Genomic DNA, 226,760 nt, shown 5'->3' on the forward strand with positions numbered 1-226,760 from the left:
GCCGCCGAAGAACCGGTTTTGCCAGCGCACGGCCCGCGCGTTGCGGAACAGGCCCTGCATGCGCGACGCCAGCAGCGCGTAGCCGTGCATGACGATCAGGTCCACGAAGCACATCGTGGCGGCCAGGATGGCCAGTTGCACGCCCAGCGGATGGCCCGGGTCGATGAACTGCGGCAGCACCGCCACCATGAAGATGATGCCCTTGGGGTTGGTGACATTGGTGAGCAGGCCCGTGGCAAAGCGCCGGCGCGGGCTCATCACAGCCACGCGCACCGCCCCGGCATCGGCCTGTTCCTGGGGGCCGCTGTCCACCTTGGCGCGCCATTGCTGGATGCCCAGGTAGATCAGGTACATGGCGCCGATGGTCTTGACCACCAGGAACGCTTCCTCGGACGCCAGCAGCAGCGCGCCCAGGCCGCCACCGGCCACCAGCAGGATGATGACCAGGCCGGTCTGCAGCCCGAGAATCGTCGTCGACGTCCTTTTCAGGCCATACGACAGGCCGTGGCTCATCGACAGCACCGCGCCCGAACCCGGCGACACGGCGATCACCCAGCACGCGGCGAAATAGGCCAACCACACTTCCCAACGCATCACTGCACTCCTTGATGAAAAATCGAACTCAAAACGGGTGGAAACCGGTCAGGAACTGCTCGACCTGCTCGGCCTGCCGCGAATCGCGCGCGGCGTCGCCGGCTTCCAGCACCACGGCCTGGTAGACCCGCGCACCCGAAGCCACCAGCCGAGCGGTCAGCCGGCGCGGCGCCTTGTCCTGCGGCGACACGCCCGTCACCGACACCTCCACGGCGTCGAGCGACACGGGTGGCTGGGCGGCGGACGTCACCGTGATCTGGCGAGCCTGCGGCGGTGCCTCGGGGTGGGCGCCCAGATTGGCCGTCAGCCCGGCCTGCATCGCGGCCAGCGCCTCGCGCCGCAGCGCGGCATCGTCGCTGGGCAGTGTGACCACGCCAACCGCGAACAGGGTGCCGTCGATGTTGGCGGCCTCCATGGTCATGGGCAGCTTGCGTCCCGCAATCGACACATCGCGCGCGGCGGAGGTCGGCTTGGCGGGATAGAGCGCGGCGTACTTGCCGTCGCTGGAGACAATGGTGCGCCAGTCGTAGCGCGGCGAGCAGCCCGCCAGCGCGAGCCAGAGCAAGGCCAGGAGCGGCAGCAGCAGCGACGGGAGACGGCGGGGGCGGGCGGTGGTCGGGGGCATCGGAACAGTCGGCGCAATCGTGCGCGAGCCGGTATTATCCGGGAAGCCGCCCGCCCGCGCATCTTGCTCGTGGTGCTTCGCGCCGGCCCGTATTCCCCGTGAGGTCCCCCATGGCTGTCCGCCCCCTGCCCGCCTTCGTCCGATCCGCCAGATCTGCCCGCCTGGCAATGTCCGCCTGCGCCCTGCTGGCCGGGCTCGCCAGCACCGGCGCCATGGCGGCTCCCGCCACCCCGGCGCACCTGCAGCCGGTGACCGACTTCGGCGCGCAATCGGCGGCGGCGGCCAGCAAGGGCGAACCGCTGGTGGTGCTGGTCAGCCTGCCCGACTGCACCTACTGCGAGGCCGTGCGCCGCAATTACCTGGGGCCGCAGGTGGCGGCCGGGGAAATCGCCGCACGCGAAATCGACATGACGGCCGATACGCCGGTCCGTGACGTGGACGGCACGATGACCACCGCCAAGCGCTGGGCTCAGGCCCACAATATTTCCGTGGCGCCGACCGTGCTGTTCCTGGACCGGCATGGCCGCAACCTGGCCAAGCCGCTGCGCGGCATGCAGCCCGATTTCTACGGCGCCTACCTGGAACAGGCCATCGACGAGGCCCGCGCCAAGGTTGCCGCGCGCACCGGCACGCCGCAGTAACCCCGCAGTAACCAGTTACGTGGCTTTGCGGCGAATTGCCGCAGGTCAGGGGCCGTCGGCGGGCAGCGCCGCAGGCCCGGCCGCGCGGCAGTAGAATAGCCGCTGTCCGAAACGCTGCCTCGGTACCGTTACCCCACATGTCAAACACTGCCATCCCCACCACCTCCCCGCGCAAGCGCTGGCCCCTCGCCGTTGCGGTCGTGATCGTCGCGCTGCTCGGATTCTTCGGCTACCGCGCGCTGACGCCGGGCAACAGCGTCCCCGACGCCACGTTCACGCTGCTGTCGGGCCAGAAGGTCAGCACGGCCGATCTCAAGGGCAAGGTGTACCTGGTCAATTTCTGGGCAACGAGCTGCGTCACCTGCGTCAAGGAAATGCCGCAGATGATCGACACCTACAAGCAGTTCAAGGACAAGGGGCTCGATTTCGTGGCCGTGGCCATGAACTACGACCCGCCGATGTACGTGGCCAACTACGCCAAGACGCGCGAACTGCCGTTCAAGGTGGCCATGGACTCGGACGGCACGGCGGCCAAGGCGTTTGGTGACGTGCAGCTCACCCCCACCACGTTCGTCGTCGACAAGAACGGCAAGATCCTCAAGCGCTATGTCGGCGAACCCGAGTGGGATGCGCTGCACAAGCTGCTGGACGGTGCGCTGGCCAGCGCGGCCTGAGCGTTCCCCGATCCCCACGAAAAGGTGCCCTTGCGGCACCTTTTTTGTTGTCCGGGCGCCAACGCGGCTCGTCCGGCTTGCCAGCCCAAGCTGTATGGATATACAGTGGTCGCCAGATTTTTCTCATTCCTGCCCATACCCCACTGTGTCACCGGATCTCGCCCCCGACGCCGAACTGCTGCCCGCCGCCGCCCTTCCGGCTGAACCCGACGCGGACCCCGCCTACCTGTCGAAGCTGAATCCGGAGCAACGCGCCGCCGTGGAATACGCGGGCGAGGCGCCGCTGCTGATCATCGCCGGGGCGGGCTCGGGCAAGACCAATACGCTGGCGCACCGGGTGGCTCACCTTGTTGTGGGTGGCGCCGATCCGCGCCGCATCCTGCTGCTGACGTTCTCGCGCCGCGCCGCCGCCGAGATGGGCCGCCGCGTGGAGCGCATTGTCGACCAGGCGCTGGGAATCCAGTTCGGCGCCGGGCGGGCGGCGCTGCAGTGGTCGGGCACCTTCCACGCCATCGGCGCGCGGCTGCTACGCGAATACGCAGAGACGCTGGGGCTGGCGCCGAGCTTCACGATCAGCGACCGTGGCGACGCCGCCGACCTGATGCACGTGGTGCGCCACGACCTGGGTCTTTCCGAGCAGACGTCACGCTTTCCGCGCAAGGAAACCTGCCTGGCTATCTATTCGCGCGTGGTCAACACGCAGTTGCCGGTCGAGGTGGTACTCAAGACCCAGTTCCCGCGCTACGCGATGTGGGCCGACGCGCTCAAGACGCTGTTCGCCGCCTACGTGGAAGCCAAGCAGAAGCAGCAGGTGCTGGACTATGACGACCTGCTGCTCTACTGGGCGCAGGCCATGACCGAGCCCGCGCTGGCGCAGGACATGGGCGCACGGTTCGACCACGTGCTGGTGGACGAATACCAGGACACCAACGCGCTGCAGGCGTCGATCCTGCTGGCGCTCAAGCCGCAGGGACGCGGCCTGACCGCGGTGGGCGACGACGCCCAGTCGATCTACGCGTTCCGTGGCGCCACGGTGCGCAACATCCTCGACTTCCCCACGCAGTTCGCGCCGTCCGCGCAGCAGGTCACGCTGTCGCAGAACTACCGCTCCACGCAGCCGATCCTGCACGCCGCCAACGCGGTGATCGGCCTGGCGGCCGAGCGCTTTACCAAGGACCTCTGGTCGCTGCGCGAGTCGGCCGAGAAGCCGGGCGTGGTGGTGGTCAACGATGAAGCCGACCAGGCGCGATTCGTGGTGGAGCAGGTGCTGGCGCGCCGCGAGGCGGGCCTGGCGCTGATGCAGCAGGCCGTGCTGTTCCGCGCCGCCGACCACAGCGCGCAGGTGGAAATCGAGCTGGCCCGGCGCAACATCCCGTTCGTGAAGTTCGGCGGGCTGAAATTTCTGGAATCGACGCATGTGAAGGATGTGATGGCCGTGGTGCGCTGGCTCGAAAACCCGCGCGACCGCATGGCCGGTTTCCGTACGCTGCAGATGCTGCCTGGCGTGGGGCCCAAGACCGCCGCGCGCGTGCTGGAAGGGCTGGAAGCAGCCAGGGAGCCGCTGCTGGCTCTGGAAGCCTTCGAGGCGCCGCCCGCCGCCGCGCCCGCCTGGGACGACCTGCTGGCACTGGCGCGCGCACTGATGGCGCCCACGTCGCCGTGGCCATCGGAATTCGAACAGGTGGTGGCCTGGTACCTGCCGCACCTGGAACGCATGCACGACGATGCCGCCGCGCGCCAGGCGGACCTGCAGCAGATCGAGCGCATCGCCGCCACCTATGCCTCGCGCGAGCGTTTCCTCACCGAACTGACGCTCGATCCGCCCAGCGCGTCGAGCGATGAATCCGGCGTGCCGTCGCGCGACGAGGACTACCTGATCCTGTCGACGATCCATTCGGCCAAGGGCCAGGAATGGAAGGCCGTCTACGTGCTCAACGCCGTGGACGGCTGCATGCCGTCGGACCTGGCCACCGGCACCACCGAGGAAATCGAGGAAGAACGCCGGCTGCTCTACGTGGCAATGACCCGCGCGCGCGACCACCTGGACGTGATCGTGCCGCAGCGCTTCTACGTGCATAACCAGGTGGGCTTCGGCGACCGCCACGTCTACGCGTCACGCACGCGCTTCCTGCCCAACCGCGTAATGCCGAATTTCTACAGCCGGTCGTGGCCGCCCGCGCCAATGCCGGGCGAAGGCCAGGCCAAGCCCGCGCTGCCACAGGTGGACCTGGCCGCGCGCATGCGCAATATGTGGAAGTAAATGATGTGGATGTGAGTCAGCCCAGCTCCACCCCAGCCTGGCGCACCACGTCCACCAGCGCCCCGTCGCGCAGCAGCGCCGCCACACATTCGATTTCGTCGGTCATGTAGCGATCCATGTCCAGGAACGGCACGTGTTCGCGCACGAACGCGAACACGGCGCGCCCGGCGGGCGAGAGGTTCTCCACGGCGCCTGCCAGTTCGGCGGCCTGGCATGCCGCCAGCAGTTCCAGCGCCAGGATGTACTGGTTGTTGTCGATGATGCGGCGCGCGTTGCGGGCCGAGATCAGTCCCATGCTGACCACGTCCTGGTTGTCTCCATTCGACGGTACGCTCTGGATGCTGGCCGGGCTGCAAATGGTACGGTTCTCGGCCACCAGCGCCGTGGCCGGATACTGCGCGCCGGCAAACCCGCACGACAGCCCTTCGTTGGCGGCCGCCAGGAACGCCGGCAGCCGGTTGTTCAGGTGCGGACTCAGCAGCCGGTTCAGTCGGCGCTCGGCCATCACGCCAAGTTGCGTGGCGGCGATGGCCAGGAAGTCCATCGCAAACGCCACCTGCTGGCCGTGGAAATTGCCGCCGTGGAACAGCGCTCCGTCATCAAAGAACAGCGGGTTGTCGTTCGATGAATTGAGTTCGCGCGCCACCACGGTAGCGCAGTGGTCCAGCGTGTCGCGCACGGCGCCCAGCACCTGCGGGATGCACCGCAGCGTGTACGCCTTCTGGATGAACACGCCGGTGCCGGTGTTTTTCTCGTCGCCGGCGCGTTGCTTCATCTCGGCGGACAGTGCGTCGTGCCCGGCCATCCGCGTCGACCCCGCCAGCAGCGCGCGCAGGTTGGCGGCGGACTGGACCTGGCCCGGGTGCGGCTTGGCGATGTCGTGGCCATGCGCCATGAACGCATCGGCCGATGCCGACAGCCCTTCGAGCGCCAGCGCCGCAATCGCCTCGGCCTGCTGCACCTGCGCGCGCATCGCGTCGAGCAGCAGGCACGACACGCCGGTCATGGCCGATGTGCCGTTGATCAGCGCGAGCCCTTCCTTGTATGCCAGCGCAATTGGGGCGATGCCGTGCGCGCGCAGCACATCGGCCGTGGGCGCCGTGCCGCCATCGGCGGTCAGCACCTTGCCTTCGCCAATCAGGGTGATGGCCACGTGTGACAGCGGCGCCAGATCGCCACTGGCGCCAAGCGACCCGATCTGCGGCACGGCCGGCGTGATGCCTGCCGCCAGGTAGGCCAGCAGTTGCTCGATTACCACCGGACGCACCGCCGAATAGCCGCGCGACAGCGCATTGGCACGCGCCACCATCATCGCGCGCACGTCGTCGCGCGGGAACAGCGGCCCCACGCCGGCACAGTGGCTGCGCAGCAGGTTTTCCTGAAGCGCGCGGCCGTGTTCGATATCGACCCAGTTATGGACGAGTTCGCCGAAGCCCGTGGAAACGCCGTAGATCGGCACGTTGGCGGCGGCCACCTGTTCGAAGCGGGCGCGCGCGTCGCGCACCTTGTCGAGGACGGCAGCAGGGACTTGTGCGTGGTGTTGGCCGCGTGCGATGGCGGCGACGGCGGCGGGGGTCAGGTGGTGGCCGTCGATGTTGGCGGTAGTGGACATTGCGTAGGGCGTGGGCGTTGGATGCGCTGCCCTCTCCCCCGGCCCCTCTCCCGGAGGGAGTGGGGCCGGGGGGTGAGAGAGGGTGCGCTGTTCGGTTCGCCGAGTGTATCGGCCGCCCTGCCCTGCGGATACGGCCGTTACAGTCCGTAGCGTTTGATCTTGTCGTAGAGCGTGGCCTTGCCCACTTGCAGCAGGTCGGCAGTCTGGCTGACGGCGCCGCCGGTGCGAGCCAGCGCATCGGCAATCACGGCGCGCTCGTAGCGCTCCATCCGTTCGCGCAGCGGGGTTGTCTCGTCGCCACCTTCGGGACGGCCGGGCTGCCCGCCCTCGGGCACGCCCAGCACCAGCCGGTCCGCCGCGTTGCGCAGTTCGCGCACATTGCCGGGCCACGGGCGCTGCATCAGTTGCTGGCGCTGCACTTCGGCCAGGATCGGCGCGGGACGCTGGTAGCGCACGGCGGCCACCAGCATGAAGTGCTCGAACAGCGGCACGATGTCTTCGCGGCGCTCGCGCAGCGGCGGCAGCGGAATCGTCACCACGTTGAGCCGGTACAACAGGTCTTGCCGGAATGCGCCCTGCGCCACCAGGCCCTCCATATCGCCCTTGGCGGCGGCCACGATGCGCACGTCGATCGGCACCGACGCATTCGACCCCAGCCGCTCCAGCGTGCCTTCCTGCAGCACGCGCAGCAACTTGACCTGCAGTGCCAGCGGCATGCTTTCGATTTCGTCGAGGAACAGCGTGCCGCCGGAGGCGTGCTCCAGCTTGCCCACGCGCCGCTTTCCGGCACCGGTGAACGCGCCGGCTTCGTGGCCGAACATTTCGGATTCGAAGATTGCCTCGGGCACCGCGCCGCAGTTCAGCGCGATAAACGGCGCATCGCGCCGCGTGGACAGCGCGTGCAGGCTGCGCGCCACCAGTTCCTTGCCCGTGCCGGTCTCGCCGTTGATCATCACGGGCACATCGGTGGCGGCCACGTTGGCGATCAGGTCGCGCACGCGCGCGATGGCTGGCGACCTGCCGATGATGCGCGTGCCGGCGGCGGGGCCGGCCAGTTCGCGGCGCAGCGCCACGTTTTCCAGTTCCAGCGCGCGCCGCTCCAGCGCCCGGCGCACGGTATCGGTCAGCCGGTCGGCACCGAACGGCTTCTCGATGAAATCGTAGGCGCCTTCGCGCATCGCCTGCACGGCCATCGTGATATCGCCATGGCCGGTGACCAGGATCACGGGCACGCCCGGTGCCACGTTGCGGCAGTGATGCAGCAGGTCCAGCCCCGACGCACCGCCCAGCCGCACGTCGGTCACCAGCACGCCCGGAAATTCGGCGATCAGGTGCGGCATGGCGGCCTCGGCCGACGGCAGCGCCAGCACGGCAAAGCCGGCCAGCTCCAGGCTCTGCGCCGTGGCCTGGCGCACCAGCGGTTCGTCCTCGACAAACAGTACGCGCAGCCCGTCTTGCATCGCAATCATTTCCCTATCCTTTTCACGTCGCCACGGGCTGCCGCGCCCGCCGCAGCGTCACCACGAATTCCGCGCCGCCGCCGTCGGCATTGCCCGCCACCAGTTGGCCGCCGAATTCGCGCACGATCGACGTCGAGATGGCCAGCCCCAAACCCAGGCCCTGGCCGATTTCCTTGGTCGTATAGAACGGCTCGAACAGGCGCGGCAGCGCATCGGCGGCAATGCCGGTGCCATTGTCGCGCACGGCGATGCGCACCTGGTCGGCGGTGGCGCTGACACCAACCTCCACCCGGCCATCGGCCTTGCCCTCGGCCGCGATGGCGTCCAGCGCATTGCCCACCAGGTTCAGCAGCACCTGCTCCAGCTTCAGTTCGTCGGCCCACACGGACAGGTCGCCATCCTCTGCATCGAGCCCGCGCACGCGCAGCATCACGGTGCCCAGGCGCGGCGCGATCAGTTGCAGCACGTGGTCCAGCGCGGCGCGCACGCGTACGGCGTTGCGGCGCTGGCGCGCCTTGCCGGCAAACAGCTTTAGTTGCCCCGTGATCTTGCCCATGCGTTCGGTCAGATCGGCGATGGCTGACAGGTTGCCGGTGGCCGCATCGAGCTGTCCACGCTCCAGCAGCACGCGCGTATTGTCGGAGAACGTGCGTAGCGCGGCCAGCGGCTGGTTCAGTTCGTGCGTGATGCCCGCCGCCATCTGGCCCAGCGCCGCCAGCTTGCTGGCCTGTACCAGTTCGTCCTGCGTCGCGCGCAGCTCGCTCTCGGCGCGCGTGCGCTCGACGACCTCCGCTTCGAGTTGCTCGTTGATGGCCATCAGGTCGGCCGTGCGCGCTTCCACGCGGCGCTCCAGTTCGTCGTAGGCGGCTTCCAGCAGGCGGCGGCTGTACACCATGTCGCGCGCACGCTGCCGGCGCTGGCGCAGGTTCACCAGCAGCAGGCAGATGCACGCATAGGCCAGCGCCGCGCCAATGGTGGCGCTGCGCGCGTTGGCCAGCACCGGATCGAGCGGCGCCATGACCTGCATGTTCCAGCCGGCGGGGCCCACGGCGCGGCTGATCTCCAGGTAGCGGTCGCCGCTGGCGTCGGCCATGGCGAAACGCAGTCCGGACCCATCCACACCATCAGGCGCGCCGTCCGGTTCGCGACGATCGGTGCGCCCCACGCGCACCAGCCGCTGGTTGTCGGCCAAGGTGTTGCGGGCCAGCCAGCGCATGACCGGCGATGTCAGCGCATGCATCGGCAACGGGGTGACGTCGACGTCGTGGTACTGGCGCGTGCGATGCATCTCAGCCTGCAGTTCGGGCGGCAGCGGCCGCAGCGTGCGGTACTGCCAGCCCGGCACCGACGACAGGAAGATCACGCCGTGGTCGTCAGACACCATCAGCGGCTCGGCCTGCCCCGACCCGGCGCGCTGGAACCATTCCAGGTTCAGCTTCACCACGGTCACGCCAATGACCTTGTGGTCGGCCACGATCGGCTGGGCGATGTAGTAGCCCGGCTCGTCGCTGGTGACGCCAATGGCATAGAAGCGCCCCACCTCGCCGCGCGAGGCGGTCTGGAAATACGGGCGGAAGCGGTAGTCGGTGCCGACGAAGCTGCCGGGCTCGCCGTGGTTGCTGGCGGCCAGCGCCAGGCCGTTGGCGGCGATCACGTAGGTGGCCGAGGCCCGCGCGCGGCGGTTGACCTCCACCAGGTAGTCGTTCACGGCGGCAATGCGCGCCGGGTCTTGCGGCGACGCCAGCAGTGCGCGCACCGACGGATGCAGCGACACCAGCGCGGGCAGGAATTCGTAGCGGTCGAGCGTGGATTCGAGCGTGGAACCGTAGCGGTCTGCCCGCATGGCCGTGGACTGCTGCAACGCAACGATGCCGCGCTGCACCGACAGCAGCCAGGTCAGCGCGCACAGCGCCAGCAGGCCGGCCAGCAGTGCGATGGCAAAGCCCCACCAGCGCGAGCTGTTCTCCGGCGCATGCACGGCGCCAGGCGCTGCGGGGTCATGCACGGCAAGGAAGTCGTCGGAATGGGGCATCGGCGCGCGGGGGAGGTCTCGCGCCGATGATACCCGCTGACTGTCCTGGCCTGCAGCAATGCCAGCGGGTGTATCGGATGCGGTGCCCGCGACGCCTTCTTCCGGGTCGCCGGACACCTTGCCGGTCATGTCAGCTGACGCTGGCGTCGGCGAGTTCGACGTCGTCATTGCCGCCACGCAGCACGCGGTTCAGGCGGGCGCGGTCAAGCTCGCGCTCCCAGGCCGATACCACCACGGTGGCCACGCCGTTGCCGATGATGTTGGTCAGCGCGCGGCATTCGCTCATGAAGCGGTCGATACCGAGGATCAGCACCATGCCAGCCACCGGAATGGTCGGCACCACGGCTAGCGTGGCGGCAAGCGTGATGAAGCCCGATCCGGTCACGCCGCTGGCGCCCTTGGACGTCACCATGGCCACGGCCAGGATGGTCAGCTGCTGCAGCAGCGTCAGTTCGATGCCGGTGGCCTGTGCGATGAATATCACGGCCATCGTCATGTAGATGTTGGTACCGTCCAGGTTGAACGAGTAACCGGTAGGCACCACCAGGCCCACCACCGACTTCGAGCAGCCCAGCTTTTCCATCTTCTCCATCAGGTGCGGCAGCGCGGCTTCCGACGAACTGGTGCCCAGCACGATCAGCAGTTCTTCCTTGATGTACGCCACGAAGCGGATGATCGAGAAGCCGGTGAAGCGGGCCACGGTACCCAGCACCACCAGCACGAACACGATGGCGGTGAAGTAGAACGTGCCGATCAGCTTCAGCAGCGGAATCAGCGAGCCCAGGCCGTACTTGCCGATGGTGAACGCCATGGCGCCGAACGCGCCGATCGGGGCCACCTTGGTGATCACGTGCACGATGTGGAAGAACACCTTTGACACCTGGTCCACCATCTCGTGGATGATGCGCGCGCGATCACCCACGATAGCCAGTGCCGAACCGAAGAACAGCGACACCAGCAGGATCTGCAGGATGTCGCCATTGGCGAACGCGCTGAAGATCGTGTCCGGGATGATGTGCATGAAGAACTCGACCGTGCTCTGGCCGTGCGCCTTCGACACGTATTGCGAGATCGACTTGGTGTCCAGCGTGGCCGGGTCGATGTTGAAGCCCACACCCGGTTTCAGCACGTGCGACGCGATCAGGCCGATCAGCAGCGCGAACGTCGACACGATCTCGAAGTACAGCAGTGCCTTGCCGCCCACGCGGCCCACCTTCTTCATGTCGCGCATGCCGGCGATGCCGGACACCACGGTACAGAAGATGATCGGGCCGATGATCATCTTGATCAGCTTGATGAACGCATCGCCCAACGGCTTCATTTCCACGCCGGCGGCCGGCGCGAAATGGCCCAGCAGGATGCCGACGGCAATCGCGAACAGGACCTGCACGTACAGGATCTTGTAGAAGGGTTTCCTCATGATGTCTTCCTCGGTGTTTTGTGACCGGTGCCGGGCGCTCGGAGGGCGCCCACGTTGCACGCCTGGCCCAAGGCAATGGCGGCGCGTCTGGACGTAACTAATTGCAACGGCCGTGCCACCTGCGTCGGCGGCGCCAAGTCATTGATTTGCAAGGAAAGGGAGATGCGCGGGCCGCCAGGAAGCTCCGGGTTTCCGGAAATCCGGAATGCGCGACTCCGGGAACCCGGACGCTTGCCACGCGGAATGGCACCCAAAAAGTGTCGCCAACGCCATCCAGAGGGGTCTTGGTGCCCCCGGACAGCCCGGTCCGGCGCGGCCATACGTAGCCGTTTCCGGATTTCCGGGCAGCGCCGCCACGCGGAATGGCGTGCGTGACCACGTATAATTGCGACCTTCCTCGATACCAGCCGCGCCCGGTATCCGCTTGGGCGGACCCACCGGTGCCGTGCAGTCCGCACCGCCGCCATGAGCAGCTACTACAAACACCACGTCTTCTTCTGCCTGAACGAGCGCGACGACGGCAAAGCCTGCTGTGCCGACCACAATGCCAAGGGCATGCAGGAATACGCCAAGAAGCGCTGCAAGGAACTGGGCATCGCCGGCGCCGAAGGCCGCGTGCGCATCAACAAGGCCGGCTGCCTGAACCGGTGTGAACTCGGACCGGTGCTGGTGGTCTACCCCGAGGCCGTCTGGTACACATTCGTCGACCAGCAGGACATCGACGAGATCATCGACAGCCATCTGGTGCACGGCAAGCCCGTCGAGCGCCTGATGGTGGACCGCTGATAGCAGTACCCGCCGGGCCGCGCCGGGTCGATGCCCGGTTTTTTGTTGTGCCGCTTCTACCGCCGTCTTTTCCTGCTTCCTCGCCATGAACGCGCATACCCAGGTCACCACCATCGCCGGCCCCGTCGGCGCCATCGACATCTCGATCGATCTGCCGCAGAACGAACCCGTGCGCGGCCTGGCGCTGGTGGCGCACCCGCACCCGCTGTTCGCCGGCACCAAGGACAACAAGGTGGCCCAGACGCTGGCGCGCACGTTCGTCGCCCTGGGCTATGCCACGGTGCGGCCGAACTTCCGCGGCGTGGGCGGTACGGCCGGCGAGCACGACAAGGGCATCGGCGAGCAGGACGACCTGCTGGCCGTGGTCAGCTGGATGCGCACGCAGACCACCTGGTCGCCCGAGGCAGCCACGCTGCCGCTGGCGCTGGGCGGCTTCTCGTTCGGCAGCTTCGTGCAGACGCACGTGGCGCGGCGCCTGGCCGAAGCGGGCACGCCCGCGCAGCGTCTGGTGCTGGTGGGCACGGCCGCAAGCCGCTGGGAGGTAGCCACCGTGCCGGCCGACACCATCGTGATCCATGGCGAGCAGGACGACACCGTACCGCTGACCAGCGTGCTGGACTGGGCCCGCCCGCAGGAACTGCCGGTCATCGTCATTCCTGGCGCCGACCATTTTTTTCACCGCAAGCTGCACCTGATCAAGCAGCTTGTCGTCAACGCGTGGGACCGGTGAACCGTCCCGCCCGCGCCATCCCTTCACCGTTGGAAAACTACTCATGCTGAACAGAGCCACGCCGTATTTCGCATCCGCCATTGCTCCCGTCGTCATCGCCGCGACGCTTGCCGCCGCCCCTGCCGCCGTCCTGGCGCAGGGCGTGCCGATGCCGCAGGTGGCCGCCAAGTCCTGGATGCTGTACGACGTGACCAGCGGCCAAGCCCTGGCGTCGCAGAACGCCGACATGCGCATCGAGCCGGCGTCGCTGACCAAGCTGATGACCGCCTACCTGGCGTTCGAGGCGCTCAAGGAAAAGCGCCTGACGCTGGACCAGACCATCACGCCGACCGAGATCGTGCGCAAGGTCAAAAGCGATGAGTCGCGCATGTTCATCGAGGCCGGCAAGCCGGTCACCGTCAACGACCTGCTGCTGGGCCTGATCGTGCAGTCGGGCAACGACGCCGCGCTGGCGCTGGCCGAGGCCGTGGGCGGTTCGGAAGACGGTTTCGTGGCGATGATGAACCGCGAAGCGCAGCGCATGAACATGAAGGGCACGCACTTCACGAACACCGACGGTGTGCCCGATCCGAACCACTACACCACGGCGGTGGACCTGGCCACGCTGACCACGCGCCTAATCAAGGACTTCCCCGAGTACTACGCGATGTACTCGCAGAAGGAGTTCACCTATAACAAAATCAGGCAGCCCAACCGCAACCGCCTGCTGTACATCGACCCGACCGTGGACGGCGTGAAGACCGGCCACACCAAGTCGGCCGGCTACTGCCTGATCTCGTCGGCCCAGCGTCCGCTGGCCAACGTGCCGAACGGGTCGCGCCGCCTGGTGTCGATCGTGATCGGCACGGCCACCGAGCAGATCCGCACGCAGGAAAGCCTGAAGATCCTGAACTACGGCTTCCAGTTCTTCGACACGCTGCGCCTGTATGACAAGGGCCAAGTCCTGGCCACGCCCGACATCTACAAGGGCCGCGCCAGCACGATCAAGATCGGCGTGGCCAACGAGACGTTCGTGACGGTGCCCAAGGGCACGGGCGGCCGCCTGAAGCCGGTGCTAGAGCGCCAGGAACTGCTGATCGCCCCGATCGCGGCAGGCCAGCAGGTGGGCACGGTCAAGCTGATGGACGGCACCAACAAGGTGGGCGAATTCCCGGTGGTGGCGCTGGAGGAAGTGCCCGAGGCCGGTTTCTTCGGCCGCCTGTGGGATACGATCCGCCTCTGGTTCAAGCGCAAGTAAAGCGCCAAGTAAAAGCGAAGGTTTGCAATGACGACAGATTCCAGCAATGGTCCGCTGATCCCGGGCGATATCCCGCCCGAGCAATCGCTGATCGAATACCCGAGCGATTTCCCGATCAAGGTCATGGGCGCGATGCAGGACGGCTTTGCCGAAGCCATCGTGACGCTGATCCAGGAATTCGACCCGAACTTCCATGCCGGCAAGATGGAGATGCGTCCGTCGCGCAACGGCAACTACCTCGGCCTGACCGTGACCGTGTGGGTCACCAGCCGCGAGCACCTGGACAGTGTGTACCGGGCGCTGACGTCGCACCCGATGGTCAAGGTGGTGCTGTAACCACATGAACGTCATCACCCTGAAGCCCGGCAAGGAAAAGTCCCTGCTGCGGCGCCATCCGTGGGTCTACGCCACGGGCATCGCCTCCACCGAAGGCCGCCTCGAAGCCGGCTCGACCGTGGTCATCCGCGCCGCCGACGGCCGCTTCCTGGCACGCGGCGCGTACAGCCCCGAGTCGCAGATCCGTGCGCGCGTCTGGACGTTCGACGAGAACGAACCGGTCGACCACGCCATGTTCAAGCGCCGCGTGAGCGCCGCCCTGGCGCATCGCAAGCGCTGGGTGAGCGACACCAGCGCCGTGCGCCTGATCTTTGGCGAGGCGGATCGCCTGCCCGGCCTGGTCGTGGATTACTACGGCCAGGGCGAGACCGGCCAGCTCGTCTGCCAGTTCAACGCCGCGGGCGTGGAGCAATGGAAGGACGCGCTGGTGCAGGCGCTGATCAAGGAAACGGGCTGCCCGAACGTGTACGAGCGCTCCGACGCGGCCGTACGCCAGCGCGAGGGCCTGGAGCTGGTAACCGGCGTGCTGGCCGGGGCCGAACCCGATCCGGAGCTGTCGGTGACCGAGCACGGCGTGCGCTACCACGTGGACGTGCGCAACGGCCACAAGACCGGCTTCTACGTCGACCAGCGCGACAACCGCAAGCTCGTGGGCGATCTGGCTGACGGGCGCGAGGTGCTGAACTGCTTCTGCTACACGGGCGGCTTCTCGCTGGCTGCGCTGCGCGGCGGCGCCAAGTCGGTGACGTCGATCGATTCGTCGGGCGACGCACTCAAGATCGCGGCCGCCAATGTCACGCTGAATGGCTTCGACCCCGAGCGCGCCACGTGGCTCGATGCGGACGTGTTCAAGATGCTGCGCGAATTCCGCGCCGAAGGCCGCCAGTTCGACCTGATCGTGCTGGACCCGCCCAAGTTCGCACCGTCGGCCCAGCATATCGACCGCGCCGCGCGCGCCTACAAGGAAATCAACCTCGTGGGCATGCAGCTGCTGCGTCCGGGCGGCCTGCTGTTCACGTACTCGTGCTCGGGTGCCATCAGCATGGAGCTGTTCCACAAGATCGTGGCCGGCGCCGTCACCGACGCCCGCGCCGACGCACGGATCCTGCGCCGCCTGTCGGCAGGCACCGACCATCCGATGTCGGCGGCCTTCCCGGAAGGCGAATACCTGAAGGGCCTGCTGCTGGAAAAGGTCTGACCGAACGCAGACAGGTCGGCACTCCGGGTATTCCGGAATTGCCTTGGGACTGTCTTCTGGTGGTCATATTCACCACCTAAGATTCGTCTCACGGTAAGGCATTGGCAGGTGCCGGACCGTCTCTTCTTATCAGTCTTCGTGGTAATCACCCCGCTCTTGCAGCGGGGTTTTTTTTTGGGGTTTTGCTGCTGTCTTGCAGCTTTGCTCCCCCTGCTGTTTTTGCTCCCCTCTCCCACAACGTGGGAGAGGGGAGCAAAACATCGGGGACAAGACGTCCTCGTAGACACCCCCCTCTACCATCGTCCATATCCAGCGAAACTCCCTATAATCGAACGACCGTTCATTTAGAAGGATTAGAGGAGACGCCATGCCTGCCGCCAAACATATCCCACCAGCCCTGCAGAACCTGGCCTTGCCTGTCATCGCGTCGCCGATGTTCATCGTCAGCTATCCGGAACTGGTGCTGGCGCAGTGCAAGGCCGGCATCGTCGGATCATTCCCGGCGCTCAATGCGCGTCCGGCCGAGGTGCTGGACGAATGGCTGTCGAAGATCGAGGAAGAACTGGCGGCATTCACGGCAGCCAATCCGGGCAAGCCCGTGGGGCCCGTGGCCGTGAACCAGATCGTGCACGCGTCGAATGCGCGCCTGGAGCACGACGTGAAGGTCTGCGTGGAACACAAGGTGCCCATCTTCATCACGTCGCTGCGCGCGCCGGTCAAGGAAATGATCGACGCCGTGCACAGCTACGGCGGCATCGTGCTGCACGATGTCATCAGCATCCGCCACGCCGAGAAGGCGATCGAGGCCGGTGTCGACGGCCTGATCCTGGTGGCGGCCGGCGCTGGCGGCCACGCCGGCATGCTGTCGCCGTTCGCGCTGGTTGGTGAAGTGCGCAAGATCTTCGACGGCCCGATCGCGCTGTCGGGGTCGATCGCCACCGGCGACGCGGTACTAGCCGCACAGGCCATGGGCGCCGACTTCGCCTACGTGGGCACGCGCTTCATCGCGTCGCAGGAAGGCCATGCCAGCGAGGAGTACAAGCAGTCGATCACGGGATCGGCGGCGTCCGACATCATCTACACGAACCTGTTCACGGGCGTGCACGGCAACTACATCCGCGAGAGCATCGTGAATTCGGGTCTGGACCCCGAGAACCTGCCCGTGGCCGACAAGAGCAAGATGGATTTCTCGAGCGGCGCTTCCAAGGCCAAGGCATGGAAGGACATCTGGGGCGCAGGCCAGGGCGTGGGCCAGATCCACGACATTCCCACCGCCGGCGAGATCGTGGCGCGCATGAAGGCCGAGTACGACGCGGCGCGTGCCCGGCTGGGGCTGGTAGCATAAGGGCGTTTTCTCGCCCCTTGCCCTGAACCGTTGTTACCGACCGATCCCGAAACGCCCGTTGACCCAGCCGACCTGCCGCGCACGCTCTCGCATCGCGAGCGCGTGATCCGCGCATTTTGGGTCACGCTTGGCGTCATCAGCCTGGTGCTGGGCTTTATCGGCATCTTCCTGCCGCTGCTGCCGACCACGCCGTTCGTGCTGCTGGCGGCAGCCTGCTTTGCACGCGGGTCCGAGAAATTCCACCACTGGCTGATCACGCACGAGCGCTTCGGGCCGCTCGTGCGCGACTGGCAGGCTCACCGCAGCATTCCGTTCCGCGCGAAGTGCCTGGCGCTGTCGATGATGTGGACGTCGATGAGCATCACGGCCTGGCTGCTGCGCGCGCGGCCCGTGTCGTCGCTGACGCTGATCGGCATCGGCATTGCCGTCACCGTGTGGATGGTGCGGCTGCCGACGCGGCCGCCCGGCGGCTATCCTGAAGCCACCGACCAGTCCTCGTCGTAATTCAGAGCCTGATTCAGTCGTAGCTGCGCGCGTCCTCGATCGACTTGCCGTCCTGCGGCAGCGATCCGGTGGCAACGAAACGCACTTCCCCGCGCAGCCGCAACACCTCACGCATCGACTCCGCTACCGCACGCGCCAGCCCTTCGTCGTCGCGCGTGGCATCGCAATGGAGTGTCATCACATCGGCGCCTACCGTGCCGGTCACCACCAGCCGCGCCGCGCGGATTTCGGGATGGCGCCGCAGCACGTCGGCCACCTGCCCCGGATGCACGAACATGCCCTTGACCTTGGTGGTCTGGTCGGCGCGTCCCAGCCAGCCCTTGAGCCGGATATTGGTACGCCCGCACGGGCTGGCCCGCCGCGACGACTCGGCCACGATGGCCGACAGGTCGCCCGTTCCGAAGCGGATCAGCGGATAGTCGCCGTTGCCCAGCACGGTGATCACCACCTCGCCAACCTCGCCTTCCGGCATTGGCCGGGAGCCGCCCGGTTCGACGATCTCGACCAGCACGCCTTCATCGACCACCCAGCCGTCGCCGCCTTCGGTCTCGTAGGCGATCAGCCCGACATCGGCCGTGCCATACATCTGGCGTGCCGTAACGCCGTGGTCTTTGAGCCAGCCACGCAAGGTCGGCGGGCAGGCTTCGCCCGACACCAGCGCCTTGGACAGGCTCTGGCATGGCAGCCCCATCTCACCGCCCTTCTCGATCAGCAGCTTCAGGAACGATGGCGTGCCCGCGTAGGCCGACGGCTGCAGGCTGGCCAGCGCCTGGACCTGCGATTCGGTCTGGCCCACACCGGCCGGGAACACACAGCAGCCCAGCCGATGCGCGCCCGATTCCATCATCATGCCGGCCGGCGTGAAGTGATACGAGAACGTGTTGTAGACCAATTCGCCGGCACGGAACCCGGCGGCAAACATCGCGCGTGCCGTGCGCCACCAGTCCGGCCCGAACCCGTCCGGTTCATGGATTGGCCCCGGTGACTGGAACACATGACGCAGGCCGCCGATGGCCGTGGCATTGAGCCCGCCCAGCGGCGGCGCCAGACGCTGGCGCGCGGTCAGTTCGGACTTGCGCGTCACGGGCAAGAGCGCCAGCGCGTCGCGCGAGGTGATCTCCCGTGCGTCGAAGTCGCACAGGATTTCTGCGAAATACGGTGCATGCGCCTGGGCGTGCGCCACTTGGCGTGCCACGGCGGCAATCAGCGCGGCCTCGCGTTCGGCGGGCGCGCGCGTCTCCAGCGAATCGAAATACTCAGCCATAGCGGTGTCCGGGGGATTCAGGCCAGCCAGCGTTTGCGGCGGCGATAGCTCTTCACGTCGCGGAACGACTTGCGCGCGCCGCCTTGCGCATCGTTGGCGGCCACGCCCAGGTAAAACTCCTTGACGTCCTCGTTGGTGCGCAGCGATTCGGCCTCGCCATCCATGACCACGCGGCCGTTTTCCAGGATGTAGCCATAGTCGGCATAGCGCAGCGCCACCATGGTGTTCTGCTCGGCCAGCAGAAAACTCACACGCTCGCGCGTGTTCAGGTCGCGCACGATCTCGAAGATCTCTTCCACGATCTGCGGCGCCAGGCCCATCGACGGCTCGTCGAGCAGGATCATCGACGGCTTGGCCATCATGGCCCGGCCAATCGCGCACATCTGCTGCTCGCCGCCCGACGTGTAGCCGGCCTGCGACTTGCGGCGCGTCTTCAGGCGCGGAAAGTAGTCGTAGATCTTCTCCAGCGCGTCACGCGTCTCGCCGCGCGACAGGCCGCGCGTGTAGGCGCCGGTCAGCAGGTTTTCCTCGATGGTCAGGTGGGCAAAGCAGTGGCGGCCTTCCATCACCTGGATCACGCCGCGCTTGACCAGGTCATTGGGCGTGAGCTGGTCCACGCGCTGCTCGCGGTATTCGATCGACCCCTTGGTGACATCGCCACGCTCGGCGTGCAGCAGGTTCGAGATCGCCTTGAGCGTGGTGGTCTTGCCCGCGCCGTTGGCGCCCAGCAGCGCCACGATGCGGCCCTCAGGCACATCGAGCGACACCCCCTTGAGCACCAGGATCACGTGGTCGTAGATGACTTCGATGTTGTTGACGGAGAGAAGGGTCATGTCCGTGTTCCCTGTGTGTTTCGCTCCCCTCTCCCGGAGGGAGAGGGGCGACAACAATCGCGAAGCGTTCCTCAACCTTGCGACTTCATGCAGCCCGGCGTGATGCCCTTTTCCTTCGCGTACTGCGCGGCGGTGGCCTTGAACAGCGGGTGGATCAGGTTCTTGTTGCCTTCGATCCAGTCCGACACCGTGACCCACTTGCTGCCATCCCACTGCTGGATTTTCACCTTGCCCGATCCCTCGTGGTTCTCGCAGCTCGTCTTGATCTCGGGCAGCAGGCCGGTGGCGCCAAGCTGCTGCAGGCGTGCGCTGGTCAGGTTCAGGTTCTCGAACGCCCAGCGCATTTCTTCGCCGGTCATCACCTTGCCCTTGCCGAACTTGGCCTGCGCCACGCGGATCGCTTCCACCGTCACCACGGCCGCCGACACGCCCCGGTTGTAGAGCACCGAACCCACCTTGTTGCGGTCCTGCATGTTGCCCTTGTTGGCGCCATAGACCACCTTCTCGATGTCGGCGATCAGCGGCACGCCCTTGCCGGCCACGTTCCACGTCGCGCTCATGTAGCCCTTGGCGGCGTCGCCGGCCGGCACGGTGTCTTCCTCGGACCCGGCCCACCAGGACCCGATCATCTTGTCGCGCGAGAAGCCCACCTTCTGCGCCGCCTTCAGCGCGGTCTGGTTCATCACGCCCCAGCCCCAGAAGATCACGTAGTCCGGATTCTCCTGGCGGATCTTCAGCCACTGCGCGCCCTGCTCGTTACCCGGATGCGCCACCGGAATTTCCACCAGGTTGAACTTGCCCAGCTTGGCTTCGGCCTGCAGCGCGACGATCGGCTCCTTGCCATAGGCCGAGTCGTGATACAGGTAGACGATCTTCTTGCCCGCCAGCGATCCGCCGTTCTTCGAGGCCAGGTACTTGACGATGGCCGACACCTGCATCTGGTACGTGGTGACCAGCGGGAACGCGTACGGGAACACCGAACCGTCCACGGCGTCGGTGCGGCCGTAGCCCATCATCACCAGCGGCACCTTGTCGGCGGCGGTCTTGTCGACCAGCGCGTACGAGATGCCGGTGGACATCGTGTGGTACGCCGTGCCCTTGCTCTGCGCGTTCTTGGCCTTCAGCCGCTCGTAGCACTCCACGCCCTTGGCGTTGTTGTACTCGGTCTCGCATTCTTCCCACGACAGCTTCACGCCGTTGATGCCGCCGTCCTTCAGGTTGACGTAGTTCAGGTAGTCGACAAAGCCGCCATAGAACGATTGCCCGTTGGCGCCATACGGGCCGACGCGATAGCTCGGCAGCGCGACGAACTGTTCATTGGCCTGCGCCAGTGCCGGCAAGGCCGGCGCCAGCAGGGCAGCCGCGACGCTGACCACCAGGGCGGCGCGCTGCACGTTGCGAAACATCGTTGTCATCACAGTCTCCTTCACCTCGAACGGGCGTTGTTATGGAACGACTCAAGAAAGCTAGTGCGGGAATGGCCAGAGGCGCAGCTTTTCCTTGGCGATCTGCCACAGCCGGGCCAGGCCATGCGGCTCGACGATCAGGAAGAAAATGATCAGCCCACCAAACACCATGAGCTGGATGTGCGACACGGTGGCGTTGGTGAACGGCAGGTGCAGCAGTCCGGCCAGGCCGGGCAGCACGTTGTCCAGGAAGATCGGCAGCAGCAGGATGAACGCCGCGCCCAGGAACGAACCCAGGATGCTGCCCACGCCGCCGATGATGATCATGAACAGGATGCGGAACGACAGGTCCAGCGAGAAGCCGTCGGGCTCCACCGATCCCAGGTAGCAGAACGCATACAGCGCGCCAGCCACGCCGCAATAGAACGAGCTCACCGCGAACGCCAGCAGCTTGGTGCGCATCAGCGGAATGCCGATGACCTCGGCGGCCACGTCCATGTCGCGCACGGCCATCCATGCGCGCCCCGTGGCCGACCGCACCAGGTTCTTGGCCAGCAGCGCCAGCACCGTGACGATGCCCAGCACGAACAGGTACTTCTTGACCGGCGAGTCGATCGCCACGCCGAACAGGTCAAGCCGCTGCGCCGTGATCACGCCCGACGAGCTGTTGTTCGACAGCCAGGGAAACTTGGTCAGCGCCCACACCACGAAGAACTGCGCGGCCAGCGTGGCCACGGCCAGGTAGAACCCCTTGATGCGCAGTGACGGCAACCCGAACGCCACGCCCACCAGCGCTGCCGACAGGCCGGCCAGGATGAACGTCAGCAGTACCGGGATACCTTCGATGCGTAGCTGGAAGTTGTAGGCGGCATAAGCGCCCACCGCCATGAACGCGGCGGTTCCCAGCGAGAGCTGCCCGGCGTAGCCCGTCAGGATGTTCAGCCCCAGCGCGGCCAGCGAAAGGATCAGGAACGGCGTGAGGATGGCGTTGAGCCAGTATTCGCTACCGGCGAACGGAATCACCACGAACGCCACCGCCATCAGCAACGCAAAGAAGATGCGGTCCTGGCGGATCGGAAAGATCTGGCTGTCGGCGACGTAACTGGTCTTGAACTGGCCCGATTCACGATAGAGCATGGCGAGCCTCCGTCAAACGCGGTCGATATGTTTCTCGCCAAACAGGCCTTCCGGTCTGACGAGCAGGAACAGCAGTGCAAACACGTACGGGAACCAGCCTTCGATGCCGCCGAAGTTGCCGCCGAACATCGACTGGAACACCGGCGGAATGTAGATCTCGGCCAGCTTCTCCGACGCGCCGATGATCAGCCCGCCGACGATGGCACCTGGCACCGACGTGAAGCCACCCAGGATCAGCACCGGCAGCGCCTTGAGCGCGGTCAGCGTCAGCGCGAACTGCACGCCATTGCGCGACCCCCACAGCATGCCCGCCACCAGCGCCACAAAACCCGCCACGCCCCAGACGATGGCCCAGATGTTTTGCAGCGGAATGCCCAGCGACAGCGCCGCCTGGTGATCGTCGGCCACCGCGCGCAATGCACGGCCCACCTTCGTGTACTGGAAGAACAGCGCCAGCACCGCCACCAGCACGGCGGCAATCAGCGCGGCCGCCAGGTCGAACTTCGACACGACGATATCGAACCTGGTCAGGATCGATTCGATCGGCTCGTCGACGATGCCCAGCTGGATCGGCCGCACTTCGTTACCGAACAGCAGTGGCCCCAGCCCCTCCAGGAAGAACGACAGCCCGATGGTGGCCATGAACAGCGTGATCGGCGGCTGGTTCACGAGCTTGCGCAGCACAAAGCGCTCGGTGCTCATGCCGACGATGATCATGACGATGAACGCGCCGATCACGGCGGCCCACATCGGCAACCCCTTGTCCATCAGCCCCACCACGGCCAGCGCGGCAAAGTAGACCATCGCGCCCTGCGCGAAGTTGAACACGCCGGACGCCTTGTAGATCAGCACGAAGCCCAGCGCCACCAGCGAATACATCAGGCCCGAGAGCAGCCCGCCGATCAGGATTTCGAAGAAGAACGTCATCGTTGCCCGCCTTTCAGTGCGAGGTGCCCAGATAGGCCTTGATCACGTCGGGATTCGACTTGACCTCTTCCGGCGTGCCGTCGCCGATCTTCTTGCCGTAGTCCAGCACCACCACGCGGTCGGAGATATCCATCACCACGCCCATGTCGTGTTCGATCAGCACGATGGTCGTGCCGAACTGTTGGTTGACGTCCAGAATGAAGCGGCACATGTCCTGCTTTTCCTCGACGTTCATACCGGCCATCGGCTCGTCCAGCAGCAGCATCGACGGCTCTGCCGCCAGCGCACGCGCCAGCTCCACGCGCTTCTGCAGGCCGTACGGCAGGCGTCCCACCGGCGTCTTGCGGATGGCCTGGATCTCCAGGAAGTCGATCACTTCCTCGACCTTGCGGCGATGGCGCATTTCCTCGGCGCGTGCCGGGCCCCACCACAGCGCATGCGCGAACACGCCGGTGCGGAACTGCGTGTTGCGGCCCGTCATGATGTTGTCGAGCACGGTCATGCCCTTGAACAGCGCGATGTTCTGGAACGTGCGCGCAATGCCCTGCCGCGCGGCGGCGGTGGGATGCATCTGCCGGCGCTCTTGGCCACGGAAAATGATGCGGCCCTGCTGCGGGTGGTACACGCCGTTGATCACGTTCAGCATCGAACTTTTTCCCGCGCCGTTCGGGCCGATGATGGCGCGGATCTCGTGCTCGCAGACATCGAACGAGATATCGGTCAGCGCCTTCACGCCGCCGAACGCCAGCGAGATGTTCTGGAGATCGAGGATCACGTCGCCACGAACGCCGGTACGTGCCGTGGACTCCGGCCGATGCGCATCGCCGGTGCGCGGGCCGTCGCCATGCGTGGTGTCCGCATGGCCCGGCGCGATGGTGCCCGGTGACGCGATCGTGCCCGTGGCGTCAACGCGTGCAATGCCGCCCTGCCAGGCTGTCTGGGTTGCCGTCATGCTGCCTCCGTATCTCACGCCGCCTGCGCCGCGCCCGCGGGCGGAAAGCGCTTGACGTCCACCAGCTTCAGCGTGGCCGACACACTGCCCTCCCGGCCATCCTCGAACTTCACGCGTGTATCGATGAACTGCTCAGCGCGGCCTGCGTAGAGCGCGTCCACCAGCACCGCGTACTTCTCGGCGATGAACCCGCGCCGCACCTTGCGGGTGCGCGTCAGTTCGTCGTCGTCGGGGTCCAACTCCTTGTGCAGGATCAGGAAGCGCGCCACCTGCGAACCGGCCAGCATTGCGTCGGCGGCCAGGTCGGCGTTCACCTGCTCCACGCATTCTGCGATCATCGTGATCACGTCGGGCTGGCCCGCCAGGTCGACATAGCCGGCGTATGGCAGGTGCCGGCGCTCGGCCCAGTTGCCCACCGCGTCGAAGTCGATGTTGATGAAAGCGCAGACGCTATCGCGGTCTGTGCCGAACGCCACCGCTTCCTTGATATACGGGAAGAACTTGAGCTTGTTCTCGATGTACTTGGGCGCGAACATCGACCCATCGGCCAGCTTGCCCACATCCTTGGCGCGGTCGATGATCTTCAGGTGTCCGTCGGCATCGATCACGCCGGCGTCGCCGGTCATGAAGTAGCCCTCGTCGTTGATCGCCTCACGCGTGGCGTCGTCACGCTTGTAGTACGCCTTGAGCAACCCCACGCCACGTACCAGCACCTCGCCGTTGTCGGCGATACGGATTTCCATGCCAGGCGCGGCCGGTCCCACGGAGTCGAACTTGACCTGGCCGTCGGGCTGCAGGCAAACGTAGGCGCAGGTTTCGGTCTGGCCGTAGAACTGCTTGAGGTTGATGCCGATCGAGCGATAGAAGCGGAACAGGTCCGGGCCAATCGCCTCACCGGCCGTGTAGCCCACGCGGATGCGGCTCATGCCGAGCACGTTGCGCAGCGGACCATAGATCAGCAATTCGCCGATGCGGTAGCGCAGGCGGTCCAGCGCAGCCACGGGCCGGCGGTCCAGGATGTCGGCGCCGCAGCGGCGCGCCACGTTCATCGCCCAGTGGAACATCTTGCGCTTGAGCCACCCCGCGTCTTCCATGCGGATCATGACTTGCGTAAGAAGCCCTTCGTAGATACGCGGTGGAGCAAAGTAGTACGTCGGGCCGATCTCGCGCAGGTCCGTCATCACGGTTTCGCGCGACTCCGGGCAATTGACCGTGAAGCCGGCCACCATCGCCTGGGCATACGAGAACAGGTTGTCGCCCACCCACGCCATCGGCAGATAGGACAGCACGTCATCGTCCGGACCCAGGCCGTCGAACCGGCAACCGTTGGTGGCCGCGCCAATCAGGCCCGCGTGCGCATGGCACACGCCCTTCGGCTTGCCCGTGGTGCCCGACGTATAGAGGATGATCGCAGTGTCGTCGGGCTTGCCAGCTTCCACCTGTGCATCGAAGAAGCCGGGGTTGGCCTTGTCGAACTCGCGGCCGATTTCCTGCACGCGTTCGTACGACAGCAACGACGGATGATCGTAGTCGCGCAGCCCGCGCGGGTCTTCATATATTACGTGGCGCACGGCGCGACCGCGCGTGGCGAGCTGCGACTCCACTTCAAGCAGCTTGTCCACCTGCTCCTGATCCTCGACGATCGCGAACTCGATCTCGGCGTCGTCAAGTACATAGACCATCTCGTTGGCGATGGCGTCCTGGTAGAGCGGCACGGGCACGCCGCCCAGCGCCTGCGCGGCGGTCATGGCCCAGTACAGGCGCGGACGGTTGTCACCCACCACGGCCAGGTTCATGCCACGGCGATAGCCCAGCGCGGCCAGGCCGCATGCCAGCGCGCGCACTTCGCTGGCCGCCTTCGACCAGCTATAGGTCTGCCAGATACCGAGATCCTTCTCGCGATAGGCCGGATGGTCGGGCCGCTGCGTGGCGTGTGCCAGCAGCCATCGCGGGAAGGTCGTTGCCGACGATTCCTGCATCGCTGTCTCCTGTCCCCCTGCGGATGGCGTAGGGGCCATGCCGGGTATCAAGCTGCCAGACCGGTCGCTATACTGGGCGCTTTATCGCAGGCGGCGCTTGTGCCGCACCGCATCACGCCCGCCTTGCCTTGCTGGATGAGGATTTGCTGGCAGGGGCGGTTCCGGGTGATCGTAAGATAGCCGATGCCATTCCGCCGGGTTGTCACGCCGGCGACAATTCCGGGTTAATCCCTACGGGAGCGCGATGCCTACCGCTGACATATACTCGTTCATCGACGGCTGCGCCTGGGCCGCCGGCCTGAGCCCCGAGCAGCGCGACCGCGTCAAACGCGTGGTGTCGGTGCGCGAGTACGCACAAGGCGACTACGTCTGTCACAAAGGTGAAATGGCCGAGCACTGGCTGGGCGTGGTGGAAGGCATCGTCAAGATCACCACCGTGTCGCCATCGGGCAAGTCCGTCACCTTCACCGGCGTGCCAGAGGGCGGCTGGTTTGGCGAAGGCGCCGTGCTCAAGCAGGAAATCCGCAAGTACGACGTAATGGCGCTGCGCGGCTCGCGCATCGCCTTCGTGCCACGCGAAACTTTTCAGTGGTTGCTGGATACCAGCCTGCCGTTCACCCGCTTCCTGCTGATGCAGTTCAACGAACGGCTCGGCCAGTTCATCGCCGCGGTGGAATACGAACGCCTGCTCGACATCGATTCGCGCGTGGCCCGCGCGGTGTCGTCACTGTTCAACGAACACTTGTATCCCAGCATTGGGTCGACGCTGGAGATCTCGCAGGAAGAGATCGGGTTGCTGGCGGGTATTTCGCGGCAGCGTGCCAACCAGGCGCTCAAGGTGCTGGAACAGCAGGGGCTGGTACGCGTGGATTACGGCGTGATCGACGTGCTCGATCTGGAGGGGTTGAGGCAGTACGGGGAGTGAGCGACTGATGCATCGTCCTGGCTCCCCTCTCCCGCACGGCGGGAGAGGGGTTGGGGGTGAGGGCATGCAGCTCTGCTTGCCGACAAGTCGCAGTTTGAAACGCTGCGCCCTCACCCCCGGCCCCTCTCCCGCACGCGGGAGAGGGGCGCAAACCATTGGTCGAGGGAAAGCCAGCCAGCCTTCGACGCACCCTCGACACCAAACTTACTTCGAATACACGTACACCCCACGGCCCGTCTTGCGGCCCAGGTAGCCTGCGGCCACCATCTCGCGCATCAGCATGGCCGGGCGGTACTTCGGATCGGCGAACTCGGTGTACAGCACTTCCATCACGGCCAGCATCGTGTCCAGGCCGATCATGTCCGCCAGCGCCAGCGGGCCGATCGGGTGGTTGCAGCCGAGCTTCATGCCTTCGTCGATTTCCTCCGGCGATGCCAGACCTTCGCCGAGCACGCAGAACGCCTCGTTGATCATCGGGCAGAGGATGCGGTTGACCACAAAGCCCGGGCTGTTCTTGACCGTGATCGGGTACTTGCCCAGTTGCTTGGCCAGCGCTTCCACATCGGCGTGGGCCGCGTCGCTGGTCTGCAGGCCGCGGATCAGTTCCACCAGCGCCATCATCGGCACTGGGTTGAAGAAGTGCATGCCGATGAAGCGGTCGGCGCGCGACGTCACGGCGGCCAGCTTCGTGATCGAGATCGACGAGGTGTTCGACGCGATGATCACGTCCGGGCCGACGATGCCATCGATCTGCTTCAGGATCTTCACCTTGAGATCGTAGTTCTCGGTGGCGGCCTCGATGACGATGTCGGTGCGCTTGAGATCTTCATATGACGTGCTGCCGTGGATGCGCGACAGCGCGGTGGCCTTGTCGGCCTCGGTGGCCTTTTCCTTCTTGATCAGGCGGTCCATGCTGCCGGCTACCGTGGCGATGCCCTTCTGCACCGCCGCGTCGCTGATGTCCACCATCACCACGTCCAGGCCTGCCACCGCGCATGCCTGCGCAATGCCGTTGCCCATCGTGCCGGCACCCACGATGCCCACTGTCTTGATTGCCATGTCTCGCTTCCTTGTGTTGTCAGAAATTCGGTTGATGCCGTGGGCTCAGCCCTGCAGCTTGGCCAGTGCCGCCGCCACGCGCTCGGCGTGGGTCTTCAGCACTTCCATGTCCTGCTGCTGGCGGGCGTGGCCGCGCAGCGACTGGTCGGTGTAGCGCGGCACGATGTGGAAATGCACGTGGGGCACGGTCTGGCCGGCCGCTGCGCCATTGAACTGGCTGATCACGATGCCGTCGGGCTGGAATGCCTCACGCACTCCGCGCGCCACGATCTGCGTGGCGCGGATCGCGGCGGCAGCGCCCTGCTCGGACAGCCCGAACAGATCTACCGCAGCTTCCTTGGGCACCACCAGTGCGTGGCCGTCGGACTGCGGCATGATGTCCATGAACGCGATGGCGTGGGCGTCCTCGTAGATCTTGAAGCACGGGAGCTCGCCGCGCAGGATGCGGGCAAAGATGTTGTTGCTGTCGTACTCGGCTTGCATGACTGTCTCGGGAAAAATCGGCCTGACGGCGACGGAGCAAAGAGTGTAGCCCCAGTGCTCCGTGCCGTGAACCAACCCACCCATCAAACCCGAGGCTTTTTCACATGTTGCGACGGTACTGCCCGCCTACCTCGAACAGCGCATGCGTGATCTGCCCCAGCGAGCACACGCGCACCGCGTCCATCAGCACCGCGAACACATTGCCGTTGTCGATCACCGCCTGCCGCAGCCGCTCCAGCATCGCCTGCGCGTGCGCCTGGTGGCTGCCCTGGAATTCCGCCAGGCGGGTCAGCTGGCTCTGCTTCTCGTCCTCGCTCGAACGCGCCAGTTCCAGCGTTTGTGGCGTCGGGTCGCCATTCGGATTGCGGAACGTGTTCACGCCGATGATCGGCAGCGTGCCATCGTGCTTGAGCTGCTCGTAGTGCAGCGACTCCTCCTGGATCTTGCCGCGCTGGTAGCCCGTTTCCATCGCGCCCAGCACGCCGCCGCGCTCGGCGATGCGCTCGAACTCCTGCAGCACGGCCTCTTCCACGAGGTCGGTCAATTCCTCGGTCAGGAAGCTGCCCTGGTTCGGGTTTTCGCACTTGGCCACGCCCCACTCGCGATTGATGATCAGCTGGATCGCCAGCGCGCGGCGCACCGATTCGGCCGTCGGCGTAGTGATGGCCTCGTCATAGGCGTTGGTGTGCAGCGAGTTGCAGTTGTCGTAGATGGCGATCAGCGCCTGCAGCGTGGTACGTATATCGTTGAAGTCAATTTCCTGCGCATGCAGTGACCGGCCCGACGTCTGGATGTGGTACTTGAGTTTCTGGCTGCGCTCATTGGCGCCGTACTTGTCGCGCATCGTCACGGCCCAGATGCGGCGCGCCACGCGGCCCAGCACGCTGTACTCGGGGTCCATGCCGTTCGAGAAGAAGAACGACAGGTTCGGCGCGAAGTCGTCGATGTGCATGCCGCGCGCCAGGTAGGCTTCGACATACGTGAAGCCGTTGGCCAGCGTGAACGCCAGTTGCGAGATCGGATTCGCGCCGGCCTCGGCGATGTGGTAACCCGAGATCGACACCGAGTAGAAGTTGCGCACCTGGTGGTACACAAAGTACTCCTGGATATCGCCCATCACCTTCAGCGAAAACTCGGTGCTGAAGATGCACGTGTTCTGGCCCTGGTCCTCCTTGAGGATATCGGCCTGCACCGTGCCGCGCACGTTCTGCAGCACCCAGGCGCGAATCTTGGCTTCCTCGTCGGCGGTGGGCTCGCGCTGGTTGTCGGCGCGGAAGCGGTCCAGGTTCTGGTCGATGGCCGTGTTCATGAACATGGCCAGGATGGTCGGCGCGGGGCCGTTGATCGTCATCGACACCGACGTGGCGGGGCTGGTCAGGTCAAAGCCGTCGTAGAGCACCTTCATGTCGTCGAGCGTGGCGATCGACACGCCCGAGTTACCCACCTTGCCGTAGATGTCGGGACGCTCGTGCGGGTCTTCGCCATAGAGCGTGACCGAGTCGAACGCGGTGGACAGGCGCTTGGCGTCCATGCCCTCGGACACGAGCTTGAAGCGGCGATTGGTGCGGAAGGCATCGCCCTCGCCCGCGAACATGCGCGTGGGGTCTTCGCCCTCGCGCTTGAACGCGAACACGCCAGCCGTGTACGGAAAGCTGCCCGGCACGTTCTCGCGCATCAGCCATTTCAGGATCTCGCCTTCGTCCTCGAAGCGCGGCAGCACCACCTTGCGCACCTTGGTGCCCGAGAGCGTGGTGGTGATCAGGCCGGTGCGGATTTCCTTGTCGCGGATCTTCACCACGTACTCGTCGCCGCCATACGCGGCCTGCATCTGCGGCCACATCGCCAGGAGCTTGCGTTCCACGCTGCCCAGCGATGCGTCGCGCTCCGTGGCCAGTGCCTCCAGCGACTGGGTATCGGCGGCTGCGTTCGCCGACTGCAGCATGGCACCTGCCGCACGCAGTTGCTGGCGCTCGCGCGCGGCGCGGCTCTGGGCGGCAACACGGCGGTGATAGGCGCGTACGGTGTCGGCCAGTTCGGCCAGATAGCGGTTGCGCGCCGGCGGCACGATCACGTTCTGGCCCGTGGAGATCCGTCCCGCGAACTTGGGCAGCACCCCGGGCTGGAACGACATGCCGCGCGCGGTCAGCGCTTCGACCAGGCCCTGGTAGAGCATGGTCACGCCATCGTCATTGAAGCGCGACGCCTGCGTGCCATAGACCGGCATCTCTTCGGGCTTGCCGTGCCATTGCTCGCGGTTGCGCTGCACCTGCTTGGCCACATCGCGCCATGCGTCCTGCGCGCCCTTGCGGTCGAACTTGTTGATGGCGACGAAATCGGCAAAGTCGAGCATGTCGATCTTCTCGAGCTGGCTCGCGGCGCCAAACTCGGGCGTCATCACGTACAGCGACAGATCCACATGCGGCACGATGGCCGCGTCGCCCTGCCCGATGCCCGACGTCTCCACGATCACCAGATCGAACGCCGCCGCCTTGCAGGCGGCAATCACATCCGGCAATGCTTGCGAGATTTCCGAGCCGGCATCGCGCGTGGCCAGCGATCGCATGAAGATGTTCGGATGGTTGATCGCGTTCATGCGGATGCGGTCGCCCAGCAGCGCGCCGCCCGACTTGCGGCGCGACGGATCGATCGAGATCACGGCAATCGACAGCCCGTCCTGCTGGTCCAGCCGCAAGCGGCGGATCAGTTCGTCGGTCAGCGACGACTTGCCGGCGCCACCGGTGCCGGTGATGCCGAGTACCGGCGTGGTCGCTGCGCGTGCCTTGTCATGCAGCGCCTCGACCAGAGCCGGCGCGGCGCTGCCGCTTTCCAGCGCGGTGATCAGTTGCGACAGCGCGCGGCGGTTGCCGCCCGCCACGGCGTCGAGCGTGGACGGCGCGTAGCGCGTGAGGTCGATATCGCAACGCTGCACCATGTCGGCGATCATGCCGGCCAGGCCCATGCGCTGGCCGTCCTCGGGGCTGTAGATGCGTGCCACGCCATAGGCCTGCAGTTCGCGGATTTCGTCGGCCACGATCACGCCGCCGCCGCCGCCGAACACCTGGATGTGCTCGCCGCCGTGCTCGCGCAGCAGGTCGATCATGTACTTGAAGTATTCGACGTGGCCGCCCTGGTAGCTGGAGATGGCAATGCCCTGGACGTCTTCCTGCAGCGCGGCGGTCACCACCTCGTGGACCGACCGGTTGTGGCCCAGATGGATCACCTCGCAGCCGTGCGATTGCAGGATGCGCCGCATGATGTTGATCGACGCGTCATGGCCGTCGAACAGCGACGCGGCGGTGACAAAGCGCACCTTGTTGGCGGGCCCCTGGCCCTGCGTCGCCTGGCGGCGGGCGGCCGCCGTCCTGCTCACATCCGAAAGATCAGTCATTGTCTCCACCGCTCTGTTATGTGGCTGGCTGCCCATGTGGCTGGCTGGTGGGCCGACGGTTCTGACGACCGTACTCACAGGGGCCGGACGATTATATGACGTTTACGTTAACGTAAGTCCAGGGACGCGGGTAAGCACCGATCGTCTCTGGCGGCATCGTCTCACAGCGGCGGGAGATGAAGAAGGGCCCGGAAACCGACCCCCAGGCCGCGGGAGGTCGGCTGGGGGTGAAACGGCGGTTCCGGATCCCAGGAGAAGTGTTCGATAAGGCGGATCAGGCGTGGATGCGCGGGCAATCGCCGAATGCGTCGGTCTTGCGGGCGTCCCAGCGCCGCTTGAGCTGGCGGGCGACGAATACCGCGCGGCGCAGCGTCCACGCCGCCGGCGTCTCGGTCAGCAGGAAGCGCGCGGTGCCGGATTCGGCCGACAGCCAGACGCGCTCGCCTTCGGTCAGCGCGTGGGTGTCGCCGGCGCCCAGCCAGATGTCGCGATGATGGCCTTCCACGGTCAGCCACAGGCTGCCTTCCAGCGCGGTCACGGTCTGCCCGTGCCGGGCACGCCAGCTCACGGGCTGGCCAGGTTCGTCGAGTTCGAAAGTTCTGAGTTCACGCATGGGTGTCTCCTTGCCCGGCGCAGCCGCTTCGGATCATCGGATCGGGGCGGGAAAAGCGGAAAAAGGGGGCGCTGCGCCACGCTTCCATTATTCATGGCGCGAACTACAATCCCATGCACAGTTCCGAACAGTTTTCGTTGAACTGTTCAGTAGTTTTGACTGACAGTTGCCGCCCCCGTCACCCATGAAACTCCTGCTCGACCCCTCCACCGGCGTGCCGCTGACCGAACAGATCGTGCTCGGCGTGAAGACCTGGATCACGTCCCGCGAAGCCACGCCCGGTGCCCGCCTGCCGTCGATCCGGGCCCTGGCCGCCGAGCACCATATCAGCCGCTTCCCGGTGATCGAGGCGTACGACCGCCTGGTATCGCAGGGCCTGGTCGATTCACGGCAGGGGTCGGGGTTCTATGTCGCGGAGAGCGCGCTCACCGGGCGTCGTGGCCGGGGATGGTCAGACCCGAGCCTGGCCGAAGACCTGTCGCTGCATATCATCGACCAGTTCCACCATCCAAGCGGCACACTGAAGCTGGCCGGCGGCTTCGTGCCCGAGGAATGGCGCGACGTGGAAGGGCTGACACAGGCCATCCGCCATATCACGCGGCACGACATCGACAGCGTGATCCACTACGCCACGCCGCTGGGGCATCCGGCGCTGCGCAAGCACGTGCTGACGCGCGTGCGGCAGGTTGGCATCGAGGCGGAACTGTCGCAGGTGCTGATCACATCGGGCGCCAGCCAGGCGCTGGACCTGGTCGTGCGCCATCTGCTGAAGCCGGGCGACACGGTCTTTGTCGAGGACCCCGGCTACTACAACCTGTTCGGCCTGCTGCGCATGCATGGCGTGCAATTGGTTGGCGTGCCCCACACGCCGAATGGCCCCGACCCCGAGGCCTGCGAGCGGCTGCTGCGCGATCACAAGCCCAAGCTGTTCTTCACCAACAGCGTGCTGCAGAACCCCACCGGGTCCACGCTGGCGCCGCCCGTGGCGTTCCGCCTGCTCGAACTGGCGCGGCGCCACAACTTCCGCTTTGTCGAAGACGACATCTTCTCGGACTTCCAGCTCAATTTCACCGACCGCCTGGCCACGCTGGACCAGCTGGAGCACGTGATCTACATCGGCGGATTCTCGAAGACCGTGTCGGCGGCACTGCGTGTGGGCTACATCGTCGCCGACAAGTTGCTGATCAAGGACCTGATCGATGTGAAGGTGCTGACCAGCGTGGCGGGCTCACACTTTGCCGAGGCCGTGACGGCAACGATGCTGGAGCGCGGCGGCTATCGCAAATATGTGGAACGGCTGCGCGTGCGCACGCGCGAGGTGACGGCCGATGCCGTGAAGATTCTTGGCCAGTACGGCTGGGAAACGTTCTGCGAGCCGGCCGGCGGCAACTTCCTGTGGGCCCGGGCGCCCGGCATTGAAGACTCCCGCGAACTGGTGACGATGGCGGAAGCCCATGGCATCTCGCTGGCGCCGGGACACTTCTTCCGCCCCGGTGGCGAAACTTCGGCGTGGGTGCGCATCAATTCCGCCTACGCGGGCGAAGCGCGCTCCCGCGCGTTCTTCGATCAGGCGGGCAGTCGCTGATCAGCCCTGTGCGTCGCCGCCGTGGTTGTGCAGCACGGCGTTGCGGCGCGAGTATGCGAAGTAAATCACCAGGCCCAGCGCCAGCCAGCACAGGAAGGCGATCCACGTCAGTGCCTGCAGATGGGCCATCAGGAACAGGCAGAACGCCACGGCCAGCAGCGGCACCACCGGCACGCCCGGGCAGCGGAACGTGCGGTGCAGGTTTGGCTGGGTTCGGCGCAGCACCAGGATGGCAATCGAGATCAGCGTGAATGCCGACAGCGTGCCGATATTGATCAGTTCGGCCAGCACGTTCAGCGGCACGAAGCCCGCGATGGTCCCGAACACGATGCCAACCACCCACGTGGCCGTGAACGGCGTGGCATGCACCGGGTGCACGGCCGAGAGCGCCTCGGGCAGCAGCCCGTCGCGCGACATCGCAAAGATGATGCGCGTCTGGCCGTACGTCATCACCAGGATCACGGTGGTCATGCCCAGGATGGCGCCGAGATCGACAAACCCGGCCACCCAGTTCTGCCCCGCGTACTGCAGCGCCAGCGATACCGGATGATCGACGCCTTCGAACTTCGGGAACGGCACGATGCCGGTCATGATGGCCGCCACGGCCATGTACAGGATGGTGCAGACCATCAGTGACCCGATGATGCCGATCGGCAGGTCGCGGCCCGGGTTGCGCACTTCCTCGGCGGCCGACGTCACCGCGTCGAAGCCGATGAAGGCAAAGAACACCAGCGCCGCCGCGTTGAAGATGCCCGTGAAGCCGAACGGCGCGAAAGGCTGCCAGTTGGCCGGCTGCACATGCCACACGCCCACCACGATGAACAGCAGCACCACGCTGATCTTGATGGCCACCATGACGTTGTTGAGCCGCGCCGATTCCCGCACGCCGTAAGACACCACCCAGGTAATCGCCAGCATGATCAGCACCGCCGGCAGGTTGACGAACGTCTCGACGCCCGGCACGGAGCCCGGCGCCGCCGTGATGGCGGCCGGCAGATGCACGCCGAAGCCGGCGATCAATGACTGGAAATATCCCGACCATCCCACCGACACCGCCGAAGTGGCCAGGCCATATTCGAGCAGCAGGTCCCACCCGATCATCCACGCGACGATCTCGCCAAGCGTGGCATAGCTGTAGGTGTAGATGGAGCCGGAAACAGGAATCGCCGACGCAAACTCTGCGTAGCACAACGCTGCAAAACCACATGCCATCGCGGCAATGGCAAACGATACGGTCAGCGCCGGCCCGGCAGTCAGTGCGCCCGTGCCGGTCAGCACGAAAATGCCCGTGCCGATGATGGCACCAATCCCCATCAGCACCAGATCCACGGCCCCCAGCACCTTGCGCAATCCATCATGCTCGCTGACGTTGAGCATGGACTCGATGTTCTTGGTGCGAAAAAGACTCATGGGGCGGCTCCGGTCATTGCACGGGTGCATTGACTATAGGTACAGGCCGCCCCGGCGCAAAGGTTGTCATGGCGCCGCGCGAGGCGGCGCCATCTGACGCTTTAGGCTGGACGCTTGCAGTCCAGCACGGCGGTGCCGCACTGCGCCCCGCTTGCGGCATTCAGCTTCCACGGCACGACCACGATGTGGTTGTCGTTGCTGCCGGCACCCAGGCTGATGCTGTATTCCAGGTCGCGAGGCGTCGTGTTGATCAGGCCGACGTATTTGGTGGCCTCAACGCTGATGGCAAAATCCGTTTCGATCTTCATCGGCGTCTCGTTGCCGTTGGCCTGCTTGAGCTTCAGGTCCGTGCTGACGGCAACGACGCCGTTGGTGATCGTCATCGTCGCGGTACCGGTCAGGGTCTCGCCGCTGCCGGTTGCAATGCGCGGCGACGTCAGATGCGGCGTGCACTTGAGCGTGCCGTCCGAGGCCGCGGCCTGCGGCCGGTTGTAGACCACATAGGCCAGCCCATTCGGGGCCGTCACCTCGATGCCGGTGGTGTCGTTGACGATCTTGCCGGCCCAGCTTCCCATAGCAAATGCGGCGTTACCCGACTTGGCGCCAACCCGCGCGGCATCGGTCGTCCGATACGCGCCGAGCGTGAGATAGGCACCGTCCGCTTCCTGCTTTGCGCTATCGAGTTTGCCCTGCAGCGTGCCGAGGCCCATCGACGCATACCGCGCATCGGTACCGGGTACGAACTGCGCATCCACCTTGCCGGCGACGATCGAGGCCGGCGGGGTCGTGCCGCTCGTGCCGCTCGTGCCGCTCGTGCCGCCTGTGGTCGTGCCGCCCGATGCGCCGCCGCCACCTTTGTCATCGTCGCCACCGCCGCAGGCTGCCAGCGCGAACGCGCACATGGCCACGGCGCGCATGCGCAGCAGCTTTGCTTGATCCATCTTCATCCGATTGTTCCCAAAGCAACGCCCCTTGCGTGCCGTGCGACGGCCCTGATGTGTCCGAGGGACCTGCGATTACGGCCATCGCCACGCAAACGGGAAATGAGATCCCCTTGCCGGCACGGTCTGGGCCGTGACGGGTCGCGCAAGCGTATAGATGGCAGTGCCTTGCGGAATTGAGACGAATCAACCGGCGTTTGGATGTCGCAAACTGGTACAAGCGCAACAATTCCGCACCAGTGTCAGACGAAAAAAAGCGCCCCTTTCGGAGCGCTTTCAAGACGACGATGCCGTCTGACATACAGCCATCGGGCATCAGGGAATCAAGGCTTCAGCAGACCGCAAATTACTTCGCCACCGGCATCGTGAATTCCGCGCCCTTGGCGATGCTGTCGGGCCAGCGTTGCATCACGCTCTTGTAGCGCGTGTAGAAGCGCACGCCTTCTTCACCGTAGGCGTGGTGATCGCCGAACAGCGAGCGCTTCCAGCCGCCGAACGAATGCCAGGCCATCGGCACCGGAATCGGCACGTTGATGCCGACCATGCCCACCTGGATCTGGCGAGCGAACGCGCGGGCGATGCCGCCGTCGCTGGTGTAGCACGACACACCGTTGCCAAATTCGTGGCGATTGATCAGGTCGACAGCCTCTGCAAAGTCATGCACGCGCACCACCGACAGCACCGGGCCGAAGATCTCTTCCTTGTAGATCGTCATGTCCGGCTTGACATTGTCGAACAGCGTGCCGCCGACGAAGAAACCGTTCTCGTGTCCGTCCACCTTGTGGCCTCGGCCATCGGTCACCAGCTTCGCGCCCTCGGCCACGCCCTTGGCGATATAGCCTTCCACCTTGGCCTTGTGCGCGGCGGTCACCAGCGGGCCCATTTCGGCGTCGCCTTCCATGCCGTTGCGGATCTTGAGCGTCGCGGCGCGTTCGGCCAGGCGCGGCACCAGCTTGTCGGCCACGTCGCCCACCGCCACCGCCACCGAGATCGCCATGCAGCGTTCGCCGGCCGAGCCGTAGGCAGCGCCCACCAGTGCGTCCACGGCCTGGTCGAGGTCGGCATCGGGCATCACCACGAGGTGGTTCTTGGCACCGCCCAGCGCCTGCACGCGCTTGCCGTGCTTCGTGCCTTCCGTGTAGATGTATTCGGCGATCGGCGTGGAGCCGACGAACGACAGCGCCTGCACGTCCGGATGCGCCAGCAGCGCATCCACGGCCACCTTGTCGCCCTGCACCACGTTGAACACGCCATCGGGCAGGCCGGCCTGCTTGAGCAGGTCGGCGATCAGCAGACTTGGCGACGGATCGCGCTCCGACGGCTTGAGCACGAACGTGTTGCCGCAGGCCAGCGCCACCGGGAACATCCACATCGGCACCATTACCGGGAAGTTGAACGGCGTGATGCCGGCCACCACGCCCAGCGGCTGGCGCAGGTTCCAGTTGTCGATGCCGCCGCCGATGTTGTCGGTGAAGTCGGTCTTGAGCAGGTTAGGAATGCCGCAGGCAAACTCCACCACCTCGATACCGCGCGTGACTTCGCCCTTGGCATCGGAAAACACCTTGCCGTGTTCACGCGTGATCAGCGCGGCCAGGTCGTCGTGGTGACGGTCCAGCAGTTCCTTGAACTTGAACAGGATGCGCGCGCGGCGCAGCGGCGGCATTTCCGCCCAGGCGGGCCACGCGGCCTTGGCGGCGGCCACCGCGGCCGCCACGTCGTCGGTGGTACCCATGGCCACACGGGCGGCAACTTCGCCCGTGGCCGGGTTGAACACATCGGCAAAGCGGTCGGTGCCCGCGCGCTGCATTGTGCCGCCGATGTAGTGATGGATTTCGGCGATCTGCCGGTTTTCTGCGATGTTCACTGCGGTCTTCCTCTATGTCTCAGGGCAGGTCTTAGTTCACGGCCTGCAGGGCCTGCTTCACGGTATCGAACAACTGGTCGATCTCGGCCTCGGAAATGATCAGTGGCGGCGAGAACGCCAGGATATCGCCGGTGTAGCGCACCAGCACGCCCAGCTCCAGGCATTTCAGGAACGCTTCGTAGGCACGCGCGCCCGGTGCGCCCGGCCGCGATTCCAGTTCCACGCCCGCCACCATGCCGAGGTTGCGGATGTCCTTCACATACGGCGCGCTACGCAGCCCGTGCACGGCGGCCTCGAACTTCGGCGACATCTCGGCGGCGCGCTCGAACAGCTTGTCGCGCTTGTACAGGTCGAGCGTGGCGATACACGCCGCCATCGCCAGCGGATGGCCCGAGTACGTATAGCCGTGCGGCAGTTCGATACCGCCCTGCGGCGCGGCGTTGATCACCGCGTCGTGCACCTCGCGGCGCACCGCCACGGCACCCATCGGCACGGCGGCGTTGTTGATGGCCTTGGCCATCGTGATCAGGTCCGGCGTGACTTTCAGGCGCTCGGCGGCCGTGGCGGCGCCGAGGCGGCCAAAGGCGGTGATCACTTCATCGAAAATCAGCAGGATGCCGTGCTTGCTGGTGATCTCGCGCAGCTTTTCCAGATAGCCCACCGGCGGGATCAGCACGCCGGCGGAGCCAGCCATCGGCTCGACGATCACGGCGGCGATATTCGAGGCATCGTGCAGCGCCACCAGCCGTTCCAGGTCGTCGGCCAGATGGGCGCCCCATTGCGGCTGCCCTTTCGAGAACGCGGCCTCGGCGATGTTCAGCGTGGCCGGCAGGTGGTCGGTGCCCGGCATCACGTTGGCCGACCACATCTTGCGGTTCGGCCCGATGCCGCCCACGCCCAGCCCGCCAAAGCCCACGCCGTGGTAGCCGCGCTCGCGGCCGATGATGCGGGTGCGCTGGCCCTCGCCGCGCGCCCGATGGTAGGCCAGCGCGATCTTGAGTGCCGTGTCCACCGACTCCGAGCCCGAATTCGTGAAAAAGATGCGGTCCAGCCCCTTCGGCATCAGCGCGGCCACCTTGGTGGCGGCTTCGAATTCCAGCGGGTGGCCCATCTGGAACGGCGGCGCATAGTCCAGCGTGGCGGCCTGCTGCGCAATCGCGTCGACGATCTCGCGGCGCGAGTGGCCGGCGGCCACGCACCACAGGCCGGCGCAGCCGTCCAGGATCTTGCGGCCGTCGTGGGTCGTGTAGTGCATGCCACTGGCCGATGCCAGCAGGCGCGGAGCGGCCTTGTACTGGCGATTGGCGGTGAAGGGCATCCACAGGGCTTCGAGGTCGGGAATCACGGTCTTGGCGGCGTCCATACGTTCTCCTGGTGGCGAAAAGCGGCGCGCGATGTGCGGTCTGGCACGGCTGCGCCCAGCCGTGCCAGACGGATTCCGGCAACTCTACCGGCGGGGTCGAGCGTAAAGAATATACGGTCCCGAGATCGGTGCCTTACCGTACAGTTTAGTCACTGGCAACCGTGCAGGTCGGAGTCATTACCAGAAGCGTGGCCAGGCGCCAAGCCCCCGTCCACGCTGCGGTGCATCAATCCGACTGCCCGGGCGCCAAGCCAGTACACTGTACAGGTCTCGTATCTGGCATCCTGCTTCATGCTGAACCTGAACCTCGTCCGCAGCCGCCGTGGCGGAGAAACCCTGACCGAGCAGATCGTGGCCGGTATCGCCACGCTGGTGGACCAGCGCGCCCTGCGCGCGGGCGCCCTGCTGCCGTCGGTGCGCCGCTTTGCGCAGCAGCACGACGTCAGCACGTTTACCGTCGCCGAGGCGTATGGACGGCTCACCGCGCTGGGCTACCTGATGGCGCGGCCCGGATCGGGTTACACCGTGGCCCACCGGCACACGCCCGCCGGCCAGGCGCGCGCGTCGCAATGGGAGGCGCCCGTCCTCAACGCCGCATGGCTGCTTTCCGATGTCTTTGCCGATCACTCGGTGCCGATCAAGGCCGGCGCCGGCTGGCTGCCCGGTGACTGGCTCAACGAAGAAGGGCTGCACCAGGCCATGCGCAGCGCGGCGCGCGTTCCGGCCGCACAGGTATCGGGCTATGGCCATCCCTTTGGATTCGGCGCGCTACGCGAACACATCGCCGCGCACCTGAGCCAGTACGGCATGCCCGTGCAGGCGCAGCAGGTGGTGCTGACGCAGGGTGCCACGCAGGCGCTGGACCTGGTGGTGCGCACGCTGCTGCGTCCTGGCGACACGGTGCTGGTGGAATCGCCGTGCTACTGCAACCTGCTGCAGATCCTGCGCCTGGCGGGGCTGCGCGCCATTGGCGTACCCCGCACGGAAGCGGGCCTGGACACCGACGCGCTGGAGGATGCCATTCGCCAGCACGCGCCGCGCGCGCTGTTCGTCAACACCGTGCTGCAGAACCCCACCGGCGCCAGCCTGACCAGCATGAACGCATTCCGGGTGCTGCAGTTGGCCGAACAGCACCGGATGCTCGTGGTGGAGGACGATATCTACCGCGAACTCGCGCCGGCCGGATCGCCGATGCTGGCGGCCATGGACGGCCTGTCGCAGGTGGTCTACGTGAACGGCTTCTCGAAGACGATCACGCCGTCGCTGCGCGTGGGCTACCTTGCCGCCAGCCCGGACCTGGCCAAGGCGTTCGCGCAGACCAAGATGGCGGTGGGGCTGACGTCGTCAGAAGTCACGGAGCGGCTTGTGTACTCGGTGCTGACCAGCGGGCACTACGGGCGGCACGTGGCCGGGTTGGCCGAACGTCTACGCGCGCAGCAGGATCGCGTGGCGGAAAAGATGGAAGCCCATGGGCTGGAGATCATGCTGCGCCCGGAAGGCGGCATGTTTGCCTGGGCGCGGCTGGCGAAGGATGGCGGCGACGCGCCGCTGACTGGCAATCAACTGGCCACGCTGGCGCTGGAGCATGGCATCTGGCTGGCGCCGGGGTCGTATTTCGAACCCGACGAAACCGATTCGCCATGGATCCGCTTCAACGTGGCCACCGGCGACGCGCCCCAGTTGTGGGCGTTCTTCGACGCCGTGCGCAGCGGCCGGGCCCGAAGCGCCCGCGCCGCCTGATGCCCGCTTAGAAGCGATAGCGTACGTAGCCGGTGTAGAAGTTGCTGCCCGGGTTCGGTTCCTTGATGCCGGCATTGGAGATGTGCTGGAACCGGAAGCCCACTTCGGTGTTGGCGTTCTTGCCGAAGCCCACGCCCACGCCGAGCATGTCCGAGAACTGGAACGCGCTGCCCATGCGGTGCTGGTCGGACGTGCCGGCGTGGGACAGCACGCGCAGCCCCACGGAAGCCTCGGCGAACGGCACGAAATAGCCGCCGCGCTTTTCCACGCGCAGGATCGGCGAGATGCCGAATTCGAACAGGTTCTGCTGGTTGGTGCCGCCACGGGCATCCCAGCCCGCCACGTTGAATTCTGCCTGCAGGCGGAACAGCCAGCCTTGCGGATTGCCGAACTGGATCGGCGTGTTGAAGTTCACGCCAACTTCGTACTTGTTCACGTCGTGGCTGGTATCGCGGCCATAGGCCACGTGCACGGCCGGATGGCTCCAGCCCACCAACTCTTCGGCACTGGCGGCCGAACTGGCGCCGGCCACCAGCGCGGCGGCAGCAAGGGTACGCACGACAAACAGGGTTCGGGAGGACTTGGCGAGGTGCATGCGGCTTTCTTGTTGTTGTGTCTTCATGAAAGAAGGCATCGGGAGATGGCTCGGCAACTAGACGGCGATCGACTGCCGGCCCGCCGAAGCACCTTCGCGCTACGGACAGGTCAGGCCCAGAGCCGCTCCACGACCCAGCCCGTGGCAACACAGATCCCGAGCCAGATAGCGAGGCAGCTTGCAATAAATCGGTACGTCATTGTGGAAATTAACTACGGAGGGGGATTTCTGATGGAATTTTTGCGTCGCATTATACATACATTCATGGATGAATGTAATCGAACGTGACGGACTGGCGCCTTTGGCGGCAATCTCATTTATCAGAATTCCTCCAGATGGCGATGATGCCAGCACACGGACAACCCTGCAGACAGAGGGTTAAACGGACGCTTCAAAGAAACTGAAGACGCCGGGGCGGGAGATGTGATGCGTGCCGGCCGGGCCGGAGGCGCCCCGCCAGGCACACCGGCGCCAAGGCACCGGATGCGTACGCCGCCACGGTACGGTGCCGGCGGCAGAATTTACTGCTGGATCAGATACTTGGCGCCTCAGCCGCGCAGGAACGGCAGCACCACTTCCAGCAACTGCTCGGGAATTTCCTCGGCGATGTAGTGGCCGCTGGGCAGCGCGTGGCCATTTACGCGGCGCGCAACCTTACGCCATTCCTCCAGCGGCTGGAAACACTTTCCGACCACACCGTTGGCTCCCCACAACGCCAGCATCTCGCATTCGACCATCCGGCCGGCCTCGATATCGGCCCGATCGTGGTCGAGGTCGATGCCCGCGCTGGCGCGGTAGTCCTCGCACAACCCGTGCGCGGCGCCGGGCAGCTTGAGGCAGCGCAGGTACTCGGCCAGCGCCTCGTCCGTGAACGGCGACAGCCCGGCGCTGCGGCTGCCCATGGTCTGCCGCAGGTAAAGCTCCGGATCGGCCTCGATCAGCGTTTCGGGGAACGGCGCCGGACGGATCAGGAAGAACCAGTGGTAGTAGGCACGCGCAAACGCTTCGTTGGTCTGGGCGTACATGGCCAGCGTGGGCGCGATATCCAGCGTGACCAGCTTTTCCACGGCTTGCGGGTGATCCAGGGTCAGCCGGTGCGCCACGCGCCCGCCACGGTCGTGCGCCAGCACGCGAAACCGCTCGAAGCCGAGCTGGCGCATGACGGCCATCTGGTCTGCCGCCATGACCCGCTTGCTGTAGTTGGCGTGGTCCGGCAGGCCGGCGGGCTTGCCGCTGTCGCCGTAGCCGCGCAGGTCGGTGGCCACCACCGTGAAGTGGCGCGCCAGCTCGCCGGCCACCTTGTGCCAGATCACGTGCGTTTGCGGATGGCCGTGCAAGAGCAGCAGCGGCGGTCCGTCTCCGCCCACCACGGCGTGGATCGGTACGCCGTCATGATCGATACGGTGCGTCTTGAAACCTTCGAACATCGTTGTCTCCTTAACCTGCCAGCCGTGCCATGGTAGTCGCGGCCACGTCGCGCAGCCAGGGGTTGGCCGCATGATGGCGGCCGGCGAATGCCGCGATGGCGTCGGCGTGGGTCAGCGACATGCCGATGATGTCCAGGCCGCGCCGGAACATGTCCAGGTGCCGCGCAGACATCGAGAACGGCGCGCTGAAGCTGCCGGCGGCGACCGTCATGGTGTCGAGGTCGATCCGGATCGACGCCGGCGCCACGGGGTCGCTGACCGCGCGCATCAGCACATCCACGTCGGCCTGCGGCAGCATCGCCAGCAGCAGGCGGTTGTTCATCGCGTTCGAATAAAAGATCTCGCCAAAGCTGGGCGCGATGACCGCGCGGATGCCGTATTGCTGCAGACCCCACACCGCGTGTTCACGGCTGGACCCGCAGCCGAAGTTCGGCCCGGCCACCAGCACCCGGGTATCGCGCCACGCGGGCTGGTTCAGCACGAAATCGGTCCGCACCGCGCCGTGTTCGTCGAACCGCATGTCATAGAGCAGGCCCCGGTCCAGCCCGGCCTTGTCGATGCCGCGCAGAAACTGCTTGGGCATGATCTGGTCGGTGTCGAGGTTGGGCAGAGGCAGCGGCGCACCGACGCCTTCGATCAAGGTGAATTCGGACATGTCGGTCTCCGGTCAGCGGGATTGGCCAAGCTGGCGCACATCGGTGATGCAGCCCGTGATGGCTGCGGCGGCGGCCATGGCCGGGCTCATCAGGTGCGTGCGGCCCGCGCGGCCCTGGCGGCCTTCGAAATTGCGGTTGGTTGTGGACGCGCAGCGCTCGCCGGGCTCCAGCACGTCGTCGTTCATCGCCAGGCACATCGAGCAGCCGGGCTTGCGCCATTCGAATCCGGCTTCCAGCAACAGCGCGGCGATGCCCTCGGCCTCGGCCTGTTCGCGCACCGCTCCCGAGCCCGGCACCACCATGGCCCGCACGCCGTCGGCCACCTTGTGCCCGCGCACCACGTCGGCCACGGCGCGCAGGTCCTCGATCCGGCCGTTGGTACACGATCCGATGAACACGCGTTGGACCGGCAGCCCCTGCAGGCGGCTGCCCGGCGCCAGGCCGATGTAGTCGAGCGCGCGCTCGGCGGAAGCGCGGGTGATGGCATCGGCCGCATCCAGGGGGTTCGGCACGGCGGCGCTGACCGGGATCGCCTGGTCGGGGCTGGTGCCCCAGGTAACGTAGGGCTCGACCGCCGAGGCGTCGAAGTCCAGTTCGGCATCGAAAGCCGCGTCGGCGTCGGACACCAGTTGCGCCCAGGCGGCCCGCGCGCGGGTTGCCATCGCCGCATCGATATCGGCCGCGCGTTCGAGCACATAGTCCACCGACGTGGCATCGGGCGCGATCAGCGCGCCGCGTGCCCCGGCCTCGACGGTCATGTTGCACAGGGTCATGCGCGCTTCCATCGACAGTGCGCGGATGGCGCTGCCCGTGAACTCCACCACGTACCCGCGCGCGCCCTGGGCGCTGATGCGCGAGATGATGTGCAGGATCAGATCCTTCGACGTGGTGCCCGACGGCAGCACGCCATCCACGCGAATGCGCATGTCCCGCGCCAGCCGGTAGACCAGCGTCTGCGTAGCCAGCACGTGCTCCACCTCGGACGTACCGATGCCAAACCCCAGCGCGCCGAATGCGCCGTAGGTGGTCGTGTGGCTATCGCCGCACAGGACAACCATGCCGGGCCGGATCATGCCGTGCTCGGGGGTAATCACGTGCTCGATGCCCTGCAGCGGGTCGTTGGTATCGAACAGCGGAATGCCGTGGATGTCGCAATTGCGCTTCAGGTTGCGGGCCTGCAGCGCGGACGCCGGGTCCTGGATCACGCGCGGCGATTCGGCATGGGTGGGAATGATGTGGTCCACCACCGCAAGTTGCTGCCCCGGCGTGGGCACCTTGCGCCCGTGCTCGGCCAGCCCGGCAAAGGCCTGCGGGCTGGTGTACTCGTTCATGATGTGCAGATCGGCATAGAGCAGCACGTTGTCCGCATCGAGCGTGACCACGGTGTGCGACTCCACGAGCTTGCGGTACAGCGTGCGTCCGGCCATGTTGCTGCCTGTGGGGGTGTTGGAATGAAGGCAGTCTAATCGCGGAATCCATGGCTATAATTTCGCGAATTGCATTTCATTCGTGCCAGCGATTCATGAATAGCTGGAACCCGCTTTTGGCACGATCCCCACCATGGACGCCTTCTCCGATCTCGCCTTCTTCATCCTGCTGATCAAGCGCGGTAGCCTGGCCGGCGCCGCGCAACAGCTTGGCCTGACGCCATCGGCGGCCAGCAAGCGGCTGGCCGCGCTAGAAGCCCGTCTGGGCGTGCGTCTGCTGAATCGCACCACGCGGCGGCTCTCCGTCACGCCCGAAGGCGAGGCCTATCTGGCGCAGGGCGGACGCATCCTGGCCGAACTGGAGGAACTGGAACAGGGACTGGGCGGCAGCCGCGTGGCGCCGCGCGGGCTGCTGCGCGTCAATGCGACGCTCGGATTCGGGCGCCGCCACATCGCCCCGGCCGTGGGCGACTTCCTGCAGGCGTATCCCGATGTGGAAGTCCAATTGCAACTGACCGACCGCGCACTGAACCTGGCCGAGGAAGGGTTCGACATCGGCATTCTGGTAGGCGACCTGCCCGATGCGCGGCTCAACGCGCGCAAACTCGCGCCGAACAGCCGGCTGCTGTGCGCGGCACCGGGCTACCTGGCGCGCCATGGCGAACCGGCATCGCCGCGCGCATTGCAACAGCATCGATGCATTGTGATCCGCGAAAGCGAAACCGCCTATGGCACGTGGCATCTGAATGCGGCCGGGCGGCAGGAAACCGTCAAGGTGCGCGGCACCGCCGCCACCAACGATGGCGAGGTGGCCGTCAACTGGGCCTTGCAGGGCCACGGCATCGTGCTGCGGTCAGAGTGGGAAGTGGCGCCGCTGCTGCGGTCGGGCAGGCTCCGGCAGGTGCTGCCCGAATGGTCGGCCCCACCGGCGGACATCTATGCCGTCTATCTGTCGCGCGACAAGCTCTCGGCACGGGTTCGCGCATTCGTCGACTTCATGGCCGAACGGTTCGGCAGCTACGACACCTCGGCCGACTATCACGGCTGGTAGTTCAACTCTGGCAAGTTGATGCCAGGCAGCAACCGCCCTGATCGTGTCAGGGTCGTCCGACGTCCGATAGTTCGCGGCTGCTACCCTTGAGCCTGCCTTCTTCCTCGTCATACGGATATCCCCCATGCACACGCAAAACTTTTCCGCGTGGACCCATTCCCACGTCTTCGACACCGGCAATCAGGCGGCCGAACGCGGCACGCGCCTGGTGATGTGGATCACGCTCGCGATGATGGCCATCGAAATCGCGGCCGGGCTGGGCTTCAACTCCATGGCACTGCTGGCCGACGGCTGGCACATGAGTTCGCACGCGGTGGCCATCGGCCTGTCGGCGGCTGCCTATGCCGCTGCCCGGCGCCTGGCGCACGATGCGCGCTTCACGTTCGGCACCTGGAAGATCGAGGTGCTGGCCGCGTTTGCCAGCTCGGTGTTCCTGCTGGGCGTGGCGGCGCTGATGATATTTGGTTCAGTGGAACGCCTGCTGAGCCCGGCCCCGATCCACTATCAGGAAGCGATGGCCGTGACCGCCGTCGGCCTGCTGGTCAACCTGGGCTGCGCGCTGATCCTGGGCGGTGCGCATCATCATCATGACCATGATCACGGGCACCACCATGGCCATGACCACCACCATCACCACCACGACATCAACCTGCGCGCGGCCTACATCCACGTGATTGCCGACGCGGCCACGTCGGTGCTGGCCATCGTGGCGCTGGCCGGTGGCTGGTGGCTGGGCTGGAACTGGCTGGACCCGGTCATGGGACTGGTTGGCGCCGTGCTGGTGGGGCGCTGGGCCATCGGGCTGATGCGCCAGAGCGGCACAGTGCTGCTGGACCGGGAAATGGATCACCCCGTGGTGGACGAGGTGCGCGAGGTGCTGGACGAATTCGCGCACGGCGACAGCCACACCCGCATTGCCGACCTGCATGTCTGGCGCGTGGGCCGCGAGCAGTTTGCCTGCATCGCCAGCCTGGTCACGCACGACCCCACCCTGACGCCGCAACGCGTGCGGCAGGCCCTATCGGTGCATGAGGAACTGGTGCATGTGAGCGTGGAGATCAACCAGTGCGACGATGGCCCGGCGCACTCCCGGGCCACGCATCGCCGCTAGGTTGCAAACCCGGTGCCGCTCAGGGCACCAGCAGGATGGCGCCGGTGGTCTCGCGGCGCTCCGCCGCCTCGTGGGCGTGCGCCACATCGGCCAGCGGGAACCGGGCGCCGATGTCGACCTTCACGTGACCGGCGGCGATGGCGTCGAACAGGTCTTTGGCATTGGCACGGAAGCGCGCAGCGTCCGCGTTATGCGGGAACACCGAGGGCCGGGTCAGGAACAGGCAGCCCTTTTTGTTGAGCAGTTCCGGCTCGATGGCCGGCGCCGGCCCCGATGCCGCGCCATACAGCACGACCATGCCGAACGTCTGGGCGCAGTCGAGCGACCCGAGGAAGGTGTCCTTGCCCACGGCGTCGTAGACCACCGTCACGCCACGGCCGTCCGTGGCATCGCGCACCTGCTTGACCCAGTCGCCGTGGCTGTAGTCGATGGCGATATCGCACCCGGCGGCCTTCGCGCGCTCGCACTTGGCCGCCGAGCCGGCCGTGCCGATCACGCGCGCGCCCAGCGCATGCGCCCATCCACTGAGAATCTGGCCCACACCACCGGCGGCCGCATGCACCAGCACCGTATCGCCGGGCTTGACCGCATGGGTATGGCGCACCAGGTATTGCGCGGTCATCCCCTTGAAGATCGTGGCCGCGGCCTGTTCGTCGCTGACGTTGTCGGGCAGTTTGACAAGCTTGTCGGTGGCCACGTTGCGGCCTTCCGCATAGGCACCGAGCCCGGCGTTCATGTACGCCACGCGGTCGCCCACGGCCACATCGGTCACGCCCTCGCCCACCGCCTCGACCACGCCAGCCGCCTCGAAACCCAGGCCGGTACCGGCCGGCAGCGGATACGTGCCGCGACGCTGGTAGATATCGATGAAATTGAAGCCGATCGCGGTATGCCGCACGCGCACCTCGCCGGGCGCCGGTGCCGGCAGCTCGACCGATTCGAGCCGCATGACCTGCGGCGCTCCAAATTCGTGAAGGCGGATGGCGCGGACGGTGCTGGGCATGGGGTCTCCTCGATTCGCTGTCAGAAAATGAAGACCCGATTATTGACGCTTTTGCGAATTCCTGCCGGCGCTCACGCCAGTTCCGCGCTCATGCACAAGGCGCTGGTATCGCGCAGCCGTCGGAACTCCTGGCTCTCCAGCACCTCGACCGGCAATTTCGACGCGTGGATCAGCGAGAAGCCGTAACGCGCGAAATAACTGGGACAGGTGGAAGTCAGCAATACCGCGCGGCGGCTGCCGTTGGCCCGCGCCCGCATCATCACCGCGCTGACGAGATGGCTCGCCACCCCCTGGTCGCGCCATTCGCGCAGCACGGCCACCGATCGGATGATCGCGGTATCGCCGAACAGTTCGGCACAGGCGCAGCCCACCAGTTGCGATTCGAGCACGGCCACATGGAATTCGCCAACGAGCCGCGGCAAATCGTCCACCGGCAAGCCGCACCGCTCAAGAACGGCCCCGATGGCGGGCGCATCCGTCGGCTGAGCCATACGGATTCGCATATCTTTAATCATTTGGAGCCTCTGTTTCTCTCATCACGTTGCGACGGATACGCCATGGAAGCCCTGCATGGTGAAACTGGTGCGCATACCGCCGGCGATATTTACCGGCAGTCGTACGACAACGAGCACCAAAGAGAGCGGTGAAATGCTGACGATTGGTGCGTGTGCGCCTCACAGTATCGCAATCGCGACCGAGTTTCCAGAGGGGAGTTCACCGGATGCGACGCTTGCCATGCATGGCCAAAAAAGCAGCATGAAATGCGCCAGCCATGCCCATGAGTATCGGCAGCGTTCGTGAAAAAATCAGGAATGCCTCACGCACCGCAAAAGCCATTGGCGAAGCCGAGAAATCAAGGCGGGAGAAACCGCAGGAGGGATGGAGGCGGGGATACGGAATCGAACCGTCGTAAACGGCTTTGCAGGCCGTCGCATAACCACTCTGCCACCCCGCCCGGGGATGACGGCGCCGAACGGGCCGTGTTGTGGTGCGGGGCGCAGTGTAGCCCAAGTGGAAAAAACCTGCAGGGCGTGGCCGCGCACTGCCGGCAGTGCCAGGTGGCGGCGCCAGGCTATTCCTCGGGGCTGCCCATGGCCGACTGCAGATAGTTCTGCACGCCAACCTTGCCCACCAGCTCGATCTGCGTCTGCAGCCAGTCAATGTGGTTTTCGGTGTCGTCGAGGATGTCGGTGACGATGTCACGCGACACGTAGTCGCCCACCGATTCGAAGTACTTGATCGCCTCCTTGAGACTGACCTGCGAGACCTGTTCGAGCTTCAGGTCGCAGCCGAGCATTTCCTCGGTGTTCTCGCCGATCATCAGCTTGTCAAGGTCCTGCAGGTTCGGCAGGCCGTCGAGCATCAGAATGCGTTCGATCAGTCGATCGGCATGCTTCATTTCCTCGATCGATTCCTCATATTCATGCTTGCCCAGCGCCAGCAGCCCCCAATGGCGATACATGCGGGCGTGCAGAAAATACTGGTTGATTGCAGTCAGCTCGTGCTTGAGCTGGCCGTTGAGCAATTGAATGACCTTCTTGTCCGTTTTCATGACAGCGATCCCCAAAAATCTCCGGCGACGATTTTCATGGTAATTCCCTGTTCCGGAAGTTCAAGCCCGGCGCGGCTTTCCGGGCGGTTTCTCACCTAATAAATCGCCGCACCGATTATGCGAGTGATACTGATTCCGATTCATGAGGACAAAAAAGGCGCCTCGGGAGAAGGCGCCTTGCGTCATTTTGGCCTTGCGTCATTTTGAGTAGCGTACTTATTCGCCGCTTGCGCGATAGCGGTTACGCAAATCGCGGATCAGATCATGATTGCGCAGCACGCCCTGGTACTGGCGCTCGATCAGCGCGCGGATATCGAAACTGAGATCGGTTTCCTGCAGGGCATCGGCGTACTTCTTCTTGGCCACATCCTCGCCCTTCTCTGTTTCTTCCAGAATGGACAGGTCGGTACGATCCGATACCGCCGTGCGCAGACTGATCCAGCCACGATGCAGCGCGCCGGCCATGCTGCCATGATCCTCGGCCTTGCCACCCAACGCCGCCACCTGCCCCTGCAGCTCACGAACCGCTGCCCCACACTCGGTGGACCGGCTGGAAAACAGCGTCTTCAGCTCCGGGTTCTTTGCATCCTCGGCAGCCTTGCGAAAGCCCTCTTCGCCGTCGCGCGAGACTTCGATCAGGTCATTGAGTACGGACACATTGTTGTCAGCCATAACGGACTCCTCTCATCTCAACGGCGCGCCGTGCGGGCGCGACGCCCATGGAATATCCCGCACGCCAAAAAGCGTGGCGCGCGGCCTCAGTTCCAAGATAGAAGAGTGGCCCCGCCGGGGATGTCGGGGGGCCTCGCAAGCCGTTGTCGGCCTTTGCCTACATGACTTGCGTCGTCAGTCCAGCAGATGTCCCATGCGCGACCGCTTGGTCGCCAGGTATTTTTCGTTCTCGGCATTGGGGGGCACGATGTGACGCATCTGCTCCGTCACACGGATACCGGCCTCTTCCAGCGCCTTGATCTTGACGGGATTGTTGCTCATCAGCCGGACCGACTGAACGCCCCACTGGCGCAGGAAATCGGCCGCAAAGGCATAGGTGCGGGCGTCGATGGCCTGGCCCAGGGCCAGATTCGCATCGACAGTGTCCAACCCGCCATCCTGCAGGGCATAGGCGCGGATCTTGTTCGACAGCCCGATACCGCGGCCCTCGTGGCCGCGCAGGTACAGCAGCACGCCGCGGCCTTCCTCGGCAATCTTCTTCATGGCCAGGTCCAGCTGCTCGCCACAATCGCAGCGGCAGGAACCGAACACGTCGCCGGTCAGGCATTCGGAATGCAGGCGCAGCAGCACGCTTTCGCCCGAGATGTCGCCCATCGAGAGCGCCAGATGTTCGGTACCGGTATCCACGCCCTGGAAGGCATGGGCGGTGAATTGGCCATAGCGGGTCGGCAACCGGGCGGAGCCGATCAGCTCACTTTCTAGGTCTTTCATATGATGTTCACTGGAGGCGCCATGGGGCCCGCGCAGCATGATGCGGGCACGGGACAGGCGCGCCACGCGGCGCTGATTGGGAGGGGGCGCGGACGCGGCATGCCGGCAAGGATACCGCGAAATGCATTCCGCCATTCACCGAGGGGTTACCGGACGGTAGGCGCCGGCATCCGGCGGCAGCTGCTCAATCCGGCACAAAGACGCCGCTGGTACCCGCGCGGCGCACCTTGATGGGCTGGTTGGCGCGGCCGAGCAGGGGGAAGCGGTGGCGGAATTCTTGGGGGGTGAGGCTGTCAGTTCGCCTTTTTCTATTGCCTCCACCACCGCCAGCTTAAAAGCCAGCGTGTAGTCACGTTGGGTTCGCTTCCGATCCGCCTCCAAGGCACGCTCCTCATCACTGCAAGAAAAGTGTCAACCTTATTCAGGACGAGTCAGTTTCATGTGAAAAGGCCACGCTCTCGCGTGGCCTTTTCATACACACACTCACCAGCAAGTCGAAGCGCTTACTCCACCGTTACCGACTTTGCCAGGTTGCGCGGCTTGTCCACGTCCGTGCCACGTGCGCAGGCCGTGTGATAGGCCAGCAGCTGCAGCGGCACCACGTGCAGAATCGGCGAGAGCGGGCCGTAGTGCTCGGGCATGCGGATCACCTGGATGCCGTCCGACGACTGGATATGCGTGTCGGCATCGGCAAACACGTACAGGCGGCCGCCGCGTGCGCGTACTTCTTGGATGTTCGACTTCAGCTTCTCCAGCAGCGCATCGTTCGGAGCCACCGTGACCACCGGCATGGCTTCCGTCACCAGCGCCAGCGGGCCGTGCTTGAGCTCGCCAGCCGGGTATGCCTCGGCGTGGATGTAGGAGATTTCCTTGAGCTTCAGCGCACCTTCCAGGGCGATCGGGTAGTGCAGGCCACGTCCCAGGAACAGCGCGTTCTCGCGGCGGGCAAAGTCTTCCGACCAGGCGATGATCTGCGGCTCCAGCGCCAGCACGCCATGCAGCGCTGCGGGCAGGTGGCGCAGGTTGGTCAGCGCTTCGGCTTCCTGCTCATCGTTCACGTGGCCGCGTACCTTGGCCAGTGCCAGCGTCAGCATATACAGCGCGGCCAGCTGCGTGGTGAACGCCTTGGTCGATGCCACGCCGATTTCCGTACCGGCGCGCGTCAGGAAGCGCAGTTCGGTCTCGCGCACCATCGCGCTGGTGGCGACGTTGCAGACCGCCAGCGTGTGCGTATGGCCCAGCGAACGCGCGTGGCGCAGCGCGGCCATCGTATCGGCGGTCTCGCCCGATTGCGAGATCACCACTACCAGCGCACGCGGGTTGGGCACGGTCTCGCGGTAGCGATACTCGCTGGCCACTTCCACCTGCGTCGGGATCTTGGCCACGGACTCCAGCCAGTACTTGGCCGTGCAGCCCGAGTAGTAGCTGGTGCCGCACGCCAGGATCAGCACGCTGTCGATCTCGGCAAACACCCGTGCGGCATTGTCGCCGAACAGGTCCGGCGTGATGGCGGAAATGCCTTCCAGCGTGTCGCCCAGCGCGCGCGGCTGCTCGAAGATTTCCTTCTGCATGAAGTGGCGGAACGGCCCCAGTTCCACGGCCGCGGCGTGGGCTTCCACCACGCGCTCTTCGCGTTGCACCTCGATGTCGTTGACATCGCGGATCGTGGCGCCGGCGCGCGTGATTTCCACGACGTCGCCCTCTTCCAGGTAGACGATGCGGTTGGCGGTGCCGGCCACGGCCAGCGCGTCCGATGCCAGGAACGATTCGTCATTGCCCAGCGCCACCACCAGCGGCGATCCAGCGCGCGCGCCGACCACCACGTTCGGCTGGTCCTTGGCCACCACGGCAATCGCGTAGGCGCCATGCAGGCGCTTGGTCACGACGCGTACCGAGCCGAACAGGTCGCCGCGCGTGGCGCTGCTGGGGTACGTGTAGGCCTGGTGAATCAGGTGGGCCACCACCTCGGTGTCAGTCTGCGATTCGAAACCGTAGCCCACGGCGCGCAGTTCGTCGCGCAGCGGCTCGTAGTTCTCGATGATGCCGTTGTGCACCAGCGCGATGGTCTCGTCCGAGAAGTGCGGGTGGGCGTTGACCGTGTCGGGCTTGCCGTGCGTGGCCCAACGCGTATGGGCGATGCCGATGTGTCCGCCCAGGCCGGACGATTGCGTCTGCGTGTCCAGGTCCGCCACGCGCGAGACGGTGCGCGCGCGTTCCAGGATCGCGTCGCGCACGACGGCCACGCCGCAGGAGTCATAGCCGCGGTATTCCAGGCGACGCAGCCCTTCGACCAGGACGGGAACGATATTGCGGTGCGAAACCGCGCCGACGATGCCACACATAGCTGAACCCCTTTATTATTTCGGTTGCTTGACCGGACGCTGCCAGGCGTCGATCGTCATCTGTTTCGCGCGCGACAGCGTGAGCTTGTCGGCCGGTGCTTCCTTCGTCAGCGTGGTGCCCGCGCCGATCGTCGCGCCGCGGCGCACGGTTACCGGCGCCACCAATTGCGTATCCGATCCGATGAAGACATCGTCCTCGATGACCGTGCGATGCTTGTTCACGCCGTCATAGTTGCAGGTAATCGTACCTGCACCGATGTTCACGCGCTGGCCAACGGTAGTGTCGCCCACATAGGCCAGGTGATTGGCCTTGCTGTGGTTGGCGATCTGGCTGTTCTTGACCTCGACGAAGTTGCCGATGTGCACGTCCTGGCCCAGCTCCGTGCCGGGGCGCAGTCGCGCATAGGGCCCGATGCGGCCGTCCGGCCCGATCTTTGCTTCCTCGAAATGGCAGAACGGTTGCACGCGTGCGCCAGCGCCGACAGTGGTGTTGCGGATCACGCAGTGCGCACCAATGTGCACGCCATCTTCCAGGTGCACGTGGCCTTCGAACACGCAGCCTACATCGATGGTCACGTCGCGCCCGCAGGTGAGTTGGCCACGCACGTCGATGCGCGCGGGATCGAGCAGCGTAACGCCCGCTTCCAGCAGTCGTTGGGCGACGTTGCGCTGGTGGATGCGTTCGATCTCGGCCAGTTGGACCTTGCTGTTGACGCCAAGCGTCTCCCACAGGTCCACGGGCTGGGCCGAAACGATCTCCACGCCGTCAGCGGCGGCGCGTTCGATGGTGTCGGTCAGGTAGTACTCGCCTTGCGCGTTGTCGTTGCGCAGCGTGGACAGCCAGCGGCGCAGATGGCCGGTCGGGCAGACGATGATGCCGGTGTTGATCTCGCGGATCGCGCGTTCCTCGTCGGTGGAGTCCTTCTGCTCGACGATGCGCACGATATTGCCGGCGGCGTCGCGCACAATACGACCGTAGCCGGTGGGATCGGGCATTTCGACGGTCAGCACGCCCATGCGTTCGCCGCCGGCGGCCTGCACCAGGTGCTGGAGGGTGGCCGCAGACGTTAGCGGCACATCGCCGTAAAGTACCAGCGTGGGCTGGGCGTCATCGAGCAGCGGCAGCGCCTGCATGACGGCATGGCCGGTGCCCAGTTGCTGCGCCTGCTCGGCAAACGCGACATCGTCAGCCGCCACGGCGTCGCGCACGTGTTCGGCACCGTGGCCTACCACGACCACCAGCCGCGAAGGCGACAGCGTACGGGCGGTGTCGAGCACATGAGACAGCATGGGCCGACCGGCAACCGGGTGCAGTACCTTGGGCAGCGCGGAGTTCATGCGCTTGCCCATCCCCGCGGCAAGAATGACGATATTCACAAGGAGGTTCCTAAGTGAGTGTGTCTGAGAAAAAGCTGAAAAATCCGAGCCTGGGAACAATGGGGCTGATGCGGCTGAACCGTTGCCAGGACTGGGCTGGCGGGCGATCTGCGGGCCCCGGAAACATGCGCGCCGATTCTAGCACGCGCCCTTTGCCAGGACCGGGTCGATCACTTGGCGTTACCGTTGTTCACATTTGGACACGCCGCGTTTTTGCATGGTTTGCAGCATTTACCATCATTTTGGCGTTGGGCGGATGCAACGCCATGAAACTGGGCTACCAGCAGGGCGACAAACTGGCCTACTGGTGGGTAGACCGTTATGTCGACGTTTCCGACGACCAGGAGCCGCCCACCAAGGAAGCGATTGCCCGCTTTTTCAGCTGGCACCGCCGGGCCCAGCTACCCGAGATCGAAAAGGTCCTGACCCGCGTGAAGGGCGAAGTCGCCGGCCCGGTCGACGCCGCAATGATCCGCCAGGTGCAGCAGGACACGAACCGGTTGGGGCGCCAGGCCTTCGACAACGCCGTTCCCGACATGGCCGACCTGATGCTGACACTGACGCCAGACCAGATCAAGCGTATGGAGGCCAAGTTTGCGGAAAGCAACGCCAAGTACCGCAAGGAATTCCTGAAGTCCGACCCCGAGGCCCGCACCGACGCGCGTTTCGACAAGATCATGGGCTACGCCAAGCTGGTATACGGAGGCTTTTCGGACGCGCAGCAGAAGGACATCCGGTCAGCCATGGGGCCGTACATGCAGGGCGCCGACGCGCGCTACGCGGAACGCGTCAAGCGGCAGCAGGAATGGGTGACCATTGCCCGCGAGGTGTCGACCAGCCATCCGCCCAAGCCCCAGGTAGAAGACATGCTGCGCAAGTACGCCGATCACTGGCAGCGGCCGTCAGCCGGCGAGCAACGCAGCACCTCGGCTGGCGTGGACCTGACCGTCAAGATCGCCAACCTGACCACGCCCGACCAGAAAGCCCATGCGGTCAAGCGCTTTGACGGATGGATCGACGATACGCGCTCGCTGATGCGCGGCGGCGGGGAGTCGTCTCAGGCGACGAAATAAGGCCCGATCGTCAGGCCGACTGCCCTGGCAGCTCGGTCTGTTCCGACGGCTTCTGCAGCTTGTCGAACCTGACGAATTCCATCCGGTTCGCATCGACATTGCCCGTGAACTGCAGCGCCTGCTGGCTGTAGGTGGTCTCACCGAACAGCGACGCCTCGTCAACCTTTGCCAGGCCGGTGGCCAGCCCAGTGAACGGGAACAGCTCGGTGTCCGCCAGGTGCGACGGCACCACGTTGCGCAGCGCCGCGAAGATATTGTCGGTGCGGCCCGGGTTCTCGCGTTCCCACTGCTGGATCATCTCGCTGACCTTCTTGCGCTGCAGGTTTTCCTGCGAGCCGCAGAGATTGCACGGAATGATCGGGAATTCCATCGCGCGTGCGTACGACGCGATGTCCTTTTCCGCGCAGTAGGCCAGCGGGCGGATCACGATGTGCTGGCCGTCGTCGGTCGCCAGCTTCGGCGGCATGGCCTTCATCTTGCCGCCAAAGAACATGTTCAGGAAGAACGTGTTCACGATGTCGTCGCGGTGGTGGCCCAGCGCGATCTTGTTCGCGCCCAGTTCCTTGGCCGTGCGGTAGATCACCCCCCGGCGCAGCCGCGAGCACAGCGAACACGTGGTCTTGCCCTCGGGCACCTTCTCCTTGACGATCGAGTAGGTGTCGGCCTCGACGATCACGTATTCCACGCCCAGCGACTTCAGGTACTCGGGCAGGATGTGCTCTGGGAACCCCGGCTGCTTCTGGTCCAGGTTCATCGCGATGAGCTTGAACTGCACCGGCGCTCGCTTCTGCAGCGCCATCAGCACCGACAGCATCGTGTACGAATCCTTGCCGCCACTCATGCACACGAGCACGGTGTCGCCGTCCTCGATCATGCCGAAGTCGTGGATGGCCTTGCCCGTCTGCGACTGCAGGCGGGTTTCCAGGCGATAGAAGTTCGCGGAGTGACTCATAAGACGTACCTGTAACGGACGCGGCGCTGAAAAATGGCCTGCCGCCCGAAAGAAATGCCGGAATTGACGGGGCAATATTCTACTGGACCGGTCTGACCGGCGTGCGCGCCCGCCGCCCGACCGTCTCAGCCCTGCTTGATATGGAATACCTCGACGCCGACCGAGTCGCAGTCCGGGTACACATCGGGCTTCTCGGTCGACACCCGCACGGCGCGCACCTTGGGATGCTGGAGCATGGAGCGCGCCACGTCGTCGCACAGCGTTTCCTGCAGGTGGATATGTCCCTGCGCCATGCGCGCGGCCACCGTGTTGCGCATGAAGTCGTAGTCGACCACTTCGTCGAGCTTGTCGGCCTGCGGCGTGGTCTCGGCCAGCGACACGAACAGGTCGATGTTCACGAGCACGCGCTGTTCGCCCTTTTTCTCGAATTCGTGCACGCCGATGTTGATCTGCACCTCGTAGTTGCGCAGGAACATGCGACGGCAGTCAAGCAGGCTGGGATGGGAAAGGGCGGCAAAGGTCATGGCGGAGTCAATCAAGTTACGGCTTTATTCAGTCAGGAACATCACGTCGCGGGCCAGCGGCATCAGGTGCTGGCCTCCGTCGACGTACAGCGTGGTGCCGGTCACGGCGTGCGCCACCGCAAGGTAGGCCACCGCCTTGGCGATATCGTCGGGCGTGCTCGACTTGCCCAGCGGCGTCATGCCGTGGGCCCGCACGAAGCCGGGGTCCGACTGGTCGCCGGACACCAGCGTGATGCCGGGCGCCACGCCGACCACGCGCAGGCGCGGCGCCAGCGCCTGGGCCAGTTGCACGGTGGCCGTCTGCAGCGCCGCCTTGGACAGCGTGTACGACAGGAAATCGGGGTTCAGGTTGTTGAGCTTCTGGTCCAGCAGGTTGATCACCACGCCACGCTGCTCGGTCTCGTTGCCATCGGCCCCAAGCGCCTTGTGCATCTCACGCGCCAGCAGCAGCGGCGCCGCCACGTTGGTGCGCATATGCGTGTCGAGCGACGCGTACGAGAAGCTCGTGGCCACGTCGTACTGGAACAGCGACGCGTTGTTGACCAGGCAGGCCGGCGCACCAAGCGCGGCCACGCATGCGGCAACCAGCTTGCTGGCGGCGGCTTCGTCGGCCAGGTCGGCCTGCAGCACGGCGGCACGGCGGCCCAGGCCGCGGATCTGCGTGGCCAGCGCCTCGGCTTCGTCGCGCGAGCGGTTGCAGTGGATGGCAACGTCCCAGCCCTGCGTGGCGAGCTCCAGCGCGATGGCACGGCCCAGGCGGCGCGCGCCACCGGTCACCAGCGCCACGCCGCGCGATTGGACGCCCACGGCGCCCTGAGTATTCGAATCTGGCATTGCTACAATTCGCGGTATGCAGAAAGTCGCTAGTCTACCCCTTCCCTCCCCGGATGCGCTCGGCGCCTCCAAGGCCCTGTCCACCGCCATTGCCGACGCCATTGCGGCCGCCGGCGGATGGATCGGCTTCGACCGCTTCATGTCGCTCGCGCTCTACGCCCCGCGCCTGGGCTACTACAGCGGCGGCGCCGCCAAGTTCGGGCGTGACGCCAACGACGGCAGCGACTTCATCACCGCCCCGGAACTGACGCCGTTCTTTGCGCGGACGCTGGCTCGCCAGTTCGCCCCGCTGATCGGCATGTCCCTGCCGCGCGTAATGGAATTCGGCGCCGGCACCGGCCGGCTGGCGGCCGACCTGCTGCTCGCGCTGGAAACCGAAGGCGCGCTGCCCGATACCTACAGCATCGTCGAACTGTCCGGCGAACTGCGCGCACGCCAGCAGGACACGCTGGCGCAGCGCGCGCCGCATCTGGCCAGCCGCGTGCAATGGCTCGACGCACTGCCCGATGCCTTCGAAGGCATCGTGGTCGGCAACGAGGTGCTGGATGCCATGCCGGTGCGGCTGTTCGCACGCATCGGCGGCCAGTGGCATGAACGCGGCGTGGCGCGCGATGGCGAAGCCTTCGCGTTCGAAGACCGTCCGCTCGATGCGGCGGCGATCCCCGCGCCATTGCTGGAGGTTCCGGGCGATCACGACGTGGTGACCGAAACCCATGCCGAGGCCGAGGGATTTACGCGCGCCGTCGGCGCCCTGCTGAAGCGCGGCGCGGCCTTCTTCATCGATTACGGCTTCCCGGCGGCGGAGTACTACCACGCGCAGCGCGTCGGCGGCACGCTGATGTGCCACTACCGCCATCATGCGCACCCCGACCCGTTCCTGTATCCGGGCCTGCAGGACATCACCGCCCACGTGAACTTCACCGGCATCGCCGAGGCGGCCGTCGATGCGGGGCTCACCGTCGCGGGCTTTGCCTCGCAGGCGCGCTTCCTGATGAATGCCGGCATCACTGAACTGATGATGTCGCTGGACCCGTCCGATGCGCGCAACTTCCTTCCGCAGGCCAACGCCGTGCAGAAGCTGCTCAGCGAAGCGGAAATGGGCGAAGTGTTCAAGGTCATCGCGCTGACGCGCGATCTCGACGATGCCTTGCCGCTGGACGGCTTCGCCCGTGGCGACCGCAGCTACGCACTCTGAGCCACCATCATGCTGCGCTGGACCTTTACCATCTTCCTCTGCGTGATCGTGCTCTCGGCGGCGTTGCCGTGGCTGCAGCGCATTGGCCTTGGGCGCTTGCCCGGGGACGTGCGATTCCGGTTGTTCGGGCGCGAATACGTGCTGCCGTTTGCGTCGACGATCCTGCTGTCGTTGGTGGCGCTCCTGATCGGCAAGTTTCTGTAGGCTCGCGTCGGCGGGGAACTACTCCGCCAGCCCGAGCCGCGCAGCCACCGCTGCCACGCGTGCCTTGTGCACGCGATCCTTGATCAGGTCCACTCGATCCGCGCAGGCTTTGGCGATGGCGCCAGCGTCTATCGATGCCGCCGCCTCGCGCGCCGCCAGCAGTCGTGCCGCCTGCGGATAGTCGCGATCCTCGAAACCCAGGCGGCCGCGCGCATCGGCCTCGCACGCCTGCAGGGCCTGGACGAACCGGTCGGGCTTGCGCAGCGCGTCGCTGCGCTCCACCAGCCGCGTCAACGCCGCCGCCCCGAATTCCGACGAGCGATGGATATTGCCGTGCTCGCGCGCCACCACCAACGCCAGCTCCCGGCAATCGTTGGGTACACGCAGCCGCTTGCAGACATCTTCCAGCAGGTCGACGCTGCGCTGCTCGTGGCCGATATGGCGCGGCAGCACGTCTTCGGGCGTGGTGCCCTTGCCCAGGTCATGGGTCAGCGCGGCAAAGCGCACCGGCAGCGCAAAGCCCTGCGCCGCGGCATAGTCGAGCACCATCATCACGTGCACGCCGGTATCCACCTCGGGATGGTAGTCGGCCCGTTGCGGCACGCCCCACAGGCGGTCCAGTTCCGGCAGCAGCCTGGCCAGCGCGCCGCACTCGCGCAGCACGTCGAACATGCGCGACGGCGTGGCTTCCATCAGCCCCCGTGCGATTTCCTGCCAGACGCGCTCGGGCACCAGTGCATCGACCTCGCCCATGTCCACCATCTTGCGCATCAGCGCGACGGTCTCGGGCGCCACCGAAAAATCATCGAAACGCGCCGCAAAGCGGGCCGCGCGCAGGATGCGCACCGGGTCTTCGGCAAACGCGTCCGACACATGGCGGAACAGCCGCGCCTGCAGGTCACGCTGCCCGCCGTACGGATCGACGATCTCGCCTACAAGGTTGTCGTGCTCGTCCACGGCCTGGGCCATCGCGTTGATGGTCAGGTCGCGCCGCACCAGGTCATCTTCCAGCGTGACATCGGGGCCGGTGTAGAACGCAAACCCCTTGTAGCCCACCGCCGTCTTGCGCTCGGTACGCGCCAGCGCGTACTCAGCCTTGGTGTGCGGATGCAGGAAAACCGGAAAGTCCTTGCCCACCGGCTTGTAGCCGGCGGCCTCCATCTGCTCGGGCGTGGCGCCCACCACCACGTAGTCGCGGTCCTGGCTGGGCTTGCCCAGCAACTGGTCCCGGATGGCCCCGCCGACGGCGTACACCTGCATAGTCAATCAGCCCGTGACGATGATGGCGTCGGCCCGGTCCGGCTGGGTCCGGTACGGTTCGTCTGCCGGCACGAAATCGCGTTCCTCGCGTGCGCCCGCCACCCATTCCTGCATCGCCGGCAACGCCAGCATGAAGTCGGCGTATTCCTTGGCCACTTCGGGCAGGTGCACGCCATACGTGGCAAAGCGGCTGACGACCGGCGCGTAGAACGCATCGGCAATCGTGAATTCGCCAAACAGGAACGGACCCTTGGCACCGAACCGCGCGCGCAGGTCGGTCCAGATCGCGGCAATGCGGTCGACGTCCTGTTGCACGGCCACGTTCCAGCCCAGGCCCGGCAGTACCGCCGTGGCATTCATCGGCATCTGGTTGCGCAGGTTGCCAAAGCCCGAGTGCATTTCGGCGCAGACCGAACGCGCGATGGCACGCGCGGCCACATCGGCCGGCCAGAGTTGCTTCTGCGGAAAGCGCTCGGCCACATATTCCGAGATCGACAGCGAATCCCACACGGTGACGTCGCCATCGACGAGCGCAGGCACTTTGCCGGCCGGCGAATACTGGGCAATCTCGGCGCCGAAGTCCTTGGTGAACAGGCGCAGCGGGATTTCCTCGAAGTCGATGCCGGCATGGCGCAGCAGCAGCCACGGACGCAGCGACCAGGACGAGTAGTTCTTGTTGCCGATGACGAGCTTCATCGTGAATTCCTTGGGGGCGGAAACGGGGGATGCGGGCGCCGACGCAGGATCAAGCGCCCCGAACCAGACATTCTATCGATCCAGCGCACGGCCTCCAAATGAAATGCGCTCGCGTGCCTGTGAGCGCCAGTCACATCGCCACGGCTGTGATCTCCGCGTCAGCGGTGCACGCTGCCGCGCATCGTCTGGAACACGGTATCGCGGTTGCGGCCGGCCAGCACATCGGTCATCACCGCTTCCAGGCTCACCGGGCGCACGCCCAGTTCGGCGGCCATCGGCTGGCCCAGCACGTTGTCGAGCCGCATGGAATCGAGGTTGTCGCGCGACAGCACCGTGCCTCCCGGCATGTGTTCGAGCACGGCCGCCTGCATGCGCGCCAGCGCGTCGGGCAGCGCGATGATCGGCCGTGGATGGCCCGATGCGATGCCGGCAAACTTGACCAGTTCCTCCAGCGTGTACACCTGCGGGCCGCCCAGCTCGTACGCCTGGCCGATGGTCGACGCATTGGCCATCGCATTGACGAACGCCTGCACCACATCCATCACGAACACGGGCTGGAAGCGCGCATGGGCGCAGGCCAGCGGCACCACGGGCGCCATCTGCTGCAACTGGGCGAACAGGTTCAGAAAATGATCGTCGGGGCCGAACACCACCGATGGCCGGAAGATGGTCCAGTCCAGCCCGCTTTCACGCACAAGGCGCTCGCCTTCGCCCTTGCTGCGCAGGTACATCGACGGCCCGTGCGGGTCCGCGCCCAGCGCGCTCATGTGAATCAGGCGGCGAACGCCGGTGCGGTTGCACGCCTCGACGAGCTGCCGGGGCAGGTCGACGTGCGCCGCCGCGAACTGCGGGCCATACGGGTCGGCGCGGTCGCCGTGCAGGATACCCACCAGGTTGACGACGATGCCGTCGACGCCCAGCGAGCCGATGGCGTCGTCCAGCACGGCCGCATCGGCCAGGCCAAGTTCGACCGTCTCCACACGCGGCAGCAGCAACAGGTGCTGGGCGTGCTCGACGTGGCGCGTGGCCACGACGATGCGCTCGGGCGCGATGGGACTATCGGGATTGGAGGCCGGCTCAAGCGGCGCGCCGGAGGCGGACGCCGCGCCGGCCAGGCGGGACACGAGGTGGCTGCCGATAAAGCCGGCGCCCCCGATGACTAGGACATTGCTGGACTGCATGGTGGGCTCCGTGACGTTTTGCGTGACGCTGCACCGATGCGCACGTCACGCCAGCCACGGAGCCACCGCCCGGGTCAGGGCAGGCTGGTCGTCGTGACCGAGGACGGAGCGACCACACCCAGCCGGTCTTTCAGCGACTGGGGACGGCCACTCATCAATGCAGCATAGTACGTAGCGTTGGAAAGCACATTCTTGACATAGACGCGCGTTTCCGTGAACGGGATCGTCTCTGCAAAGATCGCGCCTTCCACGGGCCGCGACAGGCTCGAACGCCACGATTTCGGGCGTCCCGGGCCAGCGTTGTACCCGGCCGACGCCAGCGTCCATGAACTGTCGAGGTCCGTCAGTACCATGCTCATGTAATTTGTACCGAGCAGGATATTGATGTTCGGGTCGCCCATCATCGTCGGCGAGAAGTCGGTCATGCCGATTTTCTTGGCCACGTACTTGGCCGTTGCCGGCATCACCTGCATCAGGCCATGCGCGCCCGCCGATGACCGCGCATTCATGATGAACCGCGATTCCTGGCGGATCAGCCCATACGCCCAGGCCATGTCCAGGCCCACGTCGTCAGTGGCGCGCTGCATGATGTCGCGATACGGCATCGGGAAGCGCTGGGCGAAATCGTGTTCGGCCTTCGTACGGTCCGACGTGTTCACGGTGCGATCCAGCAGCTCGATCTTGCGCGCATACTCGGCCGCGGCCAGCAGCTCGCGGTCGCTCATGCCGCGCAGTTCCCAGTTCCACTCGCGGTTGCCTTCGAAGCGCAGGTTCAGGTCATAGAACTTCTGCGCGCGCACGAAGCCCGGCCGCGTACGCATGGCCATGGCCTCGGCATCGCTGACCGTGGTACGTGCCGGCAGAGAGATGCGGTTGCCCAGTTCCTCGCTGGCCAGCTGGCCGTAGAAATTGAACTGGCCGGCAATCGACTGGAACTGCGCCTGCGCATCGGCGGTGCGGCCATCGGCCTTGAGTGCCCGGGCATACCAGTACGTCCAGGCCGGATCCTTGGCGCGCAGCTCGGCGCGCATCAGTTCCACCGACTGGCGCACCTGCTTCCAGTCACCCTGCCGCAGGGCCGCGCGTACGCGCCATTCCTGCGATTCGTCGGACAGCCACTGGTTGCCGCCGAGATCCATCTGGCGCCGGTAGTAGCCGGCGGCCTCGGGCAGCAGCTTCTTGGCGGCGAACTGGCCGATCACACCCCATGCCGAGCCCTGCTCGTCGCGCGACAGGTTGCCCACGACGGTCGACAGGTAGGCCGATGCCTGCGAGGGATCATTGCGCGCCATCTTGACGACGGTAGCCAGCGCATCGCTGTCCGCGCGTGCGTCGGGCACGGTCGCCGCGATCTTGGCGGCCAGCGTCGTGTAGTTCTGTTCCAGCGCCTGGCGTGCCTGGAAGGCCACGTCGCTGCGCTGGATCTGCTGGCTCTGCGCCAGGTAGCCGACCAGGTCCACGCAGGCGTCGCCGTAATAGCGCGGGTCCACCAGCACGGCGCGCGCCTCGGCCGCCACGTTCTGGCCCTTGAGTGCCTTCGACAGCAGCGCGTAGCACTCCACCTGCGTGTCGTCCTTCAGCACGAACTGCGGGTACTGGATGTCGAAATTGGCCCAGTCGCGCTTCTTGCCCAGCACCAGCAGCCAGTCGTTGCGCATGCGGTCGGCAATGGCCTCGCCCTGGTAGCGTTGCAGGAAGGCCGCCACCTCGGCATCGGGCGCGTCGATGCGTGCCTGGCCGCCGGTGTCGAACATCTGCGGCTTGATGCGGAAGTACTCGACGTACGACGGAATCGGATAGTCGACCAGCGTGGCCGAGATAGCGGCGGCGCGGTCAGGGTCGTTCTTGCGGGCCGCTTCGCGCAGCGCCACGAAGGCATCGTCCGGATTGGACGGGATCACGGTCTGCGCGGCCGGTTGCTGCGGCGCCGGGCGCACGGGCGCCGGTTTCTTCTGGGCAAAAGCCGGCGTGGCCAGCAGTGCGCCTGCGAATGCCAGCCATGCGATGCGGCCTGCGCTGCGCAGATATACTCCCTTCGGCATGCTTTGCTTATCCCTTATGTGGTCGCGCGTGCCCATGAAAAACAGGCACGCCAATATTCGTTTGTCTTTGAATGTCTGATCGCTGGCCATTATTGCACGCCATGCCACCTTCCCAAGCGCCGGACAACGGCCCGGACGCCCGCCAATTCCCCGCCAACGCCGACCGGCGCGCACTGCGCCGCGAACTGCTCGCCTTGCGTGCCGCGCTGCCCGGCCGCGCCGCTGCCGATGCCCGCATCCATGCCGCGCTGGCGCCGCTTCTCGACCGGCTCGGCGTGAGAAAACTGGGCTTCTACTGGCCGATCCAGCAGGAATTCGACGCTCGCGACACCGTGGCGCGCTGGCTGCACGGCATGCCCGGCCGCGTGGCCGCCCTGCCCGTGGTCGCCGCGCCGGGCACGCCACTCGATTTCCATCTCTGGACCCCCGACACGACGATGCGCGCCGGACATTACGGCATCCCGGTGCCGGATGGCACCGAGGCCGTGACACCCGACGCGCTGCTCATTCCCTGTGTCGGTTTCAGCGCCAACAAGTTCCGTCTGGGCTACGGCGGCGGCTTCTATGACCGCACGCTGGCCGCCCTGGCCCAGGCCGGCGCCACGCCGGTGGCCATCGGCATCGGCTTCGCGGCCTGCCAGATCCCGCTTGTTGCACAGATGCACGACCTGCCCATGGATTGGCTGGTGACGGAGAACGGGGTGATGTAATCTCCCGGAACCGTCCGGAGTGGCGGGACAAGAACAAACAACAAGAAAAGCAGGGGAACAAATGAGAATGACGGGTAGGGTCACGTGGGTCTTTGCGGCCGCCGTGCTGTTGTCCGGCTGCGCAGCCACCGGACCAAGCTTCCAGGAAATGGCATCGTCGATTCCGACGCTGGGCGGTGACGCCGGCCGGGTCTATTTCGTGCGCGATTTCACGCCGATCGGCATGGCCATCCAGCCGGAGTTGCGCGTGAACGATGAAGTGGTGGGCCGCAGTCGCCCCGGCGGCTTCTTCTATATCGACCGCAAGGCAGGCACCTACGTGGCGTCCGGCACGACCGAGGTGGACTCGGAATACACGTTCGACCTGAAGGCCGGCGAGACCCGGTATATCCGTACGTCGATCAGCATGGGCATCCTGGCCGGGCGCCTGAACTTCCAGGAAGAGCCCGCCGCCAATGGCAACGCGATGGTGGCCAAGCTGTCCTACACGGGGGATGCGCCTACGACCACTGGCGATATCCAGTCGGCGTCCACGTCCGGCACCGGCCGCGCGCGCGTTTCCACGTCGCCGGCAGCCACCGTCGCAACGTCCACGCCTACGTCGACTTCGGCGCCCGCCATCGCCGCACTGGCGCCGGCACCGGCACCCGCGAAGCCGGCTGCGGCGACCGTGGCAGCACGCCCGACCGATGCCGGCAAGGCCGTCACGCTCGACGACCTGCGCTACCTGCTCCCCACCCGTTGATACCTGCCGCCCCGCGCCTTGCCCGCACGGGCCGGCGCGCTGACGCCCCACGTTCACCGATGCTTCGTGCCAGCCCGAACCATGCGTAACCCTTACCTTAGCGCCAGCGTGGGCCTGATCGCCCTGAACGTCCTGCTTGCGTCCCCCGCCTTCGCCCTCGACACCGCCCAGATGCTCGCGAAAGTCTCGCCAAGCGTCTATACCGTGGCCACCTATGGGCCGCAGCGCGCGCCCCTGTCCACGGGCTCGGCGGTCGTCATCGGCCCGGGCCAGCTCGTCACCACCTGCCACGTGCTGGCAGGCGCGCGTTCGGTGACGATCCAGCGCGACAACATCAGCTACGGCGCCACGCTGGAAGCGCCCGACGTGGAACGCGACATCTGCCTGCTCAAGGTGGCCAACTTCAATGCGCCCGCCGCCACCGTTGCCGCCAGCGCGCCGGCCTTCGCCCAGCGCGTCTTCACCGGTGTCGCCACCGAGGACGGCCGCGTGTCGATGAACCAGGGCGCCGTGGCCGGCATGCGCGCCGGCGCCGACGGCGGTCTGGATCGCATCCAGGCATCGATCGCGCCCGCCGCCCAGATCGAAGGCGGCGGCCTGTTCGACGATAGCGGCCGGCTGGTTGGCGTGCTGACACGCGCCAGTGCCGGCGACACGCTGACCAGCGCCTTGCCTGCCGCATGGATCGCCTCGGCATCCACACGCAGTACGCGAGCGCTAGCCAGCTATACGCCGGGACCCGCACCCGTTGCCGCAACCGCGCCTGCATCGGCCGCCGCCCAGGCAACGGCGCCCAACGAGTCGCCCCGCGTCGGCGAGACGTGGCGCTACGAACTGACCGACAGGCTCACCGGCGTCAAGCGCGACGTGGTTTATCGGATCGATCGCATCGATGGCGACAAGGTCACCTTCAATCAGGGCGCCCGCGTGGAATCGCGCGACGGCCGCGTGCAGAAACTGAATACGTCCGTGGGCGGTGAGTTCGACGTGCTCAGCCCGCCAGGCGGCTGGGTACCGGAGAACGTCAAACCCGGCATGGTCTGGAAGTATTCGTACAAGGCGCCCGGCAGCGGCGCCGCGACGGAACTCGAAGGCCGCGTGACAGGGCAGAGCCCGATCCGCCTGCCGATGGGCGAGTTCCAGGCATTGCGTATCAGCTATGAAGGCATGCAGTTGCGGTCTTTCTACGCGGCCAGCGCCCTGGGGAGCCTTGTTGCCGTGCCGTACAAGATCGTCGTCTGGTACGTGCCGGACCTGCAGCGCGTGGTGAAGTTCGATGCCACGTTCATCCACAAGTACGACCGGCTGGACGAAAGCATGACGCTGGTCGAACATCGCTTCGACTAGTCCGCAGGTTCGTCCGGCTGCCCCAACAGTTCGTCGATCAGCTCGCGCATGCGCTTCCAGTGCGAGCCTTCCCAGAACACGCGGTGGCAGCGCGGGCACGTGACAAAGCGCTCGTGGCGCTCGAACACGCCGTCGGGCACATGGCCTTCGGCGTCGGCCTTGTCGATCCGGTGCAGCGGCACGTTGCAGGTCAGGCATAGCGCGAATGGCCGCGCGCTGCGCGCCAGGTCAAGCCGCGCGAATATCTCGCGCGCCTGCAACGACGACTTGATCGCCCGCACGTAGCAGCCGTGGGTGATCTCGCGCCGCTTCAGCAGTTCGCGGTCGCGCGTCAGCACCACGCGCTGCTCGGCGGCAGCAATGCGGGCAATCTCGCTGTCCTCGAAATGGTTGTCGTAGAGCGTGTCGAAACCGGTCATGCGCAGCAGGTGCGCCAGGCCGCCCAGATGGGCATCGGCGACAAACCGCATGGTGCGCAGCGGGTGCTCGCGCACACGCAGCAGTGGCGTGACGTCGAGCGCTTCGAACTTGGGATAGACGGCCACGCGGTCACCGTCCCGGACCACGCGCTCGAACGGCGACGATTCGCCATTCACGAGGATCAGATCCACCTCGGTGTGCGGCACGCCCAGCGACTCGATCATGTGCTTGACCGTGGCCGCGCGTGCGCAAGGGCACGACAGGTCCCGGCGGCGCTGCGATGGCGCCAGAAAGTCGTTCAGTTCCTCGTAGAAACGGAAAGTGGCGGTGACCATGGCGGCGAGTATGCCACCGTTGGGGCGGGGGGGGGGGCGCCGCTGGCTAATGCTGCCCTACTGTTTGCTCCCCTCTCCACTTGTTTCGCTCCCCTCTCCCGCATGGCGGGAGAGGGGTTGGGGGAGAGGGCAAGGCGGTTCAAATTGCGACCGCTTTCGGCAAGCAGAACCTAGTTGCCCTCACCCCCCCGCCCCTCTCCCGCGTTGCGGGAGAGGGGAGAAAAACCGAGGGGAGCAAGAAGACTTACAGCTTCAACCGCTGCCAGATCGCCTTGGTGGCTGCCGCCGTGTTCAACGTGTAGAAATGCAGCCCCGGCACACCCGCATCCAGCAGACGTTCACAGAGGCCCGTCACCACGTCCAGGCCGAACGCGCGGATCGATTCCTTGTCGTCGCCGAATGATTCGAGCCGCTTTGCCACCCAGCGCGGCACTTCCGAGCCACACATCTCCGAGAAGCGCATCAGTTGCGAGTAGTTGGTGATCGGCATGATGCCCGGCACGATCGGCACGTCCACGCCCTGCGCGCGCACGTCGTCCACAAAGCGGAAGTACGAGTCGGCGTTGAAGAAGTACTGCGTGATCGCCGAGTTGGCGCCGGCCTTCACCTTGCGGACGAAGTTGTCCAGGTCATGGCGCGGCGAGCGGGCCTGCGGGTGGTACTCGGGATAGGCCGCCACTTCGATGTTGAACCAGTCACCGGTCTCCGCGCGGATGAACTCGACCAGCTCGTTCGCATAGCGGAACTCGCCGATCTCGCCCATGCCCGACGGCATGTCGCCGCGCAGCGCCACGATATGGCGGATGCCGTTGTCGCGATAGGTCGTCAGGATGTCGCGGATGCTCTCGCGCGACGAGCCCACGCACGACAGGTGCGGCGCGGCCTCGATGCCCTCGCGCTGGATCTCCAGCACGGCGTCCAGCGTGCCCTGCTGCGTGGTGCCACCGGCGCCAAACGTCACCGAGATGTACTTGGGCTGCAGCGGCGCCAGCTGCGCGCGGGTATTGCGCAGCTTTTCCGCGCCCTCCGCCGTCTTGGGCGGGAAGAATTCAAAGCTGTAGTAGCGATCAGTCATGATTGGCACGCCGCGAGGGCGGCGCCCGGAATGTGGTCAGTCGCGCCTTTAGTCGCGCTCGCCCAGCAGCACGCTGGCAAGGATCGTCGAGATGACGCTATAGAGAATCGAACCCAGCAGCGCGGCGCCAAATCCCTGCACGACAAACCCTGACAGCAGGTTGCCGACAAACAGGAACAACAGCGCGTTGATGATGAAGATGAACAGGCCCAGCGTCAGCAGCGTGACCGGCAGGGTCAGGATCACCAGGATCGGCCGGATTAGCGTATTGACCAGGCCCAGCACCAGCGCGGCGATCATCGCCGACCCGAAACCGCGCAATTCGATGCCGCTGAGCAGGTAGCTCACCAGAAACAGCGAAGCAGCGTTGATGATCCAGACGGCCAACAGTCTCATTGGGACTCCCTTGTTCTCGGTTGGATAACATCAATCGGGGAGCGGCGGCCCGCCGTCTCCCCGGCCCCTCTCCCGCCGGGCGGGAAAGGGGGTGCTGGCCGATCAGTAGCGGTAGTGGTCGGCCTTGTACGGGCCTTCCTTCTGCACGCCGATGTAGGCGGCCTGCTGCTCAGTCAGTTCGGTCAGTTGCGCGTTGAGCTTCTTCAACTGCAGGCGGGCAACCTTCTCGTCCAGGTGCTTCGGCAGCGTGTACACGCCCACCGGGTACTTGCCGCTATCGCGCTCTTGCCACAGTTCGATCTGGGCGATCGTCTGGTTGGCGAACGAGCTGCTCATCACGTACGACGGGTGGCCCGTGGCGCAGCCCAGGTTCACCAGGCGGCCCTTGGCCAGGATGATGATCTTCTTGCCGTCGGGGAACTTGACGTGGTCGACCTGCGGCTTGATCTCGTCCCATTCGTACTTCTCGATCGACGCGATGTCGATCTCGTTGTCGAAGTGGCCGATGTTGCAGACGATGGCCTGGTCCTTCATCTTGGCCATGTGGTCATGCGTGATCACGTGGTAGTTGCCCGTGCAGGTCACGAAGATGTCGCCGTGCTCGGCGGCGTAGTCCATCGTCACCACGCGGTAGCCTTCCATGGCGGCCTGCAGCGCGCAGATCGGATCGATTTCGGTCACCCACACCTGGGCCGACAGTGCGCGCAGTGCCTGGGCGCTGCCCTTGCCCACGTCGCCGTAGCCAGCCACCACGGCAACCTTGCCGGCGATCATCACGTCGGTGGCACGCTTGATGCCGTCCACCAGCGATTCGCGGCAGCCGTACAGGTTGTCGAACTTGCTCTTGGTCACCGAGTCGTTCACGTTGATGGCCGGGAACTTGAGGTCGCCCTTTTGCGCCATCTGGTACAGGCGGTGCACGCCCGTGGTGGTTTCCTCGGTCACGCCGCGGATGGCCGCCAGGTTACGGCTGTACCACGTCGAATCCTTGGCCAGCTTTTCCTTGATGGCCGCGAACAGGAAGGTTTCTTCCTCGCTGGTCGGCTTGGCGATGATCGAGGCGTCCTTCTCGGCGCGGGCGCCCAGGTGCAGCAGCAGCGTGGCGTCGCCGCCGTCGTCCAGGATCATGTTCGGCGTGCCGCCGTCGGCCCAGTCGAAGATGCGGTGCGTGAAGTCCCAGTATTCCTGCAGCGACTCGCCCTTGAACGCGAACACCGGCGTGGCCGATGCGGCGATGGCGGCGGCGGCGTGGTCTTGGGTCGAGTAGATGTTGCACGAGGCCCAGCGCACGTCGGCGCCCAGTGCCTTCAGCGTTTCGATCAGCACGGCGGTCTGAATCGTCATGTGCAGCGAACCGGCGATGCGCGCGCCCTTGAGCGGCTGGGCAGCGGCGAATTCGTCGCGGATTGCCATCAGGCCCGGCATTTCGGTCTCGGCGATGGCGATTTCCTTGCGGCCCCAGCCGGCCAGGCCGATGTCGGCGATCAGGTAGTCTTGCTTGAGGTCAGTCACGGCGTTCATAGGTCACTCCGGGTGTAAGAGTGGTACGCGTGGGGACGGGAGGATATGTGGACCGCGCCATGCCGCCTCCAGTGAGGCCATGACGGGCAGACAGGTCGACTCGCGCCCCGTGCAAACCACGGAACAGCGAGCGCCGTTGAAACATTCCGAGCCTGGCGGATGGCAGTGCATCCGTTGCAACGCTCCTCGGGAGGGTAGGAGCATACCATCACTGGCACGCTCCCCCCTAAGAACCGTACGTGCGAGTTTCCCCGCATACGGCTCAAGCCCCTACTAAGTGTCGAAAAGATCAAACACCGGTTTCACAACGGTTTTTCCGTGATGGTGAACTTGGATGTGGCAGTTCGGGTGCAACAGTACGCGATTCCCTAGAGCATCGGACCCACCGTGAACACGATAGGTGATGTGATGGTCATCCCATCCGGTCTCTTTGGTTATTTTGCACTGACACACCGCACACAAGCCTCGCTGGGCCATATACAACTTGATCCACTGCTTTCGGTGCGCCATGTTTTCCAACAGACGTTCCTTGCGTAGATTTTCGCCGTACAGTTCCTGCGCAGGATCGAAGGGATTGTAGTCCCCCCGAACTTTCTTGTGTCGCCGAATGGGCGTGCTGACAAGCGAGTACAGCTCCTGCCAACGCGACTCCCCATCCCCCTCCACGACCTCGGTCCCAAACACCCAGTTTCGATCACCGAACGAAGCGAAGTACTTCTTTCGCACCCACTCGGCATTCTTCCCGCGATGTCGCCGCGTGGCCCACCAAAACAGGGCGCGGAAAATCTGGCGCTCCATCTTGTTGAACATTTCCTTGGCCACCACTGGGCTGTGATACTGCGCCCAGCCCCTCAGCATCGGGTTCAGCAGATGAATCAACACCTCCTGCTTTACCGTCTTGTTAGCACTGATGACCTCTTTTACCTTGCGATAGAACGCTTGCGCATTCTTCTTGCTCGGCTTGATGAGCAGCGTTCCCGAGTATTTCCGGAAATTCCACCCGAGGAAGTCAAAGCCGTCGGCCATGTTCACGATTCGCGTTTTCTCCGTGGATAGCGATAGTCCCCGGACTGCTAGGAACTGTTCCACCCACGGCTTCACTTCGCGCTCGAGTACTTCCGGCGTATTTCCGGTGATTACGAAGTCGTCCGCATACCGTATGACATTGACCTTCAGCCTTTTCGTGTTGTTGACCCCAAGTTTCGTTCGCAAGAACTCCACCAGTTGCCGTTCCAACCCGTTCAGCGCCACGTTTGCCAGGGTCGGGGAAATGATGCCCCCCTGTGGTGTCCCGGCGTTGGTCGCCTGAAACTGGCCCTGAAATACCACGCCAGCTTTCAACCATTTTCGCAGGATCGCTTTGTCCATCGGGACGTTGCTTTCCAGCCAGTCATGGCTGATATGGTCAAAGCACCCTTTGATATCTGCCTCCATCACCCATTGAGCCGAAGCCTTCTGGGATAGGGAGACAAATAGCTGGGACATGGCGTCCGCCGTGGAGCGATTAATCCGGAACCCGTAAGAGTTCGGATCGCTCGTCCCTTCGGACACCGGTTCCAGCGCCAGCAGATACAGCGCCTGCATGGCTCTGTCCAACATGGTCGGGATACCCAGAGGGCGTTCCTTTCCGTTGGCCTTGGGGATGTACACCCGCCTTAACGGCAGCGGACGATATCTCCGGCGCTTCAACCGTCCGATGGCAAGCCACCGGACTTCAGGCGAGTCCCAGCGTTCGCGGTCCACACCTGCTGTCCGCTTACCTTGGTTCTCCGTCACCCGTCTTACCGCCGATGCTTTGGCCGAAAACGAGCGGGTCAGCGTCCGTTGCAGGGCCTTCACCCTGCGCCAGTTGCCTTCCTGTGTTGCCTTCGCAATTCGAATCTGCATTCCCCTGACGTTCCGTTCCACGCGGCGCCAATCAATATCGCCCCATTTCTGCGGATTGCCGGAAAGCGCAGACCTGACCTCGCGGTCGGGTTCTTCCATGCTGCTCTCCTATCTGAAAGATCGAACGGTCCCCAGATGCGAGAGCACGGTTTTCTCCCTTGCGGGAGAAAAACTGCGCTCCCGCAGGGGATCATTCATTCCGTGTCCGACGACTTGCGTCATCTTTCACGGCAGGTTGTATAGAGGTCAAACAGCCGTCTTGCGACGAGTGGACCAGTTGGAAGTCTGCCCGCTTTCGCGTGGGGAACGAGCCCCTATCCGGACCATTACAGCCCAGCATTCGCTTTTTCCAACCTCCCATACCCGCACAGCCAACAGCGTTCCTTACGGTTCGCCTGCCAGAGCCACACGCACTCCGGCAGCCATACGGGCTTACCACGTTCCCTACGCGTTACACGACCGGGTTAGGGCCTGCCTCTTCACCGGTGGTCTGATGACGACGTATCCCAACCACTCAGTGGGATAACCGACCACGCACCTTTTGGTTGATGCCGCTCAGCAGCTTAGGCATCGTAATACTCACGGTGTTTATCAGCAGTTCACATATGTTGCCCATACCGGCCAGCCTAGCTCCTCAACCCCATTGCTGCTCGGAGTCTCTGCCCACTTGCCTCGCGGCTGGTGGAACACCCAAATTTCGGGGGCTACGTTGTCAGGAGAGCTTCGCACCCCACCGTTACCGGTGACACACGTCTCCCTAGGCTACTGCTAGTCGCATAGCAGGTTCACTGTCCGAGGTGCCTCACGGCATTACTCGGGTCGAACCATAACGCATAGAGCTTTACGCTCCTGGACCTCTTTGGATTTGCATGTGCTCCTGTGCAAGCGAGCGCCTGACGAATGGCAAGCCATCCGTCCCGTCGGCATAGTGATTGAGCGCCGCCATAAATGGGACGCGCAAAGGGAATCCGCCAAAGGCGGTTTCCCCGCCTTTGGGCAGTGGCTGAATGAACATTCAGCAGATAAGCAGGCCATCTGTGAGACCGGTGAAGCTGGTCCCTGATGACAATGGACATTTCGGCCGGAGCCTACTTCGTCAAATCACATATGTGTCGGTTTGATACAACGGTCGCCAGAGGCTCTCATCGTATTCCGACTAAGGTCGATGCCCGTTTGGGACTTTACTTGACACAAGACCCATTCCCTACTGCGAATCGGTCCACCGCCGTTTCATGTGCCGAGCAGCGGTTTCCTAAGGGCTGCCCCAAGAGGCCATGCTTAGGCGCCTTTCCCAACTATGTCCAAGGATTCAGGCTATCCAAGGTCTGGGGGTTCAGGTTATTTTAAGAGGGCCTGTCCCTCTACACGGAGCGTGCCGTGTCGCACGAGTGGCGGTATTGTAGCGTGCCTGTCCGTCACCAGCGGACAGAATCTCCATATTTTCTCCAGTTTTTCCGACCCGACCGCACCACCTGCACATGCTCCTCACGCCACCCCGCACCCTGACCATCGCCGGCTCCGACTCCGGCGGCGGCGCCGGCATCCAGGCGGATCTCAAGACTTTTGCCGCGCTCGGCTGCTTTGGCATGAGCGCGATCACGGCCATCACGGCCCAGAACACGCTGGGCGTGACCGGCGTGCACGCCATTCCGGCCGACATGGTGGAAGCCCAGATCGACGCGGTGGCCAGCGACATTGGCGTGGATGCGGCCAAGACCGGCATGCTCGGCACGGCCGCCATCGTCGAGGCCGTGGCCGGCGCGGTGGACCGCCACGGTATCCGCCAACTGGTGGTGGACCCGGTCATGATTTCCACGTCCGGCGCCACGCTGTCCGACGACGCCACGAGCCAGGCCATGGTCAGGCTGCTGTTTCCGCGCGCCGTGCTGGTCACGCCTAACCTGCCCGAAGCCTCGTACCTGCTGGGCCGCCGCATCACGCGCCGCGCGGAGATGGAGGCCGCCGCCAGCGACCTGCTGGCCATGGGTTGCCAAGCCGTGCTGCTCAAGGGCGGCCACCTGGAGGACGACGGCCCCGACGCCACCGGCCTGGACGACCTGCTGATGCTGGCCGACGGCACGGTGCGCGTCTACACGCATCCGCGCATCGACACGCCCAACCTGCACGGCACGGGCTGCACGCTGGCCGCCGCCATCGCGTCCGGACTGGCGCGCGGCGACGCGCTGCCCGACGCCGTCAGCGCCGCGCTGGACTTCGTGGCGCAGGCCATCGCATCCGGCGCGCACTTGCGCCTGGGCACCGGCAACGGCCCGCTCAACCACGGCTTCGCGCCACGCCAACTGGGCTGAATCAAGATGGAAATGCTGAAGAACATCGACCTGCGCCACGACGACGCTGCGCGCTGGTATGTGAAGGACGAAACCGTGCAGGTCGAATTCGCCGCCGAGGCGGGCGAGCTGATCAGCCGCGAAGGGCCGAACCGGTACCGGCGCGACGACGCCATCGTGACCGGCGCCACCGGCGACCGCTGGGTGGTGTCGCGCGAGCGGTTCGATTCGCGCTACGTGGCAGCGGGACCCCACGCGCATGGCCAGTCCGGCGCCTATCGCAACCAGCCCGTGCCGGTGCTGGTCAAGGAAATGGCCCAGGCGTTCGCCATCGAGCGTTCGGCCGGCGGCGACGTGCTGACCGGCAAGCCCGGAGACTGGCTGATGCAATACGCGCCCGGCGACTATGGCATCACCGAGCGCGCAAGGTTTATGGCGGTCTACCGCCCGGCGGAGTAAGCCGCGGCTTAGTTGCCGCCGGCCAGCTGCACCAGCTTGAACGACGCGCGGGCCACGCAGCAGACGGTGCCCGATGCGTCGCGGGCCTCGCCCTCGCAGAAGGCAATCTTGGCGCCCCGGCGCAGGATGCGCGCCTCGAACGTCAGCTCGCCACGGGCGGCGGCCAGGAAATGCGTGGACATGTCGATCGTGATCACGCCCACGTCCAGCGGCGCATGCGACCGCGCCGCGCCGCTCAGCGTGAAATCGAGTACCGCCATCAGCGTGCCGCCGTGCACATCGCCCCGGCTGTTCACCACATTCGGGCTGGCCGGCAGGCGCGTGCGGCACAGGCCCTCTTCCATATACACCGGCTGCAGGCCCAGCAGGCGCATCAGCGGAATCTCGATACCGAAATAGGGCTTGTCAGGGGTGCCTGGGGCGGCGGGGATGATCTCGTTCACTGCTGTTTCCTCTCGTGCGGGTTCCGTATGGCGGAACCTCGATCCTTTTTCCGTTGGAATCGAGAGGATATGCGCAAATGGTTGAAGGCTGCCAGAAGGGTGGCCGGTCAGCGCCCAAAGGATCGGGGGGGTCTGTTCTGCGTTGTCTTGGCTCCCCTCTCCCACGTCGTGGGAGAGGGGTTGGGGGTCAGCGGTTCAATCGATGACGGGTCGCAATTTGAGCCGCAATGCCCTCACCCCCAGCCCCTCTCCCGCCGTGCGGGAGAGGGGAGCAAAAAAATTTCAGCCAAACAGCGCATTCAGCCCAGCCACCGCCGCCGGCACGTCGTCGGCTTCGGTAATCGCCCGCACCACGGCCGCGCTGCCTACGCCAATGCCCAGCACTTCCTGCATGTTGCCGGCGTTGACGCCGCCAATGCCCACCAGCGACGGAATCACCGGTTTCATCAGCTTTACGTACGACTGGAAGCGGCCCATGCCCTGCGGCTGGGTCGGCATGACCTTGGTCGTGGTCGGGAAGATCGCGCCCAGCGCCAGGTAGCTGGGGCGGATCGCCGCCACGCGCAGCATTTCCGCGTAGCCGTGCGTCGACACGCCCAGGCGCAGACCCGATGCACGGATGGCGTCGAGGTCGGCTTCGTCCAGGTCTTCCTGGCCCAGGTGGATGCCGTAGATGCCGCTGTCGCCACCGCAGGCTGCGTGGTGGTCGATGGCCACGCGCCAGTGGTCGTTGATGAACAGGCGCGACTTCGAGCCCTTGGCCGCCGCTGCTGCCCTGGCCACCTCGGCCTTCACTGCGGCGGCGTCGTCGGACTTGAAGCGTAGTTGCACGGTGGGCACCTGCAGCGGCACAAGCGTTTCGATCCAGTCGGCGCTGGGCATCACCGCGTACAGGCCCAGGTCGGGCGGGCACGGCGCAAAGGCCGGCGCGGGCTGCTCGGGCGACACCAGTGCGGCGTGGCGCACGCGCGGAAAGCGTGCGAAGTCGGTTGGCCACGCGGTGCTGCCCGGCGCCCAGGCGCGGGCGATGCACAGCGCGTCGTGCGCCGGAAAGTGCAGCGACAACGCGGCCGTCAGCACCGCCACGAACGCCGGCCCATGCGCGGTATCGCCATCGGCCTGCGAATCGAGCACCCAGGTGCCCATCGGCGAGTGCACGGTGTCGATCCAGCGGCCGCCTTCGCGCTCCGATCCGATCAGCACCGCCTTGCCCGCCGCCACCCGGGCGACGATGTCATTGGCGATGGCGTCGGCCGGCTCGCCATCGCACAGCACCACGTCGTGCGCACCCAGCGTGACCGGCGCATTGGCCAGCGGCCACACGTGCCACGGGGCTTCGACGTGGCCGAACATGGCGGCAAAGCGCTTCATCAGGTCTTCGAACATTGCGGCGTCCATGGCCGCAGCTACGCCGGGGCGCGTCATGCGCGGCTCTCCGCGCCTTCGGCGTGCCAGAACGGCATGCCCACCACCGGCGTGCTGGCCTGCGCCACCTCGCGCTCGGGCATCGGCCCGGCCAGGTAGGCGGTGCGGCCCGCGTCCACGGCCAGCGCGAATGCGCGGGCCATGTTCACCGGATACGCGGCCTGCGCCACGGCGGTATTAAGCAGCACGCCGTCGTAGCCCCACTCCAGCACCTGCGCCGCGTGCGACGGCAGGCCCAGGCCGGCGTCGACGATCAGCGGCGTATCGGGCAGGCGGTCGCGCAGCGTGCGCATGGCATGCGGATTCACCGCGCCACGGCCCGTGCCGATCGGCGCGGCCCACGGCATCAGCGCCTGGCAGCCCACGTCGAGCAGGCGGCGACACAGCACCAGGTCCTCGGTGCAATACGGCAGCACCTTGAACCCTTCCTTGATCAGCGTTTCGGCCACGGCGGGCAGGTTCAGCGTGTCGGGCTGCAGCGTGTAGTCGTCGCCGATCAGTTCAAGCTTGATCCAGTCGGTCTCGAAGACTTCGCGCGCCATCATCGCCGTGGTGATGACTTCCTGCGCCGTGAAGCAGCCGGCGGTGTTGGGCAGCACCGGCACGCCCAGCGTGCGCAGCATCTGCCAGAACGTATCGCCGCCCAGCGTCTGGCCATCGCCCTGGCCAACGGCGGTCTGGCGGCGCAGCGCCACGGTGATCATGGCGGGGCGCGAAGCCTCCACGGCGGCCTGCAGCGTGGCCGGCGACGGATAGCGCGCCGTGCCCAGCAGCAGGCGCGAGTCGAACGACTCCCCGTACAGGACGAACGGATCGCGCAGCGTTTCAGTAGGTTCGAAGGTCATGGTGGCTTAGCCTCCCGTCACGGGTTGCACGAGGTCGATCTGGTCGCCCGCGTTGAGCGACCGGGCCGCATGCGCGGCACGCGGCACGAACTGGCCGTTCACCGCCGCCGCAAAGGGCGGGGCGATGTCCGCGGCTGTCACGGCGTCCGCCAGCGTGGCGGCGTCGGGCAGCTCCAGCGGTTGGCCATTGAGCAGGATTTGCATGTTGGTTGACTGGTTAATGCAGCGTGCCGCCGGCATCGGACAACACGTTGCTCGACATCTGGGCGGGCTCGCACACGGACTCGATCATGCCGGGCCAGCGCAGCGCGGCAGGCACCGCATGCGCGGCCGGGTCGCCGTCGAGCATCGCGCGCACCACGTGGCATGCGGCCTCGGTCACGGCCGGGGCAATCAGCCAGCCGTGCCGGTACAGCCCGTTCACGCGCACCACGCGCGACGGCTGGTCCACGCGGATGGCGGGCAGGTGATCGGGGCGCGTCGGGCGGCGCTGCACGTTCAATTCCAGCACGCGCGCCTCGCCAAATGCCGGGTGCAGCGAGTGCGCGGCCGACAGCAGTTCCAGCGCCGAACGCACGCTCATCGGCGAATCGTCCTCGCTTTCGATTTCGGTAGCGCCGATCACGTACAGGTCGTTCGGCTTCGGCGCGATGTAAATGGGGTAGCGCGGATGCAGCAGGCGCACCGGCCGGTGCAGCTTCACGTCGGGCGCATGCACGCGCACCACCTCGCCGCGCAGGCCGCGCAGTCCCGGCAGCGCCTGGCCCTGTGCCCCGGCGGGGTTGGTCCATGCCGCACGGGCGCCCAGGCCGCGGCAATCGAGCACCACGCCGGCACGGATGCCCAGCGCGGGCAAGGCGTCGGCATCGATCTCGCCGGCTTCCCACACGCAATGCAGCCCTTCCTCGACGGCACACGCCAGCAGCGCGCGCATGGCGCCACGGTTGTCGAGCTGCCCTTCGCCCTGCAGCAGCAGGCCCTGCGGGAAGCGGCCGGCCAGCGCGGGCTCGATCTGCCCCACGCCGTTGCCGTCGAGCGCGCGCAGGCGCTGCTGCACCAGTTCGGGCGGCGCCACCGCGCGCATGCGGCCGGTGAACAGCGATACCTCGCTGCGATCGCGCGCGTGCCAAACCACCAGCGTGCCGTCTTCCTGGAAGAACACGGGTTGAGGCAATTCCTGGATCCACGTGCGCCACAGGTCGACGCTGGCAATGCCAAGGTCGACGATGCGCCGTTCGGCAATCGCCGATTCGGCCAGCGGCGCCAGCATGGCCGCCGCCACATGGGCGGCCGAGCCACTGCCGTCGGGGCCGCCACGCTCCACCAGCGCCACGCGGGCGCCTGCGCGCACGAGTTGCCAGGCAGATAAACGCCCGGCCAGGCCGGCGCCGAGGATGGCGACATCGAAGGACTGTACTGCTGTCATGAGCTTGTATGCCGGCGGCGCTGGCTGTTGCGTTGCGCCGACCGGCCTCCGGTTGGGTGAATTCCGCCGCGCCGCGTGGGGGCGCCGCGCGCGGGACTCTGGGTACTACGGTAATGCCGGGCGGCGCCGCCAGGGCGCGCGCCCGTCCTGCAAGACTACGCGTCAGGAATAGATCTTGGCGCCCGACTTCACGAACTCGATCGACTTCTCTTCCATGCCGCGTTGCGCTGCCGGCAGCGACGCCGCGTAGTCGCGCACTTCCTGCGTGATCTTCATCGAGCAGAACTTCGGCCCGCACATCGAGCAGAAGTGGGCGATCTTCGCGCCTTCGGCCGGCAGCGTCGCGTCGTGGAACGAGCGTGCGCGTTCCGGGTCCAGGCCCAGGTTGAACTGGTCTTCCCAGCGGAACTCGAAGCGTGCCTTGGACAGCGCATTATCGCGCAGCTGCGCACCCGGCCAGCCCTTGGCAAGGTCGGCCGCATGGGCGGCGATCTTGTACGTGATGATGCCTTCGCGCACGTCTTCCTTGTCCGGCAGCCCCAGGTGCTCCTTCGGCGTGACGTAGCACAGCATGGCCGTGCCCATCCAGCCGATGTTAGCCGCACCGATGCCGCTGGTGATGTGGTCGTAGCCCGGCGCAATGTCGGTCACCAGCGGTCCCAGCGTGTAGAACGGCGCTTCGTAGCAGTGCTTCAGCTCTTCGTCCATGTTGGCCTGGATGCGCTGCAGCGGCACGTGGCCCGGGCCTTCGATCATCACCTGCACGTCGTGCTCCCACGCCTTGGCGGTCAGCTCGCCCAGCGTGCGCAGTTCGCCGAACTGTGCGTCGTCGTTCGAATCGGCGATGCAACCCGGACGCAGACCATCACCCAAGCTGAACGACACGTCGTACGCCTTCATGATTTCGCAGATCTCGTCGAAATGCGTGTACAGGAAGTTTTCCTTGTGATGCGCCAGGCACCACTTGGCCATGATCGAGCCGCCGCGCGACACGATGCCGGTCACGCGGTCGGCCGTCATCGGCACGTAGCGCAGCAGCACGCCGGCGTGGATCGTGAAGTAGTCCACGCCCTGCTCGGCCTGCTCAATCAGCGTGTCGCGGAACATTTCCCACGTCAGGTCCTCGGCGATGCCGCCGGTCTTGTCCAGGGCCTGGTAGATCGGCACGGTGCCGATGGGCACCGGCGAATTGCGCAGGATCCATTCACGCGTTTCGTGGATGTGCTTGCCGGTGGACAGGTCCATGATGGTGTCGGCGCCCCAGCGGATCGACCACACCATCTTTTCCACTTCCTCGGCCAGCGACGACGTCACCGCCGAATTGCCCAGGTTGCCGTTGATCTTCACGCGGAAGTTGCGGCCGATGGCCATCGGTTCCAGTTCCGTGTGGTTGATGTTGGCGGGGATGATCGCGCGGCCAGCGGCGATTTCGCGGCGCACGAACTCGGGCGTCATGTCTTCCGGACGCAGCGGCAGCGCGGCGCCCAGGGCGTTGCCCGGATGCTGGCGCAGCAGCGCCTTGTACTCGGGCTTGTCGTACAGCGCCTGCAGGTTCAGCGATTCGCGCAGCGCCACGTATTCCATCTCGGGCGTGATGATGCCCTTGCGTGCGTAGTGCATCTGCGACACATTCGCGCCGGCCTTGGCGCGGCGCGGGTTCGTCAGTTGCGCGAAACGCAAGTGTGCCGTGGCCGGGTCATTGGCACGGGCCAGGCCGTATTCCGACGACAGGCCGGACAGCACCTCGGTGTCGTTGCGCTCCTCGATCCACTTGGCGCGCACGGCCGGCAGACCGGCCTTCAGGTCGATATGCACGTCGGGGTCGCTGTACGGGCCCGAGGTGTCGTAGACCGGGATCGGCGGATTCGCCATCTCGCCCTTGTCGGTGCGGGTGGCGGTCTGCAGGATCGTGCGCAGCGGCACGCGGATGTCCGGGCGGCTGCCGGTCAGGTAGGTCTTGCTGGAAGCCGGGTAGGCGAATTTCTGGTCGAGATCGCTTTCCAGCGACTCAAACGATGCGGCGGGGGCAGTACGGGCCATGGGTGTCGTCCTCTCTCTTGCGGGGATGGACGAAACCAGGAGCCCTGTGAGCCGGCCAGCGGCATGGCCGGAGGCGGCGTCCCGTTGCGGAAAAAACGGAGTTTCCGCGGGACAAGAGGCAAATCGGTTCTGTTGAAACTTCCCACGCCGGTACTAGCCGGATCGGGTTCGAAGGGACTCTCTCAGCTCGCCCGGCCCATCCGGACGGCACCCCTGTTTCATCCAACGGGGTGAATTTAAGCACAAGCGCCGGCCCCGCGCCACCCGAAATTCTGTTGCGTCTGTCGTGCGTCACGGTAGCGGAATCATGGTGCCATGCAGCACGACTCGCACTGACGATCGACGATGCGACCGGCCTCCGCAGCCAGTTTGCAGGCGATCTGCGCCGGTCTTTGCGGGGATGTTTGCGCGGGTATTGCGAACGGAAAAGTTGCCGTACCATGCCCTCAACCCACCGAAGTGCCGACACGCATTGCCGCCTCAGGAGATGCCATGACCGCCACATCCGCCGCCGACGTCGACAGCGCGCAAACCCATCAGGTCTTCAACCAGGTGCCCGACCTGGCCCACTACAACCTGTTCGCGTCGGACCCCACCCTGCGCGCCGCACTGGACCGGGCGGGCAGCGGCTGGCATGCAGAAGCGCTCACCGCCTATGGCGCGCGGCTGGGCGACCCCGAGGTGCAGGGCTGGGCCGCCGACGCCAACCGGCTGACCCCGGAGCTGCACGCGTACAGCCGCACGGGCGAGCGCATCGACGAGGTGCGGTTCCATCCCGCCTGGCACCAGTTGCTGGCGCTGCTGCGCAGCCAGCAGTTGCAGGCCCTGCCCTTCGCGCAACCGCGCACCGGCGCGTGGGCCGCGCGCACGGCCGGCTATTTCCTGCAGGCCCAGGTGGAATCGGGGTCGCTGTGCCCCACGACGATGACGTTCGCCAGCATTCCGGTGCTTTCCAAGGAACCGGCGCTGTTCCGCGATCTGGAGCCGCGCCTGTTCTCGACCGGGCACGATGCACGCGACCTGCCGTGGCGCGACAAGACCGCCGTGATGATCGGCATGGGCATGACCGAGAAACAGGGCGGGTCGGACGTGCGCGCCAACACCACGGTGGCCGTTCCGGCTCGCGGCGAGGGGCGCGGCGCCGAATACCTGCTGACCGGCCACAAGTGGTTTTTCTCGGCGCCGATGTGCGACGCGCACCTGGTGGTGGCGCGCATGGGCGCCGTGGACGGCCCGCTGTCGTGCTTCTTCGTGCCGCGCTTCCGCGACGACGGCAGCAAGAACCCGATCCTGATCCAGCGACTCAAGGACAAGCTCGGCAACCGCTCCAATTCCAGTAGCGAAGTGGAATTCCGGGGCGCCACCGGCATCCTGATCGGCGAGGAAGGCCGCGGCATTCCCACCATCATCGAGATGGCCACCAACACGCGGCTCGACTGCGTGATCGGCAGCGCGGCGCTGCTGCGCGCCGGACTGGTGCAGGCGCTGCATCACGCGCGCCATCGCATGGCATTCGGCCGCCTGCTGGCCGACCAGCCGCTCATGCGCAACGTGCTGGCCGACCTGGCGCTGGAATCCGAAGCGGCCACGCAGATGATGATGGCGTTGGCCCACGCGTTCGAACACGCCGACGACGATCCGCAGGCCGCCGCCTGGAAGCGCGTGATGACGCCGGCCGCCAAGTTCTGGATCTGCAAACGTGCGCTGGAAACCACTGGCGAGGCGATGGAAGTGTGGGGTGGCAATGGCTACGTCGAGGAAGGCCCGATGGCGCGGCTGTATCGCGAGGCGCCGGTCAATTCCATCTGGGAAGGGTCCGGCAACATCATGTGCCTGGATGTGCTGCGTGCATTACAACGCAATCCGGACGATGGCGCGCGCATCCTGCAGGACCTGGCGCGGCTGTCCAATGGCCATGCTGCCGTGCGTGCCGAACTGGCCTCCCTGCAGGCCATGCTGCACGGCCCGGCCGATGCGCTAGAAGCCAGCGCGCGACGCTTTGCACAGGGTCTGGTCCTGACCGCCCAGGCGGCGCTGATGATTGCCCATGCCAACCCCGAGTCGGCGGAGCATTTTGTCGCGAGCCGGCTGGGCCGTCAGCACGGACGTGTCTTCGGCACGCTGGATGCCGATAGCGTCACTCTTGGCCGAATAGCCGCGCGATCCTGGCCGGCCTGATACGCATAGTGTGCGGACATCGCACACTGCGTGCTGCGCCGCGGCATCCCCACCTTCAGGGGATAGGTGGTGCGCCGTAAACGTTGTGGCGACGGGCTGTATGGCCCGCCAGCGAAAGCCATCCAAGTCGTCACAACGGACGGTCCACGCCAAGTAACGTGGCCGCCAAGCCACCCATGAATATCAGCAAACGTCTGCTTCTTACTCTGTCCCTCGCATTGATCGCTCTTCTCTTCGTTGGCCTGGGCGGTATCTGGCAACTGTCCAAGGCGGAAGACCGGTTCGAATACTTCAATGACAACACGCTGGCCAGCGTGCGCGACCTCAACACCGCCAGCAACGCGTTCGCCATGACGCGCGTGGCGCTGTATCGCCACGCCCTGGCCGAAGACAAGGCCGCCCAGGCCGAGGCCGATGCGGCGCTGGAAAAGTCGATCAAGCGCTTTGACGACCTGATGGCCAAGTACGAGCGTGAAGACATCTCCGACGATACCGACCGCAAGCTGCTCGAAGCCGATCGCGCGACGGCCCAGCGCTTCCGCGAACTGGTGCCCGCCTTCCTGGAGCGCTCGCGCGCCGACGACCGGGCGACCACGCAGCAGATGCTGTCGTCGGGCGATCTCAACAAGGCTTCCAGCGCGGTGCGCAAGGCCCTGGACGAGCACCTCGAATACAACACGAAGCTCGGCGAACAGGCCGTGGCCTTCAACAAGGGCGAGTACCACACGTCCGTGCGCGTCTTCACGATCGCGATCGTGATCGCCGTGGCCATGACTGCTTTCCTGGCCTTCGGCCTGTACCGCCGCATCCGCGTCAGCCTCGACGAGATCCAGGGCACGCTGGAGCACGTGAGCAAGACGCTCGACCTGGACCATCGCGCCCCGGTGGATCGCCTGGACGAAATCGGCCTGACCGCGCAATCGTTCAACGCGCTGATCGAACGCGTGGCGGGCACGCTGCGCGAGGTGCGCCGCTCGACCGATTCGGTCAGCGTGGCCGCCGCGCAGATCGCCGCCGGCAACGTCGACCTGTCGTCGCGTACCGAGGAACAGGCCGCGTCGCTGGAAGAAACCGCGTCGAGCATGGAACAGCTCACCGCCACGGTGCGCCAGAACGCCGAGAACGCCCGCCAGGCGTCGTCGCTGGCATCGAACGCCGCCGTGGTGGCCGACGAAGGCAATCAGTCGGTGCAGCAGATGGTGGGCACGATGGGCGCCATCAGCACCAGCTCGGAACGCATTGCCGAAATCACGAACCTGATCGAGGGCATTGCCTTCCAGACCAACATTCTGGCGCTGAACGCGGCCGTGGAAGCGGCGCGCGCCGGTGAACAGGGCCGCGGCTTCGCGGTGGTGGCCGGTGAAGTGCGCAGCCTGGCGCAGCGTTCGTCGAGCGCCGCCAAGGAAATCAAGGAGCTGATCGAGGCATCGGTGGACACGGTGCGCACCGGTTCCACCCAGGCCGAGGAAGTGGGCAAGACCATGACCGACATCCGCCAGGCCGTGAAGCGCGTGTCCGACATCATTGCCGAGATCTCGGCGGCCTCGCAGGAACAGAGCGCCGGCATCGAGCAGGTGGGCCACGCGGTGGGCCAGATGGATCAGGTCACGCAGCAGAACGCCGCGCTGGTGGAAGAGGCAGCGGCCGCCGCGCAGTCGCTGGACGAACAGGCCGGTCGCCTGCGCGACATGGTCGGCCAGTTCCAGATGCGCGGATAAGACGTCGACCGCGTCTCCCGGGTCAATCCGCAACGGCGGGTTCCCGGATCCGCAGCGTCACATGCGGCGCGTAGCGGATCAGGTCGTGGGCGCGCTCGCCAATCATGATGGCGGGCGCGTTGGTATTGCCCCCCACCAGCGTCGGCATGATTGACGCGTCCACCACGCGCAGCCCCTCCACGCCGCGTACCCGCAGTTGCGGGTCCACCACCGCCAGCGCATCCATCCCCATGCGGCAAGTGCCCACCGGGTGATAGATCGTATCCGCGTGCTGGCGAATCAGCGCGCGGGCGGCCTCGTCGTCACTGCCATCGAGCTGCAATGCCTCGGAGTACAGTTCGCGACCGCCAAACACCGCCAGCGGCGCCTGTTGGAAGATGCGCCGGACGATGCGCAGGCCATCGAGCATGGTTTCCATGTCTTGCGGATCGGACATGTAGCGCGGGTCGATGCGCGGCGCCGCCCGCATGTCCGCCGATGCCAGCCTGACCTCGCCACGACTGCGCGGGCGCAGCACACAGACATGGCAGGAATAACCATGGCCCAGGTTGATGCGGCGCATATGATCGTCGGCCATCCCCACCACGAAGTGCAGTTGCAGATCCGGCTCGGCCAGCCCCGGCTGGCTGCGGACGAATGCGCCGGCTTCGGCAAAATTCGAACTCATCATGCCGGTGCGGTCGCGGCGATAGCGCAGGTATTCGGCCACCAACCGGCGCGCGCCACCCAGCGACACGCCAAACAGATCGGCCGCCGACACGCGCTTGTGCAGGATGATGTCGAGGTGGTCCTGCAGGTTGCCGCCCACGCCGGGCAGGTCATGCACCACGGCGATGCCATGCTCGTGCAGATGGGCGGCGGGGCCTACGCCTGACGCCATCAATAATTGCGGTGATCCGAAAGCGCCCGCCGATACGATGACCTCGCGCCGTGCGTGCAGCACAACCTCCTGGCCATCGCGCCAGGCCAGTACGCCCACGGCACGACGCTTGTCGAACAGGATGCGCAGCACCTGCGTGCCGGTCATCACGTGCAGGTGGCTGCGGCCGCCGTTGCAATTCCGGTCGCGCGCGTTGCCGCCGTGCAGGTAGGCGCGCGCAGCGTTCCAGCGCTCGCCGTTGTGCTGCGTGACCTGGTACCAGCCCACACCTTCCTGTTCCTCGCCGTTGAAATCGTCGTTGCGCACGATGCCCGCGTGCTGCGCGGCTTCGATGAAATGCTGTCCAAACGGATTCGGCGAGCGCAGGTCGCTCACGTGCAGCGGCCCGGTACCGCCATGCAGCGGATCGTCGTCGTGGCCGGCAACGCGTTCGTTGCACTCGGCGCGCCGGAAGTACGGCAGCACGTCGTCCCACGACCAGCCGTCGCAGCCGGCGGCGGCCCAGTCGTCGTAGTCGGCGGGCCGGCCGCGCGTGTAGATCATGGCGTTGATCGACGAAGATCCGCCCAGCCCGCGCCCGCGCGGCTGATAGCCGCATCGCCCGCCAAGCCCGGCCTGCGGCATGGTCTGGTAGCCGTAGTTGCGCGCGCCGGCGCGCGGCAGCAGGGCCGCGCAACCCACAGGTGTGCGCACCAGCACATGATGGTCGTGCGCACCGGTTTCCAGCAGCGCGATGGTGTCGTTGCCACTGTCGGCAAGTCGCCCCGCCAGCGCGCAGCCGGCCGAGCCCGCGCCCACGACGAGATAGTCAAAGGTTGTTTCCATCTGTCTCCTCGCGTGTCCGGTGCCGGTCCAGTCCCCGGCGGACGCCTGCCGCGAAAATCCAGTGTAGCCGCTGCCGCCGGGGTGGTGAAGCGGGGCGACACCTAAATCGGGCAGCCCGGGCGCGGCGCCGCACACCGGCTCGCCGCCCTGCGTTTGGGAGGTGTCCTCCATTGATATAACCAGCGGGCTGGCATATGGTGCGCGATGGTCCATGGAAAACAAGAACCGGCCCAAGGAGATCGCCATGAGAGAAGTGCCCGCCATGTCCACGGTGTTCAACGCCATGCACGCCGCGTCGCGTCATGACCAGAGCCCGGCCTGGGATGTCCGGGCCGACCGGCTGCGGCGCCTCAAGGCGCTGGTGCGCGACAACCACGACGCCATCGCGGCAGCCATCAGCGCCGATTTCACCAATCGTCCGCGCCAGGAAACCGCCTTGCTGGAAGTGTTTCCAAGCCTGTCGGGCATCGATGATGCATTGCGGCATGGCAAGCGCTGGATGCGCACGCGACGCGTGGCGACGGGGCTCTGGTTCAAGCCGGGCAAGTCGCGCCTGATACCGCAGCCGCTTGGTGTGGTCGGCATCGTGGTGCCGTGGAACTATCCGCTCTACCTGACCATCGGGCCGCTCACCGGCGCCCTGGCGGCAGGCAATCGCGCCATGGTCAAGCTGTCCGAGTACACGCCTCGGTTTTCAGAGTTGTTCGCGCGGCTGGTGCAGGGGACGTTTGCCCCAGACGAGGTGGCCGTGATCAATGGCGATGCCGAGGTGGCCGCCACCTTCAGCGCGCTGCCGTTCGACCATCTGCTGTTCACGGGATCGACCAGCGTCGGCCATCACGTGATGAAGGCGGCTGCGGCCAACTTGACGCCGGTTACGCTGGAGCTGGGCGGCAAGTCGCCGGCCATCGTCGGCCCCGGCGCCGATTTCGACCGCGCCGTGGAACGTATCCTGGTGGGCAAGCTGCTCAACGCGGGCCAGACCTGCATCGCACCCGACTACGTGCTGGTGCCCGCCGGCCAGCAGGACCGCTTCGTCGACGCGGCACGCCGCGTGGCGGCCAGGCTGTATCCCGATATCGCGCGCAACGCGGACTACACGAGCATCATCAGTCCGCGACACTTCGACCGCCTGGTATCGATGGTCGATGCCGCAGAGGCAGCCGGCGCGACCGTGGTGCCGCTGACCGACGCTTCGCCCGATGCCGCTGCCCGCCGCTTGCCGCCCGTGCTGCTGACGGGCGCGCCGGACGACGTGCGCGCGATGCAGGAGGAAATCTTCGGGCCGGTGCTGCCCGTGGTGGCCTATCGCGATATCGACGATGCGATCGGCTTCGTGAATGCCCGGCCGCGTCCGCTGGCGCTCTATGTATTCGATCGCGGCAGCGACGTCGTGGACCACGTCATGCGGCAAACCGTGGCAGGCGGCGTGACCGTCAACGACACGCTGTTCCACATCGCGCAGGATGGGCTGCCGTTCGGGGGCGTGGGGCCAAGCGGGATGGGCGACTATCACGGCGAGGCTGGCTTCGAGACGTTCTCGAAGCTCAAGCCCGTGTTCTACCAGTCGCGGCTCAACGGCGCGGGGTTGCTCAAGGCGCCGTATGGGAAGCGGTTTGAATCGATGCTGAGGATGTTGTTGCGGTAGGGCTGTTTGGCGGGCTCTCCTGCCCTTTACCTACTACCTACTCTCCCGCGTCTTACTCGCTCCCCTCTCCCGCTGCGCGGGAGAGGGGAGAAAACACAGCCGCAACGGGGAGAACTCAGCTCAAGCCGCCACCATCGGCTTCCCCAGCATGCGCGACAGCACCGCCTCGGGCGAATGCGTGCGGTCGCCAATAGCAGCCGGGTCCAGGTAAATGGTCTGTTCCATCATCGCCTTGCCGCGCATGGCGGCGTGCAGCAGCTGGTCGCTGAACACGATCCACGTAGCGCCCGGCGGGAACAGGAATTCCTGCTGCGGCACGGACTTCTGGTAGTCCAGGTCGGCCTTGGCTAGGTCGTGCAATTGCAGCATGCGGTGATCGTATTCGCTGCGTTCGCGCTTGGTGATGTGCAACGTCTTCATCAGCCACGCCTGACCGGGCCACATGCCGTGCGTCTTCGGCACGAAGCGCTGGGCAAAGTCGCCAAACGGCTCGCCCACGCGCCACACCCGCGGTGCCTCGGGATCGATGTTGTGGAAGACGCGCAGCAGCCGCTTGCCCAGCATCGGGTTCGACGGGAACGAGTCCACGTGCAGCCGCGTGTCGTCCTTGCGCCAGCTCACCGGCCGGCCCGCGATCTCGCTGGGCCGTAGCGACGTGCCCGCACGCGTCATATGCCCCATGTATTCCGGAAACAGCGCCTGGATCAGCGACTCGCCCGATTCGGCGTAGCGGCGGATCAGGTTGTACAGGTCGGTCAGGTCCTGCTCGGTACCGGCCGCGCCGCGCACGGCGTTGTCAGTGGCGCGCAGGTTGATGTTCTTCGACTTGCCGTCCGAATAGCGCGGGTCAAGGAAGCGCTCCTCGCCCGGCTTGAATTCGAACCGCAGGTTCGGGAAGTACAGCACAGCGCCCTGCTCCAGTTCGCGGCGCAATGCGGCGCGCGTCTCGGGCGATACCTCGGGTGACCAGTCGGTATAGGGCTGGGTACGGATCAGGTCCAGAGCCATGGCGATTCCATTGATTTCGGGTTGACCGGATTCTACTCCGCGCGGGCGGGCATGCCCGGTGGCGCCGGGACAACAAAAAACCCCGCGGGTCCCGAGGGACCGGCGGGGCATGCAGCCGGAAACGCCTGAGCGCTTACAGGCCAGCGGCGGCGCGCAGCGCGGCGGCCTTGTCGGTGGCTTCCCACGAGAATTCCGGCTCCTCGCGGCCAAAGTGGCCGTAGGCGGCAGTCTTTTCGTAGATCGGGCGCAGCAGGTCCAGCATCTGCACGATGCCCTTCGGGCGCAGGTCGAAGTGTTCCAGCACCAGTTCGGCAATCTTCTCGTCCGAGATCTTGCCGGTGCCTTCCGTGTACACGGTCACGTTGATCGGGCGTGCCACGCCAATGGCGTAGCTCACCTGCACCTGGCATTGGCGCGCCAGGCCGGCGGCCACCACGTTCTTGGCCACGTAGCGGGCAGCGTAGGCGGCCGAGCGGTCCACCTTCGACGGGTCCTTGCCCGAGAACGCGCCACCACCGTGCGGCGAAGCACCGCCGTAGGTGTCGACGATGATCTTGCGGCCGGTCAGGCCGCAGTCGCCTTGCGGGCCACCAATCACGAACCGGCCGGTCGGGTTGACCAGGTACTTGGTGTCCTTGAGCATGTCGGCCGGCAGCACGGGCTTGATGATCTCCTCGATCACCGCCTCGCGGATCTGCGCTTGCGAGATATCGGGCGAATGCTGGGTCGACAGCACCACGGTGTCCACGCTGTGCGGACGGCCGTCCACGTAGCGCACGGTCACCTGCGACTTGGCGTCCGGACGCAGCCAGGGCAGGCGGCCGTCACGGCGCAGTTGCGACTGACGCTCCACCAGGCGGTGCGAGTAGTATATCGGGAACGGCATCAGTTCCGGGGTCTCGTCGCAGGCGTAGCCGAACATCAGGCCCTGGTCGCCAGCACCCTGGTTCAGGTAGTCGTCCGAGGCGCGGTCCACGCCCTGGGCGATATCGGGCGACTGCTTGTCGTACGCCACCAGCACGGCGCAACCCTTGTAGTCGATGCCGTAGTCGGTGTTGTCGTAACCGATGCGCTTGATGGTGTCGCGTGCGACCTGGATGTAGTCAACGTTTGCCGTCGTGGTGATTTCGCCCGCCAGAACCACCAGACCGGTATTGCACAGCGTCTCGGCCGCCACACGGGCGTACTTGTCCTGGGACAGGATGGCGTCCAGGACAGCGTCCGAAATCTGGTCTGCGACTTTATCGGGATGGCCTTCGGAGACAGATTCCGAAGTAAAGAGGAAATCGTTCGACACGATCTAATTTCTCCAGGTTGGCTATTGCGCGCCACCCTTCGAAATAGTGCGGCGACGCTTTAGCGGTATTTAGGGCCGCTCGGGTAGAGCAGCATCGCCCCGCAAGTTGTCAGTTAACTCGGCGATGGACGGTATTATAGCGGCCTATCGCTTTCGCTGCAGCCCGCCGATTTCCGAATAACGGCGTCAGACGCGCACTGTGCAGAATTCCCGCGCGTGCGCCGCGGTTTTTCCCGGTATTTCCGGATTCGCCTTACCAGCACCGACATGACCTTTCTGTTCTGGCTCATATCTCGCCTGCCCCTGCGCGTCCTGCACGCCATCGGCGGCGCATTGGGATTGCTCGTGGCGCGCCTGCCCGGCCGCTACGGCCGCCGGCTGGCCGAGAACTTCCGCCATGCCTATCCGCAGGCCACCGATGCCATGTTGGCCGAAGCGGCACGCCACACCGGCCGCATGATCATCGAGATGCCGTATTTCTGGAGCCGCAAGACATTTTCGGTGCACACCGAGGGTTTCGACAAGATGTGGGGCAAAGCTGACGAGGTGGCCGCAGCGGGCAACGGCGTGATCATCCTGACCCCGCACCTTGGCTGCTTCGAGGTGCTGCCCCCGAGCATTGGCCAACAACGTCACCTGACCGCGCTGTTCAAGCCCCCTCACCAGCCATGGCTGCGCGAATTCGTGGAACGGATGCGCACGCGCCCCAACGTGGCCATGGCACCGGCCACGCCACGCGGGGTGCGCATGCTGGTCAAGGCGCTCAAGCGCGGCGGAGCCGTCGGCATCCTGCCCGATCAGGTGCCAAGCGGTGGAGAAGGCACCTGGGCGCCATTCTTTGGCAAGCCCGCCTATTCGATGACGCTCGTGCACCGGTTGCAGCAGCTGACCCGCGCGCCGATCGTAATGGTTTTCGCCGAACGCCTGCCGCGCGGTGCTGGCTATCGCGGTCACCTGCACGTGCTGTCCGAAGGCGGCATGCTGCCCGCCGACCCGGCGGAAGGCTCGGCGGTCATCAACGCAGCCATCGAGAAGTTGATCGAGATCGACCCAACCCAGTATCTGTGGGGCTATAACCGCTACAAAAATCCGGCCGGGGCCGGAACGCCAACCGAACCGGCCACGACCGGCCGGGCGGTCACCAACGACGAGACTCAATGAGCCGCATCTTTACCTGGCTTGGCATCGGGCTTCTTACGGTGCTGGGCAAACTCCCCTACGCATTCGTAGCCCGCTTTGGCGAGGCGCTGGGCAGCCTGCTGTACCAGATTCCGAATCCGCGCCGCGAAGTGGTGCGCGCCAATCTGCGCCTGTGCTTTCCGGATCGCACCGATGCCGAGATCGACGCCCTGTCGCGCGAAAGCTACCGCAAGGTGTTCCGAAGCTTTGCCGAGGGCGGCATCTTCTGGACCTGTGGCGAAGACAAGATGCGTCGCCTGGTGCAGATCAAGGACCACGGCAACCTGCTGGCGCTGGACGGCACGCCCCATATCCTGGTGACGCTGCACCTTTCCGGCCTGGAAGCCGGCGCCATCCGCCTGACCATGCACCTGCGCGACAACGTGGGCCGCTCCGGCGCGTCGCTCTACACCGTGCAGAAGAACAAGCTGTTCGACGACTTCCTGAAGGTGGCGCGCGGCCGCTTTGGCGCAAACATGATCTCGCGCAATGACAGCGTGCGTAACATCCTGCGCACGCTCAAGAAGGGCGAGGCGCTGCAGTTGATCTCCGACATGGACTTCGGCGAGCGCGATTCCGAGTTCGTGCCATTCTTCGGCGTGCAGGCGCTGACGCTGACGGCGGTGTCGCGCCTGGCGCGGCTGGCCAATGCCAAGGTGGTGCCGATCTACACGGAGCAATTGCCCGACTACAAGGGGTATGTGCTGCACTTGCTGCCACCCTGGGACAACTACCCCGGCGAAAGCGTCACGGACGACACGCGCCGCATGAACGCCTTCTTCGAGGAAGCCATCCGCCCGCGCATCGCGGACTATTACTGGGTACACAAGCGCTTCAAGCACCGGCCGCCCGGCGAACCGGACATCTACTGATTACAATCGGCACCATGAAACTCCAGTTCACCAAGATGCACGGCGCCGGCAACGATTTCATCGTGCTGGACGGCATTCACCAGAAGCTCGACCTGACCGACGCCCAATGGCGCGCGCTGGCCAGCCGTCATTTCGGCATCGGCGCCGACCAGATCCTGATCGTCGAGAAATCCGACCGCGACGACGTGGACTTCCGCTACCGCATCTTCAATTCGGATGGCGGCGAGGTGGAACATTGCGGCAACGGCGCCCGCTGCTTCGTCCGCTTTGTCACGGACAAGGGCATGACCGACAAGCGCTCGGTGCGCGTGGAAGTCATGAACGGCGTGATCACGCTGACGCTGCAGGACGACGGCCAGGTCACCGTGGACATGGGCGCCCCCGAGTTGACCCCGGCACGCGTACCGTTCGTCGCCGATGGCCTGCCCACGCGCACCGAGGGCAACGGCACGCTATACGGCCTGGAAGTGAACGGCCGCACCGAGTGGATTTCCGCCGTGTCGATGGGCAACCCGCACGCAGTGCAGATTGTTGATGACGTGGAGCAATTCCCGGTGCTGCAGGATGGCCCGGTGATCGAGCACCACAAGTCGTTCCCGAACCGCGTCAACGCCGGCTTCATGGCCATCGTCGATCGTCACACCATCAACCTGCGCGTATTCGAGCGCGGCGCCGGCGAAACGCTGGCCTGCGGCACGGGCGCCTGCGCCGCCGTGGTGGCCGGCATCCACCGCGGCCTGCTGGATTCGCCGGTCAAGGTGCATACGCATGGCGGCGATCTCAGCATCGCTTGGCAGGGCGTGGGCCAGTCAGTCCAGATGACCGGCCCGGCCACGACCGTGTTCGAAGGGTCGATTGACCTCGATCTGCTGAAGGCACACGCCTGAGCGCGCCGAGCGCGTGACAAGCATGCCCCGGTAACTGTCAGACGACCGCGCATTGACGGCGCGTGGCGCATGGCCGACCATGCTGGCTGGATGCCACGGTCAACGGGGAGCACGCATGACGCTGGACGATTTCCGTATCACTTCGGGCAAGCAGTTCAAGCTTGCCAGCTTCGACGCCGACAGCAAGCCGCTGTCCACGGGCAGCAAGGCCTCGGACAATGCCCACCTGGCCGAGCTGACCACCCAGCTCGATGCCGTGCAAGACATCTTCTACGCCGAGCACCAGCACAGGCTGCTGATCGTGCTGCAGGGCATGGATACCAGCGGCAAGGACGGCACGGTGCGCTCGGTCTTCCGCAGTTTCGATCCGCTGGGCGTGCGCGTGGCCAGTTTCAAGGCCCCCACAGCCGAAGAGCTCGCGCGCGACTATCTCTGGCGCGTACACGCGCAGGTGCCCCGCAACGGCGAGATCGTGATCTTCAATCGCAGCCACTACGAAGACGTGTTGATCACGCGCGTGCACGACTGGATCGACGACGCGGAGTGCAAACGGCGTTTCCGCCAGATCCGCGAGTTCGAGCAGATGCTGGTGGAAACCGGCACCACCGTCGTCAAGTGTTTCCTTCACATCTCGAAGGGCGAACAGAAGCAGCGGCTGGAGGAACGGATCGCCGATCCGCAGAAGCACTGGAAGTTCGACATGCAGGACCTGGCCGAGCGGAAATTCTGGAAGCAGTACCAGGAAGCCTACGAGGACGCCATCGCGGCCACGGCCACGCCAGAATGCCCGTGGTTCATCGTGCCGGCCGACTCGAAGAGCCATCGCAACCTGATGGTGGCGGAGATCCTCAAGGCGACGTTCGACAAGCTCAAGCCGGACTACCCGCCCGCCAAGCCGGAACTGGCCAAGGTCGTCGTCGATTGATGGCGCGGCCCTGGTGGCCGCTCAGCCTTCACTCTTCGCCGTTGCCGCGATGCACGTCGTGCGTGACGAACGGATGTTCGGCTGACGGCATGGCCAGCCAGTGCGGATGCTTGAGCGTGTCACGGATATCGTCGAGTCCGGTGGACCAATGCTCGTGCATCGTCAAAACGCCAAACTGGTAGTCCTTGGCGCTGCCCTCGAAGCTCTTGTCGCGGTAGATCAACTGGATCACGTTGCGCCGTGCGTCGCAGGCATGGTCGGCCGCGCGCTTGTACCAGGGCTCGTCGCGTTTGGACGGCGGCACCAGCGCCATCAGCTCGCTCAGCATGCGGCGGTAGTTCTGCTGTTCGCGCATGTAGTCGGTAATGGCGCGCGTGCGGCTGGAATACTGGATGTCCTTCTGGCGCTCGGCCACGTCCAGCAGGTTGTGCGGCAGCTTGCCGCGCGCGCTCCACAGGTCCACCTGGAAGATCAGCGCGTCGCGCCGGGGCTGGGCCGCCAGCACTTCCTGCAACGGCGTGTTCGACACCAGGCCGCCATCCCAGTAGTACTCGCCATCGATCTCGACGGCCGGAAATCCCGGGGGCAGCGCGCCCGACGCCATGAAGTGTTCAGCGCGCAGCGTCATGCGCGTATTGTCGAAGTACGCGAAATTGCCGGTGCGCACGTTGACCGCCCCCACCGACACCCGCATCTCCTTGGACCGGTTGACCCGGTCGAAATCGACAAAGCGTTCCAGCGTCGCCTTGAGCGGCGCGGTGTCGTAGTAGCTGGCGCTGCCCGGGTCGTCAAAGCGCGCCCATAGGTCAGTGATATTGCGCGGCGAGAAGAAGCCGCGCTGCCCTTCCAGCAGCGCGCGCGTGGCGTTGACGCCGTCGAACCAGATGCGCATTGGTTCCGGCCACATCGGCGCCGCCTCCGTCAGCAAGTCCAGCGGCAGGCCCGGCAGCCAGGGCTGCGCGCAGATGTATTCCCAGAACGCCCGCAGTTGCGCCACGCGCGTCTCGGGCGGATTGCCCGCGATAACCGCCGCGTTCAGCGCGCCAATCGATATCCCCGCCACCCAGTTCGGATGGATGCCGCCCTCGGCCAGCCCCTGGTAGACGCCGGCTTGGTACGACCCCAGCGCCCCTCCGCCCTGCAGGACCAGCGCGCGCACGGCATAGGCTTCGTGGGCAGGCCCCTTGTGTGGCGGCGCATCGGGAGCGCAGTGCTCGGCCGGTAGCGCCTTTTGCCTGGTCGTGGTGGATCGCTTCGCGCGGGCGGGCGTGGCCGCCTCGGGCGCCGAGCCCTGTGGTGGCGCGCCCTGCTCGCCAATCTCACGCTTGATCGCTGCCTGGTCCTGCCGCCGCTTTTCCGCCACGCCGTTGCTCCCTGGAAATGAAAACGGCCCCTGAGCGGGGCCGTTGCTACTGTCAGACGCCGTACTTCTGACGATAGGCAGCGACAGCGTCGCGCGAGTTCCCCAACGCCGGGTCCTGCGACGCATCCAGATACGCCAGCAGGTCCTTCAGCGAGGCGATGGCGATGACCGGCACGCCATATTCGCGTTGCACGTCCTGCACGGCCGAATGCGTGCCGATGTTGTCGGCGGTGCCGCTCTTTTCCATGCGGTCCAGCGCGATCAGCACGGCCGCCGGCTCGGCGCCCGCCGCGCGGATCATCTGCATGGACTCGCGCACCGAGGTGCCGGCCGAGATCACATCGTCGACGATCACCACCTTGCCCTGCAGCTTGGCGCCAACCAGCGTGCCGCCTTCGCCGTGGTCCTTGGCTTCCTTGCGATTGTAGGCAAACCCGACATCGCGGCCCATGCCGGCCAGCGCCACGGCCGTGGCGGATGCCAGCGTGATGCCCTTGTAGGCCGGTCCGAACAGCACATCGAACTGCAGCCCCGAGTTGATCAGGGTCTTCGCGTAGAATTGCGCCACCTGGCCCAGCATCGCGCCCTGGTTGAACAGGCCCGCGTTGAAGAAGTACGGCGACTTGCGGCCCGCCTTGGTCACGAATTCACCGAACGACAGCACGCCTGCGTCCAGTGCAAAGCGGATAAAGGTCTGGCTGAGGTCGCCCGGCGTCGTCTGCTGCGTCATCTTTTCTCTCTGAATTCAAAAATTTCCCGAGATGTTACGGATTATCAGCGCCAACCTCAACGGCATCCGCTCGGCCCACAAGAAGGGCTTCTTCGAATGGATGGGCAAGCAGGACGCCGACATGGTCTGCGTCCAGGAACTCAAGGCCCAGGAAGCCGACATGACCGAAGCGTTCCTGGCGCCTCACGGCTACCACGGCTTCTTCCACTATGCCGAGAAAAAGGGCTACAGCGGTGTCGGCCTGTACACCCGGCACAAGCCGGAACGCGTGGTCACGGGCTTCGGCTGCGCCGAGTTCGATGCCGAAGGCCGGTATGTCGAGGTGCAGTATCCGCACCTTGCGGTGATTTCGGTGTACGTGCCGTCGGGGTCCAGCGGCGAGGAACGCCAGGCCGCCAAGTTCCGCTTCATGGAAGCCTTCCTGCCCCACCTGCTGCAACTGAAGGCCACCGGACGCGAAATCGTGCTGTGCGGCGACGTCAACATCGCGCACAAGGAAATCGACATCAAGAACTGGAAGGGCAACCTCAAGAACTCCGGTTTCCTGCCCGAGGAACGCGCCTGGATCGGCGACCTGTTCGACACGCACGGCTACGTCGACGTCTTCCGCCAGCTCGACCCGCGCCCCGAGCAGTACACGTGGTGGAGCAACCGCGGCCAGGCCTATGCCAAGAACGTGGGGTGGCGCATCGATTACCACCTGACCACCGCCAAGATGGCCGCCACCGCCCGCGCCTGCTCGATCTACAAGGACGAGAAGTTCAGCGACCACGCACCGCTGTCGATCGACTACGACTTTCCGTTGTGAGGCGGGGTGGCGTTGGCGGAGCTCTGCCCGGGTTCCGCCAGCGCTGCGCTCACCAGCCTGTTGAACGATAGACAGCGGTCGTCCAGCCGCTCTTCTTCGTCTTAGTCGATCACGCCGCCGCCGCACAGTGGGCACCAGTCCCCGGCGACGTTCTCGATGATCATGGTTGCGGCCCCATACGTGCGCTTTAGATCACGGACACCCCGTGTCATCTCGACACCGCCGCACTCTGGACATTTCATTTTCGACACCTCCTGTTTTCAACGGCTAACCCCGCCAGACCGCCTCAGGCTTCTTTTCGCGTAAACCCTGCGTCCGGCCCCCAACCTCGCTACAATGCAGGTTCTCGTGCCCCCCCAGGACAGGAGACTTTTCGCATTCTTAAAAAGTGAGTCCGCCATGGTTTTCAAAGTGTTCGTCGATGGTCAGGAAGGCACCACCGGTCTCCGGCTGCTGGACTATCTGTCGGGTCGCTCCGATGTTGAGCTGCTGCGCATTGCCGATGACAAGCGCAAGGACCCGCAGGAGCGAGCACGCTTCCTGAACGCCTCGGACGTCTCTTTCCTGTGCCTGCCGGACGTGGCCTCGCGCGAGGCCGTGTCGCTGGTCACCAACCCCGACACCTGCGTAATCGACGCCAGCACGGCGTTCCGCACCGCTGACGACTGGGCCTACGGCTTGCCCGAGCTTGCTCGCGGCCAGCGCGAGAAGATTCGCGCCAGCAACCGCATCGCGGTTCCGGGCTGCCACGCCAGCGCCTTCGTGCTGGCCGTGCGCCCGCTGGTGGAAGCGGGCCTGATGCCAGCCAACTACCCGATCTCGGCGTTCTCGCTGACGGGCTACAGCGGCGGCGGCAAGTCGATGATTGCCGAGTTCGAAGCCGGCGGTAACCCCAAGCTCAACAGCCCGCGTCCGTACGCGCTGACCCTGGCGCACAAGCACCTGCCGGAAATGCGCGTGCAGGCCGGCCTGTCGCAGGCGCCGATCTTCAATCCGATCGTCGGCAACTTCCTGAAGGGCCTGTCCGTGACGGTGCCGGTATATCCGTCGCTGCTGTCGCGCAAGGCCGATGCCGAGGCCATCCTCGACATCTACCGCAAGCACTACGAAGGCGAGCAGTTCGTGCGCGTGCATCCGTTCAACAGCGATGCCAACCTCGACCACGGCTTCTTCGACGTGCAGGCGAGCAACGACACCAACCGCGTGGACCTGTTCGTGTTCGGCAACGAAGAACGCCTGAACCTGGTGGCGCGCCTGGACAACCTGGGCAAGGGTGCGGCCGGCGCGGCAGTACAGTGCATGAACGTGCGCATCGGTGCCGACGAGGCTACCGGCCTGAAGGCATAAGTCTTCCGGCGACAGGCCGGAAGCATCCGGCCCGCAACAAAAAACCGGCTCCATGGAGCCGGTTTTTTTACGTCCGCGGGTGTGCGGTGGTCGCGGGGCTACTTCAGCGGGCGCCTCATGTCTTCGTCCCCAGCATCCACCGGCGCTCCGCCCAGGCCGGCCATGTTGGCCTGGTGGGGGGCGAGCTTGTCCATCGGCATGTTCATGGACTTGGCGTACAGCGGCAGCACCTCTTTCATGTGCGCCTCCAGCACGGCAATGCGGCTGCGGCCCGACGGGTGGGTCGACGTGAACTCGTCGCCGGCCTGCAGGAACTTGCCCATTTTCTGCCAGAGGGTCACGGCGGCACGCGGGTCATAGCCGGCGCGGGCGGCGATATCCATGCCGATCAGGTCGGCCTCGGTCTCTTCCAGTCGGGAAAACCGCAGCGACAGCATCTTGGCGTTCGTGCCGATTTCCGTATTGCCGAGGTTGCCGAATCCGGTCAGCTGGGACACCACGTTGGCGCCCAGGTTCGAGATCTCGGCCTGCGCCGCGCGCTGGCGCGCATGCTCTTCCAGCGCGTGGGCGATCTCGTGGCCCATGACCACGGCCACTTCGTCGTCTGTCAGCTTGAGTTCGTCGAGCAGGCCGGTGTAGACGGCCATCTTGCCGCCGGGCATGCAGAACGCATTGATCTGCTTGGCGCGGATCAAGTTGATTTCCCACGGCCAGCGTCCGGCGCGGGGGTTCCAGAGCACCGTCTGGGGCAGCAGCCGGATACCGATCTCGCGCAGGCGCTGCACCTGCGGATCGTCGTCGTCCAGCAACGTATGCCGGGCGATGGCTTCCTGCTTGACCTGTTCGTACTCGCGCGCGGCCTGCTGATCGATGACATCCATCGGCACGATCTCGCGCACCTTTGAATAGCGTCGATCCACGCGCACGCCGTCTTCGGGGGCGGCCACCAGCGCCACTTCCTGCGCCAGCGCGGGCAGCGCCAGCAAGATGGCCACGGCGGCCAGCGTGACGCGCCGGAAGGACTTGCGCTTGGTCTCGGGCACGATGGGATTCACGAAAGGAGCTCGATGCGAAAGAAGTCGTGACAGGTTCGGGGGCAGCGCGAACGGTGATGCAATAATACACGCCAGCCTTGGCGCCACCCCATCATGAATTTCCATACCTATCTCGACATCTTCCGCAACCGCCGCATCGGCGCCATGCTGACGCTCGGATTTGCCTCGGGCCTGCCGCTGGCGCTGACGTCCGGCACGCTGCAGGCCTGGATGACCGTCGAAGGCCTCGACATCAAGACCATCGGCTTCTTCTCGCTGGTCGGCCAGGCCTACATCTTCAAGTTCCTGTGGGCGCCGCTGATGGACCGCTACACGCCGCCGCTGCTGGGCCGGCGGCGCGGCTGGTTGCTGGTGACGCAGTTGGGGCTGGTGGCCAGCATCGCGGCCATGGCGTTCTGCCCGCCGCAGCAGGCGCTCTGGACGCTAGCGGCGCTGGCCACGCTGGTCGCATTCCTGTCCGCGTCGCAGGACATCGTGTTCGATGCCTACAGTACCGATGTGCTGCGCCCGGCCGAACGCGGCGCCGGCGCGGCGGTCAAGGTTCTGGGCTACCGGCTGGCCATGCTGGTGTCCGGCGGATTGGCGCTGTATCTGGCCGATCGCGTGCTGGGCTGGTCGAACATGTACCTGCTCATGGCGGGGCTGATGGCCGTGGGGCTGCTGACGCTGTTCTGGGCGCCCGAGCCCGATGCGCCGACACGCGCGCCGCGCTCGCTGGAAGAAGCAGTGCTCGGGCCGCTGCGCGACTTCTTCGGACGCCAAGGCGCCTGGTGGCTGCTGCTTCTGATCGTGCTGTACAAGCTCGGCGATGCCTTTGCCGGCAGCCTGTCCACCACCTTCCTGATCCGTGGCCTGGGTTTCGATCCGGGCGAGGTCGGCATCGTCAACAAGACGCTGGGCCTGGCGGCCACCATCCTGGGCGCGCTGTTCGGTGGTTCGCTGATGGTCCGGCTGGGGCTGTACCGGTCACTGATGCTGTTCGGCATCCTGCAAGGCGTGTCGAACCTGGGCTACTGGATTCTCTCGGTCACGCCGCCGCACCTGTGGACCATGGCCGCCACCATCGCCGTGGAGAACATCTGCGGCGGCATGGGCACCGCCGCCTTCGTGGCGCTGCTGATGACCCTGTGCAACCGCTCGTTCTCGGCCACGCAGTACGCGCTGCTGTCCGCGCTGGCGTCGATCGGCCGGGTCTACGTGGGCCCGACCTCGGGCTACATGGTCGAAGCCTGGGGCTGGGCGCCCTTCTACCTGGGCACCGTCATTGCCGCCGTGCCCGGCGTGGCGCTGCTCTGGGCGATGCGCAATACCGTGCACCGCTACGAAGCCCAAGCGCGCGAACCGGCCGAAGCGGCCGTGGGGCGCCCGGCGTAAGTCATTCCTTGTAGTAGACGATCTGGTGCGACGTGGCCAGCAGCGCGCCGTCCGGGCTCCAGATCTCGGCGGTCTGGTCGAAGAATCCCTGGCGGAACACACGCGCCTGGGCGCTGCCCAGCACGTGGCGGTCGCCCAGCGCGGCCAGCGTGGCCACATCGGCATGGAAATAGGTGGTCAATGACACCGTGCCAGCCGGCACGAAGCCCGCGCGCTTGAGGAAGATGCGCGGGTAGAACGCGTCGCACCACGCAGCGATGGCGGCATAGTCGGGCGTGCGCGCCGGTTCGTCACGAATCCAGAACCGCGTCAGGCTGTCCGGGTTTTCGGTGCCCGGCGCGGCATTGGGCTTGGCGCCCTGCACGGCCCGCATGTCGTAGCTGCCGATCCATTTCACGGGCGCGAAGCCGCTCATCTTCGGCAGCGCGCCGGCGGCGGGCACATCGGGCATGCCGGCTTCCGCGCAATTCCATGTTTCGCGGCGTACGGCGAACACGGCGCTACCCGTGGTGGTGACTTCACCGTTCTGCAGCAGTTCCAGATGCCAGTGCTGGGTCGAGCGATTGGTGCGCGACGGGCGCGCGACAATCTCGAACGCGCCCTCGGCAATCGGCCCCGCAAAGTTCACGGTCAGCGCGCTAGGGTCGCCCAGCCGTTCCGGATGGATCAGCGCCGCCTGCAACATCGCTGCCGCCGTGGCGCCGCCAAACGGCCCGATCATGTTCCAGTAGGCCTGGCTGGTGTGTCCCCGGAAGCGGTGTTCGCCGGCGGGTTCCAGTTGCAGGGCGTGGTCGAGTGGATGCAGGGGCGCTTGCGTCATGGCGGGAGTTCAGGCGGAAAATCGCACGATCGTTCGGTAATTCACGTACGGTATGCCCGCCAGAGGCTTGCGTCAAGCTAGGGACACTCCAGTTCCGCCCTGCGGATCTCAGCTTGACGTCACGCGGTACACCGCCAGGCTGCCGCGCCAGTTGACGCCCCAGTTCACGGTGACGCCTTCGTGCATGACCACGCGGTCGAGTACCCGCAGGCCAACCTTCGGCGCCAGTTCCTCGAAATCGCTGATCGTCAGCACACGCACGTTCGGCGTGTTGTACCACTGGTAGGGCAACGACTCGGACACCGGCATGCGGCCCTGGAACACCGACAGCCGGTGCGGCCAGTAGCCAAAGTTCGGGAACGAGACGATGCACTCGCGGCCCACGCGTAGTGTGTCGCGCAGCACCTGGGCGGTGTTGTGGATGGTCTGCAGCGTCTGGGACAGGATCACCGTGTCGAAGCTCTGGTCTTCGAACAGCGCCAGGCCGCCTTCCAGGTTCTGCTGGATGACATCGACGCCCTTCTGCGCGCAGGCCAGTACTTCCTCGTCGCGGATCTCGATGCCATACGCTTTGACGTCCAGCTCGTCCTGCAGCACGCGCAGCAGGCTGCCGTCGCCGCAGCCGGCATCGAGCACCGTGGAATTCGGCTCGATCCAGCGGGCGATGGCGCGAAAGTCGGGGCGCAGCGCGAGGATATTGGGATTGGCGGCGGCGTTCATGCACCGATCTCCTCGGCAATGCGTTCGTAATAGGCGCGCATCAGGTTGTGATAGCGCGGGTCTTCCAGCAGGAAGGCGTCGTGGCCGTGCGGCGCGTCGATCTCGGCGTACGACACCTGCCGCTTGTTGTCGAGCAGCGCCTTGACGATCTCGCGGCTGCGGTTCGGCGCAAAGCGCCAGTCCGTGCTGAAGCTGACCACCAGGAATTTCGAGTGCGTCTGCGCCATGGCCCGGGTCAGGTCGCCCTGGAAGGCCAGCGCCGGGTCGAAGTAGTCGAGCGCACGCGTGATCAGCAGGTAGGTATTGGCGTCGAAGTACTCGGCGAACTTGTCGCCCTGGTAGCGCAGGTAGCTTTCCACCTGGAACTCGACGTCGAACGAAAAGCGGATGTCCTCGGCCTTCAGCGTGCGGCCAAATTTCTCGGCCATGTCCTCGTCGGACAGGTACGTGATATGGCCGATCATGCGCGCCACCCGCAGCCCGCGCTTGGGCTTGACGTTGTGCGCGTAGTAATTGCCGCCGTGGAAGTCGGGGTCAGACAGGATCGCGCTGCGCGCCACCTCGTTGAACGCGATGTTCTGCGCGGACAGCTTGGGCGTGGACGCCACCACGATGCAGTGGCGCAGGCGGTCCGGGTACATCAGGCTCCAGGCCAGCGCCTGCATGCCGCCCAGGCTGCCACCCATCACCGCAGCGAACTGCTCGATGCCGAAATGGTCGGCCACGCGCGCCTGCGCGTTGACCCAGTCTTCCACCGTCACCACCGGAAACAGCGCGCCGTAGGGCGTGCCGGTGGCCGGGTTGTTGCTCATCGGCCCGGTGGACCCGAAGCACGACCCCAGGTTGTTCACGCCGATGACGAAGAAGCGGTTGGTATCGAGCGGCTTGCCGGGGCCCACCATGTTGTCCCACCAGCCAATATCGCGCGGATTGTCGGCGGCGATACCAGCCACGTGGTGCGAGGCGTTAAGGGCGTGGCAGACCAGCACGGCGTTGCTGCGCGCGGCGTTGAGCGTGCCGTAGGTTTCGACCATCAGGTCGTAGCCGGCGAGCTGGCTGCCATTGCGCAGCTTCAGCGGTTCGGCGAAATGCAGGCACTGGGGGGTGACGACGCCGACGGAATCGGTCGGCACGTCGAGCACGCCAGCGGGAGGAGCGACATCGGTCATGGAGCAGGCCCGCGTCAAATCAGCAGGCGAAAAAAAACCCGACCGGCCAATGCGTTCAGCAGCCAAGTCGGGCTTTGCGCGGGAGTCCCGCGTGTCGATGCCGAAATGTGGATGATCCATCCGCGAGGCACCGACCCAACCTCTTTAGCCGCATTTATATTGGCAACCGGAGAGCTTTCTCCCATTGCCGCGCGCCCGCAAGCCAGTCATCAAATCGGCGCGACCCGCACATTATAGTGCAAAGCGCCGGTCGTGCTCGTGCGGCACGCCGGCGCGGGTTCCTTACCCCAGCAGCACGCGCAGTTGCGCGTCGATATTGTCGCTCGGCAGCTTGCGGAAACCGCTCCGCGCGTAGCGATGCCAGTGACCCTGCACGGTGGCCGTGATCAGCGCCACGCGGGCCGGGATATCGGCGTCGGCCGGAAACGCGGCCTGCGTGACGGCCATCTTCAGGCATTGGCGCATCGACGCCTCGATGCGGTCCATCATCTGGTTGATGCGTTCCTGCAGCCGCTCGTGCTCGCCCACCAGCGCCTCGCCGGTCAGCACGCGCGTCATGCCGGGGTTCTTCTCGGCAAATGTCAGCAGCATGCGCACGATGGCCTGCAACTGGCGCAGGCCGTGTTCTTCCTGCGTGGTGATCTGGTTGATCAGGCCGAATACCGTCTGCTCGATAAAGCCGATCAGCCCCTCGAACATCTGCGCCTTGCTGGCGAAATGGCGGTACAGCGCCGCCTCGGACACCGACAGCTTCGCGGCCAGCGCGGCCGTGGTGATCTTTTCCCCGCGCGGATGCTCGAGCATGCCGGCCAGCGTCTGCAGGATCTGGATGCGGCGTTCGCCCGGACGCGGGCGCTTGCGTGCCGGGGTCTCAGGCTCGATGGCCGATTGGGCTGGCATGAATGCCTCTGCCTCGCGAGCGATGGTTTGCGTCATGACCCGATTCTCCGCTTTTGTCTTAGGAGTTGATGCATCAATTGTACTTTTATGTCCACATATCCCGGTCGATTCACCACGCGCGCACGCATTCTGCGCCCCTGATCGGGCTGCATCTGTGGCGCCGTTGCCGCAGTTGTCCTATCAACCGAGGGATCCTGGTTCTCCGCGGCCACCATCGTCACCGACCGTTCCTGGGTGGCGTGGCTGGCGTGCTGCCGGTCTTCGGCGGCCAGCGTGGACCGAGTGGCGGCATCGCGCGCCGCCCCGTCCGGGGCCGGTACCACGTGCGGGCGCGACGGCGCCAGCGTCCGCAGGAAACCGGTCACCCACGCGGTGCGGATGCCCGTGCCCGCATAGTGCTTGAGGTGCGAAACCGTATCCTCCACCAGCACCACGCGGTGCGCCGCCACGCCAGTCTGCGCCAGCAGGCGGCGCAGCATGCGCCGATCGGGCTTCGGGCGCAAATGGCCGTGCACCCACATGTCCTCGATGGCCACCACGCGCTCGAAGCACCGGTCGATGCCGGCCACCGCCATCACCGCGTGCGCGTAGTCGCGCGGCGCGTTGGTGACCAGGATCTTGCGGCCGGGCAGCCGGCGCAGCGCCGCCGCCAGGCCACGGCGCACGCGCACCATGTCGGCCAGTTCGGGAAAATCGTGCGCCGCGCGCAGGAAGTCTGCCGCGTCCACGCCGTGATGCCGGATCATGCCCAGCAGCGTGGCGCCATAGCGTTGCCAGTAGTCCACGCGCACCCGGCTGGCCGTGGCCTCGTCGCAGCCCAGCACGCGCGCCACATAGGCGGTCATCGACCGGTTGATGGCCGGAAAGATCGCGTGCGAGGCGTCGTGCAGCGTGTTGTCCAGATCGAACAGCCACAGCGTCTGGCCCGAGGCATCGCCCACCGCGCCGCGCAGCAGGTGCCGGCGCGGACGGTGGATGGCACCGGGCGCGGACGAAAGGCGGCGTGCGCGATCCCTGCCGCGACGCTGGGTGGGCTGTCTGATAAACACGCGTGGATTGTGAACCTGAATGGGGAAGAAGACCGGGAACCCGCGAAAACGGGCGGGTTCCCTGGATGGCGCGCTCAGTGCGAGCGGATCATCGTGCCGAAGGCCTGCTCGGTCAGGATTTCCAGCAGCAGCGAGTGCTCGATGCGGCCGTCGATGATGTGAACCGAATGCACGCCGCTCTTGGCGGCGTCGAGCGCGGACGAGATCTTGGGCAGCATGCCGCCCGAAATCGTGCCGTCGGCGAACAGTTCCTCGATCTCGCGCGCGGACAGGTCGGTCAGCAGATTGCCCTTCTTGTCCATCACGCCCGGGATGTTCGTCATCATGACGAGCTTCTCGGCCTTGAGGATCTCGGCCATCTTGCCGGCCACGACGTCGGCGTTGATGTTGTACGCCTGACCGTCGTCGGAGAAGCCGATCGGCGAGATCACCGGGATGAACGCGTCATCCTGCAGCGCCTTCACCACGGCCGGGTTGATCGCCTCGATATCGCCCACGTAGCCGATATCGATGAAGGTGCCGGGGTTCTCGCGGTCGGGCATCTGCAGGCGCTTGGCGCGGATCAGGCCGCCGTCCTTGCCGGTCAGGCCCACGGCCTGGCCACCGTATTGGTTGATCAGCATGACGATGTCCTGCTGGACTTCGCCGCCGAGCACCCATTCCACCACTTCCATGGTTTCCTCGTCGGTGACGCGCATGCCCTGGATGAAAGTGCCGACCTTGCCGACCTTCTTCAGTGCCTCGTCGATCTGCGGGCCGCCGCCGTGGACCACCACGGGGTTCATGCCGACAAGTTTCAAAAGGATCACGTCGCGCGCAAAGCCGTGCTTGAGCTTTTCCTCGGTCATCGCATTGCCGCCGTACTTGACCACAATGGTCTTGCCGTGGAACTTGCGGATGTAAGGGAGCGCCTCGGCAAGGATTTCAGCCTTGAGGGAGGGGGCGATGGCCGCTACCGTGGTGGTGGCAGGCCCAGGATTGTCAGCGTTCATGGCTTCGGACATTCCGTGTGATCTGGAGCAGGTATCATGACGAACCGTACGCCGGATAAGGCGATACGGGGCGAGCCGCCATTGCGGGCAGGCGCCGATTCTACAAGAAACCGGCGGCGGTATTGCAATCGCGGCAACGCAACAAGGATACACGCCATGACTGATCCGTCGACGATCCAGGCCGGCCGGCTGCGCCCCGTGGACCATTGCAGCGCGTGCGGCGCCGCGTTCGTCTGCGGATACGCGGCCGGACTGCCCGAATGCTGGTGCGCCAGCCTGCCGCTGCTGCCGGCGCGCCAGATCGTCCCGGGCCAGCATTGCCTCTGCCCGGCATGTCTGAAACGTCGTCAGGCTGAGACACCTCTCAATTTGCCGTGAAAATTTTCGCGCCTGCGTTCCGCGAATGACAAAACGGACGCAGTCCGGTTTAACATTCGCGACATGAATAGCCTACGCGGAATCGACCTCAACCTGCTGGTGGTGCTGGAAGCGCTGCTGGCCGAACGCCATATCTCGCGCGCCGCGCTGCGGCTGCAGCTGAGTCAGCCGGCCGTGAGCCATTCGCTGGCGCGGCTGCGGCAGTTGCTGGACGACCCGTTGCTGGTGCGCGGTCAGGGCGGGCTGGTGTTGACGCCACGCGCCCACGAGCTGACCGGCCCGCTGGCCGAGGCGCTGGCGCAGGTGCGGATCCTGCTGGGCCCGGGCGGCTTCCAGCCGGCCACGGCACGTCGCACGTTCCGCCTGGCGATGTCCGACTACGGCGCGCTCGTGGTGCTGCCCCGGCTGTTGCGTGCCTTGCGCCGCGCGGCGCCCAGTATCGACCTGGTCGTCACGCAGGCCAGCCGCGAGACGATGACCGCGCTGATTGCCGATGGCCAGTTGGATGTGGCGTTGGGTGCCTTTGCCTTCGAACCCGAGGGGGTGCGCACGGCGGTGCTGTTCGACGACGATTTCGCCTGCGCGGTGGATGCGGCCACGGTGCGCGACACCGGCCGGCTCGATCACGTGGCCTACCTGGCCCGATCGCACGTGCTGGTCACGGCGGCCACGGAGCGTAGCGAGGCCATCGACGCCGCCGTGACCCGGCTGGGCGGCCGGCGCAAGATCGCCTGCTCGGTGCCGCACTGGAGCGTGGCCCCGGCGCTGATCGTCGGCACGAACATGGTGCTGACCACGGCCCGGCGCAGCCTGGAGGCGCTGGCCGACACCCGCCTGGCCATCTTCGAGGCACCGTTCACGATTCCAGGCTTCACCTACAGCATGATCTGGCCCGAGAAGGCCGACGCCGACCCGGGCCATACCTGGCTGCGCGACCGTGTGCGCGAAGCCACGACCACAGCCGACGCAGACGCCGATGCGGCCGCCATCAGCCTGCGCGGCTGAGCGGGGCTGCGCGAGTCCTTAGTCTTAGTGCTTGTGGTCCATGTTGTGCCCGGCGTGCCCGCCGGACGCGGCGGCGGACGCCGTCACATCGCGCACCTGGGCCTTGACGGTCTGCTCCGTCACCTTGCCGTTCTGCTCGAACTTCAGCGTCAGCGGCACGGTATCGCCAGCCTTGAGCTGCTGCTTCAGGCCCATCAGCATCACGTGGTAGCCGCCCGGCTTCAGTTGCACGTCCTGCATCTTCGGCAGGTCCAGCGACGGAATCTGGCGCATGCGCATCACGTCGTTGTCCATCTTCATCTCGTGAATCTCGGCCGTGGCCACCGGCGACGACACGCCGACCAGCTTGGCGGCCTCGTGCGCATGGATCGTCATGAACGCGCCGGAAGCGGTCTGCGCCGGCACCGTGCCGCGCACCCAGGCGTCACTGACGTCGACCTGCGCCATGGCGTTGGCGCTGGCCAGCAGCCCGGCCAGGCCAAGGGTGACGATGGAAGCGGCGCGTGCCGCACGGACTTTGGCTTGCATTGGGAACATCTCCACGAATTGGCTCACGAGTGGGCCCGACAGGGGCTATAGCAAATAGCAGGGCGCCAATTAAACCATGGCGCGGACCATGGCGCGCGACGCTGCCCGGCCGCCATGTGGGCCGATAGTCTGGCAGGGCCCTGCACGGCCCAGAATGCGGCACGGTGTCGCACGCCGGGCACCCCGCCCAAGCATTGCTACACTGCCGCCATGCATGCATCCCTAGACCTGACTCCCAGCCCGCTGCCGGCCATCTTCGGCATGCCGGCGCAACGCCACAGCCTGGTCAGCCTGCGCCGCCTTTGCTGGCTGCGCTGGGCACTGCTGGCCGGCCAGGCCATGCTGCTGGTGTCATGCGAATCGGCCGCCGGCATCATGCTGCCGTACAAACCGCTGCTGCTGCTGTTCTCGATCCAGGCCGCATTCAACCTGTACACGGTGGCGCGGCTGCGCTGGCATGCCCTGCGCGCGACGATGCCCGGCGACGGCGAGCTGATGGTGCAGATGATGGTGGACCTCACCGCGCTGTCGGCCATCCTGTTCTACACAGGCGGGGCCACCAATCCGTTCGTGTCGTTCTACCTGCCGGGCCTGGCGATTGCCGCGGCCATCCTGCCGTGGCGGCTGGTTGGGGTGCTGGCCGTGTACGCGCTGTCCTGCTATTCGCTGCTGCTGCTCGAATACGTGCCGCTGCACCTGCACAACCCCGACAACGCGGTGAACTATCACCTGGCCGGGATGTGGCTCAATTTCGTGGCCAGCGCGGTGATGATCGCGTTCTTCGTGGCGCGGCTGTCCAATGTGCTGCGCCAGCGCGATGCCCAGCTCAACCAGGCCCGCGAACTGCTGCTGCGCGAGGCCCGCGCCGAAGCGCTCAACGACCAGGCCGCCGCGGTGGCGCACGAAATCGGCACGCCGCTGGCCACGTTGGCCGTGATCGCCGGCGAACTGCGCGCCGATGCCGAGGACGCGCGGCGCGGCAATACCACCGTGGCCGGCTACCTGCCCGACCTGCGCACGATGGAACAGCAGCTCGAACTTTGCCGCTCGATCCTGGCGCGTCTGCGCGAGGACCACCAGACGTTGGCCCCGCAGCGCATCGACGCCTGGATCGCACCGTTCGTCGAACGCTGGCAGTTGCGCCATCCGCAGGCCAGCCTGCAGGCGCAGGTGTCGCCCGATGCGGGCGCGCAGCCCGTGGATACGGCACGCGTGAGCCAGATCCTGACCATCGTGCTGGACAACGCCGCGCGCAGCCAGCAGACCGACGCCGGCAACCCCGACCTGGCCCCGCCGCTGTCCCTGACGGTGTCGCGTGAAGGCGAGGCACTGGTCTGGCGTGTGACCGATCACGGCGGCGGCATCGCGCCCGCCCTGCGCGCGCAGTTGGGCGAAGCGCCTGTCGCCAGCAGCCACGGCGGCCAGGGCATCGGGCTGTATCTGGCGCAAAGCGCGGCGCGCCAACTGGGGGGCGGGCTGGCATGGCTCGACAACCCCGCCGGCGGCACGGTGACCGAACTGCGCCTGCCCCTGGCCGGAACGGCCGGCTACCTCAATATCGCTCCCTCCGGATTTCAACCGTAATGACCGACCTTTCCGCCGATCCGCGCGTGGCCGCGGCCGATGCCACGCCCTTTCTGGTGATCGATGACGACGAGGTGTTTTCCGGCACGCTGGCCCGCGCGCTGACGCGCCGGGGCTATGCCGTGCAGGTGGCCCACAACGGCGCCAGTGCGCTGTCGCTGGCGGCCAAGACGCCGTTTGCCTATGTCACGCTGGACCTGCATCTGGGCCCGCCACCCGAGACCAGCGGCACCGCCGCGGCCGAATCGGGGCTGCATCTGGTGGCGCCGCTGCGTCAGGCATTGCCCGATGCGCGGATCCTGGTGCTGACCGGCTACGCGAGTATCGCCACGGCAGTGGCGGCGGTGAAGCAGGGTGCGGACGAATACCTGGCCAAGCCGGCCAACGTCGATTCGATCCTGACCGCGCTGATGGCGGGGGTTTCGGAAGAGGCTGCCGAAGCCGCGCTGGAGGAGCCGATGCCGCTATCGGTGGCCCGGCTCGAGTGGGAGCACATCCAGCGGGTGCTTACGGAACACGGTGGCAATATTTCGGCCACGGCGCGCGCGCTGAACATGCATCGGCGCACGTTGCAGCGCAAGCTGGGCAAGCGCCCGGTGTCGCGCTGACTGGCAGGGAAGGCTCAGAGGCGAAGCTGGACGTAGTCCCAGCCGAGGTCGTCGTCGCCAACGTCCGCTACGCCCGAGGCATCGGCCATGCGCACGGCGTCGGTGGCGTGGCGATCGGCCAGCGTCACCAGCGCGCCCGACGCCATCGCGGTAGCGGCCACGACGGCACGGCGCTCGGTCTGGTCCGCCTTGGCGACAGCAGGCACTGCGGCGGCATGGGCATTCGTCACCACGTCGGGACGGATGCAGAGAAATACGGTGGCGGCGGTAATGGCGCCCACCACGGCGGCGGTGGCCATGGCCACCCGGCGCTTGCGCACCCGGTTGCTCTTGAAGAAGGTTGTACGCACGGCTGAGACTCCCGGTAGGTGTTTGTGCAGGATGCGGTGGCTCCCGCATCGGTCCATTCGACCAACAAGGTGCGCAAGGGTCTCATTTCCCCCGGGGGCGGCGCCAGTGTGCTTACCAATGCTTACCAGGCTTACGGGTGTGACATCGGAGGCCTGGCATTTGAAACACCCATGACGCACTGGCGCCGGACGCGCGCCGCTGCGGCACCACGTCGCACCTCGACGCCGGGGGCGCAAAGTTAGACTGGCGCACTTCCCTACCCGCCAATCTGCCCATCCGCGTCATGATCTCGCGCTTCCTCGTCGCCGCCTTGCTGGCCGCCACCACCTCCCTGGCCTCTGCCCATATCGTCTTCGAACAGAAACAGGCGCCTGCCGGCAGCTACTTCAAGGGCGTGCTGATGGTGGGCCATGGCTGCAACGGCAGCGCCACCAAATCGGTCACTGTGACGATTCCCGACGCCGTGCAGGGTGCCCATCCGCAGCCCAAGCCCGGCTGGAAGCTCGACGTGCAGCGCGCGAAGCTGGCAAAGCCGTACACCTCGCACGGCAAGACCGTGGAGGACGATGTGCGCACGATCCGCTGGTACGGCAATACGCTGGCCGACCAACATTTCGATGAATTCCGCCTGCTGATGAAGCTGCCCGAGCAGGGCGGCAAGCTGTACTTCCCTGTGGTGCAGGAGTGCGAGGACGGCAAGTCGGAATGGACACAGATTCCGGCCGAAGGCCAGAACCCGCGCGAACTGAAGTCGCCGGCGCCAGCCATCGACGTCATCGCGCCTGCCGGCGATGCCCACGCGGGTCACGTCCACTGAGCAGGCAGCCAGAACGAAAAAAGGCCGGACGATCGTCCGGCCTTTTTTTATCGCGACTTCCGCAGTCTTACAGCACGTAGCGCGACAGGTCCTCGTTGCCAGCCAGGTCTGCCAGGCGCTGGTCGACGTAGGCGGCATCGATCGTCACGGTTTCGCCCGACGACTTGGTGGCATGGAACGACAGGTCTTCGAGCAGCCGCTCCATCACCGTGTACAGGCGACGGGCACCGATGTTCTCGACCTTCTCGTTCACCGAGAACGCGATCTCGGCCAGGCGGCGGATGCCGTCCGGCGCGAACTGCAGCTCCACTTCCTCGGTCTTCAGCAGCGCCTGGTACTGCTTGGTCAGGCTGGCGTCCGTCTGCGTGAGGATGGCCTCGAAGTCCTGCACCGACAGCGACTCCAGCTCAACACGGATCGGGAACCGGCCCTGCAGCTCGGGAATCAGGTCGCTCGGCTTGGACAGGTGGAACGCGCCCGATGCGATGAACAGGATGTGGTCGGTCTTGATCATCCCGTACTTCGTATTGACGGTAGTGCCTTCCACCAACGGCAGCAGGTCGCGCTGCACGCCCTGGCGCGACACCTCGCCACCGCCCACGTCGCTGCGGCTAGCGATCTTGTCGATCTCGTCCAGGAACACGATGCCGTTCTGCTCCACGTTGGCAATCGCCTTGTGCTTGAGCTCTTCCTCGTTCAGCAGCTTGGCGGCCTCTTCGTCGATCAGCAGCTTGAAGGCTTCCTTCACCTTCATCTTGCGGCGCGCCTTCTTGCCCTGGCCCAGACCCGCGAACATGGTGCGGATCTGCTCGGTCATGTCTTCCATGCCCGGCGGGCCCATGATGTCCATGCTCGGCATGCCGGCGGCCACTTCGAGTTCGATGTCCTTGTCATCGAGCGAACCCTCGCGCAGCTTCTTGCGGAATACCTGGCGCGTGTTCGAGTCCTTGTCTTCCTGCTGCTGGAACCCGATGTCGCGCGGCGGCGGCAGCAGTACGTCGAGCAGGCGATCCTCGGCGGCGTCCTCTGCCTTGGTGCGCACCTTCTTCATTTCCGATTCGCGCGTCTGCTTGACGGCCATCTCGGCCAGGTCGCGCACGATCGTGTCCACGTCGCGGCCCACGTAGCCCACTTCCGTGAACTTGGTGGCCTCGATCTTGATGAACGGCGCATCGGCCAGCTTGGCCAGGCGGCGCGCGATCTCGGTCTTGCCCACGCCCGTGGGTCCGATCATCAGGATGTTCTTCGGCGTGATTTCCTGGCGCAGGGGCTCGGCCACCTGCTGGCGGCGCCAGCGGTTGCGCAGCGCCACGGCAACGGCTTTCTTGGCCTTGTTCTGGCCGATGATGTGCTTGTCGAGTTCGGAAACGATTTCCGACGGGGTCATGGTTTGCGACATGGGAATCCGTTGGCGCGTCAGTCGAGGGTTTCGATGACGAAGTTGGTGTTCGTATAGATGCAGAGCTCGCCGGCAATGGTCAGGGCCTTCTCGACCACGTCGCGCGGTGCCAGTTCAGTGTTCTCGATCAGCGCCTTGGCCGCCGATTGCGCGTACGCGCCGCCCGAGCCGATGGCCGCGATGCCGCCCTCGGGGTCCAGCACGTCGCCGTTGCCGGTGATTACCAGCGTGGTGTCTTTGTCAGCCGTGATCAGCATGGCTTCCAGGCGGCGCAGCGCGCGGTCCGAGCGCCAGTCCTTGGCCAAGTCCACGGCGGCACGGGTCAGGTTGCCCTGGTATTTCTCGAGCTTGGCCTCGAAGCGGTCGAGCAGCGAAAACGCGTCGGCCGTGCTGCCGGCAAACCCCACCAGCACCTTGCCGTTGTAGATGCGCCGGACCTTGCGGGCCGTCCCCTTCATCACGATATTTCCGAGCGTGACCTGGCCGTCACCGCCCAGCGCGACCTGATTGCCGCGGCGGACGCTGACGATGGTGGTGCCGTGATACTGTTCCATGGTGCCTTTGCGTGAGAGGTGTCAGCCGGGTAGGTGGCGCCACATGAGCGGCTTTCAAGAGCCGGCCATTGCCGGCAACGGTCTTCCAATATAGGAAATTGCCGAGCCGACGATTCGGACCGGCGCACCTCGCCACGGTTCCGGCCCCGCCCCACCCCGCCCGCTGGCGGCGCCGCAAAAGAAAAAGGCCACGCGCAATGCGTGGCCTTCTCGGCACCGGGTCTGCCCCCGGCACATCTGTTTAATACGCTCAGTCGGCGTACACACCTGCCTTCTTGATCACCGGCGTCCACTTGTTGATTTCGGACGTCAGGAACGTGCGCAGCGAATCAGGCGTGGCGCGCTGTGCCGGCACCGCTTCGGCGCCCAGCTCGGCCATCTTGGCGCGGAAGGTCGGGTCCTGCACCGACTTCTGCAGCGCGGCCGACAGCTTGTCGATGATCGGCTTCGGCGTGCCCTTGGGCGCGTACATGGCGTGCCAGATCTTCACTTCCACGCCCGGCAGACCCTGCTCGGCCGCGGTCGGGATGTCCTTGAACGCTTCCACGCGGCGCGACTGCATGGCCGCGTACGGCTTCAGCGCGCCTGCCTTCAGCTGGCCGGCGATGTTGGTGGTCTGGTCGCACATCAGGTTGACCTGGCCGCCGAGGATGTCGGTCAGCGCCGGGGCGGTGCCCTTGTACGGCACGGTGGTCAGTTCGGTCTGGATGGCGCTCTGGAACAGCAGGCCGCACAGGTGCGAGGCCGAGCCGATACCGGCGTTGGCCAGCGACAGCTTGGCGGCGTTGGCCTTGATGTACGGAATCAGATCCTTGAACGTGGCCGGCGGCAGTTGCTTGTTGCCGACCATCACCATCGGCACGTCAGCCACTTCGCCCACCATCTCGAAGTCCTTCAGCGGATCGAAGCCCAGGTTGCGATACAGCGCCGGGGCCGTGGACATGCCGATGTGGTGGATCAGAATCGTGTAGCCATCGCCCTTAGACTGCGCCACTTTCTTGGCGCCGATGGTGCCGCCGGCACCGCCCAGGTTCTCGATCACGATCGTCGTGCCCAGGTGCTTGGACATGATCATGGTCAGTTCGCGCGCCACCTTGTCGGTGGGGCCACCCGCCGCAAACGGCACCACCGCCTGCACCGGCTTGCCGCCCGGGTATTCCTGCGCCTGCGCTCCCGTGAAGGCACCCACGCCGGCCACTGCCAGCGCAGCTGCGATATGCATTGCAACTCGTTTCATTACGTCTCTCCTGTTCCCTCTGGGATTCCCGTTCCAACGCCGCGCATGCCGCCGGAGTCGCGCATTTTTGCGCACGCCGATCGCGTGGATCCATATATGGAAAACGCGGTGACCATCGGCACGATGTATAGGTGGTATGCAGCGCCAAACCCCGCCGACAGGCGGAGCCGGAGGTGGATGTTAGCAACGCAAAACAAGCGGCAGGTATAGGGGCTAACCCGTGAGAAAGTGGCGTTTATTACGAGATTGCAACGAAACTGAGCGTTTCCTCCAGAGCGTTCGGCAAAGGCTCCTGCAAGGCCGGGTTGCCGCATGGAAAAACCCTGCTTGTGCAACTGAATTGCAACTCGCTGGGGCCTATGGTTAAATCCCCGGCATGACCCGCCCCACTCTCCATCCGGATGCCGCGCCGGCGTCTGGCGACGCAGCCATCGCCAGCCTGGACGAGGCACAGTCGCGCCTGCGCCAGCTTGGCGCGCGCGTGACGCAGCCGCGCGTGACCATCCTGGCGTGCCTGATCGACGCCGAGGCGCCGCTGACGCACCAGGCCGTGATCGACCGCCTGCCTGCCGATGGGGACGTGGATCGCGTGACCGTGTACCGGGTGCTGGACTGGCTGGTGGAACAGGGCCTGGCGCAGAAGCGCGCCGGCAACGACCGCGTGTTCCGCTTCACGCTGGTGGAGCACGAGGCGGCGCGGGCCGAAGTCCATCGCCAGCACAGCCACTTTCATTGCACGCGCTGCGACCGCACGTTCTGCCTGGAGACGGCCGGGAAATCCGTGGCGCCCAAGGTGCCGAGCGGATTCGCGGTCGAGCACGTCGAACTGACCGTCAACGGCGTCTGCGCGGAATGCGGCAGGGTCGGCGGCCCCACCGGCGACCACTGAACCCAAACGGCGATCCCGATTTTTTCCGGCTCTTTCCTGCGATTCATTCGGAGCAGAACAATATGTCCAAACTGATTCCGGTCACGATCCTGACCGGCTTCCTCGGCAGCGGCAAGACCACGCTGCTCAAGCGCATCCTCCACGAACAGCACGGCATGAAGATCGCCGTGATCGAGAACGAGTTCGGCGAGGAGAACATCGACAACGAGATCCTGGTGCAGGACGGGCGCGAGCAGATCGTGCAGATGAGCAACGGCTGCATCTGCTGCACGATCCGTGGCGACCTGGTGCAGGCCCTGTCGGACCTGATCACCCAGCGCGACGAAGGCAAGTTCGACTTCGACCGCGTGGTGATCGAGACCACGGGCGTGGCCAATCCGGGCCCCGTGGCGCAGACGTTCTTCATGGACGAGGAAATCGCGTCGCGCTACCTGCTGGACGCCGTGATCACGCTGGTCGATGCCAAGCACGGCAACATGCAGCTCGACAAGCAAGAGGAAGCGCAGCGCCAGGTGGGCTTTGCCGACGCGATCTTCATCACCAAGTCGGATCTGGTGGACGCGGCCAACGTGGACGACCTGCGCCACCGCCTCCAGCATATGAATGCACGCGCGCCGATCCGTACGGCCAACTTTGGCGAAACGCCGATCGATACGATCTTCGACCTGCGCGGCTTCAACCTCAATGAAAAGCTGGAGATCGATCCGGACTTCCTGCGCGCGGACGAACACGACCACGCGCACGAGCACGGCGAGCACTGCGCCGACGACTGTGGCCACGACCATGGCCACGATCACGACCATGCGCACGACCACGGCCATGGCCACGCGCACGATCACCACCATCACCACCACCATACCGACCGCATCGCGTCGTTCGTCTTCCGCAGCGACAAGCCGTTCCACTACGGCAAGCTGGAGGAATTTCTGTCGGGCATCCTGTCGGTGTACGGCGAGAAGCTGCTGCGCTACAAGGGCGTGCTCTATATGGAAGGCGTGGACCGCAAGGTGGTGTTCCAGGGCGTGCACCAACTCATGGGCAGCGACATCGGCGCCAAGTGGGAAGACGAGACTCCGGGCACCAAGATGGTCTTCATCGGCGTGGACCTGCCGCGCGACGCAATTCTGAAGGGCCTGGCCGCCTGCCTGGCCTGATTTGGCTCCAGGTGCGCCCGCCGCCGCTTGCGCGGCCGGGCGCCAACCTACCCCCGCCAGCGCCCGCTACCCTCCCCTTGGGTGGCAATATCGGGAAAACTCCTGTCTCTTGTCGGTCTTTCTCCCATATCTCCTAAAAATTTGTTCAAGTACAATAGGCCGGATTTGATACGGGCGGCGCACCTCTGGGCGCGGCCGGTATTCGCAGGGCGGCGGTCGTCGTCAGCATGAGGCAACAGCCGCCAGCAGGCGCGGTCGTTGGCTTCGTGCGGAGACCGCCCTCCGCGTGGGGACCAATGATCAATGCGCCGTCACTCGTCGACGCGTTGAGAGAGGTGTCCCCATGACAGCCGCAACAAAGACCAAGGAAAGCCGCAGCAAGACAGGTACCGCTGCGGCGGAGACGCTCAAGGCGCCGCTTGAAAAGGCGACGCCAGCTCCCCGCGGCAGTACGGCGCACGCCGATGCGGGCGAGGCCAAGGGAGGCACGCGAAGCAGCAAGACTGCAGCCAGCCAGAGTGAAACAGCCGCACCGCGCAAGCGGACGGCCACTGCACCCGAGCGGACGAAGACGCCGCCGGTCGCATCAACAAGAGAATCAGCAGGAACCATGAGCAGCAACAAACTTCTGACTGAAGCTGAAATCCTGAAGATGAGCGACAAGGATTACATGAACGAAGCGCAGCTTGGCTTCTTCAAGAATCGCCTTGAGCAGCTTCGCGACGAGATCCTCAAGAATGCGGACCAGACCACGGAACACCTGCGCGAGACTGTCATCGTGCCGGACCCGGCGGACCGTGCCACGATCGAGGAAGAACATGCACTCGAACTGCGCACGCGCGACCGCGAGCGCAAGCTGCTGAAGAAGGTTGAGCAGTCGCTGCAGCGCATCGAGTCTGGTGACTACGGCTGGTGCGAGGAAACCGGCGAGCCGATCGGCGTGCCGCGCCTGCTGGCCCGTCCGACCGCCACGCTGTCGCTGGAAGCCCAGCAGCGCCGCGAACTGCGCCAGAAGCTGTTCGGCGACTGATCGTCACCGTTCGGCCGCGCGCGGCTGACCCGCCCGACGCCCCAGGCGGCCCGGACTTCCGGGCCGCTTTGCATTTCGGCAGCCACAATGGCCCGCGTCCGCCCGCATTTGCCTTTGTGGCGTCACGGCTACGGCACTACCATTGCGGAATACGGCCGGCCTGTTACCCCAGGCGGCTTTCTGTTACAGTCGCAACTTTGTTGCAATAACACCCGTTATCATGGCCGCTCGCCTGCCCGTCACCGTGTTGTCCGGATTCACCGGCGCCGGCAAGACCACCGTGCTGCATCAGCTGATGTCCCAGCCCGGGGTGCGTGTGGCCGTGGTCGACAGCCATACCGACCTGCTGGCCGAAGTGGACCGGCTGGCCCAGACGGGCCAGTACGACTGCGCCGTGATCGAGGCCGATCCGACCGACGAGCCGCTGGGCATTGCCGAAGCGTTCGCGTTCGAGGACGCGCATGGCGAGCAGGCACCTGGCGTGGCGCACCTGGACACCCTGGTGACCGTGGTCGACGCCGGCCGCTTCCTGAAAGACTTTCACGACGCCGACTTCCTGTCGGCGCGCGGCCTGGCCGCACACGATGAAGACGACCGCACCGTGGTGGATGTGCTGATCGAGCAGATCGAAATCTGCGACGTCATCGTCATCAACAAGATCGACCTGGCGGATGCCGGCCAGCTTGGCCACCTGCATGTGGTGCTGCGTGCGCTCAATCCGCGCGCCGTCATCGTCGATGCCAGCCACGGCAATGTGCCGGCCGCCCAGATCGTGGGCACGGGCCGCTTCGACATGGAAGCCACGCCCAACGCGGCGGGATGGCAGGCGGCGCTGCAGGGCGACGCCGCACCCGACGCCGCCGGCATCGCCACGCTGGTGTATCGCAGGCGGCGCCCGTTTCATCCACAGCGCTTTGCCGACCTGATCCATACCGAATGGATGCGCGAGCATGGCGACGTGCTGCGCTCGAAGGGCCTGTTCTGGCTGGCCACCCGCATGGACATCGCCGGTGACTGGAGCCAGGCTGGCGGCGTATGCCGCCCCGGTGCCGCCGGTGCCTGGTGGGCAGCGATTGATGCCACGGAATGGCCCGCCGAAGGCCTGGCCCGCGCCGCCATCGATGCCGACCTGCTCGAAGACGGCCTGCCGGCCGCCTACGGCGACCGCCGCCAGGAAATGGTTCTGATCGGCGCCGACCTGAACGTACCCGAACTGGAAGCACGGCTCGACGCCTGCCTGCTGACCGACGCGGAAATGTCGGCTGGCCCCGAGGCCTGGGCCGCGTATCCCGACCCGTTCCCGGACTGGGGTGACGTGTTCGACGAAGAACACGATCACGACCACGACCATCCCCACGATCACGATCACGACCATGGCGATGGTCCGTGCGACTGCGGGCATGCGCACTGACATCCCCCTGCTCTCTCGCTGGCGCGTGCGCGGCATCGGCCTGTGGCCGGCGCTGTGGCTCGTGGCCTGCCTGCTGCTGACCCAGCATGTGGGCCTGGTGCACCGCGTGCTGCACGGCGGGCTGGGCAGCGTGCCGCCTGCCGCGGCCGTCAACGTCGCGGCCGCCGACACATCGGACGCCGTCGATACCGGCCACGCCGAACCATTTTCCCTGAAGCTCGGACTTCACTCGTGCGTGCTGTTCGATAGCGCCACGCTGGCCGACACCCACAGCGGCAGCTTCACGCTGCCGTCGCTCGCCTTCGGCAAGCCGGTCAAGCCGGCCAGCCTGGCGTACCGCTGGCCCGACCTGCCGGCCCAGCGCCCCTTCCATTCCCGCGCGCCACCGGCCGCATTCGTCTTCGCCTGAAAGCCTGAGGGCCTGACCGCCCGCATGCCGTGCACCTGACGCGATATCCGCGCGCGTGCACGCCTGAACGCGCCGCGCCATGTTGCGCCCGTTCGCCCTGACGAATTCGAATCGCGAGCCATGTACTCGAACCCCAACCGTATTCTGGTGGTGCGTCGCACCCCGCTGGCGGCGCTTGCCGCATTGATCGCCGCCGGCCTCTCTTCCCACGCGCTGGCGCAGGACGCCACGCCGGCCGCCCCGCCGCCGTCGCCCCAAACCCTCAAGGAGGTGGTGGTCACCGCCAACCCGCTCGGCAGCGATCTCAACGACATGGTCGCGCCGGTCTCGACGCTGGGCGGCGATGCCCTGACCGTGCGCCAGGCCAGCACGCTCGGCGAGACGCTGAACAGCCTGCCCGGCGTGACGTCGAGCTACTTCGGCCCCAACGCCAGCCGGCCGATCATCCGCGGCCTGGACGGCGACCGTATCAAGGTGCTGCAGAACGGCGGCTCGACGCTCGACGCGTCCACGCTGTCGTATGACCATGCGGTGCCCATCGACCCGCTTGTGGCCGAAAAGCTTGAGGTAGTACGCGGCCCGGCCGCGCTGATGTACGGCGGCAATGCCGTGGGCGGCGTGGTCAACGTGATCGATAACCGCATTCCGCGCGACCCGATCACCGGGGTGACTGGCGCGGCCGATGTCAGCGGCACGATTGGCGGCGACAAGGGCCGCAACGCCAGCGGCCTGCTGGAAGCCGGCAACGGCAAGTTCGCCGTGCACGCCGATGCCTTCGTGCGCCAGACCAGCGACCTGCGCATTCCCGGCTATGCCCGCAGCGGCAACCTGCGCGCCACGCAGCCCCTGCCCGAAGGCGAGAGCGAAGCGTACGGCAAGATCCCGAACACCAACGCCCACCAGGAAGGCGGCTCGATGGGCGGCTCGTACACGTGGGCCGACGGTTTCGTGGGCGCCAACTGGTCGACCTATCGCAACGACTACGGCACGCCCGCCGAGGAAGACGCGCGCATCAAGATGCGTCAGGACCGCTTTGCGCTGGAAGGCGAGGCGCGCAACCTGTCGAGCACCACAGGCGGCTTCTTCGAGTCGGTCAAGGGCAAGTTCAGCTACACCGACTACGAGCACCGCGAGATCGAGGACGGCGTGACCGGCACCACGTTCAAGAACCACGGCTGGGATGCGCGCCTGGAGGCCACGCACGCCAAGATCGGCAACATGACCGGCGTGATCGGCACCCAGTTCGGCCATACCGATTTCTCGGCGCTGGGTGAGGAGGCCTTCGTACCGAGCACCGCCACCGACAACGCCGCGCTGTTCGTGTTCGAGGAACTGCCGCTGATCTCGTCGGGCGACCTGAAGCTGAACTTTGGCGGCCGCCTGGACCACAGCAAGGTCAAGGCCAGCGCCGACGGCAACGACCGCTTCAGCGATGCCGAGCGCAGCTTCAACGCCGCCAGTGCATCGGCGGGCGTGCTGTACAAGCTCAACCCGGTGTGGACGATGACCTCGAACCTGTCGTACACCGAGCGCGCGCCCACGTTCTATGAGCTCTACGCCAACGGCCCCCACCTGGCCACCGGATCGTTCGAAGTGGGCGACCCGAACGCCAGCAAGGAACGCGCAACGTCGATCGACCTGGGCATGCGCTTCAAGCAGGGCGACCACAGCGGCAGCGTGTCGGGCTACTACAGCCGATTCCAGAACTACCTGGCGTTGCTCAACACCGGCACGTACCGCGATGCCGAAGGCAATGTCGTGACCGCCGGCAGCGACGGCGCGCTGCCCGAACTGCAATACCTGGGCGTGCCCGCCACGCTGTACGGCTTCGAAGCCGAGGGCAAGACCCGCCTGCTGCAGAAGATGCTGACCACCAGCGACACGCTCGACTTCGAAGCGCGCGCCGACTATGTGCACGGCGAGAACCGCAGCAACGGCCAGCCGCTGCCGCGCCTGTCGCCGCTGCGCCTGGGCGGATCGCTGGTCTACGCGTCAGGCCCGTGGGGCGCGCGCATCAACGTGGACTGGAACGCGCGCCAGAGCCGTGTGCCGACGGGCGATACGCCGACGGACGCGTACACCATGCTTGGCGTGGCGCTGACCTACAAGATGAAGCTGTCCGGCACGCAGACGCTGTTCTATGTGCGAGGCGACAACCTGACCAATACCGAGGCTCGCAGCGCGACGTCGATCCTGAGGGATATTGCACCGCTGCCGGGGCGTAGTGTGCGGGTGGGGATGCGGACGCAGTTTTAAGCGCTTGTATGCTGCTGCAGGTTTTCTCCCCTGCCGGTTTGCTCCCCTCTCCCATGAATGGGAGAGGGGCGGGGGTGAGGGCGCGGCGCGTCAAATTGCGGCCTGTCTCGTTTGAACCGCTTGCCCGCACCCCCCACCCCTCTCCCGCCTTGCGGGAGAGGGGAGCGAAAAGCCGGTGGGAGCCAGCCTATATCCCCCTCTGAAATGACTCGGGCACCAGCGAATACACGGCGGCCGGTACGGGCCGGCCGCGCAGGATCAGGCGATTGCGGGCAATGCATTCGAACTCGGCACCGATCTTCTCGGCGACGGCGCGGCTTGCGAGGTTGGTCTCGACTGCCACGATCTCCAGCCGCGTGAGTCCCAGCATGTGGAAGCCGTGGCACGCCATCAGCGCGGCGGCGCCCGATGCAAGCCCCTGGTGCTGGCGGCTCTGGCGGATCCAGTAGCCGAGGTTGCCAAGGTTGTCTTCGCGGCGGATCTGGTTGATGGCCACGCCGCCGTACAGCTCGCGGCCGTCGGGCGAGAACACGCCGATGTCGTACGCGGCGCCTTCGTCCATCATGGCCGTGCATCGGTCGAACCACTCGCGGGCATCGTAGACACCATAGTCGGCGCGCGCCCAGGGCATCCACAGTCCCACCGTCGACATCGATTCGCGCACCGCCATCACGAACTGCGCCTCGTCGCTGGCGCGAAAGGGCCGCAACTGAAATTCCTTGGTGCGCAACGGCTGCATGGTCAGTTCCGATTCATGACCCGGTCGCCATTGCGCGTCAGTGCGCTGACCTTCTCCAGCGCCAGCAGCGTCTGATCGAACACGTCGCCGACCGATTGCTCGGGCATGAAGCGCGCATGCATGCGCTGCATCAGCGGCGTGGCGCTGAACCATGCGAACAGCGCATCGCGCGGCAACGCCTGGGCCTCCAGCAGCTTGAACTTCACGAGCACGCGCATCGCCTGCGTGGCATTGCGCAGCGGATCGCTGCGCAGATAGTCGAGCCGGCTGCGCGCACGCGTCACCGCACCGGGCACATCGTCGAACACGCGTCCGTGGCCTGGGATCACCACCCGAGCATCGAGCGCCTCGATGCGCGCCAGGATCGCAGCCTGCTCGGCGAATCCGCTCTCGCCATCGAGCTCGGGAAAGATCACGCCGAAGCCGTTTTCCCACAGCGCATCGCCCGATATCAGGATGCCGTGCGTCGGCGCGAACAGCATGACCGCGTGCGGATCATGCCCTGGCGCGGCGATAACCTGCCATGCGATGCCGCCCAGGCGCAGCGTGTCGCCATCGTGCAGCACATCGTCGAACGTGAAGCGCGGGCATTGCTGGCCGGTGGCGTCAAAGCTCAGGGCATCGTTGTCCCAGGCCGATACGGCGGCGGCCTCGGCAGCGGGAATCGACGTGCGCGGCCGCCAGCGCCGCTGCAGCGCCGCGTTGCCGCCGCAATGGTCGGAATGCAGATGGGTGTTGATCACGCGGCGCAGCGGACGGCCGTCCAGCGCCGCTTCCACCAGCGCCACGGTCTGGGCCGCGTGCGTGGCGTAGCCGGTGTCGACCAGCGTGGTGTCCTGCGTGGCATCGTCGACGAACAGCACATTGTTGGCCGACAGCCAGCCGCGTTCGAGCACGCGCAGCGTGTCCGGAAGATGGGCGGCGCTCATGCCGCGCTGCCTTCGCAAAGCCGTGCGACACGTGCCGGCAGTAGCGCCCACACACTGCGGCGCGCTTCGTCGTCGGCCTGCGACCAGCCCGCGATTTCCTCGATGGTGCGCAGGCAGCCTTCGCAGTAGCCGCTGTCGCGGTCCATCTTGCAGACGCTGCGGCAAGGCGACGGCACCGGCGACACGATCTGCGCGGCCGCCGCGCCACGCACCAGGTCAGCCAACAACCGACGCCGGGCGGGCGTCATGTCTGGACCTGCGGCGGCTGGATCTGCGCCACGTCGACCACTTCCGCGCCGGTCATGGCCTGCAGCTGCTGCGGCGTCAGGTTGAACACCGCGTGCGGATGGCCGGCGGCCGCCCAGACGCTGTCGTATTGGAAAAGGTCCGCGTCCAGCAGCATCACCGGCTTGACTGCATGGCCAATCGGGCAGACGCCGCCAATCGCATAGCCGGTCTTCTCGCGCACGAACTTCGCATCGGCCTTGCCCAGCGCGCCGACGCGCGCGGCCACCTTGGCCTCATCCACGCGATTGCTGCCACTGGCGATCACCAGCACCGGCACGTCGTCCTTCACGCGACGGAAGATGATCGACTTGGCGATTTCCGCCACGGTGCAGCCCAGGCCGGCAGCCGCTTCCGCCGACGTCTTGCCGGTGGCCGGCAGCATCACCACCGGGCGATCGTGGCCGATGCCGGCCAGCAACTCGGCCACGCGTTGCGCCGATTCGGGGAGCGCGATGTCTTCGCTCATGCTTGTCATGTCTCCGGGTTCAGATGGTCAGACGCAGACCGTGGCATCGGCCGCTGCAGCCCACTTGGTCAGCAGCGCCTTGCCCACGCGCGAACTGTTGGTGCGGCCGATGGCCTGCGAAATGAAATCGCCGGCGCGGACCACGGCTTCCTGGTCGATGCCGGTGTGCAGGCCCATGCCGTGCAGCATGTACAGCACGTCTTCGGTGGCCACGTTGCCGGTGGCGCCCTTGGCGTATGGGCAGCCGCCCAGGCCGGCCACCGACGCGTGGAAGATCGCGATGCCCACTTCCAGGCTGGCCAGGATGTTCGACAGTGCCTGGCCATAGGTGTCGTGGAAATGGCCCGACAGCCGGTCGATGGCAAACTCGGCCGACGCCGCGCGCATGACTTCCTGCACCTTGACCGGCGTGCCCACGCCGATGGTGTCCGCGATGTCGATCTCGTCGCAGCCCAGCTCGCGCATGCGGCGCACCACATCGACCACCGCGCTCACCGGCACGTCGCCCTGATACGGGCAGCCCAGCGCGCACGAGATGCTGCCGCGCAGGCGGATGCCGGCTTCCTTGGCGGCAGCCGCCACCGGCGCAAAGCGCGCGATCGATTCGGCAATCGAGCAGTTGATGTTCTTCTGCGAGAACGCCTCGCTAGCCGCGCCGAAGATCACCACTTCGTCGGCACTGGCCGCCACGGCGCCTTCGAACCCTTTCATGTTGGGCGTCAGCACCGAGTACAGCGTGCCGGGCCGGCGCTCGATGCGCGCCATGACCTCGGCGCCGTCGGCCATCTGCGGCACCCACTTCGGCGACACGAACGACGCGGCCTCGATATTGACGAAGCCGGCATCGGTCAGCTTGTTGATCAGCGCGACCTTGACGTCGGCCGGCACCATTGCCTTCTCGTTCTGCAGGCCATCACGGGGGCCCACTTCCACGATCTTCACGTACTGGGGAATTGTCATGGTTGTCTCCTCTGTTCTTGCGATGCCGACCGTGCGCGGGCCTAGTAGCCGCGCTGCAGGTCCACCACGCCGGCGATGGGCTTGCCCTGGGCCAGCAGCCGGATCTTGCCGGCGATCTGCGCAATGCTGTCCTCGCGCAGCGTCAGCGCCGAGATATGCGGCGTGATCGTGATGCGCGGTTCCTGCCAGTACGGGTGCTCGGCGGGCAACGGCTCCATGCGGAACACGTCCAGCGTGGCACCGGCGATCTGGCCGTCCTGCACCGCCGCCAGCAGATCGGCTTCCACCAGATGCTGGCCGCGCGCCACGTTGATCACGTAGGCGCCCTTGGCCAGCTTGTAGAGCAGATCCGTATTGATGATGTCCTCGGTCTCGGGCGTCAGCGGCAGCACGTTGACCAGCACCTTGAGCCCATCGAGAAAGGCCACCTGACCGTCGTCGCCATGGAACGACTGCACGCCTTCGACGGTCTTGGCCGAGCGGCTCCAGCCGCGCACCGGAAAACCGAAGCCGGCCAGCGTGCGTGCGATATGGGAGCCCAGCGTGCCAATGCCCATCACGCCGATCGTGAAATCGGCACGGCGATGCGGCTTCAGGAATTTCCACGTGCCGGCGCGTTCCTGCACGTCATAGGCGTCGAGCTTGCGGAAGTAGCGCAGCGCAGCGGCGGTCACGTACTCGGCCATCTGGGCCGCCATGCCCGCATCGTCCAGGCGCACGATGGGTACGCCAGCCGGCAGCGCGGCAGGGTCCGTGTCGCGCAGGCGCAGGATGCCGTCGACGCCAGCGCCGAGATTGAAGACCGCCTTCAGGTCCGTGCGGCCACGCAGCATTTCCAGCGGCGGCCGCCACACCACGGCGTAGTCAACTTGCTGCCCCTGGCTTTCTTCCCAGGTCAGGCATTGCGCTTCCGGCAACACCTCGGCAAAGCCCTCGATCCACGGCGCGTAACGGCCATCCGGCACATACAACTGCAACTTCATCTCGACTCCATTGTTATGCGGGGGTATTGGGCAAGGATTATGCGCGCTTTCCAAGGCACGGATGCGCGGGTGTGCGATTACCGCCGATTGCTCTCTGTCTGCTCCCCTCTCCCATGAATGGGAGAGGGGTAGGGTGGTGAGGGCCGGCGGGTCTGCTTGCCGACAGATCGCAATTTGGACCGCTGCGCCCTCACCCCCAGCCCCTCTCCCGCGATGCGGGAGAGGGGCGCAAAACAGGCAAGCGGGAAACTCAGGCTTCCGCCGCCTCTTCCACCGCGAACGCCAGCAGCTGCGCGCCTTCCGTGACCTGCTCGCCCACGCCGTACAGCACCTCGCTGACCAAACCGTCGGCGGGCGCGGTGATGGTGTGTTCCATCTTCATCGCTTCCATCACCAGCAGCGGCGTGCCGCGCGTGACCTTGCTGCCGGGCTGCACCATTACGGCGATGACCTTGCCTGGCATCGGCGCGGTCAGCTTGCCGCCCTCGCTTTCCGATTCGCCTGCGTGGGACAGCGGGTCGATCCATTCCAGCACCGTATGGCGGCCCGCGTGGAATACGTGGAAGGTGTCGGCCTCCAGATGGACTTGCCCATGGGTGCGGCGCGTGCCCAGGTCCACACGGATGTCGTCGGCGTTGAACGTGTAGGCGAACGGCGCGGCCTGGTCCGCGTAGATCAGCGTGCTCTTGCGCGTGTCGCGGGCATCGCCCTTGAGCACCACTTCGAGCTTGTGCCCGGCACCATGGAAATTCAGCGTGCGCGCATCGCGGCCGTTGAGGCGCCAGCCGCCGGCGTGCGTCCACGGCGAATGACGGTCGGCCTCGTCGATGCGGCGCTCGCGGGCTTCGCGTTCCAGCAGCGCGGCCACAGCCAGTGCGATGGCTTCGATGCCCACCGACTTCTGCGGCGGGAACAGTACGGTCTGGTTGCGTTCGATCAGGCCGGTGTCGAGATCTGCCGTGCGGAACGCTTCGGACTTCACCAGCCGCTGCAGGAAGGCCACGTTGGTGGACAGGCCCACCACGTGATAGTGGGCCAGCGCCTGCGCCATGCGCGACAGCGCCTCGTCACGGTCACGGCCCCAGACGATCAGCTTGGCGATCATCGGGTCATAGAACGGGCTGATCGCATCGCCTTCGCGGACGCCCGCGTCGATCCGCACACCGGCCGGGCCGTGTGCGTCACCGCCACGCATGAACTGCACGGCGGGCGGCGTCCGCAGGAAGCGCAGCGTGCCCGTCGACGGCAGAAAGCCCTTGTCCGGATTCTCTGCGTAGATGCGCGCCTCCAGCGCGTGACCGTCAATCTTCAGTTGTTCCTGCGTCAGCGGCAGCGGTTCGCCGGCTGCCACGCGCAGTTGCCACTCCACCAGGTCCTGGCCCGTGATCATCTCGGTGACCGGGTGTTCCACCTGCAGGCGCGTGTTCATCTCCATGAAGTAGAACGAACCGTCCTGGTTGGCGATGAACTCCACGGTGCCGGCACCCACGTAGCCCACCGCGCGCGCGGCGGCCACGGCGGCTTCGCCCATGGCGCGGCGGCGCTCCTCGGTCATGCCGGGGGCCGGTGCCTCTTCCAATACTTTCTGATGGCGGCGCTGCACCGAGCAGTCGCGCTCAAACAGGTAGACGCAGTTGCCGTGCGTGTCGGCAAAGACCTGGATCTCGATGTGACGGGGACGCGTCAGGTACTTTTCCACCAGCACCTTGTCGTCGCCAAAGCTGGCCGATGCCTCGCGCTTGACCGATGCCAGCGCGGCCTCGAAGCCGTCGCCCGCATCCACCACGCGCATGCCCTTGCCGCCGCCACCGGCGCTGGCCTTCAGCAGCACCGGATAGCCGATGCGGTCGGCCTCGCGGCGCAGCAGCGCGGCGTCCTGATCTTCACCGTGATAGCCGGGCACCAGCGGCACCGCGGCTTTCTCCATCAACTGCTTGGCCGCGCTCTTGCTGCCCATCGCGTGGATGGCCGACGCGGGCGGCCCGATGAAGACCAGGCCCGCGTCCGCGCAGGCGCGTGCGAAGTCCTCGTTCTCGGACAGGAAGCCGTAGCCCGGGTGAATGGCCTGGGCGCCGGTTTCCTTCGCCATCTCGATGATGTGGTCCGCGCGCAGGTAGCTGTCGCGCGCGGCCGGGCCGCCGATATGCACGGCCTCGTCGCAGAACGCGACGTGCCGTGCATTCGCATCGGCGTCGGAATAGACAGCGACCGTGCGGATGCCCAGCCGGCGGCACGTGGCGGCCACACGGCAGGCAATCTCGCCACGGTTGGCGATCAGGATCTTGTTGAACATGGCTCCTCCTTTGTCTCCGGGAAGGCGAGCCGCTTCGTCAGACCGGCAGGGTCGTCCTTATCCCGCGTAACCTTCGGCGCGGATATCCAGACGTGCCAGCAGGGCGCGGTCGCGCTCCGCTTGCGGGTTGCCAGTCGTCAGCAGCTTTTCGCCATAGAAAATGGAATTGGCGCCGGCCATGAAGCACAGCGCCTGCAATGCTTCGTCCATGGCCTCGCGGCCAGCGGACAGGCGCACCATCGCGCGCGGCATCGTGATGCGTGCCACGGCAATCGTGCGAACGAACTCGAACGGGTCCAGCGCTTCGGTGCCCGCCAGCGGCGTGCCCTCTACCTGCACCAGGTTGTTGATGGGCACCGACTCGGGGTACGGGTCCATGTTGGCCAGTTGCGCGATCAGGCCGGCACGCGCCTCGCGCGCCTCGCCCATGCCCACGATGCCGCCACAGCACACGTTGATGCCAGCCTCACGCACGTGGCCGATGGTGTCCAGGCGGTCCTGGTACGTACGCGTGGTGATGATCTTGCCGTAGAACTCGGGCGAGGTATCGAGGTTGTGGTTGTAGTAGTCCAGGCCCGCGTCCTTCAGGCGTTGCGCCTGCTCGGCCTTGAGCATGCCCAGCGTCACGCAGGTTTCCAGGCCCATCGCCTTCACCTCGCGCACCATGTCGATCACCGGCTCCAGGTGGCGCTCCTTCGGGCTGCGCCAGGCAGCGCCCATGCAGAAGCGCGTGGCGCCGTTGGCCTTGGCGGCACGGGCGGCGTCGAGCACGGCGTCCAGTTCCATCAGCTTCTCGGCCTTCACACCGGCTTCGTGGTGCGCGCTCTGCGGGCAGTAGCCGCAGTCCTCCTCGCAACCTCCGGTCTTGATCGACAGCAGCGTCGACAGTTGCACGGTGTTGGCGTCGAAATTCTCGCGATGCACCTGCTGCGCACGGAACAGCAGGTCGTTGAACGGCAGGGCGAACAGTGCGGCCACGTCGTCGACGCGCCAGGCGTCACCGTCCTTGGGCGCGGCGGCGGCAAGGTTGCGCGCGGACTGGCGCAGCGCTTCGGCGGAGATGGTGGCGACGGTTTGGTTTTCAGCGATCTGGGTCATTTTGGTTCTGCGTATTCTGTTTGGCCGGCGCGTCAGGCGTGACGCGGCGCGGCGATATTCGTGGAAGGTACCTGCACCATGCTGCCGAGCAGCGGCGCGAGGTCCAGGTGCTGCGCGGCGGCGGCCGGCGCCACCTGCCAGGGCAATTCCCCCAGCAGCGGCGCGTCCAGCGCGTCTTGCAGCGTGACGATGTTCTCGGTGGGCAGCAGCATGTCCGGATCGATGCGGTTGGCGATCCAGCCGGCCAGCTTCAGGCCGCGCGCGCGCACCGCTTCGGCGGTCAGCATCGCGTGGCTCAGGCAGCCCAGGCGTACGCCCACCACCATGATCACGGGCACGTCCAGCATCACGGCCAGGTCAGCCGTATTCCACCGCACCGCACCTACGTCCAGCGGCACGACAAAGCCGCCCACACCTTCCACCACCACGGCATCGGCCTTGGTGCGCAGCGAGTCGAACGCGTCACGGATCGGTCCGCGCGTAATGCGTTCGCCCTCCAGCGCGGCGGCTAGATGCGGCGATGCCGGCGTGCGGAAGAAGAACGGGCACATCTCTTCCTGCGGCACGATCACGGACCCGGCCGCGCGCAGCTGGTCAACGTCATCGTTCTGCCACTGGTCGTCGAGCCACTCTCCACCGGCCGCCACGGGCTTCATGCCCAGCGTGCTGTAGCCGGCCGCGTGCAGCGCATGCAGCAGCGTGGCCGTGGCGTGCGTCTTGCCCACACCGGTGTCGGTGCCGGTCACGAAGCACGCGAATCGTTCAGGCTTGTTGGCGATCATGCGGCCTCCTTGTGCAGACGCGGCATAGCTCGCGTGATGGCGTCGAGCAAACGCGCCACGTCTTCGGCCGTATGCGACGCCGACAGTGTGATGCGCAGCCGCGCCGTGCCGGCCGGCACCGTGGGCGGCCGGATCGCGCCAACGCGGATGCCGTCGGCTTCCAGCGCCGCCGACAGCGCCAGCGACGCCGCGTTGTCGCCGACGATCAGCGGCTGGATGGCCGTGTCGCTCTCACCAAGCGTCCAGCCTGCCTGCGCGGCCAGCACAGCCAGCCCCTGGCGCAGTTGCGCGATCAGGTCGACCAGATGCGCGCGGCGGCAGTGTCCTTCCTCGCCCGCGATGATCTCCAGGCTCGTCAGCAGCGCGTGCGCCACGGCGGGCGGCGCTGCCGTCGTATAGATATACGGCCGCGCGGTGTTCACCAGATGTTCGATGATCGTCTCGTGCGCGGCCACGAAGGCGCCCGCCACACCAGCAGCCTTGCCCAGCGTGCCGATGTAGACCAGCCGCTCGGAACGCAGGCCCAGGTGTTCCAGCACGCCGTGGCCGTGTTCGCCCAGCACGCCGAACCCGTGCGCATCGTCGACGACGATCCACGCATCGTGACGTTCGGCCAGCGCCAGCAGTTCGGCCAGCGGCGCGATGTCGCCATCCATGCTGAACACGCTGTCGGTCACGATCAGCTTCAGTTCGCTCTGACTCGCCTGCAGCAGCGCGTCGAGCGTCTGCGTGTCGCCGTGCGGATAGCGTTGCACGTCGGCCTTGGCCAGACGTGCGCCATCGATCAGCGACGCATGGTTCAGCGTTTCGCAGAACAGCGTCGCGCCCGCCGTACCCAGCGAAGTCAGCACCGCCAGGTTGGCCATGTAGCCGGTGCAGAAGTACAACGCCTGCGCCTGCGGGATGTACGGCGCCAGCCAGCGGGCCAGTTCGTGTTCAAGCTGCGCATGCGCCAGCGAATGGCCGCTGACCAGGTGCGAGGCGCCGCTGCCGGCGCCGTAGCGATGCGCGCCCTCGGCCAGCGCGTGGGAGATCGACGCGTGGTTGGCCAGGCCCAGGTAGTCGTTGCTGCAGAACGTCAGCAGCGGTGCAGGTGTGGCATCGATGGCGCCGACCGACTGGTGCGGCGCGCACGCGGTATGAGCGATGCGGCGGCGGCGCGTCAGCGATTGCGCCTCGCGCTCGGCGGCGGCGCGGTTCAGGTGGTCAAGCAGCATGGCGCGCCTCCTCGTTGGGTCCCAGCACTGCCTGCAGCGTGGCCAGCAATTGTTCGCCGAGCCAGTTGGCCAGCGCGGCATCGAATACATACGGCGGCATCACGTACAGCGTGGTGCCAATGGGCCGCGCCAGTACGCCGCGTTCGCGCGCGGCCAGGTGGAAGCGGGCAGCAAAGTCCGGGCCGGCTGCTTCGGCATCGATATCGGCGGCCCAGATCATGCCGTGCTGACGCACATGGCTCACGCGTGGGTCAGCAGCGATGCCGGCCATGGCATCGGCCAGCCATTGCGAGCGCTCGCGGTTGGCGGCCAGCACGTCGTCGGACGCAAACAGGTCCAGCGTGGCCAGCGCCGCGCGGCATGCCAGCGGGTTGCCGGTGTACGAGTGCGAATGCAGGAAGCTGCGCGCGATGTCGTCGGCCACGAAGGCACGCTGGATTTCCGGGCGCGACAGCACCAGCGACAACGGCAGGTATCCGCCCGTGATGCCCTTGGACAGGCACAGGAAATCGGGCCATGCATGCGCAGGTACGGGTTCGCCGCCGCGTGCCTGTTCCCACGCGAAGAACGTGCCGGTGCGGCCGCAGCCCACGGCGATCTCGTCGGCGATCAGGTGCACGCGATAGCGGTCGCACAGCGCGCGTGCGCCTTCCAGATAGGACTGGTCGTACATCGCCATGCCCGCGGCGCCCTGCACCAGCGGCTCGACGATCAGCGCGGCGATCTGGCCGGCGCGCTCGCGCAGCAGCGCTTCCAGATCAGCCAGCGCGCGCTTGGCCACGCTGGCGGCGGATTCACCACGACCAGCCTGGCGCGCGTCGGGCGACATCACCACGTGCGCGCGGCGCGTGAGCGGGTCGTAGGCGTCGCGGAAGATTTCCACATCGGTCACGGCCAGCGCGCCCACGGTCTCGCCGTGGTAGCCATGGCGCAGGCACACGAACTCGCGCTTGGCCGACAGGCCGGTATTGCGCCAGTAGTGGAAGCTCATCTTGAGCGCGATCTCCACGGCCGACGCGCCGTCGGACGCGTAGAACGCATTGCCGAGCACGCCGCCGGTCAGCGCTTCGAGCCGCTCGGCCAGTTCCACGGCCGGCGCGTGCGTGCAGCCGGCCAGCATCACGTGTTCCAGCGAATTCAGTTGCGCCACCAGCGCGGCGTTGATCGCCGGGTTGGCGTGGCCGAACAGGTTGACCCACCACGAGCTGATGGCGTCGAAATAGCGCTTGCCGTCCGTATCGATCAGCCACGGGCCCTGGCCGCTGGCAATGGCCAGCGGCGGCTCGTTGGCGGCCGCGTCGGGACGCAGGCGGGTGCACGGATGCCACACGGCGCGCTGGCTGCGCACCGCGAGCGTCGTGTCATCGCCTGCCGGTAATTGGGAGACAGGATGTGTCAAGGGGACCCTCCTCAGATTGCCATCGCCGTCCATGGCAGCCACCGCCACGGCGGGGCCGGGGCGTGCTGCAGATGCGGACGGATTGGGAAGGCTCATGTTAGGAAGGTCTTTAATGTCTTGGCAAACCGGGCACGGTTGGCGTGTTAGGCGCTAGTTGGGCGGAGTTGGGCGATGTTTGGCGTTATCGGGCTTGGTGCTGCACTTGTGGGTGGTGGTTCGGGGGCTAACGTCGGGGAAAACTTTGTTTTGAATGTGCTTTGTTAGGGCTTGATGCGCTGGCCCCTCACCCCCGCCCCTCTCCCGCTTGCGGGAGAGGGGAGCAAACCTTCCGTGGAGCAAGCTCCTTTACTGCACCTTCCACATTGGCGCGCGTTTCTCCAGGAACGAGCGCACGCCGTCGCGGCCTTCGGCTGATGCGCGGATGGCGGCGATGCGGTTGGCGGTATCGGCCAGCAGGTCGCTGTCGATCTCGCGGCCGGCCACTTCCTGCACCAGCCGCTTGCTTTCGCGTACCGCGTTCGGGCTGTTGTTCACCAGGGTGGCGGCGATCTCGGCCACCTTTTCGTCCAGCTCCTGCGGCGGCACCACGGCGTGCAGGAAGCCCAGCCGCAGCGCCTCGGCCGCGTCGAAGCGCTCGGCGGTGATGAAGTAGCGGCGCGCGGCCTGCTCGCCCATCGCGCGGATCACATACGGGCTGATAGTGGCCGGCAGCAGGCCCAGCTTGGCCTCCGACAGGCAGAAGTTGGCGTTCGCCGATGCCACCGCAATGTCGCAGGCCGCCACCAGGCCCATGCCACCGGCATAGGTGTCGCCCTGCACGCGGGCGATGACCGGCTTGGGGCAGACCCATACCGTGTGCAGCATCTGCGCCAGCGTCAGCGCGTCGGCGCGGTTCTCGTCGTCCGAGTAGCCGGCCATCTTCTTCATCCAGTTCAGGTCGGCGCCGGCGCAGAACGCCGGGCCCGTGCCGGTCAGGACGATGGCGCGCACATCGGGCGTGTCGCCCAGCGCGCGGAAGGCGCCGGTCAGTTCGGCGATGACGGTTTCATTGAACGCGTTGCGCACATCGGGCCGGTTCAGCGTGACGGTGGCGATGTGGCGCTCGGCCGTAACGTCTAGCGTCGTGAATTGCATGTCTCCTCCGGAATCGGTGTGGTTATCAGGATGTCTGGCCGGCGGTGCGGGTACGTGCGGGCTGGCTGCGCTCCGGTACTTCGTCAAACGGCAATCCCAGGCGGCGGAAGAATTCGTCCACGGCCGGCAGCCACACCGCCACGCCAGCGCGGTTGCTGAACAGCCGGTGCGAATCGCCGTCGAACTCGCCTACGTCGAAAAAGCGCGCTTCCTTGGCCGCCCCGCTCACCTGCGCCTTGTAGCTGTTGAACATGCGCTCGGGCAGCGGCCACGGCCAGTAGCTGTCGTTGTCGCCATAGATCCATAGCGACGGATAGCGCGCGCCGCGTCCGTAGTCGCCAAACGCGTCGATCAGGTTGTTCTCCCAGCCCACGCAGTTGTCGTTGCGCAGGCCGCCCGCGAAATTGACCACGCCGACCACGCCCGGATACCCGATGGCGGATAGCGCCATCGTCGACAAGCCGCCATGCGACTGGCCGATAACGACGATACGCGTCGGATCGACGTACGGCTGCTGCGACAGGTAGTCCAGCGCGGCAACCACGTCCTCGGCCTGCATCATGCCGTTGCCGCGCACGTCGCAGCTACCGCCCACGTACTGGCCGCCCGACTTGGAAAACCCCTGCCGCATCGGCAGCGCCACCACATAGCCACGCCGCACGAATTCGGCGGTCTGCGCCGCAAAGCGCGCGCGGCCCTGGAAGGCGGGCTTGCCCGGCGACTTGCCGTGGTTGATCACCACCAGCGGGAACGGCCCCTCGCCGGCCGGCCGGAAGATCGTTGTCTCCAGGTCCACGGTGGCTTGCAGCCCCACCTTCGGCACCATCACCACCTGCTCGACGGTCTGCGCCGGAAATGCCGCCTGGGCGATGGCCTGCCCGCACCATGCGATGCAGGCCAGCGCGGCCAGCATCATCCTGGCGCCTTGGACGGTGGGAACAACTCGGGACATGACGACAACCAACCCTTCGAATCAAAAAATTACATGCGGAAAACGCCGAACTTCATGTCACCGATCGGTGCATTGAGGCTGGCGGAAAGCCCGAGGCCCAGCACGGTACGCGTTTGCGCCGGGTCGATGACACCGTCATCCCACAGTCGCGCGCTGGCGTAGTACGGATGCCCCTGGGCTTCATACTGGTCGCGGATCGGCGCCTTGAACGCCTCTTCCTCGTCGGCGCTCCACTGGCCGCCCTTGGCCTCGATGCCGTCGCGGCGCACGGTAGCCAGCACGCTGGCGGCCTGCTCGCCGCCCATCACCGAGATCCGCGCGTTCGGCCACATCCACAGGAAGCGCGGCGAATACGCACGGCCGCACATGCCGTAGTTGCCGGCGCCGAACGAGCCGCCGATGATCACCGTGAACTTGGGCACCTGCGCGGTGGCCACGGCCGTCACCATCTTGGCGCCGTTGCGCGCGATGCCTTCGTTCTCGTACTTGCGGCCGACCATGAAGCCCGTGATGTTCTGCAGGAACACCAGCGGAATCTTGCGCTGGCAGCACAGCTCGATAAAGTGCGCACCCTTCAGCGCCGACTCCGAGAACAGGATGCCGTTGTTGGCGATGATGCCCACCGGGTAGCCCCAGATCCGCGCAAAGCCGCAGACCAGCGTGGTGCCGTAGCGCGCCTTGAACTCGTCGAACTCGGAGCCGTCGACGATGCGGGCAATCACCTCGCGCACGTCATATGGCTTGCGCGTATCGGTGGGGATCACGCCATACAGCTCTTCCACCGGATACAGCGGGTCTTGCGGTTCGTGCAGGCGGATCTGGTCCGGCTTGCGGCGGTTCAGGTGCTGGACGATATTGCGCGCCAGCGACAGCGCGTGATGATCGTTCTGCGCGAAGTAGTCGGCCACGCCGGACAGGCGCGTATGCACGTCGGCGCCGCCCAGGTCTTCGGCGCTCACTTCCTCGCCAGTGGCGGCCTTCACCAGCGGCGGGCCGCCCAGGAAGATCGTGCCCTGGCCTTTGACGATGATCGACTCGTCGCTCATGGCCGGCACATACGCGCCGCCGGCCGTGCACGAGCCCATCACCACGGCGATCTGCGGAATGCCCTTAGCCGACAGGTTCGCCTGGTTGTAGAAGATGCGGCCGAAGTGGTCGCGATCCGGAAACACGTCGTCCTGGTTCGGCAGGTTCGCGCCGCCGGAATCCACCAGGTAAATGCACGGCAGGTTGTTCTGCTCGGCGATCTCCTGCGCGCGCACGTGCTTCTTGACCGTCATCGGGTAGTACGTGCCGCCCTTGACCGTGGCGTCGTTGCAGACGATCACGCATTCCTGCCCGGCCACGCGGCCGATGCCGGTGATGACGCCCGCGCCGGGGGCGGCATTGTCGTACATGTCGTACGCGGCCAGCTGCGACAGCTCCAGGAACGGCGTGCCCGGATCCAGCAATTGCTGCACGCGGTCGCGCGGCAGCAGCTTGCCGCGCGACAGGTGCTTGGCCCGCGCATCCTCGCCGCCGCCTTCGGACAGCTTCGCGATTTTCTGCCTGAGATCGGCCACCAGCGCCTGCATGGCGTCGGCGTTGGCCTTGAACGATTCCGACCGTGCGTTCAGTTTGGTTTCCAGCGTGGGCATGTCTCTTCCTGTGGTCTCTTGCTTTTCGTGCCGGTTCAGCCGTCAGTGCTGTATCAGTCCTGCCCTTCCTGTTCCTTCAGGTCGCCGTCGACGTAGAGCCAGCGGGCCGGGGTGCCCGGCTCGCGCGGCTCGAAAACGAAGCGGCTCAATTCCTCCAGTCGGTGCGCGCGCCCGCCCACCTTGTAGCGCGCCACGAAGGCCACCGTGGCGTGCGTGTCGTCCTGCTGCGCGTGCGACTTCACCGTCAGGCCCAGCCAGCGCGTGCCAGCATCGGCCGACAGGTCTTCTGGGCAGGTCGACGTGTGCCAGGTCTGGCGCAGCCATCCTTCATCGCCCAGCACGTAGGCGCTGTACCGCGAGCGCATCAATGCTTCGGCCGTGGACGGCGTGGCCTCGCCGCGGTGAAAGCGTCCGCAGCACGAGGCATAGGCGCCGTTGCCACACGGGCAAGGCTCGGCGCCTGCATTGCGCGCTGCGGACTGGCGCTTTTTCGTCATGCGATCAGCTCCGGCAGGTCGCGCATGTCGGTGAACACCGTCTTCACGCCCACCGCGCGCAGTGCATCGGCATCGGTACTCGCGGCGTAGCCGAACACGGTCATGCCCGCGGCCACGCCGGCGGTGGCACCCGTGGGGCTGTCTTCCACCACGGCGCAGCGCGACGGCTCCACGCCCATCGTGCGTGCGGCCAGCAGGTAGACGTCGGGCGCGGGCTTGCTGTGCTCGACCTCGGTGGCCGAGAAGATGTGCTCGCGGTCGTCGTCCTGGAACAGGCCGATCAGGTCGGTGTGCTTCAGTTGCAGCTTGACCTTGATGCGATCCGCGCCCGACGCCACGCACACGGGCAGCCCACTCGCCTTGATGGCCTCGATGGTCTGGCGGATGTGCGGAATCGCTTCCAGTTCCTCGATCAGCGCGGCGTCACGCCGCACGAACCATTCGGACAGGAAGTTGCGCGGCAGCGGCTTGCCAAGCCGCGCCTCGATATTGCCAAGCTCGTCGCGCACCGCGCGGCCGAGGAACCACTTCATCGATTCCTCCAGCGTGATCTCGATGCCCAGCTCGTTGAGCACGCGATTCAGCACGCGATGGACGATGGGCTCGCTGTCGACGAGCACACCGTCACAGTCGAAGATCACGCAATCGAAGCGTGCGGCCTGGTTTGCTGCGGTCATGCGGGTTCCTATCCTTGTTGCGTCTGCTTGTTCAGTTCATTGCCGCCGACGGCGCGCAGTTCGGTCTGCCGCCGGCTCTTGAGGTGGGCCTCGATCTGCTCGAAGCGGTCGAAGCCCCAGAACGGTTCGCCGTCAATGATCACGAACGGCGATCCAAATACGCCCTTGGCCATCGCCACGTCGATCTCGGCCTTGAGCTGGTCCTTGATCTGGTAGCTCGTGGCGCCCTCGTTCATCGCATTGGGGTCTATACCCAGCGCCTCGGCCAGCTTGCCCAGCTCGGCGGGTTCGGCGATGTTCAGGTCATCGACGAACAGCGCGCGGTACACGGCCTTGGCAAACGCGGCGGCCAGGTCGGCGCCGTGGTGGTTCTGCAGCCACAGCATGGCGCGTGCGGCGTGCTGCGTGGGCAGCGGGAAGTGGGTGGGGCGCTGGTAGTCGATGCCGTGGAACTGCGCGGTGCGCTCGAAATCGCGCCAGCAGTACTCGCCCTTGAGCGGGATGGACGGCAGCGGCGACGAGCCGGTGGTCTTGAACACCACACCCAGCAGTACCGGGTGCCACATCACGCCGCGTCCGTACTTCTGCGCGAGTTCGTCGATGCGCGTGCTGGCAAAGTAGCCGTACGGCGAGGAAAAATCGAAGTAGAAATCGATGGGGGCGGTCATCGCGAGAGGCTCCGGTTCAGGTGCGACGGTTTGATGGTTCGATGGGTTGACTGCACTTCATCCAAGCGCGCGGGCGATCAGGATCTTCTGGATGTCGCTGGTGCCTTCGTAGATCTGGCACACGCGCACATCACGATAGATCCGTTCGACCGGGAAATCGTTCACATAACCGTATCCGCCGAACACCTGGATCGCGTCCGAGCACACCTGCTCGGCCATCTCGCTGGCGAACAGCTTTGCCATGGCGGCCTCCTTCAGGCACGGCCGGCCGGCGTCCTTGAGCGCGGCGGCATGCCAGACCATCTGGCGCGCCACGTCGATCTTTGTCGCCATGTCGGCCAGGCGGAACTGCACGGCCTGGTGCTGGAACAGCGGCTGGCCAAAGCTCTCGCGTTCCTTGGCATAGGCCAGGGCCGCGTCGAACGCGGCGCGTGCCATGCCGATGCTCTGCGAGGCGATACCGATGCGCCCGCCTTCCAGGCCCGACAACGCCATCTTGTAGCCGGCGCCCTCCTCGCCCAGCAGGCAGTCGGCCGGAATGCGGCAATTTTCGAACACGATCTGCGCGGTATCCGACGAATGCTGGCCGAGCTTGTCTTCGAGCCGGGCGACGATGTAGCCGGGCGTGGACGTCGGCACCAGGAACGCGCTGATGCCGCGCTTGCCCGCCACCTTGTCGGTGACGGCCATCACGATGGCCACGTCGGCGTGCTTGCCGCTGGTGATGAACTGCTTCACACCGTCCAGCACGTAGTGGTCGCCATCGCGCCGGGCCGTGGTGCGCAGCGCGGAGGCGTCGGAGCCCACATGCGGCTCGGTCAGGCAGAACGCGCCCAGCATCTCGCCGCGTGCCAGCGGCACCAGCCAGCGCTGCTTCTGCGCATCGTTGGCAAAGGTCATCAGCATGCTGCACACCGGGCAGTTGTTGACGCTGATGACCGTGGACGTGCCGCCGTCACCGGCCGCGATCTCTTCCAGGATCAGCGCCAGCGACAGGTAGTCAAGCCCGGCGCCGCCCAGTTCCTCGGGCACCGCCACGCCATAGGCGCCCAGCCGCGCGAGCTCCTTGTGCACGTCCTTCGGAAATGTCTTGTCGCGATCCCACTGCGCAGCCTGCGGCGCGATGACGTCCTGCGCAAACTGGCGCACGGCGTCGCGGATCATCTCCTGCTCGGGGGTCAGCAGCATAGGCTTGGATCCTTACCAGGGGATGGCCGTGCCATCGTAGTTGTGGAAGCTGCCGTTGTCGTTGTGCGTCAGCCCGGCCAGCGTGCGGCGCATGCCGGCCACGCTCTGCGGCGGCGTCAGGTCGGCATTCGGGCCGCCCATGTCGGTCTGCACCCAGCCCGGATGCAGCGCCACGCAGATCGCATGGCGCGCGTCCATCGACACGCTCTTGAGCACCGCGTTGACAGCGGCCTTGCTCACGCGGTACATCCACGCGCTGTTGCCTTCCATGCCACCAATGCTGCCCATCTTCGATGACAGTACTGCGAGCACGCCGCCCCGGCCGTGATTGCCGGTCTCGACGAACGGCAGCAGCATCGGCAGCGCCATCATCGGTGCCAGCACGTTGGTATGCATCACGGTGTCGAAGTCCTGCTGCGAGATCGGTTGCGCGCCCTCGGTGCGCGGGCCGATCACGCCAGCGTTGTAGATCGCCACGTCGAAGGTCTCGCCGTCGAGCTTCCAGCCCAGGCCCGCCACCGCGCCGGCGTCGGTCAGGTCCACCTGGTGCGCTTCGGCGCCCAGCGCCTTGAGCGCCTCGACGCCTTCGGCACTGCGCGCGGCGGCCACCACGCGCCAGCCATCGGCGCGGTACTGGCGGACGAATTCAAGACCGAGACCCCGGGAAGCACCCAGGACGAGAGCGGTAGGCATGGCGAGACTCCTTGTTATGGTTAGCGGATGGCGGTCAGACGATTTCGATGCCCACGGCCGTGGCTTCGCCGCCGCCGATGCACAGCGTTGCCACACCGCGCTTGCCGCCAGTCTTGCGCAGCGCGCCGATCAGCGTGGTCATGATGCGCGCGCCCGAGGCGCCAATCGGATGGCCCAGCGCACACGCGCCGCCATGGATGTTGACCTTCTCATGCGGAATCTTGTGGTCGCGCATCGCGGCCATCGGTACGACGGCGAACGCTTCGTTGATCTCGAACAGGTCCACGCTGTCGGTGGTCCAGTCGAGCTTGCGGTACAGCTTGGCGATGGCTTCCACCGGCGCGGTCGTGAACCAGCCCGGCGCCTGGGCGTGCGACGCATGGCCCAGCATGCGCGCAATGGGCTGCAGGCCCAGCGACTTCGCGGTGGACTCGCGCATCATCACCAGCGCAGCGGCGCCGTCGTTGATCGACGACGACGAGGCGGCGGTGATCGTGCCGTCCTTGGCAAACGCGGGCTTCAGCGACGGAATCTTGTCCACCTTGATACGGCGCGGGCCTTCATCGGTATCGACGACCGTGTCGCCGCCCTTGCCCGATACCGTCACCGGCGTGATCTCCCAGCGGAAGTCGCCGGCCTCGGTGGCGCGCTGCGCGCGGCGCACCGACTCCATGGCAAACGCGTCCTGCTGCTCGCGCGTGAATTCGTACTTGGCGGCGCAGTCCTCGCCGAACGTGCCCATGGCGCGGCCCTTGTCGTAGGCGTCTTCCAGGCCATCGAGCATCATGTGGTCGTAGATCATGCCGTGGCCGATGCGGTAGCCGCCGCGCGCCTTCGGCACCAGGTACGGCGCGTTGGTCATGCTTTCCATGCCGCCGGCCACGCCGATGTCGAACGACCCGGCCAGCAGGCCGTCGTAGACCGACATGGCCGCGCGCATGCCCGAACCGCACATCTTGTTGACCGTGGTACAGGCCACGTCCAGCGGCAGCCCGGCGCCCAGCGCAGCCTGCCGTGCCGGCGCCTGACCCTGCCCGGCCGGCAGCACGCAGCCGAACACCACTTCCTGCACCTGCTCCGGCTTGATGCCCGCGCGCTCGACCGCCGCGCGGATGGCCGCGGCGCCAAGCTGCGGCGCCGTCAGACTGCTCAGTTCACTCTGGAACGCGCCCATCGGGGTGCGTACCGCGGATACGATGACGATCGGGTCTTGTTGCATGTCTGTGTCTCCTCCGAAGCAGGGTTGGGGCTTCGTGCGTGTAGTGGGGGCAGCGGATCAGCGATTCAGCCGATCAGCGGATCGATGCCTGGGGCGGGTCGCCGTACTGCTGCAGCGCCGCTGCAATCTGGGCCTGGAGTTCGTCGTTGTTGCTGGCGGCCATGCCCAGGTCGCGCAGCAGGCCGTCGGACACGCCGTAGATCCAGCCATGGACGGTCACTTCCTGCCCACGGTCCCAGGCGTCCTGCAGCACGGTGGTCTGGCAGACGTTGTTGACCTGCTCGATCACGTTCAGCTCGCACAGGCGCGTGTGGGCATCGTCCTCGCGCAGCACGGTGCCCAGGTACGACGAATGCTTGTCGGCCACGTCCTGCACGTGCCGCAGCCAGTTGTCGGCCAGGCCCACGCGCTCGCGCTTGAGCGCTACCTTCACGCCGCCGCAGCCGTAGTGGCCCACCACGGTGATGTGGCGCACCTTCAGCACTTCCACGGCGAACTGGATCACCGACAGCGCGTTCAGGTCGCTGTGCGAGATCACGTTGGCGATGTTGCGATGGACGAATACCTCGCCCGGCGCCAGGCCCAGGATCTGGTTGGCCGGCACGCGCGAATCGGAGCAGCCGATCCACAGGTATTCGGGCGCCTGCTGGTTGGCCAGGCGCGTGAAGAACGAGGGGTCTTCCGCGTTGACGCGGTCTACCCACTCACGGTTGTTGCGGAACAGTTGGGCGATGGCGTCAGTCATGCTGCCCTCCTTGCGTCGTCGGTTGAAGCAGCGCCGTAGCGATGGATGAAGCGTTCTTGTTGTGGATAGGCGAAGAAGTCATGAACATGACCGGCCAGAAGCCGGTCCTTGTGTTGCTGCCACAGGGCAGCGTCGAAGAAATCGGGATGGTGCCGCAGGAACGCGGCGCGCACGCGCGGATTGCCGAGCAGGAACGTGCGGTAAGTCTCCGGAAAGATGTCGTGCGCACGTACGGTGTACCACACCTCGCCCGACATTTCCTCTTCCTCGTTGCGCGGCTCGGGCACGCGCCGGATATTGCAATCGGTCAGGTACTCGATCTCGTCGTAGTCGTAGAACACCACGCGGCCATGCCGCGTCACGCCGAAATTCTTGTAGAGCATGTCGCCCGGGAAGATGTTGGCGGCCATCAGTTCCTTGATGGCGTTGCCATATTCCAGGATGCCGTGGTCCACCTGCTCGTCGGTGCCGTCCTGCAGCCAGATGTTCAGCGGGGTCATGCGCCGTTCGATGTACAGGTGGCGCACCACGATCTCGTCGGCGCCATCGCTGCCGCGCTGGTATTCGAGCATCGACGGCACGTGCCGCACCAGCTCGCGCATCAGCGCGTCGTCGAAGCGGGACAGCGGGAACGCCACGTCCGAATATTCGAGCGTATCGGCCATGCGGCCCACGCGGTCGTGCTGCTTCACGAGCTGGTACTTCGATTCCACGATTTCGCGCGTGGTTTCCTTGGGGGCCGGAAACGCGTCGCGGATCACCTTGAACACATAGGGGAACGACGGCAGCGTGAACACCAGCATCACCAGCCCCTCGATGCCTGGGGCGATGACGAACCGGTCGGACGAATGCTGCAGGTGGTGCAGGAAGTCGCGGTAGAACAGGTTCTTGCCCTGCTTCTGCAGGCCCAGCGACGTATAGATCTCGGCGCGCGACTTGCGCGGCAGCAGGTCGCGCAGGAACGTCACGTAGGCCGACGGAATCTCCATGTCCACCATGAAGTAGGCATGCGTGAACGAGAACAGTACCAGTAGCTGCTCGGGGTGCAGCAGCACCGTGTCCAGCACGAGCTTGCCCGACGGCCCGTGGATCACGGAAATCGCCATCGGATAGGTCTGGTCGCCGTTCATCACGCGGCCGATGATGAAGGCCGACTTGTGGCGGAAGAACAGCGACGACAGCGTATGAACCTGGAAATTGGGCGCGATCGGAAACTCGCCGGCATGCTCGGCGATGGCGCGCAGCACATAGTCCACGTCGCGCTTCAGGTCTTCGAACGGCGTATCAAGCTGGAAGTTGTGCACGATCCGCTCGAAGCAGGCGGCCATGCCCTCGCGGTTGCCCGGATAGTAGGCGCGGTAGGTGGGCTTGGTCGGCGATTCCTCGTTCTCGATGTACTCGGTGGAAACCGCCGGGCGCACGAAGATGAAATCGTTCTTGAAGTACGAGCGATGCAGGATGCGCGTGCAGACCGAATTGAAGAACGTCTCGGCCAGTTCGGGCTGGTGATGGTTGGTCAGCAGCCCGATGTAGTGCAGCTTGATCTGCTGCCAGATGTCGTCGTCGATGTCTTCGGCATCGTATTCGTCCTGCAGGATCATCACCGCCTCGTGCACGCGTTCGTTGTAGAACGCGATACGGTCGCGCTGCAGCGTCTGCAGGCCATGCCAGTCCCCCGCCTCGAAGCGCGCCTTGGCGTCGATGCTGGCTTCGCGGAACAGCCGGTAATGCTTGTCGAACCCGTCCAGGATGGTCCGCGCCACATCGTAGGCAATCTGCGAGGAGAGCAGCTTGGGGAAGTGCGACATGACTGGAAAATTTCCGGACGTTCGGTAGGCGGCTGGAGTCGAAATTGTAACGGCGTTCGGCACTTACCTCCGGGTATTACCGAACGCCTCCGGAGTCACTTCTGTCCTTACATTGTCTCGGCAAACAATTCGCGGCCAATCAGCATGCGGCGGATTTCCGAGGTACCGGCGCCGATTTCGTACAGCTTGGCGTCGCGCCACAGCCGGCCCACCGGGTATTCGTTGATGTAGCCATTGCCGCCCAGGATCTGCACCGACTCGCCGGCCATCCACGTGGCCTTTTCCGCCGTGTACAGGATCACGGCGGCACAGTCCTTGCGCACCTGGCGCACGTGGTCGGTGCCCAGCGCGTCGAGGTTCTTGCCCACCGTGTACACGTAGCTGCGTGCGGCCTGCAGCGTGGTGTACATGTCCGCCACCTTGCCCTGGATCAACTGGAATTCGCCGATGCTCTGGCCGAACTGCTTGCGGTCGTGGATGTACGGCGTCACCACGTCCATGCACGCCTGCATGATGCCGACCGGACCGCCCGACAGCACCGCGCGCTCGTAGTCGAGCCCGCTCATCAGCACCTTGGCGCCGCTGTTTTCGGCACCGAGGATGTTTTCCACGGGCACTTCCACGTCCTGGAATACCAGCTCGCCCGTGTGCGACCCGCGCATGCCCAGCTTGTCCAGCTTCTGCGCCACCGAGAACCCCTTCATGCCCTTTTCGACGATGAAGGCGGTCATGCCGCGCGCGCCCAGGTCCGGCTCGGTCTTGGCGTAGACCACCAGCACGTCGCAGTCGGGGCCGTTGGTGATCCACATCTTGGTGCCGTTCAGCACGTAGCGGTCGCCCTTGAAGTCCGCGCGCAGCTTCATGCTGACCACATCCGACCCGGCGTTCGGCTCGCTCATGGCCAGCGCGCCGATCCATTCGCCCGACACCAGCTTCGGCAGGTACCTGGCCTTCTGGGCGGCCGTGCCGTTGCGGTGGATCTGGTTCACGCACAGGTTCGAATGGGCGCCGTACGACAGGCCCACCGACGCCGACGCGCGGCTGATTTCCTCCATCGCGATCATGTGGGCCAGGTAGCCCATGTTGGCGCCGCCGTACTCCTCGGCCACGGTAATGCCCAGCACGCCCAGGTCGCCCATCTTCTTCCAGGCATCCATCGGGAACTGGTCGGTGCGGTCGATTTCGCCGGCGCGCGGCGCCAGCTCGGCCTGCGCCCAGTTGCGCACCGATTCGCGCAGCATTTCGATGTCTTCGCCGAGGTCGAATCTCAGGCCAGGGAGTTCGGTCATGGTGGTTGTCTCCTGTGCGTTGCTCTACGTGTCGGGATATTTTATTGACGTTTACGTAAACGTCAATTGGTGCTGCCGATAGGTGCCGAATACTGGGTGCGGTCAGGCCGTACGCGTCTTGCCCGCATCATGGTGTGCCGCCAGCAGCGCCTTGCACTGGCGTTCGTGCTGGTCGATCTCGGCAAGTTGGGCCTGCAGGTCGTCCATTTGCCGCTCCAGCGTGCCGCGATGCTGGGCCAGCAGGTGCAGAAACCGTTCGAGTTGCGGCGCGGTATCACGCGGCGACTCGTAGAGATCCAGGATTTCGCGGATTTCGTTGAGAGTGAGCCCCAACCTTTTGCCGCGCAGCGTCAGCTTCAGGCGCGTGCGTTCGCGGCCGTTGTAGACACGTTTGCGCCCGCTGGGGCCTTCGCGGTCGGGCGAAAGCAGGCCCTGGTCTTCGTAGAACCGGATCGCGCGCGGCGTGACTTCGAATTCGCGCGCAAGATCGGTGATGGTGTAAGTGGCGGAGGTTGGCTGAGCCGACATGGGGCGTCCCACAAAAATGAACGGTCGTTCGCTGATTCGTTGCGCAATCAACTTTTTCGTCTAAGATGACATGCACGGCGCGATGATTGACGTTAACGTTAACGTTAGCGTCAACTGCCGCGCATGACAATCCGAACAAGAGCGGGCTTCCAGCCTGCCGATATCGAAGAGACAAATCCCATGAACGCACTCGAACATCAGCTTCAATATCCGTTTGGCGAGACCATGCCCGAACCGGGCACCCGGCAGGAGGTAGCGCCGGGCGTGTACTGGCTGCGCATGCCGCTGCCCTTCGCGCTCGACCACATCAACCTGTGGCTGGTGCGTGACCGTATCGACGGCCGCGACGGCTGGACGATCATCGACTGCGGCATTACCAACGACACCATCCAGGCCCACTGGGAAACCATTTTCGCCAACGAGCTGGAAGGCCTGCCCGTGCTGCGCGTGCTGGTGACGCACTGCCACCCCGACCACGTTGGCCTGGCGCACTGGATCTGCCGGCGCTGGGACGTGCGGCTGTGGATGAGCCTGGGCGACTACATGTCGGCCCGCGTGATGGCTGGCGGCTCGGGCGTGGGCTCCAATGCTGGCGGCGACTTCGCGGCCAGCCACTTTGCCCGGCATGGCCTGACCGACCCCGATCACCTGGAAAAGCTGCGCGCGCGCAAGGCCTACTACCCGTCGCTGGTGCCGGACCTGCCCACGCAGTACCGGCGCCTGATGGACGGCGACACAGTGCAGATCGGCAGCGATCCGGCTACGTCGTCGTGGCGCGTGATCACGGGCTACGGCCACGCCCCCGAGCACGTGGCGCTCTACAACGCGGCGACCAACGTGCTGATTTCCGGCGACATGGTGCTGCCGCGCATCTCGACCAATGTCAGCGTGTTCGACATGGAGCCCGAAGCCAATCCGCTGCAGCTATATCTGGATTCGCTGGGCAAGTACGACGACCTGCCCGACGACGTGCTGATCCTGCCGTCGCACGGCCGGCCGTTCCGCAACATCCACACCCGCATCCTGCAACTGCGCGAGCATCACGTCGACCGCCTGGCCGAAACGCTGCAGGCTTGCGCCGAAAAGCCGTGCAATGCGTTCGATATCGTCGGCGTGATCTTCCGCCGTCAGTTCGACATCCACCAGCTGACCTTCGCCATGGGCGAGGCGCTGGCGCACCTGCATGCGCTATGGCATCGCGGCGAGCTTGCCCGTCAGCTGGACGATGACGGCGTGATCCGTTTCACCAAGGCCTAGAGCCCCGGGCCCCAAACCCTAAATCCGGCCGGCTTCGAAGTCCTGAGCCAATGTCCCAAGGTAGCGCGCGCCGGCCACGGCGCGGCTGCCGTACCACGACAGCATCTCGCCATCCACCAGCACTACTGGCTTGCCGATCTGCCGCTCCAGCGCGTCGGCATGATCCTCGGTGAATCGGTAGGGCTCGGTGGATAGCAGCACGGCGTCCAGTTCGCGCACCAGCGCATCGCTCCAGCGAAACGTCGGATAACGCTCGCCCTCGGCGTTCGGACGGCTGCAGTCGCCGTCGACGCACGCTTCCGGCACGGCATCCGACGGCCACGTCGCCCAGTTCACCAGCGCCAGCATCTGGCTGATATAGGTATCGCGCGACACCGTCATCCACGGGTCCTGCCAGATCGCGTAGAGCACGCGGCGCGCGGGCCATGGCCGGGCGCGCAGCGCGTCCAGCGCGGCCTGCAGGTCGGCCGCCAGCCTGTCGGCCTGCGCCTGCCGCCCAAAAATGCCGCCCAGCATCGCGTAGAGCGCGAAGTTGTCGTCCGGGCGGCATGGATGCGTGACGATCACGTGCGGCACGAAGGTGCGGATCTCGTCCACGGTCTCGCGACGGTTCTCGTCGATGTTCACGATCACGTGGGTCGGCGCCAGGGCGCGCAGGCGGTCCAGCTTGACGTCCTTGGTGCCGCCCACCTTGTCCACGGCGCGCACCGCCGGCTCCGGGTGAATGCAGAAGCCAGTGCGCGCCACGACCTGATCGTCCAGGTCCAGGTCGAACAGCAGCTCGGTGATCGACGGTACCAGCGACGCGATGCGCACCGTGCCGCTGGCCGCGCCATGCTCCTGACCCACCGCATCGGTCCACATCACGCGCTCCGCGACTGGCGCGGCTTGCGCGGCGCGCGCCGGAACAGCGCGTCGTAGAGCCAGCGCGGCATGACATTCAGCACCGACGCCACCACGCCCATCTGCCACGGAATCACGGCAAAGCGCGTACCGGCCGCAATCCGGCGCACGGCCTTGCGCGCGAACACGTCGGCGTCCATCAGGAACGGCATCGGATACGGATTGTGCTCGGTCATCGGCGTACGGATGTACCCCGGGGCAATCGTCACTACGCGGATCCGCTCGTGCGACTGCTCCAGCCGCAGGCTTTCCAGCAACTTGATCACGGCCGATTTCGACGCGCTGTACGCCCCGCCACCGGGCAGACCACGGATGCCGGCCACGCTGGCAATGCCCACCAGCGTGCCACGCCAGCCATCCGGACCGGGCGGCTGCGTGCGCATCGGCTCCAGGAACGGCTGGAACGTCGTCAGCGTGCCAAACCAGTTGGTGTCCATGACGGCGCGAAACACCTCCAGGTCTTCGCGCTCGCTGGCAGCGGTGCCCACCGAGATGCCGGCGTTGGCAATCACCACGTCCGGACACCCGACCTGGGCGATGAAGTCGGCGGCAGCGGCGTTCATGGCATCGGCATCGCGCACATCGGCAGCATAGACGCGGATGGCGTCCGGGTTCGGCAGGCTGGCGGCAAACGCACGGAGTGCGTCCTCACGTCGGCCAACCAGGCCCAGCACGGCGCCCTGCTCGGCATAGGCCCGCGCCAGCGCCTGGCCAATGCCGCTGGAGGCGCCAGTCAGGAAGATTTTTTGAGGGTTCATGGGTGGGAATATACCTGCGGTCAGGTTTTCTCCCCTCTTCCTCTGGGAGTGGGGCCGGGGGTGAGAGCTGGCGGTTCAAATTACGACAAGTCGGCAAGCAGAGCCTCGTTGCCCTCTCCCGCACGCGGGAGAGGGGAGCTGAAGGGGGGCGCGGCAGAGGGGAGCAGGTCACCGGATCCCAAAAACCAAAACAGCCCGGCGCACCACGTGCGCCGGGCTGTCAAAGCCAGTCGGCAAAACGCTCAAATACCGATCAGAGCTTCTTGTCGCGTACGCCCGTGACCAGGAAGTCCATCGCCTGGATGGCGGCGCCCTTCGTGCCGGCGATCGACGGCGAGGTTTCGTACTTGCCCTGCACCACCACGGTCGGCACGCCATCGATCTTGTAGGCGTCGGCGATCTTGTTGGCACGCTGGGCGTTCGTGGTGACCGAGAACGAGTTGTACGTATCCAGCCACTGCTTGCGGTCGATGCCGTTGGCGGCCATGAAATCGGCGATCTCGTTCGTGTCGACCATGCGCTTGCGCTGCTTGTGGATCGCGTCGAACACCTTGGTGTGCATGGCGTCGAGCTTGCCCAGCGATTCCAGCGCGTAGAAGATCTTGGTATGCGGCAGCAGGTCGTCGCGGAAGGCCACCGGCACGCGCTTGAAGACCACGTCCTTGCCCTGCTTCTTGACCCACGCTTCCAGCTCCGGCTCGAAGTCGTAGCAGTGCGGGCAGCCGTACCAGAAGAACTCGGTCACCTCGACCTTGCCGGCCGGCACCGGCTGCGGGGCTTTCAGAACCGTGTAGTCCTTGCCTTCGGTCGGCGCGGCCATGGCGGCGGGCGCGGACATCAGCAGGCCGCCTACGGCGGCAGCGGTGGCGATCAGTGCGGCGATTTTCTTCATGTTCGAAGGGCCTTACGGTTGAACGTGCTCGGCGAGCAGATGGAATGCGTCTATGACTCCGGCAGCGTCACTTGGTTCGCAAGGCCGCCGCCGGTGCGCGAAATTCGCGGAATTATTGCTTGGTGAAACGGATCACCGAGGCATCGAAACCGGCCGACTGCAGCCTGTCCCGTGCGCGGTTCATGTCCTCGATCCGGTTGAACGGCCCCAGCCGGACGCGGTACATCTTCACGCCATTCACGTCGCGGTCGGTCACCCGAGCCTCGAAGCCCTGCATGGCCAGGTTGGCCTTCTGGCGGTCGGCGTCGTCCTGCGAGCGGAACGCGCCCACCTGCAGCAGGTAGCCCACCTTGTTGGCGTCGGCCTGGGCGATTTCGGCGATCGGGTCGGCCACCGGCTTCTCGGCCGGGCGCGCGGCCGGCTTTTCGGCCGGCTTGCTGGCCACCGCACCGTTGCTGGCGCCGCTCGGCACTTCCGCCGGGCGGGTCGTGGCCACGGGCGGCTGCTGCGGGGCGGCCGGCTGTTCAGGCTGGCCCACCGGCTTGGCCGGCGTCTTGCTCCACAGCGGCTTGTTCGGGTCGGTCGGCTCGGCGTTCTGCTGCGCCTGCTGGGTCGGGCTCGGCAGCGCGCTGGCCACGTTGCCCGGCTCGGTCGGGCGCGGCGCCGGGGTGTTGTTGCTGCCCTTGAACGGCGCGGGCGACTTGGTGATGTACAGGGCGATGACCACGGCAATGGCCAGGCCGACGATCAGTCCGAGCACCAGGCCCAGGAACGTTCCGCCACGCTGCATCTGGCGATGACGAACGGCGCGCGTGGCGCGCTTGGCTTTGTGTTGCATGAAGTCCTCTTCGGTGTTGCCGGGGATTATAGAGCCAGTCCGATGGCGCGAAGTTCAGGCGGCCGGCGATTCCTGGTCGGTGGTGCGGTCCATCCGTTGCGGCGCCGATACGCCGATCACGGCCAGGCCGTTCTTCAGCACCTGCCGCGTGGCGGCCAGCAGCGCCAGGCGGGCGCGCTTGACGGCCTCGTCGTCCACCAGCACGCGGTCGGCGTTGTAGAACGCGTGGAAGTCGCCGGCCAGGTCGCGCAGGTAGAACGCCACGGCGTGCGGCGCCAGTTCGCCGGCAGCGGCGGCCAGCATGTCCGGGAATTCGGCCAGGCGGCGGCCCAGCGCAATCGCCTGCGGGCTCACGTCGGCGGCCGTCACGGCGGCCAGGTCCACGCTGGCCAGCTCGGCTAGGCGCGACTCCCAGCCGGCGCCGCCCCATGCCTCGAAGATCGAGCAGATGCGGGCGTGGGCGTACTGCACGTAATACACCGGGTTCTCGTCGTTCTGCTTCAGCGCCAGGTCCACGTCGAACACGAACTCGGTATCGGCCTTGCGCGACAGCAGGAAGAAGCGCACGGCGTCGCGGCCGCGCGTGAAGTGCGCGGGCCAGTCGGCCACGCTGGCTTCCAGGCAGCCACGGATGGTCTCGTCGCCGCCATTGCTCCATTCGATCAGGTCGCGCACGGTCACGTACGAGCCGGCGCGCTTGGAGATCTTCACCTCCTCGCCGTTCTTCATCACGGTGACCATCTTGTGCAGCACGTAGTCGGGGTAGCCCTGCGGAATGCCGATGTCCAGGCCCTGCAGCCCGGCGCGCACGCGGGCGATGGTGCCGTGGTGGTCGCTGCCCTGCACGTTGATGACGTTGGCGAAGCCGCGCTCCCACTTGGTGGTGTGGTAGGCCACGTCCGGCACGAAGTACGTGTAGGTGCCGTCGCCCTTCTTCATGACGCGGTCCTTGTCGTCACCGTTGTCGGTGGTGCGCAGCCACAGCGCGCCTTCGTTCTCGTAGGTCTTGCCCTTGGCCACCAGCGACCGCACGGCCGCATCCACGCGCCCGTCGCTGTACAGCGACGACTCCAGGTAATAGCGGTCGAACTTGACGCCAAACGCCTGCAGGTCGATGTCCTGCTCGTTGCGCAGGTAGGTCACGGCAAACTTGCGGATCGACTCCAGGTCTTCCACGTTGCCCGACGCCGTGACCGGCTCGCCATCGGAGGCCGCCACGGTCTTGCCGGCCAGGAAGTCGGTGGCGATATCGGCGATGTAGTCGCCGTTGTAGGCCGATTCCGGCCAGCCGGCGTCGCCCGGCTTCAGGCCGCGCGCACGCGCCTGGACCGACACGGCCAGCGTGTGGATCTGCACGCCGGCGTCGTTGTAGTAGAACTCGCGGTGCACCTTCCAGCCTTGCCAGGCCAGCAGGTTGGCCAGGGCGTCGCCCAGGGCCGCCTGGCGGCCGTGGCCCACGTGCAGCGGGCCGGTCGGGTTGGCGGACACAAACTCCACCAGCACCTGGCCGTGCTCTCCGGCCGGGCGGGCGCCGAAGCGGTCGCCGTCGGCCAGCACCGCGCGCAGCACCTCGGCGCGTGCCTGGGCCGTCAGGCGCAGGTTGATGAAGCCGGGACCGGCGATCTCCAGCGCGGCCACCAGGGCGGACGCGCGCGGATCAGCCTGGACGGCATCCACCACCTTCTGCGCCAGTTCGCGCGGGTTGGTCTTCAGGGCCTTGGCCACCTGCATGGCGATGTTGCACGCCAGGTCGCCGTGGGCGGCGGCCTTCGGGCGCTCGAACGTGACCGCAGGCAGGTTGGCGTCGGCCGGGGCGAGCGCGCGCACGGCATCGGTGAACGCGGCGGCGAGTTGGGAGGTCTGAACAGGCAGCATGGGTGTCTGGGCCTTGGAAAGCTGGAATGCTCCGGGGCACCCGGACGCGGGCCAATGTGAAGGCCCCGCCGCGCGCCCCGCAGTGGAAATCGGGAAACGCGGAATTTTATCAGGTGCTATGCTGACATCATGCGACGACCTGTGCGCCCGGCGCCAGTGACGTCACGACTCGTGAAAGGAAACATCATGCTGATCACCTTCAAATCCCACGCGGCGCAGGACCTGATCATGATGAAGGATCTTGCCATCACCCTGCTTGGCATCATCGGCAAGCATCTGGGCGAACGCGGGGTGATCACGTCCGACGAAATGCCGGCGGCCATCCGCAAGCTGGAAGCTGCCGTCCAGGACGCCAAGAAGGTTCATCCCGCCGACACCACCGTGCACCCCGGCCAGGACGACGAACGCGAGGAAGAGCCGCTGCACCTGGGCCAACGCGCGTATCCGTTCCTGGACATGCTGCGCCTGTCGCAAAAGGAAGGCACCAACGTGATGTGGGGCGTCTGACCCCCATCCGCGTTCCTTCAGCGTTTACCGGCACGGCGCCGCCTGAGCACGGCGCCGCCGCCCGCCCTCTTCTGGCGGCCAATCGCGCCGTCCCACCCGCCACGCCCCTCCCCCGAATTGAAAGCCGGCTGAAAGGTTTCGCCGCCGGCCAAAAAAAAGCCCGGACACCATGAGGTGCCCGGGCATCCCGGATCAGGGATGTATCCGGAAAGGGGGGTTGCTGCAGGGGTAAGGGGAGAGACCCTCGAATTCGTGTTGATGCTGGCTATGGCCGGCTAGTCGCCATTGCGCCGGCTGGCCAGCAGCAGTCCAACGCACGCGCCCACCAGAGCCGCCAGGCCCACCGCCTTCAGCGGCGATTCGGCAACGCGCTGGCGTCCGTGGTCGACGGCCACGTCAACCTGGTCGCGCGCCCAATGCATGCCGTCGCGGCCGTGTTCGCGCATGCGGTCGCTCAGGTCGTGGGCGCGGGCACGCAGCCTGCGTCCGGCGGCCATGCCTTCGGCCGAGCCTTCACGCGCCAGCACGTCGATGGTCTGCTGGAGCTGGGCGATCAGCGCCTTGACTTCGTCCGTCACGGGGACGGCGGCGTCGCGCGTATCGCGGGCGGCATGTCGGATCTGGCGCACGGCCGCGTCCGCGCTGTCTTGCAGATGGTTGATTTCCTTGCGGATCTTGGGATTCTGCGTGAGCATGGATACTCCTTTTTTCAATCCTTGGCGTGGTCACCCGCCGGTCCCCCGGACGGGCAACTGCACGACCCGGCACGCTTAACGACGGCGCACCAGGCCCATCACGGCTGCCACCAGCGCCACGACCAGGAAGATGAAGAACAGGATCTTGGCGATTTCCACCGCGCCGGCCGCAATACCACCGAAGCCGAAAATCGCCGCCACCAGGGCGACAATGAAAAAGACGAGTGCGTAGTACAGCATGACCGGTCTCCCGAGGTTAGCGAGCGCACCTGGCTGCCGGTGCGTTCGGCTTGCGCCACGGTGCGCAAGCTCATAGCCTCATCCTAGGGTTCCACCCAAGGACCGCACACCGAACACCGACCGATTCAGATGTCAGCCAAGTCCTACAGCGCGCAGCGCGACCCGCCGGATGTGGCCGCGGCGCGCCGCCGGTACGATTGACCCCAACACGACGATGTGATTCCATGGCCGCACGCCGCGCGGGCGGTGCATCAACCGGTAACTCCCGATGGCCAAGCATTCCTTACTTTTGAGAAACACCCTGCTGCTCGCGGGCGGCATCGTGCTGACGCTGGCCGTGCTGATCGCCTCGGAAACCGGGAACCTGCGGCTGCGCGAAGGCTATACGGAGGCCATCCGCTCCCAGCAACTTCAGAGCGACCTCGGTGCGCTGGCGGCCGAACTGGTCAACGCCGAAGCCGGGCAGCGTGGGTTCTTGCTGACCGGCAAGGACAGCTACCTGGACCCGTACTACGCGGCGCTGCCGCACATCACCGAGCTGATGTCGCGCATTCGCCAGCACTACGCCAACGACCCCGAGGGCCTGCGCCAGTTCGGCGAGACCTCGCAGTTCGTGACGCGCAAGCTCAACGAGATGGCGCTGACGTTGGTGTACGGCAAGCGCGACGTCGACGTGGCGCTGGACATGATTCGTACCGATTTCGGCAAGCAGACCATGGAAAGCGCGCGACGCGGCCTGGAACAGCTGCAATCGCGCGAATCGGGCACGGTCACGCACAACCTGGAGGCTGCCGAGCACGACCTGCAGCTGTCGCGCTACGGCATCGGCCTGCTGACCACCATCAACATCCTGCTGCTGGTGGCGGTGGGCCTGGGGCACCAACGCCGCATGAAGATGGCCGAGGCCGCGCGCGAACAACTCGAAGAGGAAAGCGCGCGGCTGGATCGCAAGGTACGCGCACGCACGCGGCAGCTCTCCGCGCTGGCCGCCCACTTGCAGCGCGTGACCGAGGACGAGAAGACGCGCCTGGCGCGCGAGCTGCACGACGAACTGGGCGCCATCCTCACCGCCATCAAGCTCGACCTGCACTGGGTGAAGATGCGCGTGCAGCAGACGCATCCCGAGGCGCGCGACAAGATCACGCGCGTGATGCAGCACGCCGACCAGGCCATCCAGATCAAGCGCCGCCTGATCGAGGACCTGCGGCCCACGGTGTTGCTGAACCTGGGCCTGCGCGAGGCCATCGTGCAGCAGGTGGAAGACGTGGGCGCCCGCAACCAGTGGGAAACGCGGCTAGACCTGCCCGAATCGCTGCCGCAGCTACGCGACAACGCGGCCATCGCGCTGTACCGGATCGTGCAGGAGTCTCTGAACAACACCAGCAAGCACGCCGAAGCACAGCATGTTGCCGTGTCGCTGGCCTGCACCAGCCAGCACCTGACCCTGACAATCCGCGACGACGGCCGCGGCCTGCCGCCCGATTTCGACGCGGGCAGCATCGCCGGCCATCACGGCCTGCTGGGCATGGAGCAGCGGGTACTGGCGCTGGGCGGTACGATGCACGCGGACTCGGCGCCGGGTCAGGGCGTGACGATTCGCGTGGAGGTGCCGCTGACGACGTCGGTGCTGGCGCCGCCAGAGGAAACTACGGAAGTTTGATTGGCTGAAGCAGGCTCCCCTCTCCCGCGAAGTGGGAGAGGGGTTGGGGGAGAGGGCATCGAGGTTCTGCTTGCCGAAAGACGTCGCAATTTGAACCGCCGCGCCCTCTCCCCCTGCCCCTCTCCCGCAACGCGGGAGAGGGGAGCAAACCGACCGGGAAGACCAAGAACCGCCTCAAGAACCCGACGTCGCGTAGTCCTCGATCACGCGGAACACCTGTTCCAGTTCCAGTGACTTGTCGAAGAAGTAGTCGGCACCGGCCTCAGTGCACTGGCGGCGGTACATCGACACCTGGGCATGGTTGGTGTAGACGATGCGGATGCCCGACGTGCCCGCCTTCTGCATTTCACGCAGGACGTTGATGCCGTTGCCCTGGCGCAGTTGCAGGTCGACGATCGACACATCGTACTGGCCATGGGAGGCCAGCCGCACCGCCGAGCTTTCCGTATCGGCCCAGTCCACGGACTCGACGAACGGAAACGCGGTCAGGTATTCCAACAGCATGCCCCGCAAGACCTCCGAGTCCTCGATCAGGAGGACTCGCAGCGTACGGTTGGGAGAGGCCGTGGCTTGCTCCGGCATGCTTGGCAACTGTCAGGCGAAGAGGTTGACGATGAACGTTCTGGGCACGATGAATGCTGAGGCCGGACTATTCCACGAGCCCATTCTTGATGGCGTAGTAGGTCAGGTCGGCATTGGTCTTCATGCCCATCTTCTCCAGGATGCGGGAGCGGTAGGTACTGACGGTCTTCACGCTGAGGAACAGCTCGTCGGCAATCACCGAGACCGACTGGCCTCGCGACAGTTTGCAGAAGATCTGGAACTCGCGCTCCGACAACGTCTGGTGCACCGGCTGTTCGGTCGGCTTGTCGAGCCCGCCGATCAGCAGGTCCGCCACGGTGGGGCTGACATAGCGGCGGCCCTGCGCGACGGTGCGGATGGCCTTGACCAGATCATCCGGTGCGGATTCCTTGGTCAGGTAGCCTGAGGCCCCGGCGCGAATCAGGTTGATCGCGTACTGGTCTTCCGGATAGGTGGAAAGGATCAGCACGGGCAGGTTGGGCAAACGCTGCCGGATCAGTTTCAGTACATCGATGCCGTTGCGGTCCGGCATCGATATGTCGAGTACGAGGACGTCGAACTCGCTATCGCGCAACTGCGCCATCACTTCGTCGCCGCTGGCGGCTTCGCCCGTCACCTTGATGTCGGGCTCCTCTGAAATGAACTGGCGCAGACCGGCGCGTACGATCTCGTGATCGTCGGCGATCAGGACGCGAATCATCGGTGTCTCCACGGTGAGAGGGCGGCCCGGGCGGCATGAAGCACGATCCGGGCCGATTTTCTGCATTGTAGTGCCCGGGCCGCGCGGAATATGTCGGTGTCAGGCTGACATGACGCGCCACGGCGACACGGCAAGGTGGTTGCCGTGCTTCGTGATGACGGCGCCCGGGCGAAGGGAAATGCTGCGGCGCGGCAGTGATGTGCCGGCCAATGCGAAACGGGCGCCCAGGGGCGCCCGTTTCTGCATTCGCGGCGGCGGCTCGGGAACGGTCTGGAGGGCCCGTTCCGGCCGCGCGCCGGCGTCGCGTATTACTTCGTGGTGGTGCTGGCTTCCGTGCCGGCCGAGGCGCCGAGCGTATCGCCCTTCTTCGCCTTCGACTTGGCATGGCTTGAGTGCTTGCCCTTGGTGTCCTTGTCGGTCGTGCCCGCACCCAGGCTGGCCTTGCCGCCGGCCTCGGCCGCACTCGGGCTGGCCGGAGTCACTGCGCCGCCAGCTGCGCCACCGGCATTGATGCCCGCGTTGGCGCCGGCATTCTGGGAAGGTGCGTTCACGGAGGCGCCGACGCCCGTTTGGGTGCCAACCGTGGCACCGGTGCCTTGGGCCATCGCCAGCGACGAGGCAGCAGCAATCGACAGGGCGGACAGGGAGATCAGCAGCTTCTTCATGGGAGAGACTCCTTTACTGAATGCGCCACGGCGAACCATTCGCCTGCGGCATTCACGCGGTGTCACGTGAACTGGGTTCCAGTCTATGGACGCAGCCCATGCCGGTCTGTGAGCACTTGTCAGCTTCTGTAAGCAGTCGTGAAGACATTGCGAACATGGCCGGACCGCGCGCCGTACCAGCCATCAGGTAACGTGCGCATCGTATTTCCCTTATGTATCAACGGCAGATGCACAAATAAAAAGGCCGGGAGGCCGCTATTGCGCGGCGTCCCGGCCATTGCAACTGCTTACAGCTGCAGTAAAGCTATTACAGGTTTGGCGCCAGCGCGCGCTCCATCGTCGCGCGGTCTTCACCGCGACGGGCCACCATGTCGTCAAGCTGGTCCTGGCCGATCTTGCCCACGCTGAAGTACTTCGAGTCAGGATGCGACAGGTAGAAGCCGCTGACCGATGCCGCCGGCGTCATGGCCAGCGACTCGGTAATGCCCATGCCGATCTCGGGCGCGTCCAGCAACTCGAACATCGGCGCCTTGACCGTGTGCTCGGGGCACGCCGGATAGCCGGGCGCCGGACGGATGCCGCGATAGGCTTCGGCGATCAGCTGGTCGTTGTCCAGCGACTCGGCTGCGTCGTAGCCCCAGAGGTCCGTACGCACGCGATGGTGCAGGCATTCGGCAAAGGCTTCGGCCAGGCGGTCGGCCAGCGACTTCAGCATGATTGCGCTGTAGTCGTCGTGGTCGGCCTCGAACAGGGCCTCCTTCTTGTCCACGCCAATCCCGGCCGTGACCGCGAACACGCCGATGTAGTCGGCCACGCCGCTCGATTTCGGCGCCACGAAGTCCGCCAGGCAGCGGTTCGACCGCTTCACGCCATCCACCACCGGCCGCTCGCTCTGCTGGCGCAGGTTGTGCCAAGTCAATGCCACCTTGGTACGCGACTCGTCGGTATAGATCTCGATGTCGTCGTCGTTGACCGTGTTGGCCGGCAGCAGCGCCATCACGCCATTGGCGGTCAGCCAGCGCCCCTGGATCAGGCGGGCCAGCATGCTCTTGCCGTCGGAATACACGCGGCGCGCCGATTCACCGACGATCTCGTCGTTGAGGATGTCCGGGAATTTGCCGGCCAGGTCCCACGTCTGGAAGAACGGGCCCCAGTCGATGTAGTTGGCCAGTTCCGCCAGGTCGTAGTTGCGGAACACGCGACGGCCAATGAACTTCGGCTTCGGCGGCACGTAGTTGTCCCAGTCGACCTTGGTCTTGTTGGCGCGCGCCTCGGCCAGCGTCACCAGCGGGGTGGCCTTGCGATTGGCGTGCTGCGTGCGGATGCGGTCGTAGTCGGACTTCAGGTCGTCCAGGTACTTCGCGGCGCCCTCGTCGGAGAGCAGGCTCGACGCCACGCTGACCGAGCGCGAGGCATCGGCCACGTAGACCACCGGGCCTTCGTAGTTCGGCGCGATCTTGACGGCCGTGTGCACGCGCGACGTGGTGGCGCCGCCAATCAGCAGCGGAATCTTCTTCACGCGGAAGTAGTCGTCGCGCTGCATCTCGGACGCCACGTACGCCATTTCTTCGAGCGACGGCGTGATCAGACCCGACAGCCCCACGATGTCCGCACCCTCGACCTTGGCACGCGCCAGGATCTCGTTGCAGGGCACCATGACGCCCATGTTCACCACTTCGAAGTTATTGCACTGTAGCACCACCGACACGATGTTCTTGCCGATGTCGTGCACGTCGCCCTTCACCGTGGCGATGATGATCTTGCCCCGCGCGCGCACATCGCCGCCGGCCTCGGCCAGCAGGCGCTTCTCTTCCTCGATGAACGGCAGCAGGTGAGCCACGGCCTGCTTCATCACGCGCGCGCTCTTCACCACCTGCGGCAGGAACATCTTGCCGGCGCCGAACAGGTCGCCCACCACGTTCATGCCGTCCATCAGCGGGCCTTCGATCACCTCGATCGGACGTCCGCCACGCGCGGCAATCTGCTGGCGCGCTTCCTCGGTGTCCTCGACGATGAACGTGGTGATGCCGTGCACCAGCGCATGCGCCAGCCGGTCACCCACCGACACCGGCTGCTCGGGCGTGCCGCGCCAGGCCAGGTTCTCTTCCCGCTTCTGGCCACCGCCCTTGAAGCGGTCGGCAATCTCCAGCAGGCGATCGGTGGCATCGGCGCGGCGGTTCAGCACCACGTCTTCCACGCGCTCGCGCAGCTCGGGGTCGAGCTGGTCGTACACGCCAAGCTGGCCGGCGTTGACGATGCCCATGTCCATGCCCGCCTCGATGGCGTGGTACAGGAACACGGTGTGGATGGCCTCTCGAACCATGTCGTTGCCGCGGAACGAGAACGACACGTTCGACACACCGCCACTCACCTTGGCGTACGGCAGGTTCTGCTTGATCCAGCGCGTGGCCTCGATGAAGTCCACGGCGTAGTTGTTGTGTTCCTCGATGCCGGTAGCCACCGCGAAGATGTTCGGATCGAAGATGATGTCTTCGGGCGGGAAACCCACCTCGTTGACCAGGAAGTCGTAGCTGCGCTTGCAGATCTCGGTCTTGCGCGCGAACGTGTCGGCCTGGCCCTGCTCGTCGAACGCCATCACCACGCTGGCGGCGCCATAGCGGCGGATCAGCGAAGCGTGATGGCGGAACTGTTCCTCGCCTTCCTTGAGCGAGATCGAGTTGACCACGGGCTTGCCCTGCACGCACTGCAGGCCGGCTTCGATCACGTCCCACTTCGACGAGTCGATCATGATCGGCACGCGCGCGATGTCGGGCTCGGACGCGATCAGGTTCAGAAAGCGCACCATCGCCGCCTTCGAATCGAGCATCGCCTCGTCCATGTTGATGTCGATGATCTGCGCGCCGTTCTCCACCTGCTGGCGTGCCACGGCCAGCGCTTCGTCGAACTGGCCGTTCAGGATCATGCGGGCGAATGCCTTGGAACCGGTGACGTTGGTACGTTCGCCGACGTTGACGAACAGCGTGTCGTCATCGATCGTGAACGGCTCCAGGCCGGACAGGCGCATCGGACGCGGGGGCAGGTTTTGCTGGCTCATGATGTCTCGTTTCTATGCGGTGCGTGCGTCGATGTTCAGGCGGCCGAGGCGGCGCTGTCAGCAGTGTCTTCGCGGTACTGGCCCGGCCAGGCGCGCGGCGCCTTGCCAGCCACGCGCTTGGCGATGGCGGCGATGTGGTCGGGCGTGGTGCCGCAGCATCCGCCTACCAGGTTCACCAGACCCGACGCGGCGAACTCCTCCACCAGTGCCGAGGTGACTTCCGGCGTTTCGTCGAAGCCCGTGTCGCTCATCGGGTTCGGCAGGCCCGCGTTCGGATAGCACGACACCGCCACGTCGCACACCTTCGCCAGTTCGGCGATGTACGGCCGCATCAGCGTGGCACCAAGCGCGCAGTTCAGGCCGAACGTCACCGGGCGCACGTGGCGCAGGCTGTTCCAAAACGCTTCCACGGTCTGGCCCGACAGGATGCGGCCCGACGCGTCGGTGACGGTGCCCGAGATCATCACGGGCACGCGTTCGCCGGTGTCCTCGAACAGCTGGTCGATCGCGAACATCGCGGCCTTGGCGTTCAGCGTGTCGAAGATGGTCTCGACCAGGAACACGTCGGCGCCGCCTTCCAACAGGGCCTTGCCCTGCTCGTAGTACGAATCACGCAGTTCCTCGAACGTGACGTTGCGCGCGCCGGGGTCGTTGACGTCCGGGCTGATGCTGGCGGTCTTGGGCGTGGGGCCGAACGCGCCGGCCACGAAGCGCGGCTTCTCGGGCGTGCTGTACTTGTCGCACGCGGCGCGCGCCAGGCGGGCGCCCTCGACGTTCATCTCGTACGCCAGGTCGGCCATCTTGTAGTCTTCCTGCGCCACGCGCGTGGCACCGAACGTGTTCGTCTCGATCAGGTCGGCGCCGGCGGCCAGGTATTGCTCGTGGATCTCGCTGATGACGTCGGGACGCGTCAGCAGCAACAGTTCATTGTTGCCCTTGACGTCGATGTGATGCTCGGCGAACCGCGTACCGCGGTAATCGGCCTCGCCCAGCTTGTAGCGCTGGATCATCGTGCCCATTGCGCCGTCGAGAATCAGGATGCGTTCTTGCAGCAGCCCGGGCAGGCTGGCGGCCCGGGTATAGGGGCGGGGGACGAATTGGACGGCGCTCATGGTGGGGCTTCGTTGGATGCGCGCACTTTGGGGCCTTGAAGGCCCGCCGCGCGCAATTTGGGCAAGACCGCGATTTTATCAGGTAGATCAAGGGATTGCGGGTGGCGCCCCGATGCGGCCGGACGGGCTCTGGCACGGTTGCCGGCGCGCGGCGCCGCGCCTACACTGAGAGACGTATTCGCCACGAAATCAACCACTTCCATGCAACACCTGAGCCCCGCAGACGCCCGCGCCCTGCTCGACACCGACCCCGACGCCCTGTTCATCGACTGCCGCAGCGAGATGGAGTACCTGTTTGTCGGCCATCCGCAGGGCGCACACAACGTGCCCTGGAACGATGGTCCCGACTGGGAGGTGAACCCGCATTTCGTCCAGGCGGTGAAGAAACTGGCCGGCCATGCTTCGGCGCGGCCCGTGGTGCTGATCTGCCGCAGTGGCAACCGCTCGTCGGCGGCGGCACGTGCGCTGGAAGGCGCCGGCTTCACCACCGTCTACAACATCCTGCACGGCTTCGAGGGCGACCTCGACGCGCAGCGCCATCGCAACACGGTCAATGGCTGGCGCCACGAAGGGCTGCCGTGGGAGCAGTACTGAGACCTGTTCCTGGCCACCCGCCCGCGCCAAATAAAAAGCGCCCGCTCCTCAAGAGCGGGCGTCCTGCGTTCAAGGGAGGCTGGCGACGCTCAGTGGCTCAGTGCATCACCAGCGGGTTGTTCATCACAACGTCGAACTTGCCGAGAAACTCGTCAACTTCCTCTACGGATGGCTCGCTTTCAATCAGACGCGTCACGTCGGCGCGGAAGGTCTCGGCCATATGGCCGCCGAGGAAAATTTCGCGTTTCAGGTTCTTGTCGACGATTTCGTAGCCGCCCGAGGCAAGGGTCGCATGCTCGACATCTGCTCCAAACTCGACAATGCAGTAATTGTCGCTGTTGTAGATCATTTGCATCGCACTTCCTCCTGGCGTTTGGTTGGCGTCCTTCCCTTGCACTGTTGCGAATGCCGGCACAAGGCCTTCGGGATGACGCGATTTCCTCTCCAAGCTGAGGGTAGTCGTCCGTAATTCAAGTTTTACTACCCGGACGAACCTTGCGTGCCTTTGCTGCCCTCGTATCTTTGAGCATCGGCGCTCGCCGCAAGTTTCTTGAGCGCCGTGCACCACTGTGTTGCGATCTTCCCAATGGCGTCACGGAATATCACACTGTCCGCCACATGCGGCATGCCCCAGGAACGCATCGAAGATCGCAAGAAAGCGTTCCGGTTGTTCGATAAACGACAAGTGCGCAGCGTCAGGTAACACCTCCAGCTTCGCACCGTGAATCTTTTCCGCAATGGATTGGGCCATCGACACCGGAGCCCCTTCGTCGTCCGCCCCCGTCACCACCAGCGTCGGACAGTGGATGCGGCCAATTGCATCGGCCAGGTCGAACGCGACAATGGCCTGCGCCACTCCCACATAGCCCTGCACCGGCGTGCCCAGCAGCATCCGCCCGATCCGTTCCACTTCGTCAGGGCGCCGCTCGCGGAACGACGGCGTCAGCCACCGCTCCATCGTCGACGTGACCATACCTGCCATGCCATGCGCCTCGGCCTGCCCGATCCGGTTGGCCCACATCGGATGCGCCGCCATCGGCGTGTGGTGAATCGTGTCCACCAGCGTCAGCGACAGCAGCCGGCCGCCATGCCGCACACCCAGCGTCTGGGCCACCATGCCGCCGACCGATACACCGCATACATGTGCCTGCCCGATATCCAGCGCGTCCATCAGCGCCACCACATCGTCGGCCAGCCTGACCATGGTGTAGGCGCCCACCGGTGCGTCGCTGCCGCCGTGCCCGCGCAGGTCCATGCGCAGTACGCGGTAGCGGCTGGCCAGATGCCGCGCCGTCTCATCCCACAAAGTCAGATTCGCACCTAGCGCGTGAATCAGCACGACCCATGGCCCGTCCTGGCCATCGGTGCGCACCTGGAGCTGGACATCGCCGGCCCTGATTCGCTGCGCCAATGTGTCAGCCATGTTGCAGTCTCCCGCCTCGGCATCACCGCCCATCACTACTACGATAGACGAGATCGATCTGAGTGCCATCGGGCTCCGTCTGACGAAGACGTGCCGGCATCCAGTTCAGCGAGGGTGCAAGCCAGATTTCCACGCGGCGTTTGTCATTGGGGTGGCGTGGCAGCCGCACGAAGTGTCGCGCGCGCACCACGTCGGTGCCGATATCGACATCCTCGTCGCCCACGTACTGAATCTGCATGGGCTCCACTTCGCGGGTATCGGCCACGTTGAACGACTCGGTCGCGCCGGGCGTGACATAGCGCTGGGGGTCGCCGCGCGCCCAGCCCACCAGTTGCAGGAAGATGCTGAAGCGGTCCTGGAAGGCCGTCGGCATCGCCACCTGTCCGCCACGCGTTTCAAACACGACCGTGTTCGCGGCGTGGTCGAAGCGCGCCACCTCCACCTTGCTGCGGCGAGCCTCTTCATAGCGTGTGGGCGCCAGGCCGCGATCGCTCATGTCGCCGCTGCTCTGGAACACAAAGCGGAACCACAAGATGCGCGTTTCAATGGCCAGTTTGTAGTGCTTGCCGTCCTGTTCCCAGCGGATGATGCCGTCCGGGTTCTGCACGCCGTTGACGAAGCTGGCATAGCGCATCGTGACCGAACCCGGCGGGCTGTAGCGCGGCGCGGGCGGCGCGGGAGACTCAGACGGCGCGGCAGGCGGCGCAGCGGCGTTGCCGGTGCCCGTGCCGCCCGCGCCCACATTGGCGGTGGTGTCGCCACTGTCGGCCGTGGCCAGCGCGGGCGCCGACGGCTCCTGGATCGATTCGGGGGATGGCGTGGGCGCCTGCGCCGGTTTGGGGCGCGGCGGGGCCGCGCGAGGCGGCGGCGCGGCAGGCTTGGGCGGCGGCAGCAGCACCGCCTCCACGGTCGGCGCGTCGCGCATGGCGGGCAGGGTCGGCACCGGCACGCGCATCAGGCCAAACAGCAACAGCACATGCGCGATCGCCACAAGGGCGATCACCGCCATCCAGCGGCGCAGGCGCCGCGGACGTTTGCTACGAGGGGTCTCCGTCCCGTCCGGACGGTTGGTTGTCGCCAAGATAACCAAGTTCCGACGAAATCTGCCGCGCGATATCGCGCACACGGCGGTCCACCGCACCGCCCCATTCTGCATCGAATACGCTCTGCGCGCCCAGCACGATCAGCGCCATCGACAAATGCCCGTTGGCATCGAACACCGGCGCCGAGATGGCGTTGATGCCGGGCAGCACGCCACCGCGCGTACGCGCCGCGCCCTGCTCGCGCACGGCCGCGCAAATCGCATCGTATTCGGCCAGCGACGCCGGCATGTCCGACAGCCCCGCATCGCCACGTGCTGCCAGCTCGCGCTCGATCAGCGGCAGCGTCTGCCGCCGCGACAGGTAGGCGCCATACAGCCGCCCCGTGGCCGAGTTGAGCAGCGGCATCACATCGCCCAGACGCAGGCTCACGCTGACCGGATGGCTCGACTCTTCCCAATGCACGATGGTGGGCCCGTGGTTGCCCCACACGGCAATGCCCGCGGTCTGGTCGATCTCGTCGCGCAACTGCGACAGGATGGGCCGGGCCTTGCGCACCGGATCGAGCCGGTTCAGCCCCGCCAGCCCGAGCTGCAGCGCAAACGGCCCCAGGTCGTAGCGCTGGCTCACGGCATCCTGCGCCACGGCGCCCAGGCGCTGGAAGCTGACCAGGTAGCGATGGGCCTTGGCCGGGTTCATGTCGGCGGCGGCGGCCAGGTCGCGCAGCATCATCGCGCGCGGCGACGCGGCCAGCGCCTGCAACAGCCGGAACCCGACCTCGATGGACTGGATGCCGGCGCGTTTGGCGTCGTCGCGGCCGTCGTCGTTGCGTTCATCGTCGCGGGAATCGTCGTCGTCCACTGCGGTCATGCGTGAGTCGGGAAACTGGAATGTGATGCCGGCCATTCTATACAACGCCGGGCGTGACCCGGCGCCGCTCCGGTAGACTACCGCCCATTCATTTCTGCCAATGTTCGATTTCGCATGAAACTCGCCACCCTGAAGGACGGCTCGCGCGACGGCCAGCTCGTCGTTGTCTCGCGCGACCTGAAGACCGCGCACTACGCCACCGATATCGCCGGCAAGTTGCAGACCGCGCTGGACGACTGGCACTTCTACGCGCCGCAGCTCCAGGACCTCTACGACGCACTGAACGCCGGCCGCGCGCGCCACCCGTTCCCGTTCCAGCCCAAGGACTGCATGGCGCCGCTGCCGCGCGCCTACCAGTGGGCCGACGGCTCGGCCTACGTCAACCACGTGGAGCTGGTACGCAAGGCACGCGGCGCCGAGATGCCGCCCGAGTTCTGGAAAGATCCGCTGATGTACCAGGGCGGCTCCGACGACTTCATCGGCCCGCAGGACGACATCGTCTGCCCCAACGTGTCATTCGGCATCGACTTCGAGGCCGAGGTGGCCGTGATCACCGGCGACGTGCGCATGGGCGCCTCGCCCGACCAGGCCGCCGAAAACATCCGCCTGGTGCTGCTGGTCAACGACGTGTCGCTGCGCAACCTGATTCCGGCCGAGCTGGGCAAGGGCTTTGGCTTCTTCCAGAGCAAGCCGGCCACGGCGTTTTCTCCCGTGGCAGTCACGCCCGACGAACTGGGCGACGCCTGGAAGGACCGCAAGGTCCACCGGCCCATGATCATTCACTGGAACAGCAAGAAGGTGGGCTCGCCCGACTGCGGCACCGACATGGTGTTCGACTTCGGCCAGCTGATCGCCCATATCTGCAAGACGCGCAACGTGCGCGCGGGCAGCATCGTCGGCTCGGGCACGATTTCGAACGTCGACCGCAGCAAGGGGTACGCCTGCATTGCCGAAAAACGCATGATCGAGACCATCGAAAAGGGCAAGCCGGTGACCGAATTCATGCAGGCCGGCGACGCCGTGCGCATCGAAATGTTCGACGCCGACGGCAAGTCGATCTTCGGCGCGATCGACCAGGTGGTGGCCACGCGCTGACCCGCACCGGCGGGTGGCACCAGCCGGGCGGCATCGGGCCAAACCCGGGGTTGCCGGCAGCCGGCGGGATCGGCCTATAATTCCCCGACCAACCGGTCGGGGAATTTTTTTGCCTGGCCGGATCAACCTGGAAGCCGCCCCATGACCACCACCGACGCCAACACGCTCTCCCCCCGCCTGGCCCGTTACCAGGCCCTCACGCTGCGCCGCCACGGCGCGGTGCTCGAAGTGATCATGGGCGCGTCCCAGTCGGCCAACCAGAAGCTGGCCACGGCCGACGCCAGCATGCACCGCGAACTCGCCGAGATCTGGCGCGACATTTCGGCCGATCCCGATATCCGGGTGGCGATCATCCGTGGCGAAGGCAAGGGCTTCTCTGCAGGCGGCGACCTGGCGCTGGTCGAGGAGATGGCCAACGACTTCGAAACCCGCACGCGGGTCTGGCACGAGGCGCGCGACCTGGTCTACAACGTGATCAACTGCGACAAGCCCATCGTGTCGGCCATGCACGGGCCGGCCGTGGGCGCGGGGCTGGTGGCGGGCCTGCTGGCCGATATCTCGATCGCGTCGAAGTCGGCACGCATCGTCGACGGCCATACGCGGCTGGGCGTGGCCGCCGGCGACCATGCGGCCATCGTGTGGCCGCTGCTGTGCGGAATGGCCAAGGCCAAGTACTATCTGATGCTGTGCGAGTCGGTCAGCGGCGAGGAAGCCGAGCGGATCGGCCTGGTATCGCTGGCGGTGGAAGAAGACGAACTGGTGGCCAAGGCGTTCGAAGTGGCCAACCGGCTGGCGGCGGGGTCGCAGACCGCCATCCGCTGGACCAAGTATGCGTTGAACAACTGGCTGCGCATGGCCGGTCCCGCGTTCGATACCTCGCTGGCGCTTGAATTCATGGGCTTTGCCGGCCCCGACGTGCACGAAGGCATGGCGAGCCTGCGCCAGAAGCGGCCGCCCGAATTCCGGTAACCGGCCGCCACGCCCCGCATCGGGCGGCCCCTGCAAATTGGAGTGCCGCGACCATGTTTGGACAGATCCCCGATTTCTCGAACAGCTTCGACTTCCTGCGCAAGCTCTGGGCCACGGGCAGCGGCATGCCCAGCGGCCTGATGCCGGGCTTGAACGTGATGACGCCGCCAATGGACCTCGATGAGGTCGACAAGCGCATCCACGATCTCAAGTCCGTGGAAAGCTGGCTCCAGCTGAATACCAACTTGCTGCGCACCACGATCCAGGGCCTGGAGGTACAGCGCGCCACCCTCGTGGCATTGCAGACGTTCGGCAATGCCCTGTCGCCCGAGGCGATGCAGAACGCGATGGAAAACGTCGCGCGCGCCGCCAACGCGCCCAGCGCGCATCCGCCGCAGCATCCCCACCCGTTCGGCACCAGCCAGACCGTGTCCGAGGCACAGGCCGACGCCGAGAACGATGAGCCCGACGATGACGACATCGACGCACCGCCCGAGGCGGCCGCCGCCGATGCCGAGGGCGCGGAGGACACGGGCGAGCGCGCGGATCCGGGTCCGGCGCCCATGCCGCCCAATGCCTCGCTCTGGTGGGACATGCTGCAACGTCAGTTCTCGCAGATCGCCAGCGGTGCGGCAGCGGCCAGCGCGGCGGGTGTGAATCCTTTCGGCGGCGTGGCCGGGTTCGGTGGGATGGCGCCTGGCGCCCAAGGCGTGGAGCCTGGCGTAAAGAGCGAGCCGCCTGCCGCGAAGCCTGCCAAGCCGGCTGCGAAGAAGCCGGCGGCGAAGAAGGCGCCCGCGAAGAAGCCGGCTGCGAAGAAGGCCCCGGCCAAGAAGGCTGCGGCAAAGAGCAGTGCGAAAGCCCCACCCGCCACCCCAACCGCCAGCCCGCCTGCCACAGACACCGGAGACACCGTCGAGTGACCACGGCCGCCCCTGCCAGCGCATTCGCACGCGCCAACCAGCGGCAGAACACGGCGCTGGTGATGATGGGCGGCGGCGCCCGGGCCGCCTACCAGGCCGGCGTGCTGTCCGGCATCGCCAAGATCGCGGCGCGGCATGGGCTGGACCATTGCCCGTTGCCGTTCGGCATCATCGCCGGCACGTCGGCCGGGGCCATCAACGGCGCGGGGCTGGCCACCGGCGCCGCCGACTTCCGCACGGCCGCGGACACCCTGGCGGCGCTCTGGCATAGCCTGCACACCGACGACGTCTACCGCACCGATGTGGTCCAGATGGGCGTATCGGGCGCGCGCTGGCTGTCGTCGCTGGCCTTCGGCTGGATCACGCGCCGCTCGCCGCGCGCACTGTTCGACAACGCGCCGCTTGGCAGCTTTCTGACCGAATTGTTCGAACCCGAGCGCGTGCAGGCCAGCCTCGACAGCGGCGCGCTGCATGCGTTTGCCGTCACGGCGCTGTCCTACAGCACCGGGCGCCACGTCACGTTCTACCAGTCGCACCGCCGCATCCATCCGTGGCAGCGCAGCCAGCGCATGGCCGTGGAGGCCACCATCGGCGTGGACCACCTGCTGGCCTCGTCGTCGATCCCGTTCCTGTTCCCGGCCATGCCGCTGGAACTCGAAGGCCATCACGAATGGTTTGGCGACGGCACGATGCGCCAGATGTCGCCGCTTTCTCCCGCCATCCACCTGGGCGCGTCGCGCGTCCTGGCCATCGGCGCCGCCTCGCGCAAGCGTCCGGGATGGTTCGACACGGTGCCGTCGGGCGGCTATCCGTCGCTGGCGCAGGTGGGCGGCCAGGCGCTGGCCAGCATCTTCCTCGACGGCCTGCAGGCCGACATCGAGCGGCTCATGCACATCAACCGGCTGCTGTCGCGCATGCCCGAGATGGCCAACGATGCCGAAGGCTGGCGCCCCGTGCAGGTGATGACGATTTCGCCCAGCGAGCCCATCGAGGCGATTGCCGCCGAACACCTGCACCGGCTGCCACGCACGGTGCGGGCGCTGTTGTCGCCACTTGGCGGCACCGAGGCGCGCGGTGCCGCATTTGCCAGCTACCTGCTGTTCGAACCCGAGTTCACCCAGGCGCTGCTGGCCCTGGGCGAACGCGACGCTGCCGCCCAGGCCGACGAGATCGCGGCCTTTCTTTACGGCGTGGTGCCGGAAACCAAGCCGGCGACACAGGAAATGTCCGAGGTGTCGTAGCCACACCACTTTCCGCCCCCCAAGGCCCGCCGGCTGTTGCAATCCTTGGCATCCGGGCTAAAACGGAGTAGAGAAATCATTCGAGAATGATTCCTGTCTGGTAGAATCCGCCCGTAATTTCAAAGGCTTAGCATGCTCTACCCCGAACTGTTCAAATCGTTGGAAGCGGTCCGCTGGCACATGGACAAGGACATCCCCTGGGATACCTTTGACCCGAGCCTGCTCACCGACGACCAGGCGAAGACCATCCGCATGAATGCAATCACGGAGTGGTCTGCCCTGCCCGCTACCGAGATGTTCCTGCGCGACAACCGTCACGATTCGGACTTTTCGGCATTCATGAGCATCTGGTTCTTCGAGGAACAGAAGCATTCGCTGGTGCTGATGGAGTACCTGCGCCGCTTCCGTCCGGACCTGGTGCCGACCGAGGAAGAGCTGCATGCGGTGCGCTTCGAGTTCGATCCGGCCCCGCCGCTGGAAACGCTGATGCTGCACTTCTGCGGCGAGATCCGCCTGAACCACTGGTACCGCCGCGCTGCCGAATGGCACTCGGAACCGGTGATCAAGCACATCTACCGCACGCTGTCGCAGGACGAAGCCCGCCATGGCGGCGCCTACCTGCGCTACATGAAGAAGTACCTGGCCCAGTTTGGCGACTCCGCCCGCGCCGCGTTCGCCAAGATCGGCGTGCTGATGGCGTCGGCCCGCCGCACGGAAAAGCCGCTGCACCCGACCAACCTGCACGTGAACAAGGCCCTGTTCCCGAACGACACGGTGCAATCGCGCCTGCCGGACCCGGACTGGCTCGAACACTGGCTCGACGAACAGATCCGCTTTGACGAGATCTGGGAAAAGAAGGTCATCGAACGGATCCTGCACAACATGTCGCTGCTGTTCGAACGCACGTTCGAGTCGGTGCAGGACCTGAACCGCTACCGCAAGGAACTGAACGCCAACCTGCAGGCCGCCCAGGCCTGACGCTTGCCGGTTCCGCGCCGCTGTGACAAGACCCCATCGGATACGATGGGGTTTTTCATTGGTGCCCACCCCTTCTTCCCGACGTTTTCCCGACGCATTCCATGACCGCACCCGCCTTTGAATCCAAGCTGGTTCCCGCCGACGACATCGCCGCGCTGCACGCCGCCGTGGCCGCCCTGCCGCGCCCGCTGGTCTTTACCAACGGCGTGTTCGACATCCTGCATCGCGGCCACGCCACGTACCTGGCGCAGGCGCGCGAACTGGGCGCGAGCATGGTGGTGGGCGTCAACAGCGACGCGTCGGTGAAGATGCTGGGCAAGGGCGACGACCGCCCGCTCAATCACGAGGCAGACCGCATGGCACTGCTGGCCGCGCTGGCCTCGGTGGACCTGGTGGCGATGTTCCGCGAACAAACCCCGGTGGAACTGATCCGCCTGGTGCGTCCGGACATCTATGTGAAGGGCGGCGACTACGACATCGACACGCTGGAAGAAACGCGCCTGGTGCGCAGCTGGGGCGGCCAGGCGTACGCGATTCCGTTCCTGCACGACCGCTCGACGACCAAGCTGCTGACGAAGGTGCGGGCGCACGGTTGAGGCGATATTTGCCGCTCTGATTATTCTCCCCTCTCCCCCGGCCCCTCTCCCGCCTTGCGGGAGAGGGGAGAAAGACTAAGGCGGGAGACAGCAATCACCCCGCCCGCGCAGCCGCCCCACCCTCACGCGCCTGCGTCATCCCCTTGCAAGCCTGCAGCACCTCGCCGCCGTAGCGCAGCCGAACTTCATCCATTCGCGCACGCACCGTATCGTCGGCATGCGCCACGCGCAGCCACTGGCGTGATACGGGCCGGGGCGCGTCGCTGATCAGGGCCGTGCGGACGCCCTGCGCGCGCAGCCCTTCCAGGAATTTGTCGGCCCGCTCGCGTTCGCGGAACAGGCCCAGCGATACCGTGTACGACTCGGGGTCTTCGACGTTGACCACCGAGACATCGGTCACCTTGCGCCGGCGTAATTCGGCCAGCTTGCGGTCGGCGTTCTCGCGCGTGGCCTGGGCCGGCAGGTGCACCCACCAGCGCGCTTGTTCACTGCGCTCGAACTGCTCCACCGGCAGCGGCGAACCGGCCGCGATGGCGACCAGATCGTCGCGGGCGCGCAAGACGGTCTGCGCCGTGAAGCCGCCCATCTCCATGCAACTGTCGGCCGGCGCGGCGGCCAGCTTTACGGTCACGTCGGCAGCAACGGGCGCCGCGCTGCGTGGTGCGGGCGCCGGTGCTGACGCCCCGTCGCTACGCGGCAGCAATTCCATCCGCTCTCCCCGGACCTGCTGGTCCACGCGTTGCGGCTCGCGCGGGCTTTCCAGCATGCCGGCCAGTGGCTGTGGCCCGAACACACCCAGCAGCGCGGCCAGCAGCAATGCATTGGCGATCAGCAGGATCAGCAACAGGACAGTTTGGCCGCGCCGGGACATGGATGAAAAAGGGAAAGGTGGGGGTCGGTTTCGCTCAGGCCGGCATGGCCATCGCATGCAACCCAAGCAGCACAAGATTATCGTGCATCTCGCACGGCATCGCGAGTGCGTTGGCCACCGCCACGCGCGCCCCGCCGGACAGCAAACAGCTGACCGGCCCGCGTTCGGCCAGCACACGCCATGTGCGCTCGATGGCACCGGCCTGCGCGGCCAGACAGCCGGCGGCAATGGCATCGTGAGTGTTGTCTGCGCCCAACGCCCGGACCGCGCGCGCGGCGCCCGCGCCGGTGTCCAGCACGTCGAGTTCGGGCAATTGGGCCGTGTTACGCGCCAGCGTGCCCAGCATCAGTTGCAGCCCCGGCAGGATCAGCCCGCCCTCAAAGCGGGCGCCGTCGGGGGTGGCGGTCACGATGTCGAGCGTCGTGGCGGTGCCGGCCGTCACGATCAGCAGTGTCTGCCCGGGCAGCCAGCGATGGGCGCCGATACTGCCGACCCAGCGGTCCACGCCAAGCTGCGTGGGCTCGCGATAGCCGTTCACCAGACTGCCGTGGGCGGCCGTGGTGCGTACCCATTGCAGCGCGACCGTGCCAAAAGCCTCGGCCAGCAGCGCATCGACCTCGGCGGCCAGCGTGGGACCGGCGACGTTGGCGATCCACACCGACGGCGCGCGGCCGCCCGCCAGCCGCTGCCACGTGCCCAGCAGCGCTGCGCGCTCGGCCGGCGCTGCATGGGTGGCCGCGCCCGCGTGTTGCCACGGCGTGGGCAGCGTGCCGGCCGTCGCCGGAGGCTGGCCGTCGTCGCACCACGCCCACTTGAGCCGCGTGTTGCCGATATCGATCAGCAGCGTGCTCATGCGCCGGCTCCGCGCAGCGATACCTCGCCGCTGGTAATACGCTGCAGGCCATCGGCCGTTTCCAGCAGCAGATGGCCGTCGCTATCGACGCCGCGCGCCAGCCCTTCGGCCAGCACCTGCCCGTCATGCAGCAGCCGCACCGGCTCGTTGCGGAACGCGTCGCGCGACGACCACGCCGGTGCCAGCGGCGCAAAGCCCTGCTCCAGGAAGACCGCGCGCATGCCCGCCAGCCGGTTCAGCACGGCGCCCAGGATGCGCGTGGGATCGCGCTGCGCATCGAAAGCGGCCATCGTCTCGGCCACGCCCGCCAGATCGCGGCCCAGCGCGGCCTCCATGCGCGCATCGCGCACCAGGTTCAGTCCGATGCCGATCACCGCCCACAGCCGCTGCGGCCCTGCCGGCACCGATTCGATCAGGATGCCGGCCAGCTTGCGGCCATCGATCTGCAAGTCATTGGGCCACTTCAGGCCCACGCGCGGCCCGCAGGCCGCGTCGCAGTCTTCCAGCGCCTGGGCCACTGCCAGCCCCACCGCCAGGCTCAGGCCGCTAAGCCGGGCCGGCGCCAGCGCCAGCGGCATGGCCACCGAGAACGTCAGCCCGGCCTGGCCCTGCCAGGGGCGCCCCTGTCGGCCGCGCCCGGCTGTCTGCCGGTAGGCCACGCGCACCCGGGCGGCTTCGTCGTCCCACGGCGCCTGGCGGCAAGCCTGCATCAGGTCGGCGTTGGTCGAGCCGGTTTCCTCCACGACCTCCACCTGCCATGCGTGCGCCGGGCCGCCGTCGAGCGCGCGGCGCAGGGCGCCGGTGTCGATACGCCAGGCCGGCAAGGCGGCGGCATCGATGGCGCGGGCGGGCGGAATTTCAGGCAAGTCTGGCATGGGGACGGCAAGAGGAATCGTTGATTCGAACCGGAAGGGGAACCCATCCGGCGCGGCGAAGTCTGCCGAGATTGTAGCTGTGGCCGTGTCAGCGGATGTCTGGTCGCGCCACTCCGACAGGTAGCATAGAATCGAGACTCAGCCATCACATCGCCTTCATTTGGACCGCCAGCCGACGCCCGCCATCGATATCTCGCGCCAGGACGGCGCCTGCAGCATACAACTGCACGGCGACTGGACGGCCATCGCGCTTGCCGGCTGCCATGAGGCACGCGGGCTGCGCGCGCAGCTGCATGAACTGACCGAGGCACCCCAGCACGCGCAGTGGTCGCTGGCCGGGGTGTCGCGCCTTGACCATATCGGCGCGCAACTGATCTGGCAGGCCTGGAACGGCCGCATGCCCGAGCGCGTGGAAATCAATGAAGGCCAGCGCCGCGTGTTCGCCCGCATCGAGGGCCTGCGCACCGACGGCTGGCGCAAGACGATGGTCGACCGCTTCAACCCGGTGACGATGCTCGGCGCCGCGCTGCTGTCGCTGTTCGCGCAGCTAGCCAACGGCGTGACCATGCTGGGCCAGCTCACGTTCGACCTGCTGCGATTCCTGCGCGCGCCGCAACGCGGCCCGTGGCGCGAGATCTCGGCCAACATCTACAACGTCGGGTACAAGGCACTGGGCATCACGGCGCTGGTCGGGTTCCTGATCGGTATCGTGCTGTCCTACCTGTCCGCCAACCAGTTGCGCACGTTCGGCGCCAGCACCTTCATCGTCAACATCCTGGGCATGGCCGTGATCCGCGAGCTGGGTCCGGTGCTGGCCGCCATTCTGATCGCCGGCCGGTCAGGCTCGGCCATCACGGCGCAGATCGGCGTGATGCGCGTGACCGAGGAACTCGACGCGATGAGCGTGATGGGCATCTCGCACGGCTTCCGGCTGATCATGCCGCGCGTGATCGCGCTGGCCATCTCGATGCCGCTGCTGGTGGCCTGGACCGACGTGATGGCGCTGGCCGGCGGCATGGTGGCGGCACGCTACCAGCTCGACATCAGCTATTCATTCTTCCTGCGCCAGTTGCCCGATGCGGTGCCCGTGGCCAACCTGTGGCTGGGGCTGGGCAAGGGCGTGGCGTTCGGCATGCTGATCGCGCTCACGGCCTGCCACTACGGCCTGCGCATCAAGCCCAACACGCAGAGCCTGGGCGAAGGCACCACGGCGTCGGTGGTCACGTCGATCACCGTCGTGATCCTGGCCGACGCGATCTTCGCCATCCTGTTCAAGAACGTCGGCCTATGACTGCCACCACCGCTCCGAACCCCGGGCCCGACGCGCCGCGCGAGAAGATCATCGAGGTCAGCCACCTGGTGAAGCGCTATGGCGACAACGTGGTGCATGACGGCCTGGATCTCGACGTCTATCGCGGCGAGGTGCTGTCGATCGTGGGCGGCTCGGGCACCGGCAAGACCGTGCTGCTGCGCCAGATCGTCGGCCTGGAAAGGCCCACCTCGGGCACCATCAAGGTCTTTGGCCAGAACCCCGCCGCGCTGAACGCGGCGCAACTGCAGGCGCTGCGCAACCGCTGGGGGCTGCAGTTCCAGCGCGGTGCGCTGTTCTCGGCACTGTCCGTGATCGACAACATCGCGCTGCCGCTGCGCGAGATGCGCGCGCTGCCAGACAACCTGATCTGCCAGGCATCGCTGCTGAAGCTGCAACTGGTGGGGCTGTCTGCCCGCGATGCCGACAAGATGCCGTCCGACCTCTCGGGCGGCATGATCAAGCGCGTGGCGCTGGCACGTGCCCTGGCGCTGGAACCGGAACTCGTCTTCCTGGACGAACCCACGGCGGGTCTGGACCCGATGGCCTCCGACGACTACGTGGCCCTGATCCAGGAACTGCGGCGCGAGCTGGGCCTGACCGTGGTCATGATCACGCACGACCTGGACACGCTGGTGGCGCTGTCCGACCGCGTGGCCGTGCTGGCCGACCACAAGGTGCTGGCGGCCGCGCCGATCCCCGAGGTGATCAAGGTCGATCATCCTTTCATACGCGAATATTTCCTGGGCGACCGCGCCCAGCGCGCGCTGCAGGCACTGCCCGCCCTCCAGGGGCCTGGCAGCCCCGCCGCGCCAACCGGAGAAGCCTGATGGAAAACAAGTCAAACGCCTTCCTGGCCGGCGTTTTCACCATCGGCCTGGCGGTGCTGGTGCTGTTCTCGCTGTTCTGGTTCAGCAGCGACCACGCCGTGCGCGTGCCGTACGACCTGATCACGCGGTCGACGGTGAACGGGCTCGGGCCGCAGGCCGACGTGAAGTATCGCGGCCTGGACGTGGGCAAGGTGGTATCGATCAAGTTCGATCCGCAGGTGCCGGGCCAGATCATCGTGCGCATCACCGTGAACCAGGACACGCCGATCACGCGCACCAGCTATGCCACGCTGGGCTTCCAGGGTGTGACCGGCATTGCCTATGTGCAACTGGATGACACCGCGCGCGAGGAAGGCGCCGGCACCAGTTCGCCACGGCTGCATACGTCGGCGCGCGAGCCGGCGCGCATCGTGATGCGGCCCGGCTTCTTCGAGGAACTGGAAAAGCGCGGCGACTCGCTGCTGACCCAGACCGAGACGCTAATGTCGTCGCTCAACGAGATGTTCCAGACCACCAATCGCGACGAGCTGATGCTGGCCATCAAGTCCGTGCACCAGACCGCCGAGGATTACTCCAAGCTGGCCAAGTCCCTGCAGCCCGCCGTGGCGCGTCTGCCGCAGGCGGTGGATAACCTCAATGCCACGCTGGTCTCCACGCGCCGGCTGGCCGATGACCTGGCCAGCCCGAACGGCACGGTCATGAGCACCGTGAATCGCGTGGGCGAGAACATGCAGGGCGCGGCCGATTCGTTGCAGCGGGCTGCCGGCATCTTCACGCAGGAAACGCTGCCGCAGATCAACGGCCTGGCGCGCGACGCACGCCAGACGGCACGCAGCATCGACCGCGCGGCCGGCCAGTTCAACGACCAGCCCAGCAGCGTGCTGTTTGGCGGGTCGCCGCAGACACCGGGCCCCGGCGAGCCGGGCTTCAACTCGCCATGAGCCGCGCCGCCATGCTCCATCGCGCCATCGCCCCTTGCGCCATGCGTCAGAACCACCGTCGGGAATCCGCCATGAGAACCGTCTCCGCCCTTGCCGCGCTGGCCATGCTGGTTGCGCTGTCCGGCTGCAGCGTGCTGTCGTCGTCCAAGCCCACCACCACCTACGACCTGGGCCCGCTGGCCGCCGCGCCATCGCAACCGCCGGCGCGCCTGCCGAAGCTGCGCGTGGCCGAGACCGATGGGCCAACGTGGATGGACAGCCGCGGTATCTACTACCGGCTGCAATACAGCCAGGCCCAGCGGCTGCAGGCGTATTCGACGCAGCGCTGGGTCGATGCACCCACACGCCTGTTCGACGACCGCCTGCGCAGCGCCGTGTCCGGACGCGGCGAACTGACGTGGTACGGCGACACCACGGTGCCCGCGATCAAGGTGGACCTGCTGGGCTTCGAGCAAGTCTTCGATTCGGCCACCAGCAGCCGCGGCGTGGTGCGTGCGCGCGCCACGGTGTTCCACAAGGGACTGATCGGACAAAAGACGTTCGTGGCCGAGCAGCCGGCGCCGAGCGCCGACGGGGCTGGCGGCGTCAAGGCACTGTCGGCCAGCAGCGACGCGGTGATCGCGGCCATCCTGGACTGGGCCGCCGCGCTGCCGCTGGAAGCCGCCGCCGCCACCGGCCCGGCGCCGCTGCCCAGCGCCAATCCGCCGGGGCGCAACAGCGTGCCGCTGCCCACCGATGACACGCCGCGCGCCGCGCCGCCGCGCCAGTGAGCGGCGGATCGATAGAGCGCCTATAGTGCGAATCGGACCGTAAGGGTTTCACGCAGTCATGGCATTGGACACCCCCCTGCCGCCGTCGCCCCCGCAAGCCCCGCATCCGCCGGAGCTGGAGGGCTGGATGCCGCGTCATTCGCCGCTGGCACGGGTGGGGCTGATCTGTTTCACGCTGCTTGTGGTCTACGCGAGCCTGTATCCGTTCTCTGGATGGGTGAACAACGGCATCTCGCCGTTCGCGTTCGTGACCGCACCCAAGCCGCGCTACATCACCGAATTCGACCTGCTCACCAATGTGCTGGGCTACTGCCCGTTTGGCGCGCTGGTGGTGCTGTCGCTGCATCCGCGTGTGTCCGGCGCACGCGCCACGCTGATCGCGCTGGTGGCCGGTGCGCTGCTCTCGTCGGTGATGGAGGCGCTGCAGACCTGGCTGCCCACACGGATCTCGTCGAATATCGACCTGATCACCAATGCGCTGGGCGCGCTGCTGGGTGCTGCCATGGTGGCGCCGTTCACGGCCGCGCTGATCGACCGCGGCACGCTGACCCGGCTGCGCCTGACGTGGTTCGAGCCCCACGCCAGCTTTGCCATCGTGCTGATCATGCTGTGGCCGTTTGCGCAGGTATTTCCGCAGGAGCACCTGTTCGGCATGGGCGGCATCGTGCGCGAATGGCTGACCGACCCCGACTCGTGGCCGATGGCCTGGGTGCAGGCCTACTTCCCGGCGCTGATCGCATGGCAGGACAGCATCAACCTGAAGCCCGACGACCTGCAGAATCAGTTGCTGCTGGAAACGATGGTGACGGCATGTAGCTGGATCGGCACGGGCCTGTTCGCATCGATCGCAATGCGGCGCACCGCGCCGATGCTGCGGATCCTGGCCGGCCTGCTGACCGCCGCGCTGATCATCAAGGCCAGCGTGGCGGAGTTGCAGTTTCCGGATGACAACGCGTTCAACTGGCTATCGGAGGGTGGGCGCTTTGCGCTGCTGACCAGTTCGCTGGTGCTGGTGCTGCTGTTGCGCCTGCCGCGCTGGCTGCGCGCGGTGCTGGCCATGCTGGCGCTGGCGGCGCTGGTGGTGCTGACCAATGTGCTGCCGCCCAACCCCTACGCGTGGATCTCCGAGCAGGGCTGGCGCATGGGCCGCTTCATCCATTTCAACAGCCTGGCGCAATGGCTGGGATGGTTCTGGCCGTTCCTGGCCTTCACCTACGTGATCTGGCGTTTCGAGCAGATCACGCTGCGGCGACGCCTGCAGAAGCGCGCGCTCCGGCGAGCGGCCGCACGCGCGGTGGCGGCGGCCACCGAGGGCCGACAGGAATCGAAACAGCCTTGAAGAAAAAGCGGGCGGCGCTCAGTGGAGTTGGCCGCCCTGCTCTCGGATATCGGTATCGGTGGACAGCGACGTAGCCACGGCCACGCGCAAGCCAGCGATCAGCGTATCCAGCGCCAGGCTCGGCGCACCCGGATGGCGTGCAGCCTGCTCGGGCAGATAGGGAATGTGGACGAAGCCGCCACGCGTGGCCGTTGCCTGGCGTTGCGCCAGCGTATGCATCAGCCCGTAGAACACGTGGTTGCAGACAAAGGTGCCGGCGGTTTGCGACACCATCGCCGGCACGCCGGCCGCGCGCAGGTCGCGCACGATGGCCTTGATCGGCAACGTCGAGAAGTAGGCGGCCGGGCCGCCTTGCGCAATCGTGGTGTCGATGGGCTGGGCGCCGGCGTTGTCGGCAACGCGCGCATCGTCCACGTTGATCGCCACGCGCTCGATCGACATCTCGGTGCGGCCGCCGGCCTGGCCCACGGCAATCACCACGTCGGGTTTCAGCGATGCCACCAGCGCGTCCAGCGCGTCGATGGCCTTGCCGAACACGCACGGCAACTGGCGCGCCACGACCACTGCGTCGCCAATGCGCTCGCCATCGAGCGCCCGTACCGCCTCCCATGAAGGATTGATCGGTTCTTGTTCGAACGGCTCGAAGCCGGTCAGCAGGACAGTACGGGTGGACATCGCAATTTCCTTACATCAGGAAGTACAGCAGGAAGATATTGGCAACCAGGATAGCCAGCGCGGTAGGCACCTGCGCCCGGATCACGGCGTTCTTGTCTTCGAGTTCCAGCAGCGCGGCGGGCACGATGTTGAAGTTGGCCGCCATGGGCGTCATCAGTGTGCCGCAGTAGCCCGAGAACATGCCGATGGCCGCCATCACGGCCGGGTTCGCGTTGAACATGCCCACCAGGATGGGCACGCCCACGCCGCCCGTCATCACCGGGAACGCGGCAAAGCCGTTGCCCATGATCACCGTGAACAGCGCCATGCCCACGCAGTACACCGCCACGGCCACGAACTTGAAGTCCATGTTGATGTACGAGGTGGTCAGGTGCGCCACCGCCTTGCCCACGCCGGCATCGGCAAACACGAGGCCGAGCATGGCCAGCATCTGCGGCAGCACCAGCGCCCAGCCCAGCGATTCGATCAGGCGGCGCGATTCGCGCATGCTCTGCGCCGGCGTGTCACGCGTCAGCCAGCACACCACGAACAGCGACACCAGGCAGCCGATGCCCAGCGACACGAACGTGACGTTCTTCGGATCGAGCAGCGGCAGACCGGCGATCTTGACGTCCTTGAACAGCACCGTGCCCAGCACCGTGATCAGCGGGATCAGCAGCGCGGGGATGAACAGCTTGTTGCCCAGGCGCTTGGCGCTGGCGCGGCGCTGGTCTTCCGGCAGCGTGCCGTGCTTGCCATGGCCCACGCCGCCCAGCCCGGCGATCAGCGCCATCACCACGGCGCCCACGCCGACGATGGCAGGCGGAATCTTGTCGCCAATCAGGAAGATGATGGCGTAGAGCAGCCAGAACAGCCCCGTGGACAGCCGACGCGGATGCGTCTTGTCCGTGAACGTCATCAGGGCGGTGATCAGCAGGACAAAGCCGGCCAGCCAGTACAGGTATTCGATCGATACGATCATGGCTTACTCCCCCTTTGCTGCCGCAGTGGCCGTGGCCGGCGCGGCGGCCGGTTGCTTGCCGCCGAGTTCACGTGCCAGCCACATGTCCAGGCGCTTCAGGCGCACGGAGTGGATCAGGAACGCACAGATCGCGGTGGGGATGCCCCACACGGCAATGTGCAACGGCTCGACGTCGATGTTCGACGACAGCAGGAACGTGTGCATCAGCGCGATGGCACCGAACGCCACGAAGATGTCTTCGCCGAAGAACAGGCCCACGTTGTCGGTGGCGGCGCAGAACGCCAGCACGCGTTGGCGCACCGGCTCGGGCAGGTGCCCGAACTTGTTCTCGGCCGCGCCCTCGGCCATCGGCGCCAGCAGCGGACGCACCATCTGCGGATGGCCGCCCAGGCTGGTCAGGCCGATGGCGGCGGTCAGCTCGCGCACGGCCAGGTAGACGATCAGCAGCCGGCCAACCGTGGCCGATGCGATGCGCGAGATCCACGCCTGCGCATGCTCGCGCAGTCCGTGGCGTTCCAGCAGGCCAATCACGGCCAGTGGCAGCAGGATGATGAGCGGCAGATTGCGCGCCTTGACGAACGCCGTGCCGATTGCCGTGAAGATCTGTTCCAGCGGCATCGACGCGGCCAGCCCCGTGACGATGGCGGCTGCCGCCACCACCATCATGGGATTGAACCGCAGAACAAAGCCTAGGATGATGATGCCGACCCCCAGCAGGGGCCAAAGATTGACAGCCGATTGCATAGGACTTACCTGATTTCTGGTGGAGCAAAGCCAACGCCGGGGGTTGAACCCCGACTAGTTGGCCCGGATGGCGATGCCTTCAGCGCCGAGCCGTTCCCGGATGCGGCGCGCAAAGGCAAGCGCGTGAGCGCCGTCGCCGTGCAAGCACACGGTTTCGGCACGAATGGGTACCCAGGTGCCGTCGATCGCGCGCACCTGTTTGTCGCGGATCATCGACAGCGTCTGGTTCAGAGCTACGTCTTCGTCGTCGTGCAGCGCGCCCGGCGTGCCGCGCTTCACCAGCGTGCCGTCGGGGTTATAGCCGCGGTCGGCGAACACTTCTTCCTTCACGCGCAGGCCTACGTCGCGCGCCATGGTGATCATCTGGCTGTTGGCCAAGCCGAAGAAGACCAGGTCCGAGTCATAGTCGCGCACGGCGCGGATGATCGCGTCGCACAGTTGAGCGTCGCGCACGGCCATGTTGTACAGCGCGCCGTGCGGCTTCACGTGGGCCAGCTGGCCGCCCTGCGCGCGCACCATCGCGTCGAGTGCGCCAATCTGGTACAGCACGTCGGCGTAGACGGCCTCGGGGTCGCGTTGCATCTCGGTGCGGCCGAAGTTGTCGCGATCCGGAAAGCTCGGATGGGCGCCAATGGCCACGTTGTTGTCCAGCGCCCACTTCACGGTCTGCAGCATCGTGGCCGCGTCGCCTGCGTGCCAGCCGCAGGCCACGTTGGCGGAACTGATCAGCTTGAGCAGCGCTTCGTCATTGCCGCAGCCTTCGCCAAGGTCGGCGTTCAGGTCGATTTGCATGGGACGTTCTCCGGATTTGTGGGGGCGGATGAAAGTTAGGCGACGAATCTGGTGGTGGTGCGCCGGCGCGCGGCAATCTGCATGCCGTCGCCCTGCCAGCGCAGCGCCTGGTCGATCTGGCGCAGGTAGCGGTCTACCTCGGCCTGCGCCGTGGCGGCCTCGTCGATCGATACCTGCTGGAAGCGCACCGATCCACCCAGCGGTACCTGGGCCAGACGCCACAGGTCTGCGCCGATCACGGTGCCGATCTTGGGATAGCCGCCGGTAGTCTGCGCGTCGCTCATCAGCGCAATGGGCTGGCCGTTCGGCGGCACCTGCATCACGCCCGGCATCACGCCGTGCGACAGCAGGTCGCCCGACCGGTCGGCACGGCGTGCCAGCGCGGGGCCCTGCAGGCGCAGGCCCATGCGATTGCTTTGCGGCGTGATGGCCCATTCGGCCGACCACAGCGCGGCCTGCGACTCGTCATCGAAATCGGGATACTCGGGACCGGCCAGCATGCGGATCACCAGCGCGTTGCCGTCGCGGTTCACCGGCAGCGCCCAGCCCGGCGCGGCCACGCCCACCCAGTCACGGTCGGTGTCGATGCCGGGGCGGCCCACCGGCAGGCGGTCGGATTCCTTCAGCACGCGGCCTTCGAAACCGCCGAAATTCGACTTCAGGTCGGTACTGCGGGAATTCATCACCAGCGGCACGTCGATGCCACCAGCCGCGCAGAGGTAGGTGCGCGTGCCGCCGCGCGGCGCGGGCAGCGTCAGCGTTTCGCCACGGCGTACGTCGAACGCGTGCCACGACCAGACCGACACGCCATCCAGATTCGCGCTGCACTCGGCGCCAGTCAGCGCCACGCGCATGTCGACGTCGAAACGCACGGCGGCACGGCCCAGCGTGAATTCGATTGCTGCCGCATTCGGGTCGTTGCCCAGCAGGCGATTGCCGATGCGCAGCGCCAGCCCGTCGGCGGCACCCGAACGGCCCACGCCGAAACGGCGGAATCCCACGCGGCCCAGGTCCTGCACCGACGCCTGCGCGCCGGGACGAATAATCTCGATCACAGCAGCACCTCCGTAGCCACGAACTTGACGGTATCGCCGGGGGCGAACAGTGATGGCGGGTCGCGATCGGCCACGAATAGCTGCGCATCGGTATGGCCGATCAGTTGCCAGCCGCCCGGCAGCACGGCCGGATAGATACCGGTCTGCTCGCCGCCAATGCCCACGGCCCCGGCCGGCACGGCCAGGCGCGGCTCGCGGCGGCGCGGCGTGGCCAGTTCCGGCGCCAGACCGCCCATGTACGCGAAACCGGGCTGGAATCCGAGGAAATAGACCACGTACTCGCCGGCGGCGTGGCGGCGCACCACTTCCTGCGGCGTCAGGCCCGTATGCGCGGCCACATCGGCGATGTCGGGACCGAACTCGCCGCCATAGCGCACCGGAATCTCCACCAGCTTGCCGGTGGCGTTGCGCGTTTCGCCCGATGCCCAGGCCACCTTGAGGTTGCGCTCCAGCGCGGCCACGTCGGCGCTGTCGTCAAAGGTCAGCGTGAGGTTGTTCATGCCCGGCACCACGTCCACCACGCCGCGCCAGTCGGCGGCGCGCTCGGCCATCGCCCAGATGCGTCGCTGGACGTCCAGCGACGCCGGCGGGGCAACGCTATAGAGCAGCGCCTGTTCGGCCAGGCGATGAACGGTGCATTGGGGCATGGGCGGGCTCGGAGGTTGGGGGCAAAGTCGTTGGTCCAATGCAGTGTAGGCGCCACAAGGACCACGATCGGAACTCGTCGATGAAGTCCGAAGTGACTCAATCGGATTTCATCGACGATTTATCGATAAATTCATGGTATCGAAACATGGCCATGCCCTGCACTTCGGGTAGACCCTTAGCGGTTATGCACCGTTAGCGGGGAATTGGCACCACGAATGGGGTAATGAGATTTATGAGGCGCTTTTTTGTCAGAGGCCACGCAATGGGAGGACCAGACATTCCGGCGAAAAAAAACCGGCCTGGCGGCCGGTTTTCTGGTGATGCGGTGGTGTTCCGATGGGTTTTCGCCCCTCTCCCTCTGGGAGAGGGGCGGGGGAGAGGGCCAGCGGTTCAAATTGCTGCTGGTCGGCAAGCAGAACCTCTTTACCCTCTCCCCCAACCCCTCTCCCGCGTGGCGGGAGAGGGGAGCTTGCTAACTAGCCTTGGAGCTCAGGCAAACCCAGCCTGATGCGCCTGCTCATCAGCGTGGTACGAGCTACGCACCATCGCGCCAACCGCAGCGTGGGTGAAGCCCATCTTGTAGGCTTCTTCCTCGAACATCTTGAACGTGTCCGGATGGACGTAGCGCATCACCGGCAGGTGGTGATTCGACGGGGCCAGATACTGGCCGATCGTCAGCATGTCGATGTCGTGCGCGCGCATGTCGCGCATGACTTCCAGGATTTCCTCGTCTGTCTCGCCCAGGCCTACCATCAGGCCGGACTTGGTGGCCACGTCCGGATTGCGGCGCTTGAACTCCTGCAGCAGCTTCAGCGAGTGCGCGTAGTCGGCGCCCGGGCGAGCCTGCTTGTACAGGCGCGGCACCGTTTCCATGTTGTGGTTCATCACGTCGGGTGGGGCCACCTGCAGGATGTCCAGCGCCTTGTCCAGACGGCCGCGGAAGTCGGGCACCAGCACTTCGATGCGCGTGTTCGGCGACAGCTCACGCGTCTGCGAGATGCAATCCACATAATGCTGGGCGCCGCCATCGCGCAGATCGTCACGGTCCACGCTGGTGATCACCACGTAGTTCAGCTTGAGCTGGGCAATCGTACGGGCCAGGTTGCCCGGCTCGTTCACATCGAGCGGGTCCGGACGGCCGTGGCCCACGTCGCAGAACGGGCAGCGGCGCGTGCACTTGTCGCCCATGATCATGAACGTGGCCGTGCCCTTGCCGAAGCATTCGCCGATGTTCGGGCAGCTGGCTTCCTCGCACACGGTCACCAGGTTGTTGGCGCGCAGGATGTCCTTGATCTCGTAGAAGCGCGAATTGCCGGTAGCCGCCTTCACGCGGATCCAGTCGGGCTTCTTGAGCTTTTCGGCCGGCACGATCTTGATGGGGATCCGTGCGGTCTTCTCGGCCGACTTCTGCTTCTTGGTGGCGTCGTATTCGGGGACTTGCGGGGCTTCGCTGGACGTGGCGATCAGTGCGTCGCTCATACTGTTCTCCGCACGCGCGGCCGCGTGCATGTTTGGCGTTGATTCGGGGCCGGGCATGCCACGTTCAGGCTGCCTCGGCGGCGGCATTCCCGTGGGCCCGTTGCGCGCTTGCCTCGCGCGCCGACAGGACCTCGCACAGGGCCGCCGCCAGGCGTTGTGCGATTGCGGGTTGTTGTGCCGCCGTGACGGGCAGCGGTCCGGCATCATCCGCCGCCGCGAAGGTGGCACCCGCCGTGGCCATGTCGACCGTTTCCAGTCCGGCATAGCCGCAGGGGTTGATGCGCAGGAACGGGTCCAGATCCATCTGAACGTTCAGGCTGACACCGTGATAGCTGCAGCCGTTGCGGATCTTGAGGCCAAGCGCGGCGATCTTGGCGCCCTGGTGCGGTCCATCGGTCAGATAGATGCCGGGGGCGCCGGCCTTGCGTTCGGCTGCGAGATTATACGACGCGAGCGTGTCCAGCACGGCTTGCTCGATGTCTTGCACCAGCTCGCGCACCATCAGGTGACGGCGGCGCAAATCGAGCAGCAGGTAGGCCACGACCTGGCCTGGACCGTGATAAGTGATTTGTCCGCCACGATCGATCTTCACGACCGGAATGGCGTCGTCGGGAGCCAGCAGGTGCGCGGGGTCCCCGGCCTGGCCGAGCGTGTAGACCGGCGGATGCTCGACCAGCCAGATCTGGTCGGTCGTGTCGGGAGTGCGGGCCGCAGTGAACGCCCGCATCGCGTCGAAACAGGGCTCATATGGCTGACGGCCCTGATCGATGACTTGGATCGGATGCATGCCCGAGAGTGTAACGAAAAGGGCCGGCCTGCGTGCGGCGCAGGCCGGCCCTTTCAGGTCATTCGTCATCGGGCGGCGGCCATACGAGCCTTAGCCGCCGCACGGGGTCAGGAGGCGTGGATCTTGTCCTGCCCCGGCGTCCATTCCGTGCCGCGAACCAGGCGCCGCACCGAGCGGAACACCAGATGCGGCAGATCGGACAGGGTCAGTGCCGGGCGCCGCGCTTCCGCGATCAGCGCCAGCCGCACCGGGCCCGAGGCACGCGGGTCGACGCTGAGCACGATCTCGTCACCGCGCCGCAGAAGCAGGCTCGCGCCACAGCGCAGCCAGTAATCCTCGGAATCGTTCTCGCGGGTCACCCATACATCCACGCCTTTGGCATCTTCCACAAACAGGCGCTGGGCGGCATGCACCGACAGCGGTGCGACTTCGCCGGGGTTCAGCGTGAAGACGGTCGTTGTGAGTAGGGCTTTCATGATGAGTTCTCCGTGAGTCCGGGTGCCGCCGTGTTGCTGGCCTGGCCATGACTGGCTTGGTGATTGGACCAGAACAGTTTAGGGCGTTGTCTGGCGGGGTCCGGTGAAGTGAATTCTAGTGATTCCCCCAGCGCTATCAAAACGATATATATTCTTGTGTCTTGTTAGCCAATCTCACATAGACGAGGTCCATCATGGTCTGGAGCGGGGCCTGGAATCCGGACGATCCACGTAGCTGGAAGCGCGAATTTCCGCGCCTGCCGGCACTGGCCGCCCTGCGCACCTTCGAGGCCGCGGCGCGGCACGAGAGCTTTTCTCGGGCGGCCGCCGAGTTGTTCGTCACGCACGGCGCGGTCAGCCACCAGATCCGCGCGCTGGAAGAGGAACTGGGCCAGCCGCTGTTCGAGCGGCGCGGCAAGCGCGTGATGCTGACCTCGAACGGCCGGCTCTACGCCGAGCGCGTGCGCGACGCGCTGCTGCAGATTGCCGACGCCACGCGCGTGCTGCAGGCCGGCAACCGCGAGAAGCGGCTGACCATCAGCACCATGCCGTCGTTCGCGGCGCGCTGGCTCACGCCGCGCATCGGCAGCTTCATCGAACGGCATCCCGAACTGGACGTGGAACTGCTGTCGTCGAACTCGCTCGTCGACTTTGGCGCCGAGGAAGTGGACGTGGCGCTGCGCATGGGTAGCGGCCTGTATCCGGGCCTGTATGTGGAACGGCTGCTCGACGACGTGTTCCTGGCCGTATGCAGCCCCGACTTCAATGGCGGACGCCTGCCCGAGCAGCCCGCACACATGGCCGGCATGCCGCTGCTGCGCGGCGAGGGTGATCCGTGGAAACCGTGGTTCGAGGCCGCCGGCCTGGACTGGCCCGAGCCCACCAAGGGACTGATGATGCAGGACTCGTCGCTGCTGCTGCAGGCGGCCGCCGAGGGCCAGGGCATCGCGCTGATCCGCTCGTCGCTGGCCTATAACGACCTGCTGTCGGGCCGGGTGGTGCGGCTGTTCGACGTCAGCATCCCGTGTCCGTGGCTGCTGCACTTCGTGTGCACGCACGCGAGCCTGGCCACGCCCAAGGTGCAGGCGCTCCGGCAGTGGCTGCTGCCGGAGATGGAACGCTTTCGGAATATTCTTTCACAGTGGACCTGACAGTGGACCTAGGCGTCCTCGTCCCCATCGGCGCCGTCGGCATCGCGCGCCGGCGCTGATTCGGGTGCGCTCTTGCGCGCGCGCCCTGCCCGGGGATGGGCCTGGTCGTAGACCTTCGCCAGATGCTGGAAATCGAGCGAGGTATAGACCTGCGTGGTGGAAATGCTCGCGTGTCCCAGCATTTCCTGCACCGCGCGCAGGTCGCCCGACGACTGCAGCATATGCGTGGCGAACGAATGCCGCAGCATGTGCGGATGCACGCTGGTCGGCACGCCCGCCGCCAGCGCCTGCTGCTTGATCCTGGCCTGTACCGTGCTGCCCGACAGGCGCTTGCCGCGCGTGCCCAGGAACAGCGCGTGGGCATCCTCGGGCAGCGCGCCCGGGCGCAGCAGCGTGTCGCGTACCGCCAGCCACGCCTTCAGCGCCGCTACCGCCTTGCTGCCCACCGGAACCGTACGGCGGCGCGATCCCTTGCCGATCACCGTGACTTCGGCGCCGTCCAGGTCCAGCCAGCCAGCCGAGCGGTATTCGCCGTCCTCGGTATAGCGCACGTCGAGTTGGGTCAGTTCCGACAGCCGCAGCCCACTGGAATAGAACAGCTCGAACACGGCCTGGTCGCGCACTGATTCGGTCGTATCGCCACGCTTATGCGCCACCAGTGCCACGGCATGCTCCACCGACAGCGCCTTGGGCAGCGGCTGGCCGCGCTTGGGTGCGCGCACCCCATCGACCGGATTGGCCGTCACGCCGTGCCCATGGCGGGCCGCCCACAGGTAGAAGCCGCGCCACGCCGACAGCGTGCGCGCGATGGTGCGCGCGGACAGGCCGCCGCCATGCAGGCGCGCGGCAAATGATCGGATATGACGGGTTTCCAGCGACAGCAGCGGCACGCCGGCCGCCAGGCGGGTAGCCGACTCCTGCAGCACGGACAAATCGTGCCCGTAGCCAGTCAGCGTGTGTTCGGCAAGCTTGCGATTGGAGGCCAGCCAGTCCAGATAGCGCACCACCAGCGGATCGGGCGCAGGCTTTTCCGCCTCGGCGGTGTCGTCCTGGCCCGGCTGGCGTTTGCGCATGGCGGAAATATGAGGCTTAGTCGCGCAGGCGATTCAGCGCGGCGCCGGCCACTTCGCCAATCTGCGACAGGTAGGCGGTGCCCATGCCTTCGTGGAAGCGGCGCGGCTCGGGCGAGCCCAGCACCAGCAGACCGAACGCGGGTCCAGGGCCTTCGTCGGCCGAACGTGCCGGCACACGCAGCGTCACCATGGCCAGCGACTCGATGTCGTCGCGTTCCAGCAGCTTTGCTGCCTCGAAGCCGCTGTTGGCGCCGCAATACGGCGCGCGCAGCCCTTCGGCAAACAGCCGCAGGTCGTCGCTGGCACCCTGGGCCACTTCCATGTGGGCAAATGCCTCGCCCACGTTCCACAGCCGCAGCGCCACGGCGGGCACGTCGAACACCTGCTGCATGCCGTCCTGCACCGCATACGGCAGCGCATGGGAATCGGCCTCGGCCAGCAGGCGCATCTGCCACGCGTGCATGCGGCCCTGCGTGCGGTCGTTCTCGTGGCCATGGCGCACCAGGTCGGCCAGTTTCAGTTCCAGGCCCTTGTTCTTCTCGCGCAGGATTTCCATCTGGCGCTCCTGCAGCGAGACCGCGCGGTGGCTGTGCGGGCTGGTCAGTTGCACCGTGGCCAACAGCTCGGCGTGGTCCTCGAAGAACTGCGGGTTGCTTTGCAGATAGGCTGCGACGTCTTGGGCGTTCATAAGCTTCTACCGGTACGAATGGTGCAATTATGATTTTTCGGCTGGCAGTGTAGCAAAGTGACGAATCCGCGCTGCCGTCAGGTCTGGATCAGCCGCTTCTGCCGCGAGATGCTCATCAGGATGCCGATACCCATGCCCAGCGTCACCAATGCCGTACCGCCATAACTCAATAGCGGCAGCGGCACGCCCACCACGGGCAGGATCCCGCTCACCATGCCCATGTTCACGAAGGCGTAGGTGAAGAAGATCAGTGTGATGGCACCGGCCAGCAGCCGCGAGAACAATGTCGGCGCGTTGGCGGCAATATAAAGCCCGCGGAAGATCAGCAGCAGATACAGCACCAGCAGCACGGCATTGCCGATCAGCCCGAACTCCTCCGAAAACACCGCGAAGATGAAGTCGGTGTGCTTTTCCGGGATGAACTCCAGGTGGGTCTGCGTGCCCTTGAGCCAGCCCTTGCCGGTCACGCCGCCCGAGCCGATGGCGATGATCGACTGGATCGTGTGGAAGCCCTTGCCCAGCGGGTCGGTCGTGGGGTCCAGCAGCGTGCAGACGCGGTGCTGCTGGTAGTCATGCAGGATCGGCCAGTTCACGCCCGGCGCGCAGATCTGCGTCTCGAAGCTGACCAGCATCGTGACGGCCACCACGGCAATCGCCAGCAGCGGCAGGATGATCTTCCACGACAGCCCGGCGAAATAGATCACGTACAGGCCAGCGGCCAGCACCAGCAGGCCCGTGCCCAGGTCAGGCTGCTTGGCGATCAGGCCCACCGGAATGCCCAGGATGACCAGCGCCACGACAAAGTCGAACCACCTGATCACCCCCTCGCGTTTCTGGAAGTACCACGCCAGCATCAGCGGCATCGAGATCTTCATGATCTCGGACGGCTGGATCACCATGCCCACGTTGAGCCAGCGCCGCGCGCCCTTGCGGATCAGCCCGAACATGGCCACCGCGACCAGCAGCGCCACCCCTACCGTGTAGAGCGGCACCGCTACCCGCATCAATAGCTGCGTGGGCATGTAAGCGATCACAATCATCACCACGTACGACAGCAGGATGTTGCGCAGCTGATCCTCGACGCGGCCGGGCATGTCGATGGCGGCCGAGTACAGCGCCACGATGCCGGTGGCGAACAGCAGGAAGACGATCAGGGCCAGCGGCTTGTCGAAGCCAGTCAGGGCCGTCCGGATCGCGGAAAGGACGCGGCGTTTGTCCATGGCGCGTCTCCTTTTACTCTGTAGCCGGGTTGCCGGCCGTACCGGACTGGGCAACCTTGGCGGGATTGGGCTTGACCGGCTTCGTGCGCGGCGTCGGCGCTGGCGCCGAGGCAGGCGTGATGTTCGTCGCGGGTACCTTGGGCGCCGATGCCGGCCTGCTGTGGCCCAGCGCCTGGAGCATGCGCTCGTCCAGCGTGGTCACGGCCGATGCCGGCGCGATTGCGGCCGGGTCGAGCTGCGCGGCCATCGATTCCGAAGCCGCAGCCGCCCTTGCCGCAGGCACGGGTACGGATGCCGCCGCCACGGCGCTGGCGCCCGGCGCGCTGGCACCAGCGGCCGACGCTCCGGCAACCGTGGCCGGTGCGGTCTGCATCACCGTGGCCGTCGCCGCATTGGCGGTGTCGCCGGTGGTGAACACGCTGGGCGTATCCACGGGCGGGCGGCCGCCGGCCCGCACCGATTCCTCGGGCGGCGGCGCGGTGGCCTGCAGTTCCTCGGGCCACTTGCGCAGCAGGTAGTAATCCATCACCTTGCGCGCGATCGGCGCCGCCACGGCCGCACCAAAGCCGGCGTTCTCAACGATCAGTGCCAGCGCGATCTTCGGCTTGTCGGCCGGCGCGAAGGCCGTGTACAGCGAGTGGTCGCGCTTGCGTTCGTCGATGGCGTGGTGGTTGTACTTCTCGTTCTTGCCCAGCGTATAGGTCTGTGCCGTACCGGTCTTGCCGGCCGATTCGTACGCGGCACCCGCGAACACGCGGGCCGCCGTGCCGTTGTGGGTCACGGCCACCATCGAGCGCTTGATCACGTCGATATCGGCCTGCTTGAACGGCAGCCGGTAGCTTTCCTTGGGCACCGTCAGCGCGCGCTTGCGGTTCACCGAATCCTCGATGGCCTTCACCAGGTGAGGCTTCATCGCCACGCCGTTGTTGACCAGGATCGACACCGCATTGGCCAGCTGCAGGATCGTGAAACTGTTGTAGCCCTGCCCAATGCCCAGCGAGATGGTCTCGCCGTCATACCACTTCTGCTGCTCCGGCTTGCGGTACGCCTTGCGCTTCCAGTCCGTCGACGGCAGGATGCCGCGGCTTTCGCCCTCGATGTCGATGCCCGTGATCTGGCCGAAGCCCAGCGGCTTCATGAAGTCGTGGATGGCGTTGACGCCCATGTCGCGCGCCAGCGCGTAGTAGTAGGTGTCGCACGACTGCACGATGGACGCCTGCATGTCCACCCAGCCGTGGCCGCCCGGCTTGTCGTCGCGGAACGTATGGTTGCCCAGCGTGAAGAAGCCCGGATCGTGCATGCCCCAGGCCGCCGTGCGCTTGCCCGTGGTCAGCGCCGCCAGCGCCATGAACGGCTTGTACGTCGACCCGGGCGGATACGTGCCGCGCAGCGGGCGGTTCAGCAGCGGCTTGTCGGGCGAGTTGTTCAGTTCGTCCCAGGTCTTGGAGTCGATGCCTTCCACGAACAGGTTCGGGTCGTAGGTTGGCTTCGACACGAAGGCCAGGATGTCGCCGGTTTCGGGCTCGATCGCCACCAGCGCACCACGACGGTCGCCGAATAGCTGTTCCGCCAATTGCTGCAGGCGGATATCGAGCGACAGGATCAGGTTGTTGCCCGGCGTGGCCGGCGACGTGGACAAGGTACGGATCGGACGTCCACCCGCGCTGACTTCCACTTCCTCGAAGCCGGTCAGCCCGTGCAGTTCGGTCTCGTAGCTCTGCTCCAGGCCGATCTTGCCGATGTAGTTGGTGCCCTTGTAGTTGTCGATATCCTTGCGCGGATCGTACTTGGCCGGATCGGCGTCGTTGGCCTCGTCCATCGCCTCGATGCGTTCCTGGTCGCGCTGCGAGATGCGGCCCAGGTAACCTACCACGTGGCTGGCCGACTCGCCCAGCGGATACTGGCGGAACAGCCGCGCGCGCACATCCACGCCCGGAAAACGGAAGCGCTGTGCCGAGAACTTGGCCACTTCCTCGTCGGTAAGCTGGCTGCGCAGCGGCAGGCTCTCGAAGCTGCGCGACTCTTCGAGCACGCGCTTGAAGCGGCGGCGGTCACGCGGCTGGATATCGACAAGCTTGGCCAGTTCGTCGACGGTGTTGTCCAGCGTGTCGGTCAGCTTCGAAGGCGTGATTTCCAGCGTGTACGCGGAATAGTTGCGCGCCAGGATCACACCGTTGCGGTCCATGATGATGCCGCGATTGGGCTCGATCGGCGCCACGGAGATGCGGTTGTCCTCGGCCTTGGCCGAGTACTGGTCGTGCTTGTACCACTGCAGCCACAGGAAGCGGGTGAACAGCAGGCCAAAGCAGATGACCGTGAACAGGGCGGCCGCCGCCACGCGGATGCGGAAGCGGCCGATTTCCAGTTCGACGTTGCGGATTTCGGTCATGGTGGTACTGCGGGCGGCGTGGCGGTGTCAGGGAAAGGTGAGGCTAGATCGGTCGCGTTTCGTCGACGTCGGCCGAGCGCCGCTGTGGCGCCAGCAGCAACGCCGTGGCCATCGGCCAGAGCACGGCTTCGATCACCGGCGCCAGCAGCAGCGGCCAGCTTGGCAGCGGCGCACCCATGGCCAGGCGGATCACCACCGGCACCGCATGGGTGATGAACAGCAGCGGCATCACATGTAGCGCCTGCGTATAGACCGAAAACCAGAGCACGCGGCGGTGGATCGTGATGGCAAAGTAAGCCAGCAGCGTATAAGCCATCGCATGCTCGCCCAGCAGGCGCGCGTCATGCACGTCCATCAGCAGGCCCAGCAGGAACGCCACGCCCATGCCCACCTTGCGGGGCTGGTGGATGTTCCAGAACACCAGCACCAGCGCAACCATGTCCGGAATCCACAGCGTGGTGCCCCACGGCATCAGGTTCCACAGGAAGGCCAGCACGAAGGTCAGCGCGATGAACGCGGGATTGACCGGGCGCAACAGGTATTGGGACGTCGTCACTGGGCACGCTCCGGGGATTTCTGCTTCTCGGCGGGCTTGTCGGCCGCCTTCTGCTCGGCGCCGGCACGCGCGGCCGCCGACCGCGCACCCTTTTCGGCCTTGGTCGGTGCCGTCTCTTCCTGCGGACGCGGCGCCAGGCCCGACTCGTAGCGCACTACCAGCAGCTGCCGATGCGAGCGCACGCCCGCCACGGGCTCGCAATAGACGCGCGAGAACGCCGTGTCGGCCTTGCGTTCGATCTGGACAATCTTCGCCACCGGCAGGCCGGGCGGATAGGTACCGTCCAGGCCCGACGTCACCAGCAGGTCACCCTGCTGCAAGTCGGCCGAGGCAGCCATGAACCGCAGGTCCAGCAGACCGGCGCGCGAGCCGCCAAACGCCACGCTGCGCAGGCCGTTGCGTACCACCTGCACGGGAATCGCCTGGTCCTTGTCGGTCAGCAGCGTCACCTCCGACTGGAACGGCGACACGCGCGTGATCTGGCCGATCACGCCACGCTCGTCGATCACCGGATAACCGGCGCGCAGCCCTTGCGAGCTGCCACGGTCGATGACGATGCGCTGACTGTACGGATCTCGGGCGTCGTAGAGGATCTCGGCGGCCGTGACCGGGGTGGCCGATTGCTGCTGCAGGTTCAGCAGCTTGCGCATCTGGCTGTTCTCGGCCTCGAGCTGAGCCTGACGCACGGCGGCATTGGCCTGCTCCACGGCGTTGCGGCGCAACTCGCGGTTTTCATTGGCCAGCGTGACCGAGGATTGGGTGTAGTCGAAGACGCCGCGCAATGCGTCGCGTGGAATCAGCACCAGGCGTTCCACGGGCATGAGCACGGTGGCGGCTACCTGGCGCGCGATGCGCATGGCGTCGAAGCGCGCGTCCACAATCAGCAGCGCCAGCGCAATCGCCACGAAGACGACCAGGCGCGCGACGGCCGATGTGCCTTGCTTGAATAGCGGCGGTGGAGAGTAATCCATTTACCGGTGCGCAGGCGAAACCAGTCCGCCAACGCGTCCGCGCGACCCTCGTGGGGCATGGCGGTGCGGGCTGGCGGGGGAAGAGATCAAAGTGCGCGGAGCCACGGCGACGCAGGTCACCACGGTCCGCCTCGTATTACTCGTAGGAGAAGATGCTGCCGAGCTTGTCCATGCGCTCCAGCGCCATGCCCGAGCCGCGCACCACGCAGGTCAGCGGATCCTCGGCCACCAGCACCGGCAGGCCCGTTTCCTCGGCCAGCAGGCGATCCAGGTCGCGCAGCAGCGCGCCGCCGCCGGTCAGCATCATGCCGCGCTCGGCGATGTCCGCGCCCAGTTCGGGCGGCGTCTGTTCCAGCGCGATCTTCACGGCCGACACGATCTGGTTCAGCGGATCGGTCAGTGCCTCGAGGATTTCGTTCGACGACACGGTGAAGGCGCGCGGGATACCTTCGGACAGGTTGCGGCCCTTCACTTCCATTTCGCGGACTTCGGAGCCCGGGAAGGCCGAACCGATTTCCTTCTTGATGGCTTCGGCGGTCTGTTCGCCGATCAGCATGCCGTAGTTGCGGCGGATGTAGTTGACGATGGCTTCGTCGAACTTGTCGCCGCCCACGCGCACCGAACCCTTGTAGACCATGCCGCCCAGCGAGATGATGCCCACCTCGGTGGTACCGCCGCCGATATCGACGACCATCGAGCCCGACGGCTCCGACACTGGCAGGCCCGCGCCGATCGCGGCCGACATCGGCTCCTCGATCAGGTACACCTGGCTGGCGCCGGCGCCCAGCGCCGATTCACGAATGGCACGGCGCTCCACCTGGGTGGAACCGCACGGCACGCAGATGATGATGCGCGGGCTCGGACGCAGCAGCTTGGTGTCGTGCACCATCTTGATGAACTGCTTGAGCATCTGCTCGGTCACCGTGAAGTCGGCGATCACGCCGTCTTTCATCGGGCGGATGGCCTCGATGTTGCCCGGCACCTTGCCCAGCATCTGCTTGGCTTCCTTGCCCACCGCCGTGATGGTCTTCTTGGCGTTGGGGCCGCCTTCCTGACGGATGGCCACGACCGACGGCTCGTCCAGGACGATGCCCTTGTCGCGCATGTAGATCAGGGTGTTGGCGGTGCCCAGGTCGATGGCCAGGTCGTTGGAGAAATAGCTGCGGAGAAATCCGAACATCAGGAATCCTGTCTTCTGTTGTTGGTTCGCGGGTATGCGAAGCGGCCAGTGCCTAAGTCGGCCCGGCCAGGAATACGTTTGCAAGGGTGATGGTTCACGGCTCCCCCGGTGATAGCGGCCCGCGCCGGCACAAACCCGGCGCGCCCCGTACCACTGACGCGTCGAGCCCCGGTGCGCCAGCGGCGATCCACTTGCCGGCGCATGCCTGCACGCCGGACCTACGGGAACCTTTGATTAGACTCTGCGCGAAAGTTCGCCGCCAGATGCGCCGGACAGGACAAAAAAACACCTGACGATGGCAGTAGCCTAATCGGAGGAACCAGTTTCCTACTGATGAAAATACGGTGAAAACAACCGTTAATTCGCGGCCTTCCCCTGCTGCCGCCGGATTACTGTTGCATGCTTGCGACGCCGCGCACGGTATGCCGCACGATCCAGTACATTCGCCGCGCACCGGCCAGGTCTGAACACCGGCCCCCGATGCCGCAACTGTGCTGACGGCATCACCGCCTGCCCGCTTCGCCGCAACCCAAGTGGAGCAGGCGCTGCGGGAAGACTGCAGCGCGTAATGATACCTTATAATTCCGGCTGTTTCGGGGCGTTTGCGCCCTGAAAAACTTGTAACTTCGACGATCCTGGGGTGTCCCCGGGGCGCACCTGTCCGGCACGCCTTGGCCACCCCGCCAGCGGCCGGGCGCATGTCGCCCTTCCAGGCACCCCGACGGCCACCCGACGACGGTTGGGTGGACGCCGCTACCATCCCGGCGTCTGCCCTCCGCCTTCCGGCCGCAACACCTCCAGTCCCCGGGACTGAATCCGGCGAGAAGCGCCGCACCACGCCATGGCTCTCGAAATTTCCGACGTCAAGCGCATCGCGCACCTGGCCCGCATCGAAACCAGCGATGCCGAGGCCGAGCAGACGCTTGTGCAGCTCAACAACTTCTTCTCCCTGGTGGAACAGATGCAGGCGGTGGATACCACCGGCATCGAGCCGCTGGCCCATCCGCTGTCGGCCGTGCGCGACATCGCCCAGCGCCTGCGCGACGACGCCGTGACCGAGACCGACCGCCGCGCCGACTACCAGCGCCCGGCCCCGGCCACCGAAAACGGCCTGTACCTGGTACCGAAGGTCATCGAGTAAGGGCCACCGCCCCGCCCTGCCCTGACGCCCATCCAGACGCCACCCGACCCCACATGACCTTTTCCGCTGATTCCGTGACTTCGCTGCGCCAGATCGCCGACGCGCTGGCCGCACGCTCCGTGTCCGCCGAGGAACTCGCGCGCGACTACCTGGCCCGCATCGACGCCGCCGCGCACCTGAACGCCTTTGTCGACGTCAACGCCGACCTGACGCTGGCCCAGGCCCGCGCCGCCGACGAGCGCCGCGCCAATGGCCAGGCCACGCCGCTGACCGGCGTGCCGATTGCCCACAAGGACGTCTTTGTGACGCGCGGCTGGAAATCCACCGCCGGCTCGAAGATGCTGGCCGGCTATGAAAGCCCGTTCGACGCCACCGTGGTGGAGCGCCTGGGCGCCGCCGGCATGGTGACGCTGGGCAAGACCAACATGGACGAATTCGCGATGGGTTCGTCCAACGAGAATTCGTACCAGGGCGTGGTGCGCAACCCGTGGGATACCGAACGCGTGCCGGGCGGATCGTCGGGCGGCTCGGCCGCGGCCGTGGCTGCCGGCCTGGCGCCGGCCGCCACCGGCACCGACACCGGCGGCTCGATCCGCCAGCCGGCATCGTTCTCGGGCATTACCGGCATCAAGCCGACGTACGGCCGCGTGTCGCGCTACGGCATGATCGCGTTCGCGTCGTCGCTGGACCAGGGCGGCCCGATGGCCCATACGGCCGAGGACTGCGCGATGCTGCTCAACGGCATGGCCGGCTTCGATCCGCGCGACTCGACCAGCCTCGCGCCCGAGCAGGGCGGCGTGGACGAGGACTTCACGCGCCTGCTGGGCCAGCCGCGTGCCGGCGCCAGCGCGTCGCAGCCGCTGGCCGGCCTGCGCATCGGCCTGCCGCGCGAGTACTTCGGCAAGGGCCTGTCGGCCGACGTCGAAAAGACCGTGCGCGCCGCGCTGGCCGAGTATGAAAAGCTGGGCGCCACCCTGGTGGACGTGACCCTGCCCAAGACCGAGCTGTCGATCCCGGTGTACTACATCATCGCGCCGGCCGAGGCTTCGTCGAACCTGTCGCGCTTTGATGGCGTGCGCTACGGCCACCGCGCGGCCGAGTACCGCGACCTGCTCGACATGTACAAGAAGAGCCGCGCCGAAGGCTTCGGCACGGAAGTGAAGCGCCGCATCATGGTGGGCACGTACGTGCTGTCGCACGGTTATTACGATGCGTACTATCTGCAGGCGCAGAAGATCCGCCGCATCATCGCCGACGACTTCCAGCGCGCGTTTGCCCAGTGCGACGTGATCATGGGCCCGGTGGCCCCGACCGTGGCCTGGAAGCTGGGCGAGAAGACCGCCGATCCGGTGCAGATGTACCTGGCCGACATCTTCACGCTGTCCACCAGCCTGGCCGGCCTGCCGGGCATGAGCGTGCCGGCTGGCTTTGGTGACGGCAACATGCCCGTGGGCCTGCAGATGATCGGCAACTATTTCGACGAAGCGCGCCTGCTGCAGGTGGCCCACGCTTTCCAGCAGGCCACCGACTGGCACCTGCGCCGCCCGGCCTGACAGACCGCACCCGACCCGACGCCGAAACCGCCATGCGCCTGCATGCCCTGCCCCGCATCCCGCTGAGACTGGCCGCCGCCCTGGCGCTGGCCGTCACGCTGGCGGGTTGCCAGATTCCGTTCATGGGCCGCTCCACGCCCATCGCGGCACGCGACATCGACCTGGCGGGCAACTGCCAGCGCACCGAGGAAGACGGCTTCCGCGAGGACGCGCAGCTGCGCGTGTCGGACAACACCGTGCAGCAGCTGAACTGGAAACTGTGGGTGGGCAAGCGCGGTTCGTGCAGCTTCAACCTGGCCGATTTCCGCCAGGTGCGCAAGACGCCGCACATCGAACTGCGCGCCAACGACGGCAGCGCCTGCAAGCTCATGGTCTGGCAGGACCCGCGCCGGGTCACGCTGGCGCATGCCAGCTGCCAGTCGCACTGCACGCCAGGCATCTATGAAGAAGCGTGGCCGGTGATGTTCGAGCCGGACTCCGGCGCCTGCGCGCAAACACGCTGAAACTGGCCGATCCACGATGCCGCGCCGATCGCTGCTCCCGCCCCCGCCCTCGCCGATGGTTCCGACCACGGCGGGACGCTGGCTGCGCGGAGCGCTGGCCGGTGTGGCGATAGTGGTGGCGCTGATGCCTACGGCACCGGCGCAGCCAACGCTCACGTTGGCGCAGTTGCCGCCGGTGGCCCCGCCGCCGCTGGTGGCACCCAGCGCAGCCGCCATGGCCGCACCATCCACCGCGACAGAGCCGGCCACGGCACGCGTGCGCCTGCCCGCCGAAGCGGGTACGCCCGCGCTGACCGCGTACTGGTTCATGCCGCGCGAAGGCTCGGCGGCACGCAGCCAGCAGTTGCCGGTGGTGGTGGCGCTGCACGGCTGCGGCGGACTCGTGGACATGAAGGTGGCGGCCCGGCGTGCCGGCACGATCGAGGATGTGATCGACCCGGCGGCCGGCCTGCAGAGCCGCTACCGCGAGTACGCGCACTGGCTGACCGAACGCGGCTACGCCGTGCTGATGCCCGACAGCTTCAGCCCGCGCGGCAAGGCGCAGGGCATCTGCACCGAAGCGCTCGATGCGCGCTCGATCGACGACAAGACCCGCCGCGCCGACGCGATTGCCGCGCTGCGCTGGGTGGCGAAGCAGCCGGGCATCGATACGCGCCGCATCGTGCTGCTGGGCTGGTCCAATGGCGCGCAGGCCGTGCTGGCCACGATCGACGCCAGCCGGGCCTGGCCGGCCGACACGCCGAACGTGGACCGCGCCGTGGCGTTCTACCCCGGCTGCCGGCGCGCGGTGCAGCAGCACGATTTCAAACTGCGCACGCCGCTGCTGCTGCTGATCGGCGGCGCCGACGACTGGACGCCCGCCACGCGCTGCGCCATGCTGCAGAATGCGGTGCAGAACCGGCAGCCCAACGCGCGCTTCCGGCTGGAGATCTACCCGGGTGCCTATCACGGCTTTGACGGCACCAGCGAACTGCACGTGCGGCGCGACATCGCCGCGCGGCATGGCTCCGGCGTCACCGTGGGCGGCGACGCCGTGGCCCGCGTGGCCGCCCTGGCGCAACTCGATTCATGGCTCGCGAGCGCCGATCCCTGACGCCTTTTGCAGGCCAGGGACTGGATTCGACGCCAAACGTACACAGATACAGACAGTACTCAAATTAGGAATACCGCCATGCAATGGGAAGTGGTGATCGGCCTGGAGACGCACGTACAGCTCTCCACGGCTTCCAAGATTTTCTCCGGCACCTCCACCGCGTTCGGCGCCGAGGCCAACACGCAGGCGTCGCCGGTTGACCTGGCCCTGCCCGGCGTGCTGCCGGTGCTGAACCGTGGCGCCGTCGAGCGCGCCATCCAGTTCGGATTGTCGATCGACGCCAAGATCGCGCCGCGCAGCGTGTTCGCGCGCAAGAACTACTTCTACCCCGACCTGCCGAAGGGCTACCAGATCAGCCAGTACGAGATTCCGGTGGTGCAGGGCGGCCAGGTGACGATCCAGGTGGAAGGCAAGCAGGGCGTCTACGAGAAGACCGTCAACCTGACGCGCGCCCACCTTGAGGAAGACGCCGGCAAGTCGCTGCACGAGGACTTCGCGGGCATGACCGGCATCGACCTGAACCGTGCCGGCACGCCGCTGCTGGAAATCGTGACCGAACCCGAGATGCGCAGCTCGGCCGAAGCCGTGGCCTACGCCCGCACGCTGCATTCGCTGGTGGTGTGGCTGGGCATCTGCGACGGCAACATGCAGGAAGGCAGCTTCCGTTGCGACGCCAACGTGTCCGTGCGCCCGGTGGGCCAGGAGAAGTTCGGCACGCGCCGCGAGATCAAGAACCTGAACTCGTTCCGCTTCCTGCAGCAGGCCATCGACTACGAAGTGCAGTGGCAGATCGCCGAGATCGAGGATGGCCGCGACATCATCCAGGCCACCGTGCTGTTCGACCCGGACACCGGCGAGACGCGCGCGATGCGCACCAAGGAAGACGCGCACGACTACCGCTACTTCCCCGATCCGGACCTGATGCCGCTGGAAATCGATGCCGCCTGGATCGGCCGCGTGAAGGATGCGCTGCCCGAACTGCCGGCCGCGATGCAGCAGCGCTTTGTGTCGCAGTACGGCCTGTCGGCCTACGACGCCAGCACCATCACCGCCACGAAGTCGCAGGCCGCCTACTACGAAGCCGTGGTCAAGGAAGTGGGCGCCGCCAGCGCCAAGCCCGCCGCCAACTGGCTGATGGGTGACGTGGCATCGCAACTGAACCGCGACAACATCGCGATCGACGAAGCGCCGGTGCGCCCCGCGCAACTGGCAAAGCTGCTGGCGCGCATCGCCGACGGCACGGTGTCGAACAACACGGCCAAGAAGGACGTGTTCCCGGCAATGTGGGCCGGCGAGTCCGGCGGCGACGCCGACGCGATCATCGCGGACAAGGGCCTGAAGCAGATGTCCGACACGGGCGAGCTCGAAAAGATCATCGACGACGTACTGGCCGCCAACGCCAAGTCGGTGGAAGAGTTCCGCGCCGGCAAGGAAAAGGCGTTCAACGCACTGGTGGGTCAGGCGATGAAGGCTACGAAGGGCAAGGGCAACCCGGCGCAGGTGAATGAGCTGCTCAAGAAGAAGCTGGGCTGATTGCTCGTGCTGAAATGGAAAAGGCCACGCTGCAGCGTGGCCTTTTTTTTTGCTCCCCTCTCCCACGAAGTGGGAGAGGGGCTGGGGGAGAGGGCTTGAGGCTCTGCTTGCCGACTTGTCGCAATTTGCACCGCTGGCCCTCTCCCCCGCCCCTCTCCCGCATAGCGGGAGAGGGGAGAAAACCAGGGGGATGCGGGACGGCATTCTCAAACCACCGGCACCACACTCACTTCCACCTCCACCGTATGCTCCCCCCCACCGACGATCACCCCGTGCAGCAGCGGCACGTCGCTGTAGTCGCGCGCAATAGCCAGCGTCACATGGCGCGTATCGGCCAGCACATCGTTGGTGGGATCAAGATCGATCCACCCTGAAGCAGGACACCAGACCCCGGCCCACGCATGCGACGCATCGGCGCCCAGCAGGCGCGGCTCGCCCGGCGGCGGGTCGGTGCAGAGGTAGCCGCTGACATAGCGTGCGGCCAGTCCGATCGAGCGCAGGCAGCCGATCATCACCTGGGCAAAATCCTGGCACACACCGCTGCGCAGCGCGAACGCCTCCAGCGCCGGGGTATGCACCTCGGTCGACTCCCCGTGGTATTCGAAATCGGCGTGGATGCGATGCATCAGGTCGAGCGCGCCTTGCGCCACGGTCACGCCCGGCGCAAAGCTTTGCAGCGCGTAGTCGCGCAGGTCGGCATGCAGTGCGACGTTCGGCGATGCGTAGACGAACTCCGACTCGGGATGGAACGGCTGCCCGGCGTGGTAGCGCAGCATCTGCGCGGCGTCCTCCCACGGTGTGCCCTGTTCGGCATCGAACGCGGCCCAGCGCGGCGTAAGCGTGACGGTGCTGCAGGTGGTCAGGCGCATCGTCTCGTGCGGCACGTCGAGCATGAAGTGCAGCACGTTGTTGCCGAACGCATCGGTACGCATGTGGTTATGCGACGGCGTGGGCTCCACGTCGGTTCGGTGCGCGCTCACCGCCTGCCACGGATACGACGGCGGCGTCACCACCGCGCGCTGCTGGGCGTGCTCCACGGGCCACGCGTACTGGTACGTGGTGACGTGATGCACATCGAGTGTCGTGGGCAGTCCCGGGGTTGTGGCGTCGGTCATGGCAGATCGGTCTCGGGCGCCACGCCGGCATGGCTGAAGTAGCGGCCGCCGATTTCCTCGGACAGCCTGGCCATGCGTGCGCCAAGCTGGTCGCACAGGGCCGCCAGCTTGGCGTGCCGGCCGCGCTCGCGCTCGCACAGCAGCGAGCGCGACGGCAGTGCAGTGGCCGGCGGCAGCAACTCGGCCAGCGGCACGCGCGATTGCCCCGTGCCGCCGGGCGGCAGTTGCGCCAGCTTTTCGCGCAGGCGGTCAAGCACGCCGTAGATGCCGCGCGGGTTGGTCGGCTCCAGCACCAGCAGGTCCACCAGCGCGGCCACATCGGTTCGGCCCGGGAACAGCGAGCGGTAGGTGAGCGTGCTGTCGAACAGGTGCAGCAGCAGGTCGAAGCCGCTGCGCGACTCCAGCGCGCCGCTGCCTTCCGCCACTTCCAGGAACAGCGCCAGCGTGCCGAGCCGCTCGATATGGCGGCCGATGAACACCAGCCGCCACGCCTCGTCGCGCGTCATGCGGTCGCCCTGCGCGCCGCTGATGGCGCCAAGCTGCATCGCCAGATGCTCCAGCGCGGCCAGCACCTTCGAGCGGTCGTAAGCACGCTCGCCGTGCCCGGCGGTGCCGGCCGGGCACGCGGCGTCGGCCATCGCGTCCTGGAAGTCGTTGCGCGCGGCCAGGATGGTGCGCCAGTGGTCGTTCGACAACCGGTTGCGGATCTCATTGGCGGCACGCGCATGGCTGGCCAGTGTCGGCATCAGCCCCATGCTGCCGTCCGGATCGGCCAGCGCCGACACCAGGCTGCGTTCGAACACACGCAGCGACGCCTGTGGCGATGGCGTCTGGGGCGTCACCAGCCCGAACCACTGCGCCAACTGGCCCAGCATGTTCAGCGTGCCGTCGTCGGTCTCGTCGTTCGATTCGATCGATCCCAGGATCTGCCGGCACACGCGCACCACGTTCTCGGCACGTTCGGCGTAGCGGCCGGCCCAGAAAAGGTTCTCGGCCGCGCGGCTCGAAACCGCCAGCGGCCGCGTCACGGCGGACCCTGCCAGTGACGGCACACCCGTGCGCGCCACGCGCGGCATCGGCATCAGGCCCTGCGCGGGTTGGCTCGACAACACCCAGGTGTCCGCACTGGTGCCGCCCAGTTGCATCGATACGGCTTCCAGGTCCGGCGGCGCCAGCCGCGTGAAGCCGCCCGGCATGACCTGCCAGCCGCCATTGCCGTCGGCCACCGCGAACACACGCAGCATGGCCGCGCGCGAGCCGATGCGGCCGCTGCTGCCACCACGCTGGTCGCCCGGCTCCCAGCACGGCGTATGCGACAGCGGCAACGGTGCCTGCAGCGTGTAGCGGTCGGGGGTCGCGGCCAGGCGCGCGCGCCACGCATCCAGCTTCTGCAAACCCCGCTCCATGCCGAGCGGCGCATCGCCGGGCGTGCGCGGATAGGTGGGCATCACGAATGCTTCATCCAGCAGGCGCAGCGCTTCTTCCTGCGCGGCGGCCTCGCCGCACCACCAGCTCATTACCGACGGCAGCGCCAGCGGCTGGTCCAGCAGCGCCTGCGAGATGCCGGGCAGGAAGCCGTGGATGGCGGGAGACTCCAGAAAGCCCGAGCCCGGCACGTTCGACACCGTCACGTTGCCCGCGCGCATCGCCTCCAGCAGCCCGGGCACGCCGATCATCGAATCGCCGCGCAACTCCAGCGGGTCGCAGAACACGTCGTCGAGCCGGCGCAGGATCACGTCCACGCGTTCCAGCCCGCCAAACGTCTTCAGGTAGACCACGTCGTTGCGCACGGTCAAGTCCTTGCCCTCCACCAGGGTGATGCCCAGGTAGCGCGCCAGGAACGTGTGCTCGAAGTACGTCTCGTTGAACGGGCCCGGCGAGAGCAGCACGATCTGGCGCCCCGTGCCCGTACCCGTACCTGCGCTGGCGCCCTCTTCCGCCGAAGCCGGCGCCGACGCCGATTCGGGCGACGCGTGCGCAAGCGTGGAGATCAGTTGGGAAAACGCCGGCGGCAGGCGTCGCACGCGCAGGTCGCGGAACGCCTCGGCGTACTGGCCCGAGATGATGAGCCGGTTCTCCAGCGCGTAGCCCATGCCCGACGGCGTTTCCGTGCGATGCGCGATGACCGTCCAGCCGCTGTCGGTGTGCACCAGGTCCACCGCGATGGTCTGCAGGAAGCTGCCGCCCGGCGGCTGGTAGCCTTTGAGGGGCCGCAGGTAACCGGGATGACCGTAGACCAGCCCCGGCGGCAGCAGCCCGCGCGTGAGCAGCGTCTGCGGGCCGTAGATGTCCGCCATGATCGCGTTGGCCAGCGTGGCGCGCTGCGTCACGCCGGCTTCGATCACGTCCCAGTCGGCCTCTGAGATCAGGAACGGAAACACCTCCAGTTGCCAGGCGCGCGCGCCGCCTTGGTCGGCGTAGACGTTGTAGGTGACGCCGTTGTCGCGGATCTGGCGCGATACGGCGGCCGCATGCGCGTTCAGCGTGGCGGGCCGCAGGTCGTCGAGCAGGCCGAAGAAGCGCGCCCACGTTTCGCGCAACGCGCCGTCGGGTAGCCGCAGTTCGTCGCGATGGCCCTCGGGCACGGGCAGCGCCAGCCCCGCCAGGGCGGCCGGCTTGTTCCGTCCGTCCGGTCCATCCGGGCCATCGAAGGGCAACGACGACTGCAAGGACACGGCGCGGTGTCTCCTGTTGGCCAGGCACGCTACGCGATGTCGCGCAGGTCCAGCGTGAATGGGAACTCAAGGCTACGGCGTGCCGGTGGCGCCACCGCGCGTCCCGGCGTATGCCCGATCGAAAAGAAGCGCGCCAGACGCCGGCTTTCGGCCTCGTACGCGTTGACCGGGAATGTCTGGTAATTACGGCCGCCAGGGTGCGAAACATGATACTGGCAGCCCCCGAGGCTGCGGTCCATCCACGTATCCACCACGTCGAACGTCAGCGGCGCGTGCGACGGAATGGTGGGATGCAGCGACGACGGCGGCGCCCAGGCGCGATAGCGCACGCCCGCCACGAACTCGCTGGCGCGACCCGTGGGCTGCATCGGCAGCGTCTGGCCGTTGACCGTGACCACGTGCCGGTTGTCGGTCATGCCCAGTACGCACACCTCGATCCGTTCCACCGACGAATCGACGTAGCGCACGGTGCCGCCAGCCGCGCCCTCCTCGCCCATCACGTGCCACGGCTCCAGCGCGGTGCGCAGCGTCAGCGACAGCCCGGCCACGTCTACCTCGCCCACGCGCGGGAAGCGGAACTCGAAATGCGGCGCGAACCAGCTCGACTCGAACACAAAGCCGGCCGCGCGCATTTCCGCCAGCACATCGTCGAAATCCATGCGCACGAAGGTGCCCAGCATGAAGCGGTCGTGCAGCGCCGTGCCCCAACGCGTCAGCCTGGCCGTGTACGGCGTGCGCCAGAAGCGTGCCACCATCGCGCGCAGCAGCAGTTGCTGCACCAGGCTCATGCGCGCGTGCGGCGGCATCTCGAACGCGCGCAGCTCCAGCAGGCCCAGCCGGCCGGTGGCGCCATCGGGCGAATACAGCTTGTCGATACAGAATTCCGACCGGTGCGTGTTGCCGGTCACGTCGATCAGCAGGTTGCGCAGGATCCGGTCAATCAGCCACGGCGCCACATGGCCGTTGCCCAGCACCTCGCACATGCCGAGCTGGCGGCGCAGTTCGTCGAACGCGATCTCCAGTTCGTAGACCTGGTCATTGCGCGCCTCGTCCACGCGCGGCGCCTGGCTGGTGGGGCCGATAAACAGCCCCGAGAACAGGTACGACAGCGACGGATGGTTGAGCCAGTACGCGATCAGGCTGGCCAGCACATCGGGCCGCCGCAGGAACGGGCTGTCCGCCGGAGTGGCGCCGCCCAGCACGAAGTGGTTACCGCCGCCGGTGCCGGTATGCCGGCCGTCGAGCATGAACTTCTCGGTCGACAGGTGCGTCTCGTGCGCGGCCTGGTACAGGAACTCGGTGTGGTCGACCAGTTCGGCCCAGTTGGCGGCCGGGTGGATGTTGACCTCGATCACGCCGGGGTCGGGCGTCACCTGCAGCAGCTTGAGCCGGGGGTCGCGCGGCGGCGGGTAGCCTTCGAGCACGATCCGCATTCCCAGGTCGGCGGCGGTAGCCTCCACCTCGGCCACCAGGGCCAGGTAATCCTCCAGCAGCGGCAGCGGCGGCATGAAGACGTAGAGGATGCCGCGCCGGTCTTCCGCGGCCTTCAGTTCCGCGGCGGGGCCGGCCGCGCGGCTCGGGTGGCGCACCTCCACGCAGATCGCGGTGCGCAGCGTGTCCTTGGACGATTCGCCGCGTGCCGGCACGGTGGCCCGCGTGGTGTCCGACAGCGTGCCCGCCGCGCCGCCGGGCCGCGCTATCCCGCGCGCCTCGGCGCGGCGCGCGGCCATCGACGCCGGGCTGTACGTGCCGTTCGGCGACTGCGCGCGCAATGGCGGTGCAGCCGGCAGCGCCGCGCGCGGCGCGAACGGGTCCTGGTCAAATTGCCACGGGTAGTCAGCCTTCGACGCCCACGGCAGCGAATCGAGCGGCAGCCGGTAGCCCATCGGCGAGTCGCCGGGCAGCAGGTACATGCGCTCGTCGCGCAGGAACCATGGGCTGGTGATCCAGCCGCCCGGGTTGTCGTCCCGGTCGTCGCGCGCCAGCGGCAGCACGTAGCCGGTCACGCTCGACAACCCCGCATCGAACACGCGCCGCAGCCGCGCGCGCTCCATTTCGTCGTCGAGCTTGGTTTCGTACGGATCGACGTTCGCCGGCAGCTTGCGCTCGCGCCACAGGTAGTACCAGACGTCCTCGTAGCCGGCCTGGATGCAGCTCGTGTCCAGGCCCAGGCGCCGCGACAGGGTGTCGAGAAAGCGCTGCGCATCTGCCGAGGTGTAGTCGTCCGGCGCGCGCTCGTCGGCGAACAGCGACGGGTCGCGCCAGCACGGCTGCCCGTCGGCGCGCCAGCAGATCGATAGCGCCCAGCGCGGCAGTTGCTCGCCCGGGTACCACTTGCCCTGGCCGAAATGCAGGAAGCCGCCCGCGCCGTAGCGATCCCGGAGCTTGTGCACCAGTTCGGTGGCCAGTCCGCGCTTGGTGGGGCCTAGCGCGTCGGTGTTCCACTCGGCGCCGTCGCGGTCGCGCGCCGACACAAAGGTGGGCTCGCCGCCCATCGTCAGCCGCACGTCCTGCGTCTGAAGTTGGCGGTCGACGGCCAGCCCGGCGGCGTCGATGGCCGTCCATTGCGCCTCGGTATAGGGCTTGGTCACGCGCGGCGACTCATAGATGCGCGTGATCGACATATGGTGCTCGAACGTCACCTCGCATTCATCCACCGCGCCGCTGACCGGCGCGGCGCTGCTGGGCTCGGGCGTGCAGGCCAGCGGGATATGGCCCTCTCCCGCCAGCAGGCCCGAAGTGGGGTCCAGCCCGATCCAGCCGGCGCCGGGCAGGTAGACCTCGCACCAAGCGTGCAGGTCGGTGAAATCGGCCTCGGCACCCACAGGGCCGTCCACGGCCTTCACGTCGGGCGTGAGCTGCAGCAGGTAGCCGGACACGAAGCGTGCCGCCAGCCCCAGGTGCCGCAGGGTCTGCACCAGCAGCCAGCCGGTGTCGCGGCAAGACCCGGACCCGTTCTCCAGCGTGGTCTCGGGCGACTGCACGCCCGGCTCCATGCGGATCAGGTAGCGGATGTCGCCCTGCAGGCGCTGGTTCAACGCCACCAGGAAATCGAGCGTGGCGCGCGGAGTGCGGTCGATGCTCTCGACGAACGCCGCAAAGCGCGGCGTCAGCGGGTCGCGCGCAAGATAAGGCGCCAGGTCGTGCGCCAGGCCGGGCGCGTAGGTGAACGGGATCTTCTCGGCTGACGGCTCCAGGAAGAAATCGAACGGGTTGTAGACCGCCATTTCGGCGATCAGGTCTACCGTGACCCGGAATTCCGTGGTCTTCTCGGGAATTACCAGCCGGGCGAGGTAGTTCGAGAATGGGTCCTGCTGCCAGTTGACGAAATGCTGCACCGGTTCGATGCGCAGCGAATAGGACAGGATCGGCGTGCGGCAATGCGGTGCCGGACGCAGACGCACAACCTGCGGTGACAACTGCACCGGACGGTCATAGCGGTAGTGTGTGACATGACTCAGCGCGACGTGCGTGACCACTGGCGACCCCCGGGGTTGTGTGTAGCGACAGGCTTAGCAAGACTTGTACCGCCCACCGGCACGGCGCGCCTACATCTGGCTCTTGGCGCGCAGGCCTTCTTCCAGCAACGACCTCAGCTTGGCCAGCGCACCCGGGTCGCCATGCGCGGCCGCGCGGGCGTACCAGATCTTGGCCTGCTCGATGTCCTTGTCCACGATGCCCGGATAGCCGCGCTCGTAGTAGCTGCCGACGATGTACTGGGCGCCGCCGTCGCCGGCCGTGGCCGCCTTGGAATACCAGGTGAACGCTTGTCCGTAGTCGCGCGGCACGCCCCTACCGGTGAAGTAGTTGGTGCCCAGCGCCATCTGCGCCTGGGTATGGCCGCCCTGCGCCGCCCGCTCATACCAGCGGTTGGCCTCTTCCAGCGATTTCGGCACCAGCTCGCCGCGCTCGTACAAGTCGCCTAATGTGTACTGCGCATGTGTCATCTGGTTGTCGGCGGCGCGGCGTAGCCACACCAGCGCCTCCTGCGGCTTGGCCGGGGTGCCCTCGCCGCGCAGCAGCATCATCGCGTAGTTGAACTGGGCCAGCCGGTTGCCCTTCTGGGCCGCCTCGGCGAATCCCTTGAATGCCACGTCGAAATGGCCGGCCTCGTAGGCAGTGACGGCATCGCGGGTCTGCGCTTGTGCTGGGGCCGGCGGCTCGGTGGCGGCATGGGCCGGCAGACCCAGTACAAGCGCCGCGGCAAGCAGGGCCCGGCAAATGGTGGCGGCTACGGGGGGCATGGCGGACTCCGGGAATCCTGCGTGACGCGACGGTGACTGCATTCAGTGTAGTGGCCGGGTCGAGGGTTCCGCCATGCATGCGAGAAAGATTATTTCATCGAAATAACTTACTTATATTCTTCCAAAGAATAAATTGCATCTCGCCCGGCGCTAATCCGCAGACCGATAGCCCACGTCGACCTCCGTCAGCTTCAGCGTGATGGCCGGCCAACCGTTCATTCATGCACACCAGAAAAATTACTTCACCTTTATTGGCTACATATATTCTTTCTGAGAATAGTCGCTATCTCGCCCGGTCTTATCCCGCGAACCGGTAGCCCACACCCACCTCGGTCAGCAGGTGCACCGGCTGCGCCGGGTCGGCTTCGAGCTTGTGCCGCAGATGCCCCATATAGACGCGCAGGTAGTGGCTGCTTTCCGAGTGGGACGGCCCCCACACCTCGCGCAGCAGTTCGCGGTGGGTCATGACCTTGCCCCGGTGCGCAATCAGCACCGCCAGCAGCCGGTATTCGATGGGCGTCAGATGCACCTGGGCCTCCCCGCGCAGGACCAGACGGTTGGCCAAGTCCACGCGCACGTCGCCGAATGTGATTTGCGGCGTGCCCTGCGGGTTGGCCTTGGCGTGGCGGCGCAGCAGCACGCGTACGCGCGCCACCAGTTCGCCCACGCCGAACGGCTTGGTCAGGTAGTCGTCGGCACCGGCATCAAGCGCGGCGATCTTGTCGGCCTCGTCGGTGCGCGCCGACAGCACCAGCACGGGCACCTCGGTCCAGGTGCGCATCTCGCGGATCAGCGTCATGCCGTCGCCGTCGGGCAGCCCCAGGTCAAGGATCACGATGTCGGGCTGGCGCGTGCCGGCGTCGATCAGGCCGCGCTTGAGCGTGTCGGCCTCGTGCACGGTGCAGCCCTCGGACTGCAGCGATTCGCGCACGAAGCGGCGGATATGGGGTTCGTCCTCGACCAGCAGCACGGTCGGCGAGTAATCGAATGGCATCTCAGTGCGTATCAGGTATGTGGACGTCGACCGGTTCGGGCTCGATGACGGGGGGATTGCCGCGCGGCAGCGCCAGCGTGAAGCGTGCGCCGGGGTGCGCCGCTTCCACCCAGATGCAGCCGCCATGGGCCTGCATGATGGCGTCGCAGACGGCCAGCCCCAGGCCCACGCCCGCGGTGGCCGATTCGCGCTGGCCGCGCGTGAATTTCTCGAATATCTGGCGCTCCTGGCCCACCGGCACGCCAGGGCCTTCGTCCTCGACGATCAGGCGCACCTCGTCGTCCAGCAACTGGCCCCGCATGCGCACTACAGTGCCCGGCGCCGTGTACTTGGCGGCGTTTTCCAGCAGGTTGCACAGCACGCGTTCCATCAGCACGCCGTCGCATTCCACCAGCGGCAGCGCAGACAGGTCCAGCACCTGCAAGCGGTGGCCGCGCAGCGCCTCGCGCATCGACGCCAGTGCCGCGCCCGCCAGCTCCTCGAGCGACTGCCAGCCGCGCTGCAGCACCACATCGCGCTGCTGCAGGCGGGCCATGTCCAGCAGGTTCACCACCATCGTGCGCATGCGCTGGGCCTGTCCGCTCATGGCGTCGACGGTCTCGGCCACGTCGCGCGCCAGCGGCGGCTCGGCGCGCTGCAGCGTCTCGGCCATGCCGATCAGCCCGGTCAGCGGCGTGCGCAGGTCGTGCGACACCGCCGCCAGCAGCGAGCTGCGCAACCGTTCGGATTCGATCGACACCAGCGCGCGCTGCGCCACTTCCACGTAGTGCAGCCGTTCGATGCCAATGGCAATCAGCGTGGCGAATACATCGGCCTGGCGCCGCAGTTCGGGCTCGGCCAGCGCGTGCCAGGCGCGCGGCTCCACGGCCAGCACGCCGCGCGTCTGCATCGGCGCCTTGAGCGGCAGGTACAGCACGGTGCTGCCCGGCAGCGTATGCGTACCGGTGCCGGCCGGCTGGCCGTGATCGAACACCCATTGCGCCAGCACTGTGTCGATGGCCTCGCCCTTGTCCGTGCGCGCGCCGCGCTCGGCGGCGTCGCTGCCGCCGCTGGCCATCGACATCAGCCGGCCCTGGTCAGACACCAGGAAGAACGTGACATGGGCGTCGAACGCGGCGCGCATGAAGCGGCTGCCGATCTCCACCACCTGCTCCGTCGTCAGCGCCGCCGACAGTTCGCGCGCCAGTTCGTAGAGCGTGCGTGCGTCGGTCTCGCGCCGCACGGCGACCTGTGCCTGTTCGCGCAGCCCGGCGGTAAGCTGGCCGATGACCAGCCCCACCGTCAGCATCACCAGGAACGTCAGCAGGTACTGCACATCACTGACCGCAAACGACATGCGCGGCGGCACGAAGAAGAAATCGAACGCCGCCACCGACAGCACCGATGCCAGCGCCGCCGGCCCCCGGCCATGGCGCAATGCCACGCCCACCACGGCCGCCAGAAACAGCATGGCGATGTTGACCAGATCGAACCACGGGCGGGCCACCATCGACAGCGCCACGGCGCCCGCGCACCACACCATCGCGAACGCGTAGTCGCGCCGGCGCACGCGCGCCTGTTCGACGTCGGCGTGCGCATCGTCGGGATTCGCGTCGATGGCCACCGGCGCGCGCGGCCGCAGGTCGGCTCGCGTGGTATCGGCCGCCACGCGGATCACGTCGATCTCGGGGCAGCCGGCGGCCAACGCATCGGCAAACGTCTGCCGGCCGATCAACTGATTGCCGGCGCCCAGCACCGGCGACAGCGCGCGGGCCAGCCACATGCGCGCCTGGTCGATCAGCTTGCCCTCGGTGCGCCAGTCGGTGCGCGCGCGGCCCACCAGCACCTTGGTGAGGTTGTGGCGGCGCACGTAGCCCGACACGGCCTTGACCATGTCGTGCCCCGCTAGCGTCTCGGTGCGCGCGCCCAGTTCCTCCGCCAGTTGCATCGCGGCGCGCACCCGCACGCGCACCGCGTCGGACAGCGGCATCAGCCGTGGCGTGGCGATGGTCACCACGTGCCAATCGCAATCGAGCTGGCTGGCCAGCCGGCGCGCGCTGCGCACCACCTGCTCGGCATCGTCGCCGGTACCGATGCAGGCCAGCACCGCCTCGCGCGTACGCCACACCGGCTCGATGGCCTCGGCATGGCGGTATGCGCGCACGTCGTCGTCCACGCGGTCGGCGGTGCGGCGCAGCGCCAGTTCGCGCAGCGCGATCAGGTTGCCCTTGCGGAAGAAATTGCGCGCCGCGTGGCGCGCCTGATCAGGCAGGTAGACCTTGCCCTCGCGCAGCCGGCGCAGCAGTTCGTCGGCCGGCAGGTCCACCAGCACCACTTCGTCGGCGCCATCGAACACGGCGTCGGGCACGGTCTCCCAGACGCGCACGCTCGTGATGCCGCCCACTGCCTGGTTCAGGCTGTCCAGGTGCTGCACGTTGACGGTGGTCCAGACGTCGATGCCCGCCGCCTGCAGTTCCTGGATGTCTTGCCAGCGTTTGGGATGGCGGCTGCCCGCCGCGTTGGAATGGGCCAGTTCGTCCACCAGCACCAGCGCCGGGCGCCGCATCAGCGCGCCGTCGAGATCGAACTCATGCAGCACGCGATCCCGATACGGCACTTCGCGCAGCGGCAGGCGCTCCAGGCCATCGACCAGCGCCTCGGTTTCGGCCCGGCCGTGCGATTCGACCACGCCAATCACCACGTCGGCGCCCTGCTCGCGCAAGGCCCGCGCGGCTGCCAGCATCGCGAACGTCTTGCCGACGCCCGCCGATGCACCAAAGTAGACCCGCAGCTTGCCGCGCGCCGCACGTATGCCCTCCGCCTGCATGCGTTGCAACAGGGCGTCGGGGTCCGGGCGTGGGGCGTCAGTCATGGTGCGGGGATTTTGCCACGGGGTGGTGGCGATTGGTTGTGCCGGTCCTTTGCCATGGTTTGCTCCCCTCTCCCGCTTGCGGGAGAGGGGCGGGGGTGAGGGCCAGCGCATCAACACCCACCACCGTTACTTCACCCCATCCAGCGCCAGATTCAGCTTCAGCACATTGACCCCCGGCTCACCGAGCACGCCCACCATCGGTGCATCGGTGTTCGCGGCGATCAACGCTTCCACACGGTCCTGCGGAATGCCGCGCACGCGCGCCACACGCGCCGCCTGATACTTCGCCGCAGCCGGGCTGATCTGCGGATCGAGGCCGCTGGCCGAAGCGGTGACCAGGTCCACCGGCACCGGCGCATCGTTGCCGGGATCGGCCGCGCGCAACGCATCGATGCGTGCCTTCGCGGCGTCAGTCAGCGCCGGGTTGGTCGGGCCCAGGTTCGAGCCCACCGATGCCGCGCCGTTGTACGGCATCGGCGCCGTAGCCGACAGTCGGCCCCAGAAGTACTTGGGGTCCGAGAACGGCTGGCCGATCAGTTCGGAGCCGACGGTCTTGCCGTCGTGCACGATCAGCGAGCCGGCGGCCTGGTGCGGAAACACGGCGCGGGCGATGCCGGTGACCACGCCCGGATACAGCAGGCCCGTGACGACAGACAGCGCGACGAACAGGATCAACGCGGGCCGCAGCATGCCAGGCTGTTGCGCGGGTTGGTTAAGGGTATTGGCTTGCGAAGACATTGCAGTTCTCCCAGGGTACTCAGATCCAGCCGAACATCGTCAGCAGCAGGTCGATCAGCTTGATGCCCACGAACGGCACCAGGATGCCGCCCAAGCCGTAGATCAGCAGGTTGCGGCGCAGCAGGATGGAGGCACCCAGCGGGCGGTACACCACGCCGCGCAGCGCCAGCGGAATCAACGCCACGATGATCAGCGCGTTGAAGATCACCGCTGACATGATGGCCGACGCCGGCGTCGACAGATGCATCACGTTCAGCAGGTTCAGTTGAGGATACGTGGTGGCGAACGCGGCCGGGATGATGGCGAAATACTTGGCCACGTCGTTGGCCACGCTGAACGTGGTCAGCGACCCGCGCGTCATCAGCATCTGCTTGCCGATCTCGACGATCTCGATCAGCTTGGTCGGGTTGCTGTCGAGGTCGACCATGTTGCCGGCCTCGCGCGCCGCCTGCGTGCCGCTGTTCATGGCCACGGCCACGTCGGCCTGGGCCAGTGCCGGCGCGTCGTTGGTACCGTCGCCGGTCATGGCCACCAGCCTGCCCTGCCCCTGGTATTCGCGGATCAGCGCGAGCTTGGCCTCGGGGGTGGCTTCAGCCAGGAAGTCGTCGACGCCGGCTTCGGCCGCAATCGACGCCGCTGTCAGGCGGTTGTCGCCCGTGATCATCACGGTACGGATACCCATCTTGCGCAGTTCGCCAAAGCGCTCGCGGATTCCGGTCTTGACGATGTCCTTCAGCTCGACCACGCCCAGCACCCGCACGCTGTCCTCGGTGCCTTCCGACACGGCCTCGGCTACCACCAGCGGCGTGCTGCCTGCGCGCGCCACATCGTCCACGGCCTGCATTACGGCTTCGGGGAACTTGCCGGCGCGCTCGGTTACGTAGCGGCGCAGCGCATCGGCCGAGCCCTTACGCACGCTGCGCACCATGTTGCCGTTAGCCACGTCGACACCGCTCATGCGCGTCTGCGCGGTGAAAGGCACGAACACTGGGGCCGCCAGCCCGCGTGCGCCCATTTCGGGAGCAGACACTCCGGATTGTTGCCTGGCAAGCGCCACGATGCTGCGGCCCTCCGGCGTCTCATCGGCCAGCGACGACAGCCACGCGGCCTCGGCAAGCTGGCGCTCGGTCACGCCCGGTGCGCAGATGAAGCGCGCGGCCTGGCGGTTGCCGTGCGTGATGGTGCCGGTCTTGTCGAGCAGCAGCACGTCTACGTCACCTGCAGCTTCCACGGCGCGGCCCGACGTGGCGATCACGTTGGCTTCCATCATGCGGCTCATGCCCGCCACGCCGATGGCCGACAGCAGGCCGCCGATGGTGGTGGGAATCAGGCACACCAGCAGCGCCACCAGCACGGTCACCGACACCGGCACGCCGGCCTTGGTTACCAGCACCGCGTAGAGCGAGAACGGCTGCAGCGTGGCGGTGGCCAGCAACAGCACCAGCGTCAGGCCCACCAGCAGGATGGTCAGCGCCAGTTCGTTGGGCGTCTTCTGGCGCTTGGCGCCTTCGACCATGCTGATCATGCGGTCGATGAAGCTTTCGCCGGGGTTGGTGGTAATGCGTACGACGATCCAGTCAGACAGCACACGCGTGCCGCCCGTGACCGACGAGAAGTCGCCGCCCGATTCGCGGATCACCGGCGCCGATTCGCCCGTGATGGCGCTCTCGTCGACCGATGCCACACCTTCGATCACCTCACCGTCGCCGGGGATCATCTCGCCTGCTTCCACCAGCACCACGTCGCCTCGGCGCAGCGCCGTCGCGGCGCGTGGTTCGGTGGCACCCACGGCACGCGCATCGGTGCGGCCCTGGCGCACCACACGCGCCATGGTGGTGGTCTTGAGACCGCGCAGTGCAGCGGCCTGCTGCTTGCTGCGGCCTTCGGCCAGTGCTTCGGCAAAGTTGGCGAACAGCACCGTGAACCAGAGCCAGATCGTCACGGCCAGGATGAAGCCGGCCGATTCGCCACCGTGCGTGGGTTGCAGCCACGCACGCAGGAACAGGATCGTCGTCAGGATGCTGCCCGCGTAGACCACGAACATCACCGGATTGCGCAGTTGTGCGCGCGGCGTGAGCTTGCGCAGCGCATCGAGCATGGCCGGCTTGACCAGCTCGGGCGCGAACATGCCGCGCGCCGGGCGCGGGTGATGCGGCACGCCGCCGGCCACGGTGGTGGCACCGGTATTGCGTGACGGCGCGGCGCTGTTGTTGCGCGTCGCCGGGGTATGTTGTTGCATACGAATACTCCGCGTATTACTGGGCAGCCGCCGCGACCGCGGCCGGCTGCAATTGCTCCGCCGCCGGACCCAGGGCCAGCGCGGGCACATAGGTCAGCGCGCCAACCAGCAGGACCGAACCCACCAGCAGCACCACGAACAGCGGGCCGTGCGTGGGCATGGTCCCCGACGTGGCCGGCGTGCGGCGCTTGGCTGCCAGCGAACCGGCCATCGCCAGCACGGGCACGATGATCCAGAAGCGGCCGAACCACATCGCGGCGGCCAGCAGCACGTTGTAGAACGGCGTGTTGGCGGACAGGCCTGCGAAGGCGCTACCGTTGTTGTTGGCGGCCGACGACAGCGCGTACAGGATTTCAGAGAAGCCATGCGTGCCCGGGTTGAACACGCCCGCGCGGCCCGGATCGGCCATCACCGCGATGGCAGTGCCCACCAGCACCAACAGCGGCGTGACCAGGATGGCCACGGCCGTCATCTTCATCTCGTACGCCTCGATCTTCTTGCCCAGGTATTCGGGCGTGCGGCCGATCATCAGGCCGGCGATGAACACCGCCAGCACCGCGTAGACCAGCATGCCGTACAGGCCGGAACCCACGCCGCCGAACACCACCTCGCCGAGCTGCATCAACAGCATCGGCACCAGGCCACCAATCGCCGTGAACGAATCGTGCATGGCATTGACCGCGCCGCACGATGCCGCCGTGGTGATCGTCGCGAACAGTGCCGACGCCGAGATGCCGAAGCGCACTTCCTTGCCTTCCATGTTGCCGCCGGCCTGCAGCGCGGACGCCGCATGGTCGATCGGCAACGACGACAGCGCCGCGTTGACCTGTTGCTCCGACACCATGGCGGCCAGCGCCATCACCACGAAGATCACGGTCATCGACGCAATCACGGCCACGCCCTGGCGGCGGTCACGCACCATCTCGCCGAACGTGAAGCACAGCGCGGCCGGGATCAGGAAGATGGCCAGCATCTCGATGAAGTTGGCGAGCGGCGTGGGGTTCTCGAACGGGTGCGCCGAGTTGGCGTTGAAGAAACCGCCACCATTGGTGCCGATCATCTTGATGGCTTCCTGCGACGCCACCGGACCCATCGCCAGCGTCTGCCGGTCGGTCTTCATGTCTTCGGTGACAGGCTTGCCTTCCTTGTCGAGCACGGGCTGGCCCGCCGCATCGACCTTGGGCTGCATGTACTCCACGGCCGACACCAGGTTCACTTCCTTGTAGCTGTCGAAGTTCTGGATCACGCCCTGGCCAACCAGCGCCACGGCCATGACGATCGACAGCGGCAGCAGCACATACAGCGTGCAGCGCGTGAGATCGACCCAGAAGTTGCCGATGGTCCGTGCGCTATGCCGCGCGAAGCCACGGATCAGCGCGAACACCACGGCGATGCCGGTGGCCGCCGAGAAGAAGTTCTGCACCGTCAGCGCCAGCATCTGCGTCAGGTAGCTCATCGTCGATTCGCCGGCGTATCCCTGCCAGTTGGTATTGGCAACAAAGCTGACGGCCGTGTTGAACGACGAATCGGGCGACACCGCGCCAAACCCCTGCGGGTTCAGCGGCAGCATGCCCTGCAGGCGCTGCACCGCATACACGGCGATCACGCCCAGCACGTTGAAGACGATCACGGCGATGGCGTACTGCTTCCAGCCCATCTCGGCATCGGCGCGCACACCGGCCAGCCGGTACATCGCGCGTTCGACCGGACGGCCCCAGGCCGTCAGCGCATAGTTGCCCTCTTCGATGGCGCGGCGCATGTAGCGCCCCAGGAACGGCCCCGCCACGAAGAGCACGGCGAGGAACAGGACGAGAAGTCCCAGGAATTGGGAAAGATTCGGCGTCGACATCAGAATTTCTCCGGCCGGAACAGCGCGACAAGCAGGTAGATGAAGATGGCTGCGGCCAGGCCGCCGCTAAGCAGGTCGGTCCAGTCCATCAGAGCCCCCTGTCGGTGGCGGAATGTTTGGGGGTCGCGCCGCCATCGTCGAGGCTGCCCCGCCCCGCAGGCAGGTTCGCGCCTAGCGCGGCGCACAGGGCCAGCAGCGCGCCCGTCAACGCGCCGAAACCCAGCAATACGAGGAAATAGATCCCGTCCATGATGTGTGTGCAGGCATGGCGCCTGCCGAGTGATTCACGGAAGGGAGATTAGGGATTGGGGGGTAAAAACGGGGTAGAGAGGCGGAAAGGGGGTGTAAAGGAAATATAAAAATGGGGAGAGGCGTCGTTTATCCCCTCGTGGCTTGGCTTCCGGCTACCGCCTTGTTTTTGCTCCCCTCTCCCGCGAAGTGGGAGAGGGGTTGGGGGTGAGGGCCGGAGGCTCTGCTTGCCGATTTGTCGCAATTTGAACCGCTGCGCCCTCTCCCTCGGCCCCTCTCCCGCCTGGCGGGAGAGGGGAGAAAACCTGGAGCAAAACGAAGGCTCGTCGCCGCCTACAGCCACCCCGCCCTATGCAACTTCCGCCAAAGCAACCCGCAAGCCGTAGCCGTAAATCCAATTGCCACCGGATACGCGTAGTGCCACTTCAGTTCCGGCATGAAATCGAAGTTCATGCCATACAGCGAGAACACCACGGTCGGTACCGCCAGGATGGCGCCCCAGCCAGCCAGGCGCTTGACTACCTCGTTCTGCGCCACGGTCACCAGCGCCAGGTTCACCTGCACCGCGGTGGTCAGCATTTCGCGCACCACGTCGAGCGATCGGACGATGCGGCTGCAGTGGTCCTCGATATCGCGGAAATACGCCCGCAGTTCCTTCGGCACCAGGTCTTCATGCAGGCGGATCAGCTGCGCGCACATGTCCTCCACGGGATAGACGGCATTGCGCAGCCGCAGCACCTGATGCTTCACGTGGTACAGCCGCTGGATGGCCGCGCGGTCGAATTCGTCGCGGAAGATGCCCTGCTCCAGTTGCTCGAAGGTGTCCTCCAGCCGCGTGACGATGGGCAGGTAGTGGTCGACCACGAAGTCCATCAGCGCGTAGAGCACGTAGCCGGGGCCGCGCGCCAGCCCCTGCGGGTCTTCCTCGCAGCGTTCCCGCACAGGCGCGTACGTGGAGCTGGCGCCGTGGCGCACCGACACCACGTAGTTGGGGCCGACAAACAGATGGGTCTCGCCCACCACCACATCCTCGCCAACCAGCTGCGCGGTGTTGAGCACCACGAACACCGATTCGCCATAGGTTTCCAGCTTGGGTCGCTGGTGGGCGTCCAGCGCGTCCTCGACGGCGAGATCGTGCAGCCCGAAGGCCTGCTGAACACGCCGCAGCAGCGTCAGGTCTGGCTCGTGCAGCCCCAGCCAGACGAACGTGCCGGGCTCGGCCAGCGCGTGGGCGATGTCCGCGAACTCGACCGTGCCGAGTTTCTTGCCATTTCGATAGGCCGCGCAATTGACGATGGCGCCCATGGGTGCTCCGGTGTCGAGATGCGCAATCGTAACGTGCGCCGCGTAACGGTGCGATAGGCGTTGCGCTGACATCAGGGTGTACCCGTATCGCCCCGCCCGCCACATGAGTGCGCCCTTGCGCGGGGCATATGGTCCGCATGGTCCACCCCCGGCAGGATGACCAAGATTTGTTACAGTTCCCGAGAAATCCGACGTTAGAATGTCCCATTTCCACGGTCACCCGGCTATGTCCCAGAAGAAATCGCCACGTTTCGAGCTGCGCAGTGGCAATGTCGACGCCCTCCTTCTCGCTCTGCAGACTGCCGACATGGACGCGCTGCGGGACGACCTCCTCTCCCGCTTCGAATCAACCCCCGATTTCTTCTCAGACGATGTGGTGGCGCTTGACCTGCGCCGCCTGGAAGGCGACGGCGCGCTGGCGCTGGACCGCGTGATCGACACCCTTGCCACCCTGAAGGCCCGCGCCATCGGCGTGGTGGCACGCGCCGACCAGCGCGCCTGGGCCGGTGAATTCGGGCTGCCGCTGCTGGACAGCCAGAGCCGTCGCGGTGGCCGCGACGAAGCCGCGAAGGACAAGCCCGAGGCCGACAACGCCGGGGACAAGGCCGCTGCTGGCGTCAATGGCACCGCCTCGGCCACGGCCGAAGCCTCGGTGAACGGCTCGGCCTCGGAGATCGCCGAGATCATGGCCGCCGCCAACGCCGCTGCCAGCACGCCGCGCGCCATTCCCACGCTGGTGGTGGACAAGCCGCTGCGGTCGGGCCAGCAGATCTACGCGCAGGGCGACGTAGTGATCCTGGACCTGGTCAGCTACGGCGCCGAAGTCATTGCCGAAGGCAACATCCATATCTATGCCCCGCTGCGCGGCCGTGCGCTGGCGGGCGTCAAGGGCAACCCGGACGCGCGCATCTTCTGCACGTGCCTGGAGCCCGAACTGATTTCCATCGCCGGCATCTACCGGACCGCCGAGCAGACGCTGCCGGCGGACGTGCTCGGCAAGTCGGCCCAGGTACGCCTGGCCGACGAAAAACTGATTCTCGAACCGCTGCGGATGAAGTGACCGCGGTGCCAACCGAACGATATCCACTCATACCGGACCAAGAGCCATGGCAAAAATCATCGTAGTGACCTCCGGCAAGGGAGGCGTTGGCAAGACCACCACCAGCGCGAGCTTCGCCGCCGGCCTGGCCCTGCGTGGCCACAAGACTGCCGTGATCGACTTCGACGTCGGCCTGCGCAACCTCGACCTGATCATGGGTTGCGAGCGCCGCGTGGTGTATGACCTGATCAACGTGGTACAGGGCGAAGCGAACCTGCACCAGGCGCTGATCAAGGACAAGAAGTGCGAGAACCTGTTCATCCTGCCGGCCTCGCAGACGCGCGACAAGGAAGCGCTGACCCGCGAAGGCGTGGAGAAGGTCATCAACGACCTGAAGGCCATGGACTTCGAGTTCATCGTCTGCGATTCGCCGGCCGGCATCGAGACCGGCGCGCTGATGGCCATGTACTTTGCCGACGAAGCCTTGATCGTGACCAACCCCGAGGTGTCGTCGGTGCGCGATTCGGACCGCATTCTCGGTATCCTCGCATCGAAGACCAAGCGCGCCAGCGAAGGCGAGCCGATCAAGGAACACCTGCTGATCACGCGCTACAACCCGAAGCGCGTGCATGGCGGCGAGATGCTGTCGCTGACCGACATCCAGGAAATCCTGCGCATCAAGCTGATTGGGGTGGTGCCGGAATCGGAAGCCGTGCTGCACGCATCGAACCAGGGCACGCCGGCCATCCACCTGGAAGGCACCGACGTGGCCGACGCCTACGCCGACGTGGTGGACCGCTTCCTGGGCAAGGAAAAGCCGCTGCGTTTCACCGACTACCAGAAACCGGGGCTGCTTTCGCGCATCTTCGGCAACAAGTAATAGGAGGGCTCATCCATATGTCGATCCTGTCCTTCCTGCTGGGGGAAAAGAAGAAATCCGCATCGGTCGCCAAGGAGCGCCTGCAGATCATTCTGGCCCACGAACGTTCCGGCCATTCCGCGCCGGCCGATTATCTGCCGGCCCTGCAGCGCGAACTCGTGGCGGTGATTTCGAAATACGTGAAGATCAGCGACCAGGATCTGCGCGTGAGCCTGGAGCGCCAGGACAACCTGGAAGTGCTCGAGGTGAAAATCGAAATTCCGCAGGCCTGAGTACGCCGGATATTCCTCTAGCTATTCTCTGATCCCTTCCAAGGGATAACCCTTCCCCACGTTCGTTGGGGATATTGCACCGCAGCAACCGCCCTGCCGGGCGGTTGTGCTGCGCGCTGCCTTTCGCGCCCAATACCGCTCCCCGCCTCGAATGCACCGCTCTGGCGCGTGGTGCCTTGCACCATTTCAACAGCCCTCCGACATTCTGTAGCGGCAAACCAACGGATTTGCACCAAATGTCTCCTTCATATGCGCCAAGGCTTCGGTTTTATGTCGCAACGATCCGCCTTTTGATAAATTTTCGCGGCGTTTAGTGCAAACGTTATCCACAAAGAATGGACGCGCCGTGATCCGGGGCGATCCAGCCACAAGACAGAAAAGGAGCACCATGAAGAAATCGCTACTGACCCTCGCTCTCGGTTCGCTGTTTGCCAGCAGCGCCTTCGCGCAAACTTCGGTGACGCTGTACGGTATCGTTGACCAGAGCGTCCGCTTCCAGACGAACGCTGACGCTGGCAACCACAGCCAGACCCAGCTGACGAACGGCGCCATCACCAACAGCCGTTGGGGCCTGAAGGGCTCGGAAGCCCTGGGTAACAACCTGAAGGCTATCTTCCAGCTCGAAAACGGTTTTGATCCGGATACGGGTCGTTCGAACCAAGTCAGCAGCCAGAACCCGAGCGGCCGTCTGTTCGGTCGTCAGGCTTACGTCGGCCTGGCCGGCGACTTCGGCGCGATCAAGCTGGGTCGTCAGTACACCGAAGGCTTTAACCTGTTCGGCGACTTCGATCCGCTGACCATCGGTAACTACGACAACAACGCCTGGCCGTTCTTCCTGACGCAATTCCGCGCAGACAACGTCGTCAGCTACTCGGGTTCGTTCAGCGGCCTGAACGTGGGCGCCAGCTACGGCTTCGGTGAGCAAGCCGGCAGCCTGACCAAGGGTCAGTACGTGGGCGCGCGCGCTTCGTACGACATCGGACCGTTCGGCATCGGCGGCGTGTACCAGGAATTCCGCGACACCACTGCTGCCAAGAACAAGCAGCAAATGTGGGGCGTGGCCGGTAAGTACACGGTTGGCGCGACCAAGCTGTTCCTGGGTTACATCGGCGGCAAGGACAAGACCGGCAGCATCGACGCCGGCTTCTTCTCGCCGAGCAACACGGCCAACCCCATCCCGGCTGGCGGCAACGCACAGGCCAACCCGCGCAAGGACACGATCGGCTACATCGGCGCGACGTACCAGGCCACCCCGGCACTGGCACTGACCGGCGTGTTCTACGGCGACTTCATCGACAACAAGAACGGCATCAACGACAACAGCGGCAAGCGCTACACCGGCGTCCTGCTGGCCGAGTACTCGCTGTCGAAGCGCACGCAGGTCTATGGCACGGTTGACTTCAACAAGGTCACCGGTGGCGCCAAGACCGAACTGCCGGGCCGCAACAACCAGACTGGCGTGGCCGCAGGTATCCGCCACATCTTCTGATCGCAGCTTCGGATCAACTGATTTTGGAAAGGCACCTTCGGGTGCCTTTTTTTGTTTTGCCCTCCCCCTCCGCCGCGACACTCCTTCCTGCATCGTCCAGCAGCTCCAGCCGGTAGCCGTACGTGTAGACCGGCACCAGGCGCACGTCGTTTTCATCCCACAGGTTGAGCTTGTTCCGCACACGCGAGATGTGCGTGTCGATGGTGCGCGACATCGGCGAGAACTCGCGTCCCCAGACCGCCGTGACCATGTGCTCTCGGGGTACCACTCGGTTGGCGTTGCGGAACATCAGCAGGGCCAGTTCGAACTCCTTGGGCGTCAGCGGCACCACCGCGCCGTCGCGCGTGGCGTGGTGCGTGACGACGTCGAACGCAAAGCGCCCCCAGGCCATCTGGCTGTCGTCGCGCTGGCGCGTGTCGGGATACACCCGCCGCAGCAGCGCCTGGACGCGCGCGGACAGCTCCACGGGCCGGATCGGCTTGGCCATGTAGTCGTCGGCGCCGGCCGCCAGCGCTGCCGCGATGTCGGTCTCCGCGTCGCGTCGCGCCACGAACATCACCGGCAGGCGCGGGTCCAGGTGCGTGCGCACCCAGTTCAGCACCTCGATGCCACTTACGTGCGGCGCCTCCCAGTCCAGCAGCAGCAGGTCGAATGCCACCTTGCGCAAGGTCAGCAACATGCGTCGGCCATCGGTAAAGGTCACGCATTCATGCCCGACACCGGTCAC

The 226,760-nt window shown here is 66.2% G+C and carries 210 protein-coding genes, 1 tRNA gene and 2 riboswitches (2 of these 213 cut by a window edge); of the genes, 70 read left to right on the plus strand and 141 right to left on the minus strand.

Going from position 1 to position 226,760, the window contains the following annotated elements; genetic code table 11:
• A protein-coding gene (locus tag MFF62_RS15845) for a LysE family transporter (RefSeq protein ID WP_238264078.1) crosses the window boundary here: on the minus strand, positions 1–594 show its 5' portion. 54 nt of this gene lie to the left of the window's left edge; the window shows 594 of its 648 coding nt (coding positions 1–594); it begins with the start codon at positions 592–594; its stop codon lies off the left edge, out of view.
• A gap of 28 nt (positions 595–622) precedes the next feature.
• On the minus strand, positions 623–1,219 hold the full coding sequence (locus MFF62_RS15850) for a hypothetical protein (protein ID WP_238264079.1): 597 nt from the start codon (positions 1,217–1,219) through the stop codon (positions 623–625).
• Positions 1,220–1,386: 167 nt separating this feature from the next.
• Here MFF62_RS15850 and MFF62_RS15855 point away from each other — a divergent pair, with 167 nt between their 5' ends.
• The 3 genes from MFF62_RS15855 to MFF62_RS15865 all read left to right on the plus strand — a co-directional run bounded on the left by MFF62_RS15855 (position 1,387) and on the right by MFF62_RS15865 (position 4,794).
• The gene (locus MFF62_RS15855) at positions 1,387–1,860 is read left to right on the plus strand and encodes a thioredoxin fold domain-containing protein (protein ID WP_404990762.1); all 474 of its coding nucleotides are present in this window, start codon (positions 1,387–1,389) and stop codon (positions 1,858–1,860) included.
• Positions 1,861–1,997: 137 nt separating this feature from the next.
• Entirely contained in the window at positions 1,998–2,534 is a 537-nt protein-coding gene (locus tag MFF62_RS15860; protein ID WP_238264080.1) for a TlpA disulfide reductase family protein, read from the plus strand.
• A 145-nt stretch (positions 2,535–2,679) separates the two neighbouring features.
• A complete protein-coding gene (locus tag MFF62_RS15865) occupies positions 2,680–4,794 on the plus strand; it encodes an ATP-dependent helicase (protein WP_238264081.1) in 2,115 nt (704 codons plus the stop codon).
• 16 nt (positions 4,795–4,810) lie between these two features.
• Here MFF62_RS15865 and cmdF read toward each other — a convergent pair whose 3' ends face one another.
• The 4 genes from cmdF to MFF62_RS15885 form a co-directional block, all read right to left on the minus strand.
• A complete protein-coding gene (cmdF, locus tag MFF62_RS15870) occupies positions 4,811–6,406 on the minus strand; it encodes a tyrosine 2,3-aminomutase (RefSeq protein ID WP_238264082.1) in 1,596 nt (531 codons plus the stop codon).
• Between the two features lie 137 nt (positions 6,407–6,543).
• Entirely contained in the window at positions 6,544–7,866 is a 1,323-nt protein-coding gene (locus MFF62_RS15875) for a sigma-54-dependent transcriptional regulator (protein ID WP_238264382.1), read from the minus strand.
• Between the two features lie 22 nt (positions 7,867–7,888).
• Positions 7,889–9,898: a sensor histidine kinase gene (locus MFF62_RS15880; RefSeq protein WP_238264083.1), complete on the minus strand. Its 2,010-nt coding sequence runs from the start codon at positions 9,896–9,898 to the stop codon at positions 7,889–7,891.
• A 130-nt stretch (positions 9,899–10,028) separates the two neighbouring features.
• Positions 10,029–11,318 (minus strand): dicarboxylate/amino acid:cation symporter, encoded by a 1,290-nt coding sequence (locus MFF62_RS15885; RefSeq protein ID WP_238264084.1) that lies wholly within the window; start codon positions 11,316–11,318, stop codon positions 10,029–10,031.
• Between the two features lie 465 nt (positions 11,319–11,783).
• On the opposite strand from MFF62_RS15885, the gene MFF62_RS15890 reads away from it, so the two are divergent.
• From MFF62_RS15890 to MFF62_RS15920, 7 genes are all read left to right on the plus strand, one after another.
• On the plus strand, positions 11,784–12,104 hold the full coding sequence (locus MFF62_RS15890; protein WP_238264085.1) for a (2Fe-2S) ferredoxin domain-containing protein: 321 nt from the start codon (positions 11,784–11,786) through the stop codon (positions 12,102–12,104).
• Between the two features lie 85 nt (positions 12,105–12,189).
• Positions 12,190–12,834 (plus strand): alpha/beta hydrolase, encoded by a 645-nt coding sequence (locus MFF62_RS15895; RefSeq protein ID WP_238264086.1) that lies wholly within the window; start codon positions 12,190–12,192, stop codon positions 12,832–12,834.
• A 43-nt stretch (positions 12,835–12,877) separates the two neighbouring features.
• Complete coding sequence (locus MFF62_RS15900) at positions 12,878–14,071, plus strand: D-alanyl-D-alanine carboxypeptidase family protein (protein WP_238264087.1); 1,194 nt, start codon at positions 12,878–12,880, stop codon at positions 14,069–14,071.
• A 27-nt stretch (positions 14,072–14,098) separates the two neighbouring features.
• Entirely contained in the window at positions 14,099–14,407 is a 309-nt protein-coding gene (locus MFF62_RS15905; RefSeq protein ID WP_238264088.1) for a YbeD family protein, read from the plus strand.
• Between the two features lie 4 nt (positions 14,408–14,411).
• Complete coding sequence (locus MFF62_RS15910) at positions 14,412–15,605, plus strand: class I SAM-dependent rRNA methyltransferase (RefSeq protein WP_238264089.1); 1,194 nt, start codon at positions 14,412–14,414, stop codon at positions 15,603–15,605.
• A 367-nt stretch (positions 15,606–15,972) separates the two neighbouring features.
• On the plus strand, positions 15,973–16,950 hold the full coding sequence (locus tag MFF62_RS15915) for an NAD(P)H-dependent flavin oxidoreductase (RefSeq protein ID WP_238264090.1): 978 nt from the start codon (positions 15,973–15,975) through the stop codon (positions 16,948–16,950).
• A gap of 30 nt (positions 16,951–16,980) precedes the next feature.
• Complete coding sequence (locus MFF62_RS15920) at positions 16,981–17,454, plus strand: YbaN family protein (RefSeq protein WP_238264091.1); 474 nt, start codon at positions 16,981–16,983, stop codon at positions 17,452–17,454.
• 13 nt (positions 17,455–17,467) lie between these two features.
• On the opposite strand, the gene MFF62_RS15925 is transcribed toward MFF62_RS15920, so the two are convergent.
• The 7 genes from MFF62_RS15925 to MFF62_RS15955 form a co-directional block, all read right to left on the minus strand.
• Positions 17,468–18,718: a phenylacetate--CoA ligase family protein gene (locus MFF62_RS15925; RefSeq protein ID WP_238264092.1), complete on the minus strand. Its 1,251-nt coding sequence runs from the start codon at positions 18,716–18,718 to the stop codon at positions 17,468–17,470.
• 17 nt (positions 18,719–18,735) lie between these two features.
• Positions 18,736–19,551, minus strand: a complete 816-nt coding sequence (locus MFF62_RS15930) for an ABC transporter ATP-binding protein (RefSeq protein ID WP_238264093.1) — start codon at positions 19,549–19,551, stop codon at positions 18,736–18,738.
• A gap of 71 nt (positions 19,552–19,622) precedes the next feature.
• Positions 19,623–20,966 (minus strand): ABC transporter substrate-binding protein, encoded by a 1,344-nt coding sequence (locus MFF62_RS15935; RefSeq protein ID WP_238264094.1) that lies wholly within the window; start codon positions 20,964–20,966, stop codon positions 19,623–19,625.
• A 51-nt stretch (positions 20,967–21,017) separates the two neighbouring features.
• Positions 21,018–22,094, minus strand: a complete 1,077-nt coding sequence (locus MFF62_RS15940) for a branched-chain amino acid ABC transporter permease (RefSeq protein ID WP_238264095.1) — start codon at positions 22,092–22,094, stop codon at positions 21,018–21,020.
• 12 nt (positions 22,095–22,106) lie between these two features.
• Positions 22,107–23,021, minus strand: coding sequence for a branched-chain amino acid ABC transporter permease (locus MFF62_RS15945; protein ID WP_238264096.1), 915 nt, complete (start codon positions 23,019–23,021; stop codon positions 22,107–22,109).
• A gap of 13 nt (positions 23,022–23,034) precedes the next feature.
• Positions 23,035–23,973, minus strand: coding sequence for an ABC transporter ATP-binding protein (locus tag MFF62_RS15950; protein ID WP_238264097.1), 939 nt, complete (start codon positions 23,971–23,973; stop codon positions 23,035–23,037).
• A gap of 14 nt (positions 23,974–23,987) precedes the next feature.
• Positions 23,988–25,952, minus strand: coding sequence for an AMP-binding protein (locus MFF62_RS15955; RefSeq protein ID WP_238264098.1), 1,965 nt, complete (start codon positions 25,950–25,952; stop codon positions 23,988–23,990).
• A gap of 244 nt (positions 25,953–26,196) precedes the next feature.
• Between MFF62_RS15955 and MFF62_RS15960 the strand changes: the two genes are divergently transcribed.
• Positions 26,197–26,877, plus strand: coding sequence for a Crp/Fnr family transcriptional regulator (locus MFF62_RS15960; RefSeq protein ID WP_238264099.1), 681 nt, complete (start codon positions 26,197–26,199; stop codon positions 26,875–26,877).
• A 204-nt stretch (positions 26,878–27,081) separates the two neighbouring features.
• Here the strand turns inward: MFF62_RS15960 and MFF62_RS15965 are convergent, their stop codons facing one another.
• The 4 genes from MFF62_RS15965 to MFF62_RS15980 all read right to left on the minus strand — a co-directional run bounded on the left by MFF62_RS15965 (position 27,082) and on the right by MFF62_RS15980 (position 32,420).
• Positions 27,082–27,936, minus strand: a complete 855-nt coding sequence (locus tag MFF62_RS15965; RefSeq protein ID WP_238264100.1) for a 3-hydroxybutyryl-CoA dehydrogenase — start codon at positions 27,934–27,936, stop codon at positions 27,082–27,084.
• A 45-nt stretch (positions 27,937–27,981) separates the two neighbouring features.
• Complete coding sequence (locus tag MFF62_RS15970) at positions 27,982–28,419, minus strand: HIT family protein (protein ID WP_238264101.1); 438 nt, start codon at positions 28,417–28,419, stop codon at positions 27,982–27,984.
• A 100-nt stretch (positions 28,420–28,519) separates the two neighbouring features.
• Complete coding sequence (gene icmF, locus MFF62_RS15975) at positions 28,520–31,807, minus strand: fused isobutyryl-CoA mutase/GTPase IcmF (protein ID WP_238264102.1); 3,288 nt, start codon at positions 31,805–31,807, stop codon at positions 28,520–28,522.
• 274 nt (positions 31,808–32,081) lie between these two features.
• Positions 32,082–32,420 (minus strand): DUF2917 domain-containing protein, encoded by a 339-nt coding sequence (locus MFF62_RS15980; RefSeq protein ID WP_238264103.1) that lies wholly within the window; start codon positions 32,418–32,420, stop codon positions 32,082–32,084.
• A gap of 184 nt (positions 32,421–32,604) precedes the next feature.
• On the opposite strand from MFF62_RS15980, the gene MFF62_RS15985 reads away from it, so the two are divergent.
• The gene (locus MFF62_RS15985; protein WP_238264104.1) at positions 32,605–34,005 is read left to right on the plus strand and encodes an aminotransferase-like domain-containing protein; all 1,401 of its coding nucleotides are present in this window, start codon (positions 32,605–32,607) and stop codon (positions 34,003–34,005) included.
• Here the strand turns inward: MFF62_RS15985 and MFF62_RS15990 are convergent, their stop codons facing one another.
• The 4 genes from MFF62_RS15990 to aptA form a co-directional block, all read right to left on the minus strand.
• A complete protein-coding gene (locus MFF62_RS15990; protein WP_238264105.1) occupies positions 34,006–35,415 on the minus strand; it encodes a branched-chain amino acid transporter BcaP in 1,410 nt (469 codons plus the stop codon).
• A gap of 101 nt (positions 35,416–35,516) precedes the next feature.
• A complete protein-coding gene (locus MFF62_RS15995; protein ID WP_238264106.1) occupies positions 35,517–36,362 on the minus strand; it encodes a hypothetical protein in 846 nt (281 codons plus the stop codon).
• 340 nt (positions 36,363–36,702) lie between these two features.
• The gene (locus MFF62_RS16000) at positions 36,703–38,220 is read right to left on the minus strand and encodes a CoA-acylating methylmalonate-semialdehyde dehydrogenase (RefSeq protein ID WP_283205350.1); all 1,518 of its coding nucleotides are present in this window, start codon (positions 38,218–38,220) and stop codon (positions 36,703–36,705) included.
• Positions 38,221–38,251: 31 nt separating this feature from the next.
• On the minus strand, positions 38,252–39,583 hold the full coding sequence (gene aptA, locus MFF62_RS16005) for an omega-aminotransferase AptA (RefSeq protein ID WP_238264107.1): 1,332 nt from the start codon (positions 39,581–39,583) through the stop codon (positions 38,252–38,254).
• 291 nt (positions 39,584–39,874) lie between these two features.
• Here aptA and MFF62_RS16010 point away from each other — a divergent pair, with 291 nt between their 5' ends.
• Positions 39,875–41,323: an aminotransferase-like domain-containing protein gene (locus MFF62_RS16010; RefSeq protein WP_238264108.1), complete on the plus strand. Its 1,449-nt coding sequence runs from the start codon at positions 39,875–39,877 to the stop codon at positions 41,321–41,323.
• Between the two features lie 7 nt (positions 41,324–41,330).
• Here the strand turns inward: MFF62_RS16010 and MFF62_RS16015 are convergent, their stop codons facing one another.
• The 4 genes from MFF62_RS16015 to leuC form a co-directional block, all read right to left on the minus strand.
• Positions 41,331–41,918 (minus strand): acyloxyacyl hydrolase, encoded by a 588-nt coding sequence (locus MFF62_RS16015; RefSeq protein ID WP_238264109.1) that lies wholly within the window; start codon positions 41,916–41,918, stop codon positions 41,331–41,333.
• Positions 41,919–42,466: 548 nt separating this feature from the next.
• The gene (locus tag MFF62_RS16020; protein WP_238264110.1) at positions 42,467–43,345 is read right to left on the minus strand and encodes an alpha/beta fold hydrolase; all 879 of its coding nucleotides are present in this window, start codon (positions 43,343–43,345) and stop codon (positions 42,467–42,469) included.
• 10 nt (positions 43,346–43,355) lie between these two features.
• Positions 43,356–44,000 (minus strand): 3-isopropylmalate dehydratase small subunit, encoded by a 645-nt coding sequence (leuD, locus tag MFF62_RS16025; RefSeq protein ID WP_238264111.1) that lies wholly within the window; start codon positions 43,998–44,000, stop codon positions 43,356–43,358.
• Positions 44,001–44,012: 12 nt separating this feature from the next.
• The gene (gene leuC, locus MFF62_RS16030) at positions 44,013–45,428 is read right to left on the minus strand and encodes a 3-isopropylmalate dehydratase large subunit (RefSeq protein ID WP_238264112.1); all 1,416 of its coding nucleotides are present in this window, start codon (positions 45,426–45,428) and stop codon (positions 44,013–44,015) included.
• Positions 45,429–45,561: 133 nt separating this feature from the next.
• On the opposite strand from leuC, the gene MFF62_RS16035 reads away from it, so the two are divergent.
• On the plus strand, positions 45,562–46,479 hold the full coding sequence (locus tag MFF62_RS16035; protein WP_238264113.1) for a LysR family transcriptional regulator: 918 nt from the start codon (positions 45,562–45,564) through the stop codon (positions 46,477–46,479).
• Between the two features lie 124 nt (positions 46,480–46,603).
• Positions 46,604–47,590, plus strand: coding sequence for a CDF family Co(II)/Ni(II) efflux transporter DmeF (dmeF, locus tag MFF62_RS16040; RefSeq protein ID WP_238264114.1), 987 nt, complete (start codon positions 46,604–46,606; stop codon positions 47,588–47,590).
• Between the two features lie 19 nt (positions 47,591–47,609).
• On the opposite strand, the gene MFF62_RS16045 is transcribed toward dmeF, so the two are convergent.
• Together MFF62_RS16045 and MFF62_RS16050 are read right to left on the minus strand one after the other, a co-directional pair.
• On the minus strand, positions 47,610–48,593 hold the full coding sequence (locus MFF62_RS16045) for a quinone oxidoreductase family protein (RefSeq protein WP_238264115.1): 984 nt from the start codon (positions 48,591–48,593) through the stop codon (positions 47,610–47,612).
• 71 nt (positions 48,594–48,664) lie between these two features.
• Positions 48,665–49,108 (minus strand): GNAT family N-acetyltransferase, encoded by a 444-nt coding sequence (locus tag MFF62_RS16050; RefSeq protein ID WP_238264116.1) that lies wholly within the window; start codon positions 49,106–49,108, stop codon positions 48,665–48,667.
• Between the two features lie 55 nt (positions 49,109–49,163).
• On the opposite strand from MFF62_RS16050, the gene MFF62_RS16055 reads away from it, so the two are divergent.
• Positions 49,164–49,394, plus strand: coding sequence for a hypothetical protein (locus MFF62_RS16055; RefSeq protein WP_238264117.1), 231 nt, complete (start codon positions 49,164–49,166; stop codon positions 49,392–49,394).
• 79 nt (positions 49,395–49,473) lie between these two features.
• On the opposite strand, the gene MFF62_RS16060 is transcribed toward MFF62_RS16055, so the two are convergent.
• From MFF62_RS16060 to glmU, 6 genes are all read right to left on the minus strand, one after another.
• Positions 49,474–49,548 (minus strand) — tRNA-Cys (locus MFF62_RS16060).
• Positions 49,549–49,665: 117 nt separating this feature from the next.
• Positions 49,666–50,145, minus strand: a complete 480-nt coding sequence (bfr, locus tag MFF62_RS16065) for a bacterioferritin (protein ID WP_238264118.1) — start codon at positions 50,143–50,145, stop codon at positions 49,666–49,668.
• Positions 50,146–50,361: 216 nt separating this feature from the next.
• Positions 50,362–50,817 carry a PA2169 family four-helix-bundle protein gene (locus MFF62_RS16070; protein WP_238264119.1) on the minus strand — a complete coding sequence of 152 codons (456 nt, stop codon included), beginning with the start codon at positions 50,815–50,817 and terminating at the stop codon, positions 50,362–50,364.
• 174 nt (positions 50,818–50,991) lie between these two features.
• Entirely contained in the window at positions 50,992–51,588 is a 597-nt protein-coding gene (ribA, locus tag MFF62_RS16075) for a GTP cyclohydrolase II (protein ID WP_238264120.1), read from the minus strand.
• Between the two features lie 503 nt (positions 51,589–52,091).
• Complete coding sequence (gene glmS, locus MFF62_RS16080) at positions 52,092–53,930, minus strand: glutamine--fructose-6-phosphate transaminase (isomerizing) (RefSeq protein ID WP_238264121.1); 1,839 nt, start codon at positions 53,928–53,930, stop codon at positions 52,092–52,094.
• Positions 53,931–53,945: 15 nt separating this feature from the next.
• Complete coding sequence (glmU, locus tag MFF62_RS16085; RefSeq protein ID WP_238264122.1) at positions 53,946–55,307, minus strand: bifunctional UDP-N-acetylglucosamine diphosphorylase/glucosamine-1-phosphate N-acetyltransferase GlmU; 1,362 nt, start codon at positions 55,305–55,307, stop codon at positions 53,946–53,948.
• Between the two features lie 266 nt (positions 55,308–55,573).
• Between glmU and MFF62_RS16090 the strand changes: the two genes are divergently transcribed.
• Positions 55,574–56,380, plus strand: coding sequence for a DUF6279 family lipoprotein (locus MFF62_RS16090; RefSeq protein WP_238264123.1), 807 nt, complete (start codon positions 55,574–55,576; stop codon positions 56,378–56,380).
• Between the two features lie 10 nt (positions 56,381–56,390).
• Here MFF62_RS16090 and ttcA read toward each other — a convergent pair whose 3' ends face one another.
• The 3 genes from ttcA to MFF62_RS16105 form a co-directional block, all read right to left on the minus strand.
• Entirely contained in the window at positions 56,391–57,332 is a 942-nt protein-coding gene (gene ttcA / locus MFF62_RS16095; protein ID WP_238264124.1) for a tRNA 2-thiocytidine(32) synthetase TtcA, read from the minus strand.
• 125 nt (positions 57,333–57,457) lie between these two features.
• Entirely contained in the window at positions 57,458–57,856 is a 399-nt protein-coding gene (locus MFF62_RS16100) for a dihydroneopterin aldolase (RefSeq protein ID WP_238264125.1), read from the minus strand.
• 24 nt (positions 57,857–57,880) lie between these two features.
• Positions 57,881–58,690 carry an SDR family oxidoreductase gene (locus tag MFF62_RS16105; RefSeq protein ID WP_238264126.1) on the minus strand — a complete coding sequence of 270 codons (810 nt, stop codon included), beginning with the start codon at positions 58,688–58,690 and terminating at the stop codon, positions 57,881–57,883.
• A 16-nt stretch (positions 58,691–58,706) separates the two neighbouring features.
• Between MFF62_RS16105 and MFF62_RS16110 the strand changes: the two genes are divergently transcribed.
• On the plus strand, positions 58,707–59,885 hold the full coding sequence (locus tag MFF62_RS16110; protein ID WP_238264127.1) for a class I SAM-dependent methyltransferase: 1,179 nt from the start codon (positions 58,707–58,709) through the stop codon (positions 59,883–59,885).
• Positions 59,886–59,894: 9 nt separating this feature from the next.
• Positions 59,895–60,089, plus strand: a complete 195-nt coding sequence (locus tag MFF62_RS16115) for a DUF2905 domain-containing protein (protein ID WP_238264128.1) — start codon at positions 59,895–59,897, stop codon at positions 60,087–60,089.
• 18 nt (positions 60,090–60,107) lie between these two features.
• Here the strand turns inward: MFF62_RS16115 and MFF62_RS16120 are convergent, their stop codons facing one another.
• The 4 genes from MFF62_RS16120 to MFF62_RS16135 form a co-directional block, all read right to left on the minus strand.
• Positions 60,108–61,349 carry a multifunctional CCA addition/repair protein gene (locus tag MFF62_RS16120; protein WP_238264129.1) on the minus strand — a complete coding sequence of 414 codons (1,242 nt, stop codon included), beginning with the start codon at positions 61,347–61,349 and terminating at the stop codon, positions 60,108–60,110.
• Positions 61,350–61,355: 6 nt separating this feature from the next.
• The gene (locus MFF62_RS16125; protein WP_238264130.1) at positions 61,356–62,045 is read right to left on the minus strand and encodes a glutathione S-transferase family protein; all 690 of its coding nucleotides are present in this window, start codon (positions 62,043–62,045) and stop codon (positions 61,356–61,358) included.
• Positions 62,046–62,203: 158 nt separating this feature from the next.
• Positions 62,204–63,226, minus strand: a complete 1,023-nt coding sequence (locus tag MFF62_RS16130; RefSeq protein WP_238264131.1) for a complex I NDUFA9 subunit family protein — start codon at positions 63,224–63,226, stop codon at positions 62,204–62,206.
• A 74-nt stretch (positions 63,227–63,300) separates the two neighbouring features.
• The gene (locus MFF62_RS16135) at positions 63,301–65,268 is read right to left on the minus strand and encodes a lytic transglycosylase domain-containing protein (protein WP_238264132.1); all 1,968 of its coding nucleotides are present in this window, start codon (positions 65,266–65,268) and stop codon (positions 63,301–63,303) included.
• 101 nt (positions 65,269–65,369) lie between these two features.
• Here MFF62_RS16135 and MFF62_RS16140 point away from each other — a divergent pair, with 101 nt between their 5' ends.
• The 3 genes from MFF62_RS16140 to MFF62_RS16150 all read left to right on the plus strand — a co-directional run bounded on the left by MFF62_RS16140 (position 65,370) and on the right by MFF62_RS16150 (position 68,070).
• Positions 65,370–65,978: a 5-formyltetrahydrofolate cyclo-ligase gene (locus MFF62_RS16140; protein ID WP_238264133.1), complete on the plus strand. Its 609-nt coding sequence runs from the start codon at positions 65,370–65,372 to the stop codon at positions 65,976–65,978.
• 61 nt (positions 65,979–66,039) lie between these two features.
• A complete protein-coding gene (locus tag MFF62_RS16145; protein ID WP_238264134.1) occupies positions 66,040–66,723 on the plus strand; it encodes a DUF2846 domain-containing protein in 684 nt (227 codons plus the stop codon).
• An 81-nt stretch (positions 66,724–66,804) separates the two neighbouring features.
• Positions 66,805–68,070 carry a S1 family peptidase gene (locus MFF62_RS16150; protein ID WP_238264135.1) on the plus strand — a complete coding sequence of 422 codons (1,266 nt, stop codon included), beginning with the start codon at positions 66,805–66,807 and terminating at the stop codon, positions 68,068–68,070.
• On the opposite strand, the gene MFF62_RS16155 is transcribed toward MFF62_RS16150, so the two are convergent.
• From MFF62_RS16155 to ltrA, 5 genes are all read right to left on the minus strand, one after another.
• Positions 68,067–68,825 carry a Mut7-C ubiquitin/RNAse domain-containing protein gene (locus MFF62_RS16155; RefSeq protein WP_238264136.1) on the minus strand — a complete coding sequence of 253 codons (759 nt, stop codon included), beginning with the start codon at positions 68,823–68,825 and terminating at the stop codon, positions 68,067–68,069. The two genes, MFF62_RS16150 and MFF62_RS16155, sit on opposite strands and share 4 nt — an antisense overlap.
• 244 nt (positions 68,826–69,069) lie before the next feature.
• Positions 69,070–69,900 carry a methylenetetrahydrofolate reductase [NAD(P)H] gene (gene metF / locus MFF62_RS16160; protein WP_238264137.1) on the minus strand — a complete coding sequence of 277 codons (831 nt, stop codon included), beginning with the start codon at positions 69,898–69,900 and terminating at the stop codon, positions 69,070–69,072.
• Between the two features lie 48 nt (positions 69,901–69,948).
• Positions 69,949–70,296, minus strand: coding sequence for a phage holin family protein (locus MFF62_RS16165; protein ID WP_238264138.1), 348 nt, complete (start codon positions 70,294–70,296; stop codon positions 69,949–69,951).
• A gap of 102 nt (positions 70,297–70,398) precedes the next feature.
• On the minus strand, positions 70,399–71,817 hold the full coding sequence (ahcY, locus tag MFF62_RS16170) for an adenosylhomocysteinase (protein WP_238264139.1): 1,419 nt from the start codon (positions 71,815–71,817) through the stop codon (positions 70,399–70,401).
• Between the two features lie 121 nt (positions 71,818–71,938).
• Positions 71,939–72,011: riboswitch (S-adenosyl-L-homocysteine riboswitch) on the minus strand.
• Positions 72,012–72,090: 79 nt separating this feature from the next.
• Positions 72,091–73,803 (minus strand): group II intron reverse transcriptase/maturase, encoded by a 1,713-nt coding sequence (gene ltrA, locus MFF62_RS16175; RefSeq protein WP_238264140.1) that lies wholly within the window; start codon positions 73,801–73,803, stop codon positions 72,091–72,093.
• Positions 73,804–75,182: 1,379 nt separating this feature from the next.
• Here ltrA and thiD point away from each other — a divergent pair.
• Positions 75,183–76,013, plus strand: coding sequence for a bifunctional hydroxymethylpyrimidine kinase/phosphomethylpyrimidine kinase (gene thiD, locus MFF62_RS16180; protein WP_238264141.1), 831 nt, complete (start codon positions 75,183–75,185; stop codon positions 76,011–76,013).
• A gap of 6 nt (positions 76,014–76,019) precedes the next feature.
• On the plus strand, positions 76,020–76,451 hold the full coding sequence (locus MFF62_RS16185) for a PGDYG domain-containing protein (RefSeq protein ID WP_238264142.1): 432 nt from the start codon (positions 76,020–76,022) through the stop codon (positions 76,449–76,451).
• A gap of 8 nt (positions 76,452–76,459) precedes the next feature.
• On the opposite strand, the gene MFF62_RS16190 is transcribed toward MFF62_RS16185, so the two are convergent.
• The 6 genes from MFF62_RS16190 to thiC form a co-directional block, all read right to left on the minus strand.
• On the minus strand, positions 76,460–76,894 hold the full coding sequence (locus MFF62_RS16190) for a PaaI family thioesterase (protein ID WP_238264143.1): 435 nt from the start codon (positions 76,892–76,894) through the stop codon (positions 76,460–76,462).
• 282 nt (positions 76,895–77,176) lie between these two features.
• Positions 77,177–78,319 (minus strand): thiamine phosphate synthase, encoded by a 1,143-nt coding sequence (locus MFF62_RS16195; RefSeq protein WP_238264144.1) that lies wholly within the window; start codon positions 78,317–78,319, stop codon positions 77,177–77,179.
• Positions 78,316–79,164, minus strand: a complete 849-nt coding sequence (locus MFF62_RS16200) for a thiazole synthase (RefSeq protein ID WP_238264145.1) — start codon at positions 79,162–79,164, stop codon at positions 78,316–78,318. Before MFF62_RS16200 ends, MFF62_RS16195 begins: the two co-directional genes overlap by 4 nt.
• Before the next feature lie 6 nt (positions 79,165–79,170).
• Positions 79,171–79,368, minus strand: coding sequence for a sulfur carrier protein ThiS (gene thiS / locus MFF62_RS16205; protein WP_238264146.1), 198 nt, complete (start codon positions 79,366–79,368; stop codon positions 79,171–79,173).
• 13 nt (positions 79,369–79,381) lie between these two features.
• Positions 79,382–80,590: an FAD-dependent oxidoreductase gene (locus tag MFF62_RS16210; protein ID WP_238264147.1), complete on the minus strand. Its 1,209-nt coding sequence runs from the start codon at positions 80,588–80,590 to the stop codon at positions 79,382–79,384.
• Between the two features lie 162 nt (positions 80,591–80,752).
• A complete protein-coding gene (gene thiC / locus MFF62_RS16215; RefSeq protein ID WP_238264148.1) occupies positions 80,753–82,630 on the minus strand; it encodes a phosphomethylpyrimidine synthase ThiC in 1,878 nt (625 codons plus the stop codon).
• Positions 82,631–82,752: 122 nt separating this feature from the next.
• Positions 82,753–82,855: riboswitch (TPP riboswitch) on the minus strand.
• A 267-nt stretch (positions 82,856–83,122) separates the two neighbouring features.
• Between thiC and MFF62_RS16220 the strand changes: the two genes are divergently transcribed.
• Both MFF62_RS16220 and MFF62_RS16225 read left to right on the plus strand, forming a co-directional pair.
• Positions 83,123–84,808, plus strand: a complete 1,686-nt coding sequence (locus MFF62_RS16220; protein ID WP_238264149.1) for an acyl-CoA dehydrogenase family protein — start codon at positions 83,123–83,125, stop codon at positions 84,806–84,808.
• Positions 84,809–84,984: 176 nt separating this feature from the next.
• Positions 84,985–86,526 (plus strand): methyl-accepting chemotaxis protein, encoded by a 1,542-nt coding sequence (locus tag MFF62_RS16225; RefSeq protein WP_283205351.1) that lies wholly within the window; start codon positions 84,985–84,987, stop codon positions 86,524–86,526.
• 22 nt (positions 86,527–86,548) lie between these two features.
• On the opposite strand, the gene MFF62_RS16230 is transcribed toward MFF62_RS16225, so the two are convergent.
• Positions 86,549–88,231 (minus strand): GMC family oxidoreductase, encoded by a 1,683-nt coding sequence (locus MFF62_RS16230; protein WP_238264150.1) that lies wholly within the window; start codon positions 88,229–88,231, stop codon positions 86,549–86,551.
• 244 nt (positions 88,232–88,475) lie between these two features.
• Here MFF62_RS16230 and MFF62_RS16235 point away from each other — a divergent pair, with 244 nt between their 5' ends.
• Positions 88,476–89,879: a coniferyl aldehyde dehydrogenase gene (locus MFF62_RS16235; protein ID WP_404990763.1), complete on the plus strand. Its 1,404-nt coding sequence runs from the start codon at positions 88,476–88,478 to the stop codon at positions 89,877–89,879.
• 120 nt (positions 89,880–89,999) lie between these two features.
• Here MFF62_RS16235 and MFF62_RS16240 read toward each other — a convergent pair whose 3' ends face one another.
• Together MFF62_RS16240 and metK are read right to left on the minus strand one after the other, a co-directional pair.
• Positions 90,000–90,887, minus strand: coding sequence for a Kdo hydroxylase KdoO (locus tag MFF62_RS16240; protein ID WP_238264151.1), 888 nt, complete (start codon positions 90,885–90,887; stop codon positions 90,000–90,002).
• Between the two features lie 133 nt (positions 90,888–91,020).
• Positions 91,021–92,184, minus strand: coding sequence for a methionine adenosyltransferase (gene metK / locus MFF62_RS16245; RefSeq protein WP_124682663.1), 1,164 nt, complete (start codon positions 92,182–92,184; stop codon positions 91,021–91,023).
• 267 nt (positions 92,185–92,451) lie between these two features.
• Here metK and MFF62_RS16250 point away from each other — a divergent pair, with 267 nt between their 5' ends.
• The 4 genes from MFF62_RS16250 to MFF62_RS16265 all read left to right on the plus strand — a co-directional run bounded on the left by MFF62_RS16250 (position 92,452) and on the right by MFF62_RS16265 (position 96,047).
• Complete coding sequence (locus tag MFF62_RS16250) at positions 92,452–93,345, plus strand: lysophospholipid acyltransferase family protein (protein WP_238264152.1); 894 nt, start codon at positions 92,452–92,454, stop codon at positions 93,343–93,345.
• Positions 93,342–94,235: a lipid A biosynthesis lauroyl acyltransferase gene (locus MFF62_RS16255; protein WP_238264153.1), complete on the plus strand. Its 894-nt coding sequence runs from the start codon at positions 93,342–93,344 to the stop codon at positions 94,233–94,235. Before MFF62_RS16250 ends, MFF62_RS16255 begins: the two co-directional genes overlap by 4 nt.
• Before the next feature lie 14 nt (positions 94,236–94,249).
• Positions 94,250–95,122, plus strand: a complete 873-nt coding sequence (gene dapF / locus MFF62_RS16260; RefSeq protein WP_238264154.1) for a diaminopimelate epimerase — start codon at positions 94,250–94,252, stop codon at positions 95,120–95,122.
• A gap of 115 nt (positions 95,123–95,237) precedes the next feature.
• Positions 95,238–96,047: a polyphosphate kinase 2 family protein gene (locus tag MFF62_RS16265; protein WP_238264155.1), complete on the plus strand. Its 810-nt coding sequence runs from the start codon at positions 95,238–95,240 to the stop codon at positions 96,045–96,047.
• Positions 96,048–96,075: 28 nt separating this feature from the next.
• Here MFF62_RS16265 and MFF62_RS16270 read toward each other — a convergent pair whose 3' ends face one another.
• Both MFF62_RS16270 and pyrE read right to left on the minus strand, forming a co-directional pair.
• Complete coding sequence (locus MFF62_RS16270; protein ID WP_238264156.1) at positions 96,076–97,410, minus strand: DUF3734 domain-containing protein; 1,335 nt, start codon at positions 97,408–97,410, stop codon at positions 96,076–96,078.
• A gap of 52 nt (positions 97,411–97,462) precedes the next feature.
• On the minus strand, positions 97,463–98,140 hold the full coding sequence (gene pyrE / locus MFF62_RS16275; protein WP_238264157.1) for an orotate phosphoribosyltransferase: 678 nt from the start codon (positions 98,138–98,140) through the stop codon (positions 97,463–97,465).
• A gap of 31 nt (positions 98,141–98,171) precedes the next feature.
• Between pyrE and MFF62_RS16280 the strand changes: the two genes are divergently transcribed.
• Entirely contained in the window at positions 98,172–98,948 is a 777-nt protein-coding gene (locus tag MFF62_RS16280; RefSeq protein WP_238264158.1) for an exodeoxyribonuclease III, read from the plus strand.
• 101 nt (positions 98,949–99,049) lie between these two features.
• Here MFF62_RS16280 and MFF62_RS30900 read toward each other — a convergent pair whose 3' ends face one another.
• Positions 99,050–99,190: a type II toxin-antitoxin system MqsA family antitoxin gene (locus MFF62_RS30900; protein ID WP_404990764.1), complete on the minus strand. Its 141-nt coding sequence runs from the start codon at positions 99,188–99,190 to the stop codon at positions 99,050–99,052.
• A 157-nt stretch (positions 99,191–99,347) separates the two neighbouring features.
• On the opposite strand from MFF62_RS30900, the gene argC reads away from it, so the two are divergent.
• Positions 99,348–100,295: an N-acetyl-gamma-glutamyl-phosphate reductase gene (gene argC, locus MFF62_RS16285; RefSeq protein ID WP_238264159.1), complete on the plus strand. Its 948-nt coding sequence runs from the start codon at positions 99,348–99,350 to the stop codon at positions 100,293–100,295.
• 98 nt (positions 100,296–100,393) lie between these two features.
• Here the strand turns inward: argC and MFF62_RS16290 are convergent, their stop codons facing one another.
• Positions 100,394–101,350 carry a M48 family metallopeptidase gene (locus MFF62_RS16290; RefSeq protein WP_238264160.1) on the minus strand — a complete coding sequence of 319 codons (957 nt, stop codon included), beginning with the start codon at positions 101,348–101,350 and terminating at the stop codon, positions 100,394–100,396.
• 93 nt (positions 101,351–101,443) lie between these two features.
• Between MFF62_RS16290 and MFF62_RS16295 the strand changes: the two genes are divergently transcribed.
• The gene (locus MFF62_RS16295) at positions 101,444–102,724 is read left to right on the plus strand and encodes a muropeptide transporter (RefSeq protein WP_238264161.1); all 1,281 of its coding nucleotides are present in this window, start codon (positions 101,444–101,446) and stop codon (positions 102,722–102,724) included.
• Between the two features lies 1 nt (position 102,725).
• On the opposite strand, the gene MFF62_RS16300 is transcribed toward MFF62_RS16295, so the two are convergent.
• The 6 genes from MFF62_RS16300 to argB form a co-directional block, all read right to left on the minus strand.
• Entirely contained in the window at positions 102,726–103,544 is an 819-nt protein-coding gene (locus MFF62_RS16300; protein WP_238264162.1) for an acyl-CoA thioesterase, read from the minus strand.
• A 108-nt stretch (positions 103,545–103,652) separates the two neighbouring features.
• Positions 103,653–104,264: a methionine biosynthesis protein MetW gene (gene metW, locus MFF62_RS16305; protein ID WP_238264163.1), complete on the minus strand. Its 612-nt coding sequence runs from the start codon at positions 104,262–104,264 to the stop codon at positions 103,653–103,655.
• Positions 104,261–105,433, minus strand: a complete 1,173-nt coding sequence (metX, locus tag MFF62_RS16310; protein ID WP_238264164.1) for a homoserine O-succinyltransferase MetX — start codon at positions 105,431–105,433, stop codon at positions 104,261–104,263. Before metX ends, metW begins: the two co-directional genes overlap by 4 nt.
• 282 nt (positions 105,434–105,715) lie before the next feature.
• Complete coding sequence (slmA, locus tag MFF62_RS16315; RefSeq protein ID WP_238264165.1) at positions 105,716–106,369, minus strand: nucleoid occlusion factor SlmA; 654 nt, start codon at positions 106,367–106,369, stop codon at positions 105,716–105,718.
• Entirely contained in the window at positions 106,366–107,382 is a 1,017-nt protein-coding gene (locus MFF62_RS16320; RefSeq protein ID WP_404990765.1) for a pyrimidine 5'-nucleotidase, read from the minus strand. The genes slmA and MFF62_RS16320 overlap by 4 nt, the downstream gene beginning before the upstream one ends.
• A 74-nt stretch (positions 107,383–107,456) precedes the next feature.
• On the minus strand, positions 107,457–108,374 hold the full coding sequence (gene argB / locus MFF62_RS16325; protein WP_238264166.1) for an acetylglutamate kinase: 918 nt from the start codon (positions 108,372–108,374) through the stop codon (positions 107,457–107,459).
• A gap of 156 nt (positions 108,375–108,530) precedes the next feature.
• On the opposite strand from argB, the gene MFF62_RS16330 reads away from it, so the two are divergent.
• Complete coding sequence (locus tag MFF62_RS16330) at positions 108,531–108,752, plus strand: cysteine-rich CWC family protein (protein WP_238264167.1); 222 nt, start codon at positions 108,531–108,533, stop codon at positions 108,750–108,752.
• Between the two features lie 63 nt (positions 108,753–108,815).
• Complete coding sequence (locus MFF62_RS16335) at positions 108,816–109,757, plus strand: LysR family transcriptional regulator (RefSeq protein ID WP_238264168.1); 942 nt, start codon at positions 108,816–108,818, stop codon at positions 109,755–109,757.
• A gap of 24 nt (positions 109,758–109,781) precedes the next feature.
• Here MFF62_RS16335 and MFF62_RS16340 read toward each other — a convergent pair whose 3' ends face one another.
• Positions 109,782–110,285, minus strand: coding sequence for a copper chaperone PCu(A)C (locus MFF62_RS16340; protein ID WP_238264169.1), 504 nt, complete (start codon positions 110,283–110,285; stop codon positions 109,782–109,784).
• 210 nt (positions 110,286–110,495) lie between these two features.
• On the opposite strand from MFF62_RS16340, the gene MFF62_RS16345 reads away from it, so the two are divergent.
• Both MFF62_RS16345 and MFF62_RS16350 read left to right on the plus strand, forming a co-directional pair.
• A complete protein-coding gene (locus MFF62_RS16345; protein ID WP_404990766.1) occupies positions 110,496–111,869 on the plus strand; it encodes an ATP-binding protein in 1,374 nt (457 codons plus the stop codon).
• Positions 111,869–112,477: a response regulator transcription factor gene (locus tag MFF62_RS16350; RefSeq protein WP_238264170.1), complete on the plus strand. Its 609-nt coding sequence runs from the start codon at positions 111,869–111,871 to the stop codon at positions 112,475–112,477. The genes MFF62_RS16345 and MFF62_RS16350 overlap by 1 nt, the downstream gene beginning before the upstream one ends.
• Before the next feature lie 14 nt (positions 112,478–112,491).
• Here MFF62_RS16350 and MFF62_RS16355 read toward each other — a convergent pair whose 3' ends face one another.
• Positions 112,492–112,827, minus strand: coding sequence for a hypothetical protein (locus MFF62_RS16355; protein ID WP_309295907.1), 336 nt, complete (start codon positions 112,825–112,827; stop codon positions 112,492–112,494).
• A 284-nt stretch (positions 112,828–113,111) separates the two neighbouring features.
• Between MFF62_RS16355 and MFF62_RS16360 the strand changes: the two genes are divergently transcribed.
• Entirely contained in the window at positions 113,112–113,645 is a 534-nt protein-coding gene (locus MFF62_RS16360; protein WP_238264171.1) for a YcnI family copper-binding membrane protein, read from the plus strand.
• Between the two features lie 67 nt (positions 113,646–113,712).
• Here MFF62_RS16360 and hslU read toward each other — a convergent pair whose 3' ends face one another.
• From hslU to MFF62_RS16375, 3 genes are all read right to left on the minus strand, one after another.
• On the minus strand, positions 113,713–115,044 hold the full coding sequence (gene hslU, locus MFF62_RS16365) for an ATP-dependent protease ATPase subunit HslU (protein ID WP_238264172.1): 1,332 nt from the start codon (positions 115,042–115,044) through the stop codon (positions 113,713–113,715).
• A 17-nt stretch (positions 115,045–115,061) separates the two neighbouring features.
• Positions 115,062–115,598 (minus strand): ATP-dependent protease subunit HslV, encoded by a 537-nt coding sequence (gene hslV / locus MFF62_RS16370; RefSeq protein WP_238264173.1) that lies wholly within the window; start codon positions 115,596–115,598, stop codon positions 115,062–115,064.
• 250 nt (positions 115,599–115,848) lie between these two features.
• On the minus strand, positions 115,849–116,835 hold the full coding sequence (locus MFF62_RS16375; RefSeq protein ID WP_238264174.1) for a tripartite tricarboxylate transporter substrate-binding protein: 987 nt from the start codon (positions 116,833–116,835) through the stop codon (positions 115,849–115,851).
• A gap of 376 nt (positions 116,836–117,211) precedes the next feature.
• On the opposite strand from MFF62_RS16375, the gene MFF62_RS16380 reads away from it, so the two are divergent.
• The 6 genes from MFF62_RS16380 (at position 117,212) to MFF62_RS16405 (ending at position 123,984) form a co-directional block, all read left to right on the plus strand.
• Positions 117,212–117,724 (plus strand): Fur family transcriptional regulator, encoded by a 513-nt coding sequence (locus MFF62_RS16380; protein WP_238264175.1) that lies wholly within the window; start codon positions 117,212–117,214, stop codon positions 117,722–117,724.
• A gap of 62 nt (positions 117,725–117,786) precedes the next feature.
• A complete protein-coding gene (locus tag MFF62_RS16385; RefSeq protein ID WP_238264176.1) occupies positions 117,787–118,878 on the plus strand; it encodes a CobW family GTP-binding protein in 1,092 nt (363 codons plus the stop codon).
• A gap of 610 nt (positions 118,879–119,488) precedes the next feature.
• Complete coding sequence (gene dksA, locus MFF62_RS30905) at positions 119,489–119,908, plus strand: RNA polymerase-binding protein DksA (protein WP_404990767.1); 420 nt, start codon at positions 119,489–119,491, stop codon at positions 119,906–119,908.
• Between the two features lie 220 nt (positions 119,909–120,128).
• Positions 120,129–121,319 (plus strand): GTP-binding protein, encoded by a 1,191-nt coding sequence (locus MFF62_RS16395; protein ID WP_238264178.1) that lies wholly within the window; start codon positions 120,129–120,131, stop codon positions 121,317–121,319.
• Positions 121,309–121,728, plus strand: a complete 420-nt coding sequence (locus MFF62_RS16400) for a hypothetical protein (RefSeq protein WP_238264179.1) — start codon at positions 121,309–121,311, stop codon at positions 121,726–121,728. The genes MFF62_RS16395 and MFF62_RS16400 overlap by 11 nt, the downstream gene beginning before the upstream one ends.
• A 120-nt stretch (positions 121,729–121,848) precedes the next feature.
• Positions 121,849–123,984 (plus strand): TonB-dependent receptor, encoded by a 2,136-nt coding sequence (locus MFF62_RS16405; RefSeq protein WP_238264180.1) that lies wholly within the window; start codon positions 121,849–121,851, stop codon positions 123,982–123,984.
• A 187-nt stretch (positions 123,985–124,171) separates the two neighbouring features.
• Here MFF62_RS16405 and MFF62_RS16410 read toward each other — a convergent pair whose 3' ends face one another.
• The 24 genes from MFF62_RS16410 to MFF62_RS16525 all read right to left on the minus strand — a co-directional run bounded on the left by MFF62_RS16410 (position 124,172) and on the right by MFF62_RS16525 (position 148,173).
• Entirely contained in the window at positions 124,172–124,723 is a 552-nt protein-coding gene (locus MFF62_RS16410; protein WP_238264181.1) for a GNAT family N-acetyltransferase, read from the minus strand.
• A gap of 2 nt (positions 124,724–124,725) precedes the next feature.
• Positions 124,726–125,652, minus strand: a complete 927-nt coding sequence (locus MFF62_RS16415) for an MBL fold metallo-hydrolase (RefSeq protein WP_238264182.1) — start codon at positions 125,650–125,652, stop codon at positions 124,726–124,728.
• Positions 125,649–125,900 carry a DUF1289 domain-containing protein gene (locus MFF62_RS16420; RefSeq protein ID WP_238264183.1) on the minus strand — a complete coding sequence of 84 codons (252 nt, stop codon included), beginning with the start codon at positions 125,898–125,900 and terminating at the stop codon, positions 125,649–125,651. Before MFF62_RS16420 ends, MFF62_RS16415 begins: the two co-directional genes overlap by 4 nt.
• Entirely contained in the window at positions 125,897–126,406 is a 510-nt protein-coding gene (locus MFF62_RS16425; RefSeq protein ID WP_238264184.1) for a YbaK/EbsC family protein, read from the minus strand. Before MFF62_RS16425 ends, MFF62_RS16420 begins: the two co-directional genes overlap by 4 nt.
• Positions 126,407–126,433: 27 nt before the next feature.
• Positions 126,434–127,366 (minus strand): hydroxymethylglutaryl-CoA lyase, encoded by a 933-nt coding sequence (locus MFF62_RS16430; protein ID WP_238264185.1) that lies wholly within the window; start codon positions 127,364–127,366, stop codon positions 126,434–126,436.
• Between the two features lie 41 nt (positions 127,367–127,407).
• On the minus strand, positions 127,408–128,349 hold the full coding sequence (locus MFF62_RS16435) for a 2-hydroxyacid dehydrogenase (RefSeq protein ID WP_238264186.1): 942 nt from the start codon (positions 128,347–128,349) through the stop codon (positions 127,408–127,410).
• Between the two features lie 250 nt (positions 128,350–128,599).
• Positions 128,600–130,642: an acetyl/propionyl/methylcrotonyl-CoA carboxylase subunit alpha gene (locus MFF62_RS16440; RefSeq protein ID WP_238264187.1), complete on the minus strand. Its 2,043-nt coding sequence runs from the start codon at positions 130,640–130,642 to the stop codon at positions 128,600–128,602.
• A gap of 57 nt (positions 130,643–130,699) precedes the next feature.
• The gene (gene bioB, locus MFF62_RS16445) at positions 130,700–131,740 is read right to left on the minus strand and encodes a biotin synthase BioB (protein WP_238264188.1); all 1,041 of its coding nucleotides are present in this window, start codon (positions 131,738–131,740) and stop codon (positions 130,700–130,702) included.
• Between the two features lie 32 nt (positions 131,741–131,772).
• Positions 131,773–132,522, minus strand: coding sequence for a dethiobiotin synthase (gene bioD / locus MFF62_RS16450; RefSeq protein WP_238264189.1), 750 nt, complete (start codon positions 132,520–132,522; stop codon positions 131,773–131,775).
• Positions 132,519–133,739, minus strand: a complete 1,221-nt coding sequence (gene bioF / locus MFF62_RS16455; protein WP_238264190.1) for an 8-amino-7-oxononanoate synthase — start codon at positions 133,737–133,739, stop codon at positions 132,519–132,521. Before bioF ends, bioD begins: the two co-directional genes overlap by 4 nt.
• Positions 133,729–135,171: an adenosylmethionine--8-amino-7-oxononanoate transaminase gene (gene bioA, locus MFF62_RS16460; protein ID WP_404990776.1), complete on the minus strand. Its 1,443-nt coding sequence runs from the start codon at positions 135,169–135,171 to the stop codon at positions 133,729–133,731. The genes bioF and bioA overlap by 11 nt, the downstream gene beginning before the upstream one ends.
• A 312-nt stretch (positions 135,172–135,483) precedes the next feature.
• On the minus strand, positions 135,484–136,272 hold the full coding sequence (locus tag MFF62_RS16465; RefSeq protein WP_238264192.1) for an enoyl-CoA hydratase/isomerase family protein: 789 nt from the start codon (positions 136,270–136,272) through the stop codon (positions 135,484–135,486).
• 25 nt (positions 136,273–136,297) lie between these two features.
• Positions 136,298–137,224, minus strand: coding sequence for a dienelactone hydrolase family protein (locus tag MFF62_RS16470; RefSeq protein ID WP_238264193.1), 927 nt, complete (start codon positions 137,222–137,224; stop codon positions 136,298–136,300).
• A gap of 29 nt (positions 137,225–137,253) precedes the next feature.
• Positions 137,254–138,861 (minus strand): carboxyl transferase domain-containing protein, encoded by a 1,608-nt coding sequence (locus tag MFF62_RS16475; protein WP_238264194.1) that lies wholly within the window; start codon positions 138,859–138,861, stop codon positions 137,254–137,256.
• 53 nt (positions 138,862–138,914) lie between these two features.
• Positions 138,915–139,358, minus strand: a complete 444-nt coding sequence (locus tag MFF62_RS16480) for a YchJ family metal-binding protein (RefSeq protein WP_238264195.1) — start codon at positions 139,356–139,358, stop codon at positions 138,915–138,917.
• The gene (locus MFF62_RS16485; RefSeq protein ID WP_238264196.1) at positions 139,355–140,035 is read right to left on the minus strand and encodes an HAD family hydrolase; all 681 of its coding nucleotides are present in this window, start codon (positions 140,033–140,035) and stop codon (positions 139,355–139,357) included. Before MFF62_RS16485 ends, MFF62_RS16480 begins: the two co-directional genes overlap by 4 nt.
• An 8-nt stretch (positions 140,036–140,043) precedes the next feature.
• The gene (locus MFF62_RS16490) at positions 140,044–140,703 is read right to left on the minus strand and encodes a 2-hydroxychromene-2-carboxylate isomerase (protein ID WP_238264197.1); all 660 of its coding nucleotides are present in this window, start codon (positions 140,701–140,703) and stop codon (positions 140,044–140,046) included.
• Positions 140,704–140,760: 57 nt separating this feature from the next.
• Positions 140,761–141,891, minus strand: coding sequence for an acyl-CoA dehydrogenase family protein (locus MFF62_RS16495; protein WP_238264198.1), 1,131 nt, complete (start codon positions 141,889–141,891; stop codon positions 140,761–140,763).
• A gap of 12 nt (positions 141,892–141,903) precedes the next feature.
• Entirely contained in the window at positions 141,904–142,584 is a 681-nt protein-coding gene (locus tag MFF62_RS16500) for an SDR family oxidoreductase (RefSeq protein ID WP_238264199.1), read from the minus strand.
• A 34-nt stretch (positions 142,585–142,618) separates the two neighbouring features.
• A complete protein-coding gene (locus MFF62_RS16505) occupies positions 142,619–143,803 on the minus strand; it encodes an acetyl-CoA C-acetyltransferase (protein ID WP_238264200.1) in 1,185 nt (394 codons plus the stop codon).
• A gap of 73 nt (positions 143,804–143,876) precedes the next feature.
• Positions 143,877–144,548, minus strand: coding sequence for a carbonate dehydratase (gene can / locus MFF62_RS16510; protein WP_238264201.1), 672 nt, complete (start codon positions 144,546–144,548; stop codon positions 143,877–143,879).
• Positions 144,545–146,356, minus strand: a complete 1,812-nt coding sequence (gene aceK, locus MFF62_RS16515; protein WP_238264202.1) for a bifunctional isocitrate dehydrogenase kinase/phosphatase — start codon at positions 146,354–146,356, stop codon at positions 144,545–144,547. The genes can and aceK overlap by 4 nt, the downstream gene beginning before the upstream one ends.
• A 107-nt stretch (positions 146,357–146,463) precedes the next feature.
• Positions 146,464–147,645: an isovaleryl-CoA dehydrogenase gene (locus MFF62_RS16520; RefSeq protein ID WP_238264203.1), complete on the minus strand. Its 1,182-nt coding sequence runs from the start codon at positions 147,643–147,645 to the stop codon at positions 146,464–146,466.
• Positions 147,646–147,747: 102 nt separating this feature from the next.
• Complete coding sequence (locus MFF62_RS16525) at positions 147,748–148,173, minus strand: MerR family transcriptional regulator (RefSeq protein WP_238264204.1); 426 nt, start codon at positions 148,171–148,173, stop codon at positions 147,748–147,750.
• Positions 148,174–148,353: 180 nt separating this feature from the next.
• Between MFF62_RS16525 and MFF62_RS16530 the strand changes: the two genes are divergently transcribed.
• Complete coding sequence (locus MFF62_RS16530) at positions 148,354–149,430, plus strand: MBL fold metallo-hydrolase (RefSeq protein WP_238264205.1); 1,077 nt, start codon at positions 148,354–148,356, stop codon at positions 149,428–149,430.
• Between the two features lie 18 nt (positions 149,431–149,448).
• On the opposite strand, the gene MFF62_RS16535 is transcribed toward MFF62_RS16530, so the two are convergent.
• From MFF62_RS16535 to argS, 5 genes are all read right to left on the minus strand, one after another.
• Entirely contained in the window at positions 149,449–150,294 is an 846-nt protein-coding gene (locus MFF62_RS16535; protein WP_238264206.1) for a helical backbone metal receptor, read from the minus strand.
• Positions 150,294–151,091, minus strand: coding sequence for an SDR family oxidoreductase (locus MFF62_RS16540; RefSeq protein WP_238264207.1), 798 nt, complete (start codon positions 151,089–151,091; stop codon positions 150,294–150,296). The genes MFF62_RS16535 and MFF62_RS16540 overlap by 1 nt, the downstream gene beginning before the upstream one ends.
• 253 nt (positions 151,092–151,344) lie before the next feature.
• On the minus strand, positions 151,345–151,983 hold the full coding sequence (locus tag MFF62_RS16545) for a thiol:disulfide interchange protein DsbA/DsbL (protein WP_238264208.1): 639 nt from the start codon (positions 151,981–151,983) through the stop codon (positions 151,345–151,347).
• A 112-nt stretch (positions 151,984–152,095) separates the two neighbouring features.
• Positions 152,096–152,821, minus strand: coding sequence for an SPOR domain-containing protein (locus MFF62_RS16550; protein WP_238264209.1), 726 nt, complete (start codon positions 152,819–152,821; stop codon positions 152,096–152,098).
• 54 nt (positions 152,822–152,875) lie between these two features.
• Complete coding sequence (argS, locus tag MFF62_RS16555) at positions 152,876–154,696, minus strand: arginine--tRNA ligase (protein ID WP_238264210.1); 1,821 nt, start codon at positions 154,694–154,696, stop codon at positions 152,876–152,878.
• Positions 154,697–154,882: 186 nt separating this feature from the next.
• On the opposite strand from argS, the gene MFF62_RS16560 reads away from it, so the two are divergent.
• Complete coding sequence (locus MFF62_RS16560; protein WP_238264211.1) at positions 154,883–155,203, plus strand: DUF1840 domain-containing protein; 321 nt, start codon at positions 154,883–154,885, stop codon at positions 155,201–155,203.
• A 275-nt stretch (positions 155,204–155,478) separates the two neighbouring features.
• Here MFF62_RS16560 and MFF62_RS16565 read toward each other — a convergent pair whose 3' ends face one another.
• Complete coding sequence (locus MFF62_RS16565) at positions 155,479–155,898, minus strand: DUF883 family protein (RefSeq protein WP_238264212.1); 420 nt, start codon at positions 155,896–155,898, stop codon at positions 155,479–155,481.
• Positions 155,899–155,973: 75 nt separating this feature from the next.
• Positions 155,974–156,138 (minus strand): DUF1328 domain-containing protein, encoded by a 165-nt coding sequence (locus tag MFF62_RS16570; protein ID WP_066734861.1) that lies wholly within the window; start codon positions 156,136–156,138, stop codon positions 155,974–155,976.
• 268 nt (positions 156,139–156,406) lie between these two features.
• Between MFF62_RS16570 and MFF62_RS16575 the strand changes: the two genes are divergently transcribed.
• On the plus strand, positions 156,407–157,798 hold the full coding sequence (locus MFF62_RS16575) for a sensor histidine kinase (protein ID WP_238264213.1): 1,392 nt from the start codon (positions 156,407–156,409) through the stop codon (positions 157,796–157,798).
• 174 nt (positions 157,799–157,972) lie between these two features.
• On the opposite strand, the gene MFF62_RS16580 is transcribed toward MFF62_RS16575, so the two are convergent.
• The 5 genes from MFF62_RS16580 to MFF62_RS16600 all read right to left on the minus strand — a co-directional run bounded on the left by MFF62_RS16580 (position 157,973) and on the right by MFF62_RS16600 (position 163,912).
• Positions 157,973–158,380, minus strand: coding sequence for a response regulator (locus MFF62_RS16580; protein WP_238264214.1), 408 nt, complete (start codon positions 158,378–158,380; stop codon positions 157,973–157,975).
• A 67-nt stretch (positions 158,381–158,447) separates the two neighbouring features.
• Positions 158,448–159,080, minus strand: coding sequence for a response regulator (locus tag MFF62_RS16585; RefSeq protein WP_061956399.1), 633 nt, complete (start codon positions 159,078–159,080; stop codon positions 158,448–158,450).
• A gap of 308 nt (positions 159,081–159,388) precedes the next feature.
• Positions 159,389–159,745: a hypothetical protein gene (locus MFF62_RS16590; protein ID WP_238264215.1), complete on the minus strand. Its 357-nt coding sequence runs from the start codon at positions 159,743–159,745 to the stop codon at positions 159,389–159,391.
• A gap of 307 nt (positions 159,746–160,052) precedes the next feature.
• Positions 160,053–162,800, minus strand: coding sequence for a methionine synthase (metH, locus tag MFF62_RS16595; RefSeq protein WP_238264216.1), 2,748 nt, complete (start codon positions 162,798–162,800; stop codon positions 160,053–160,055).
• 35 nt (positions 162,801–162,835) lie between these two features.
• Entirely contained in the window at positions 162,836–163,912 is a 1,077-nt protein-coding gene (locus MFF62_RS16600) for a homocysteine S-methyltransferase family protein (protein ID WP_238264217.1), read from the minus strand.
• A 201-nt stretch (positions 163,913–164,113) separates the two neighbouring features.
• Here MFF62_RS16600 and MFF62_RS16605 point away from each other — a divergent pair, with 201 nt between their 5' ends.
• Positions 164,114–164,506: a rhodanese-like domain-containing protein gene (locus MFF62_RS16605; protein ID WP_238264218.1), complete on the plus strand. Its 393-nt coding sequence runs from the start codon at positions 164,114–164,116 to the stop codon at positions 164,504–164,506.
• Positions 164,507–164,603: 97 nt separating this feature from the next.
• On the opposite strand, the gene MFF62_RS16610 is transcribed toward MFF62_RS16605, so the two are convergent.
• The 4 genes from MFF62_RS16610 to MFF62_RS16625 all read right to left on the minus strand — a co-directional run bounded on the left by MFF62_RS16610 (position 164,604) and on the right by MFF62_RS16625 (position 167,839).
• Complete coding sequence (locus MFF62_RS16610) at positions 164,604–164,861, minus strand: BTH_I0359 family protein (protein ID WP_238264219.1); 258 nt, start codon at positions 164,859–164,861, stop codon at positions 164,604–164,606.
• A gap of 237 nt (positions 164,862–165,098) precedes the next feature.
• On the minus strand, positions 165,099–165,929 hold the full coding sequence (gene pcaD / locus MFF62_RS16615) for a 3-oxoadipate enol-lactonase (RefSeq protein ID WP_238264220.1): 831 nt from the start codon (positions 165,927–165,929) through the stop codon (positions 165,099–165,101).
• Positions 165,930–165,951: 22 nt separating this feature from the next.
• On the minus strand, positions 165,952–166,938 hold the full coding sequence (locus MFF62_RS16620; RefSeq protein ID WP_238264221.1) for a DUF3108 domain-containing protein: 987 nt from the start codon (positions 166,936–166,938) through the stop codon (positions 165,952–165,954).
• Positions 166,939–166,966: 28 nt separating this feature from the next.
• Positions 166,967–167,839: an IclR family transcriptional regulator gene (locus MFF62_RS16625; protein WP_238264222.1), complete on the minus strand. Its 873-nt coding sequence runs from the start codon at positions 167,837–167,839 to the stop codon at positions 166,967–166,969.
• Between the two features lie 114 nt (positions 167,840–167,953).
• Between MFF62_RS16625 and MFF62_RS16630 the strand changes: the two genes are divergently transcribed.
• The 6 genes from MFF62_RS16630 to rfaE2 all read left to right on the plus strand — a co-directional run bounded on the left by MFF62_RS16630 (position 167,954) and on the right by rfaE2 (position 173,638).
• Positions 167,954–168,934 (plus strand): fumarylacetoacetate hydrolase family protein, encoded by a 981-nt coding sequence (locus MFF62_RS16630; RefSeq protein WP_238264223.1) that lies wholly within the window; start codon positions 167,954–167,956, stop codon positions 168,932–168,934.
• Between the two features lie 141 nt (positions 168,935–169,075).
• Complete coding sequence (locus MFF62_RS16635) at positions 169,076–169,903, plus strand: enoyl-CoA hydratase/isomerase family protein (protein WP_238264224.1); 828 nt, start codon at positions 169,076–169,078, stop codon at positions 169,901–169,903.
• A gap of 53 nt (positions 169,904–169,956) precedes the next feature.
• Positions 169,957–170,823 (plus strand): PhaM family polyhydroxyalkanoate granule multifunctional regulatory protein, encoded by an 867-nt coding sequence (locus MFF62_RS16640; RefSeq protein WP_238264225.1) that lies wholly within the window; start codon positions 169,957–169,959, stop codon positions 170,821–170,823.
• A gap of 62 nt (positions 170,824–170,885) precedes the next feature.
• Positions 170,886–172,064 carry a patatin-like phospholipase family protein gene (locus MFF62_RS16645; protein ID WP_238264388.1) on the plus strand — a complete coding sequence of 393 codons (1,179 nt, stop codon included), beginning with the start codon at positions 170,886–170,888 and terminating at the stop codon, positions 172,062–172,064.
• Between the two features lie 132 nt (positions 172,065–172,196).
• Positions 172,197–173,042, plus strand: coding sequence for a ferritin family protein (locus MFF62_RS16650; RefSeq protein ID WP_238264226.1), 846 nt, complete (start codon positions 172,197–172,199; stop codon positions 173,040–173,042).
• A 101-nt stretch (positions 173,043–173,143) separates the two neighbouring features.
• On the plus strand, positions 173,144–173,638 hold the full coding sequence (rfaE2, locus tag MFF62_RS16655; protein ID WP_238264227.1) for a D-glycero-beta-D-manno-heptose 1-phosphate adenylyltransferase: 495 nt from the start codon (positions 173,144–173,146) through the stop codon (positions 173,636–173,638).
• Between the two features lie 94 nt (positions 173,639–173,732).
• Here rfaE2 and MFF62_RS16660 read toward each other — a convergent pair whose 3' ends face one another.
• The 3 genes from MFF62_RS16660 to MFF62_RS16670 all read right to left on the minus strand — a co-directional run bounded on the left by MFF62_RS16660 (position 173,733) and on the right by MFF62_RS16670 (position 176,237).
• Positions 173,733–174,482, minus strand: coding sequence for an SPOR domain-containing protein (locus MFF62_RS16660; protein ID WP_309295908.1), 750 nt, complete (start codon positions 174,480–174,482; stop codon positions 173,733–173,735).
• A 61-nt stretch (positions 174,483–174,543) separates the two neighbouring features.
• A complete protein-coding gene (locus tag MFF62_RS16665; protein ID WP_238264229.1) occupies positions 174,544–175,362 on the minus strand; it encodes a type III pantothenate kinase in 819 nt (272 codons plus the stop codon).
• Positions 175,359–176,237, minus strand: coding sequence for a biotin--[acetyl-CoA-carboxylase] ligase (locus tag MFF62_RS16670; RefSeq protein ID WP_238264230.1), 879 nt, complete (start codon positions 176,235–176,237; stop codon positions 175,359–175,361). The genes MFF62_RS16665 and MFF62_RS16670 overlap by 4 nt, the downstream gene beginning before the upstream one ends.
• Before the next feature lie 160 nt (positions 176,238–176,397).
• On the opposite strand from MFF62_RS16670, the gene MFF62_RS16675 reads away from it, so the two are divergent.
• The 5 genes from MFF62_RS16675 (at position 176,398) to MFF62_RS16695 (ending at position 181,426) form a co-directional block, all read left to right on the plus strand.
• Positions 176,398–177,528 (plus strand): MlaE family ABC transporter permease, encoded by a 1,131-nt coding sequence (locus tag MFF62_RS16675; protein ID WP_404990768.1) that lies wholly within the window; start codon positions 176,398–176,400, stop codon positions 177,526–177,528.
• The gene (locus MFF62_RS16680) at positions 177,525–178,376 is read left to right on the plus strand and encodes an ABC transporter ATP-binding protein (RefSeq protein WP_238264231.1); all 852 of its coding nucleotides are present in this window, start codon (positions 177,525–177,527) and stop codon (positions 178,374–178,376) included. The genes MFF62_RS16675 and MFF62_RS16680 overlap by 4 nt, the downstream gene beginning before the upstream one ends.
• Positions 178,376–179,317, plus strand: coding sequence for an MlaD family protein (locus tag MFF62_RS16685; RefSeq protein WP_238264232.1), 942 nt, complete (start codon positions 178,376–178,378; stop codon positions 179,315–179,317). The genes MFF62_RS16680 and MFF62_RS16685 overlap by 1 nt, the downstream gene beginning before the upstream one ends.
• A 71-nt stretch (positions 179,318–179,388) precedes the next feature.
• Positions 179,389–180,087, plus strand: coding sequence for an ABC-type transport auxiliary lipoprotein family protein (locus MFF62_RS16690; protein ID WP_238264233.1), 699 nt, complete (start codon positions 179,389–179,391; stop codon positions 180,085–180,087).
• A 58-nt stretch (positions 180,088–180,145) separates the two neighbouring features.
• Positions 180,146–181,426: a VanZ family protein gene (locus MFF62_RS16695; RefSeq protein WP_404990769.1), complete on the plus strand. Its 1,281-nt coding sequence runs from the start codon at positions 180,146–180,148 to the stop codon at positions 181,424–181,426.
• 18 nt (positions 181,427–181,444) lie between these two features.
• Here MFF62_RS16695 and pcp read toward each other — a convergent pair whose 3' ends face one another.
• The 9 genes from pcp to MFF62_RS16740 form a co-directional block, all read right to left on the minus strand.
• Entirely contained in the window at positions 181,445–182,101 is a 657-nt protein-coding gene (gene pcp, locus MFF62_RS16700; protein ID WP_238264234.1) for a pyroglutamyl-peptidase I, read from the minus strand.
• A gap of 10 nt (positions 182,102–182,111) precedes the next feature.
• The gene (locus tag MFF62_RS16705; protein WP_238264235.1) at positions 182,112–183,062 is read right to left on the minus strand and encodes a DUF979 domain-containing protein; all 951 of its coding nucleotides are present in this window, start codon (positions 183,060–183,062) and stop codon (positions 182,112–182,114) included.
• Positions 183,063–183,065: 3 nt separating this feature from the next.
• On the minus strand, positions 183,066–183,806 hold the full coding sequence (locus MFF62_RS16710; RefSeq protein ID WP_238264236.1) for a DUF969 domain-containing protein: 741 nt from the start codon (positions 183,804–183,806) through the stop codon (positions 183,066–183,068).
• Between the two features lie 54 nt (positions 183,807–183,860).
• Complete coding sequence (gene pxpA, locus MFF62_RS16715) at positions 183,861–184,598, minus strand: 5-oxoprolinase subunit PxpA (protein ID WP_238264237.1); 738 nt, start codon at positions 184,596–184,598, stop codon at positions 183,861–183,863.
• A 35-nt stretch (positions 184,599–184,633) separates the two neighbouring features.
• A complete protein-coding gene (locus MFF62_RS16720) occupies positions 184,634–185,653 on the minus strand; it encodes a 5-oxoprolinase subunit C family protein (protein WP_238264238.1) in 1,020 nt (339 codons plus the stop codon).
• Complete coding sequence (gene pxpB, locus MFF62_RS16725; protein ID WP_238264239.1) at positions 185,650–186,300, minus strand: 5-oxoprolinase subunit PxpB; 651 nt, start codon at positions 186,298–186,300, stop codon at positions 185,650–185,652. The genes MFF62_RS16720 and pxpB overlap by 4 nt, the downstream gene beginning before the upstream one ends.
• A 490-nt stretch (positions 186,301–186,790) precedes the next feature.
• The gene (gene lipA, locus MFF62_RS16730; RefSeq protein WP_404990777.1) at positions 186,791–187,810 is read right to left on the minus strand and encodes a lipoyl synthase; all 1,020 of its coding nucleotides are present in this window, start codon (positions 187,808–187,810) and stop codon (positions 186,791–186,793) included.
• 34 nt (positions 187,811–187,844) lie between these two features.
• On the minus strand, positions 187,845–188,567 hold the full coding sequence (gene lipB, locus MFF62_RS16735; protein ID WP_238264391.1) for a lipoyl(octanoyl) transferase LipB: 723 nt from the start codon (positions 188,565–188,567) through the stop codon (positions 187,845–187,847).
• A 107-nt stretch (positions 188,568–188,674) separates the two neighbouring features.
• Entirely contained in the window at positions 188,675–189,043 is a 369-nt protein-coding gene (locus MFF62_RS16740) for a DUF2917 domain-containing protein (protein WP_238264241.1), read from the minus strand.
• A 194-nt stretch (positions 189,044–189,237) separates the two neighbouring features.
• Here MFF62_RS16740 and MFF62_RS16745 point away from each other — a divergent pair, with 194 nt between their 5' ends.
• Positions 189,238–190,194, plus strand: coding sequence for a transcriptional regulator GcvA (locus MFF62_RS16745; protein WP_238264242.1), 957 nt, complete (start codon positions 189,238–189,240; stop codon positions 190,192–190,194).
• Positions 190,195–190,202: 8 nt separating this feature from the next.
• On the opposite strand, the gene xerC is transcribed toward MFF62_RS16745, so the two are convergent.
• The 7 genes from xerC to MFF62_RS16780 form a co-directional block, all read right to left on the minus strand.
• The gene (gene xerC / locus MFF62_RS16750; protein WP_238264243.1) at positions 190,203–191,267 is read right to left on the minus strand and encodes a tyrosine recombinase XerC; all 1,065 of its coding nucleotides are present in this window, start codon (positions 191,265–191,267) and stop codon (positions 190,203–190,205) included.
• A gap of 16 nt (positions 191,268–191,283) precedes the next feature.
• Positions 191,284–191,955 (minus strand): DUF484 family protein, encoded by a 672-nt coding sequence (locus MFF62_RS16755; RefSeq protein ID WP_238264244.1) that lies wholly within the window; start codon positions 191,953–191,955, stop codon positions 191,284–191,286.
• A gap of 77 nt (positions 191,956–192,032) precedes the next feature.
• The gene (rodA, locus tag MFF62_RS16760; protein ID WP_238264245.1) at positions 192,033–193,175 is read right to left on the minus strand and encodes a rod shape-determining protein RodA; all 1,143 of its coding nucleotides are present in this window, start codon (positions 193,173–193,175) and stop codon (positions 192,033–192,035) included.
• A gap of 13 nt (positions 193,176–193,188) precedes the next feature.
• Positions 193,189–195,564, minus strand: coding sequence for a penicillin-binding protein 2 (gene mrdA / locus MFF62_RS16765; protein ID WP_238264246.1), 2,376 nt, complete (start codon positions 195,562–195,564; stop codon positions 193,189–193,191).
• Between the two features lie 43 nt (positions 195,565–195,607).
• Positions 195,608–196,120, minus strand: a complete 513-nt coding sequence (mreD, locus tag MFF62_RS16770) for a rod shape-determining protein MreD (RefSeq protein ID WP_238264247.1) — start codon at positions 196,118–196,120, stop codon at positions 195,608–195,610.
• The gene (gene mreC, locus MFF62_RS16775; RefSeq protein WP_238264248.1) at positions 196,117–197,091 is read right to left on the minus strand and encodes a rod shape-determining protein MreC; all 975 of its coding nucleotides are present in this window, start codon (positions 197,089–197,091) and stop codon (positions 196,117–196,119) included. Before mreC ends, mreD begins: the two co-directional genes overlap by 4 nt.
• A gap of 136 nt (positions 197,092–197,227) precedes the next feature.
• Complete coding sequence (locus tag MFF62_RS16780) at positions 197,228–198,271, minus strand: rod shape-determining protein (protein WP_019450345.1); 1,044 nt, start codon at positions 198,269–198,271, stop codon at positions 197,228–197,230.
• An 841-nt stretch (positions 198,272–199,112) separates the two neighbouring features.
• Between MFF62_RS16780 and gatC the strand changes: the two genes are divergently transcribed.
• The 5 genes from gatC to gatB all read left to right on the plus strand — a co-directional run bounded on the left by gatC (position 199,113) and on the right by gatB (position 204,094).
• Positions 199,113–199,412: an Asp-tRNA(Asn)/Glu-tRNA(Gln) amidotransferase subunit GatC gene (gene gatC / locus MFF62_RS16785; protein WP_238264249.1), complete on the plus strand. Its 300-nt coding sequence runs from the start codon at positions 199,113–199,115 to the stop codon at positions 199,410–199,412.
• Between the two features lie 53 nt (positions 199,413–199,465).
• On the plus strand, positions 199,466–200,965 hold the full coding sequence (gatA, locus tag MFF62_RS16790; RefSeq protein ID WP_238264250.1) for an Asp-tRNA(Asn)/Glu-tRNA(Gln) amidotransferase subunit GatA: 1,500 nt from the start codon (positions 199,466–199,468) through the stop codon (positions 200,963–200,965).
• Between the two features lie 32 nt (positions 200,966–200,997).
• Positions 200,998–201,468 carry a hypothetical protein gene (locus tag MFF62_RS16795; protein WP_238264251.1) on the plus strand — a complete coding sequence of 157 codons (471 nt, stop codon included), beginning with the start codon at positions 200,998–201,000 and terminating at the stop codon, positions 201,466–201,468.
• 55 nt (positions 201,469–201,523) lie between these two features.
• Positions 201,524–202,561 (plus strand): dienelactone hydrolase family protein, encoded by a 1,038-nt coding sequence (locus MFF62_RS16800; RefSeq protein WP_238264252.1) that lies wholly within the window; start codon positions 201,524–201,526, stop codon positions 202,559–202,561.
• A 63-nt stretch (positions 202,562–202,624) separates the two neighbouring features.
• Entirely contained in the window at positions 202,625–204,094 is a 1,470-nt protein-coding gene (gatB, locus tag MFF62_RS16805) for an Asp-tRNA(Asn)/Glu-tRNA(Gln) amidotransferase subunit GatB (protein WP_283205352.1), read from the plus strand.
• Between the two features lie 206 nt (positions 204,095–204,300).
• On the opposite strand, the gene MFF62_RS16810 is transcribed toward gatB, so the two are convergent.
• The 12 genes from MFF62_RS16810 to MFF62_RS16865 form a co-directional block, all read right to left on the minus strand.
• A complete protein-coding gene (locus tag MFF62_RS16810) occupies positions 204,301–205,209 on the minus strand; it encodes a transglutaminase family protein (protein WP_238264254.1) in 909 nt (302 codons plus the stop codon).
• A complete protein-coding gene (locus MFF62_RS16815; RefSeq protein WP_238264255.1) occupies positions 205,206–207,884 on the minus strand; it encodes a circularly permuted type 2 ATP-grasp protein in 2,679 nt (892 codons plus the stop codon). The genes MFF62_RS16810 and MFF62_RS16815 overlap by 4 nt, the downstream gene beginning before the upstream one ends.
• A gap of 29 nt (positions 207,885–207,913) precedes the next feature.
• Positions 207,914–211,363, minus strand: a complete 3,450-nt coding sequence (locus tag MFF62_RS16820) for a transglutaminase family protein (protein WP_238264256.1) — start codon at positions 211,361–211,363, stop codon at positions 207,914–207,916.
• Positions 211,364–211,432: 69 nt separating this feature from the next.
• Positions 211,433–212,128 (minus strand): tetratricopeptide repeat protein, encoded by a 696-nt coding sequence (locus MFF62_RS16825; RefSeq protein WP_238264257.1) that lies wholly within the window; start codon positions 212,126–212,128, stop codon positions 211,433–211,435.
• A 298-nt stretch (positions 212,129–212,426) separates the two neighbouring features.
• Positions 212,427–213,122: a two-component system response regulator KdpE gene (gene kdpE / locus MFF62_RS16830; protein WP_238264258.1), complete on the minus strand. Its 696-nt coding sequence runs from the start codon at positions 213,120–213,122 to the stop codon at positions 212,427–212,429.
• A 1-nt stretch (position 213,123) separates the two neighbouring features.
• Positions 213,124–215,973, minus strand: coding sequence for a sensor histidine kinase (locus MFF62_RS16835; RefSeq protein WP_238264259.1), 2,850 nt, complete (start codon positions 215,971–215,973; stop codon positions 213,124–213,126).
• Between the two features lie 126 nt (positions 215,974–216,099).
• Positions 216,100–216,711, minus strand: a complete 612-nt coding sequence (gene kdpC / locus MFF62_RS16840) for a potassium-transporting ATPase subunit KdpC (RefSeq protein ID WP_238264260.1) — start codon at positions 216,709–216,711, stop codon at positions 216,100–216,102.
• A 19-nt stretch (positions 216,712–216,730) separates the two neighbouring features.
• Entirely contained in the window at positions 216,731–218,950 is a 2,220-nt protein-coding gene (gene kdpB, locus MFF62_RS16845) for a potassium-transporting ATPase subunit KdpB (RefSeq protein ID WP_404990770.1), read from the minus strand.
• Positions 218,951–218,966: 16 nt separating this feature from the next.
• Positions 218,967–220,799, minus strand: a complete 1,833-nt coding sequence (kdpA, locus tag MFF62_RS16850) for a potassium-transporting ATPase subunit KdpA (RefSeq protein ID WP_238264261.1) — start codon at positions 220,797–220,799, stop codon at positions 218,967–218,969.
• On the minus strand, positions 220,799–220,888 hold the full coding sequence (kdpF, locus tag MFF62_RS16855; RefSeq protein ID WP_215528965.1) for a K(+)-transporting ATPase subunit F: 90 nt from the start codon (positions 220,886–220,888) through the stop codon (positions 220,799–220,801). The genes kdpA and kdpF overlap by 1 nt, the downstream gene beginning before the upstream one ends.
• Positions 220,888–221,049 (minus strand): hypothetical protein, encoded by a 162-nt coding sequence (locus MFF62_RS16860; RefSeq protein WP_238264262.1) that lies wholly within the window; start codon positions 221,047–221,049, stop codon positions 220,888–220,890. The genes kdpF and MFF62_RS16860 overlap by 1 nt, the downstream gene beginning before the upstream one ends.
• Before the next feature lie 332 nt (positions 221,050–221,381).
• Positions 221,382–222,353 (minus strand): magnesium and cobalt transport protein CorA, encoded by a 972-nt coding sequence (locus tag MFF62_RS16865; protein WP_238264263.1) that lies wholly within the window; start codon positions 222,351–222,353, stop codon positions 221,382–221,384.
• A 226-nt stretch (positions 222,354–222,579) separates the two neighbouring features.
• Between MFF62_RS16865 and minC the strand changes: the two genes are divergently transcribed.
• The 4 genes from minC to MFF62_RS16885 all read left to right on the plus strand — a co-directional run bounded on the left by minC (position 222,580) and on the right by MFF62_RS16885 (position 226,033).
• Positions 222,580–223,413: a septum site-determining protein MinC gene (gene minC / locus MFF62_RS16870; RefSeq protein WP_238264264.1), complete on the plus strand. Its 834-nt coding sequence runs from the start codon at positions 222,580–222,582 to the stop codon at positions 223,411–223,413.
• A 46-nt stretch (positions 223,414–223,459) separates the two neighbouring features.
• The gene (minD, locus tag MFF62_RS16875) at positions 223,460–224,272 is read left to right on the plus strand and encodes a septum site-determining protein MinD (RefSeq protein ID WP_238264265.1); all 813 of its coding nucleotides are present in this window, start codon (positions 223,460–223,462) and stop codon (positions 224,270–224,272) included.
• Between the two features lie 17 nt (positions 224,273–224,289).
• Positions 224,290–224,544: a cell division topological specificity factor MinE gene (gene minE, locus MFF62_RS16880; RefSeq protein ID WP_008645119.1), complete on the plus strand. Its 255-nt coding sequence runs from the start codon at positions 224,290–224,292 to the stop codon at positions 224,542–224,544.
• Positions 224,545–224,932: 388 nt separating this feature from the next.
• A complete protein-coding gene (locus tag MFF62_RS16885) occupies positions 224,933–226,033 on the plus strand; it encodes a porin (protein WP_238264266.1) in 1,101 nt (366 codons plus the stop codon).
• Positions 226,034–226,046: 13 nt separating this feature from the next.
• Here the strand turns inward: MFF62_RS16885 and MFF62_RS16890 are convergent, their stop codons facing one another.
• Positions 226,047–226,760: the 3' portion of a response regulator transcription factor gene (locus MFF62_RS16890; RefSeq protein WP_238264267.1), read on the minus strand. Its footprint extends 72 nt past the window's final position; only the last 714 of its 786 coding nucleotides appear in the window; the start codon falls outside the window, past its right edge — the gene reads right to left on this strand; its stop codon occupies positions 226,047–226,049.

The sequence above is a fragment of the Cupriavidus pauculus genome (genome assembly GCF_022179805.1).
Lineage (GTDB): Bacteria > Pseudomonadota > Gammaproteobacteria > Burkholderiales > Burkholderiaceae > Cupriavidus > Cupriavidus pauculus_E.

Excerpts from the sequence above, each read along its gene's own strand:
- kdpF (WP_215528965.1), bottom strand. The coding sequence starts at position 220,888 with ATGGACTGGACCGACCTGCTTAGCGGCGGCCTGGCCGCAGCCATCTTC.
- MFF62_RS16695 (WP_404990769.1), top strand. The coding sequence starts at position 180,146 with ATGGCATTGGACACCCCCCTGCCGCCGTCGCCCCCGCAAGCCCCGCAT.
- MFF62_RS16225 (WP_283205351.1), top strand. The coding sequence starts at position 84,985 with ATGAATATCAGCAAACGTCTGCTTCTTACTCTGTCCCTCGCATTGATC.
- MFF62_RS16570 (WP_066734861.1), bottom strand. The coding sequence starts at position 156,138 with ATGCTGTACTACGCACTCGTCTTTTTCATTGTCGCCCTGGTGGCGGCG.
- MFF62_RS16755 (WP_238264244.1), bottom strand. The coding sequence starts at position 191,955 with ATGAACGCCCAAGACGTCGCAGCCTATCTGCAAAGCAACCCGCAGTTC.
- MFF62_RS16810 (WP_238264254.1), bottom strand. The coding sequence starts at position 205,209 with ATGACCGACGCCACAACCCCGGGACTGCCCACGACACTCGATGTGCAT.
- MFF62_RS16590 (WP_238264215.1), bottom strand. The coding sequence starts at position 159,745 with ATGAAGAAGCTGCTGATCTCCCTGTCCGCCCTGTCGATTGCTGCTGCC.
- MFF62_RS16740 (WP_238264241.1), bottom strand. The coding sequence starts at position 189,043 with ATGAAAGCCCTACTCACAACGACCGTCTTCACGCTGAACCCCGGCGAA.
- metH (WP_238264216.1), bottom strand. The coding sequence starts at position 162,800 with ATGAGCCAGCAAAACCTGCCCCCGCGTCCGATGCGCCTGTCCGGCCTG.
- MFF62_RS16650 (WP_238264226.1), top strand. The coding sequence starts at position 172,197 with ATGCTCTACCCCGAACTGTTCAAATCGTTGGAAGCGGTCCGCTGGCAC.
- MFF62_RS16135 (WP_238264132.1), bottom strand. The coding sequence starts at position 65,268 with ATGCCGAAGGGAGTATATCTGCGCAGCGCAGGCCGCATCGCATGGCTG.
- MFF62_RS16540 (WP_238264207.1), bottom strand. The coding sequence starts at position 151,091 with ATGAACCCTCAAAAAATCTTCCTGACTGGCGCCTCCAGCGGCATTGGC.
- MFF62_RS15930 (WP_238264093.1), bottom strand. The coding sequence starts at position 19,551 with ATGACCCTTCTCTCCGTCAACAACATCGAAGTCATCTACGACCACGTG.
- dmeF (WP_238264114.1), top strand. The coding sequence starts at position 46,604 with ATGCACACGCAAAACTTTTCCGCGTGGACCCATTCCCACGTCTTCGAC.
- MFF62_RS30900 (WP_404990764.1), bottom strand. The coding sequence starts at position 99,190 with ATGAAATGTCCAGAGTGCGGCGGTGTCGAGATGACACGGGGTGTCCGT.
- MFF62_RS16535 (WP_238264206.1), bottom strand. The coding sequence starts at position 150,294 with ATGTGGACCGATGCGGTGGGTCAGGAGCATGGCGCGGCCAGCGGCACG.
- MFF62_RS16295 (WP_238264161.1), top strand. The coding sequence starts at position 101,444 with ATGAATTTCCATACCTATCTCGACATCTTCCGCAACCGCCGCATCGGC.
- MFF62_RS16380 (WP_238264175.1), top strand. The coding sequence starts at position 117,212 with ATGACCCGCCCCACTCTCCATCCGGATGCCGCGCCGGCGTCTGGCGAC.
- MFF62_RS15980 (WP_238264103.1), bottom strand. The coding sequence starts at position 32,420 with ATGCGTGAACTCAGAACTTTCGAACTCGACGAACCTGGCCAGCCCGTG.
- MFF62_RS15860 (WP_238264080.1), top strand. The coding sequence starts at position 1,998 with ATGTCAAACACTGCCATCCCCACCACCTCCCCGCGCAAGCGCTGGCCC.
- pyrE (WP_238264157.1), bottom strand. The coding sequence starts at position 98,140 with ATGACGCAGCAGACGACGCCGGGCGACCTCAGCCAGACCTTTATCCGC.
- MFF62_RS16375 (WP_238264174.1), bottom strand. The coding sequence starts at position 116,835 with ATGAAACGAGTTGCAATGCATATCGCAGCTGCGCTGGCAGTGGCCGGC.
- MFF62_RS16110 (WP_238264127.1), top strand. The coding sequence starts at position 58,707 with ATGCAGAAAGTCGCTAGTCTACCCCTTCCCTCCCCGGATGCGCTCGGC.
- kdpE (WP_238264258.1), bottom strand. The coding sequence starts at position 213,122 with ATGCCATTCGATTACTCGCCGACCGTGCTGCTGGTCGAGGACGAACCC.
- MFF62_RS16195 (WP_238264144.1), bottom strand. The coding sequence starts at position 78,319 with ATGACGCGCCCCGGCGTAGCTGCGGCCATGGACGCCGCAATGTTCGAA.
- MFF62_RS16340 (WP_238264169.1), bottom strand. The coding sequence starts at position 110,285 with ATGCAAGCCAAAGTCCGTGCGGCACGCGCCGCTTCCATCGTCACCCTT.
- MFF62_RS16050 (WP_238264116.1), bottom strand. The coding sequence starts at position 49,108 with ATGATTAAAGATATGCGAATCCGTATGGCTCAGCCGACGGATGCGCCC.
- MFF62_RS16670 (WP_238264230.1), bottom strand. The coding sequence starts at position 176,237 with ATGCCAGACTTGCCTGAAATTCCGCCCGCCCGCGCCATCGATGCCGCC.
- MFF62_RS16220 (WP_238264149.1), top strand. The coding sequence starts at position 83,123 with ATGACCGCCACATCCGCCGCCGACGTCGACAGCGCGCAAACCCATCAG.
- hslU (WP_238264172.1), bottom strand. The coding sequence starts at position 115,044 with ATGTCGCAAACCATGACCCCGTCGGAAATCGTTTCCGAACTCGACAAG.
- MFF62_RS16335 (WP_238264168.1), top strand. The coding sequence starts at position 108,816 with ATGAATAGCCTACGCGGAATCGACCTCAACCTGCTGGTGGTGCTGGAA.
- MFF62_RS15935 (WP_238264094.1), bottom strand. The coding sequence starts at position 20,966 with ATGACAACGATGTTTCGCAACGTGCAGCGCGCCGCCCTGGTGGTCAGC.
- thiS (WP_238264146.1), bottom strand. The coding sequence starts at position 79,368 with ATGCAAATCCTGCTCAATGGCCAACCGCTGGAGCTGCCCGACGCCGCC.
- MFF62_RS16045 (WP_238264115.1), bottom strand. The coding sequence starts at position 48,593 with ATGCCCAGCACCGTCCGCGCCATCCGCCTTCACGAATTTGGAGCGCCG.
- MFF62_RS15900 (WP_238264087.1), top strand. The coding sequence starts at position 12,878 with ATGCTGAACAGAGCCACGCCGTATTTCGCATCCGCCATTGCTCCCGTC.
- MFF62_RS15850 (WP_238264079.1), bottom strand. The coding sequence starts at position 1,219 with ATGCCCCCGACCACCGCCCGCCCCCGCCGTCTCCCGTCGCTGCTGCTG.
- MFF62_RS16685 (WP_238264232.1), top strand. The coding sequence starts at position 178,376 with ATGGAAAACAAGTCAAACGCCTTCCTGGCCGGCGTTTTCACCATCGGC.
- leuC (WP_238264112.1), bottom strand. The coding sequence starts at position 45,428 with ATGGCCGGACGCACGCTGTACCGCAAGCTCGTGGAGTCGCACACCGTG.
- MFF62_RS16020 (WP_238264110.1), bottom strand. The coding sequence starts at position 43,345 with ATGTTCGAAGGTTTCAAGACGCACCGTATCGATCATGACGGCGTACCG.
- MFF62_RS16665 (WP_238264229.1), bottom strand. The coding sequence starts at position 175,362 with ATGAGCACGCTGCTGATCGATATCGGCAACACGCGGCTCAAGTGGGCG.
- MFF62_RS15945 (WP_238264096.1), bottom strand. The coding sequence starts at position 23,021 with ATGACGTTCTTCTTCGAAATCCTGATCGGCGGGCTGCTCTCGGGCCTG.
- MFF62_RS16360 (WP_238264171.1), top strand. The coding sequence starts at position 113,112 with ATGATCTCGCGCTTCCTCGTCGCCGCCTTGCTGGCCGCCACCACCTCC.
- MFF62_RS16605 (WP_238264218.1), top strand. The coding sequence starts at position 164,114 with ATGCAACACCTGAGCCCCGCAGACGCCCGCGCCCTGCTCGACACCGAC.
- MFF62_RS16255 (WP_238264153.1), top strand. The coding sequence starts at position 93,342 with ATGAGCCGCATCTTTACCTGGCTTGGCATCGGGCTTCTTACGGTGCTG.
- MFF62_RS16155 (WP_238264136.1), bottom strand. The coding sequence starts at position 68,825 with ATGGTCACCGCCACTTTCCGTTTCTACGAGGAACTGAACGACTTTCTG.
- MFF62_RS16860 (WP_238264262.1), bottom strand. The coding sequence starts at position 221,049 with ATGGACGGGATCTATTTCCTCGTATTGCTGGGTTTCGGCGCGTTGACG.
- minE (WP_008645119.1), top strand. The coding sequence starts at position 224,290 with ATGTCGATCCTGTCCTTCCTGCTGGGGGAAAAGAAGAAATCCGCATCG.
- MFF62_RS15990 (WP_238264105.1), bottom strand. The coding sequence starts at position 35,415 with ATGAGTCTTTTTCGCACCAAGAACATCGAGTCCATGCTCAACGTCAGC.
- MFF62_RS15890 (WP_238264085.1), top strand. The coding sequence starts at position 11,784 with ATGAGCAGCTACTACAAACACCACGTCTTCTTCTGCCTGAACGAGCGC.
- MFF62_RS16200 (WP_238264145.1), bottom strand. The coding sequence starts at position 79,164 with ATGACCTTCGAACCTACTGAAACGCTGCGCGATCCGTTCGTCCTGTAC.
- MFF62_RS16100 (WP_238264125.1), bottom strand. The coding sequence starts at position 57,856 with ATGACCTTTGCCGCCCTTTCCCATCCCAGCCTGCTTGACTGCCGTCGC.
- MFF62_RS16430 (WP_238264185.1), bottom strand. The coding sequence starts at position 127,366 with ATGACAATTCCCCAGTACGTGAAGATCGTGGAAGTGGGCCCCCGTGAT.
- MFF62_RS15910 (WP_238264089.1), top strand. The coding sequence starts at position 14,412 with ATGAACGTCATCACCCTGAAGCCCGGCAAGGAAAAGTCCCTGCTGCGG.
- MFF62_RS16485 (WP_238264196.1), bottom strand. The coding sequence starts at position 140,035 with ATGACCGCAGCAAACCAGGCCGCACGCTTCGATTGCGTGATCTTCGAC.
- MFF62_RS16480 (WP_238264195.1), bottom strand. The coding sequence starts at position 139,358 with ATGACGAAAAAGCGCCAGTCCGCAGCGCGCAATGCAGGCGCCGAGCCT.
- pcaD (WP_238264220.1), bottom strand. The coding sequence starts at position 165,929 with ATGGCTGACACATTGGCGCAGCGAATCAGGGCCGGCGATGTCCAGCTC.
- MFF62_RS16505 (WP_238264200.1), bottom strand. The coding sequence starts at position 143,803 with ATGCAACAAGACCCGATCGTCATCGTATCCGCGGTACGCACCCCGATG.
- rodA (WP_238264245.1), bottom strand. The coding sequence starts at position 193,175 with ATGGACAAACGCCGCGTCCTTTCCGCGATCCGGACGGCCCTGACTGGC.
- argB (WP_238264166.1), bottom strand. The coding sequence starts at position 108,374 with ATGAACGCTGACAATCCTGGGCCTGCCACCACCACGGTAGCGGCCATC.
- MFF62_RS16090 (WP_238264123.1), top strand. The coding sequence starts at position 55,574 with ATGAAACTGGGCTACCAGCAGGGCGACAAACTGGCCTACTGGTGGGTA.
- MFF62_RS15960 (WP_238264099.1), top strand. The coding sequence starts at position 26,197 with ATGCCTACCGCTGACATATACTCGTTCATCGACGGCTGCGCCTGGGCC.
- lipB (WP_238264391.1), bottom strand. The coding sequence starts at position 188,567 with ATGCATCCGATCCAAGTCATCGATCAGGGCCGTCAGCCATATGAGCCC.
- can (WP_238264201.1), bottom strand. The coding sequence starts at position 144,548 with ATGACTGACGCCATCGCCCAACTGTTCCGCAACAACCGTGAGTGGGTA.
- MFF62_RS16645 (WP_238264388.1), top strand. The coding sequence starts at position 170,886 with ATGATGGGCGGCGGCGCCCGGGCCGCCTACCAGGCCGGCGTGCTGTCC.
- MFF62_RS16010 (WP_238264108.1), top strand. The coding sequence starts at position 39,875 with ATGCTGAACCTGAACCTCGTCCGCAGCCGCCGTGGCGGAGAAACCCTG.
- MFF62_RS16385 (WP_238264176.1), top strand. The coding sequence starts at position 117,787 with ATGTCCAAACTGATTCCGGTCACGATCCTGACCGGCTTCCTCGGCAGC.
- argS (WP_238264210.1), bottom strand. The coding sequence starts at position 154,696 with ATGCTGCCTGTTCAGACCTCCCAACTCGCCGCCGCGTTCACCGATGCC.
- MFF62_RS16690 (WP_238264233.1), top strand. The coding sequence starts at position 179,389 with ATGAGAACCGTCTCCGCCCTTGCCGCGCTGGCCATGCTGGTTGCGCTG.
- aceK (WP_238264202.1), bottom strand. The coding sequence starts at position 146,356 with ATGTCGCACTTCCCCAAGCTGCTCTCCTCGCAGATTGCCTACGATGTG.
- mrdA (WP_238264246.1), bottom strand. The coding sequence starts at position 195,564 with ATGACCGAAATCCGCAACGTCGAACTGGAAATCGGCCGCTTCCGCATC.
- MFF62_RS16395 (WP_238264178.1), top strand. The coding sequence starts at position 120,129 with ATGGCCGCTCGCCTGCCCGTCACCGTGTTGTCCGGATTCACCGGCGCC.
- MFF62_RS15955 (WP_238264098.1), bottom strand. The coding sequence starts at position 25,952 with ATGCAGGAATCGTCGGCAACGACCTTCCCGCGATGGCTGCTGGCACAC.
- MFF62_RS16500 (WP_238264199.1), bottom strand. The coding sequence starts at position 142,584 with ATGCCTACCGCTCTCGTCCTGGGTGCTTCCCGGGGTCTCGGTCTTGAA.
- MFF62_RS15940 (WP_238264095.1), bottom strand. The coding sequence starts at position 22,094 with ATGCTCTATCGTGAATCGGGCCAGTTCAAGACCAGTTACGTCGCCGAC.
- glmS (WP_238264121.1), bottom strand. The coding sequence starts at position 53,930 with ATGTGTGGCATCGTCGGCGCGGTTTCGCACCGCAATATCGTTCCCGTC.
- MFF62_RS16800 (WP_238264252.1), top strand. The coding sequence starts at position 201,524 with ATGGTTCCGACCACGGCGGGACGCTGGCTGCGCGGAGCGCTGGCCGGT.
- MFF62_RS15880 (WP_238264083.1), bottom strand. The coding sequence starts at position 9,898 with ATGCCCCATTCCGACGACTTCCTTGCCGTGCATGACCCCGCAGCGCCT.
- MFF62_RS16465 (WP_238264192.1), bottom strand. The coding sequence starts at position 136,272 with ATGCAATTCACGACGCTAGACGTTACGGCCGAGCGCCACATCGCCACC.
- MFF62_RS16620 (WP_238264221.1), bottom strand. The coding sequence starts at position 166,938 with ATGGCGGTGATCGCCCTTGTGGCGATCGCGCATGTGCTGTTGCTGTTT.
- MFF62_RS16780 (WP_019450345.1), bottom strand. The coding sequence starts at position 198,271 with ATGTTCGGATTTCTCCGCAGCTATTTCTCCAACGACCTGGCCATCGAC.
- metX (WP_238264164.1), bottom strand. The coding sequence starts at position 105,433 with ATGACCGATGTCGCTCCTCCCGCTGGCGTGCTCGACGTGCCGACCGAT.
- MFF62_RS15905 (WP_238264088.1), top strand. The coding sequence starts at position 14,099 with ATGACGACAGATTCCAGCAATGGTCCGCTGATCCCGGGCGATATCCCG.
- lipA (WP_404990777.1), bottom strand. The coding sequence starts at position 187,810 with ATGCACGCGGCCGCGCGTGCGGAGAACAGTATGAGCGACGCACTGATC.
- MFF62_RS16070 (WP_238264119.1), bottom strand. The coding sequence starts at position 50,817 with ATGGCTGACAACAATGTGTCCGTACTCAATGACCTGATCGAAGTCTCG.
- pcp (WP_238264234.1), bottom strand. The coding sequence starts at position 182,101 with ATGTCCACCCGTACTGTCCTGCTGACCGGCTTCGAGCCGTTCGAACAA.
- MFF62_RS16435 (WP_238264186.1), bottom strand. The coding sequence starts at position 128,349 with ATGAAGTTGCAGTTGTATGTGCCGGATGGCCGTTACGCGCCGTGGATC.
- kdpC (WP_238264260.1), bottom strand. The coding sequence starts at position 216,711 with ATGTCTTCGCAAGCCAATACCCTTAACCAACCCGCGCAACAGCCTGGC.
- MFF62_RS16865 (WP_238264263.1), bottom strand. The coding sequence starts at position 222,353 with ATGGGCGCCATCGTCAATTGCGCGGCCTATCGAAATGGCAAGAAACTC.
- bioA (WP_404990776.1), bottom strand. The coding sequence starts at position 135,171 with ATGGACGGCGATGGCAATCTGAGGAGGGTCCCCTTGACACATCCTGTC.
- MFF62_RS16635 (WP_238264224.1), top strand. The coding sequence starts at position 169,076 with ATGACCACCACCGACGCCAACACGCTCTCCCCCCGCCTGGCCCGTTAC.
- MFF62_RS16280 (WP_238264158.1), top strand. The coding sequence starts at position 98,172 with ATGTTACGGATTATCAGCGCCAACCTCAACGGCATCCGCTCGGCCCAC.
- MFF62_RS16795 (WP_238264251.1), top strand. The coding sequence starts at position 200,998 with ATGCGCCTGCATGCCCTGCCCCGCATCCCGCTGAGACTGGCCGCCGCC.
- MFF62_RS16490 (WP_238264197.1), bottom strand. The coding sequence starts at position 140,703 with ATGACCGCCCCCATCGATTTCTACTTCGATTTTTCCTCGCCGTACGGC.
- MFF62_RS16105 (WP_238264126.1), bottom strand. The coding sequence starts at position 58,690 with ATGCCAGATTCGAATACTCAGGGCGCCGTGGGCGTCCAATCGCGCGGC.
- gatA (WP_238264250.1), top strand. The coding sequence starts at position 199,466 with ATGACCTTTTCCGCTGATTCCGTGACTTCGCTGCGCCAGATCGCCGAC.
- MFF62_RS16415 (WP_238264182.1), bottom strand. The coding sequence starts at position 125,652 with ATGAGCGCCGCCCATCTTCCGGACACGCTGCGCGTGCTCGAACGCGGC.
- MFF62_RS16420 (WP_238264183.1), bottom strand. The coding sequence starts at position 125,900 with ATGACGCCCGCCCGGCGTCGGTTGTTGGCTGACCTGGTGCGTGGCGCG.
- MFF62_RS16640 (WP_238264225.1), top strand. The coding sequence starts at position 169,957 with ATGTTTGGACAGATCCCCGATTTCTCGAACAGCTTCGACTTCCTGCGC.
- MFF62_RS16550 (WP_238264209.1), bottom strand. The coding sequence starts at position 152,821 with ATGCAACACAAAGCCAAGCGCGCCACGCGCGCCGTTCGTCATCGCCAG.
- MFF62_RS16530 (WP_238264205.1), top strand. The coding sequence starts at position 148,354 with ATGAACGCACTCGAACATCAGCTTCAATATCCGTTTGGCGAGACCATG.
- bfr (WP_238264118.1), bottom strand. The coding sequence starts at position 50,145 with ATGAAAACGGACAAGAAGGTCATTCAATTGCTCAACGGCCAGCTCAAG.
- ahcY (WP_238264139.1), bottom strand. The coding sequence starts at position 71,817 with ATGAACGCCGTGACTGACCTCAAGCAAGACTACCTGATCGCCGACATC.
- minD (WP_238264265.1), top strand. The coding sequence starts at position 223,460 with ATGGCAAAAATCATCGTAGTGACCTCCGGCAAGGGAGGCGTTGGCAAG.
- MFF62_RS15915 (WP_238264090.1), top strand. The coding sequence starts at position 15,973 with ATGCCTGCCGCCAAACATATCCCACCAGCCCTGCAGAACCTGGCCTTG.
- MFF62_RS16520 (WP_238264203.1), bottom strand. The coding sequence starts at position 147,645 with ATGACCGAACTCCCTGGCCTGAGATTCGACCTCGGCGAAGACATCGAA.
- MFF62_RS16825 (WP_238264257.1), bottom strand. The coding sequence starts at position 212,128 with ATGCCCCCCGTAGCCGCCACCATTTGCCGGGCCCTGCTTGCCGCGGCG.
- MFF62_RS16145 (WP_238264134.1), top strand. The coding sequence starts at position 66,040 with ATGAGAATGACGGGTAGGGTCACGTGGGTCTTTGCGGCCGCCGTGCTG.
- ttcA (WP_238264124.1), bottom strand. The coding sequence starts at position 57,332 with ATGAGTCACTCCGCGAACTTCTATCGCCTGGAAACCCGCCTGCAGTCG.
- MFF62_RS16140 (WP_238264133.1), top strand. The coding sequence starts at position 65,370 with ATGCCACCTTCCCAAGCGCCGGACAACGGCCCGGACGCCCGCCAATTC.
- MFF62_RS16250 (WP_238264152.1), top strand. The coding sequence starts at position 92,452 with ATGACCTTTCTGTTCTGGCTCATATCTCGCCTGCCCCTGCGCGTCCTG.
- MFF62_RS16230 (WP_238264150.1), bottom strand. The coding sequence starts at position 88,231 with ATGGAAACAACCTTTGACTATCTCGTCGTGGGCGCGGGCTCGGCCGGC.
- xerC (WP_238264243.1), bottom strand. The coding sequence starts at position 191,267 with ATGCGCAAACGCCAGCCGGGCCAGGACGACACCGCCGAGGCGGAAAAG.
- MFF62_RS15995 (WP_238264106.1), bottom strand. The coding sequence starts at position 36,362 with ATGAAGATGGATCAAGCAAAGCTGCTGCGCATGCGCGCCGTGGCCATG.
- MFF62_RS16710 (WP_238264236.1), bottom strand. The coding sequence starts at position 183,806 with ATGCAATCGGCTGTCAATCTTTGGCCCCTGCTGGGGGTCGGCATCATC.
- MFF62_RS15855 (WP_404990762.1), top strand. The coding sequence starts at position 1,387 with ATGTCCGCCTGCGCCCTGCTGGCCGGGCTCGCCAGCACCGGCGCCATG.
- MFF62_RS15885 (WP_238264084.1), bottom strand. The coding sequence starts at position 11,318 with ATGAGGAAACCCTTCTACAAGATCCTGTACGTGCAGGTCCTGTTCGCG.
- MFF62_RS16350 (WP_238264170.1), top strand. The coding sequence starts at position 111,869 with ATGACCGACCTTTCCGCCGATCCGCGCGTGGCCGCGGCCGATGCCACG.
- bioD (WP_238264189.1), bottom strand. The coding sequence starts at position 132,522 with ATGATCGCCAACAAGCCTGAACGATTCGCGTGCTTCGTGACCGGCACC.
- icmF (WP_238264102.1), bottom strand. The coding sequence starts at position 31,807 with ATGACTGATCTTTCGGATGTGAGCAGGACGGCGGCCGCCCGCCGCCAG.
- MFF62_RS16885 (WP_238264266.1), top strand. The coding sequence starts at position 224,933 with ATGAAGAAATCGCTACTGACCCTCGCTCTCGGTTCGCTGTTTGCCAGC.
- MFF62_RS16130 (WP_238264131.1), bottom strand. The coding sequence starts at position 63,226 with ATGCAGTCCAGCAATGTCCTAGTCATCGGGGGCGCCGGCTTTATCGGC.
- cmdF (WP_238264082.1), bottom strand. The coding sequence starts at position 6,406 with ATGTCCACTACCGCCAACATCGACGGCCACCACCTGACCCCCGCCGCC.
- aptA (WP_238264107.1), bottom strand. The coding sequence starts at position 39,583 with ATGGACGCCGCCAAGACCGTGATTCCCGACCTCGAAGCCCTGTGGATG.
- MFF62_RS16745 (WP_238264242.1), top strand. The coding sequence starts at position 189,238 with ATGGTCTGGAGCGGGGCCTGGAATCCGGACGATCCACGTAGCTGGAAG.
- MFF62_RS15875 (WP_238264382.1), bottom strand. The coding sequence starts at position 7,866 with ATGCAAGACGGGCTGCGCGTACTGTTTGTCGAGGACGAACCGCTGGTG.
- slmA (WP_238264165.1), bottom strand. The coding sequence starts at position 106,369 with ATGACGCAAACCATCGCTCGCGAGGCAGAGGCATTCATGCCAGCCCAA.
- MFF62_RS16400 (WP_238264179.1), top strand. The coding sequence starts at position 121,309 with ATGCGCACTGACATCCCCCTGCTCTCTCGCTGGCGCGTGCGCGGCATC.
- MFF62_RS16585 (WP_061956399.1), bottom strand. The coding sequence starts at position 159,080 with ATGATTCGCGTCCTGATCGCCGACGATCACGAGATCGTACGCGCCGGT.
- MFF62_RS16345 (WP_404990766.1), top strand. The coding sequence starts at position 110,496 with ATGCATGCATCCCTAGACCTGACTCCCAGCCCGCTGCCGGCCATCTTC.
- MFF62_RS16015 (WP_238264109.1), bottom strand. The coding sequence starts at position 41,918 with ATGCACCTCGCCAAGTCCTCCCGAACCCTGTTTGTCGTGCGTACCCTT.
- MFF62_RS16405 (WP_238264180.1), top strand. The coding sequence starts at position 121,849 with ATGTACTCGAACCCCAACCGTATTCTGGTGGTGCGTCGCACCCCGCTG.
- MFF62_RS16580 (WP_238264214.1), bottom strand. The coding sequence starts at position 158,380 with ATGCCGGAGCAAGCCACGGCCTCTCCCAACCGTACGCTGCGAGTCCTC.
- bioF (WP_238264190.1), bottom strand. The coding sequence starts at position 133,739 with ATGCTGCTTGACCACCTGAACCGCGCCGCCGCCGAGCGCGAGGCGCAA.
- MFF62_RS16565 (WP_238264212.1), bottom strand. The coding sequence starts at position 155,898 with ATGCTCACGCAGAATCCCAAGATCCGCAAGGAAATCAACCATCTGCAA.
- MFF62_RS16575 (WP_238264213.1), top strand. The coding sequence starts at position 156,407 with ATGGCCAAGCATTCCTTACTTTTGAGAAACACCCTGCTGCTCGCGGGC.
- MFF62_RS16440 (WP_238264187.1), bottom strand. The coding sequence starts at position 130,642 with ATGTTCAACAAGATCCTGATCGCCAACCGTGGCGAGATTGCCTGCCGT.
- MFF62_RS16475 (WP_238264194.1), bottom strand. The coding sequence starts at position 138,861 with ATGCCCACGCTGGAAACCAAACTGAACGCACGGTCGGAATCGTTCAAG.
- MFF62_RS16680 (WP_238264231.1), top strand. The coding sequence starts at position 177,525 with ATGACTGCCACCACCGCTCCGAACCCCGGGCCCGACGCGCCGCGCGAG.
- thiC (WP_238264148.1), bottom strand. The coding sequence starts at position 82,630 with ATGGCCCGTACTGCCCCCGCCGCATCGTTTGAGTCGCTGGAAAGCGAT.
- gatC (WP_238264249.1), top strand. The coding sequence starts at position 199,113 with ATGGCTCTCGAAATTTCCGACGTCAAGCGCATCGCGCACCTGGCCCGC.
- MFF62_RS16600 (WP_238264217.1), bottom strand. The coding sequence starts at position 163,912 with ATGAGCGCCGTCCAATTCGTCCCCCGCCCCTATACCCGGGCCGCCAGC.
- MFF62_RS16470 (WP_238264193.1), bottom strand. The coding sequence starts at position 137,224 with ATGTCCCGAGTTGTTCCCACCGTCCAAGGCGCCAGGATGATGCTGGCC.
- ltrA (WP_238264140.1), bottom strand. The coding sequence starts at position 73,803 with ATGGAAGAACCCGACCGCGAGGTCAGGTCTGCGCTTTCCGGCAATCCG.
- MFF62_RS16610 (WP_238264219.1), bottom strand. The coding sequence starts at position 164,861 with ATGCAAATGATCTACAACAGCGACAATTACTGCATTGTCGAGTTTGGA.
- mreC (WP_238264248.1), bottom strand. The coding sequence starts at position 197,091 with ATGGATTACTCTCCACCGCCGCTATTCAAGCAAGGCACATCGGCCGTC.
- MFF62_RS16705 (WP_238264235.1), bottom strand. The coding sequence starts at position 183,062 with ATGATCGTATCGATCGAATACCTGTACTGGCTGGCCGGCTTTGTCCTG.
- rfaE2 (WP_238264227.1), top strand. The coding sequence starts at position 173,144 with ATGACCGCACCCGCCTTTGAATCCAAGCTGGTTCCCGCCGACGACATC.
- MFF62_RS16545 (WP_238264208.1), bottom strand. The coding sequence starts at position 151,983 with ATGAAGAAAATCGCCGCACTGATCGCCACCGCTGCCGCCGTAGGCGGC.
- MFF62_RS16265 (WP_238264155.1), top strand. The coding sequence starts at position 95,238 with ATGACGCTGGACGATTTCCGTATCACTTCGGGCAAGCAGTTCAAGCTT.
- hslV (WP_238264173.1), bottom strand. The coding sequence starts at position 115,598 with ATGGAACAGTATCACGGCACCACCATCGTCAGCGTCCGCCGCGGCAAT.
- MFF62_RS16210 (WP_238264147.1), bottom strand. The coding sequence starts at position 80,590 with ATGACAGCAGTACAGTCCTTCGATGTCGCCATCCTCGGCGCCGGCCTG.
- argC (WP_238264159.1), top strand. The coding sequence starts at position 99,348 with ATGGTTTTCAAAGTGTTCGTCGATGGTCAGGAAGGCACCACCGGTCTC.
- leuD (WP_238264111.1), bottom strand. The coding sequence starts at position 44,000 with ATGTCCGAATTCACCTTGATCGAAGGCGTCGGTGCGCCGCTGCCTCTG.
- metF (WP_238264137.1), bottom strand. The coding sequence starts at position 69,900 with ATGACTGATCGCTACTACAGCTTTGAATTCTTCCCGCCCAAGACGGCG.
- MFF62_RS16125 (WP_238264130.1), bottom strand. The coding sequence starts at position 62,045 with ATGAAGCTCGTCATCGGCAACAAGAACTACTCGTCCTGGTCGCTGCGT.
- MFF62_RS16120 (WP_238264129.1), bottom strand. The coding sequence starts at position 61,349 with ATGCAGGTGTACGCCGTCGGCGGGGCCATCCGGGACCAGTTGCTGGGC.
- metW (WP_238264163.1), bottom strand. The coding sequence starts at position 104,264 with ATGAACGCCGCCGCCAATCCCAATATCCTCGCGCTGCGCCCCGACTTT.
- MFF62_RS16525 (WP_238264204.1), bottom strand. The coding sequence starts at position 148,173 with ATGTCGGCTCAGCCAACCTCCGCCACTTACACCATCACCGATCTTGCG.
- minC (WP_238264264.1), top strand. The coding sequence starts at position 222,580 with ATGTCCCAGAAGAAATCGCCACGTTTCGAGCTGCGCAGTGGCAATGTC.
- MFF62_RS16165 (WP_238264138.1), bottom strand. The coding sequence starts at position 70,296 with ATGAGACTGTTGGCCGTCTGGATCATCAACGCTGCTTCGCTGTTTCTG.
- thiD (WP_238264141.1), top strand. The coding sequence starts at position 75,183 with ATGCTCCTCACGCCACCCCGCACCCTGACCATCGCCGGCTCCGACTCC.
- MFF62_RS16300 (WP_238264162.1), bottom strand. The coding sequence starts at position 103,544 with ATGACGCAAGCGCCCCTGCATCCACTCGACCACGCCCTGCAACTGGAA.
- MFF62_RS16425 (WP_238264184.1), bottom strand. The coding sequence starts at position 126,406 with ATGAGCGAAGACATCGCGCTCCCCGAATCGGCGCAACGCGTGGCCGAG.
- ribA (WP_238264120.1), bottom strand. The coding sequence starts at position 51,588 with ATGAAAGACCTAGAAAGTGAGCTGATCGGCTCCGCCCGGTTGCCGACC.
- MFF62_RS16330 (WP_238264167.1), top strand. The coding sequence starts at position 108,531 with ATGACTGATCCGTCGACGATCCAGGCCGGCCGGCTGCGCCCCGTGGAC.
- MFF62_RS16150 (WP_238264135.1), top strand. The coding sequence starts at position 66,805 with ATGCGTAACCCTTACCTTAGCGCCAGCGTGGGCCTGATCGCCCTGAAC.
- MFF62_RS15985 (WP_238264104.1), top strand. The coding sequence starts at position 32,605 with ATGAAACTCCTGCTCGACCCCTCCACCGGCGTGCCGCTGACCGAACAG.
- MFF62_RS16835 (WP_238264259.1), bottom strand. The coding sequence starts at position 215,973 with ATGACTGACGCCCCACGCCCGGACCCCGACGCCCTGTTGCAACGCATG.
- MFF62_RS16185 (WP_238264142.1), top strand. The coding sequence starts at position 76,020 with ATGGAAATGCTGAAGAACATCGACCTGCGCCACGACGACGCTGCGCGC.
- MFF62_RS16035 (WP_238264113.1), top strand. The coding sequence starts at position 45,562 with ATGGACGCCTTCTCCGATCTCGCCTTCTTCATCCTGCTGATCAAGCGC.
- kdpA (WP_238264261.1), bottom strand. The coding sequence starts at position 220,799 with ATGTCGACGCCGAATCTTTCCCAATTCCTGGGACTTCTCGTCCTGTTC.
- MFF62_RS16240 (WP_238264151.1), bottom strand. The coding sequence starts at position 90,887 with ATGGCTCTGGACCTGATCCGTACCCAGCCCTATACCGACTGGTCACCC.
- MFF62_RS16630 (WP_238264223.1), top strand. The coding sequence starts at position 167,954 with ATGAAACTCGCCACCCTGAAGGACGGCTCGCGCGACGGCCAGCTCGTC.
- MFF62_RS16560 (WP_238264211.1), top strand. The coding sequence starts at position 154,883 with ATGCTGATCACCTTCAAATCCCACGCGGCGCAGGACCTGATCATGATG.
- MFF62_RS16055 (WP_238264117.1), top strand. The coding sequence starts at position 49,164 with ATGGTGAAACTGGTGCGCATACCGCCGGCGATATTTACCGGCAGTCGT.
- MFF62_RS16625 (WP_238264222.1), bottom strand. The coding sequence starts at position 167,839 with ATGACCGCAGTGGACGACGACGATTCCCGCGACGATGAACGCAACGAC.
- bioB (WP_238264188.1), bottom strand. The coding sequence starts at position 131,740 with ATGACCCAGATCGCTGAAAACCAAACCGTCGCCACCATCTCCGCCGAA.
- MFF62_RS16235 (WP_404990763.1), top strand. The coding sequence starts at position 88,476 with ATGAGAGAAGTGCCCGCCATGTCCACGGTGTTCAACGCCATGCACGCC.
- dksA (WP_404990767.1), top strand. The coding sequence starts at position 119,489 with ATGAGCAGCAACAAACTTCTGACTGAAGCTGAAATCCTGAAGATGAGC.
- MFF62_RS15895 (WP_238264086.1), top strand. The coding sequence starts at position 12,190 with ATGAACGCGCATACCCAGGTCACCACCATCGCCGGCCCCGTCGGCGCC.
- kdpB (WP_404990770.1), bottom strand. The coding sequence starts at position 218,950 with ATGCAACAACATACCCCGGCGACGCGCAACAACAGCGCCGCGCCGTCA.
- pxpB (WP_238264239.1), bottom strand. The coding sequence starts at position 186,300 with ATGCCCCAATGCACCGTTCATCGCCTGGCCGAACAGGCGCTGCTCTAT.
- MFF62_RS15950 (WP_238264097.1), bottom strand. The coding sequence starts at position 23,973 with ATGACGGCAACCCAGACAGCCTGGCAGGGCGGCATTGCACGCGTTGAC.
- MFF62_RS16115 (WP_238264128.1), top strand. The coding sequence starts at position 59,895 with ATGCTGCGCTGGACCTTTACCATCTTCCTCTGCGTGATCGTGCTCTCG.
- dapF (WP_238264154.1), top strand. The coding sequence starts at position 94,250 with ATGAAACTCCAGTTCACCAAGATGCACGGCGCCGGCAACGATTTCATC.
- MFF62_RS15970 (WP_238264101.1), bottom strand. The coding sequence starts at position 28,419 with ATGCAAGCCGAGTACGACAGCAACAACATCTTTGCCCGCATCCTGCGC.
- MFF62_RS16410 (WP_238264181.1), bottom strand. The coding sequence starts at position 124,723 with ATGCAGCCGTTGCGCACCAAGGAATTTCAGTTGCGGCCCTTTCGCGCC.
- MFF62_RS15925 (WP_238264092.1), bottom strand. The coding sequence starts at position 18,718 with ATGGCTGAGTATTTCGATTCGCTGGAGACGCGCGCGCCCGCCGAACGC.
- MFF62_RS15965 (WP_238264100.1), bottom strand. The coding sequence starts at position 27,936 with ATGGCAATCAAGACAGTGGGCATCGTGGGTGCCGGCACGATGGGCAAC.
- pxpA (WP_238264237.1), bottom strand. The coding sequence starts at position 184,598 with ATGCAAATCGACCTGAACGCCGACCTTGGCGAAGGCTGCGGCAATGAC.
- MFF62_RS16495 (WP_238264198.1), bottom strand. The coding sequence starts at position 141,891 with ATGCTGCTGACCCCCGAGCAGGAGATGATCCGCGACGCCGTGCGCCAG.